Annotated in this window: 202 protein-coding genes, 6 pseudogenes and 1 riboswitch (1 of these 209 cut by a window edge); of the genes and pseudogenes, 104 read left to right on the top strand and 104 right to left on the bottom strand. The window is 68.3% G+C overall.

Annotated features, from left to right (window positions below; genetic code table 11):
• Nucleotides 1–741: the 3' portion of an acyl-CoA dehydrogenase family protein gene (locus ACFYTS_RS18250; RefSeq protein WP_387305566.1), read on the top strand. The gene continues 444 nt to the left of window position 1, outside the view; the window shows 741 of its 1185 coding nt (coding positions 445–1185); the start codon falls outside the window, past its left edge; the stop codon is at nucleotides 739–741.
• A 146-nt stretch (nucleotides 742–887) separates the two neighbouring features.
• On the top strand, nucleotides 888–1865 hold the full coding sequence (locus tag ACFYTS_RS18245; protein ID WP_357276893.1) for an alpha/beta hydrolase family protein: 978 nt from the start codon (nucleotides 888–890) through the stop codon (nucleotides 1863–1865).
• Here ACFYTS_RS18245 and ACFYTS_RS18240 read toward each other — a convergent pair.
• The 4 genes from ACFYTS_RS18240 to ACFYTS_RS18225 form a co-directional block, all read right to left on the bottom strand.
• Nucleotides 1862–2377 carry a GNAT family N-acetyltransferase gene (locus tag ACFYTS_RS18240; RefSeq protein WP_387305563.1) on the bottom strand — a complete coding sequence of 172 codons (516 nt, stop codon included), beginning with the start codon at nucleotides 2375–2377 and terminating at the stop codon, nucleotides 1862–1864. The genes ACFYTS_RS18245 and ACFYTS_RS18240 overlap by 4 nt on opposite strands.
• Before the next feature lie 5 nt (nucleotides 2378–2382).
• On the bottom strand, nucleotides 2383–3381 hold the full coding sequence (meaB, locus tag ACFYTS_RS18235) for a methylmalonyl Co-A mutase-associated GTPase MeaB (RefSeq protein ID WP_387305888.1): 999 nt from the start codon (nucleotides 3379–3381) through the stop codon (nucleotides 2383–2385).
• Nucleotides 3382–3488: 107 nt separating this feature from the next.
• Nucleotides 3489–5747, bottom strand: coding sequence for a methylmalonyl-CoA mutase (gene scpA, locus ACFYTS_RS18230; protein WP_357276897.1), 2259 nt, complete (start codon nucleotides 5745–5747; stop codon nucleotides 3489–3491).
• Between the two features lie 2 nt (nucleotides 5748–5749).
• Nucleotides 5750–7582 (bottom strand): methylmalonyl-CoA mutase family protein, encoded by a 1833-nt coding sequence (locus ACFYTS_RS18225; RefSeq protein ID WP_387305559.1) that lies wholly within the window; start codon nucleotides 7580–7582, stop codon nucleotides 5750–5752.
• A gap of 169 nt (nucleotides 7583–7751) precedes the next feature.
• On the opposite strand from ACFYTS_RS18225, the gene ACFYTS_RS18220 reads away from it, so the two are divergent.
• Nucleotides 7752–8462, top strand: a complete 711-nt coding sequence (locus ACFYTS_RS18220) for a TVP38/TMEM64 family protein (protein WP_387305556.1) — start codon at nucleotides 7752–7754, stop codon at nucleotides 8460–8462.
• A gap of 12 nt (nucleotides 8463–8474) precedes the next feature.
• Here the strand turns inward: ACFYTS_RS18220 and ACFYTS_RS18215 are convergent, their stop codons facing one another.
• Nucleotides 8475–9104, bottom strand: a complete 630-nt coding sequence (locus ACFYTS_RS18215; RefSeq protein ID WP_387305553.1) for a TetR/AcrR family transcriptional regulator — start codon at nucleotides 9102–9104, stop codon at nucleotides 8475–8477.
• 660 nt (nucleotides 9105–9764) lie between these two features.
• Between ACFYTS_RS18215 and ACFYTS_RS18210 the strand changes: the two genes are divergently transcribed.
• Genes ACFYTS_RS18210 through ACFYTS_RS18200 form a run of 3 tightly spaced genes read left to right on the top strand, consistent with a single transcriptional unit; the run spans nucleotide 9765 to nucleotide 11091 of the window.
• The gene (locus ACFYTS_RS18210) at nucleotides 9765–10304 is read left to right on the top strand and encodes an ABC transporter permease (RefSeq protein WP_387305550.1); all 540 of its coding nucleotides are present in this window, start codon (nucleotides 9765–9767) and stop codon (nucleotides 10302–10304) included.
• Complete coding sequence (locus ACFYTS_RS18205; protein WP_357276904.1) at nucleotides 10301–10423, top strand: hypothetical protein; 123 nt, start codon at nucleotides 10301–10303, stop codon at nucleotides 10421–10423. Before ACFYTS_RS18210 ends, ACFYTS_RS18205 begins: the two co-directional genes overlap by 4 nt.
• The gene (locus tag ACFYTS_RS18200) at nucleotides 10420–11091 is read left to right on the top strand and encodes an ABC transporter ATP-binding protein (protein WP_387305547.1); all 672 of its coding nucleotides are present in this window, start codon (nucleotides 10420–10422) and stop codon (nucleotides 11089–11091) included. The genes ACFYTS_RS18205 and ACFYTS_RS18200 overlap by 4 nt, the downstream gene beginning before the upstream one ends.
• A gap of 79 nt (nucleotides 11092–11170) precedes the next feature.
• Here ACFYTS_RS18200 and ACFYTS_RS18195 read toward each other — a convergent pair whose 3' ends face one another.
• Nucleotides 11171–11512 (bottom strand): transglycosylase family protein, encoded by a 342-nt coding sequence (locus tag ACFYTS_RS18195; protein ID WP_357276906.1) that lies wholly within the window; start codon nucleotides 11510–11512, stop codon nucleotides 11171–11173.
• A 468-nt stretch (nucleotides 11513–11980) separates the two neighbouring features.
• Here ACFYTS_RS18195 and ACFYTS_RS18190 point away from each other — a divergent pair, with 468 nt between their 5' ends.
• The 6 genes from ACFYTS_RS18190 (at nucleotide 11981) to ACFYTS_RS18165 (ending at nucleotide 18012) form a co-directional block, all read left to right on the top strand.
• Complete coding sequence (locus tag ACFYTS_RS18190) at nucleotides 11981–12727, top strand: IclR family transcriptional regulator (protein WP_387305545.1); 747 nt, start codon at nucleotides 11981–11983, stop codon at nucleotides 12725–12727.
• A gap of 166 nt (nucleotides 12728–12893) precedes the next feature.
• Complete coding sequence (locus ACFYTS_RS18185; RefSeq protein WP_387305542.1) at nucleotides 12894–13973, top strand: ABC transporter substrate-binding protein; 1080 nt, start codon at nucleotides 12894–12896, stop codon at nucleotides 13971–13973.
• Complete coding sequence (locus ACFYTS_RS18180) at nucleotides 13970–14806, top strand: ABC transporter ATP-binding protein (protein ID WP_387305539.1); 837 nt, start codon at nucleotides 13970–13972, stop codon at nucleotides 14804–14806. The genes ACFYTS_RS18185 and ACFYTS_RS18180 overlap by 4 nt, the downstream gene beginning before the upstream one ends.
• Nucleotides 14799–15668: an ABC transporter permease gene (locus ACFYTS_RS18175; protein WP_387305536.1), complete on the top strand. Its 870-nt coding sequence runs from the start codon at nucleotides 14799–14801 to the stop codon at nucleotides 15666–15668. The genes ACFYTS_RS18180 and ACFYTS_RS18175 overlap by 8 nt, the downstream gene beginning before the upstream one ends.
• Nucleotides 15669–15707: 39 nt before the next feature.
• Entirely contained in the window at nucleotides 15708–17054 is a 1347-nt protein-coding gene (locus ACFYTS_RS18170; protein WP_387305533.1) for an LLM class flavin-dependent oxidoreductase, read from the top strand.
• Nucleotides 17055–17073: 19 nt separating this feature from the next.
• Nucleotides 17074–18012, top strand: coding sequence for a TauD/TfdA dioxygenase family protein (locus ACFYTS_RS18165; RefSeq protein ID WP_387305530.1), 939 nt, complete (start codon nucleotides 17074–17076; stop codon nucleotides 18010–18012).
• Nucleotides 18013–18082: 70 nt separating this feature from the next.
• Here the strand turns inward: ACFYTS_RS18165 and ACFYTS_RS18160 are convergent, their stop codons facing one another.
• Together ACFYTS_RS18160 and ACFYTS_RS18155 are read right to left on the bottom strand one after the other, a co-directional pair.
• Nucleotides 18083–19321 carry an SPFH domain-containing protein gene (locus tag ACFYTS_RS18160; protein ID WP_387305528.1) on the bottom strand — a complete coding sequence of 413 codons (1239 nt, stop codon included), beginning with the start codon at nucleotides 19319–19321 and terminating at the stop codon, nucleotides 18083–18085.
• Nucleotides 19321–19752: an NfeD family protein gene (locus ACFYTS_RS18155; RefSeq protein ID WP_357276921.1), complete on the bottom strand. Its 432-nt coding sequence runs from the start codon at nucleotides 19750–19752 to the stop codon at nucleotides 19321–19323. The genes ACFYTS_RS18160 and ACFYTS_RS18155 overlap by 1 nt, the downstream gene beginning before the upstream one ends.
• Before the next feature lie 182 nt (nucleotides 19753–19934).
• Between ACFYTS_RS18155 and ACFYTS_RS18150 the strand changes: the two genes are divergently transcribed.
• From ACFYTS_RS18150 to ACFYTS_RS18140, 3 genes are read left to right on the top strand one after another with little or no spacing between them, the layout of a single operon-like run.
• Entirely contained in the window at nucleotides 19935–20759 is an 825-nt protein-coding gene (locus ACFYTS_RS18150) for a DUF3097 domain-containing protein (RefSeq protein ID WP_357277156.1), read from the top strand.
• A 22-nt stretch (nucleotides 20760–20781) separates the two neighbouring features.
• Nucleotides 20782–21591: a hypothetical protein gene (locus ACFYTS_RS18145; protein ID WP_387305525.1), complete on the top strand. Its 810-nt coding sequence runs from the start codon at nucleotides 20782–20784 to the stop codon at nucleotides 21589–21591.
• A gap of 51 nt (nucleotides 21592–21642) precedes the next feature.
• Nucleotides 21643–22035 carry a VOC family protein gene (locus ACFYTS_RS18140; protein WP_357276924.1) on the top strand — a complete coding sequence of 131 codons (393 nt, stop codon included), beginning with the start codon at nucleotides 21643–21645 and terminating at the stop codon, nucleotides 22033–22035.
• Between the two features lie 313 nt (nucleotides 22036–22348).
• On the opposite strand, the gene ACFYTS_RS18135 is transcribed toward ACFYTS_RS18140, so the two are convergent.
• From ACFYTS_RS18135 to ACFYTS_RS18125, 3 genes are all read right to left on the bottom strand, one after another.
• On the bottom strand, nucleotides 22349–23800 hold the full coding sequence (locus tag ACFYTS_RS18135) for a DUF222 domain-containing protein (protein ID WP_387305522.1): 1452 nt from the start codon (nucleotides 23798–23800) through the stop codon (nucleotides 22349–22351).
• A 62-nt stretch (nucleotides 23801–23862) separates the two neighbouring features.
• A complete protein-coding gene (locus ACFYTS_RS18130) occupies nucleotides 23863–24594 on the bottom strand; it encodes a helix-turn-helix domain-containing protein (RefSeq protein ID WP_387305519.1) in 732 nt (243 codons plus the stop codon).
• Between the two features lie 114 nt (nucleotides 24595–24708).
• Nucleotides 24709–25224 carry a pyridoxamine 5'-phosphate oxidase family protein gene (locus ACFYTS_RS18125; RefSeq protein ID WP_387305516.1) on the bottom strand — a complete coding sequence of 172 codons (516 nt, stop codon included), beginning with the start codon at nucleotides 25222–25224 and terminating at the stop codon, nucleotides 24709–24711.
• A 72-nt stretch (nucleotides 25225–25296) separates the two neighbouring features.
• Here ACFYTS_RS18125 and ACFYTS_RS18120 point away from each other — a divergent pair, with 72 nt between their 5' ends.
• The 3 genes from ACFYTS_RS18120 to ACFYTS_RS18110 all read left to right on the top strand — a co-directional run bounded on the left by ACFYTS_RS18120 (nucleotide 25297) and on the right by ACFYTS_RS18110 (nucleotide 29772).
• A complete protein-coding gene (locus ACFYTS_RS18120; protein WP_387305513.1) occupies nucleotides 25297–26037 on the top strand; it encodes a S1 family peptidase in 741 nt (246 codons plus the stop codon).
• A 91-nt stretch (nucleotides 26038–26128) separates the two neighbouring features.
• Complete coding sequence (locus ACFYTS_RS18115; protein WP_387305510.1) at nucleotides 26129–28318, top strand: hypothetical protein; 2190 nt, start codon at nucleotides 26129–26131, stop codon at nucleotides 28316–28318.
• Nucleotides 28319–28509: 191 nt separating this feature from the next.
• On the top strand, nucleotides 28510–29772 hold the full coding sequence (locus ACFYTS_RS18110) for an alpha/beta hydrolase (protein ID WP_387305507.1): 1263 nt from the start codon (nucleotides 28510–28512) through the stop codon (nucleotides 29770–29772).
• Between the two features lie 3 nt (nucleotides 29773–29775).
• Here ACFYTS_RS18110 and ACFYTS_RS18105 read toward each other — a convergent pair whose 3' ends face one another.
• Together ACFYTS_RS18105 and ACFYTS_RS18100 are read right to left on the bottom strand one after the other, a co-directional pair.
• Nucleotides 29776–31266 (bottom strand): FAD-binding oxidoreductase, encoded by a 1491-nt coding sequence (locus ACFYTS_RS18105; protein ID WP_387305505.1) that lies wholly within the window; start codon nucleotides 31264–31266, stop codon nucleotides 29776–29778.
• Between the two features lie 92 nt (nucleotides 31267–31358).
• On the bottom strand, nucleotides 31359–31955 hold the full coding sequence (locus ACFYTS_RS18100) for a TetR family transcriptional regulator (RefSeq protein ID WP_357276942.1): 597 nt from the start codon (nucleotides 31953–31955) through the stop codon (nucleotides 31359–31361).
• A 74-nt stretch (nucleotides 31956–32029) separates the two neighbouring features.
• Between ACFYTS_RS18100 and ACFYTS_RS18095 the strand changes: the two genes are divergently transcribed.
• On the top strand, nucleotides 32030–33172 hold the full coding sequence (locus tag ACFYTS_RS18095; protein ID WP_387305501.1) for an acyl-CoA dehydrogenase family protein: 1143 nt from the start codon (nucleotides 32030–32032) through the stop codon (nucleotides 33170–33172).
• A gap of 295 nt (nucleotides 33173–33467) precedes the next feature.
• On the opposite strand, the gene msrA is transcribed toward ACFYTS_RS18095, so the two are convergent.
• Both msrA and msrB read right to left on the bottom strand, forming a co-directional pair.
• Entirely contained in the window at nucleotides 33468–33980 is a 513-nt protein-coding gene (gene msrA, locus ACFYTS_RS18090; RefSeq protein WP_357276946.1) for a peptide-methionine (S)-S-oxide reductase MsrA, read from the bottom strand.
• Nucleotides 33977–34432, bottom strand: a complete 456-nt coding sequence (gene msrB / locus ACFYTS_RS18085; protein ID WP_357276948.1) for a peptide-methionine (R)-S-oxide reductase MsrB — start codon at nucleotides 34430–34432, stop codon at nucleotides 33977–33979. Before msrB ends, msrA begins: the two co-directional genes overlap by 4 nt.
• Before the next feature lie 110 nt (nucleotides 34433–34542).
• Between msrB and ACFYTS_RS18080 the strand changes: the two genes are divergently transcribed.
• On the top strand, nucleotides 34543–35235 hold the full coding sequence (locus ACFYTS_RS18080; protein WP_357276949.1) for a hypothetical protein: 693 nt from the start codon (nucleotides 34543–34545) through the stop codon (nucleotides 35233–35235).
• A gap of 12 nt (nucleotides 35236–35247) precedes the next feature.
• Here ACFYTS_RS18080 and ACFYTS_RS18075 read toward each other — a convergent pair whose 3' ends face one another.
• From ACFYTS_RS18075 to ACFYTS_RS18040, 8 genes are all read right to left on the bottom strand, one after another.
• A complete protein-coding gene (locus ACFYTS_RS18075; protein ID WP_357276951.1) occupies nucleotides 35248–35484 on the bottom strand; it encodes a hypothetical protein in 237 nt (78 codons plus the stop codon).
• Nucleotides 35485–35494: 10 nt separating this feature from the next.
• Nucleotides 35495–36583, bottom strand: coding sequence for a ferrochelatase (locus tag ACFYTS_RS18070; RefSeq protein ID WP_387305496.1), 1089 nt, complete (start codon nucleotides 36581–36583; stop codon nucleotides 35495–35497).
• Between the two features lie 34 nt (nucleotides 36584–36617).
• Entirely contained in the window at nucleotides 36618–37457 is an 840-nt protein-coding gene (gene inhA, locus ACFYTS_RS18065) for an NADH-dependent enoyl-ACP reductase InhA (RefSeq protein WP_357276955.1), read from the bottom strand.
• 67 nt (nucleotides 37458–37524) lie between these two features.
• Nucleotides 37525–38244, bottom strand: a complete 720-nt coding sequence (gene fabG1, locus ACFYTS_RS18060) for a 3-oxoacyl-ACP reductase FabG1 (protein ID WP_387305493.1) — start codon at nucleotides 38242–38244, stop codon at nucleotides 37525–37527.
• Nucleotides 38245–38293: 49 nt separating this feature from the next.
• Nucleotides 38294–39319, bottom strand: a complete 1026-nt coding sequence (locus ACFYTS_RS18055) for a VWA domain-containing protein (protein WP_357276959.1) — start codon at nucleotides 39317–39319, stop codon at nucleotides 38294–38296.
• A complete protein-coding gene (locus tag ACFYTS_RS18050; RefSeq protein WP_387305490.1) occupies nucleotides 39316–40290 on the bottom strand; it encodes a DUF58 domain-containing protein in 975 nt (324 codons plus the stop codon). The genes ACFYTS_RS18055 and ACFYTS_RS18050 overlap by 4 nt, the downstream gene beginning before the upstream one ends.
• Nucleotides 40291–40314: 24 nt before the next feature.
• Nucleotides 40315–41526 (bottom strand): MoxR family ATPase, encoded by a 1212-nt coding sequence (locus ACFYTS_RS18045; protein ID WP_357082395.1) that lies wholly within the window; start codon nucleotides 41524–41526, stop codon nucleotides 40315–40317.
• Between the two features lie 116 nt (nucleotides 41527–41642).
• Nucleotides 41643–42314 carry an NAD(P)H-binding protein gene (locus ACFYTS_RS18040; RefSeq protein ID WP_387305488.1) on the bottom strand — a complete coding sequence of 224 codons (672 nt, stop codon included), beginning with the start codon at nucleotides 42312–42314 and terminating at the stop codon, nucleotides 41643–41645.
• Nucleotides 42315–42534: 220 nt separating this feature from the next.
• Here ACFYTS_RS18040 and ACFYTS_RS18035 point away from each other — a divergent pair, with 220 nt between their 5' ends.
• Nucleotides 42535–42999, top strand: a complete 465-nt coding sequence (locus tag ACFYTS_RS18035) for an NUDIX hydrolase (protein ID WP_357276963.1) — start codon at nucleotides 42535–42537, stop codon at nucleotides 42997–42999.
• Here the strand turns inward: ACFYTS_RS18035 and ACFYTS_RS18030 are convergent.
• Nucleotides 42980–43915, bottom strand: a complete 936-nt coding sequence (locus ACFYTS_RS18030; RefSeq protein WP_387305486.1) for a LysR family transcriptional regulator — start codon at nucleotides 43913–43915, stop codon at nucleotides 42980–42982. The two genes, ACFYTS_RS18035 and ACFYTS_RS18030, sit on opposite strands and share 20 nt — an antisense overlap.
• A 93-nt stretch (nucleotides 43916–44008) precedes the next feature.
• Between ACFYTS_RS18030 and mqo the strand changes: the two genes are divergently transcribed.
• The gene (gene mqo / locus ACFYTS_RS18025) at nucleotides 44009–45481 is read left to right on the top strand and encodes a malate dehydrogenase (quinone) (protein WP_387305484.1); all 1473 of its coding nucleotides are present in this window, start codon (nucleotides 44009–44011) and stop codon (nucleotides 45479–45481) included.
• On the opposite strand, the gene ACFYTS_RS18020 is transcribed toward mqo, so the two are convergent.
• Together ACFYTS_RS18020 and ACFYTS_RS18015 are read right to left on the bottom strand one after the other, a co-directional pair.
• On the bottom strand, nucleotides 45418–46422 hold the full coding sequence (locus ACFYTS_RS18020; protein ID WP_387305482.1) for a YncE family protein: 1005 nt from the start codon (nucleotides 46420–46422) through the stop codon (nucleotides 45418–45420). The two genes, mqo and ACFYTS_RS18020, sit on opposite strands and share 64 nt — an antisense overlap.
• 19 nt (nucleotides 46423–46441) lie before the next feature.
• Nucleotides 46442–47311, bottom strand: a complete 870-nt coding sequence (locus ACFYTS_RS18015) for an alpha/beta hydrolase (protein WP_387305479.1) — start codon at nucleotides 47309–47311, stop codon at nucleotides 46442–46444.
• A gap of 110 nt (nucleotides 47312–47421) precedes the next feature.
• On the opposite strand from ACFYTS_RS18015, the gene ACFYTS_RS18010 reads away from it, so the two are divergent.
• On the top strand, nucleotides 47422–47748 hold the full coding sequence (locus tag ACFYTS_RS18010) for a helix-turn-helix domain-containing protein (protein ID WP_357276973.1): 327 nt from the start codon (nucleotides 47422–47424) through the stop codon (nucleotides 47746–47748).
• 33 nt (nucleotides 47749–47781) lie between these two features.
• On the opposite strand, the gene ACFYTS_RS18005 is transcribed toward ACFYTS_RS18010, so the two are convergent.
• Together ACFYTS_RS18005 and ACFYTS_RS18000 are read right to left on the bottom strand one after the other, a co-directional pair.
• A complete protein-coding gene (locus ACFYTS_RS18005; protein WP_387305477.1) occupies nucleotides 47782–48936 on the bottom strand; it encodes a hemerythrin domain-containing protein in 1155 nt (384 codons plus the stop codon).
• A 7-nt stretch (nucleotides 48937–48943) separates the two neighbouring features.
• Nucleotides 48944–49570: a TetR/AcrR family transcriptional regulator gene (locus ACFYTS_RS18000; RefSeq protein WP_387305475.1), complete on the bottom strand. Its 627-nt coding sequence runs from the start codon at nucleotides 49568–49570 to the stop codon at nucleotides 48944–48946.
• A gap of 718 nt (nucleotides 49571–50288) precedes the next feature.
• On the opposite strand from ACFYTS_RS18000, the gene ACFYTS_RS17995 reads away from it, so the two are divergent.
• Nucleotides 50289–68357, top strand: a complete 18069-nt coding sequence (locus ACFYTS_RS17995; RefSeq protein ID WP_387305886.1) for an amino acid adenylation domain-containing protein — start codon at nucleotides 50289–50291, stop codon at nucleotides 68355–68357.
• A 21-nt stretch (nucleotides 68358–68378) separates the two neighbouring features.
• On the opposite strand, the gene ACFYTS_RS17990 is transcribed toward ACFYTS_RS17995, so the two are convergent.
• The 6 genes from ACFYTS_RS17990 to ACFYTS_RS17965 all read right to left on the bottom strand — a co-directional run bounded on the left by ACFYTS_RS17990 (nucleotide 68379) and on the right by ACFYTS_RS17965 (nucleotide 75343).
• Entirely contained in the window at nucleotides 68379–69272 is an 894-nt protein-coding gene (locus tag ACFYTS_RS17990; RefSeq protein ID WP_387305473.1) for a PaaX family transcriptional regulator C-terminal domain-containing protein, read from the bottom strand.
• A gap of 23 nt (nucleotides 69273–69295) precedes the next feature.
• Nucleotides 69296–70201: an acyl-CoA thioesterase domain-containing protein gene (locus tag ACFYTS_RS17985; protein ID WP_357276983.1), complete on the bottom strand. Its 906-nt coding sequence runs from the start codon at nucleotides 70199–70201 to the stop codon at nucleotides 69296–69298.
• A gap of 74 nt (nucleotides 70202–70275) precedes the next feature.
• Complete coding sequence (locus ACFYTS_RS17980; RefSeq protein ID WP_387305471.1) at nucleotides 70276–71520, bottom strand: dienelactone hydrolase family protein; 1245 nt, start codon at nucleotides 71518–71520, stop codon at nucleotides 70276–70278.
• 44 nt (nucleotides 71521–71564) lie between these two features.
• Nucleotides 71565–73283, bottom strand: coding sequence for a flavin reductase (locus ACFYTS_RS17975; RefSeq protein WP_387305469.1), 1719 nt, complete (start codon nucleotides 73281–73283; stop codon nucleotides 71565–71567).
• Entirely contained in the window at nucleotides 73280–74509 is a 1230-nt protein-coding gene (locus tag ACFYTS_RS17970) for a styrene monooxygenase/indole monooxygenase family protein (protein WP_357276989.1), read from the bottom strand. The genes ACFYTS_RS17975 and ACFYTS_RS17970 overlap by 4 nt, the downstream gene beginning before the upstream one ends.
• 27 nt (nucleotides 74510–74536) lie before the next feature.
• Entirely contained in the window at nucleotides 74537–75343 is an 807-nt protein-coding gene (locus tag ACFYTS_RS17965) for an SDR family oxidoreductase (protein WP_387305466.1), read from the bottom strand.
• Nucleotides 75344–75554: 211 nt separating this feature from the next.
• Here ACFYTS_RS17965 and ACFYTS_RS17960 point away from each other — a divergent pair, with 211 nt between their 5' ends.
• Entirely contained in the window at nucleotides 75555–76553 is a 999-nt protein-coding gene (locus ACFYTS_RS17960; RefSeq protein WP_387305463.1) for an AraC family transcriptional regulator, read from the top strand.
• Nucleotides 76554–76656: 103 nt separating this feature from the next.
• Here the strand turns inward: ACFYTS_RS17960 and ACFYTS_RS17955 are convergent, their stop codons facing one another.
• The 4 genes from ACFYTS_RS17955 to ACFYTS_RS17940 are packed head-to-tail and all read right to left on the bottom strand — an operon-like array spanning nucleotide 76657 to nucleotide 81553.
• Entirely contained in the window at nucleotides 76657–79044 is a 2388-nt protein-coding gene (locus tag ACFYTS_RS17955; protein ID WP_387305460.1) for a bifunctional salicylyl-CoA 5-hydroxylase/oxidoreductase, read from the bottom strand.
• Between the two features lie 7 nt (nucleotides 79045–79051).
• Nucleotides 79052–79507, bottom strand: coding sequence for a thioesterase family protein (locus tag ACFYTS_RS17950; protein WP_357276997.1), 456 nt, complete (start codon nucleotides 79505–79507; stop codon nucleotides 79052–79054).
• Complete coding sequence (locus ACFYTS_RS17945; RefSeq protein ID WP_387305457.1) at nucleotides 79504–81114, bottom strand: AMP-binding protein; 1611 nt, start codon at nucleotides 81112–81114, stop codon at nucleotides 79504–79506. The genes ACFYTS_RS17950 and ACFYTS_RS17945 overlap by 4 nt, the downstream gene beginning before the upstream one ends.
• Nucleotides 81115–81148: 34 nt before the next feature.
• A complete protein-coding gene (locus ACFYTS_RS17940; RefSeq protein WP_357277001.1) occupies nucleotides 81149–81553 on the bottom strand; it encodes a RidA family protein in 405 nt (134 codons plus the stop codon).
• A gap of 175 nt (nucleotides 81554–81728) precedes the next feature.
• On the opposite strand from ACFYTS_RS17940, the gene ACFYTS_RS17935 reads away from it, so the two are divergent.
• The 6 genes from ACFYTS_RS17935 (at nucleotide 81729) to ACFYTS_RS17910 (ending at nucleotide 89432) form a co-directional block, all read left to right on the top strand.
• Nucleotides 81729–82598, top strand: a complete 870-nt coding sequence (locus ACFYTS_RS17935) for a fumarylacetoacetate hydrolase family protein (protein WP_387305454.1) — start codon at nucleotides 81729–81731, stop codon at nucleotides 82596–82598.
• Nucleotides 82595–83032 carry a cupin domain-containing protein gene (locus ACFYTS_RS17930; protein WP_357277005.1) on the top strand — a complete coding sequence of 146 codons (438 nt, stop codon included), beginning with the start codon at nucleotides 82595–82597 and terminating at the stop codon, nucleotides 83030–83032. Before ACFYTS_RS17935 ends, ACFYTS_RS17930 begins: the two co-directional genes overlap by 4 nt.
• A gap of 133 nt (nucleotides 83033–83165) precedes the next feature.
• Nucleotides 83166–84779: a phytoene desaturase family protein gene (locus ACFYTS_RS17925; protein ID WP_387305451.1), complete on the top strand. Its 1614-nt coding sequence runs from the start codon at nucleotides 83166–83168 to the stop codon at nucleotides 84777–84779.
• Between the two features lie 93 nt (nucleotides 84780–84872).
• Nucleotides 84873–85640, top strand: a complete 768-nt coding sequence (locus ACFYTS_RS17920) for a cyclase family protein (protein ID WP_387305449.1) — start codon at nucleotides 84873–84875, stop codon at nucleotides 85638–85640.
• Between the two features lie 13 nt (nucleotides 85641–85653).
• Nucleotides 85654–87819, top strand: coding sequence for a thiamine pyrophosphate-dependent enzyme (locus ACFYTS_RS17915; RefSeq protein WP_387305446.1), 2166 nt, complete (start codon nucleotides 85654–85656; stop codon nucleotides 87817–87819).
• Entirely contained in the window at nucleotides 87816–89432 is a 1617-nt protein-coding gene (locus ACFYTS_RS17910; RefSeq protein WP_387305443.1) for an indolepyruvate oxidoreductase subunit beta family protein, read from the top strand. Before ACFYTS_RS17915 ends, ACFYTS_RS17910 begins: the two co-directional genes overlap by 4 nt.
• An 8-nt stretch (nucleotides 89433–89440) precedes the next feature.
• Here ACFYTS_RS17910 and ACFYTS_RS17905 read toward each other — a convergent pair whose 3' ends face one another.
• Complete coding sequence (locus tag ACFYTS_RS17905; RefSeq protein WP_387305440.1) at nucleotides 89441–90019, bottom strand: hypothetical protein; 579 nt, start codon at nucleotides 90017–90019, stop codon at nucleotides 89441–89443.
• 293 nt (nucleotides 90020–90312) lie between these two features.
• Between ACFYTS_RS17905 and ACFYTS_RS17900 the strand changes: the two genes are divergently transcribed.
• The 3 genes from ACFYTS_RS17900 (at nucleotide 90313) to ACFYTS_RS17890 (ending at nucleotide 93702) form a co-directional block, all read left to right on the top strand.
• Nucleotides 90313–91092 carry an alpha/beta fold hydrolase gene (locus ACFYTS_RS17900; RefSeq protein ID WP_387305438.1) on the top strand — a complete coding sequence of 260 codons (780 nt, stop codon included), beginning with the start codon at nucleotides 90313–90315 and terminating at the stop codon, nucleotides 91090–91092.
• A 79-nt stretch (nucleotides 91093–91171) separates the two neighbouring features.
• On the top strand, nucleotides 91172–92098 hold the full coding sequence (locus ACFYTS_RS17895) for an acetoacetate decarboxylase family protein (protein ID WP_387305436.1): 927 nt from the start codon (nucleotides 91172–91174) through the stop codon (nucleotides 92096–92098).
• Nucleotides 92095–93702: a succinic semialdehyde dehydrogenase gene (locus tag ACFYTS_RS17890; RefSeq protein ID WP_387305433.1), complete on the top strand. Its 1608-nt coding sequence runs from the start codon at nucleotides 92095–92097 to the stop codon at nucleotides 93700–93702. Before ACFYTS_RS17895 ends, ACFYTS_RS17890 begins: the two co-directional genes overlap by 4 nt.
• Before the next feature lie 18 nt (nucleotides 93703–93720).
• Here ACFYTS_RS17890 and ACFYTS_RS17885 read toward each other — a convergent pair whose 3' ends face one another.
• Together ACFYTS_RS17885 and ACFYTS_RS17880 are read right to left on the bottom strand one after the other, a co-directional pair.
• Complete coding sequence (locus ACFYTS_RS17885; RefSeq protein WP_387305430.1) at nucleotides 93721–94161, bottom strand: nitroreductase family deazaflavin-dependent oxidoreductase; 441 nt, start codon at nucleotides 94159–94161, stop codon at nucleotides 93721–93723.
• A 102-nt stretch (nucleotides 94162–94263) separates the two neighbouring features.
• Nucleotides 94264–94872 carry a TetR/AcrR family transcriptional regulator gene (locus ACFYTS_RS17880; protein WP_387305427.1) on the bottom strand — a complete coding sequence of 203 codons (609 nt, stop codon included), beginning with the start codon at nucleotides 94870–94872 and terminating at the stop codon, nucleotides 94264–94266.
• 218 nt (nucleotides 94873–95090) lie between these two features.
• Here ACFYTS_RS17880 and ACFYTS_RS17875 point away from each other — a divergent pair, with 218 nt between their 5' ends.
• The 4 genes from ACFYTS_RS17875 to ACFYTS_RS17860 all read left to right on the top strand — a co-directional run bounded on the left by ACFYTS_RS17875 (nucleotide 95091) and on the right by ACFYTS_RS17860 (nucleotide 100100).
• Nucleotides 95091–96098, top strand: coding sequence for an AraC family transcriptional regulator ligand-binding domain-containing protein (locus tag ACFYTS_RS17875; protein ID WP_387305425.1), 1008 nt, complete (start codon nucleotides 95091–95093; stop codon nucleotides 96096–96098).
• A 57-nt stretch (nucleotides 96099–96155) separates the two neighbouring features.
• Nucleotides 96156–99284, top strand: coding sequence for a LuxR C-terminal-related transcriptional regulator (locus tag ACFYTS_RS17870; protein ID WP_387305422.1), 3129 nt, complete (start codon nucleotides 96156–96158; stop codon nucleotides 99282–99284).
• A 148-nt stretch (nucleotides 99285–99432) separates the two neighbouring features.
• Nucleotides 99433–99780, top strand: a complete 348-nt coding sequence (locus ACFYTS_RS17865) for a Zn-ribbon domain-containing OB-fold protein (RefSeq protein ID WP_387305420.1) — start codon at nucleotides 99433–99435, stop codon at nucleotides 99778–99780.
• Nucleotides 99777–100100, top strand: coding sequence for a hypothetical protein (locus ACFYTS_RS17860; RefSeq protein WP_387305417.1), 324 nt, complete (start codon nucleotides 99777–99779; stop codon nucleotides 100098–100100). The genes ACFYTS_RS17865 and ACFYTS_RS17860 overlap by 4 nt, the downstream gene beginning before the upstream one ends.
• 110 nt (nucleotides 100101–100210) lie before the next feature.
• On the opposite strand, the gene ACFYTS_RS17855 is transcribed toward ACFYTS_RS17860, so the two are convergent.
• From ACFYTS_RS17855 to ACFYTS_RS17845, 3 genes are read right to left on the bottom strand one after another with little or no spacing between them, the layout of a single operon-like run.
• Nucleotides 100211–100567 carry a hypothetical protein gene (locus ACFYTS_RS17855; protein ID WP_387305415.1) on the bottom strand — a complete coding sequence of 119 codons (357 nt, stop codon included), beginning with the start codon at nucleotides 100565–100567 and terminating at the stop codon, nucleotides 100211–100213.
• Nucleotides 100564–100734 carry a hypothetical protein gene (locus ACFYTS_RS17850; protein WP_387305412.1) on the bottom strand — a complete coding sequence of 57 codons (171 nt, stop codon included), beginning with the start codon at nucleotides 100732–100734 and terminating at the stop codon, nucleotides 100564–100566. The genes ACFYTS_RS17855 and ACFYTS_RS17850 overlap by 4 nt, the downstream gene beginning before the upstream one ends.
• Before the next feature lie 27 nt (nucleotides 100735–100761).
• On the bottom strand, nucleotides 100762–101190 hold the full coding sequence (locus ACFYTS_RS17845; RefSeq protein ID WP_387305409.1) for a response regulator transcription factor: 429 nt from the start codon (nucleotides 101188–101190) through the stop codon (nucleotides 100762–100764).
• Nucleotides 101191–101530: 340 nt separating this feature from the next.
• Here ACFYTS_RS17845 and ACFYTS_RS17840 point away from each other — a divergent pair, with 340 nt between their 5' ends.
• The 3 genes from ACFYTS_RS17840 (at nucleotide 101531) to ACFYTS_RS17830 (ending at nucleotide 103117) form a co-directional block, all read left to right on the top strand.
• Complete coding sequence (locus ACFYTS_RS17840) at nucleotides 101531–102175, top strand: VOC family protein (RefSeq protein WP_387305406.1); 645 nt, start codon at nucleotides 101531–101533, stop codon at nucleotides 102173–102175.
• A 14-nt stretch (nucleotides 102176–102189) separates the two neighbouring features.
• The gene (locus ACFYTS_RS17835) at nucleotides 102190–102642 is read left to right on the top strand and encodes a hypothetical protein (RefSeq protein ID WP_357277039.1); all 453 of its coding nucleotides are present in this window, start codon (nucleotides 102190–102192) and stop codon (nucleotides 102640–102642) included.
• A gap of 274 nt (nucleotides 102643–102916) precedes the next feature.
• Nucleotides 102917–103117 carry a three-helix bundle dimerization domain-containing protein gene (locus ACFYTS_RS17830; RefSeq protein WP_387305404.1) on the top strand — a complete coding sequence of 67 codons (201 nt, stop codon included), beginning with the start codon at nucleotides 102917–102919 and terminating at the stop codon, nucleotides 103115–103117.
• 153 nt (nucleotides 103118–103270) lie between these two features.
• Here the strand turns inward: ACFYTS_RS17830 and ACFYTS_RS17825 are convergent, their stop codons facing one another.
• Nucleotides 103271–103789 (bottom strand): hypothetical protein, encoded by a 519-nt coding sequence (locus ACFYTS_RS17825; RefSeq protein ID WP_387305402.1) that lies wholly within the window; start codon nucleotides 103787–103789, stop codon nucleotides 103271–103273.
• A 265-nt stretch (nucleotides 103790–104054) separates the two neighbouring features.
• On the opposite strand from ACFYTS_RS17825, the gene ACFYTS_RS17820 reads away from it, so the two are divergent.
• The 4 genes from ACFYTS_RS17820 (at nucleotide 104055) to ACFYTS_RS17805 (ending at nucleotide 109863) form a co-directional block, all read left to right on the top strand.
• Nucleotides 104055–104717 carry a TetR/AcrR family transcriptional regulator gene (locus tag ACFYTS_RS17820; RefSeq protein WP_387305399.1) on the top strand — a complete coding sequence of 221 codons (663 nt, stop codon included), beginning with the start codon at nucleotides 104055–104057 and terminating at the stop codon, nucleotides 104715–104717.
• 451 nt (nucleotides 104718–105168) lie between these two features.
• The gene (locus ACFYTS_RS17815; RefSeq protein ID WP_387305396.1) at nucleotides 105169–107445 is read left to right on the top strand and encodes an ATP-binding protein; all 2277 of its coding nucleotides are present in this window, start codon (nucleotides 105169–105171) and stop codon (nucleotides 107443–107445) included.
• Nucleotides 107446–108357: 912 nt separating this feature from the next.
• Nucleotides 108358–108843 carry a Zn-ribbon domain-containing OB-fold protein gene (locus ACFYTS_RS17810; protein WP_387305393.1) on the top strand — a complete coding sequence of 162 codons (486 nt, stop codon included), beginning with the start codon at nucleotides 108358–108360 and terminating at the stop codon, nucleotides 108841–108843.
• Nucleotides 108844–108852: 9 nt separating this feature from the next.
• Nucleotides 108853–109863: a LysR substrate-binding domain-containing protein gene (locus ACFYTS_RS17805; RefSeq protein ID WP_387305390.1), complete on the top strand. Its 1011-nt coding sequence runs from the start codon at nucleotides 108853–108855 to the stop codon at nucleotides 109861–109863.
• Nucleotides 109864–109869: 6 nt separating this feature from the next.
• On the opposite strand, the gene ACFYTS_RS17800 is transcribed toward ACFYTS_RS17805, so the two are convergent.
• A complete protein-coding gene (locus tag ACFYTS_RS17800; protein WP_387305387.1) occupies nucleotides 109870–110352 on the bottom strand; it encodes an adenosine-specific kinase in 483 nt (160 codons plus the stop codon).
• A gap of 251 nt (nucleotides 110353–110603) precedes the next feature.
• Between ACFYTS_RS17800 and ACFYTS_RS17795 the strand changes: the two genes are divergently transcribed.
• The 7 genes and pseudogenes from ACFYTS_RS17795 (at nucleotide 110604) to ACFYTS_RS17765 (ending at nucleotide 113757) form a co-directional block, all read left to right on the top strand.
• Nucleotides 110604–111011, top strand: coding sequence for a hypothetical protein (locus ACFYTS_RS17795; RefSeq protein WP_387305384.1), 408 nt, complete (start codon nucleotides 110604–110606; stop codon nucleotides 111009–111011).
• 333 nt (nucleotides 111012–111344) lie between these two features.
• Nucleotides 111345–111791 (top strand): annotated as a pseudogene (locus ACFYTS_RS17790) (transposase family protein); the annotation flags it as partial.
• An 86-nt stretch (nucleotides 111792–111877) separates the two neighbouring features.
• A pseudogene (locus ACFYTS_RS17785) lies at nucleotides 111878–112021 on the top strand (alcohol dehydrogenase catalytic domain-containing protein); the annotation flags it as partial.
• A 200-nt stretch (nucleotides 112022–112221) separates the two neighbouring features.
• Nucleotides 112222–112656: pseudogene (locus tag ACFYTS_RS17780) on the top strand (zinc-binding dehydrogenase); the annotation flags it as partial.
• Between the two features lie 160 nt (nucleotides 112657–112816).
• A pseudogene (locus ACFYTS_RS17775) lies at nucleotides 112817–113108 on the top strand (ketoreductase domain-containing protein); the annotation flags it as partial.
• Nucleotides 113093–113299, top strand: a complete 207-nt coding sequence (locus tag ACFYTS_RS17770) for a KR domain-containing protein (protein ID WP_387305883.1) — start codon at nucleotides 113093–113095, stop codon at nucleotides 113297–113299. The pseudogene ACFYTS_RS17775 and the gene ACFYTS_RS17770, both read left to right, overlap by 16 nt.
• Before the next feature lie 47 nt (nucleotides 113300–113346).
• Nucleotides 113347–113757, top strand: coding sequence for a hypothetical protein (locus tag ACFYTS_RS17765; RefSeq protein WP_387305382.1), 411 nt, complete (start codon nucleotides 113347–113349; stop codon nucleotides 113755–113757).
• Between the two features lie 368 nt (nucleotides 113758–114125).
• Here the strand turns inward: ACFYTS_RS17765 and ACFYTS_RS17760 are convergent, their stop codons facing one another.
• The 4 genes from ACFYTS_RS17760 to ACFYTS_RS17745 form a co-directional block, all read right to left on the bottom strand.
• Nucleotides 114126–115103 carry an aromatic ring-hydroxylating dioxygenase subunit alpha gene (locus ACFYTS_RS17760; protein WP_387305379.1) on the bottom strand — a complete coding sequence of 326 codons (978 nt, stop codon included), beginning with the start codon at nucleotides 115101–115103 and terminating at the stop codon, nucleotides 114126–114128.
• Nucleotides 115104–115137: 34 nt separating this feature from the next.
• A complete protein-coding gene (locus ACFYTS_RS17755) occupies nucleotides 115138–116091 on the bottom strand; it encodes a hypothetical protein (protein WP_387305376.1) in 954 nt (317 codons plus the stop codon).
• 85 nt (nucleotides 116092–116176) lie between these two features.
• Nucleotides 116177–117307 carry a cytochrome P450 gene (locus ACFYTS_RS17750; protein WP_387305373.1) on the bottom strand — a complete coding sequence of 377 codons (1131 nt, stop codon included), beginning with the start codon at nucleotides 117305–117307 and terminating at the stop codon, nucleotides 116177–116179.
• 4 nt (nucleotides 117308–117311) lie between these two features.
• Nucleotides 117312–118427, bottom strand: a complete 1116-nt coding sequence (locus tag ACFYTS_RS17745; protein ID WP_357277062.1) for a cytochrome P450 — start codon at nucleotides 118425–118427, stop codon at nucleotides 117312–117314.
• Between the two features lie 423 nt (nucleotides 118428–118850).
• Here ACFYTS_RS17745 and ACFYTS_RS17740 point away from each other — a divergent pair, with 423 nt between their 5' ends.
• On the top strand, nucleotides 118851–120503 hold the full coding sequence (locus ACFYTS_RS17740; RefSeq protein ID WP_387305371.1) for an acyl-CoA synthetase: 1653 nt from the start codon (nucleotides 118851–118853) through the stop codon (nucleotides 120501–120503).
• An 18-nt stretch (nucleotides 120504–120521) separates the two neighbouring features.
• On the opposite strand, the gene ACFYTS_RS17735 is transcribed toward ACFYTS_RS17740, so the two are convergent.
• Nucleotides 120522–121445, bottom strand: a complete 924-nt coding sequence (locus tag ACFYTS_RS17735) for an SDR family NAD(P)-dependent oxidoreductase (protein ID WP_387305368.1) — start codon at nucleotides 121443–121445, stop codon at nucleotides 120522–120524.
• 402 nt (nucleotides 121446–121847) lie between these two features.
• Between ACFYTS_RS17735 and ACFYTS_RS17730 the strand changes: the two genes are divergently transcribed.
• On the top strand, nucleotides 121848–122834 hold the full coding sequence (locus ACFYTS_RS17730; RefSeq protein ID WP_387305366.1) for an oxidoreductase: 987 nt from the start codon (nucleotides 121848–121850) through the stop codon (nucleotides 122832–122834).
• A gap of 792 nt (nucleotides 122835–123626) precedes the next feature.
• On the opposite strand, the gene ACFYTS_RS17725 is transcribed toward ACFYTS_RS17730, so the two are convergent.
• Complete coding sequence (locus ACFYTS_RS17725) at nucleotides 123627–123869, bottom strand: hypothetical protein (protein WP_387305364.1); 243 nt, start codon at nucleotides 123867–123869, stop codon at nucleotides 123627–123629.
• A gap of 37 nt (nucleotides 123870–123906) precedes the next feature.
• Entirely contained in the window at nucleotides 123907–124257 is a 351-nt protein-coding gene (locus ACFYTS_RS17720; protein ID WP_387305361.1) for a hypothetical protein, read from the bottom strand.
• A gap of 141 nt (nucleotides 124258–124398) precedes the next feature.
• Here ACFYTS_RS17720 and ACFYTS_RS17715 point away from each other — a divergent pair, with 141 nt between their 5' ends.
• Together ACFYTS_RS17715 and ACFYTS_RS17710 are read left to right on the top strand one after the other, a co-directional pair.
• The gene (locus ACFYTS_RS17715) at nucleotides 124399–125709 is read left to right on the top strand and encodes a diguanylate cyclase domain-containing protein (RefSeq protein WP_387305358.1); all 1311 of its coding nucleotides are present in this window, start codon (nucleotides 124399–124401) and stop codon (nucleotides 125707–125709) included.
• Nucleotides 125710–126006: 297 nt separating this feature from the next.
• Nucleotides 126007–126753, top strand: a complete 747-nt coding sequence (locus ACFYTS_RS17710; RefSeq protein WP_387305356.1) for a hypothetical protein — start codon at nucleotides 126007–126009, stop codon at nucleotides 126751–126753.
• A gap of 357 nt (nucleotides 126754–127110) precedes the next feature.
• Here the strand turns inward: ACFYTS_RS17710 and ACFYTS_RS17705 are convergent, their stop codons facing one another.
• Entirely contained in the window at nucleotides 127111–127722 is a 612-nt protein-coding gene (locus tag ACFYTS_RS17705; RefSeq protein WP_387305354.1) for a lipocalin family protein, read from the bottom strand.
• 49 nt (nucleotides 127723–127771) lie between these two features.
• Nucleotides 127772–129859 carry an MMPL family transporter gene (locus ACFYTS_RS17700; RefSeq protein ID WP_387305351.1) on the bottom strand — a complete coding sequence of 696 codons (2088 nt, stop codon included), beginning with the start codon at nucleotides 129857–129859 and terminating at the stop codon, nucleotides 127772–127774.
• 90 nt (nucleotides 129860–129949) lie between these two features.
• Between ACFYTS_RS17700 and ACFYTS_RS17695 the strand changes: the two genes are divergently transcribed.
• Together ACFYTS_RS17695 and ACFYTS_RS17690 are read left to right on the top strand one after the other, a co-directional pair.
• Nucleotides 129950–130534: a MarR family winged helix-turn-helix transcriptional regulator gene (locus ACFYTS_RS17695; RefSeq protein WP_357277085.1), complete on the top strand. Its 585-nt coding sequence runs from the start codon at nucleotides 129950–129952 to the stop codon at nucleotides 130532–130534.
• 239 nt (nucleotides 130535–130773) lie between these two features.
• A complete protein-coding gene (locus tag ACFYTS_RS17690; protein ID WP_387305347.1) occupies nucleotides 130774–132384 on the top strand; it encodes a universal stress protein in 1611 nt (536 codons plus the stop codon).
• Nucleotides 132385–133052: 668 nt separating this feature from the next.
• On the opposite strand, the gene ACFYTS_RS17685 is transcribed toward ACFYTS_RS17690, so the two are convergent.
• The gene (locus ACFYTS_RS17685) at nucleotides 133053–133259 is read right to left on the bottom strand and encodes a hypothetical protein (protein ID WP_357277089.1); all 207 of its coding nucleotides are present in this window, start codon (nucleotides 133257–133259) and stop codon (nucleotides 133053–133055) included.
• 191 nt (nucleotides 133260–133450) lie between these two features.
• Here ACFYTS_RS17685 and ACFYTS_RS17680 point away from each other — a divergent pair, with 191 nt between their 5' ends.
• Nucleotides 133451–134308 (top strand): SigB/SigF/SigG family RNA polymerase sigma factor, encoded by an 858-nt coding sequence (locus ACFYTS_RS17680; protein ID WP_387305344.1) that lies wholly within the window; start codon nucleotides 133451–133453, stop codon nucleotides 134306–134308.
• A gap of 146 nt (nucleotides 134309–134454) precedes the next feature.
• Here the strand turns inward: ACFYTS_RS17680 and ACFYTS_RS17675 are convergent, their stop codons facing one another.
• Nucleotides 134455–134658: a hypothetical protein gene (locus ACFYTS_RS17675; protein WP_387305341.1), complete on the bottom strand. Its 204-nt coding sequence runs from the start codon at nucleotides 134656–134658 to the stop codon at nucleotides 134455–134457.
• Nucleotides 134659–135066: 408 nt separating this feature from the next.
• Nucleotides 135067–135381: a hypothetical protein gene (locus ACFYTS_RS17670; RefSeq protein WP_387305339.1), complete on the bottom strand. Its 315-nt coding sequence runs from the start codon at nucleotides 135379–135381 to the stop codon at nucleotides 135067–135069.
• Between the two features lie 281 nt (nucleotides 135382–135662).
• Between ACFYTS_RS17670 and ACFYTS_RS17665 the strand changes: the two genes are divergently transcribed.
• The 5 genes from ACFYTS_RS17665 (at nucleotide 135663) to ACFYTS_RS17645 (ending at nucleotide 138561) form a co-directional block, all read left to right on the top strand.
• Complete coding sequence (locus ACFYTS_RS17665) at nucleotides 135663–136187, top strand: MarR family transcriptional regulator (RefSeq protein WP_357277095.1); 525 nt, start codon at nucleotides 135663–135665, stop codon at nucleotides 136185–136187.
• Nucleotides 136188–136243: 56 nt separating this feature from the next.
• Nucleotides 136244–136657, top strand: coding sequence for a hypothetical protein (locus ACFYTS_RS17660; protein ID WP_387305337.1), 414 nt, complete (start codon nucleotides 136244–136246; stop codon nucleotides 136655–136657).
• Entirely contained in the window at nucleotides 136654–137523 is an 870-nt protein-coding gene (locus ACFYTS_RS17655) for an NAD(P)H-binding protein (protein WP_387305334.1), read from the top strand. The genes ACFYTS_RS17660 and ACFYTS_RS17655 overlap by 4 nt, the downstream gene beginning before the upstream one ends.
• A gap of 88 nt (nucleotides 137524–137611) precedes the next feature.
• Nucleotides 137612–137986 carry a DUF4158 domain-containing protein gene (locus tag ACFYTS_RS17650; RefSeq protein ID WP_387305880.1) on the top strand — a complete coding sequence of 125 codons (375 nt, stop codon included), beginning with the start codon at nucleotides 137612–137614 and terminating at the stop codon, nucleotides 137984–137986.
• Between the two features lie 368 nt (nucleotides 137987–138354).
• A complete protein-coding gene (locus ACFYTS_RS17645; RefSeq protein WP_387305332.1) occupies nucleotides 138355–138561 on the top strand; it encodes a hypothetical protein in 207 nt (68 codons plus the stop codon).
• Between the two features lie 291 nt (nucleotides 138562–138852).
• On the opposite strand, the gene hsaC is transcribed toward ACFYTS_RS17645, so the two are convergent.
• Both hsaC and hsaA read right to left on the bottom strand, forming a co-directional pair.
• Nucleotides 138853–139752, bottom strand: a complete 900-nt coding sequence (gene hsaC, locus ACFYTS_RS17640; RefSeq protein ID WP_387305329.1) for an iron-dependent extradiol dioxygenase HsaC — start codon at nucleotides 139750–139752, stop codon at nucleotides 138853–138855.
• Nucleotides 139753–139796: 44 nt separating this feature from the next.
• Entirely contained in the window at nucleotides 139797–140960 is a 1164-nt protein-coding gene (gene hsaA / locus ACFYTS_RS17635; protein ID WP_387305327.1) for a 3-hydroxy-9,10-secoandrosta-1,3,5(10)-triene-9,17-dione monooxygenase oxygenase subunit, read from the bottom strand.
• A 209-nt stretch (nucleotides 140961–141169) separates the two neighbouring features.
• Here hsaA and ACFYTS_RS17630 point away from each other — a divergent pair, with 209 nt between their 5' ends.
• Entirely contained in the window at nucleotides 141170–142372 is a 1203-nt protein-coding gene (locus ACFYTS_RS17630; RefSeq protein WP_387305324.1) for a Rieske 2Fe-2S domain-containing protein, read from the top strand.
• A gap of 100 nt (nucleotides 142373–142472) precedes the next feature.
• Here the strand turns inward: ACFYTS_RS17630 and ACFYTS_RS17625 are convergent, their stop codons facing one another.
• Both ACFYTS_RS17625 and ACFYTS_RS17620 read right to left on the bottom strand, forming a co-directional pair.
• The gene (locus ACFYTS_RS17625) at nucleotides 142473–143132 is read right to left on the bottom strand and encodes a VIT1/CCC1 transporter family protein (RefSeq protein WP_379263028.1); all 660 of its coding nucleotides are present in this window, start codon (nucleotides 143130–143132) and stop codon (nucleotides 142473–142475) included.
• Between the two features lie 591 nt (nucleotides 143133–143723).
• On the bottom strand, nucleotides 143724–144458 hold the full coding sequence (locus ACFYTS_RS17620) for a transposase (protein ID WP_387305877.1): 735 nt from the start codon (nucleotides 144456–144458) through the stop codon (nucleotides 143724–143726).
• Between the two features lie 63 nt (nucleotides 144459–144521).
• Nucleotides 144522–144692, top strand: a riboswitch (M-box (ykoK) riboswitch).
• A 324-nt stretch (nucleotides 144693–145016) separates the two neighbouring features.
• Here ACFYTS_RS17620 and ACFYTS_RS17615 point away from each other — a divergent pair.
• Nucleotides 145017–145196, top strand: coding sequence for a hypothetical protein (locus ACFYTS_RS17615; protein ID WP_387305320.1), 180 nt, complete (start codon nucleotides 145017–145019; stop codon nucleotides 145194–145196).
• 246 nt (nucleotides 145197–145442) lie between these two features.
• On the opposite strand, the gene ACFYTS_RS17610 is transcribed toward ACFYTS_RS17615, so the two are convergent.
• The 3 genes from ACFYTS_RS17610 to ACFYTS_RS17600 form a co-directional block, all read right to left on the bottom strand.
• A complete protein-coding gene (locus ACFYTS_RS17610; RefSeq protein ID WP_387305318.1) occupies nucleotides 145443–145667 on the bottom strand; it encodes a hypothetical protein in 225 nt (74 codons plus the stop codon).
• A gap of 248 nt (nucleotides 145668–145915) precedes the next feature.
• Nucleotides 145916–146053 carry a DUF2871 family protein gene (locus ACFYTS_RS17605; protein ID WP_387305315.1) on the bottom strand — a complete coding sequence of 46 codons (138 nt, stop codon included), beginning with the start codon at nucleotides 146051–146053 and terminating at the stop codon, nucleotides 145916–145918.
• 206 nt (nucleotides 146054–146259) lie between these two features.
• Entirely contained in the window at nucleotides 146260–146775 is a 516-nt protein-coding gene (locus tag ACFYTS_RS17600; protein WP_387305874.1) for a flavodoxin domain-containing protein, read from the bottom strand.
• Between the two features lie 284 nt (nucleotides 146776–147059).
• Here ACFYTS_RS17600 and ctaD point away from each other — a divergent pair, with 284 nt between their 5' ends.
• Nucleotides 147060–148799: a cytochrome c oxidase subunit I gene (gene ctaD / locus ACFYTS_RS17595; protein ID WP_213555951.1), complete on the top strand. Its 1740-nt coding sequence runs from the start codon at nucleotides 147060–147062 to the stop codon at nucleotides 148797–148799.
• A gap of 551 nt (nucleotides 148800–149350) precedes the next feature.
• On the opposite strand, the pseudogene ACFYTS_RS17590 reads toward ctaD, so the two are convergent.
• Nucleotides 149351–149987: pseudogene (locus tag ACFYTS_RS17590) on the bottom strand (acyl-ACP desaturase).
• 416 nt (nucleotides 149988–150403) lie between these two features.
• On the opposite strand from ACFYTS_RS17590, the pseudogene ACFYTS_RS17585 reads away from it, so the two are divergent.
• A pseudogene (locus tag ACFYTS_RS17585) lies at nucleotides 150404–150638 on the top strand (histidine kinase); the annotation flags it as partial.
• A gap of 381 nt (nucleotides 150639–151019) precedes the next feature.
• Here the strand turns inward: ACFYTS_RS17585 and ACFYTS_RS17580 are convergent.
• Both ACFYTS_RS17580 and ACFYTS_RS17575 read right to left on the bottom strand, forming a co-directional pair.
• Nucleotides 151020–152468 (bottom strand): NlpC/P60 family protein, encoded by a 1449-nt coding sequence (locus ACFYTS_RS17580; protein WP_387305313.1) that lies wholly within the window; start codon nucleotides 152466–152468, stop codon nucleotides 151020–151022.
• A gap of 312 nt (nucleotides 152469–152780) precedes the next feature.
• Nucleotides 152781–153323, bottom strand: a complete 543-nt coding sequence (locus ACFYTS_RS17575) for a DUF6676 family protein (RefSeq protein WP_387305311.1) — start codon at nucleotides 153321–153323, stop codon at nucleotides 152781–152783.
• A 182-nt stretch (nucleotides 153324–153505) separates the two neighbouring features.
• On the opposite strand from ACFYTS_RS17575, the gene acnA reads away from it, so the two are divergent.
• Nucleotides 153506–156298, top strand: coding sequence for an aconitate hydratase AcnA (acnA, locus tag ACFYTS_RS17570; RefSeq protein ID WP_357287724.1), 2793 nt, complete (start codon nucleotides 153506–153508; stop codon nucleotides 156296–156298).
• Between the two features lie 201 nt (nucleotides 156299–156499).
• On the top strand, nucleotides 156500–157066 hold the full coding sequence (locus ACFYTS_RS17565; protein WP_357082556.1) for a helix-turn-helix domain-containing protein: 567 nt from the start codon (nucleotides 156500–156502) through the stop codon (nucleotides 157064–157066).
• A 26-nt stretch (nucleotides 157067–157092) separates the two neighbouring features.
• On the opposite strand, the gene ACFYTS_RS17560 is transcribed toward ACFYTS_RS17565, so the two are convergent.
• Nucleotides 157093–157599 carry a MarR family winged helix-turn-helix transcriptional regulator gene (locus tag ACFYTS_RS17560; RefSeq protein ID WP_387305309.1) on the bottom strand — a complete coding sequence of 169 codons (507 nt, stop codon included), beginning with the start codon at nucleotides 157597–157599 and terminating at the stop codon, nucleotides 157093–157095.
• A gap of 71 nt (nucleotides 157600–157670) precedes the next feature.
• Between ACFYTS_RS17560 and ACFYTS_RS17555 the strand changes: the two genes are divergently transcribed.
• The 4 genes from ACFYTS_RS17555 to ACFYTS_RS17540 all read left to right on the top strand — a co-directional run bounded on the left by ACFYTS_RS17555 (nucleotide 157671) and on the right by ACFYTS_RS17540 (nucleotide 160397).
• Nucleotides 157671–158171 (top strand): cupin domain-containing protein, encoded by a 501-nt coding sequence (locus ACFYTS_RS17555; protein WP_387305307.1) that lies wholly within the window; start codon nucleotides 157671–157673, stop codon nucleotides 158169–158171.
• Nucleotides 158172–158354: 183 nt separating this feature from the next.
• The gene (locus tag ACFYTS_RS17550; RefSeq protein ID WP_357287733.1) at nucleotides 158355–158771 is read left to right on the top strand and encodes an acyl-CoA thioesterase; all 417 of its coding nucleotides are present in this window, start codon (nucleotides 158355–158357) and stop codon (nucleotides 158769–158771) included.
• Between the two features lie 192 nt (nucleotides 158772–158963).
• Nucleotides 158964–159425, top strand: coding sequence for a hypothetical protein (locus tag ACFYTS_RS17545; protein WP_357287736.1), 462 nt, complete (start codon nucleotides 158964–158966; stop codon nucleotides 159423–159425).
• A gap of 12 nt (nucleotides 159426–159437) precedes the next feature.
• Entirely contained in the window at nucleotides 159438–160397 is a 960-nt protein-coding gene (locus ACFYTS_RS17540; protein WP_387305305.1) for a hypothetical protein, read from the top strand.
• Nucleotides 160398–160490: 93 nt separating this feature from the next.
• Here the strand turns inward: ACFYTS_RS17540 and ACFYTS_RS17535 are convergent, their stop codons facing one another.
• From ACFYTS_RS17535 to ACFYTS_RS17470, 14 genes are all read right to left on the bottom strand, one after another.
• Nucleotides 160491–160739 carry a helix-turn-helix domain-containing protein gene (locus ACFYTS_RS17535; protein WP_357082573.1) on the bottom strand — a complete coding sequence of 83 codons (249 nt, stop codon included), beginning with the start codon at nucleotides 160737–160739 and terminating at the stop codon, nucleotides 160491–160493.
• 173 nt (nucleotides 160740–160912) lie between these two features.
• Nucleotides 160913–162544, bottom strand: a complete 1632-nt coding sequence (locus ACFYTS_RS17530) for an ABC-F family ATP-binding cassette domain-containing protein (protein ID WP_357287741.1) — start codon at nucleotides 162542–162544, stop codon at nucleotides 160913–160915.
• Between the two features lie 119 nt (nucleotides 162545–162663).
• Complete coding sequence (locus ACFYTS_RS17525) at nucleotides 162664–162975, bottom strand: hypothetical protein (protein ID WP_387305302.1); 312 nt, start codon at nucleotides 162973–162975, stop codon at nucleotides 162664–162666.
• Between the two features lie 133 nt (nucleotides 162976–163108).
• Nucleotides 163109–163678: a GNAT family N-acetyltransferase gene (locus ACFYTS_RS17520; RefSeq protein WP_387305301.1), complete on the bottom strand. Its 570-nt coding sequence runs from the start codon at nucleotides 163676–163678 to the stop codon at nucleotides 163109–163111.
• Nucleotides 163675–164646, bottom strand: coding sequence for an ABC transporter substrate-binding protein (locus tag ACFYTS_RS17515; protein WP_387305299.1), 972 nt, complete (start codon nucleotides 164644–164646; stop codon nucleotides 163675–163677). The genes ACFYTS_RS17520 and ACFYTS_RS17515 overlap by 4 nt, the downstream gene beginning before the upstream one ends.
• A 25-nt stretch (nucleotides 164647–164671) precedes the next feature.
• Nucleotides 164672–165757: a FecCD family ABC transporter permease gene (locus ACFYTS_RS17510; protein WP_387305297.1), complete on the bottom strand. Its 1086-nt coding sequence runs from the start codon at nucleotides 165755–165757 to the stop codon at nucleotides 164672–164674.
• Complete coding sequence (locus ACFYTS_RS17505; protein ID WP_387305295.1) at nucleotides 165754–166602, bottom strand: ABC transporter ATP-binding protein; 849 nt, start codon at nucleotides 166600–166602, stop codon at nucleotides 165754–165756. The genes ACFYTS_RS17510 and ACFYTS_RS17505 overlap by 4 nt, the downstream gene beginning before the upstream one ends.
• The gene (locus ACFYTS_RS17500) at nucleotides 166599–167588 is read right to left on the bottom strand and encodes a hypothetical protein (protein ID WP_387305293.1); all 990 of its coding nucleotides are present in this window, start codon (nucleotides 167586–167588) and stop codon (nucleotides 166599–166601) included. The genes ACFYTS_RS17505 and ACFYTS_RS17500 overlap by 4 nt, the downstream gene beginning before the upstream one ends.
• Nucleotides 167585–168430, bottom strand: coding sequence for a class I SAM-dependent methyltransferase (locus ACFYTS_RS17495; RefSeq protein WP_387305291.1), 846 nt, complete (start codon nucleotides 168428–168430; stop codon nucleotides 167585–167587). Before ACFYTS_RS17495 ends, ACFYTS_RS17500 begins: the two co-directional genes overlap by 4 nt.
• A complete protein-coding gene (locus tag ACFYTS_RS17490; RefSeq protein ID WP_387305289.1) occupies nucleotides 168427–169746 on the bottom strand; it encodes an MFS transporter in 1320 nt (439 codons plus the stop codon). The genes ACFYTS_RS17495 and ACFYTS_RS17490 overlap by 4 nt, the downstream gene beginning before the upstream one ends.
• Nucleotides 169743–170786, bottom strand: a complete 1044-nt coding sequence (locus tag ACFYTS_RS17485; RefSeq protein WP_387305287.1) for an enolase C-terminal domain-like protein — start codon at nucleotides 170784–170786, stop codon at nucleotides 169743–169745. Before ACFYTS_RS17485 ends, ACFYTS_RS17490 begins: the two co-directional genes overlap by 4 nt.
• On the bottom strand, nucleotides 170783–171844 hold the full coding sequence (locus ACFYTS_RS17480; protein WP_387305285.1) for a PLP-dependent cysteine synthase family protein: 1062 nt from the start codon (nucleotides 171842–171844) through the stop codon (nucleotides 170783–170785). The genes ACFYTS_RS17485 and ACFYTS_RS17480 overlap by 4 nt, the downstream gene beginning before the upstream one ends.
• Nucleotides 171832–172686: a hypothetical protein gene (locus ACFYTS_RS17475; protein ID WP_387305283.1), complete on the bottom strand. Its 855-nt coding sequence runs from the start codon at nucleotides 172684–172686 to the stop codon at nucleotides 171832–171834. The genes ACFYTS_RS17480 and ACFYTS_RS17475 overlap by 13 nt, the downstream gene beginning before the upstream one ends.
• Entirely contained in the window at nucleotides 172683–173909 is a 1227-nt protein-coding gene (locus ACFYTS_RS17470; protein ID WP_387305282.1) for an ATP-grasp domain-containing protein, read from the bottom strand. The genes ACFYTS_RS17475 and ACFYTS_RS17470 overlap by 4 nt, the downstream gene beginning before the upstream one ends.
• 209 nt (nucleotides 173910–174118) lie before the next feature.
• On the opposite strand from ACFYTS_RS17470, the gene ACFYTS_RS17465 reads away from it, so the two are divergent.
• From ACFYTS_RS17465 to ACFYTS_RS17455, 3 genes are all read left to right on the top strand, one after another.
• Nucleotides 174119–174835: a hypothetical protein gene (locus tag ACFYTS_RS17465; protein ID WP_387305280.1), complete on the top strand. Its 717-nt coding sequence runs from the start codon at nucleotides 174119–174121 to the stop codon at nucleotides 174833–174835.
• 181 nt (nucleotides 174836–175016) lie between these two features.
• Entirely contained in the window at nucleotides 175017–175643 is a 627-nt protein-coding gene (locus ACFYTS_RS17460) for a hypothetical protein (RefSeq protein ID WP_387305278.1), read from the top strand.
• Nucleotides 175643–177178, top strand: coding sequence for a hypothetical protein (locus ACFYTS_RS17455; protein WP_387305276.1), 1536 nt, complete (start codon nucleotides 175643–175645; stop codon nucleotides 177176–177178). The genes ACFYTS_RS17460 and ACFYTS_RS17455 overlap by 1 nt, the downstream gene beginning before the upstream one ends.
• A gap of 29 nt (nucleotides 177179–177207) precedes the next feature.
• Here ACFYTS_RS17455 and ACFYTS_RS17450 read toward each other — a convergent pair whose 3' ends face one another.
• Nucleotides 177208–178512, bottom strand: a complete 1305-nt coding sequence (locus ACFYTS_RS17450) for a carotenoid oxygenase family protein (RefSeq protein WP_387305273.1) — start codon at nucleotides 178510–178512, stop codon at nucleotides 177208–177210.
• A 117-nt stretch (nucleotides 178513–178629) separates the two neighbouring features.
• Here ACFYTS_RS17450 and ACFYTS_RS17445 point away from each other — a divergent pair, with 117 nt between their 5' ends.
• Nucleotides 178630–179154 (top strand): helix-turn-helix transcriptional regulator, encoded by a 525-nt coding sequence (locus ACFYTS_RS17445; RefSeq protein WP_357287785.1) that lies wholly within the window; start codon nucleotides 178630–178632, stop codon nucleotides 179152–179154.
• Between the two features lie 4 nt (nucleotides 179155–179158).
• Here the strand turns inward: ACFYTS_RS17445 and ACFYTS_RS17440 are convergent, their stop codons facing one another.
• The 5 genes from ACFYTS_RS17440 to ACFYTS_RS17420 form a co-directional block, all read right to left on the bottom strand.
• A complete protein-coding gene (locus ACFYTS_RS17440) occupies nucleotides 179159–180193 on the bottom strand; it encodes an alpha/beta hydrolase (RefSeq protein ID WP_387305872.1) in 1035 nt (344 codons plus the stop codon).
• A gap of 231 nt (nucleotides 180194–180424) precedes the next feature.
• Complete coding sequence (locus ACFYTS_RS17435; protein WP_357287791.1) at nucleotides 180425–180832, bottom strand: hypothetical protein; 408 nt, start codon at nucleotides 180830–180832, stop codon at nucleotides 180425–180427.
• A gap of 171 nt (nucleotides 180833–181003) precedes the next feature.
• Nucleotides 181004–182233: a cytochrome P450 gene (locus ACFYTS_RS17430; RefSeq protein ID WP_387305270.1), complete on the bottom strand. Its 1230-nt coding sequence runs from the start codon at nucleotides 182231–182233 to the stop codon at nucleotides 181004–181006.
• Between the two features lie 12 nt (nucleotides 182234–182245).
• Complete coding sequence (locus ACFYTS_RS17425) at nucleotides 182246–183511, bottom strand: cytochrome P450 (RefSeq protein WP_357287796.1); 1266 nt, start codon at nucleotides 183509–183511, stop codon at nucleotides 182246–182248.
• Nucleotides 183512–183658: 147 nt separating this feature from the next.
• Nucleotides 183659–185170 (bottom strand): protein kinase, encoded by a 1512-nt coding sequence (locus tag ACFYTS_RS17420; RefSeq protein WP_387305266.1) that lies wholly within the window; start codon nucleotides 185168–185170, stop codon nucleotides 183659–183661.
• Nucleotides 185171–185324: 154 nt separating this feature from the next.
• On the opposite strand from ACFYTS_RS17420, the gene ACFYTS_RS17415 reads away from it, so the two are divergent.
• The 6 genes from ACFYTS_RS17415 (at nucleotide 185325) to ACFYTS_RS17390 (ending at nucleotide 194480) form a co-directional block, all read left to right on the top strand.
• A complete protein-coding gene (locus ACFYTS_RS17415; protein WP_387305263.1) occupies nucleotides 185325–185861 on the top strand; it encodes a gluconokinase in 537 nt (178 codons plus the stop codon).
• A 47-nt stretch (nucleotides 185862–185908) separates the two neighbouring features.
• Nucleotides 185909–186853 (top strand): alpha/beta hydrolase family esterase, encoded by a 945-nt coding sequence (locus ACFYTS_RS17410; protein ID WP_387305260.1) that lies wholly within the window; start codon nucleotides 185909–185911, stop codon nucleotides 186851–186853.
• A 141-nt stretch (nucleotides 186854–186994) separates the two neighbouring features.
• A complete protein-coding gene (locus tag ACFYTS_RS17405) occupies nucleotides 186995–190894 on the top strand; it encodes a Pls/PosA family non-ribosomal peptide synthetase (RefSeq protein ID WP_387305257.1) in 3900 nt (1299 codons plus the stop codon).
• Nucleotides 190894–192249, top strand: coding sequence for a M1 family metallopeptidase (locus ACFYTS_RS17400; RefSeq protein ID WP_357287806.1), 1356 nt, complete (start codon nucleotides 190894–190896; stop codon nucleotides 192247–192249). Before ACFYTS_RS17405 ends, ACFYTS_RS17400 begins: the two co-directional genes overlap by 1 nt.
• Before the next feature lie 227 nt (nucleotides 192250–192476).
• Nucleotides 192477–194111 carry a DEAD/DEAH box helicase gene (locus tag ACFYTS_RS17395; protein ID WP_357287809.1) on the top strand — a complete coding sequence of 545 codons (1635 nt, stop codon included), beginning with the start codon at nucleotides 192477–192479 and terminating at the stop codon, nucleotides 194109–194111.
• 198 nt (nucleotides 194112–194309) lie between these two features.
• Complete coding sequence (locus tag ACFYTS_RS17390; RefSeq protein WP_357287812.1) at nucleotides 194310–194480, top strand: hypothetical protein; 171 nt, start codon at nucleotides 194310–194312, stop codon at nucleotides 194478–194480.
• A gap of 3 nt (nucleotides 194481–194483) precedes the next feature.
• Here the strand turns inward: ACFYTS_RS17390 and ACFYTS_RS17385 are convergent, their stop codons facing one another.
• On the bottom strand, nucleotides 194484–195341 hold the full coding sequence (locus tag ACFYTS_RS17385) for a phytanoyl-CoA dioxygenase family protein (protein WP_387305253.1): 858 nt from the start codon (nucleotides 195339–195341) through the stop codon (nucleotides 194484–194486).
• A gap of 42 nt (nucleotides 195342–195383) precedes the next feature.
• Between ACFYTS_RS17385 and ACFYTS_RS17380 the strand changes: the two genes are divergently transcribed.
• Nucleotides 195384–195959, top strand: a complete 576-nt coding sequence (locus tag ACFYTS_RS17380; RefSeq protein WP_357287817.1) for a TetR/AcrR family transcriptional regulator — start codon at nucleotides 195384–195386, stop codon at nucleotides 195957–195959.
• Nucleotides 195960–195987: 28 nt separating this feature from the next.
• Here the strand turns inward: ACFYTS_RS17380 and ACFYTS_RS17375 are convergent, their stop codons facing one another.
• The 4 genes from ACFYTS_RS17375 to ACFYTS_RS17360 form a co-directional block, all read right to left on the bottom strand.
• On the bottom strand, nucleotides 195988–196644 hold the full coding sequence (locus tag ACFYTS_RS17375; protein ID WP_357287820.1) for an arsenate reductase ArsC: 657 nt from the start codon (nucleotides 196642–196644) through the stop codon (nucleotides 195988–195990).
• Between the two features lie 255 nt (nucleotides 196645–196899).
• The gene (locus tag ACFYTS_RS17370) at nucleotides 196900–197784 is read right to left on the bottom strand and encodes an AraC family transcriptional regulator (RefSeq protein ID WP_387305250.1); all 885 of its coding nucleotides are present in this window, start codon (nucleotides 197782–197784) and stop codon (nucleotides 196900–196902) included.
• Nucleotides 197785–198434: 650 nt separating this feature from the next.
• A complete protein-coding gene (locus tag ACFYTS_RS17365) occupies nucleotides 198435–199142 on the bottom strand; it encodes a response regulator transcription factor (protein WP_387305247.1) in 708 nt (235 codons plus the stop codon).
• A gap of 103 nt (nucleotides 199143–199245) precedes the next feature.
• Nucleotides 199246–200808: a sensor histidine kinase gene (locus tag ACFYTS_RS17360; protein ID WP_387305244.1), complete on the bottom strand. Its 1563-nt coding sequence runs from the start codon at nucleotides 200806–200808 to the stop codon at nucleotides 199246–199248.
• A 598-nt stretch (nucleotides 200809–201406) separates the two neighbouring features.
• Here ACFYTS_RS17360 and ACFYTS_RS17355 point away from each other — a divergent pair.
• Nucleotides 201407–203434 carry an ArnT family glycosyltransferase gene (locus ACFYTS_RS17355; protein WP_387305869.1) on the top strand — a complete coding sequence of 676 codons (2028 nt, stop codon included), beginning with the start codon at nucleotides 201407–201409 and terminating at the stop codon, nucleotides 203432–203434.
• A gap of 12 nt (nucleotides 203435–203446) precedes the next feature.
• On the opposite strand, the gene ACFYTS_RS17350 is transcribed toward ACFYTS_RS17355, so the two are convergent.
• Nucleotides 203447–204349, bottom strand: coding sequence for an oxygenase MpaB family protein (locus ACFYTS_RS17350; protein ID WP_387305241.1), 903 nt, complete (start codon nucleotides 204347–204349; stop codon nucleotides 203447–203449).
• Between the two features lie 259 nt (nucleotides 204350–204608).
• On the opposite strand from ACFYTS_RS17350, the gene ACFYTS_RS17345 reads away from it, so the two are divergent.
• Genes ACFYTS_RS17345 through ACFYTS_RS17290 form a run of 12 tightly spaced genes read left to right on the top strand, consistent with a single transcriptional unit; the run spans nucleotide 204609 to nucleotide 215582 of the window.
• Nucleotides 204609–204833, top strand: a complete 225-nt coding sequence (locus tag ACFYTS_RS17345) for a hypothetical protein (protein WP_387305238.1) — start codon at nucleotides 204609–204611, stop codon at nucleotides 204831–204833.
• Nucleotides 204834–205022, top strand: a complete 189-nt coding sequence (locus ACFYTS_RS17340) for a hypothetical protein (RefSeq protein WP_357287839.1) — start codon at nucleotides 204834–204836, stop codon at nucleotides 205020–205022.
• Entirely contained in the window at nucleotides 205022–205885 is an 864-nt protein-coding gene (locus tag ACFYTS_RS17335) for an ABC transporter permease (protein ID WP_357287842.1), read from the top strand. Before ACFYTS_RS17340 ends, ACFYTS_RS17335 begins: the two co-directional genes overlap by 1 nt.
• A 1-nt stretch (nucleotide 205886) precedes the next feature.
• The gene (locus ACFYTS_RS17330; protein ID WP_387305235.1) at nucleotides 205887–206750 is read left to right on the top strand and encodes an ABC transporter permease; all 864 of its coding nucleotides are present in this window, start codon (nucleotides 205887–205889) and stop codon (nucleotides 206748–206750) included.
• Between the two features lie 8 nt (nucleotides 206751–206758).
• Nucleotides 206759–208162, top strand: a complete 1404-nt coding sequence (locus tag ACFYTS_RS17325; protein ID WP_387305232.1) for an MCE family protein — start codon at nucleotides 206759–206761, stop codon at nucleotides 208160–208162.
• Nucleotides 208159–209181, top strand: coding sequence for an MlaD family protein (locus tag ACFYTS_RS17320; RefSeq protein WP_387305229.1), 1023 nt, complete (start codon nucleotides 208159–208161; stop codon nucleotides 209179–209181). Before ACFYTS_RS17325 ends, ACFYTS_RS17320 begins: the two co-directional genes overlap by 4 nt.
• Entirely contained in the window at nucleotides 209178–210188 is a 1011-nt protein-coding gene (locus ACFYTS_RS17315; RefSeq protein ID WP_387305227.1) for an MlaD family protein, read from the top strand. The genes ACFYTS_RS17320 and ACFYTS_RS17315 overlap by 4 nt, the downstream gene beginning before the upstream one ends.
• Nucleotides 210188–211294, top strand: a complete 1107-nt coding sequence (locus tag ACFYTS_RS17310) for an MCE family protein (RefSeq protein ID WP_387305224.1) — start codon at nucleotides 210188–210190, stop codon at nucleotides 211292–211294. The genes ACFYTS_RS17315 and ACFYTS_RS17310 overlap by 1 nt, the downstream gene beginning before the upstream one ends.
• Nucleotides 211291–212442, top strand: a complete 1152-nt coding sequence (locus tag ACFYTS_RS17305; protein WP_387305222.1) for an MCE family protein — start codon at nucleotides 211291–211293, stop codon at nucleotides 212440–212442. Before ACFYTS_RS17310 ends, ACFYTS_RS17305 begins: the two co-directional genes overlap by 4 nt.
• Nucleotides 212439–213614, top strand: coding sequence for an MCE family protein (locus tag ACFYTS_RS17300; protein WP_387305219.1), 1176 nt, complete (start codon nucleotides 212439–212441; stop codon nucleotides 213612–213614). Before ACFYTS_RS17305 ends, ACFYTS_RS17300 begins: the two co-directional genes overlap by 4 nt.
• A 10-nt stretch (nucleotides 213615–213624) precedes the next feature.
• Nucleotides 213625–214341, top strand: coding sequence for a hypothetical protein (locus ACFYTS_RS17295; protein ID WP_387305217.1), 717 nt, complete (start codon nucleotides 213625–213627; stop codon nucleotides 214339–214341).
• The gene (locus ACFYTS_RS17290) at nucleotides 214338–215582 is read left to right on the top strand and encodes a TetR/AcrR family transcriptional regulator (RefSeq protein WP_357287867.1); all 1245 of its coding nucleotides are present in this window, start codon (nucleotides 214338–214340) and stop codon (nucleotides 215580–215582) included. Before ACFYTS_RS17295 ends, ACFYTS_RS17290 begins: the two co-directional genes overlap by 4 nt.
• On the opposite strand, the gene ACFYTS_RS17285 is transcribed toward ACFYTS_RS17290, so the two are convergent.
• Nucleotides 215569–215955, bottom strand: coding sequence for a VOC family protein (locus tag ACFYTS_RS17285; RefSeq protein ID WP_357287869.1), 387 nt, complete (start codon nucleotides 215953–215955; stop codon nucleotides 215569–215571). The two genes, ACFYTS_RS17290 and ACFYTS_RS17285, sit on opposite strands and share 14 nt — an antisense overlap.
• A 63-nt stretch (nucleotides 215956–216018) precedes the next feature.
• Nucleotides 216019–216147 carry a hypothetical protein gene (locus ACFYTS_RS17280; RefSeq protein WP_357287872.1) on the bottom strand — a complete coding sequence of 43 codons (129 nt, stop codon included), beginning with the start codon at nucleotides 216145–216147 and terminating at the stop codon, nucleotides 216019–216021.
• A gap of 170 nt (nucleotides 216148–216317) precedes the next feature.
• On the opposite strand from ACFYTS_RS17280, the gene ACFYTS_RS17275 reads away from it, so the two are divergent.
• Together ACFYTS_RS17275 and ACFYTS_RS17270 are read left to right on the top strand one after the other, a co-directional pair.
• Nucleotides 216318–216713 carry a carboxymuconolactone decarboxylase family protein gene (locus ACFYTS_RS17275; RefSeq protein WP_357287875.1) on the top strand — a complete coding sequence of 132 codons (396 nt, stop codon included), beginning with the start codon at nucleotides 216318–216320 and terminating at the stop codon, nucleotides 216711–216713.
• Between the two features lie 19 nt (nucleotides 216714–216732).
• A complete protein-coding gene (locus ACFYTS_RS17270) occupies nucleotides 216733–216894 on the top strand; it encodes a hypothetical protein (protein WP_357287878.1) in 162 nt (53 codons plus the stop codon).
• 230 nt (nucleotides 216895–217124) lie between these two features.
• On the opposite strand, the gene ACFYTS_RS17265 is transcribed toward ACFYTS_RS17270, so the two are convergent.
• Nucleotides 217125–217901, bottom strand: coding sequence for a helix-turn-helix domain-containing protein (locus ACFYTS_RS17265; RefSeq protein ID WP_387305212.1), 777 nt, complete (start codon nucleotides 217899–217901; stop codon nucleotides 217125–217127).
• 210 nt (nucleotides 217902–218111) lie between these two features.
• Here ACFYTS_RS17265 and ACFYTS_RS17260 point away from each other — a divergent pair, with 210 nt between their 5' ends.
• Entirely contained in the window at nucleotides 218112–219107 is a 996-nt protein-coding gene (locus tag ACFYTS_RS17260) for a hypothetical protein (protein WP_357287883.1), read from the top strand.
• Here ACFYTS_RS17260 and ACFYTS_RS17255 read toward each other — a convergent pair.
• The 3 genes from ACFYTS_RS17255 to ACFYTS_RS17245 all read right to left on the bottom strand — a co-directional run bounded on the left by ACFYTS_RS17255 (nucleotide 219104) and on the right by ACFYTS_RS17245 (nucleotide 225785).
• Nucleotides 219104–220111 carry an AraC family transcriptional regulator gene (locus ACFYTS_RS17255; RefSeq protein WP_387305209.1) on the bottom strand — a complete coding sequence of 336 codons (1008 nt, stop codon included), beginning with the start codon at nucleotides 220109–220111 and terminating at the stop codon, nucleotides 219104–219106. The genes ACFYTS_RS17260 and ACFYTS_RS17255 overlap by 4 nt on opposite strands.
• 73 nt (nucleotides 220112–220184) lie before the next feature.
• Nucleotides 220185–222494: a protein kinase gene (locus ACFYTS_RS17250; RefSeq protein ID WP_387305206.1), complete on the bottom strand. Its 2310-nt coding sequence runs from the start codon at nucleotides 222492–222494 to the stop codon at nucleotides 220185–220187.
• Between the two features lie 75 nt (nucleotides 222495–222569).
• Nucleotides 222570–225785: a protein kinase gene (locus ACFYTS_RS17245; RefSeq protein WP_387305203.1), complete on the bottom strand. Its 3216-nt coding sequence runs from the start codon at nucleotides 225783–225785 to the stop codon at nucleotides 222570–222572.
• A 176-nt stretch (nucleotides 225786–225961) separates the two neighbouring features.
• On the opposite strand from ACFYTS_RS17245, the gene ACFYTS_RS17240 reads away from it, so the two are divergent.
• Nucleotides 225962–226468: a transglycosylase SLT domain-containing protein gene (locus tag ACFYTS_RS17240; protein WP_387305200.1), complete on the top strand. Its 507-nt coding sequence runs from the start codon at nucleotides 225962–225964 to the stop codon at nucleotides 226466–226468.
• Between the two features lie 46 nt (nucleotides 226469–226514).
• Here ACFYTS_RS17240 and ACFYTS_RS17235 read toward each other — a convergent pair whose 3' ends face one another.
• The 3 genes from ACFYTS_RS17235 to ACFYTS_RS17225 form a co-directional block, all read right to left on the bottom strand.
• On the bottom strand, nucleotides 226515–227060 hold the full coding sequence (locus ACFYTS_RS17235; protein WP_387305197.1) for an SRPBCC family protein: 546 nt from the start codon (nucleotides 227058–227060) through the stop codon (nucleotides 226515–226517).
• Between the two features lie 194 nt (nucleotides 227061–227254).
• Entirely contained in the window at nucleotides 227255–227623 is a 369-nt protein-coding gene (locus ACFYTS_RS17230; RefSeq protein ID WP_387305195.1) for a hypothetical protein, read from the bottom strand.
• A gap of 71 nt (nucleotides 227624–227694) precedes the next feature.
• Nucleotides 227695–228261, bottom strand: a complete 567-nt coding sequence (locus ACFYTS_RS17225) for a carbonic anhydrase (RefSeq protein WP_387305192.1) — start codon at nucleotides 228259–228261, stop codon at nucleotides 227695–227697.
• Nucleotides 228262–228766: 505 nt separating this feature from the next.
• Here ACFYTS_RS17225 and ACFYTS_RS17220 point away from each other — a divergent pair.
• Complete coding sequence (locus ACFYTS_RS17220) at nucleotides 228767–229513, top strand: glucose 1-dehydrogenase (protein ID WP_387305866.1); 747 nt, start codon at nucleotides 228767–228769, stop codon at nucleotides 229511–229513.
• Nucleotides 229514–229544: 31 nt separating this feature from the next.
• On the top strand, nucleotides 229545–230686 hold a 1142-nt coding region (locus ACFYTS_RS17215; protein WP_387305189.1), incomplete at its 3' end, for an AMP-binding protein.

Here is a 230686-nt window from a genome sequence, read left to right as displayed (position 1 = left end):
CTGCTCGCCGACACCGAGGGCAACCCGGTGATGCCCCCGACCGTGCTGCACGTGGTGCTGCCGCGCAAGGACTACACCATCGTCGACGACTCCTGGGACGTCATCGGGCTGCAGGGCACCGGGTCCAAGGACATCATCGTCGACGGCGCGTTCATTCCGGCCTACCGGACCATCGAGATGGAGGCGGTCGCCGAAGGCGAGCTGGCCGCCGAGCGCGCGGGCCGCACCGACACCGTCTACAAGCTGCCGTTCTGGTCGATGTTCCCGCTCGGCATCACCGCCGCGGTCATCGGCATCGCCGAGGGCGCGCTCGCGGCCCACCTCGACTACCAGCGCAATCGCGTCACCGCCACGGGCACCATGATCAAGGACGACCCGATCGTGCTGTCGGCCATCTCCGAGGCCGCCGCCGACATCGCCGCCTCCCGCAGCCAGCTGCTCGACGGCATCAGCCGCCTCTACGATCTCGCCGACGCGGGCAAACCCATCTCCTTCGAGGACCGGGCCGTGGTGCGCCGCAATCAGATTCGCTGTGCGTGGCGGGCGGTGGCGGCGGTGGACCAGATCTTCGCGCGGTCCGGCGGCAACGCGGCGCGGCGGCAGAACCTCATGCAGCGGTTCTGGCGCGACGCGCACGTGGGATTGCAGCACGCCATCCACACGCCCGGTTCGATCTACCACTCGACGGCGTTGACCACCATGGGCCTGGAACCCGAGGGCCCGCTGCGCATGATGATCTGACATCCTCGGCGCGGTCCGATAGCTGCCGGGATGCTGCTGCCGGACCGCGCCCCTATACCCGTTTTCGCCCACCGCGAAACCCATCGGCGGCGAACACGCGCGCTGATGTCAAAGGAATCGACATCAGCAGCGGGATACTCACTGTCATGCATCGGCTGACGCGCTCCCTCGTTGCCCTGATCGCCATATTTGCCGCCCTGGTGCCAGCATCCGCGCACGCCGACCCCGGCGGCGGTTCCGGCATCGTGGACGTGCGGCCGCTCGGCGGACGCCAGTACGAGGTGACCGTCTACTCCGCGGCCATGGGACGCAACATCCCGGTCTGGGTGTCACACCCCGACGGCCCGGCCCCCGCGCTGTACCTGCTGAACACGGTCGACGGCGGTGAATCCGGCGGACCCTGGTCCAATCGCACCGATGTCGCCCAGTTCTTCGCCGACAAGCCGGTCAACGTCGTCACCCCGATCGGCGGGCGCGCCAGTTTCTACACCGACTGGCTCTCCGACGACCCGGCGCTGGGCCGCAACAAGTGGTCCACCTTCCTGATCCGCGAACTGCCGCCGCTGTTGGAATCCCACTTCCAGATGACCGGGCGCAACGCGATCGCGGGCGCGTCCATGTCCGCGACCTCGGCGCTGAATCTCGCCATCGAAGCGCCCGGCATGTACCAGGCGGTCGGGGCCTACAGCGGCTGCCCGCGCACCACCGACGCGGTGGCCCGCAGTTTCGTGCACTCCGAGCTCGGCCTGTTCCGGGCGAACGCCGCCAATATGTGGGGGCCCGACGACAATCCGGCCTGGGACGCCCACGATCCCGTGATCAACGCGGACCGGCTGCGCGGAGTGGCGCTCTACATCTCGGCGGGCAATGGCGCGCCGGGCGCGCACGATTCCCTCGCGGACCCGAGCATCGGCGGGAACGTGGCCACGCTGACCGATCGCATGGCGGTGGGCGGGGTCATGGAGACGGTGGTCCGCAGTTGTACGGACTCCCTGGTCACCCGGCTCGGGGAGCTGGGGATTCCGGCGCAGGTCGCCTACCGGGACGGCACGCACGCCTGGCCGTATTGGCAGGATGACGTGCACGATTCCTGGCCACTGATCGCCGACGCCCTGGGGGTTTAGCCGGCGGGCGGTACAGGCCAGGTGATTTCGAGATCCTGAACCTCGAAGCCCTGCGGGAAGCGATAGGTTCGAGGCACACCGGCCCGGCCGCCATGGCGTTCGTAGAACGCGATGGCGGCCGTATTGTCTTCCAGCACTTCCAGATACACCAGGTGGCCAGGGAATTCGGCGGCGGCCCACTCGAATCCGTGACGCAGCAGCCGCGTCCCGATGCCGCCGCGCTTGAGGGCCGGGCTGACGTGCAGATTGTCGATCAGAACGCGACCGTCCGGTTGCAGCGCCAGATAGATGAATCCCAGCAGATCCGAGCCGGATTCGGCGATGAAGAGGCTGCCGGGCGCGACCTCGGCGGTCAGCCGGGACAGCCACATGGCTCTGTGGTCATCGGCCAGCGCCCCGTCCAGATACGCCCCGGGCATGATCCCGACGTACGCGGTGCGCCAGCTGGCGGTGTGCAGCGCGGCGACCGCGTCCGCGTCGGAGGCGAGACCGGGGCGTATCCGGATGGTCATGGCGGTCAGGGCCGTTCGTCGAAGGCCCGCAGGATCTCCTCGGCGGCCAGTGCCGGGGTGAGGGAGCCGTCGCGGATCTGCTTCTCCACCGGGGCCTTCAGGGCCTTGACGGCCGGGTTCTCGGACAGGCGGCGCAACAGGTTGTCGTGCACCATGGTCCAGGTCCAGTCGACCTGCTGGCGGCGGCGCTTCTCGGCGAACTCGCCCGCCTCGGTCAGCACCCGGCGGTGGGTGAGCACCGCGTCCCAGAACGTGTCCAGGCCGGTGCCGTTGAGGCCGGACATGGTGAGAACCGGTGGCCGCCACAGCGATTCGCGCGGGTGCACGAGCCGCATGGCGCCCTGGAGTTCGCGGGCGGCGGCCTTGGCCTCGAGTTCGTGACGGCCGTCGGCCTTGTTCACGGCCACCAGGTCGGCGAGTTCGAGCACACCCTTCTTGATGCCCTGCAGCTGGTCGCCGGTGCGGGCCAGGGTGAGGAAGCAGAAGACGTCGACCATATTGGCGACGGTGACCTCGGACTGGCCGACACCGACGGTCTCCACCAGGATCACGTCGTAGCCCGCGGCCTCGAGCAGCACGATGGTCTCGCGGGTCGCCTTGGCGACTCCGCCCAGGGTGCCCGCGGTCGGCGAGGGCCGGATGAACGCGTCGCGCTGCACCGACAGCCGTTCCATGCGGGTCTTGTCGCCCAGGATCGAGCCGCCGGTCAGGGTCGAGGACGGGTCGACGGCCAGCACCGCCACCCGATGGCCCTGGCCGATCAGGTACATGCCGAGCGCGTCGATGAATGTCGACTTGCCGACGCCCGGCACGCCGGTGATGCCCACGCGATTGGACAGCGCCTTGCCCGCGTCGGGGGTCAGCTTCAGCAGCAGCCGCTGCGCCAGTTCCCGATGGTCGCCGCGGGTGGATTCGACGAGGGTGATGGCGCGGGCCAGTCCGGCCCGCTCCCCCGCCCGCACCTGCGCGGCCAGCTGGTCGACATCGATCACCCGGCGCGCCACGGGGGTGGCGGGCCGGACGCCGGGGCCGGGTCCGGGGACCCCGACACCGGCGGTGGTGCCGAGCCGGGGGTGGTTCTCGCCACCCCCGGTCGCGCGTGCGGCGTCGCTCATTCCGTTGCGCCGCTGCCGATCTCGTGGCCCAGCTGTGCGGCCAGCTTCCCGATCAGGTCGATCGCGGCGTCGGCGATGATGGTGCCGGGGCCGAAGATGCCCGCGGCGCCGGCGGCGTACAGCTCGTCGTAGTCACCGGGCGGGATGACGCCGCCGACGGTGACCATGATGTCGGGGCGACCGACATCGGCCAGTGCCTGCCGCAGGGCGGGCACCAGCGTGAGGTGGCCTGCGGCCAGCGACGAGACGCCGACGACGTGCACGTCGTTGTCGGCCGCCTGCTGCGCCACCTCTTCGGGGGTCTGGAACAGCGGGCCCACGTCGACGTCCATGCCGAGGTCGGCGAAGGCGGTCGCGATCACCTTCTGGCCGCGGTCGTGGCCGTCCTGACCCATCTTGGCGATCAGGATCCGGGGGCGACGGCCCTCGGCTTCGGCGAATTCCTCGACCAGTTCGATGGCCTTGCTGATATTGGTCACCTTGCCCGCCTCCTCCCGGTAGACGCCGGAGAGCGTACGGATTTCGGCCTGATGGCGGCCGTAGACCTGCTCCAGGGCATCGGAGATCTCACCGACGGTGGCCTTGGCGCGGGCCGCCGCGATGGCCAAGGCCATCAGGTTGTTCTCCATGCCGCCCTCGGTCGAGGCGGCCGCGCGGGTGAGCTCGGCCAGCGCCTGCTCGACCGCGGCCGAATCACGTTCGGCGCGCAGCTTTTCCAGCTTGGCGTTCTGCTCGGCGCGCACGCGCGAGTTCTCGACCTTGAGGACCTCGATCGGGGTGTCTTCCTCGACCAGGTACTTGTTGACGCCGATCACCGGCTGCTGGCCGGTGTCGATGCGGGCCTGGGTACGAGCCGCGGCCTCCTCGATGCGCAGCTTCGGGATGCCCTCCGAAATCGCCTGCGCCATACCACCGTGCGCCTCGATCTCGGCGATGTGGGCGCGGGCGCGCTCGGCCAGCTGGTGGGTCAGCCACTCCACGTAGTACGAGCCGCCCCACGGGTCGGCCGGACGGGTGGTGTTGGACTCCTGCTGGATCAGCAGCTGGGTGTTGCGGGCGATGCGGGCGGAGAAGTCCGTCGGCAGGGCCAGCGCCTCGTCGAGCGCGTTGGTGTGCAGCGACTGGGTGTGGCCCTGGGTGGCGGCCATGGCCTCCACGCAGGTGCGCGCGACGTTGTTGAACACGTCCTGCGCGGTCAGCGACCAGCCCGAGGTCTGCGAGTGGGTGCGCAGCGCGAGCGACTTGGAGTTCTTCGGCTCGAACTTGGCGACCAGCTCGTTCCAGAGCAGGCGGCCCGCACGGAGTTTCGCGACCTCCATGAAGAAGTTCATGCCGATGGCCCAGAAGAACGACAGTCGCGGCGCGAACTTGTCGACCTCCATGCCCGCGTCCAGACCGGCCTTGATGTACTCCACGCCGTCGGCGAGGGTGTAGGCCAGCTCCAGGTCGGCGGTCGCACCGGCTTCCTGGATGTGGTAGCCGGAGATGGAGATCGAGTTGAACTTCGGCATCTTCGCGGAGGTGTAGGCGAAGATGTCGGAGATGATCCGCATCGAGGGCTTGGGCGGGTAGATGTAGGTGTTGCGGACCATGAACTCCTTCAGAATGTCGTTCTGAATGGTTCCGGCCAGCTGCTCGGGCGCGACGCCCTGCTCCTCGGCGGCGACGACGTAGAGCGCCAGGATCGGCAGCACCGCGCCGTTCATGGTCATCGACACCGAAACCTGGTCCAGCGGAATCTGATCGAACAGTTCCCGCATGTCGAGGATGGAGTCGATGGCGACGCCGGCCATGCCGACGTCACCGGTGACGCGCGGATGGTCCGAGTCGTAGCCACGGTGCGTCGCCAGGTCGAAGGCGACCGACAGGCCCTTCTGACCCGACTGCAGGTTGCGGCGGTAGAAGGCGTTGGAGTCCGCGGCGGTGGAGAAGCCCGCGTACTGGCGGATGGTCCACGGCTGGTTCACGTACATGGTCGGGTAAGGACCGCGCACGAACGGCGCGATACCCGGCACGCTGTCGAGGGGGTAGCCCTCGGCCACGATGGCGTCGCGGTCGGCCTTGGTGAACACCGGCGGCACGTCGATGCCCTCGGGGGTCGACCAGGTGAGCTGTTCGGGCGCATAGTGATTGGCGGTCGCGGCGGTCTTGACGAACTCCTCGACCTGCGCGGCGCTGACCTCGGCGGGGGCGGTGTCGCCCTCGGTCAGCGGTACTTCGGCGAAATTGCCGATCCGGTGCTTGATATCGCTCATCTCTACGCTCCCAGCTTCTCCAGCAGACCGGACAGAGCCGCCACCGCATCCATGCGCGCGGTCACGAAACCGTCGGGGCGCTGGGCGCCGGTCAGGTCCGCGACCGCCTTCTCGGGTCCGGCCAGCAACACGGTGGTGACACCGGCCGCCCGCAATTCCTCCACCGCCGCGGCGGCGTCGGTGCCGTACCGCTTGTCCGAACCGCACAGCACCGCGATCGACGGACCGGCCTCGGTGACCGCCTCGATGCCGCCGGAGGCCAGCAGGTTGGTGGAGAAGGTGACACGAACATTGTTCTCCGACACCGGGCCCAGCGGAACCAGGCGCACCCGCGGGCGCGCGCCGTTGGCGGCCAGGTAGGCGTCGGAGCGGTTGCGCAGCGCCTCGAAGGCGGCGCCGTAGCGGGCGGCGTCGTCGGCGCGCGCGGCCTCCGACAGCGGCTTCTCGCCCAGGTTCGGGAACTCGTTGACACCGGTGACGGCCGTCTTGCGGTGCGCCACATCGGAATCGCGCTTCGCCTTGGTCTCGCCGACGCGCTCGGCGAGCAGACCGGCCTGCAGCGCGGCCAGGTAGCCGCCCGCGGCCTCGATCTCCTGCATGAACTCCCACGCCTTGGCGGCGAGCTCATCGGTGAGCGACTCCACGTACCAGGAGCCCGCGCCCGGGTCCTGCACGTGACCGAGGTGGGATTCCTCGAGCAGCAGCAGCTGGGTGTTGCGGGCCATGCGCTCGGAGAACGCCTGCGACACCTCGAGTTCCCCGGCGGGCAGGGCGGCGTCGAAGGGCAGCACGGTGACGATATCGGCGCCGCCGACGCCCGCGCCGAACGCGGCGAGCGTGGTGCGCAGCATGTTCACCCACGGGTCGCGCTGGCTCATCATGGCCGCGGAGGTCACGGCCTGCTGCGGCGCGTTGCCGGCGGACGGAGCGCCGCACACGTGGGCCACGCGGGCCCAGAGCTTGCGGGCGGCACGGAACTTCGCGACCATCTCGAACTGGTCGTCGGTGGCGGCGAAGCGGAACTCCAGTTGCCCCAGCGCATCCACGATGTCGGCGCCCGCGTCGGTGAGCGAGCGCAGGTACTCCAGGCCCGCGGCCACGGCCGCACCCAGCTCCTGCGCGTCGGAGGCGCCCGCGTTGTGGAAGGCCACGCCGCACACGGTGATCGCGCGGATGGTCTCCGGCCGGGCCACCGCCTGCTGGGCCAGCGCGACCGCGCCGTCCAGGTCGATGGCGGAGGTGCCCGCGAACAGGCTCGTCAGCGGGGTCGCGCCCAGCGAGACGCGGATGTCGGCACGGTTCGGCACCGTGGTCGCGTTGGCCGCGGCATAAGCGTCGAGCACCGAGAACAGCTGGGCGGCGGCCTCATTGGCGGCCGGACCGGCGTCCAGGGTGAGCGGGGCCAGCTCGAACAGCAGGCCCTTCAGCGCGGTGGCCAGGCCCTCGACCGGGACGCCACGCTCGGCGACGCCCAGCTGCACGGCGCTCACGCCGTTGTCCAGCGCGAAGAGGATGTCGGCGTTGACGGCCTTCGCGTCCTCACCGGCGAACTTCTGGCTCACGAACCAGCCGCGGTGCACGTCACGGGTGGCGTCGCCACCGCGCACGTAGGGGAACTGCCCGGGCAGCGGCTGCTCGGGCAGTTCGTCGCGGCGCGTGTAGAGCGGGTTGACCGTGAGACCGTCATAGGTCGTGACCGCGAGCAGCTTCTCCGGCTCGTCCGGCAGTTCGCTCGCATCCACCCTGCGGGCCTTCGCCAGCACCCCGGCGACACCCTTGCGCCAGGCGGCATACTCGGGCACCGGATCGGTGTCCGAGTCGGAAGCAATCGGCATAGCTGCTGTTCCTTCTTCCACTCCCTGACCGCGGTGCCCGTTGGGCCGGCATTCGCGCAGATCAACGGTCACTTTGGTTAACGAGCATTCCTCGTCTTTCCCCTGATGCTAGCGGCACCCCCGTGATTGCCGTCTCCGGAGTCTCGCTACCAGCGGGTAACCTGGCGCGGTGCCAACAACCGTGAGCTCCCCGCTCGAGCGCGCATCCGGGCTGCTCAACCGCCTGCGCCAACCCCGCACCCTGGCCTTGCTGATCGGCTGCGGACTACTCTTCGCGCTCGCGGCCTTCGCGCCGCATCCGGCACCCCAGCAGATCCGGCAGTGGGCCGACTCGGTCGGGCCCATGCTGCCGCTGGTGTTCTTCGCGGTGCACACACTCATGTGCGTCGCCCCGTTCCCTCGAACGATTTTCACGCTCAGCGCGGGGATGCTGTTCGGGTCAGCCGAGGGGCTGACTCTCGCCATCACCGCCACCACCCTGAGCGCGGTGCTGGCATTGTGGCTGGTGCGCGCGCTCGATCACGAGCGAGTTCGCGCCAGGCTCACCCATCCGACGGTGCAGGCGGTGGACACCCGGCTCGCGCGGCGGGGCTGGCTGGCGATCGGATCGTTGCGGCTCATCGCTTTCGCGCCGTTCTCCATCGTGAACTATTGCGCGGCACTGTCTTCCATCCGATTCACGCCCTACCTCGCCGCCACCTTCCTCGGCATCATCCCGGGCACCGTGGGGACCGTGCTGCTCGGCGACGCCCTCACCAACCGAACCTCCCCCGCCCAGATCATCGTGACCGTCGCCTGCCTGGCCGTGGGCGTGATCGGGCTGGTCGTGGACGCTCGCATGACGGTCGGCCAGGCGGACCCGACCGGCGCGGGCCGCTGACCCGAGGATCGGTCAGTCTCGCGCTGGGGCCCGGTCGGATACGAGGTGGGTGTCGAGGTACTGCCGGACCATGGTGGTCAGGGCGGCCAGCCGTACGGCATCCAGTTCCGGCTGCGGGAAAGTGCCGGTGTGGATGGCGAAGCCGTCGAAACAGAACACCACGATCGAGCCCAGGGCCAGGTTCTGTTCGGGGGTGAGTCCGCGGGTGGCGGGCAGGCCGCCACCGGAGAGCAGGGCCGCGGCGTACTCGTCGCGGACCACCGAGAGGTGTTCGCGCAGTTGCTCATCGGTGCGGGCCGCGATGGTCAGCTCCAGCCACACCGTATTGATGGGGTCGCGGGCGGCGTCGAGCCAGATCGCCAGCACCGCGTCGACATCGCGTGGATCGGGCAGCTCGGCGACATTCGCGCCGAAACGCTCGATCTGGCGGCGGCCGACCTCGCCCGCGGCCGCGGCCACCAGGTCGAACAACGAGTCGAACCGGCCGAACAGTCCGCCGTGCGAGACGCCGGCGCGGCGGCATATCTCGTTGACCGTGAGCTTGGAGTAGCCCTTCTCGACGATCGCCCGAATGGTGGCCTCGATCAGCGCCTCTCGCGTCTCGGCGCGCCGCTGGGCCTGAGTCCGACGTACGGCCGTCACGACACTCTCCTCCAGGCTCAGCTCATATCCGATCAACCGATCGTTTTCCTGCAACCACGCTACCAACCTGCCCCCACCTGCTCACAGTCCACGGGCTACCGGCGTGATCCGCGCGAGGACGGTGGGGTCCCCGCCTTCCCACCGTCCTCGCGCCCTCCATGGTCGGCCGCCGCGCCTGCCTCGGGCCGCCTGCCGATACCACTGATCAACGTGATACCTGCACCCCTCCCGGGCAAGGGGCACACCAGGATTGGCGCATCCGGATCCTCGGCGGCGTGATCGGGTAGCCCGGGACCCGTGCCCGGAGGCCACGTGCCCGGTACACCCGCATGATCAGCATCGGCGCGACCCGATCCACGACCACCCCCGCCGACCGGGCCCGAATCACCCTGCCCGCCGGACCGATTCGCGGCCTCGCCGTGCGCGCGGCATCGCTGGCCGGATTCCTGGCGCTGTGGTGGGCCGTCGCCGCCGCGAAGTTCGTCGACCCGCAATTCCTGCCGGGCCCGCACGCCGTGTGGGACGCCTTCGTACGCGCCAACAGCTGGCATCCGCTCGCGCCCGGCGTCCCCCGCGAAGTGCCCGGGCGAGCAGAACTACTTCCTGTGGGAGCACCTGCTGGCCAGCCTGCAACGCATCGCCGCGGGAGCGGGCGCGGCCGTGATCCTCGGTCCGATAGCCGGATTCGCGCTCGGCACCTCCCGGACGGCGGCCACCGTCGTCGGCCCCTACCTCAACTTCGTGCGGACCCTGCCGCCGCTGGGCTATATCGGGCTGCTCATCGTCTGGTTCGACATCGGCGACACCTCCAAGATATGGCTGTTGTTCCTGGCCGCCTTCCCGCCCATCGTGATCGCGACCATGGCGGGCGTGCACCAGGTTTCGGCCGACCGGATCAATGCCGCGCGCTCGCTGGGGGCCAACCGGTTGCAGGTCGTCACCCGGGTGCTGTTGCCCGCCACCCTGCCCGAGGTCATCGGCGGGATCCGGGTCGCGGTCGGATTCGCCTGGACCTCCGTGGTCGCGGCGGAGCTGAACAACGGCATCCCCGGAATCGGCGGGCTCGCCTTCCTGGCCGGTCAGCAGCTCAATACTGCGCTGACCATGGCCTGCATCATCATCGGTCTCACCGCGCTCACGCTCGACGCGGTCATCAGTCGGATCGGCGCGCTGGTCGTGCCGTGGAAAGGCCAAGCATGAAACGCGTTGTCGCGGCCCTGGCGGTCGCCGGACTGCTCGCCGTCTCCCTGACCGCGTGCGTCCAGTCCGGACGCACCGATCAGTCGCGCGGCGGCGGGGAGAGCCCGGCGAGTTCGTGAGCATCGTCGGGCCGTCCGGTTGCGGCAAGACCACGCTGCTGCGACTGCTCGGCGGGTTCCTCGAACCCAGCACCGGCACCCTGCTGGTCTGCCAGGACCGCGTCGATGGGCCGAGCCCGGAACGCGGTGTCGTCTTCCAGTCGCCCACGCTGTACCCGTGGCTCAGCGTCCGCGGCAATGTCGAGTTCGGGCCGAAGTGTCGTGGCGTGGACAAGAAGGCGCGCCGGGTCGCGGCGGACCGGCTGCTCGAGCTGGTCGGGCTCAGTGACCTCGGCGGAAAGCGGCCCTATGAGCTGTCCGGCGGGATGCAGCAGCGTGCGCGGATCGCGCGGGTGCTGGCCAACGATCCGCGCATCATCCTCATGGACGAGCCGTTCGGCGCGCTGGATCAACTGACCCGTGAGCGGTTGCAGGTGGAGTTGCCGCGACTGTGGCGCGAAGCCGGGAAAACCATTGTGTTCGTGACCCATTCGGTGGAGGAAGCGGTATTTCTGTCCACCTGGGTCCTGGTCATGAGCGCCCGGCCGAGACGGGTCGTCGTGGACCGCGCCATCACCCTGCTCGGCGACGACGAGAACGGTGTCCGGGAGTTAGCTGTCACCGCTACATCCGAATTACAGGCTCTCAAGATCGAATTGGCGCAGTCGATCTACGAAGCCCACGCGTGATTCCATGAAATACGACAATGGTCCGTGCCGCATCGTTGCGGCACGGACCATTGCGAATTCCGACTGAGCGGAACGCCTATTACAGGTAGGCGCCGCACACGGGCCAGGCGCCCCGGCCCTGGCCGGCGAGCACGTTCTCCGCGACGCGGATCTGCTCCTCACGGCTGGCGTTGGCGGCACTGCCCGCGCCGCCGTAGGCGTTCCAGGTGCTCTGGGTGAACTGCAGGCCGCCGTAGAAGCCGTTGCCGGTGTTGGCAGCCCAGTTGCCACTGCTCTCGCACTGCGCGACAGCATCCCAGTTGCCCGAGGCGGCCGAGGCGGTCGCCGTCGACAGCGCGAACGGGACGGACACGAGCGCGCCCACGGCCGCGGTGGCGGCGGCGATACGAGTGCGGGTGGTGAGCTTCCGGTTGCGATGCATAAGTTTGTTTCCTCGCCCCGCTCCCACCGGCCCGTGCTGCTCGCTGCGGGTCCCCGTCCCCAGGGGTATCGGTTGCTCTCGAATCGTGGGACGGAGTTGCCGGTGTTCGTCGATTCGAGCTGGAGCCCGGGTTTCTCCGAGCCGCTAGCGACGGTAACGGAAAGATCTCCGCAAATCACGTATCGATCACGAGCAGTTGACGAAACGATTGCGACCGCACTTTATGTGGTTTACGCAGTTCGACGCGGAGAGTCGGAGAATGACATTTCTGAAATTCAGCCACGAATTTGTGAGCGAGGTCACGCATAAAAGGTGACCCCCATCGCGTAATACAAACGCGAGACAGAACGATGCGCGCGCGAAAACGCGCCGCGACCGGCTCGGATCGCGGTGCGCACAACCGTTGCCCCAGGTCAGAGCACTCGGGATAGTGCCTGGAACGTCGTTTCGGGTCCCCCAGGAGGAACCATGGCCGCCATCGATGAACCCCGGTCCGGAGCCCGCGCGGTCGACCGCGCGATCCACGTCCTGAACTGCCTCGAGGGCGACGATCCCGAGCTGTCGCTGAGCGAACTCGCCCACCGGGCCGCGCTGCCGGTCAGCACGACGCACCGGCTGGCCCAGGCGTTGGTCCGAGGCGGGCTGCTCGAGCAGGACCCGGCCACCGACCGGTATCGCGTCGGACAGGGGCTGGCCACACTGGCCCGGCCCGCGCTGGCTCGGCTGGGTCTGGACTCGGTCGCGCCGCACCTGTACGCGCTGGCGGCGGGCATCCGCATCACGGTGAGCGTGAGCGTGCCCGAGGCCGACGACGCGGTCACGGTGTTCCAGGCCCGCCCGCCCGTCCACTTCTGCCACCATCAGGTGCCGCGGGCCCGGCAGTCGCTGCACGCCAGCGCGACGGGCCACGCGTTGCTCGCCTACTCCGCCGGCCGGGCCGCGGCCGATGTCGACCTCGACCAGGTCCGCCACCGGGGGTTCGCCAGCGAGCTCATCGAGACCGACGATCCGATTCGCGCGCTCGCGGTGCCGATCGTCGGACCGCACCGGCAGGTGCGGGGCGCGCTGGCGGTGCAGGCCCGCTCGGCGCGGCTGGATGGCGAGCTGATCCGCGCCGTCGTCCCGGCCATGCGCATCGCGGCGGGCCGGATCGCGCCGCTGTTCCAAAACACCGGCGACGCAACGCTTTCCACCGCCGAATTTCGCTCACGCTGATTTCCACATCGTGAAATGGCGGTTGCCGGGGCCTCCCGGCCATCGCAGCATGTGAGCACTCCGATCGACCGTCCCCGCCCCCGAAGAGGAATCCCCATGCGGCTCTGTTGTCGTCCCCGCCACGAAACCCATTCCGCGACGGACACACTCACCGAAAGACATCCCCATGGCCTTCTCCCTCCGCCCCGCGCGGGTGCGACACGCGGTCGCCGCCGCGATCGCGGTCACCAGCGCGGCGGTCCTGCTCACCGGCTGCGCCAAGACCGATGCGGGCACGACCGCCGACGGTAAGACCGTCGTCCGCTACCAGGGCAGCACCGGCCAGGTCACGGCCTTCGAACTCGCGGCCGACCTCGGTTACTTCACCAACATCGACCTGCACTGGGAGGGCGACACCACCTCCGGCCCGGCCAATATCCAGGCCGCCGCCACCAAACAGGTCGAATTCGGCAGCGCCTTCAACGGCGCGGTCATCAAGCTCATCGCGGGCGGCGCGCCCGTGACCTCCGTGCTCAGCTCCTACGGCGCGGACGAACTGAACTTCACCGGCTACTTCGTGCGCGACGACTCCCGCATCACCTCGGCGCGCGACCTCATCGGCAAGAAGGTCGGCGTCAACACCCTGGGCGCGCACCACGAGTTCATCACCCGCCAATGGCTGCACGATCAAGGGCTCAGCGACGCCGAGATCAAGCAGGTGCAGCTCGTCGTGCTGCCGCCCGCCAATACCGAGGACGCGCTGCGCAACGGGCAGATCGACGTGGCCGCGCTCGGCGGCGTCTTCCGCGACACCGCCATCGGGCGCGGCGGGATCCATCCGCTCTACACCGACAAGGATCTGTTCGGCCAATTCGACTACGGCACCTACGTCTTCCGCAACGACTATCTGAAGTCGCACGCCGACGCGGTGGCCGACTTCGTGCAGGGCACCGCGCGCGCCACCCGCTGGCTGCAGGTGACCCCACGCGACGAGGTGGTGGCCCGGTTCGCCGACATCATCCACGAGCGCGGGCGCAACGAGAACACCTCGCTGCTGCAGTACTACAAGAGCTCCGGCGTCCCGGTCCCCGGCGGCGTGGTCGCCGAACGGGAGCTGCAGATCTGGATCGACTGGCTGGTCCGCAATGGCGAACTGCCCGCGGGCAAGCTCGCCGCCAAGGACCTCTACACCAACAAGGACAATCCGTACGCCAACGGGAAGTACCCGGCGACCGGCGGCCCGAGCGGCGAGGCGGTGTCCAAATGAGCACCGCCGCGGTGAAACTCGCGCTCTCGGGCTTCCGTAAGGAATTCCCCGTGCGGGGTGAGCGGGAACCTCTGACCGCGCTCTCCGACATCTCCGTCGATGTTCGCGACGGTGAGTTCCTGGTCCTGGTCGGGCCCAGCGGTTCGGGCAAATCCACGCTGCTGGATCTGCTCGGCGGGCTGGACCGGCCGACCGCCGGGCAGATCCTGCTCGACGGCGCGCCCGTCACCGGGCCCGGACTCGATCGCGGCATCGTGTTCCAGCAGTACGCGCTGCTGCCGTGGCGCACAGCTCGGGCCAATATCGAATTCGGGTTGGAGGCCAAGGGCATTCCCCGTCGCGCCCGCAAGGGAATCGCCGAGCACTACCTGGAACTGGTCGGACTGGCCGGCTTCGGCAACCGGTACCCGCACGAACTGTCCGGCGGCATGAAACAGCGCGTCGCCATCGCCCGCAGCCTGGCCTTCGATCCGGAAGTACTGCTGATGGACGAGCCGTTCGCCGCGCTCGACGCCCAGACCCGGGAGTCGTTGCAGGACGAGCTGTTACGGATCTGGCGGGCCACCGGCAAGACGGTGCTGTTCATCACCCACGGCATCGACGAGGCCGTCTACCTGGGGCAGCGCGTCGCCGTGCTGACCTCGCGGCCCGGGCGGATCAAGGCCGTGGTCGACATCGACCTGGACCGGGCCGCCGACCCGGATGTCCGGTCCAGTGAACGGTTCCGCGAACTGCGCCACCACGTGTGGTCGCTGCTGCACGACGAGGTCGCGCGGGCCCAGGACCTCGAGCAGGCCGCGCTCACCGCCGATCGGAGGAATTCCCATGTCTAGCGCTGTGCACCTGATCGACGCACCCGTCGAGATCCCGTCCCGCACCGCCGCCGATCGCGCGGCGCCGCGACCGAGCCGGGCCGCCTCGGTCCTGCCCACGCTCGCCCGCATCAGCTGGCGGATCGGCAAACCGGCCGTGGTGATCGCGGCATTCCTCGCGGTGTGGGAGGCCGCGCCGCGACTGGGTCTCGTCGACGAGGTCTTCCTGCCGCCGTTCTCCACGGTGGTCAGCGCCGGGCTCGAGCTGATCCGCAACGGTCAGCTCTGGGAACACGTGTCCACCAGCCTGACCCGCTCGCTCATCGGTTTCGCCATCGCGCTGGTGACCGCGATTCCGGTCGGTGTGGCGATCGCCTGGTACCGGCCGGTCGCGGAATTCCTGAACCCGGTGCTGGAACTGTTCCGCAATACCGCCGCCCTCGCCTTGCTGCCGGTGTTCATCCTGATCCTCGGCATCGGCGAGACCTCGAAGATCGCGCTGGTGGTGTACGCCGGATTCTTCCCGATCCTGCTCAACACCATCAGCGGCGTGCGGACCGTGGACCCGCTGCTCGTGAAATCGGCCGTCTCACTCGGCTTCTCACCGCTACGACTGTTCCAGAAGGTGATCCTGCCCGCGGCCGTGCCGTCCATCTTCACCGGTATCCGGATGGCGGCCTCGGGCTCGATCCTCGTGCTCATCGCCGCGGAGATGTTCGGGGCGCGCGCCGGGCTCGGGTACCTGATCACCGCCGCGCAGCAGAACTTCCAGATTCCGGACATGTACGCCGGGATCGTCGCCATCGCCGTGGTCGGGCTCACCTACAACGGCGTGCTCGTGGCCATCGAGCGACGGCTCTCCCGCTGGCGCGCGCACCGCTAGCCGCCACCACCCCTGAAACCATCGAAGGATCACTCCCCTATGCCCAGCCCCCGCAAGACCTTCCATCTCAACGCCTTCCTCATGGGCGTCGGCCACCACGAGGCCGCCTGGCGGCACCCGCGCACCCGCGAACACCAGGTGCTCGAGGTCGGGCACTTCCAGGAGCTCGGCCGCATCGCCGAACGCGGCAAGCTCGACTCGGTGTTCTTCGCCGACGGGCTCGCGGTCGGGCCGCGCATCGAACGCAACGCCCTCGCCGTCTTCGAACCGGTCACCCTGCTCGCGGCCATCGCCACCGCCACCGAACACGTGGGCCTCATCGCCACCGCCTCGACCAGCTACAACGAACCCTTCAATCTGGCCCGCAAATTCGCCTCCCTGGACCACATCAGCGGCGGACGCGCCGGGTGGAACATCGTCACCTCCGGCAGCGAGGACGAGGCGTTCAACTTCGGCTTCGACGCCATCCCCGAACACGCCCGCCGCTACGAGCGGGCCGAGGAGTTCGTCGATCTGACCGTACGGCTGTGGGACAGCTGGGAATCCGACGCCGTCGTGCTCGACCCGGAGACCGGCGTCTTCGCCGACCCCGACAAGGTGCACACCCTCGACTACCGCGGCGAACGATTCCGGGTCCGCGGGCCGCTGAACTCCCCGCGCAGCCCGCAGGGGCGGCCGCTGCTCGTACAGGCCGGATCCTCGGAGAGCGGAAAGGAATTCGCGGCCCGCCACGCCGAGGCCGTGTTCACCGCCCAGCGCACCCTCGCCGAAGGGCAGGCGTTCTACCGGGATTTGAAGGCCCGGCTGCCCAAATACGGGCGGTTCGCCGACGACCTGAAGGTGCTGCCCGGTCTGGTGCCGTTCATCGCCGGCACCGAAGCCGAAGCCCGTGCGCTGGAACAGGAATTCACCGACCTCATCTCCCCAGACTACGCGCTGCGGCAGCTGTCGACGCTGCTCGGCGTCGACCTCACCGAGCACGCCCTGGACGCGCCGCTCCCGCCGCTGCCCCCGGAAAGCGAGATCGAAGGCGGCAAGAGCAGATTCACCCTCGTCAAGGAACTTGCCGAGAAGGAGGAGCTGACCGTGCGCCGGCTCATCGGCAAGCTCGGCGGCGGCCGCGGCCACCGCACCCTCGCCGGCACACCCGAACAGATCGCCGACGACCTGCAGAGCTGGTTCGAGCAGGGCGCCGCCGACGGCTTCAACATCATGCCGCCGTACCTGCCCGGCGGGCTCGAGGACTTCGTCGACCAGGTCGTGCCGATCCTGCAGCAGCGCGGCCTGTTCCGCACCGAATACACCGCCACCACGCTGCGCGGCCACTACGGCCTCGACCCGGTGGAAAGCCAGTTCACTCCCGTCCGCACCCAGGCCACCGCCTGAGCACCGAAAGGAAACCCTCATGACCACCGTCACCGAGAACCCCGTCGCCACCTTCCAGATCACTCCTGTCGCCGGGCACATCGGCGCCGAGATCAGCGGCATCGACCTGCGCGGCGACTTCACCGACGAGCAGATCGCGGTCCTCACCGCGGCACTGCACGAATACAAGGTGCTGTTCTTCCGCGATCAGCGCATCGGGCACGCCGAGCAGATCGCCTTCTCCCGCCGCTTCGGCGCGGTCACACCCTCGCACCCCTATGACGACGACGCCCCCACCGAGCACCCCGAGATCCTGGCCGTCGACAGCCGACTCTACGAAAAGCGTTTCGGGAAGAAGAAATTCAGCTACACCAATCAATGGCACACCGATATCTCGCCGCTGATCAATCCGCCCGCCGCCTCCCTGCTGCGGGCCGAGATCGCGCCCGAGCGCGGCGGCGACACCCAGTGGACCAATCTGGCGGCCGCCTATGCGGGACTGCCGGATTCGCTCAAAACGCTGCTCGACGGGCTGCGCGCCGAGCACCGGTTCGGCGGCAAGCTGCCCGTGTGGGACGCCGACAGCGACTACGCCAAACGCGTCGCGGCGGCGCCGCTGGTCACCGAGCATCCGGTGGTCCGCGTGCACCCGGTGACCGGGGAACGCGTGCTGTTCGTGAACCCCGGCTTCACCACCCGCATCATCGGACTGAGCCCGCGGCAGAGCGACGCGCTGCTCGAGCTGCTGTACGCCGAGATCGCAGACCCCGCGTACACGGTCCGATTCCGGTGGGCGAAGGACAGTGTCGCGTTCTGGGACAACCGCGCTACCGCGCACCTCGCGCCCAGCGACCTCGACCATCTCGACGTGACCCGGGTGCTGTACCGCACGACCCTCGAAGGTGAGGTCCCCGTGGGCGTCGACGGCGAGCCGTCGCGGTCGATCTCCGGGGACCGGTTCGACGGTTCCGCGAACTGACCTCTCCGACGACGAGGCCCTCCCGGCACCACCGGGAGGGCCTCGTTCGATGTCGCGACCGGGAAATCCGTCAGAGCCCCTGCGGGCGCGGCGGCTGCGGCGGGTTCTGCCAGCGCTGGTCCGGCGGTTCCGGCCGGTACTGCGGCTGCACGGGCGGAGCCGGACGCTGGGTGTGCGGCAGCTGCTGCGGCGCGACCGTCGGCGGCAGGCTCATCGGCTCGACCGGGGTCCGGGCGTCGGCCTCCGCCGCGCGCACGGCCTGCTGGGTGGCCGGGTCGGTGGCGGTGTCGAACCAGTCGGCGACCTCGTCGGAGTCGTCCTCGGTCGCGGATTCCGCGCCGTCGGGGGCCGGCTCGTAGCGGAATACGCCGTCTTCGCCCTGCTTGCCGAAACCGCGCGCGAACCCTTCGAGGGCCTTGCCGAAGTCGCTCGGCACCAGCCACACCTTGTTGGCGTCACCCTTGGCGACCTGCGGCAGCGTCTGCATGTACTGGTAGGCCAGCAGCTCGGGGGTGGGCTTGCCGTTCTTGATGGCGGCGAACACCTTCTCGATGGCCTTGGCCTGGCCCTGCGCCTGGAGATACGCGGCCGCCCGCTCACCCTGAGCGCGCAGGATGCGGGACTGCCGCTCGCCCTCGGCGGACAGGATCATCGACTGCTTGGAGCCCTCGGCCGCGAGGATCTGCGCCTGCTTCTGGCCTTCGGCGGTCTTGATCGACGCCTCGCGCTGGCCTTCGGCGGTGAGGATGATGGCCCGCTTCTCACGGTCTGCCTTCATCTGCTTCTCCATCGATTCCTGAATCGACGGCGGCGGATCGATCGCCTTCAGTTCCACGCGCGCCACTCGCAGACCCCAGCGCCCGGTCGCCTCGTCGAGGACGCCGCGCAGTTCACCGTTGATCTGGTCGCGGGAGGTGAGGGTTTCCTCGAGGGTCATGCCGCCGACCACGTTGCGCAGCGTGGTGATCGTCAACTGTTCAACGGCGGCAATGTAATTGGAGATCTCGTAGACGGCGGCCTGCGGGCTGGTGACCTGGAAATACACCACCGAGTCGATCTGCACGGTCAGGTTGTCCTTGGTGATGACCGGCTGCGGGGGGAAGGACACCACCCGCTCGCGTAGGTCCACCTTGGCGCGCACCCGGTCGGCGAACGGGACCAGGAAGGTCAGCTGCCCGGACACGGTCCGCGAATAGCGGCCCAGCCGCTCGATCACGGCGGCCTCCGCCTGCGGCACCAGCGCCACCGACTTGAAGACCACCACGACGACCAGAAGTATGAGTACGACGGCGACTATCAGTACACCCATCACTGCCCTTTCATGACGACGGCGTGCGCACCGTCGATCCTCATGACGTATACGGTCGAACCGATGGGATAGGTCTCCGAGGCGTCGTACGGGCGCGCACTCCACACCTCTCCGCCGAGCTTCACGCGACCACCGTGCTCGTCGACCGTTTCGAGCACCTTGGCGGTCTTACCCGGCAAAGCGTCCACCCCCGTCTGATGCGGCGGCGGAGTCGCGTAGCGCCGCAACAGGAATGGGCGCACCAGCACCAGCAGCGCGATCGAGGTGCCACCGAACACGACCGCGTCCACCAGCACCGGGGCCCCCGTGAGCGCGTTCACGCCCGCCGTGATCAGCGCGGCGACCCCCAGCATGATCAGCACAAGAGTGCCCGTGAGCATCTCGGCCGCCGCGAGCAGGATGCCCGCGACCAGCCAAACTATTGCGGCCACGCCACAACAGTAACTGCATTTGCGGGGCCTGGCTGATATTCGTGATCACTCCGAGCCCCGCGACCGGGCACATCGGACACCGATCACCGGAAACCGTGCACAACCTGCCCAGCAGCCGCCCGACCGCCGGAATGGGCGCGGCGCGAGCGGGATTCCCGTCCGCCGCCGGTAACCTCGACGTGGTGAGTGGGCACCAGAAGTACGGCGACATCTTCACCGGGCACGCACGGAAACAGAAGCGGGAAGTGCCGCGCGTGGTCGCCGAACGCGACCTCGTCGCCGAGGACGCGGCCACCGGATTCTGCGGCGCCGTAGTCGGTTTCGACCGCAGCTACGACGGAGAGTTCGTCAAACTCGAGGACCGCGCCGGACGCGTGCGACTGTTCGCGATGCGAGAAGCCGCCTTCCTCATCGACGGCCAAGCGGTCACCCTGGTCAAGCCGACCGCCACCGCACCCGCGAAATCCACCCGATCCGCCTCCGGGTCCACCCGCGTCGAAGGCCTCACAGCGCGCGTCGCCCGCGCCAGCCGCATCTGGGTCGAAGGCATCCACGACGCCGCCCTGGTCGAACGCGTGTGGGGCCACGACCTCCGAGTCGAAGGCGTCGTCGTCGAACAACTCGAGGGCCTCGATCACCTCGGCGCGAAACTCGCCGAATTCCAGCCCGGCCCGAACCACCGCGTCGGCGTCCTCGTCGACCATCTGGTCACCGGCTCCAAGGAATCCGGCCTCACCCAGGGCCTCGGCGCGCACGTCCTCGTCACCGGCCACCCCTACATCGACGTGTGGCAGGCCGTCCGACCCACGGCCGTCGGCATCCGCGCCTGGCCGGACGTACCCCGCGGCGAAGACTGGAAGACCGGCATCTGCCAACGCCTCGGCTGGGGCACCCCGCAGGACGGGTGGCGGCGCGTCTACAACGCGGTCAACTCCTACCGCGACCTGGAAACCCCCCTCATCGGGGCGGTCGAACGACTGATCGATTTCGTCACCGAGCAGGAGTAGCCCGCCAGTTATCCTCGAATACATGAGTTCCCCAAGCGCCTCGCTCACGGTCTGGGCCGGTTCCTGGCTGGCAGGCTGTAGCGCCCCCGACGATGTGCTCGACGAACTGCGCGCTTGGGCTTCGCGGCAGACCGTGGCCGCCGGAGACCCTGTCACCGGCGGGCACACGGGGCTGCCGTGGGCGTCCGACGAAGACCCCGCGGCGGTCGCCGGGGCGGGAATCATGGTGCTGCTCAAGATTATTCGCGAGGCGTACACCGGGCCCGAAGCGCAGGTTCGGCTGGTGCTGCCGATCCCCGGAGACGTGCGGGGCATACCAGTCGGCACCGAGTTCGCGGCCGCCGCAACCGAAGCCGAGGAAGGCATCCTCGTCGGAGCGCCCGGAACCACCGGGACCGGACTCGTACCGGTGTGGACCGATGAGGACGCCCTGCAGTGGCGGGTGTACTCCACGCCCATTCCGCTGACCCTCGCGCCGGAAATGCCGTTGGGTGAGGCCGAATACACGATGCGGGAAGCCGTGCGGGATGCGGCGGACGCGTTGCAGCAGATGCACACGACGCGGCTCGGGTCGGGTGGGGTCGCGCCACGGGATCTGGTGGAGGCCGAACTGGCCGGGCATTCGCGGCACAAGTATCCGGATTCGATGCCGCTGCGGGCGCGGCGAATTCTCGACACCGCCGATCAGGTCGCGGCGATCCTGACCGTCGCCGAGCGGGAGCCGGCTTCGGCGCCGACCTCTGCCACCGCGGTGGCTGCTCAGGAAGCGTTGTTGCGGCCGTTGTGGAATGCGATTCGCGCGGCTCGGCTGGCGGCTGTCCACGCTCGCTGAGTGTCCGATTCGTTCAAGAGAATCGGTGTGGCCCGCGCTTAGGGTTCGGGCATGGGTATTCGACTGAATGTGATCGGGATCGTGGTGGCGGACATGGGGGCTTCGCTGGAGTTCTATCGGCGGCTCGGGGTGGAGTTCGCGGATGGGGCCGAGGACGCACCGCATGTCGACGCCGACTTGGGTGGGGGCGTCAAACTGATGCTCGATACCGAGGACACGGTTCGGTCGTTTCGGCCGGACTGGGTGGCTGGGCCGGGGGCTGGGCGGATCGGGCTGGCGTGTGACTGTGGGTCGCCGGGTGGGGTGGATGCGAAGTTCGAGGAGCTGGTGGGGGCGGGGTATCGGGGGGAGTTGAAGCCGTTCGATGCGTTCTGGGGGCAGAGGTATGCGACTGTGCTCGATCCGGATGGGCATGGGGTGGATCTCTACGCCGCGTTGGGCTGAGGGACGACGAGTCAAAGACTCGAAGACAAGAGAGATCAGAAGACAAAAGACGCCTGGAGAAGGAAGAGAGGTGGCCGAGCTTGCGAGGCCCCTCGCCTACCAGCCCCCGCACGGCTCGGCCGTGCAGCATCCCGGAGCAAGAAGGGCTGAGAGGTTGGGGTTCGGGCTCGAGAAGGTGATGCGTGCGGTCAGTGGGCTGGGATCGGCGGGAAACGGATCCCAACCCGGCGTCAGCCCAAGTCCGGCAGGGCAGGCGAGGCGACCACACTCCCCGTCGCTTTGCGCACGCCAGCAGCAGACGAGCAGCCGGGAGTCACGCTGCCCGTGAGCGCCACATTCGGCAACTGGAATCGACGGCAGCCGCGATCGCCTGCCCCACATGATGACGATCGTTCACGCGCGGGGTGCCGGTGGGATCCAGACTCTTCGGCGCAATCCATCCTGTCCGGCCCGCGTGGGGCGAATCTTTACCCATCACAACGGTTTTCCAACCATCCTGGCCGTCATTGATGAGTGCGTGGCAGTGGTCGCACGCCAGGGTCAGGTTGGTGATGTCGGTGGGCCCGCCTTTGGCCCAATCATTGACGTGGTGGGCGGCGCACATGTTGGCGGGTTGTTCACAACCCGGGCGAGTACAACCCTTATCGCGGGCCAGGAGCGCGAATCGTTGGGCTCGGTTGGCGGTGCGTCGGGAGCGTCGCAGGTAGAGCGGCATCCCGTCGCCGTCGAGGACCGCGATCACCGGGCGGGTTCCTTCGGCCATCTTCAGGGCTTCGTTGATCGAGATCTGGGTGCCCGACGCGGTGGTCGCAACCCCGGTCCCGTTCTCCAGGTCGGTCAGGCTCATGGTCAGCACGACCTCGACCGGCAGCCCACGGTGCATGCCCAGAGTCCGCATGTTCACACCCGGCCGCACCAACGCCAGCAACGCGTCATGGGTCCGCTGCCCGGCGTCACGACGATCCCGACGCGCGGCAGCATCGAGAACACTGTCGGCGATGAACCCACCCGTGGCCGAAGGGCTTTCCGGGTCTTCGACATTGCACATGCCGGGGCGGGCGAGCTTGGCGAACACCGCATCCAGGCAGGCACGCAGTTCCGGGGTGATCCAGCCCTCGATGCGCGTCATGCCATCCACGCCGGGGCGGCACAGGGTGATCCCGCGACGGCGGCGACGGTCCGCGTCGGAAACAACCTTCCCATCGGGATCCAGGCGCGCGAGGATGTCACGCCCGATCTTCAACAGATCATCCGGCCACCCATTACGCGAGTAGTCGACGAGGATCTGTTCGGCTTCCGCACGAGCCTCGGCAGGGACGTCGACGGGCAGGTGGTTCATCACGTCCATGATGTGACGCACGTGATCCCGCGAGATCTCCCCCGCAGCAAACGCTTCAGCGGCCACAGGCAGCACCGGCGGCGCGACATGGCCCGTCTGCTGCACGAACTCCCCACAGTGGTGAGTGATCTTCACCCGCACCGACGCGTCATACCGCGACAAGCCGAGGGTGTGGCGCAGGAACGGCACCATCTTCCCCGCCCCGCTACGCGAGTGCAGCGACCGCTCCCCCGCTTCGATGATCAGGCGGGTATCCAGAGCGGCCAGCTGGCGCTTGCAGGTTTCAATCTTCTGCATCAACGTCACAATGTCTTCATCGGAAAACGCCGACATCTTCCCGTTCTGCATAGATTCCGAAAGGGTCGAGACCGCGGCCGCCAGTTCGGCGATACCGCAGTCATCGAGTGTCACCCCCATCGAATTCATGCATCAATTCTATCGTCAATTCACCGCACACACCCTCGAATTACGAAGTGATATAACAGTATTCAGAATGACGGCGGTTCCAAATTCAATCCCAGCAACTTCATCGGCGACATGCCCGAGAACTCTCGGACATCCCGTGTCAAATGTGCCTGATCCGCATATCCAGAAGCGACCGCTACGTCCGCAAGCCCCATTCCGCCGCGCGCCAATGCCAATGCACGCTGCATCCTCAGGACCCTCCCCAGAGTCTTGGGCCCATATCCGAACGCCGCAAGCGATATTCGATGCAGCCTGCGCGGTCCCGTCTCCAGCTCATCGGCGATGGCCGCGACCGAGCTGCCCGATCTCAGCGACGCCACAAGGAATCGCACCACGGGATCGACGGCATCAGTTCGGCCCGCACGCCAGCGAGCGATCGCTTCCAACCCGGCGACCGGACTCGATGCTCGTGCGATCAACTCCGAAGCGGTGCGCAGATCGGCGGGCGACCATAGATCGGCGAGATCAGCCCTGGCGTCCCGGAGTTCGTGCGCGGGCACACCGAGCAGTGCCGGCGCCGTTCCCGGGTAGAAGCGGATACCCGCGATCCGGTCCGCGAAGCCGGGCTCCGGACGGTAGGCCCGGGTGTCCGGGCCCGCCACCGATAATCGTCCATCGACCCACAGCAGATCCATGCAGCCATCCGGCAGTACCGGCGAGTCGGTGGCCGAGATGCCGTCGCGACACCAGATCACCGCGTCGCCGACGCTCGACGGTCGCTCCCGATAGCCTTGTGGGGCACGGACAGTCGTCACGACGCACGCACCCGATCGCGCGTTGACCTCGAAATGTGCTGAAAATCAGCAGTATTCGGCACCTCGTGCACTGTTGCATGAAATGCCTTCTTGCACTGCGTGCAATATTGCACGTTATGTAGTCGCCGGGTCGGCGCTGTCGGAGACTTCGACGACGTGCTCATCCTGCCCCGGCTTCCACACCGTCACTTCCATGCGCCCGTCGACGATCTCCACCGACGAGGCCCCGGTCAGTTCCACCGCGTAGAACGGCTCGAACGTGCGGCCGCGCAGGTCGAATCCGCTCTCGGCGAAGAGGTCTTCGGCCCAACGGCGCTGCAGCTCGGGATCCTGCACATCACGCACGCTGCCGAAGATCTTCACGTCGCCGTCGCTGACCTGGGTGTCGACGGTCGCCGTGTGCAGGCAGAAGCGCGGGTCGCGGGCCAGGTCGGCGAACTTGGTGGTGCCCGGCATGCCCACCAGCCAGAGATCACCCTCGAAGATGCGCGGTTCCAGGGGGCTGATGCGCGGTGAGCCGTCTTTGCGCAGGGTGGCGAGCATGCAGAGGTTGCCGGTGGCGGCGTGACGACGGGTGAAGATTCCCGAGATGCGAGGTGCGGCCGCTGCGAACTCGTTCCAAGACGTCATGACCGCGACCGTACGCCGAGGGTCCGACATGTCCGGCCACCGAAACCCGGTTCCCTCTGTTTGAATGGCCCGATGTCGTACTCCCGCCGCCTCGCCGTCCTCCTCGCGGCGCTCATCGGCTGCGCAGTGCCCGCCCCCGCCCATGCCGTGGTCGGCGGCACCGAGGCCGATGCCGCCGACCATCCCTGGCTGGCCGCGGTCGGCAGCCCACTGTTCTTCCCGCGCGCCTCGGGTCAGTTCTGCGGCGGCGCGCTCATCGCACCGGACCGGGTGCTCACGAATGCGCACTGCGTGCAATACGCACAACTGCTGCCGCAAGCGCTCACCGTCACCTTCGACCGCAGCGATCTGACCTCACGTGACGGAACTACCGTGAGCGTCACGGATATCCGCTTGCACCCCGACTTTCGCACCGACACCGTCGACGGCGTCGACGTCTATCACCATGACCTCGCGATCCTGACGCTCGCGCACCCGCAGTCCCGCCCGACCATCCCGATCGCCGCACCCGACGGTGGCACCGGCATCGTGCTCGGTTGGGGCGCTACCAGCGACGGCGACATCTCCAACACCGTTTTGCGGCAGGCCACCGTCCCGATGGTGTCCGACGCCGAGTGCGCCGCCGCCTACCCCGGCGCCTTCGACGCCGCCGACATGGTGTGCGCCGGCTCGACCGACGCCGACACCGGCGAGTTCGACAGTGGCGGACCGCTGCTCATCGACGGGAAACTGGTCGCGATCACGTCCTGGGCACGCGGAACCGCGCTGCCCGGGTACCCGGGCGTCTACGCGCGGATACCCGCGGCATTCTGAGTTTCCGCCCTCGACACCGGCTACCGGCCGCGAAGCCGAGCACCGACACCGCACCTCCGCCGGGGCTGCGCGTTCCACGACAAGGAGATCCATGAACGGCGTGCACCCACGCTCCCGCACCGGCGAAATCGACTGGACCGCGTTGGAACACGCGTACGGTGACGCGAGCGACGTGCCCGGCTGGATCGAGGGGCTGGAGGATTCGGCGACGGTCGAGCAGTCGTTGCACGAGTTGTGGGGCGCGGTGTTGCACCAGGGCACCCTGTACGACTCCACCGCGCCGGCGATGACATGGATCGCCGCGACCCTCGGCGCGCGGCGCACCGCGGACGCGGAGAGCACCGCGTGGCTGCTGCTGATGTTCGCCGACGCGGTCAACGACTACGAGCAGGTCGACAACGACACCGAGACCGCCGCCCTGGTCCGGTCCGCCCGGGCCGCGCTGACCGGGATCGCCGCGCTGGTGCGGCCATTGATCGGCGACGACGGCCCCGAGGCCGCGGCCGCGGCATTGCTGCAATCCGCCGCGCTCCCGGCCGATTCCGGCAAGTCCGCAGTCGATTCCACGGTTCTCGACACCCTCGTGGACCGGGCGGCATCGCGACCGGCGGGTCAGGTCGAGCAGGCGTGCGTCGCCGCGCTGACCACGCTCGGGGCCGACGCGACTTCGGCGCTCGCGGACCGGGATCCCGGTCTGGTCATGGCGGGCACGCTCGCGCGGGTCGCGTCCCGGCGCGATGAACCTTCCGATCTCGACGCACTGATCGCAGGGTGGGAGCTGGCCGTCGAGGTCGCACCGAACATCGCTTTCGGCGTCGACAATCTCCCGGAGTGGCTGAGCGCGGTCAACCCGGACGCCGCGGCTCATGTCCTCGCAGCCTTGCCGGTGCCGGACGAGACGACGATCTCCGGACTCGTCGATGTCGTGCTCGGATCCCGCAGCAATGCGCCGGCGGCGGTCCGCCGATTGCTGGCCATCGCGGCCCTGCCCGAGTCCGGGCCCGAGACGATGATCGCCGCACTGCGCCAATGCCCGCCGATGCCCGAGGTCCGCGACGCGCTCGTCACGCTGGCCGCGCAGGTCACCTCCGGCGGCACCGCCACCCTCGGGTCGAGCAGCTTCGAGACCGATGCTCGCGTGGATGCCGCCTTCGCACTACTGCGGGCCGGGGATGGGCGGTGGTCACGCCCGCTGACCGATGCCCTGCTCACCAACCCGGCCGCGCGCGGCCTCATGGTCGCCACGTCGGCATCGGCGCGATCCGCACTCGGCTACGCGCTCGTGCGCGCGCAGGCACCGGCCGGCACCCTGCTCACCGTCGCAATCCTGCACGCACTGCGGCAAACACCGCCCGCCGATCCGTCCCGCGACGGCGCGGGTCAGCTCATCGCGCTCCTTGGCTCCTGGCCCGCCGCGGCCACAGGCGACACGATCTCGGCGGTCCGGGAGCTGCTGGCGTCCGCACCGAAACAGGCGGCCGACGCGCTCGCGGGCTGGAACGACACGGCGAGCATCGGCCACGTCCGGGAAGCCGCACGCGGCGGCGACGCGACAGTGCTGCTGGCGCTCGCGCGATTGACCAAGGACCCGAACGACTTCCACCGCGTCCTCGACGCCGACCTGCGGTACACCGAATCAGAGGTGATCGCGCACTGGGACGATCGCTCCGACCCGCGCTTCCTCGACTGGTGCCGCGGCCTCGTCGGCACTGAGCCCGCGACCAGCATCCCCGAGCGAGGCAACCAGCTGGCCGCGCTTCGTGTTCTCGCCGACAGTGACGCTCGCGAGGCCGCACACGGCTGGCCCATCCTGCGCGGCATCATCGACGCCGGGACCGAGCCGATCGAGGACGCCGTCCGCCTCGCGCTCGATTGGCGTGCCGGGCAACTCCTTCCGCCCGAGGCGGTGGCCGACTCGAGCGCACTGCTGGCCGACCTCGTGATCACCGACCGCAAGAACTACAACGGCCCGCTCATCAAGGCCGGCGTCATCGCGGCCATCGCTCTGCTCGACTCGGAACTGCCGCTGCCGGGAACTCCGGCCCGCATCGCGAAGATCGTGGCGCGAGCGGTGACCGACAGGTGGGCGCGCGACCTCGGGCTCCGACTCACCGAACGACTCACGAGCGCACCGGCGGCGGTCCGCGGCGCGGTGGTGAAGAAGCTCCGCCCCCTGGTCGAGCGCGACGAGCGCTTCGACTCCACCGACGACATCGCTGTCGAGGACGAGTGGGCCCTCACCCGCCTCCGCCCGATCCTGCACGCTGTGGAATCCGCTTGAGACGCCGCACAACTGGGCAACCGTCCGACAGGCCGCGCTGAATCGCTCGACAACGCCGCGGACCCGTTTACAGTGGGGACCTCGATCGCGACGAAACGACGATTTCACGAGGCAGGTCCGAGATAGCAGCGAGAGCGGAAGAATCGGCGACCCCGGAGAACGCACGTCGCCGGTGGCGAGTCGTCCTGGGAGTGGCGGTCATCGCCGTCGGCACCGTGGTGGCGATCGTGGCCGGAGCGCTCGCGGCGGGCGTGGCGGCCAACGTGGTGGACACCCCGGCGCTGTTCCTCGGCATCGGTCTCGTTGTGGCGGTAAGCGTATGCTTCCTGATCAGCCGCTGGGGCTTCCGTGTGGCAGGGGTGCGCCGCGCGGCCGCGGCCGCGGCGGGATCGAGCGCGGCGGTCGGCGCGGCGATCGTCGCGCTGGCGGCTGCGACGATTCTCCACCCCTTCCCGCCGCAGCCCAACGCCGAAGCGCCCGCGGCTGTCCGATATTGGGAACTCCCCACCGGGTCGCGGATCGCCTATGTCCATGTGCCGGCCGCCGATCTCCCATCCCGGAAGCCGCCGGTGATCTTCCTCCACGGCGGGCCGGGAACCCCGGGAGAAGGAATACCGATCGGCGGGGCCGAACTCGCGGCCCGCGGATACGACATCTACGCGTACGACCAAGTGGGCGGCGGCCGGTCGACGCGACTCGGTGACGTCACCGAATACACCGTGCGGCGTCAGGTCGACGACCTCGAAGCGATCCGGCGCCGGCTCGGCGCCGACCAGCTCATCCTCATCGGACGATCCTGGGGCGGATCGCTGACGGCGCAGTACATCGCGGCTCACCCTGACCATGTCGCGAAGGCGGTCTTCGTCGCGCCCGGCGCGATCTGGCCGGAGGCCTTCCCCGACGGCGTCGGCGAGCCGTGGAATGCGATGAGTCCAGCCCAGCAGGCCCGCTACGACGAACTGATGAGCAACCCGCGCATCCTCGCCCTGTCCTTGCTGATGGGCATGAACCCCCAGGCCGCGCACGCGTTGGTCCCCGACGCCGAGGCCGACTCGTGGATGCATGAGGTCGCTCTCACCGGGCGCGACGGGGCGTCGTGCTCACGCGAGGTCACCACGCCGCCACACGACAACCTGCAGGGCTTCTACGTGAATCAGCGAACCACAGCCGATTTCGCCACCATCCCCGATCCCCGGCCCGCATTGCGGAACGCACGCGTTCCCGCGCTGGTCATGGCCGCACAGTGCGACTTCCTCCGCTGGCCCGTCTCCCGTGAATACCGTGACATCCTCCCCCTCTCGACCCTCGTCGATGTTCAGGGTGCGGGCCACGCGGTCTCGACCGACCAGCCCGAACTGTTCACCCGACTGCTCGAGACATTTCTCGACGATCAGCCGCTGCCGCTGCTCGCCTACACCTCGATGGACCCGCCGCCCGGACGCTGGACCCGCTGAACCTCAAGCCCTCGACGCCGATTGGTCGAAGGTGAAGACACCGGCGGGGTCATAGTGCTTGGCGATCCCGCGCAGCCGGGACGCATTGTCGCCGTAATAGGCGGGCGCCCAGTTGGATAGGCCGGGATCGATGTAATTGACGAAGGCCGTATTGCCGGTCAACGCACCGAGACCATCCCGCACGTCGTTCACCGCCGTCCGCGCCTCCGGGGTGGTCGCACCTACGTAAATCTGTGCCGTCGCCAACGCGCCGCGATAGGGAAATGCCGTGTCCTTCGAACCGATTCGCGCCGGTGCGCCGGACATGCTGTCGAGCAACACATCCATTCCGCTGTGCCCGGTCAACAATGCGGTCAATCGGCTCGGGTCCGCCAGTGGTTTCGTCAGCACTCGCGAGGATGCCGTGAACGACTCCCGTCCGAGCACTCCCCCGCCATTCCAGTCCGGCCGGCACTGCTCGACCGAGTAATTCGCGCAGCCGCCGAAATACATCATCGCCGAGAGGTAATCCTTGGACAGCGAATACCGGTTGGACGGTTGCGTCCTCGTGGCCGCGACCAGTTTGTCGAGCAGGGCATTCATAGTGCTCTCCGACCCGACATAACATCCGTTGATCCGGCACGTCGGCGGGCTCCCGGCGGAAATGCCGAGGGTGGACCAGAATTCGTCGGGCGCGGAGGCCGTGAACGTCTGCCAGGCTCCGAGGACCTCCGTCAGCGATCCGGCCGGGAAGCGGACCTGGAAGACCGCCAGCTGCGGCGCCGCGACGGTCTTGAAGGTGAAGGAGGTGACGATGCCGAAGTTGCCGCCGCCACCACCGTGCAGCGCCCAGAACAGGTCGGGTTCGGAGGTCGCCGAGGCCGTGCGGACGGTTCCGTCGGCGGTGACCACCTGCGCCGAAATCAGGTTGTCGCAGGTCAATCCGTACTTGCCGGTCAAGACGCCGAGGCCGCCGCCCAGGGTCAGACCCGCGATGCCCACCGTCGGGCACGAGCCCGCGGGCAGGCAGCGACCAGCCTTCGCCAGCGCCGAATACACGTCCATCAGCCGGGCGCCCGCACCGATGACCGCGGTGCCGTCCGGCTTCACCTCCACACCGCTCATGGATCCCAGGTCGACGACCAGGCCGTTGTCAGGCGTCGAGTACCCGCCATAGCTGTGGCCACCGCTGCGTGCGGCCACCGGGATCCTCGCGCTCGCCGCGGCGTTCACACACGCCTGCACATCGGATGCGTTGGTCACCTGAGCGACCGCCGCCGGACGCCGACTGTCGAACACCGGATTGAAGGCCAATTTGGCTGTCCCGTAACCGGAATCGGAAGGCAAGTTCAGGGTCCCGGTCAGACGCTGGCGGAGCCCTTCCCAGTCTACCTGCCCAGCAGGTGTTTCCGCACGCGGCAGACCGTCCGGTCCGCAGCCGGTCACCGAACTCAATCCGGCCAGCCCGACTCCGAGCGCGGTCGCCCGCAACAGGTTTCGACGATCGATCGCCATGACGGCGCACCTCCCCCGAGGTCACGCCCGACTGCCCGGGCGCGATAACGAACCACTCAACGGTTCGTTATCGCGCCCCGAGACCGATGCGTTTACGCCAGCATGCCGTCGGCGAGCCGTGCCCAGTCGGAGAGAACCTGTTTGCGTCGCAGTCGATCTCGACCGACCATCTCGTCCAGGGTCGCACCGCGCACCAAATTGATGGTGAGCCAGAACGCGGCTTCCAGTCGCTCCCGCGGGACGTCCACGAAACGGCCGCAGGCGTCGAGCAGTTCGGCGGTCAGGTCGTGCTGCACGCGCAGCATGTTGCGGCGCAGTTCCTTGTCATTGGCGATGCCGACATACAGCTCCACCGCCGCCTTGCCCAGTTTGCCCGCGAAGGGTGCGGTCACCAGCTCGACGAGCACCTCCCCCGGCGACGACGCCCCCGGCAGCGTCCGCTCCCGCCGCCGCAGCGCCTCGCCCTGCCGCTGCGTCAGGTGCTCGATGGTCTGGGCGAACAATTCCTGCCGGGTGTGGAAGTGGTGCAGCTGCGCGCCCCGGGTCACCCCGGCCCGCGCGGTGATATCCGCGATGGAGGCGCTCGCGTACCCGACCTCGGCCAGGCTGTCGATGGCGGCGTCGAGCAGCAGGGCTCGGGTGCGGAGGCTCTTCTCCTGGTGCTTGTTCGGGGGTAGACCGGATACCACCTGGTCAGTCTAGCCGCCTTACGAAATTGCGTGCTGCCTTGCACGCAATTGGGTGTCAGTCGTACTGTGACCTCATGCCCGTCGATCGTTTGCTGCCCACGTCCGAAGCCCGCGACCTCATCGAGCTCACCCGCGATATCGCGGACAAGGTGCTCGAGCCGATCGCGGCCGAGTACGAGAAGCAGGAGCGCTATCCGGACGAGGCGTTCCGGGCGCTCGGCGCGGCGGGGCTGCTGAGCCTGCCGTATCCGGAGGAGTTCGGCGGGGGCGGCCAGCCCTACGAGGTGTACCTCCAGGTGCTCGAAGAACTGGGCGCACGGTGGGCGGCGGTCGCGGTGGCGGTCAGTGTGCACAGCCTGTCGTGCCACCCGCTGTTCGCCTACGGCACCGACGAGCAGAAGCAGCGCTGGCTGCCGGACATGCTGTCGGGCAATCTCATCGGCGCGTACAGCCTCTCCGAGTCGCATGCCGGTTCCGATGCCGCAGCGCTGCGCTGCCGGGCCGTCGAGGCCGAGGGCGGCTACCGGATCACCGGCACCAAGGCATGGATCACCAACGGCGGCAAGGCCGATTACTACACCCTGTTCGCCCGCACCGGCGAGGGCTCGCGCGGCATCTCCTGCTTCCTCGTGCCCGCCGGCACCGAGGGCCTGACCTTCGGCAAGCCCGAGGAGAAGATGGGGCTGCGCGCGGTCCCCACCACCAGCGCCGCCTACGACGACGCGTTCGTGCCCACCGAGCGCCTCCTCGGCGCACCGGGCCAGGGTCTCCCGATCGCGTTCAGTGCCTTGGACTCCGGCCGCCTGGGCATCGCCGCCGTCGCCACCGGCATCGCGCAGCGCGCCCTCGACGACGCCGTCGCCTACGCCAAGCAGCGCGAAGCGTTCGGCCGCGCCATCATCGACCACCAGGGCCTGGGCTTCGTCCTCGCCGACATGGCCGCCGCCGTCGACTCCGCCCGTGCCACCTATCTCGACGCCGCCCGCCGCCGCGACGCCGGCCTCCCCTACTCCCGCCAGGCCAGCGTCGCCAAACTCGTCGCCACCGACGCCGCCATGAAGGTCACCACCGACGCCGTCCAGGTCCTCGGCGGCTACGGCTACACCCAGGACTTCCCCGTCGAGCGCTACATGCGCGAAGCCAAGATCACCCAGATCTTCGAGGGCACCAACCAGATCCAGCGCCTGGTCATCGCACGGTCGCTGGCCAGCGACTGAGCGGCGGCCGAACGACGGGGTTCAGCCGTCCCGCGTGGGCACGCGGGACGGCGGTGGAATATGGTCAGCAGCTGCCGAATTGGCACCACAACGGCGACTGCTGGTAGCTACCGCGGTTCTGGCCCCCAGTAGAGCGCAGTGTGCGCGGATTCGTGACCGTGGCACGGGATCCGGGGCCGCCGGTCGCGGCCCACGGAAGATCGATGCTCGGTCCGGCCTCAGTCGGATCCCGGCGCCGGGCGAAAAGAAGGGCCTCACCGGGGCGAATGCCGCGGTGAGGCCCTCGTTTTCACTGCTACGCCGTGGTCTCGCGCCGGGGCAGCTTCCAGCCCGGACGCGGGAAGTGGCAGGTGTAGCCGTTCGGGTAGCGGACCAGGTAGTCCTGGTGCTCCGGCTCGGCATCCCAGAACGCGCTCGCCGGGGTCACCTCGGTGACCACCTTGCCCGGCCACAGGCCCGAGGCATCCACATCGGCGATGGTGTCCTCGGCGACCCGCTTCTGCTCGTCATCCAGGTAGAAGATGGCGGAGCGGTAGCTCGAGCCGATGTCGTTGCCCTGCCGATCCTTGGTGCTCGGATCGTGGATCTGGAAGAAGAACTCCAGCAGCGCACGGTAATCGGTCTGGGCCGGGTCGTAGACGATCTCCACGGCCTCCGCGTGCCCGGGGTGATTGCGATACGTGGGGTTGTCGTTGCGGCCGCCGGTGTATCCGACCCGGGTGTCGATGACACCGGGCTGACGCCGGATCAGATCCTGCATGCCCCAGAAACAGCCACCGGCCAGAATCGCCTTGCGTGTGTCGCTCACGCTTCCTCCTTCGTGAACAGCGTCTTGTACTGTCCATAGCCTTCGGATTCCAGATCATCGAGATGCACGAACCGCAGCGACGCCGAGTTGATGCAGTAGCGCAGCCCGCCCGCGTCGCGCGGGCCATCGGGGAACACGTGGCCCAGATGGCTGTCACCGTGCACCGACCGCACCTCGGTGCGCACCATGAAATGGCTGACGTCGCGCTTCTCGGCCACATTCGTCGCGTCGATCGGCTTGGTGAAACTCGGCCACCCCGATCCACTCTCGAACTTGTCCGTCGACGCGAACAACGGCTCCCCGGACACCACGTCCACGTAGATACCGGGCTCGTGATTGTCCCAGTACTCGCCGGTGAACGCCCGCTCGGTGCCGTTCTCCTGGGTGACGTGATACTGCTCGGGCGACAGCGCCGCCACCGCCGCCGGATTCCGGTTGTACTCCCGTGCCACATGACCTCCTTGGTAGGCCCCAGCTACAACCCACCCTGCCCGACGGAAAGTCCGTTCGCGAGCCCGCGTCATACTTCTGTCACCTTTACCCGCCGGGCATACTCACGATCGTGAGCGCAGCCAGGAACGACGCCGACGACGATCAGGTGCCCGCGTGGGCGCGGCGTACGGCCGGGGAATCGCGCTGGGCGGCCACCGCTGCCGTCGTCGGGATCCTGCTGGTGCAGTACCTCCTGCCGCCCGAATACTCGGCCGGGCCCAACTGGGTCGTGCCGATCGTCGGGTTCGCGCTGCTGCTCATCCTGGTGATCGCCAACCCGGTACGGCTCGACCGCGAGGACGAACGACTGCGGCGATTCAGCCTGCTGTTGATGGGGCTGCTCGGCTTCGGCATGGTGTGGTCGGTATCCCACCTGGTGAAATCGCTGATCAACGGTACCGCCGCGAACAACGCCGCCGGACTGCTCGGCTCGGGCGCCGCGGTCTGGCTGTCCAACGTGCTGGTGTTCGCGCTCTGGTACTGGGATTTCGACCGGGGCGGTCCCGCGGCGCGCGCCCACGCCCGCAAGCCGTATCCGGATTTCCTGTGGGTCCAGATGCAGAATCCGGAACTCGCCGATCCCGAGTGGGAGCCGCAATTTCCGGATTATCTGTATCTGTCGTTCACCAACGCGACCGCCTTCAGCCCCACCGACGTGATGCCCATGACCCGCTGGGCCAAGCTTCTCATGATGGTGCAGTCCGCGGTCTCCCTCGTCACCGTGAGCCTGGTCGTCGCCCGCGCGGTGAACGTCCTGCACTGACAGGCGAATCGTTCAGCGGTTGAAGAACATGTCGGCCACCAGCATGACCACCGCGATCGCGACGAACGCGGCGGCGAACATGATGGACTGGCCGATGGTGCCGACGATGCCGGCGGCCAGGAACAGGGTCAGCACCGGCGCCCAGACGAACATGTCCGGCGGCCCGAAGGTGCGCTGCGGCTTGCGGGCGGCGGTGCCGCCCGAGGCGGGCTGACGGCGTTGCGGAGTTCCGCGTCCGGGTGTAGTCACCTGGGCGAGACTACAATTCGGCGGCCGCCGGTGCCACCGCGGGCCTGCGGGGCGGCAGGGCGCAGCAGCCGACCACGCACGGCGCGCCGTCGACGGTGCAGCCCAGGCCGGTGATGTCGCTCAGACGCGCCGGGGCGGCGGCGGTCAGGTACTCCTGCACCAGATCGGCGACCATGCGCGCGAAACGCGGGTCAGGGCCGGGGGTGGCGGCGCGGGCGAAGGCCATACCCAGTTCGGCGGCCCGCTCTTTCGCCTCGTTGTCCAGGTCCCAGATGACCTCGAGGTGGTCGGAGACGAAACCCACCGGGCACACCACGACGGAGTCCACACCCTGGTCGGCGAGCGCGTCGAGATGATCGACGATGTCGGGGTCCAGCCACGGCACCTGCGGCGGGCCCGAGCGCGACTGCCACACCAGATCGTAGGCGTCGAATCCGGTTGCCGCCGCGCACAATCGGGCCGCCTCGGCGACCTGACGGCTGTAGAGACGCTGTTCGTCGGGCGGACCGGAGGCGATATCGGCGGAGACCGGCACGGAATGCGCGGTGAAGACCAGGCGGGCCGAATCCCGCTTGTCCTGCGGCAATTCCGCGACCGCCGCACGAATCGCGTCCGCGAACGCCTCCACGAACAACGGATGATCGAAATATTGGCGCAACTTCACCAATTCGGGGGCATCGGCGACCGCGGCGCGGGCCCGCGTGATGTCCTCCTGGTATTGCAGGCAGCCCGAATACCCGCCCCACGCGGACGTCGGGAACACCAGCGCCGAGCGAACACCGTCGGCGCGCATGCCCTCGACGGTCGCCTCGACCAGGGGATGCCAGTTGCGATTGCCGAAATACACCGGCAGATCGATACCGCGCGAGCCGAATTCGGCCTCGATCGCCTTGATGATGTCGAGGTTCAGCGCATTGATCGGGGACACCCCGCCGAAGTGCAGATAATGCTGCGCGACCTCGGCCAGGCGTTCCGGCGGCACGCCCCGGCCCCGAGTGACGTTCTCCAGGAACGGCATCACGTCCTCGGGGCGCTCGGGACCGCCGAAGGACAGCAGTAGCAGGGCGTCCACTTCACGAGCCGCGGGCTCCGCCTGCACTGCTCTCCTCCTCAGAAAATCGAACCGCTGACGATCAGTTGGAGCCGAAACCGGCTTCCGGGAACCACGTGTTGTGGCTGGCGCCGCCATCGACGTAGATGATCGAACCGGTGGTGCCCGGCAGCCAATCCGACAGCAGGGCCACGACGGACTTGGCGACCACCGACGGGTCGTCGACGTTCCAGCCGATCGGCGACGCGCCGTCCCAGTACTCGTTGAGCATGTTCAGCTGCTTGGCGTCGTCGGTGGCGGTGCCCGCGATGGCCTTGGCCGCGAGGGTCTTGATCGGACCGGCCGCGATCAGGTTGGAGCGAACCTTCTTGGCGGTGCCGACTTCCCGCGCCACGTAGCGGTTCACCGACTCCAGCGCCGCCTTGGCGACACCCATCCAGTTGTAGTACGGCATCGCGGTGCGCGGATCGAAGTCCATGCCCACGATCGAGCCGCCCTCGTTCATGGCGGGGAGCACGGCGCGCGCCAGCGAGGCGTACGACCACGCCGAGATCTCGAACGCCTTGGCCGCGTCCGGGCCGGGGGCGTCGAGGAAGTTCACCGCGTCCGGGCCCATCAGGGTCTTGGGCGCGAAGGCGATCGAGTGCAGTACGCCGTCGATGCCCTCCGGAGCCAGCTCACGCAGCTTCTCCGGCAGCTCGGCCAGGTTCTCCTCGCTGGTGACGTCCAGACCGATGGCCGGGGGCACCTCCTGCGGCAGGCGCTTGGCGATGCGGTCGATGAGGCGCAGCCGCTCCGGGATGCCGGTGATGATCACCTTCGCGCCCTGCTCCTGCGCGACCGCGGCCGCGTGGAAGGCGATGGAGGAGTCGGTGATGATGCCGGTGATGAGTACGGTCTTGCCTGCGAGCAATCCAGCCATGGGGTGGTGGGTTCTCCTCGTTAGAAATGCTGGGGGTGAGGGTTCGGGTCGGGCCTGAGCGGAAGGCTCAGTGGCCCATGCCCATACCGCCGTCGACGGGGATGATCGCGCCGGAGATGTAGGCCGCGTCATCGGAGACGAGGAAGCTGATCGCCGCCGCGACATCCTCGACCTGACCCATCCGGCCCGCGGGGATGATCTCGAGGACGTTCTTGCGCATTTCCTCGGTCATGTCCTCGCGGGTCATGTCGGTGTCGATCAGGCCGGGCGCGACCACGTTCGCGGTGATGTTGCGCTTGCCGACCTCACGCGTGATGGCGCGAGCCATACCGATCAGACCGGACTTGGACGCCGCGTAGCTGACCTGCGCAGGCGAACCCATCTGGCCGACCACCGAGCCGAGGAAGACGATGCGGCCGAAGCGGTTCTTGAGCATGTTGCGGTTGGCACGCTGGGCGACTCGCCACGCACCCGTCAGGTTGGCATCGATGACCTTGGTGAACGACTCCTCGCTCATGCGCATGAACAAGGTGTTGTCCACGATGCCCGCGTTGGCGACGACGACCTCGACCGGACCCTGGTGCGCCTCCACCTCGGAGAACGCCCGATCGACCGATTCGCTATCGGTCACATCGCATTTCACGCCGAAGAGACCCTCGGGAACGCCGGACCCGCGGTGGGTGACGGCGACCTTGTGTCCGTCGGCGAGCAGGCGCTGGGCGACCGCGAGCCCGATGCCGCGATTACCGCCGGTCACCAGGACCGACCGGGATGTGATGTTCGACATAGACGCAAACCTATCTGTTCGTGTTCGGGACTCGGCGCGCGGTACCGATTTACGGCAGACGCTGACGATAGAGCAACGCGGCCACCAACCCGGCGGCAGTCACCACCAAACCCAGCAGCAACCACGGGCGGCTGGCGTCGGCGACGGTCGTCTCGAAGCCGATCTGCTCTTCCAAGTGCGCGTAGACGTTCTTGAGTTCTTCCAGCGTGGAGGCGGTGAAGAACTCGCCGCCGGACAGTTTCGCGATCTCGCGCAGCGAATCGTCGTCCACCGGGACACGGACCCGCTGGGAGCCCTTGCCGTCCTGGTCGGGGATCTCCACGGTGCCCCACGTGGTGCCGAACGAGATCGTCGACACCGGAATGCCTTTCTCCTTCGCCAGACGCGCGGCGGTGAAGCCGTGGCGGGGATTCTCGACATCCTTGTCGTCCGGGACGGTCTGCTTACCGTCGGACATGAGCACCACCTGGGCCGGCGGCGGCTTCTCCGCACCCGGCAGCACCGAGGCCAGAGTGTCGATGGACTGCAACGCGGTCAGGATGCCCTCACCGGTCGCGGTGCGCTCGGCCAGCTTCATGGTGTCGATGGCGGCCTTGACCGCCTCCCGATTCGTGGTCGGCGACACCTGCACCGACGCGGTACCCGCGAAGGTGACCAGACCCAGGTTGATGCCCGGGGTCAGATTGTCCGCGAATTCCTTGGCGGCCTTCTTGGCCACCTGGATCCGGCTGGGCGGCACGTCGGTGGCCTCCATCGACAGCGACACGTCGATCACCAGGATCACCGTGGCGCGGTTGCGGGGCACCTTCTTCGCCGCGGTCGGACCGGCCGCGGCGAAGGTGAGGAACATGAGGCCGACCAGGGTCACCGCGACGGGAATGTGCCGCCACGGCTTGGGCTGGCGGGGCGCCACCTTCTCCAGCATCTCCATATTGGAGAAGCGCAGCATCTGTTTGCGACGCCGCTGCTGCATCAGGATGTAGATCAGCGCCGCCAGCGCGATCACGGCCAGGAAGGCCAGCCAATACTGGTAGGCGAAATGCGAAAGGCTGAAGGTCAGCTCGCCGATAGTCACTGGCGCGGCACCCGTCCGGCGTTCGGGGCGCCAAAGGTGTGGCGCCGGGTGGACACGAATCGAACCACGTCCGCGATCCAGTCGCCGTCGGTGCGCAGGGTCATCACCGGCGCACCACAACTGCGCAACGCCTGCTCGACCTGATCCCGATGGCCTTGCGCGGCGCGCGCGAAATCGGCGCGGAGCGTGGGAGTCACACTGAATTCCCGGGTCCGTCCGGTCTCCGGGTCGTGCAGGACCACATCGCCCAGATCCGGAAGCTCCAGATCGCGCGGGTCCAGCACCTCGACACCGAGCAGGTCGTGGCGGCCGGAGATGGCGCGCAGCGACCGCTGCCAGTCGATATCGCCCAGGAAGTCGGAAATGACCACGGCCAGACCGCGTTTGCGTTGCGGTCTGCGCAGCGCCTCGATCGCGTCGCGCAGGTCACCGCGGACACCGTCCGGGGCGTGCGGGGTGGTCGCGATCTTGCGCAGCAACGACTGCTCGTGCACCCGGCCACTGCGGGCCGGAATGCGGATCAGCTCATTGCCATTGGTCACCACCGCACCGATCCGGTTGCCACCGCCACTGGTCAGATGCGTGACCGCGGCCGCCGCGGCGACCACCAGATCCCGCTTCTCGCACAGCGCGGTACCGAAATCGAGGCTGGCCGACAGGTCGACCACCAGCCAGGTCTCCAGCTCACGGTCGGCGATCATCTGCCGTACGTGCGGGTGGGTGGTGCGGGCGGTGACCGACCAATCCATCTGCCGCACATCGTCGCCCGGCTGATACATGCGGGCATCGCCGGGCTCGGAGCCGGGACCCGGGATCAGGCCCAGGTGGTCACCGTGCAGGACGCCGTCGAGGCGCCGGCGCACGGTGAGTTCGAGCGTCCGCAGCGCCGCCGACAACCGCGGGTCGGTGAGCTGACCCTGCCGGAACGAGGGCGGGGTGTGCGGGGAGTCGCTGGGAGTTGAGATCGTCACGGGCGCAGTCGATTCCGTGGCCACCTACTTCGGCTGCGGCTGACCGGGGACGCCGGGCATCTGACCGTTCGGAGGCTGCGGGATGCCCTGCTGCGGCGGCTGCGGAATGCCCTGCGCGGGCACACCCGGCTGCTGCGGAATGCCGGGCTGCGGCACGGCGGCGGGCATCGGGGCGGGTGCGCCGGCCGGGGCGTTGGCCTGGGCGGCGACCTGCGGCAGGCCGACGGTCTGCAGCACGCGCTTGATCACGTCGTCCGGGCTGACCTCGTCGGCCAGCGCGTCGTAGGACAGCACCAGGCGGTGACGCAGCACGTCCGGGATCACCTCGACCACGTCCTGCGGCACCACATAGTCGCGGCCGCGGATCAGGGCCACCGCGCGGGCGGCGGCGATGATGCCCAGCGAGGCTCGCGGGGACGCGCCGTAGGAGATCCAGCCGGCGACATCCTGCATACCGAAGTCGGCGGGCTTGCGGGTCGCGGCGATCACCCGGACGACATAGTCGACCAGGGCGTGGTGCACGAAGGTGTTGGCGGCGACGTTCTGCAGCCGCACCAGCTCGGCCGGGTCGAGAACCCGCTTGGGCTCCGGCGGGGTGACACCCATCCGGTAGATGATCTCGCGCTCCTCCTCGACCGAGGGGTAGTCGACGACGACCTTGAACAGGAAGCGGTCGCGCTGCGCCTCGGGCAGCGGGTACACGCCCTCGGACTCGATCGGGTTCTGAGTCGCCATGACCAGGAACGGATTCGGCATCGGGTAGGTCTTGCCGCCGATGGACACGTGCCGCTCGGCCATCACCTCGAGCAGCGCGGACTGCACCTTGGCGGGCGCGCGGTTGATCTCGTCGGCGAGCACGAAGTTGGCGACCACCGGGCCCAGCTCGGTGTCGAACTCCTCGCGGCCCTGCCGGTAGATGCGGGTACCGACGAGGTCGGTGGGCACCAGGTCCGGGGTGAACTGCACGCGCGAGAAGCTGCCGCCCACCACGGTCGCGAAGGTCTCCACGGCCAGGGTCTTGGCGATACCCGGCACACCTTCGAGCAGCACGTGCCCCTTGGCGAGAACACCGACCAACAGCCGCTCGACCAGCCGATCCTGACCGACGATCACACGTTTGACTTCGTAGATCGCCTTTTCCAGGGTCTGGACATCGCGCTCGAGGGTGCTCGGAGCCGAAGGTGCGTCCTTCACCGTGCTTACCCCGCTCACACCGTCAGTCGAAGTCACCAACATCCCCGCTTTCGCCTTGGTCCTGTGCGTTCCGCCCCAACTATTCCAGGTATCTCGCGCGATTGCCGCACCCGCCCGCGATCGGGGCGCGAATTTCGGCCGCGAAATCCGGGATTCGGCTATTTCCTGGCCGTGGTCGAGCGCTCCAGCACCAGCTCCACGGCCTCGGCGACCGCCGTGTGACCGGCCGTCAGTTCCAGAATCACCCGGTTCAGCGCCGGGCGGTGCAGGGCCACGTCGATGAAGGCGGCCACGTCGTCGCGGCGCACATCGCCGTATTCGATCGCGAGTCCGGCTGCGACCAGGCCGGTTCCGGGCTCGTCGCGCAGCGTGCCGGGGCGGACGATCAGCCAGTCCAGATCGGTGCCGACCAGATAGGCGTCGGCGGTCTTCTTCACCCGCATGTAGTGCTCGAAACCGGGGCTGGTCTCGCGGTCGCGGCCCGCGTCGGGAAATACCGAGACCAGGATGAAGCGGGCCACTCCGGCGAAGCGGGCGGCGTCGGCGGCCTTCTCCAGGCCGCGGCCGTCGATGAGGCTGGTCTGGTCCACGCCGGTGCCGTGCGCGCCCGCGGAGAAGACGATGGCGTCGTGGCCGTGGAACTTGGCGGCCAGCTCGTCGACCGAATCGGCGATCAGGTCGCCGTGCAGCGGGGTCGCGCCGGTCGCGGCGATGATCTCGGCCTGCGCGGGGCCGCGGTGCATGCCGGTGACCTCGTCACCGCGAGCGGTGAGCAGGGTCGCCAGGCGGCGGCCGATACCGCCGGCCGCGCCGATCTGGAACACCTTCACGATGACTCCTCTCGTAGGCGGTACCGGTCCAGCTTCCCACCCCCGCCGCGGTGATGGCACGCAGGCATTTCCGGCCGGTGTCGAGAAAGTTTCCGGACCCTGGATCGCTGGGACGGAAGTGCGCCTATTCTTGCGAATGTCTCTGCCGCCGACCGTTTCTCCGCCGGTAGCGTTATCCGTATCGGTCGACGGTGTCCGGTGATACGGGATGTGGTGTGCAGTGTGGGATTTCGAAGTTTCGCCCGGGCAGTCCATCGGCGAAACAGTGTTGCAGGAACTGCGGGAGCGGGCCGCCGCGGAGGGAGTCGCGCTACGGGTGGGGGTGGTCGTCGAGCACAATGACTCGGTACTGATGCTCGAGCACGAGGAGCACGTCGAAGGGCGCAGTCCGCTGCACCTACCGGGCACCGTGGTGCGCCCGGGCGAGTCGCTGGCCAGCGCTGTGGTACGGGCCGTGCGCGAGGAGACCGGTCTGGCGGTCACGGATATCGTGCGCCACCTCGGCAGCTTCGACTACCTGTCCAGCGCCGGGAAACCGGTGCGCCGGGAGCATTTCGCCGCAGTGGTGGCCAGCGCCGGACCGGTGCGGGTGACCAACTACGCCGAATACCGGTGGGTGCCGCTGACCGGGGACCTGCCGGTCACCTCGTCGATCCGGCGCATCCTCACGACCTACCAGGAGTAGCCGGGTCCGCGCCGCGCCCGAGATAGGACAGGGCCTGCGCGGCAACATGATCACGCAGGCGTGCCACCGCGGGAGTCGGGCGGTGGCTGCCCGAGACCAGGCCGATGCTGCGGTCCCGCGCACCGGCCAGGCTCACGCGTGACAGGCCCGGGTGGGCGACCTCCGGGGCGGGCAACACCGCGATGCCGAGATTCTGGGCGACCAAGGCGCGCAGAGTCTCGAACTCGGTGATCTCGAAGCCGACGCGCGGGGTGAATCCGGCCTGGGCGCACCAGGAGTCGACCAGGCGACGCAGGTGGTAGGTCGGCGGGTTCGCGATGAACGGCTCGTCGGCCAGTTCGGCGAGCTCGACCTCGGCGCGGGTTGCCAGCGGGTGGGCGTCGGCTACGTACAGATGCAGGCGCTGGTGGCCCAGGATGATCGCGGGCAGGTCGTCGGGGGCCGGGATGGTGACGGCCAGATCCAGGCGGCCGTCGCGGACCATGTCGGTCAGGGCGCTGCCGTGAGCCTGCACGAGGTGCAGGCGGATACGGGGTGCGCCCGCGTGGAAGTCGGCCAGGAGTGACGGGATGCTGACCGGGCCGAGGGTGAACGGGAAACCGAAGCGGACCAGGCCGCTGTCGGGGTCGGCGTCGCTGCGGACCACGTCGACGGCATCGGTGAGGGCCTGAACCAGGCCGCGGGTGCGTTCGTGGAGTTCCTGGCCGGCGGCGGTGAGGGCGATACGGCGACCGACCGGTTGGAAGAGTTTCACCCCGACCGCCTGCTCGACCGCCTTCAATCGGCGGCTCACCGACGACTGCGGCACACCCAGCCGCTGCGCCGCCCGGGTGACGTGCCCCTCCCCCGCGGCCGCATCGAACGCCGCGATCAATGGGATCAGGGCTTCCACCTGCGACGCCAGCAATTCATCCATATTCGGATCATAACCTCATGGAATGAGCATTGGACGGATGGATGTGCACGGCGTGACGATGACGGAGTACCCGCCGATCAGGAGGTCACGCAGATGGACGATCACGCCACACCCACCGAAACCCCGGCGGACACAGAGATTCTCGACGTCGTACTGATCGGCGGCGGCATCATGTCGGCCACCCTCGGCGCGATGATCGCGGCGCTGCAACCGGATTGGTCGATGGCCTTGCTGGAGCGGCTCGACCGGGTGGCGGCCGAGAGCTCGGATCCGTGGAACAACGCGGGCACCGGGCACTCGGGCCTGTGCGAACTCAACTACATGCCCGATCCGGGCGATGCGGGCAAGGCGGCCGAGATCGCGTCGATGTTCGCACTGTCGCGGCAGTTCTGGGCGGGACTGGCCGAGCGGGGCGCGCTGGCCGACACCGGATTCGTCACAGCGACACCGCATATGGATGTGGTGTTCGGCGAGCGGGATGTCGACTACCTGCGCCGGCGATTCGAGACCCTGCGTGCGCTGCCCGCGTTCGTGGCCATGGAGTACAGCGAGGATCCCGCCGTCATCGCGAACTGGGCTCCCCTGCTCATGGCGGGCCGGAAACCGGGGCAACCGGTGGCCGCCACCCGGTTCGAGGCGGGCACCGACGTCGATTTCGGAGCGCTGACCGGGTCGCTCGTGCGGGCCATGACCGACGCGGGCGCGCGGGTGCGCACCGGTCACGAGGTGAAGGGGCTGCGGCGCGACGCCGACGGGATCTGGACGGTGACGGGTCGGGATCGGAACGGTAAGCGGCGCTTCACCGTCCGTGCCCGTTTCGTGTTCGTAGGAGCGGGCGGCTACGCGCTGAAGCTGCTCCAGCGGGCCCGCATCCCCGAGGTGCGCGGCTACGGCGTCTTTCCGGTCGGCGCACAGTTCCTGCGGACCGACAACCCCGAGGTCGTGGCCCGGCACGAGGCGAAGGTCTACAGCCAGGCCCTGCTGGGCGCTCCCCCGATGTCGGTGCCGCACTTGGACAAGCGGAACGTCGGAGGCGAGTCCTCGCTACTGTTCGGCCCGTACGCGACGTTCAGTACGCGGCTGCTCAGGCACGGCAGGCTGATCGACCTGTTCGCCACGCTGCGGCTGACGAACATCGTGGTGCTGGTGGCGGCGGGACTGCAGAATCTGCCGCTGGTCCGCTATCTGATCGGCGAGTTGCTCGCGACCCGGCGGCGCAAGTTCGCTCAGCTACAGCGCTTCTACCCGCAGGCCGATCCGGCCGACTGGTATCTCGTCCAGGCCGGACAGCGCGCGCAACTGGTGAAGCCCGACCTCGACCGGGTGGGCGTGCTGACCATGGGCACCGAACTGGTCACCGGCGCCGACGGCACGATCGCGGGCTTGCTGGGCGCGTCCCCCGGCGCGTCGACAGCGCCCGCGATCATGATCGAACTCCTGGAACGGTGCTTCCCGCAGCAGCGTTCGGGCTGGGAGGCGGGTCTGCGGCAGCTGGTGCCGGGCTACGCCGAGGGCTCGAACTCCCACAGCACGGGCCCCGACGCCGCGGCGGGGACCGGGAAATAGACGTGATGATCGGCCGGATCGACCACAACGACATGCGCGCCGTCGGCCAGGTGCTCGGCTCCTATGGGCGCCGGGCGCCCGGTGCGGATGTCGAACGCGCTCACCCAGCCGCTCTCGGCGGCCACGTAGACGCGCTGCGCGCCGGGATCGTAGGCGAGTACGTCGGGGGTCCGGCCGACGCTGTTCCGGTCGGTGACAGCGTGTTTCGCCAGATCGACCGTGGCCAGCGCGGCATTGTCCTCGCAGCCGACGTACATCAGCTGCCGGGCCGCGTCCAGCGCCTGACCGTGCGGTCCCGAGCAGCCGGGCGTCGGAATCCGGTCGATGACCGACAGCGCGCCGGGGTCGATGACCGCCAGATCGCCTCGGCCCTGCACCGCGACGATCATGCGGTCAGGTCCCGGGTCGTAGACGACATTGCCGACCTCGCCGCCCAGAGTGACCGTGCCGCGGCCATTTCCGGTGTCGGCGTCGACGACCGACTCGCTGCCCGCGCGCTCATTGGTGGTCCAGACCGCGTCGCGCACCGGATCGTAGGCCAACCCGTCCGGATACGTGCCGGTCGGCGCGGTGAACAGCACCGACCCGCTGTCCTCGTCCAGGGCGACGAGCTGATCACGCCCGGTCACGGTCGCGTACACCCGGTGTTTCTCCGGAACGACCAGCACACCGTGGACATCCGGAGTGTCGGCGATCGTGCGCACCACGCGGTGCGCGCGGACGTCGACCTCGACGATCTCACCGGCTCCCATGTGTGCCAGGAACAGCAGTCCACGACCGGAATCCAAGGTCGCGTAATCGAATCGGGCGGAGCCGCCCGGCAGGGCCACCTGGGCGACCTTCCGCAGAGGCAGCGGTCCGCCGGTAGTGGCCGGGCCGGATGAGCAGCCCGCGACCAGTGCGATCGCGGTCAGCGCCCATCCGGTCTGTCTCGGCCACATCCGGCTCACCTCACGCGGGTCAGCAGACGCCGCGGAACAGGTCGGCGGCCGCGTCGGCGGCGGGCTCGATCAGCCGGGGATCGTCGTAGAAGTCGATCTGGCCGACCGAGTCCAGCCACAGCTCCGATTTCGGGGATGCCACCCCAGCGTAGAACTTGTGCGCCCACGGCGGGACCAGGGCGTTCTCCGAGTGCACCAGCAGGAACGGCACCGACAGCCGGGCCGCCGCCTCCTGGGCGTCGAAACCCGCGGTGTGCTCGAAGGATTCGACGGCGAAACCATTCGTGTAGTTGGGGACCACGCCGCGCGGGGTGCCGTAGTACTCGAACGCCTCGGTCAGGGGCATGGCCACGTCGCCGTTGTCGACGGCCACCGCCGGGATGGTCTCGACCTCGCCGGTGGCGAGACGACGCTCCCGAGCCAGGCGGCCACGCTGGACCACCGCCGGATCGGCCGGGTTGGCGGCCGCGTCGGCATACACGCCCGCGACACCGGCGAACGCCCGCAGGCGCGGATCGTCGGCGACCGCGCGGGCCATGTAGCCGCCACCGGCGCAGACGCCCAGCGCGACAACGGTCTTGCCGGTGAAACGCTCGTCCGCTTCCAGCGCCGAGACGGCGGCGCTGATGTCGGCGGCCTTGCCCAGCGGGTCCTCCAATTGCCGCGGCTCCCCGGCGCTCTCGCCGAAGGTCCGGTGATCGAAGGCCAGGGCGGCGAACCCGCGGCGCGCCAACGCTTCGGCGTAGACGCCCGCCGCCTGCTCCTTGACGGAGGTCAGCGGGCCGGTCGTGACCACCACGCCGGTGGGCTCGTCCTCCGGCACATACAGCGTGCCGACCAGTCGGTCTCCGGCACGGGTGAAAGTGAACGGAACTGTGCTGACAGTCATCTGGTGCTCTCGTCCTCGAAGTCGTCGCATTACGGTGAAACAAGACGGTAGGCGCGGACCCCCGCCACCGATAGAAGGCACTTCGAAGTGCCCTTCCGAACGGAGGCGCGATGGACCTGGTGATCCCCGACGTACTCGAGGAATCCTGCACCACCCGCCAGGCCCTCGAACGCCTGGCCGCCAAATGGCGCATCCTGCTGATCTACGCGTTGCTCGACGGCGCCCAACGCCCGGCCGCGCTGCGCCGCCGCCTGCCCGGCATCACCCAGAAGGTGCTCACCGAAACCTTGCGCGGCATGGAATCCGACGGGCTCGTCGAACGCCACGTCTTCAAGGAGACCGCCCCGCAGCACATCGAGTACTCCCTCACCGAACTCGGCAAGTCGCTGCAGACCCCGCTCGCCGCCATCTGCGCCTGGGCCGCCGACCACCCGTGACCGAACGGTCGGCGGACCACACGACTCCGGCCCTCACCCCTCCCGAGGGCCCGAGCGTTCCGCGATCCCGGCCAATCTGGCCAGATCGGAGTGCAGCGCCGACCGGCGGTCATGATGGGCCGGGGTCGCGACCCACACGATGCGGTCGAACCACATCGGCATGGACAGCACCCGGTAGGTCTGCACGATGCGCGTGCCGCCCTCGGAAGGTTCGAGGGTGTAGCGCCATTCGGTGTTGTCACCGCAGACGCCGCCGTGGGTGACCCAGCCCAGTTCGCGCGGGGCGTCGAGCACGGTGATGGTGCAGGTGCGGCTCCAGCGCATGACACCGGATCGGCTGTTCCCAACGAATCGGGCGCCCGGGGCCGCCGCGGTCGCGCCGTCGAGCCAGCGCGCGGAACGGCACTCGTGACTCCACTCGCCGACGCGGGTGACGTCGGCGAGAATCTCCCAGATCTGTTGCGGTGACGCGGAAGTCGCGAATTCCTGACGGCCGACGAGTGTGGTCTTCAAGGAACTGAACTCGCTGGTGCGCCACCGCTGGAACGCGCCGTGCCGGTACCGGTGGATCATCAGGTGGAGAATGATCCAGCGCGGCACCGCCGGGACCAGTTCGGTGATGGCGGTCCGATCCCGGCCTCGCAGGCCGTCGAGGATGAACAGGCCCTGATCCGATAAATCGATGGGCCCCAACGGTTTCACGTTGTATTCGAGATCCCAGTGCCGCCACTCGGCGTCGGTGAGGGTCTGCGAGACGATCGGCATCATCTCCGCCTCCTCGCGCGCGAGATGCGGAAGCAGGACGCCGGTCAGCCCATCGAGAGCGTCGACCACGTCCGGGCGATGCTCGGCCGAGTCACGGTAGGTCCGGGCGGCGGCGCCGAGGTCGTCCATGGCGGGCGCGATGCTCCGATGATCGGCGTTCATGGTGTCGAGCAGGGTCCACGCGCTCGAATTGCGCGCGCGGACCAGCGGATACAGGTGCTCGTCCTCGGATTCGTGATGATGGTGCAGGAAGTCCATCATCCAGAGCAGATGGCCGGCCAGCGCCCGGCGTTGTTCGTCGAAGGGATAGGGCCATTCGGTGAGCGCGCGGCGGGCGCGTTCGAAGTCGCGCCGCAGGGCCGAATGAACGATTCGCATGACTCGGGTATCCGCGGGTCCGGCCAGGCCGGTGTCGGCGGTCATGGCATTGCTACTCCTCGTGAAGGTCGAGCAGCCGCACGATCGCGCCGGCCGCCCACTGTTGATACTGCGCATGACTCCACCCGCTGACCGTGGTGAGGAGCCGGTAGATCTCATTGCTGAACACCGACTGGACCGCATCGGCTTCCAGCTCGGTCAACGGCCGTCCGGCCGCCGCGGACACCAGCGCGGTGCGCGAGATGCGTTCCTGTGCACGGCTTCCGGCGTCCAGCTCGGCGAGATCGGCGTTGCCCTGAGCCGCGCTGTCGAGGACCCGGCGCAGTTCGGCGGTGCGCCGGTAGATCCCGGCGCTGACCTCCGCCAGCGCGGCGACCCGGGCCGCGAGGGGACCTTCTCCCACGCCGAACCACGGGCGATCGTCGAGCGCGATCTGCGCGTCGTCGCCGACCACCGCGATGTCGAGGACGGTCTTCAGCAGGGCGGTCTTGTTCCCGACGCTCGCGTACACGGTCTCCACCGAGCATCCCGCTTCGCGGGCGACATCGCGCATGGAGGCGCCCTCCCAGCCCCGCTCGACGAACAGCCGCGTGGCGACCTCGACGACCCGCCGGCGGGTCCGCGCCGCCGTCTCCTGACGGAGCGGCGACTCGTAGCGACGGGGCTTGGCGGGTGGCACAGAAAAAGTATGGAACGACCACGTATTCAACACAAGACTGTTCTAGCGATTTACCGCGGAGGCCTCGATTGACAGGTTGCGCCATATTCGCCAGTGACTCCCTCGTTGAGGGTTCGAGGGCTTGCGAGAGGCCAGCTTTCGATCTGATCTCGGCTCACACCACTGTAATTTTCACGATGAAACTACGTTAATAGAGCAGGTCAAACCCCATAAATCAACGTTCACCCATGCGGATCTCGCGCTGTGAGGCACAACCTTTTCCAACATTTTGATCAATAAACCGACTGGTTGCGGTGGCGGGGCGCAGAATCGTCATGGACAGTCGCTTTTCAAGTTAGGGACGTTCGACATGGTCTCAGTCGACACGGCGATCGAAGGCATACTGGACGGTTTTCCAGGAGGTTGGAGGGTGATTCGGGGGTCGGGGTGGATGCGATGTAGCGAACGAAGGCCGGGGATCGAGCGCCGTGGTCGGCGCATACGAACCGGTTGGTACTCGCTGTAATGATCTCAGTGGCGGACCCGACGTACACAGCGATGCGGGTGTCGGAGTCACACCTTGCCGCCATATTCCATGGTCCCCGGACCGGGCACGCGTGAGCGTATCGACAGCCGGCCCTCGGGCGTTTTGAGTTCCTGACATGAACGTTGTTTGCTGGAGGTCGAAATGCGCCAACTGCACGATGGCATCGAAGGCAATCCTGACCAGCCAGAATCGTTGCCAAGCGGCACATTTCATTCATCACACGAGGTCTTTCCGCTGACATCCGCGCAGCGGGGAATCTGGTTCGCCCAGCATCTCGCGGTCTCCACACCCATATCCGTCGCCCAATACGTCGAGATCGTTGGCGAATTGGACGCCGAACTCCTGGCCGAAGCCTGCCGAACGGCCGGTCGGGAGTTCGGATCGGGACATACTCGCCTGGTCGAGATCGACGGCGAGCCATTCCAGTACGTCGACCCCGACGACGGCGCCTCGGTACGGGTCGAGGACTTGCGACAGGATGCCGATCCGGTGGCGACGGCGCATCGCAAAATGACCGAGGACTATTCCGCCCCCCTGGATCTATTGCGCGACCCCCTGGTCACCGCCATTGTCTTCCAGGTCGGCGACGAGCATTACTTCTGGTACCAGCGCGCGCACCACATCGCGCTCGACGGATTCGCCGCGGTGACCATGCTGCACCGCATGACCGAGCTGTACAACGCGTGGCTCGAGTCCGAGGAGCCCCCGGCGTGCGTGGCCCAGGACCTGCGGCTGGTCGCTGAACAAGATCTGGCGTACCGCGATTCGACGCGGATGGAGAACGATCGCGACCACTGGATGGAGCATCTGGCGGGCGCACCGGCGGGTGCCAGTCTGGCGGCCCATGTCAACAAGCCCACCATCCATCCGGCGCTCGTCAGCACCGAACTCGCCGAAGACACCGCACACTTGCTCGATTCCGTCGCGCTCGACCACGACAAGAGCGTGACCCCGATCATCGTCGCCGCATTCGCGGCCTATCTGGCGAGAATGACCGGCAGCGACGAAGTCCTCCTGAGCCTGCCCGTATCGGGCCGGCATTCCGCGGTATTGCGACGTTCGGGCGGCATGGTAGCCAATGTGGTCCCGTTACGCATTCGGGTCGCGGATCGCACCGTCGGTGAACTGATCGCGGCGGTGAAAAGCGAATTGACGAGCGCGCTGCGGCGGCAGCGGTATCGCCAGGAGGACATATTCCACGATATGGGCATCGCGCGCGACGAGGCCGCCTCGTTCGGCCCCGCCGTGAATCTCATGATGGTGGAGAACGAAGTCGTGCTGGGCGAGACGACGGGCCGTTTGCACGTGCTCACCTCGGGCCCCACCTCCGACCTTTTCGTCAACATCTACCCGGGCGCGGGCAAAGAGAGCACGCATATCGACTTCCAGGGGAATCCGAATTCCTACAGCCACGACGAACTCGCCGGTCACCATCGGCGATTCCAAATGTTCCTGCACGAATTCCTGGCGGGCGGATCCGACGGCCGGATCGGCGGTCTGCCGCTGCTCGACGTCCAGGAACGCGATGAGCTGCTGCCCGTACGCGGGCCCAGCGCCGTCGACACCCGCCTGCTGCCCGACATGCTGGCCGAGAGCGCCCGCCGGAACGCCGCCGCCTGCGCGATCACCTCCAATGGCCGGAGCATGACCTACGCAGAACTGGACTCCGAGTCCTCGCGGCTGGCCCGGCAGCTGATCGCGCTGGGTTGTGGCCCGGACACGGCGGTGGCGATCATGCTGCGCCGGTCGACCGACTCGGTGGTGGCGACCTGGGCGGTCGCCAAGAGCGGCGCGGCCTTCGTCCAGATGGCCCCCGACTACCCGGCCAAGCGAATCGAACACATGGTCGCCGACAGCGGTGCGACCGTGGCGATCACGGTGAACGCGCTACGCGAGACCCTCCCGGCGGACCTGCGTCAAGTAGTGCTCGACGACCCCTCGACCCTGGCTCTGTCCGACGCCGCGGACGGGCCGATCTCCGACCTCGACCGCAGCCATCCGCTGCGGCCGTCCAATGTCGCGTACATGACCTACACCTCGGGTTCCACCGGAACCCCGAAGGGCGTGCAGGTCACGCACACCGGTCTGGCGAATCTGGTCGCCGATCGCGCGGCCACCTTCGGCATCGACACGACTTCCCGTGTGTCGTACGCCCTCTCCCCCAGTTTCGACGCCTCCCTCGAACAGTTCCTGACCTGCTTCGCGTCCGGGTCCACGCTGGTGGTCGTGCCGCCCGAGGTGGTCGGCGGCGACTCGCTGACCCAGCTGCTGGCCGACGAACACGTGACCCACCTGACGCTGACGCCGACCATGCTGGCGACGGTGGATCCGGAGCTGCCGACCGATGTGCGAGTGGTCGTGGTGGGCGGCGATGTCTGCCCGCCGCATCTGGTCGAGCGCTGGACGCTGTCGGCGGCCATGTTCAACGAGTACGGGCCCACCGAATCGACCGTCACCGCCGCGGGAGCGATGCTCGAGCCCGGGCAGGTGCACACGATCGGCGGCCCGATCCGCGGCGTCGAGGCCATGGTCCTGGACCGTGCGTTGCAGCCCGTGCCGCGTGGCACCGTCGGCGAGTTGTATCTGGCCGGACCGGGATTGGCCCGCGGCTACAGCCACCGATTCGTCGAGACCGCCGCCCGTTTCGTCGCCGACCCGTACGGCGGCACCGGTGCGCGCATGTACCGCACCGGCGATATCGCGCGCTGGACCGGCGAGAACGGCGATACCGCGCTCGAACTGATGGGCCGCAGCGACTTCCAGGTCAAGATCCGCGGCTATCGGATCGAGCCGGGCGAGGTCGACGCCGCGCTCACCACCCACGAGGACGTGGATCTGTGCGTCACCGTGCCCGCGCAGAACAATGTCGGCACCACCGTACTGGCGTCTTATGTCGTGCCGGTCGAGGGCCGCGGTATCGATCCGGTCGAGATCCTGCGCTTCGCCCGCGAAACCCTGCCGCCGCACCTGGTTCCGGCGATCGTGCTGCCCCTGGACGGCCTGCCGATGAACGCCTTCGGCAAGGTGGATCGCGGCGCCTTGCCGAAGCCCGAGTTCGGGACCGCACCCGCCGGGCGGGCCCCGGCGACCGAGCGGGAGAAGACCATCGCCGGGCTATTCGAGGAGGTGCTCGCGGTGCCCCGGGTCGGGGCCGACGACAGCTTCTTCGTCCTGGGCGGCGACAGCATCCTGTCGATCCGCCTCGTGGCGCGCGCCAAGGCCGAGGGGCTGGGCTTCTCGACCCAGGACGTCTTCGTGCACAAGACGGTCGCCGGGCTGGCGGCCGTGGCCACCGACGTCGGCGATGCGCCCGGGCTGGCCGAGCTGCCGGGTGGCGGCGTCGGGCCGATGCCGTTGTCGCCGATCATGCACGCCATGCTCGATCGCGGTCATTACGACCGGTTCGCGCAGGCCGCGCTCGTGGAACTCCCGGACGGCGTCGATCGAGCGGGTCTGGTGCGCGCACTGGGTTCGGTGATGGACCGCCACGACATGCTGCGCGCGGTCTTGCGCGACGTCGGAGCGGAGGGCTACGTCGAGGTCCTCGAGCGGGACGCGGTCGACCCGGATTCCTCGCTGCACGAGGTGCGCCTCGGCCGACGCGACGCCGACGAGATCGACCGTCATCTCCAGGACGCCGCGGATCGATTGGACCCCGGCAACGGCGTACTCGTTCAGGCCGTGTGGCTGCGGGACGACCACGATTCCGGACCCGACCTGCTCTGGCTGGTGATCCACCATCTCGCCGTGGACGCGGTGTCGTGGCGCACCGTGCTCACCGATCTCGCACAGGCCTGGACGCAGGACGGTGAGCCGCAATGGGGTCCGGCCACCACCTCGGTGCGGCGGTGGCTCCACGGTTTGGCCGAGGGCGCGCAGAGTAGGCGCGCGACCGAACTCGAGCACTGGAAAGACGTTCTCGCACACGAGGATCGACTACTCGGCTCGCGTCGCCTGGACCCGGACGTCGACACCGGCGCCACCGCGGGCCGGATCCACGAACGGATTCCGGCGGCGGTGACCGAGGCGGTCCTCACCACCATCCCGGACCGATTCCATTGCGGCGCCAACGATCCGCTGGTCGCGGCCCTGGTGCTGGCCCTGGCGGAGTGGCGGCGCCGGCGCGGCGTGACCTCGGCCGGGGAGTCGATCCTATTGGAAGGCCACGGCCGCGAGGAGCAGGCCGTGCCGGGCGCGGATCTGGGCGCCACCGTCGGCTGGTTCACCACCCGCTTCCCGATCCGCATCGAGTGGGAGGACCTCGACCTCGACGACGCCCTGGCCGGCGGCCCGAGCGCGGGACGGGCGATCAAGCTGGTCAAGGAGCAGCTGCGCGCGGTGCCGGACAACGGCATCGGCTTCCCGGTGCTGCGGCATCTCGATCCCGTGGGCCGCGCCGAGCTCGCGCCCCTGACCAAACCGCAGATCAGCTTCAACTACCTCGGGCGCGTGGGTTCGGGTGAGCGGTCCGGGCCGTGGGCCCCGACCACCGAGTTCACCGCGCTCACCGGCACCAGCGATCCGGCCATGGCGCTGGCCGCTCTGCTCGATGTCAATGCCATCGCCGAAGCGGGCACAGACGGGCTGGAGCTCGCTGTGACATGGGAATTCGCGTCGCAGGCGCTGGCGGCCGAGGACGTCGAGGAACTCGCCGGACTGTGGACCCGCGCCCTGGAGGCGCTGGCCGATCACGTCCGGTCCGCGACCGGATACAGCTACACGCCCTCCGACTTCCCGCTCGCCACCGTCGCCCAGGACCAGATCGACCGGTGGCTGCGCGACTACCCGTCGATGACCGAGGTGTGGCCGCTGACCGCCCTGCAGTCCGGGCTGCTGTTCCACACCGTCTACGACCGGGGCGGCGAGGACGGCTATATCGTGCAGGCCGCGCTGACCTTCGACGGCCAGGTGGACGGCGAGCGGATGCGGCGGGCCGCCCAGGTGCTGCTGGATCGGCACGACAGCTTGCGGACCGCGTTCGTCGAAACCGAAGCCGGGCCGCGTCAGATCGTGTTGCGCGACACCACGGTCGAGTGGGCCACGTCGGATGTCAGCCTGGTCGACCAGCAGGACGAAGCGCTGCGGGACATCGCGCGTCTCGCCGCCGCGCCCTTCGATCCGGCGCGGCCGCCGCTGGTGCGTTTCCACCTCGTGCGCACCGGTGTCGAGCAGTTCCGGCTGCTGGTGACCAATCACCATCTGGTGCTGGACGGCTGGTCGATGCCGCTGCTCATCCACGAGTTGCTGACGCTGTACATCTCCGACGGCGACACCGCCGGCCTCGCGCCCGCGCGGTCGTTCCGCGAATACCTGCGCTGGCTGCAGGAGCAGGACAGCGACGCCACGGCGGCCGCGTGGCGGGACATGCTCGCCGGGATCGACCGGCCGACGCGGATCACGAACGGCCCGGAGCGGACGGTCACCGCCGACGCGGGCGAGGTCGGCCTGAACCTCGATACCGCCACCTCCGCCGCGATTCTCGACCTCGGCCGCTCACACGGCGTCACCCCCAATACCGCCCTGCACGTGGCCTGGGCGCTGCTGGTGTCCATGCTGGCCGGGCGGCCGGACGTGGTGTTCGGCAATACGGTCTCGAACCGTCCGCCGCGGATTCCGGATGTCGAGCGCATGGTCGGGCTGATGGTGAACACGCTGCCCGTGCGGATCCGGCTCGAGCCCGGCGAGACCGTCGGAGATCTGCTGGTGCGGGTGCAGTCCGAGCAGGCCGCGATGCTGGATCACCAGCACATCGGCTTGGCGGAATTGCAGCGGGTATCCGGGATCACCGACATGTTCGACACCGCGACGGTGCTCGAGTCCTACCCCTTCGATCGGGAGCTGCTGGCCCACGACCTCTCGGCCGCCGGTTTGCGGCTGGTCGAGATCGACGCGCACGACGCGACGCCGTTCCCGTTGAGCCTGCAGGTGACCCCACCGCGCCCGCGTGGCGACGGCGGAGCGGACACCGGAACCTATTCGGTGACACTGAAATTCGCCACCGACCGCTTCGACGACAACGCCGCCCACCAGCTGCTCGGTCGCTTCGAGCTGCTGCTCACGCAGCTCGTCGACGATCCGGCCGCCACGGTCGCGTCGATCTCGTCCTGCTGGGATTCCGAACGTGCCAAACTGCTCTCGGTCAGCGGCGGCGAGCCCGCCCCCGAACGGGTGCTCCGCGACATCCTGTCCGCGACCGCTCGCCGACACCCCGACGCCGCGGCCATCCGGTACGGGGACACCACGTGGACCTATCGGGAGCTGGACGAGCGCGCCGACGCGTTCGCCCGCCGGCTGATCGCCCACGGCGCACGGCCCGAGTCGACCGTGGCTCTGGTCCTGCCCCGCTCGGCCGAACTCATCGTCGCGATCTGGGCCGTCGCCAAGACCGGCGCCGCATTCCTGCCCCTGGATCCCGGCAATCCGGCCGCGCGGATCGGCGAGCTGCTGTCCAGCTCGCACACCCGACTGGGCGTCACGACAAGTACTGTCGCACAGCAGATCCCGGCGGCCGTCGACTGGCTGACGCTGGACGCTTCGACGTCCGACACCGATGAGCCGCTCCCGCACCCGCCCGAGGCAGACCTGTCGGCCGACCACGCGGCGTACGTGATCTACACGTCCGGCTCGACCGGCACGCCGAAGGCGGTCCACCTCAGCCACCGGGGTCTGGCCGATCTGGTCGCGGCGCAGGCCGACGCGTTCCGGCCCACCCCGGAATCACTGGTGTTGCAGGTCGCCTCGCCCGGATTCGACGCCTGCGTCTCGGAGATGCTGCTGGCGCACAGTAGCGGGGCGTGCCTCGTGGTCGCGCCGCCCGAGGTGTACGCGGGCATCGACCTGGAGGAACTGCTTCGGTCGCAGCGGGTTTCGCACGCGATCATCACCCCGTCGGTGCTGAACACCATGGACCCGTCCCACCTGCCGGCGTTGACCACCCTGGCCGTGGTCGGTGAGGCGGTCGGTCCCGACACCGTGAACCGGTGGGCCCCCGGCCGGCGGCTCATGAACCACTACGGTCCGACCGAATGCACCGTCTGGGCAACGGGATCCGACGATCTCGCCGCCGGTGATCCCGTCACGATCGGCGGCCCTGTCATCGGCGCGTCCGCGCTGGTGCTGGACCCGTGGCTGCGACCGGTGCCGGTCGGCGTCGCGGGTGAGCTGTACGTCGGCGGCCCGGGCCTGGCCCGCGGTTACCTCGACCGCCCGGAGGTGTCGGCGGCGCGGTTCGTCGCCGATCCGCGGTCCACCCGCGGCGAACGGCTCTACCGCACCGGCGATTCCGTGCGCTGGGTGCGCGCGAACGGCCGTCTCGCGCTGGAGTACCTGGGCCGCATCGATCAGCAGGTCAAGATTCACGGCCTGCGCATCGAGCCCGGTGAGATCGACGCCCACATCGCGCGCCACCCCGCCGTGTCCAGCGTCGCCACGGTGACCGTCGACGGGCCCACCGGCGAACCGTTGCTGGTGTCCTATGTCGTGGCCGCACCCGGCGAATCGGTCGACGTGACCGCCATCGAGGGCGATCTCGCGGGCAGCCTGCCGCGCTACATGAACCCCGCCGCGATCGTGCGGCTCGAGGAGATGCCGCGCACGCCCACGGGCAAGGTCGACCGAAGAGCTTTGCAGAAGCGCGCCTTCGAGGTGGGCGCGAGCGGCGGGCGAGCACCGTCGACCCCCGTCGAGCAGGTGATGGCGCGGCTCTTCGCCGAGGTGCTGCACCTGGAGTCGGTGTCCGCCGACAGCAACTTCTTCGCCCTCGGCGGCGACAGCATCGTGTCCATGCGGCTGGTGGCGCTGGCGCGGAACGCGGGGTTGACGCTCACTCCGCGAGATGTCTTCGAAGGCAAGACCGTTGCCGCACTGGCCGCGATGGCCGACGGCGGGGCGACCCCGGCGACCGTCGAGGAGCCCCCGCAGCCCGCCACCGCGCATCACGCGTATCGCGCGGTGGGTACCCAACTCGTCAAGCTCACCCGCCAGGACATCGATCAGCTCGAGCGGAAGTACCCCCGGCTCTCCGATGTCTGGCCGTTGTCGCCCATGCAGTCCGGCATGCACTTCCACACGATGTTCGACCCGGACGTGGACGACGGCTACACCGTCCAGACCATGATCGGCTTCTCCGGCGACGTCGACGCCGAGCGGTTGCGGCGGGCCGCGCAGGCGCTGGTGGACCGGCACGACATCCTGCGGGCCGCGTTCGCGGACACCGCCGCCGGACCGTGCCAGGTCGTGGTCGATCACGCCGAGATCCCGTTCCGGGTGGTCGATCCGGCCGCTGACGGCGACGCGGACGGCCCGGCCGACCCGGCGGCGATCGCCGCGGCGGACGCGGCCGAGAGCTTCGATCTGGCGGCCCCGCCGTTGCTGCGCCTGACCCTGATCCGGCTCGGCGCGCGGTCCTACCGGCTGCTCGTCACCAATCACCATGTGATCCTGGACGGCTGGTCGATGCCGCTGCTCATGGCCGAACTACTCGACTACTACGGCTCGCCCGACCACATCGACGCCGCCGGACCGGCCCCCACCTACCGCGACTACCTGACCTGGCTGGGCCGGCAGGACAGCGCCGAGTCCAAAGCGGCCTGGGCGCGGGAATTCTCGGATGTCGACGCCCCCACCCGGGTGTCCCGTGACGCCGACGCGGGCCCGACGTCCTCCGGCGAGGTCGGAGCCGAGCTGACCGAGGACCGCTTCGGCGCGCTGCGCCGGGTGGCCGCGGACGCGGCCGTCACCCTCAATACCGCCGTCAACGCGGCGTGGGCTCTGAATCTGCGCGTGCTGACCGGTGAGACCGACGTGATCTTCGGCGCCTCGGTCGCGGGCCGGCCCCCGGAATTGCCGAGGGTCGACCAGACGCTCGGCATGTTCCTGAACACGATTCCGGTGCGCGTCCCGCTCGATCCGGCCATGACGGTGCACGAGTTGCTGATCGAGATGCAGTCGCGGCAGGCCCGCATGCTCGAGCACCACCACATCGGCCTGCCCGAGATCCACCGCAGCGCGGGCTTGTCGGAGCTGTTCGACACCGCCATCACCTACCAGTCGTTCCCCGTCGACCGCTCGGCCCTGCAACACCTCGTCGATTCGGCGGGCCTGCGGGTCACCGACCTCGACGGCGTGGACGCGGCGCCGTACCCGTTGAGCATGGTCGTGGAACCGATGCAGTCCGAGCATGGTGAGGCGAACGGCCTGAAGATCATCCTCCGATTCCACGAACGGGTCTTCGACCACGACTCCGCGCGGCGCATCCTCGACCGCTTCATCGACCTGCTGGGCCGGATCGGGGCGCACGCCGGCACCCGGCTGGGCGAACTGCCCCTGGACCGGGAACCGCTGCCCGCGTGGCCGGAATCGGCTGCCGAGGTGGCGATCCCGAAGACCCTGGATCGCATCCTCGCGGCCTCGGTGATCGCCGATCCGGATGCGGTCGCGGTCCGCTGCGGCGCGGATTCGCTGACCTACCGGCAGCTCGACGACCGATCCACCCGGCTGGCTCGAATCCTGCTGCGGCGCGGGGCCCGACGCGGCCAGGTGGTCGCCTCGGTGCTGCCCCGCTCGCTGGCGGCCACGGTCACCCTGTGGGCGGTGGCGAAGACGGGTGCGGCGATCCTGCCGATCGATCCGACGCTGCCCGCCGAACGGATCGAATTCCTGCTGTCGGACTCGGGCACCGTGCTCGGGCTGACCGACGGATCCGTCCGCAAGCGCCCGCCGGACGGCGTCGACTGGCTGCTGCTGGACGGGGCGCAGGCGCTGCACGCCCTGGACTCGGTGTCGGGCGCGCCGATCACCGATGCCGAACGCGGCGCGCCGATCCGGCGCGAGCAGATCGCGTACGTCAGCTACACCTCCGGCTCGACCGGAACCCCCAAGGGCGTGCTGGTGAGCCATCGCGGCCTGGCCGACATCGTCGCGGCGCAGCGGCGGCGGTTCGGGGTGGACCCGATGTCGGTGGTGCTGCAGGTCGCCTCGCCCAGCTTCGACGCCTCGGTGTTCGAGCTGCTCATGGCGCACGGGTCGGGCGGCCGCCTGGTCGTCTCCCCCGGCGAGATCTACGCCGGGCCCGACCTCGCGGAACTGATGGCGCGCGAACGGGTTTCGCACGCCGTGGTGACACCCTCGGCGCTGGCGACGGTCCCGACCGCAGGCCTGGACGGGCTGCGGCTGCTGGCGACCGCTGGTGAACCCCTCGGACCCGAACTGGTCGAACGGTGGGCTCCCGGGCGCACCATGGTCAATCTGTACGGGCCCAGCGAGACCACCATCTGGGCGACGGCCACCGACGCGCTGACGCCGGGTGCGGCCATCACGATCGGCCGACCGGTCGGTCCCGTCGCGGCCGTAGTCCTGGATACCTGGTTGCGGCCGGTGCCGCACGGTGTCGCGGGTGAGCTGTACCTGTTCGGCGCGGGCCTGGCCGAAGGCTACGTCGCCAGGACCGGCTTGACCGCGACGCGCTTCGTGGCCTGCCCGTTCGGCGAGCCCGGCCGCCCCATGTACCGCACCGGGGACGTGGTGCGCCGCACCGCCGTCGGCGAGTTCGAGTTCCTGGGCCGCAACGACTTCCAGGTGAAGGTGCACGGCACCCGCATCGAACTCGGCGAGATCGACGCCGCGCTGGGCGCGTGGCCCGATGTCGCGTACGCGGTCACCGTGCCACGCCACGATCCCGGTCGGCCGGTCCGGCTGGTGTCCTATGTCGTGCCCGCGGCCGGGGTCCAGCTGTCGGGTGCGGAATTGCGTGCGGCACTGGCCGAGTCGCTGCCCCGGATCATGGTGCCGTCCGCGGTGATCGTGCTCGACGAGGTGCCGCTGACCGCCAACGGCAAACTCGATCGCGAACGACTACCCGAACCCGTCGCCGTCACCCGCGAATTCCGGGCCCCGACACCGGGTGCGGAAGAACTGGTGGCACGGATCTACGAGCGGGTCCTCGATGTGGCCGGTGTCGGCGCGGACGACGACTTCTTCGAACTGGGCGGCGATTCGCTCAGCGCCTCGCTGGTCGCGGGACGGCTGGGCGCGGCCCTGCAGGTGCAGGTGCCGGTGCGGTCCATCTTCGAAGCGCCGACGGTCGCCGAATTGGCCGCCCGCACCTGGACATTCAGTGACTCGGACCGGCTGCCGCTGCTGCCCGGGACCCATCCCGACCCGGTGCCGCTGTCGCTGGCCCAGCAGCGGATGTGGTTCCTCAACCGCTTCGAGCCCGAGTCCCCGGCCTACAACATCCCGGTCATGCTGCGGTTGTCGGGATCGCTGGACACCGACGCCCTCGCGGCCGCGCTCGCCGACGTGGTCGGCCGCCACGAGGTGCTGCGGACGGTCTATCCCGAATTCTCGGGTGAGCCGCGGCAGGTCGTGCTCGACGAGCCCGCGACCGCGGTCGAGCCGAAGCGCGTACCCGAAGAAGCCGTCGCCGAGGTGGTCGGCGAATTCGTGCGGCGCGGATTCGACGTCACCGCGGACGTTCCGATGCGGGTGGGTCTGTTCGAACTCGCCGAACACGACGATGGCACCGGCGAATTCCTGCTGGTGCTGGTGGTCCATCACATCGCCGGTGACGGCCAGTCGATGGGACCGCTGGCCCACGACGTGATGACGGCCTACGCCGCGCGAACGGCGGGGCACGCGCCCGAATGGAAGCCGCTCACCGTGCAGTACGCCGATTTCGCGTGGTGGCAGCGGGAGATGCTCGGCGCCGCGGACGATCCGGCCTCCCTGATGTCCGCCCAGCTGGAGTACTGGCGCACCACCCTCGACGGCGCGCCGGACCGGTTGGACCTGCCCGCCGACCGCCCGCGCCCCGCCGTCGCCTCCCTGGCGGGCGGCCGGGTGCCGGTGCAGATCGACGCGGACCTGCACCGGCAACTGGTCACCCTCGCGCGGTCGCGTGGAGCATCGCTGTTCATGGTGATGCACGCCGCGCTGGCAACGGTTCTGGGACGGCTCGGCGGCACCGACGACGTCGTGATCGGCACCCCCGTCGCCGGGCGCGGCGAACCCGGCCTGGAACAACTGGTCGGCATGTTCGTGAACACGCTGGCCCTGCGCACCCGGGTCGACACCACCGAGCGGTTCGCCGAACTCCTGATGCGCGCCCGCGACACCGACCTGCTGGCCTTCGAGCACGCCGACGTGCCGTTCGAGCGGGTCGTGGAGGAGCTGAACCCGGAGCGATCCGCGGCCCGGCATCCGCTGTTCCAGGTGGCCCTCGCGTTCGAGAACCTGGCGGCGGTCGAGGTGGCGCTGCCCGGCGTCCGCATCGCCCGCGCCGAGGTCGATACCGGGGCGACCCAGTTCGACCTGCAACTCGTACTCTCCGAAGCGCCCACCGAGGCCGGTGTCGCACAGGGCATCTCGGGCATGCTGACCTTCGCCCGGGACCTGTTCGACGAGTCGACCGCGGCGGCGATCGTGCGCCGGTTGGTACGGGTGCTCGAAGCCGTCGCCGCCGATCCGGCCATGGTGGTCGGCGATATCGACTGGCTCGACGCCGACGAGCGCGCGGCGCTCACCACCCGGGCCGGAGCGCGCACCGGCACCAGGCCGGAGCCGTCCGGACTGCTGCCGGAGGTGTTCGACACCGCCGTCCGGAACAACCCGCACGGCATCGCCGTGGTCGCCGGCGACACCGCGTTGACGTACACGCAACTCGATGAACGCTCGAACCGGTTGGCGCGGTTGCTGATCGGCCGTGGCGCCGGACCGGAGACCCCCGTGCTGGTGGCGGCCGCGCGCTCGCTGGAGACCGTGGTCGCGTGGTGGGCCGTGGTGAAGTCGGGCGCGGCTTTCGTCCCGGTGGACGCCGGATACCCGGAGAGCCGGATCGCGCAGATGGTGTCGGATTCGGCTGCGACGCTGGGTGTCACGGTGTCCGCCGTCTCCGGCCGGCTGCCCGAGTCGGTGGACTGGATCGTGCTCGACGACGCGGCTGTCGCCGAGCGCCTCGACGGGTTGGCGAGCGGGCCGGTCGGCGATCCCGACCGGCTCCACCCGATGCGCGCCGAGAACGTGGCGTATGTGGTCTTCACCTCCGGGTCGACCGGAACGCCGAAGGGCGTGGCAGTCACCCACACCGGCGTCGCCGACTTCCTCGCCTCGTTCCGCGCCGACTTCGACCTCGGGCCGACCTCCCGGGTGCTTCGTTTCGCATCGCCGTCGTTCGACGCCGCCCTGCTGGAGACCCTGATGGCGGTCAGCGGCGCCGGTGCGCTGATCATCGCGCCGACCGGCATCTACGGTGGCGCCGAGATGACGGAATTCCTGCGCGAGGAGCGCGTCACCCACGCGTTCATGACCCCCGCCGCGCTGGCATCGGTGGATCCGGCCGGGCTCGACGACCTGCGGGTGGTCATGTCCGGTGGTGACGAGGTGTCGGCGGAGCTGGTGAACCGCTGGGCCGGAACCGATCTCGCGGGCACCCGGATGTTCCGGGAGCTGTACGGTCCGACCGAGGCCACGATGGTGACCACGGCCACCGGACCCCTGTGGCCCGGCGACCGGCCGACGATCGGCGTTCCGTTGCAGGCCGTGCGGGCGCTGGTCCTCGATGCCCGGCTACGGCCGGTGCCCGTCGGGGTGGCCGGTGAACTGTATCTGGCGGGCCCGTCCCTGGCGCGCGCCTATCTGGACAAGCCCGCCGCCAGCGGGTCCCGCTTCGTGGCGCACCCGTTCGGGGAACCCGGCAGCCGCATGTACCGCACCGGAGACGTGGTGCGGTGGAACACCGAGGGCAATCTGGAATTCCTGGGACGCAACGACTTCCAGGTCAAGATCCGCGGCTACCGGGTCGAGATGGGCGAGATCGACGCGGTTCTCGACGCGCGGCCGGATGTCGCCTACGCGATCACCACACCGTGGCGCATCGACACCGGGGCCACCCAGCTGGTGACCTACGCGGTCCCCGAGGCCGGGGCGAGCCTGTCGAGCGAGGAGCTGCGGGCGGCACTGGCCGAGGCGCTGCCGTCGTACCTGGTCCCCGCCGCGGTGATGACCCTCGACACCATCCCGCTCTCGCCCAACGGCAAGCTCGACCGCTCGGCGCTGCCCGCTCCCGTGGTGCAGGCCAAGCGATTCCGGGCCCCGGCCTCCACCGCGGAGGAGATCGTCGCGGGCATCTTCGCCGATGTCCTCGGCATCGACACCCCCATCGGCGCCGACGACGACTTCTTCGAACTGGGCGGCAACAGCCTGGTCGCCACCCGTGTCGCCGCCCGCATCGGCGCCGCGCTCGACGAGACCGTCCCGGTGTCGACCATCTTCGAAGCGCCGACGGTGGCACGGCTCGCCGCGCGCGCCGAATCGCGGGCCAACACCGGCCGGATCGGCTTGACCGCACAGCAGCGTCCGCAGCGGATTCCGCTGTCCTACGCCCAGCAGCGCATGTGGTTCCTGAACCGGCTCGAGCCCGACTCGGCCGCCTACAGCATCCCGATCGTGTTGCGGCTCACCGGAGAACTGAACCTCGACGCGCTGCGCGCGGCCGTCACCGAGGTGGTCGACCGGCACGAGGTGCTGCGGACCGTCTACCCGTACGCCGAGGGCGAACCATCGCAGGTGGTGCTGCCCACGGCACAGGCCATGACGCCGATCACGCCGACCCCGGTCACGGAATCGGAACTGGCCGACGCGATGTCGGCGTTCGTCGCGACGACCTTCGACGTCACGGTCGACGCGCCCGTGCGGGTCCGGCTGTTCGAACTCGGGCAGCACGAATGGGTCCTCGCCGTGGTCGCGCACCACATCTCCTGCGACGGCTCCTCACTGGGCCCGCTCGCCCGGGACACCATGACCGCTTATGCCGCCCACCTGACCGGGGAGACCCCGAAGCTGCCCGAACTGCCGGTGCAGTACGCGGACTACGCGATCTGGGAACGCGCGGTGCTGGGCACCGAGGACGATCCCGACTCGCTGATCCGGGCCCAGATCGACTACTGGACCCTCGAATTGGCGGAACTCCCGCCGCTGCTGGAACTCCCGACCGACCGGCCGCGGCCGCCCGTGCAGACCTACGCGGGCGCGACCGTACCGATCAGCATCGACGCCGACCTGCACACCGGACTGCAACAGGTCGCGCGGGAACACAATACGACGCTGTTCATGGTGGTCCACGCCGCGCTGGCCGCCACCCTGGCCCGGCTCGCGGATATGGACGACATCGCGATCGGCACCCCGTACGCGGGACGCGGCGAACCCGAACTCGACGACCTGGTCGGCATGTTCGTCAACACCCTGGTGTTGCGGACCCGGCTGGCACCGGAGATGACCCTCACCCAGCTGCTCGAGCATGTGCGCGGCACCGACCTCGCCGCCTTCGGGCACGCCGACGTGCCGTTCGAGCGGCTGGTGCAGGAGCTGAATCCGATGCGGTCGCACGCGCATCACCCGCTGTTCCAGGTGATGCTGGCGTTCCAGAACGTCGACAAGGCCGAATTCGAACTGCCGGGCCTGTCGGTCTCGGGCGTCACACCCGACGCCGACACCGCGCTGTTCGATCTGCTGGTGTCCGTACAGGATTCCTACGACGCCACCGGTGAACCGGCCGGCATCACCGGCGCGGTCACCTACGCGAGCGACCTGTTCGACGCGGCCACGGCGAACACCATCGCCGACCGGCTGCTGCGGCTGCTCGGCGCCCTGGCGACCGACGCGACCCAGCAGGTGTACGACGTGGATCTGCTCGGAGCCGAGGAACGCGACACCGTGCTGCGGCACTGGAATTCGACCGACCGCGACCTCCCCACCGACGAGACACTCGCCTCGCTGTTCACCGACTCGGTGCGGGCCTACCCGGACCGGACCGCGATCGTGACCGCCGACGAGTCGCTGACCTACGCGGAATTCGCGACCCGCGTCAACCGGCTGGCGCGCTGGCTGATCGCACGTGGTGTAGGCCCGGAATCCCTGGTGGCGCTGCGGATGCGGCGCTCTCTGGACCAGGTGACCGCCATGTACGCGGTGCACGCCGCGGGCGCGGGCTACGTACCGGTCGATCCGGACCTGCCGGACGATCGCGTCGAGTACATGCTGTCGATCGCGGCGCCCGCGCTGGAACTGTCGACCCTCGACGGCCTGGACCTGTCCGGATTCGGCGACGGTCCGGTGACCGACGCCGACCGGATCGTGCCGCTGCGACCGCACAACCTCGCCTACGTCCTGTTCACCTCCGGGTCGACCGGTCGGCCGAAGGGCGTGGCGGTGACCCATGGTTCGGTGGTGCACCAGGTGCGGTGGCTCGGCGGCACCTACGCGTGGTCACCCGACGACGTGGTGCTGCACAAGTCCCCCGCCACCTTCGACATGTCGGTGTGGGAACTGTTCGCGACCCTCGCCATGGGGGCGCGCATGGTGATCGCGCGCGCCGACGGGCACTCGGACCCGCTCTATCTCGCGGAAACCATTGCCGCCCAGCGGGTCACCATCACCGCGCTGGTGCCGTCGATGCTGGCGGTGTTCGCCGACGCGGTGCCCGCCGGATCCCTGGCATCGGTGCGGACGCTGCTGGTCGGTGGTGAGGCGTTCGGTCCCGATATCATCGCCGAGGCGCGGCGCACCATGCCCGGGGTCGAACTGCACAACCTGTACGGGCCGACCGAATTCACCGTGTGCGCGACCTCGCATCCGGTCACCGACACCGACAGCGGGAACATGCCGATCGGCGCACCCGCCTGGAACACCCGGGCCTACGTGCTCGACAACCGGTTGCACCCGGTGCCGCCGGGCGTCGCGGGCGAGCTGTACCTCGCGGGCGTCCAGCTCTCGCGCGGGTACCAGTCGCGGCCCGGCCTCACCGCGGAACGGTTCGTGCCCGACCCGTTCGGTGACGGCGGACGCCTCTACCGCACCGGCGACCTGGTGCGCTGGAACAGCGACGGCGAACTGGAATACCTGGGCCGCACCGACTTCCAGGTGAAGCTGCGCGGCCTGCGGATCGAACTCGGGGAGATCGAGGCGGTGCTCGCCGAGCACCCGAGCGTCGCCCGCGCGATCGCGCTGGTGCACAACACGGGCGCGGCCGAACACCTCGTCGGGTACGTGGTGCCCGCCGCGGGCGCGACCATCGACACCGCCGCGATCCTGGCGCACGCGGCGGGCGCGCTGACCGACTACATGGTGCCCACCACCGTGATGGCCCTGGACAGCATGCCGCTCACCGTGTCCGGCAAGCTGGACCGGAAGCTGCTCCCCGAACCGGTGCTCCCGGTCGGCGAGTTCCGCGAACCCTCGTCGTGGCTCGAGGAAGAGGTCGCACGAGCCTTCGGCGCGGTGCTCGGGGTGGACCGGGTCGGCGCGGACGACGACTTCTACGCCCTCGGCGGCAACTCGCTGAAGTCGGTGCAGGTGGTCACCCACCTGCGCAAGGAGATCGACTACGAGGTGCCGATCCGGTGGATGCTGTCCGATCCCTGCCCGGCAGACCTGGCCAAGCGGATCGAATCCGGCATGCGCTCGGGCAGCACGGTCGACGGCACCGCCCTCGGCTTCGACGTTCTGCTGCCCATCCGGACCGGCGGCGACCAGCCTCCGCTGTTCTGCATCCACCCGGCCCTGGGCCTGTCGTGGTGCTACCACTCCTTCGACCGGTACCTCGCCGGCGATCGGCCGATCTACGGCATCCAGGCCCCGCAGATCACCGGCGAGGACCCGGGACCGACCACGATCGTGGAGATGGCGCAACGCTACTTCGCGGAGATCCGCGCCGTGCAACCCCACGGCCCGTACCATCTGCTCGGCTGGTCACTGGGCGGCGCGATCGCCCACCAGATCGCCGTCGAAATGCGTTCCGCCGGTGAGGAAGTCGCGCTGCTGGCGCTACTGGACGCCGAGGCGAGCGGGGTCGACGAATCCACGCTGCGCACCGTCACCGCGGGTGAGCTGATCAGCAACCTGGGTCCGGTCATGGGCGTCGACTACGTGAGCCCCGAGGCGACCGCTCAGGAGGCCGCCGACCTGATCGAACAGCACCTCGGGGCCGGACTCGGCATCGACGCCGCCATGATCGAGCGCCTCACCGACGCCTACAACCTGGCGATCCGGGCGGCCGCCGCCCACCGCCCCGAGGTCCTCGACACCGACATGCTCTATTTCACCGCGACACGGGATCGACGCTCCGACGCCGAGGGCCACAACGGCTGGACACCGGTTGTGCGCGGCCGCATTTCGGCCTTCGACATCGACACCGCCCACCTGGCGATGACCGACCCGGACTCGGTCGCCCAGATCGCCCGGATCCTCAACACCCGGCTGGAGGGCTGAATCCGCTCGACGAATGCCTGTTCAGGCCCGTTGCGACGCGGGCGACGCCTTCTCCCGCTTCACGCGCTGCCCGTGGATCACCGACAACGCGTGCTTGCGGGCGAGGGGCCCGAGGGCGTCGTCCAGCTCCCCGAACAGCGTGCCTGCCGCCTCCCCGTTCCATGCCGGGGGCAGCACCGACAGCGGCAGCCCCGGGTCGCGGTAGGGCAGCCGCCGCCATTCGGTGAGCATCGGGACATACAGTGCGAACGCCTCCTGCGTGGTCATGCCGCCGGAGGTCACCTGGTACAGCACAGGCCGATACCGCTGCAGGAAGTCCGCGTACAACTGGGTGAGTTCGGCCAGATCCCACCACTCGCGCACCTTCGACCGCATGTCGCCGAATCCGAGATGAGTGCCCGCGAACATGTCCACGTATCCCGACAGGCCGCGCCGCTCGAGCGTCTGGCGCGTCTCACGGGCGAGCGTCCCGGGTCCGATCCAGACCCCCGGCGCGGCGGTGCCGAAGCCGAGCCGGGTCAGGCTCGAACGCAGCGCGTGGCGCTGCTCGCGTTCGGACTCCGGCACCGAGAAGACCACCAGGATCCAGCCGTCTTCTTCGGATGCCCTGGCGCGCTGGAAGATTCGCACATCGCCTTCGGCGAGAACCTCGAGCGTCGACTCGGACAGCGAATATCCGGCCGCACCGGCGTTTCGCTCGCTGACCAGCACACCGCGCCGCTTGAGCCGGGAAATCGAGGAGCGCACCGCCTGGGCGTCGAGACCCACGTCCCCCATCAGCTCGATCACCGACGCGGTGGACAGCCAGTTGCCTTCGGCGCGGGCGCACAGACCGAAGATGGTGATGATCACCTGGGCGAGGCGGGCGTCACGGCCGCGACCGTTCCCGAGTGCCGCCTCCGACTCTGTCGTCATATCTGCACCATACGGTCCCCGGTTCACTGCGCGCGAATCATTCCTTCCTGCAGAACCGTGGCGACGTGCCGGCCTTCCCGGTCGTAGAACCGGCCGTAGCCCAGCCCGCGGCCATCATCGGCGGCGACCGCCTCCTGGACGTACAGCAGCCAGTCCCCCACCGGAGCGGGACGGTGGAACCACATGGCGTGATCGAGACTGGCCGTGGTCAGGCCCGGACGCGCCCACGGCAGATCCAGCACCCGCAGCACGGGTTCGAGAATGGTGTAGTCGCAGACGTAGGCGAGCGCCGCGACATCACGCTGCGCGTCGGTGAGCCCGGTCACCGGCCGCAGCGGATCGAACGGTTTCACCCACACCGCCTGATGGGGCGCGCGCTCTCCGTCGACGGTCAGATAGACCGGGCCGGGTACATGCCGCATGTCGAAGCTGCGCCCCGCCGACCAGTACTCCTTGGACTCGGCGGTCATGGTCCCGCCACTGCGCGCGGCCAGATAATCGGCTGAGCTGGGCAGGTTTTCGGGGCCGCGGACGTCCGCGGTGAGCTCGGCGGCGAAGGCGCCGCCCGGCTCGCCCGCGGCGAAGTTCGCCAGGCACACGTACACGGGCTTGCCGTTCTGGTAGCCGCGGACCTGGCGGGTGCTGTAGCCGCGGCCGTCGCGCAGCAGTTCCACCTCGTAGCGCACCACCGCGCCGATGTCGGCGGGCCGCAGGAAGTAGCTGTGCATCGAGTGCAGCGTCTTGCCGTCGCCCACCGAGCGCATCGCCGCGGCGGCGGCCTGGGCGACCACATCGCCGCCGTACGCCTTCGGCCAGGGGCAGGGCTGCGTGGTGGCGTCGAACGCCACGTCGAAGTGCTGCGGCTCGGCCGGGTTCAGCGTGACGGCCGCGGTGAAGATCGCGGATGTGGGCAGGGTGCGGGTGGGCATCGATTCTTCCCATCGAGCGGGCCGGTGGCCACCGGCGAAGGATTCCAACAATTATCGCGCCAACTTTTCGTTCGTCACAGTACCTCTATATTCTTGTTCGCGCTGGTGCTCCATCTGGCCATCAGTTCGTTGGACGGCAGGCTCTTGTCGAGCAACTTGCGGGCCTGCGCGACGCCCGAGACCGGCAACCCGGCCGGATCCAGCAGTCCGATCTGCACCAGGACGCTCGCCTGGTCCCAATAGATGTGCTCGTTGTCGAGTTTGTCGTTGCGGAAGGTGACGATGGCGACCAGCGGCACCTCCACGTAGCGGCCCGTGGGCGCGATGCCCGGCAGCATCCAGTCGATCTCCCGGTCGTGGGTGAAGCAGAACAGCTGCTCCTCCACGATGCGGTCGGCCCCGATGGTGCGCGAGATCGGAATCGACTTGGTGTCAGCGGGATTCGCGTGCACGAAGTGATGGGCGTAGAACCGCGACAGATCCCGCTGCCCGACACCGCCGGTGAGGGTGGGGATGTGATTGACGTACGGCTCGGCGACCATGGTGGCCATGGTCGCGGGAACGTCTCGGGCCTCGAACTCGTAGTAGATGTGGCCATCCCACAACGCCGACAGGTCGTAGCGTGGACCGATCGACTGCCGGATCACCTCCAGCGTGCGGGAGTACGCCATTGCGGTGCTCAACGGTTCGTAGGTGTCGCGCCCGAAGGTCGCGAACGCGTGGTCCACGCCGGCGTAGTCGTAGACGCGGACGCGATCGTTGTCCGCGAAGGCCGCGCGAATCGCGGCGCGGGCCGGTTCCGGGCAGTAGGGGTCGAGTTCGGCGAGATGGAAGGTCATCGGGACCGCCAGTTTGCCCGCCGCGTCGAGGTGTTCGTGCACGCCGACGCCGTAATAGCTGACCGCGCAGTCGATGGGCAGTCGCAGCGCCGCCAGATAGGCGAGCAGTCCACCGAGGCAGTAGCCGAGCGCGCCGACGCCGCCGGCGTGCTCGTCCCGCGACCGCAGCGCCGCCACGGTGTCGCCGATGTCCTCGACCGCGCGGTCGAGGTCGAGTTCATCGCGCAATCGCAGCCCGCGGGCGAAACCCGCCTCGTCGTATCCGAGTTCGACGCGGTGTTCCGACCGCCAGAACAGGTCGGGCACCAGCACGACATAGCCCTCGGCGGCGTAACGGTCGGCCATCTCGCGCATGTAGTCGTTGATGCCGAAGATCTCTTGCAGCAGCACCAGTCCGGGACCCGAGCCCCGTTCCGGCACGGCCAGGTAAGCGGCGAAGCGCTCGCCGGACTTCTTGATGACGTCGATGTACTCGCCCATATGTTTGGTTCCTTCGTAGCGGCGCCCGGTCGGCGGGCGCCCGTTCACACGAAATCGGGATGGTCGGCGGCCACGCGGTAACCGCCGGAATGAAAGACCAGCGGCTGGCCCGCACTGGTGTCGAAATGCTCCACCTCACCGATGAAGATGACGTGGTCGCCCGCCTCCACGCGCTGCACGGTCCGGCACTGGAAGCGCGCGATGCTGTTGTCCAGCAACGGGACTCCCGCGATGCCGTCGTGGTGGGCCACTCCCGCGAACTTGTCGGGTGCGGGGGTGGCGAACTGCCGCGACAGCTCGTGCTGATCCGCGGCGAGCACATTGACCGCGAAATGCGTGGCCGCGACCAGATCCGGCAGGCTCGGCGCCTTCTTGGCCGGGCACCAGGCGACCAGCGGCGGATCCAGCGAGACCGAGGTGAACGAGTTGGCGGTCACCCCGAGCTTGCGGCCGTCGGGAGCACGCGAGGTCACCACCGTCACACCGGTCGCGTACTGGCCGAAGGCGTTGCGCAGCGCGCGCGGATCGACCCCGCGGGTGTCGGCGAGCACCGCCGCGAGCATGCGCTCGGCGTCGGTGCGGTCGAACCACCAGTCGTGCAGGGTGCTGGGGTCGTCGAAGCCGGTAGCGAACAACCCTGCCACCGCCGGCTCGTCAGCCCCGGCCCGAACCAGGTCCAGGACGTGTTCGGGGGTCTCGGTGAGCATGCGGTTGGTCCATGCCACCGACCACCGGCCCCAACTGCGCCAGAACGATTCGAACACCTCGTGCATCCAGTCGGTGTCGAAGGCCCGCGTGCCGCGCTGCAGGATCGCGTCGAGGTAGATGCCTGCGGCGTGCACGGCATTGTTGGCACCCTGCGCGGTCAGCGGGTCGTTGAGCACGACCGCGTCGGCCAGTCCCAGCACCGGATGTCCCGCGGCGGTGAACGCCACCGGTCGGCGCACCGTGGGTGTCAGGCGGCCGCGCAGCACGCCGCCGTCGTCGGTGAGCTCGACCTCGCTCGCCCGGGCCGCGACCTTCGGGAACGCGTCGCCGAGCACCTCGAGGCAGCGGGTCAGATGATCCTGCGGGTTCTGGACGTCGTCGAAGCGGTCCATGGGACCACCGGGGACAGCCTCGAGGACCAGGATCGAGCACGGGCCCGAGGTGGTCAGCGCGGGCAGCGTGATCACCTCCCCCACGCCCGGCATCACCGACACGGTGAGATCGGCGCCGCTGTCGTCGGGCAACAGGCCACAGACGTAGGCCACGGCCAGCGCACGGCGTGGCCGATCATGCGGCGAGCGCGCGCGGTCGCGCACGAACATCCGGCCCAGGTCACCCGCCCCGGTCGCCACGATGGTCAGATCGTGCTGGGCGGCAAGGGAATCCAGACGTTCCGGGGTCACGTCCTCGACCTGGAAATCACCGCCTTCGGTACGGAATGCCTCGATCAGGGCGGCGCACGCCACCCGCTGGTCGATCGAACGCGCCGGGCTCTGGAGCGCCGACACGACCGTGCCGACTCCGTCAACGCTCAGCGCCAGCCGGTCGATGGCGGGCGCGTCACTGTCGTCGGCGTCGACGATCCGGTTCATGACGCGCAGCGCGGAGCCGAACAGGCATTGGCTCGACAGCACCGGTCCGGTGCGGACCTGCTCGGAGGTGCGGTCCCCGATCAGTGTCACCGTGACGCCGTGACGCCGAAGTCCCAGCGCCAGCAACGCTCCGGCCTGGCCCGCGCCGATGATGGCAACGCGGCGGGGTGGGCGGGTGTTCATGCCACCGGGGTGAGGTCGCCGAGATACGCACGCGCACCCTCGGGGTCCATGAACCAGTGGAAGAAGTCGCGAGGATCGTCGAATCCGTTGGCGAAGCGGCGGGCGATCCGGGTCTGCTCACCGGCCGCGCCGAGCAGCGCCATCGCGTGTTCAGGCGGGGGCATCAGCATGCCGTTGGTCCAGTTCACCACGTATTGGGCGTAGTCCCAATACCTTTCGAAGGTGTCGTGCATGAACTGTCGATCGAAGGGCCGGTCGCCGTGCTCGAGGATGCTCGACAGGTAGGACGACGCGCATTTGGCGGCGTTGTTGGAACCCTGTCCGGTGATGGGGTCGTTCAGCACGACCACGTCGGCCATGCCGAGCACGGGCGCACCCGAGGGCAGCACGCCGACGGGACGGCGCACGGTGGGCGGAAACCGGCCCGCGAGCACGCCCAGATCGTCGGTGAGGGCAAGATCGCGGCACCGTTCGGCTTCCCACGGCAGGTAGGTGTCGACGATCTTCTTCGCGATCTCGAGGTGCTGCCCGGGATCGGTGACACCGCCGAAGCAATCCATCGGGCCGCCGGGCACGCCCTCCATGACCATGATCTCGCAGGGGCCGGAGGTGGTCAGGGCAGGGAACACGAAGTACTCGCCGATGCCCGGAATCAGATTGAACGACACCGCCGAATACGGTTCGCGCGGCGTCATGCCGGTCACGTAGGTCAGTGCCAGGGCGCGCTGCGGACGGTCGAATGCCGAACGGTCCGAGTCGCGTTCGAACATCTTCGCGATGTCACCCTTGCCCGCGGCGACCAGGACCAGATCGGACTCGCGCGCGTAGTCCTCGAGGTCGTCGAGGCCGGCGTCGTGGATGTCGAGACGTCCGCCCCGGTCGGTGAATTCGCGCATCCAGCGCGGCATCTTCACTCGCTGGTCGACCGACTGCGCGGGCAGGTCCAGGCGGGCGGCCCAGGAGATGGCTTGGCCGCCGTTGCCGTCGGGCACGGTGAAGCCGATGCCCTCGACATCCGGGCACTCCGCGGTCCAGAAGTCCAGTCCGAGTGCGCGTTCGCGAGCGAGCGCGCCGCCGAACATGCACTGGCTGGAGCTGACGCGGCCCGTGAGAATCTCGTCCGCTGTGCGGTTGGAGACGATCCGGACGTCGTAGCCCGCGTCCAGCAGTCCGATGCCGAGCTGCAGACCGGATTGCCCAGCCCCGATGATGGTAATGGTACGCATTGTGTTCCTTCGGTTTTCGATGTCGGGTCAGGACGCCGGGACGGGCGCGAGGCGCGGGATGGCGCTCTCGGCGCGCTCGGGACCCAGCGCGGAGTAGCCGCCATCCACCGCCCACTCCGCGCCGGTGACGAACGAGGCGGCGTCCGAGACCAGGAAGGCGATGACGCGGCCCACCTCGGCCGGATCGCCGACGCGGGCGAGCAGGTGGAAGGGCGCGGCGACGGAATCGGTGTGCGCGCGGTCGCCGCCGGAAAGTTCGTCCATGATCTTGGACCAGGTCCAGCCCGGGCTCACCGCGTTGACCCGGATCCCGTCGGCCGCGTAGTCCATGGCCATGCTGCGGGTGAGCTGCGCGATGGCGGCCTTGCTGGCCGGATAGGTCCACCGCCCCGTCTGCGCGACCTTGGCCGAGATCGAACTCAGGTTGACGATCGTGCCGCGCGTGCGGGCCAGTTCGGGGCGGGCGGCGCCGGCGAACAGCGCGGCGCCGACGAGGTTGACCTCGAGCGTGCGCAGCCAGGTCGCGCGGTCGGTGTCGGCTCCGTCGTCGCCGTACGAGCACGCCAGATTGACCAGGATGTCGAGTGCGCCGAAGCGTTCGACCGCGCCCGCGACGCACTGTTCGATGGACTCGTCACTGGTGATGTCGGTGCGGACGAACACGGCCCGGTCGAAGCGATCGGCGACCGCCGTTCCGCCGTCCTCGTCGATGTCCGCGACGACGACCTGCGCCCCGGCCGCGATCAGTTCACCAACCACGCTCGCCCCGAACAGGGTCGCGCCACCTGTGACGATGGCGGTCTTCCCCGCCAGCGAGATGGGGGGATTTGGCATCTTGCCCTCCGATTACACTCGGTGCTGTGACCCGAGTCACGGTAGGGAGCAGCCGGTCGCGCAGCTATCCCGCAAACGCGGAACCTGTCCGCCCACCGCGTATTCGACCGATTTCCGAGACGCGCGGCGGCAGCATGGAACAAACTCATAGTGCGAATTCATGACGATAGTTGTGAATGCGATATGAGAATGCGAAGTACCTGGAGGCCGGATGACCGTTGACGAGCGCCCGCTCGCCGCACACTGCCTGGCCGCGTCCGGCGACCCCGATCTCGTGCGCGCCGCCGTCGGCGAGGCGTTCTGCGATCACCGGCTGTCGCCACTGAGCGGCGGCACCGGCCTCGACGCCCACTTTCACGGCCTGCGCTGGAGCGGTTCGGGCGTGTACTACCTGGAGTACGGCGCCGACGTCCGCATCGACCCGCGCGACATCGACGACTTCTATCTCATCCAGGTGCCGCTCGTCGGCCGCGCCACGATCACCGTCGGCGCCGAGAGTTTCACATCCACCCCCGAGGTCGCCTCGGTGCTGGAACCCGGGCCCCGGGTCTCCATGTCGTGGGAGGGCGCGAACCGGCAGCTGCTACTGCGCCTGGATCGCGGCGCCGTACAGGACACGCTGCGCAAGAAGCTCGGCCGAGAGCCGGTCGCGCCCTTGGCATTCCAACCGCGTATGGATCTCACGACGCCCGCCGGGCGCACCTGGCGCGGGATCCTCGAGCTCCTGGCCGAGGCCGTCGGCGGGTCCGCGGCGCCGGACTCGATTCCGGTCCGCGAATTCGAGGGTCTGCTGGTCAGCCAGTTGCTGCTCGGCCAGCCGAACAACTATCGCGATGAGCTCGAGGGCCACCCAGGGCCCGTGGTGGCCCGGCCCATCGCCCGGGCCGCGGAGCTGATCGACGCGCACGCCCACGAACCGTTGACCATCGACGACATCGCCGACGCGGTCGGCGTGGGCACCCGGACGCTGCAGGACGGCTTCCGCCGCTACTACGACACCACCCCGATGGCATACCTGCGCGATGTCCGGCTGCGCCGGGTGCGAACCGATCTGTTGCAGGCCGATCCGGCCACCGCGACGGTCACCGATATCGCGATCCGATGGGGATTCCTGCACGCGGGCCGGTTCTCGGTGCTGTATCGCAGCCGCTACGGCGAATCACCCTCACAGACGCTTCGCCTGGAGCACGATCGCGCGGCCCGCGCCTAGGCACACGCGTTCTCGCCGAACGCTCCCTTCGGACGGAACGAGAACGTCACCACGACAAGGATCCCCCCGCCCGATGTCCGGACGGGGGGATCGTGCGATCCACTCAGTGTTGCGAGACCGGCTGCCAGCGCCGCCCGCCATCGGCGGAGCCTTCGGCCGCGCGGATCAACTGCAGACGCGGCGGCGGTCCGTCGGTGCGGCCACTGGGCGGCTTCCGGTTGCCCGCCCGGAAGGGCGCGGGCCATTCGGCCCCCGCACCGCGGTAGCCCTGCTCCACCGCGGCGTGCAGGGTCCACTGCGGATCCCACAGGTGCGCACGTCCGATGGCGACCAGGTCGGCGCGCCCGGCCAACAGCACCGAGTTCACGTCGTCGTAGGACGAGATGGCCCCGACGGCCACCACGGCGACCCCGTAGGGCACCCCGATCTCCTGCCGGATCCGGTCGGCGAACGGTGTCTGGTAGCTGCGCCCGAACGCGGGCTTCTCGTGCTTGACCACCTGGCCCGACGATACGTGCAGCACGTCCGCGCCGTGTTCGGCGAAGGCGCGCGCGATCTCGACCGCGTCGTCGACGGTGGTGCCGCCCTCGGCCCAGTCGGTGGCCGAAATACGCACCGACAGCGGCAGATCCGCGGGCCACTCCTTCCGGACCACGTCGAGGACACGCAGCGGGAACCGCAGCCGGTTGGCGAGGGACCCACCGAATTCGTCCGTGCGGCGATTCGCCAGCGGTGACAGGAACGACGACAGCAGATACCCATGGGCGCAGTGCAATTCGAGCAGGTCGAACCCGGCGCGGGCGGCCGCGCGCGCGGATTCGGCGAACTGCGCGGTGATCTCGTCCATCTCCGCGAGCGTGATCTCACGTGGCGCGCGACTGTCCGGACCGTACGGCAGCGCGGAAGGGCCGACGACGTCCCAACCGCCGGTCGCCAGCGGATCGTCGATGCCCTCCCACATCACCTTCGTGGACCCCTTGCGACCCGAATGGCCCAGCTGCACACCGATCTTCGCGTTGGACCTGGTGTGCACGAAGTCCGTGACGCGCGCCCAGGCCAGCTCCTGTTCCGGTGTGTACAGGCCCGCGCATCCGGGCGTGATGCGCCCTTGTGGGGAGACGCAGACCATCTCGGTCATCACCAGGCCGGCGCCGCCGAGCGCCTTGCCGCCCAGGTGGACCAGGTGGAAATCGTTCGGCACCCCGTCCACGGCGGAGTACATGTCCATCGGCGAGACCAGGATTCGGTTGGGCAGCTCGATGCCGCGCAGCCGCAGCGGGTAGAACATGGGCGGGCGGGCCTCACCGGCCCCGTCCCGCGCCGATTCGTCCTGGCTCGACAAGTACCACCCGTCGATCCGGTCGACGAATCCGTTGTCGCGCAGCCGCAGGTTGTCGTAGGTGATGCGGCGACTGCGGGTGAGCAGGTTGAACGCGAACTGGTCGGGCGCCTGCTCAGCGTACTGCCCTATAGATTCGAACCATTCCAGGCTGGCCTGCGCCGCTCGCTGGATGGACTCCACGACGGGCTTGCGCTCGATCTCGTAGGCGGCGAGTCCGGTGGCGACGGAGTCGTTCTCGTGCAGGCAGGCGGCCAGTGCGAGCGCGTCCTCCATGGCGAGTTTGGTGCCCGAGCCGATGGAGAAATGCGCGGTGTGGGCGGCGTCGCCGATCAGGACGATATTGCCGTGCCGCCAGGTCCGGTTACGGACGGTGGTGAAGTCGATCCACCGGGAATTGTTGGCCTGCAGCCCGTGACCGTCGAGCTCGTCCGCGAAGATCTCCGACAACAGCGCGATGGACTTCTCGTCGTTCTCGCCGGGCTGGAATTCACGGTCGGCGAAGGCGTCGAAACCGGCATCGCGCCAGACCGACTCGTGCATCTCGACGATGAAGGTGCTCTGCTCGGCACTGAACGGATAGCCGTGCACCTGCATCACGCCGTGGGGCGTGTGCGCGATGAAGAACTCGAACGCCTCGAACACCCGGTCGGTGCCCAGCCACATGTACTTGTTGTGGCGGCGGTCCAGGTCGGGTCCGAAGACGTCCGCGAAACGCGTGCGCACCGCCGAGTTCAAGCCGTCGGCCGCCAGTACCAGATCGTGAGTCGCCGCGAGTTCTTCGACATCGGGTGCGACCGAACGGAAGTGGATGGTGACGCCGAGGTCGGCGCAGCGCCGCTGCAGGATGCCGAGCAGTTCCTTGCGGCTCATGGCCGCGAAGCCCTGGCCGCCGGAGGTGCGGACCTCGCCCCGATAGTTGATGTCGATATCGCTCCAGCGGGCGAAGCCTTCGCTCATCGCGCGGTAGATGTACTCGTCGGCGTGTTCGATGCCACCGAGCGTCTCGTCGGAGAAGACCACACCGAAGCCGAAGGTGTCGTCGGGAGCATTGCGCTCCCAGATGGTGATGTCGTGGGTCGGGTCGAGTTGTTTCATCAGGGCGGAGAAGTACAGCCCTGCGGGCCCACCGCCGATCACTGCGATACGCATGGAAGCCTCACATTAACTGGGTCGAAGTCGGTTCGGAATCGATTGGCACGCCGGCGCGCAACGCGGCGGCGAGGGAAGCGGGCCACGGCCGGGAGCCGCCGGTGGCGTCGGGTGCGTGCACGGCGGTGAGCGAGCCGCGGGCGGCGATGGCGGGCGGTTCCGCCGTGTGCGTACGGGTCTCGGCCGGAATCCGGCGGATGACGAAGTCGTAGCGGACCGAGGAACGGCCGACGGCGGCGACGGTCAAATCGATGGCCGCGGTGTCACCGAACCACAGACGCTCCAGGTAGTCCACCTCGTACCGGACCCGCGGAATGCCGCCGAACAGCCCACGCAGCCCCAAGGATTCGAGCAGCGCCGCCTCGGCCGCCTCTACCCACCGCACCACCGTGCCGTGGTGGTAGTGGCCCGCCGCGTCGGTGTCCTGCCAGTCGACGACGCGGTGCACGACGATGCCGGTCATCGCACGGCCCACCGTTCCCGCAGGCGATAGCGCAGCAGCTTGCCGCTGGGATTGCGGGGCAGCTCGTCGGCGAATTCGACACTGCGGGGGTATTTGTAGGGCGCCGCGGTGTTCTTCGCGAAGAGCTGCAGTTCGCGAATCTTCGCGTCGTCTCCGGGGACTCCGGGGCGCAGCACCACCACCGCGTGCACGATCATGCCGCGGTCCTCGTCCGGTATCCCGATCACCGCACTCTCCACGACGTCGGGGTGCTGATCGAGGACCGCCTCGACCTCGGGGGCTCCGATGTTGTAGCCGGCGGAGACGATCATGTCGTCGTTGCGCGCGTGGTACCAGAAGTAGCCGTCGGCATCGCGGGTGTAGGTGTCGCCGGTCAGGTTCCAGCCATTGCGGACGAACTCCCGCTGGCGGCTGTCGGCCAGATAGCGGCAGCCGGTCGGGCCGCGCACGGCGAGCCGGCCGGGGGTGCCGTCGGGCACCGGATGACCATCATCGTCCTGGATCTCGGCGTGGAATCCGGGGACGACGCGCCCGGTGGAACCGGGCCGGATCTCGTCGGCGGCGGCGATGAACACGTGCAGCATCTCGGTGCCGCCGATGCCGTTGATGATCGCGAGCCCGGTCCGGTCCCGGAACCGCTCGAAGACGTCCAGGGGCAGATGCTCACCCGCCGACACACAGCGCCGTAGCGATCGAAGGCGGTCGGTGTCGTCGCGTTTGAGCAGCGCCTTGTAGGCGGTCGGTGCGGTGAAGAGCACCGTGACCGAGTACTTCTCGATCGCCGCCACCAGCGCGTCGGGCTCGGGCTTTTCCAACAGAGCCACCGACGCGCCCACCGCGATCGGGAAGATCACCAGCCCACCGAGGCCGAAGGTGAAGGCCACCGGCGGCGTTCCGGCGAAGACGTCGTCACGGTGCGGGCGCACGACCCGCGCGGAGAAGGTGTCGGCGATGGCCAGCACGTCGCGGTGGAAGTGCATGGTCGCCTTGGGGATTCCTGTCGTGCCCGAGGTTGGGGCGAGCAGGACGACGTCGTCAGCGGCGGTCTGTACGTCGGCGTAGCCCACGGGTTTCGTTGCGGCCCTGCGGATCAGGTCGTCCGCGCCCGGACCACCGAACGCGCAGATCGGCAGTCCGGGATCCGCCGCGGCCAGTTCGCCCAGCAGCCGGTGGTCGCACAGCGCCAGCGCGGGACGGGTCAGCTCGATCAGTTTGGCCAGTTCGGGTGCGCGCAGCAGCGGCATGGTGGTCACCACCACGCCACCAGCCTTGACCACACCGAACCAGCAGGCGACCAGCCATGCGGTATTGGGTGCGCGCAGCAGGACGCGGTTGCCGGGGACCAGGCCGTAGTCGTCGGCCAGCAGGTGCGCGATCTGATTCGCGCGGTCGAGAAGGTCTCCGTAGGTCCAGGTTTCGGTGTCGGCGTGCAGGCACGCCCGCTCTCGGCCGTGGGTGGTGACCGCCGCGTCGAGCAGGGCGGTCGCGCAATTGAGCCGGTCCGAGTCCCGCGGGCCGCTCGGATCGAGGATCAGGTCGGGCCACTCGGCGGCGGGCGGGAGGCGGTCCCGGCAGAAGGTGTCGTCGTGTGCGGAGGGTGTGAGCATCGGACTCGGCCCCTTTCGAACTGCTGAGCCGAGCTCAGGACCGGTCGGAACCCAGGGCGGCCACCGCTTGGATCTCCACCAGCGCCTCGGGCTGCCAGAGCGCGGTGACGCCGACACCGGCCATGGCCGGGTACGCCTCCCCCACCAGCTCCCGCCAGATGCGGCCGATCTCCCTGCCGACGGCCTGATAGCCGGGGATGTCGAGCAGGTAGATGGTCACCGAGAGCAGATCCTGCGGCGTGCCGCCGGCGGCCTCGAGCGCGGTGAGCACGTTGGTCAGCGCCTGCCGGAACTGGGCGAGGATGCCGCCCTCGACGATCGTGCCGTCCAGCGTCAGGGCGGTCTGCCCGGCCAGGTGAACGATGTCGCCGCAGCGGGTGGCGTGGGAGAAGCCGGACGGTTTCACCAGTTCGGGCGGATTGATGTGGTCGACGAACATTTCGCCTCTTTCTCGCTGAGACCCACCGGGCGGCGAGCCGATTCGATTGGGGGTGGCTCGCACCACAATATGGTGTTACGGTTACCACCGTCAATAGAACGCTACATAGCCCAACGCCGGCGAGCGTTCGCACCAGCCGCGGACAATCCCGGCCGAATCCCTGGAGTCTCCAGCGATGCGTTTGCGCACAGTTCTCAGCGACGACGGCGGCAGCCGCGCCGATATCCGACTGGACGGGCAGTGGTACGCGACCTCTGCCGCCGACGTCGGCGCCCTGCTCCGCGAGCCGGTTCCCCCGAGCCGACCGCCCCTGTCCACCCGGCCCGCAGCGCCGGGCCGCGCGGCTCCCGTCGTGCTCGCGCCGTCGAAGATCGTCTGCTGCGGCCACAACTACCGCGCCCACATCGCCGAGCTCGGCCACCGGGAACCCGAATTCCCCACGCTCTTCGCGAAATTCGCCGACACCCTCACTGCCTGGGACGCCGATATCGCGGTGCCCGGCACGGCCGAGGAGATGCTCGTCGACTGGGAGGCCGAGCTGGCGATCGTCGTCGGAGCCACGCTGCGTCACGCCGACCCCGAGACCGCGCTCGCGGCCGTCGCGGGATACACCGTCGCGAACGACTTCTCGGTCCGCTCCTGGCAACGGCGGACGCCACAGTGGTTGCAGGGCAAGGCCTTCGACGCCACCACGCCCCTGGGGCCGGAGCTGGTGACGCCCGACGAAGCCGATCCCCGTGACGGCCTGCGCATCACCTGCCGGGTCAACGGCGTCGAGGAGCAGACCGGGCGCACCGACGATCTGGTCTTCGACCCGGCGACGCTGCTGTCCTACATCTCGGCCTTCACCGTGCTGCGCCCGGGCGACGTGGTGCTGACCGGCACCCCCGGCGGCGTCGGCATCGCGGCGGATCCGCCGCGCTATCTGCGGCCCGGCGATGTCGTCGAGACCGAGATCGAGGGAATCGGCCTGCTCCGCAACCGAATCACCTTTTCCCCCACCGAAATCGTGCCCGCGACGCGGGACGGAAAGGAATCACGATGACCAGCGAAATCACCACCGGGACCGCCCCGATCCTCACCCGGGCCGGCGAAGAGTTCACCGGAACGGCGCAATCCGGTGGCGCGGTCCGGGTCTCGGGCGTCAGTCCGCAACACACCCCGGCTACCAAGATCTGGTACGGCAAGGTGACCAACGAGCCCGGCTATCGCTCGCTGCCGCACCACCACGGCGAGGCCGAGACGGGCGGTTACGTGCTCAGCGGCACCGCCCGCATCTACTACGGCGAGAACTACCAGGAATACGTCGAGATGTACGCGGGCGACTTCGTGTTCGTGCCGCCGTTCATGCCGCACGTCGAGGTCAATATGAGCACCACCGAGCAGCTGGTCTGGCTGACCTGCCGCACCCCGGACAATATCGTCGTCAACCTGCCCGACGTCGACGATTCCATCCTGGCGGGCTACCGCCGGGCGTGACGTGCGGGCCCGCGCCGCGGTACCGGCCCGGGCCGCACAGCGCCACAGCCGATCCCGCGCGAAGCACGGAATCCGGATAGCGTCCGCGCGGACCGTATAGCCCCGCGGGCGCACCGCTCCTACCGTGCGAGCTATGACCGCCATCACAACCGATGCCGACGCGATAGTCATCGGCTCCGGGATCAACGGCCTGGTGGCCGCGGCCGAATTGGCTCGCGCCGGCTGGTCGGTGCTGCTCCTCGAAGGCAACAGCGAGATCGGCGGTTTCATCGCCACCGAGGAACGCACACTGCCCGGCTATCGGCACGACACCTACTCGTCGTGGCATCCGATGTTCGTGTCCGGGCCCGCCTACGCCGAACTCGGCGCGGACCTGCACAAGCACGGACTCGAGTACCGCAACAGCGACGAGTGGGTGACCGCCAGCGTCGCCGACGACGGCCAGGTCTCGATCGCACACCGCGATCCGGAACGCACCGCCGCGCTGTTCACACATGACGGAGACGGCGACGCCTATCTGGCGATGCTGAACCAGCTCGCCGCCAGCGCGGCTCCGATCGGCGGACTGATGAACGCCGATCTGCGCTCGCCCGCCGCACTCGGCCCGCTGGCCGGACTGCTACGCGGCAACGGGCGTCGCGGTGCCGAGGCCTGGTTGCGCACGGCCGCCAGCAGCGGTCGCGGCTACCTGCGCCGTGAATTCCACGGCCCCGAGGTCGATCACTTGTTCACGCCGTGGCTCCTGCACGCCGGATTGTCCCCGGACCACGCCTCCGGCGGGGTGATGATCCCGTTGTTCGCGGCCACTCTGCACGGCGCTGGACTGCCTGTCGTGGCAGGCGGCTCGGGCGGGCTGCTCACCGCCTTCGAATCGCTGCTCGGATCACTCGGCGTGCAGGTGAGCACGTCGACGCCGGTCGAGCGCATTCTCGTGGAGCATGGCCGCGCGACCGGCGTGGTGAGCCGTGGTCGCACACTGCGTGCGCGTCGCGCCGTGCTCGCCTCGGTGACCCCGACCGCGTTGTACGGCAACCTCTTACCGCCCGGCGCGGTGCCCGCTCCCCTCTGCGCCGAGGCCGCGGTGTTCCGTTACGGCCGCGCGGAGATGCAGATCCACGTGGCACTGTCGGCGCCGCTGGACTGGCACGACGCCCGTTTGTCGGACACTCCGCTGATCCATCTGTCCGACGGTTCCGGCAGCACCGGAATCGCCTGCGCCGAAGCCGAAGCCGGGCTGCTCCCCCGCCGTCCGACCGTCGTGGTCGGCCAGCAGTACGTGCTCGATCCGACCCGGGTGCCCGAGAGCGCGGCGGCGTTGTGGCTACAACTACAAGAACTCCCGTTCGCCCCGCGCGGAGACGCTGCCGGGGAACTCGACACCACCGACGGGTGGACCCCGTCGCTCGCCCGCGGATTCGCCGATCGGGTGCTCGCGCGGATCGCCGCCCACGCCCCCGACCTACGCCGGAAGGTGCTCGCGGTCGACGTGATCACGCCCGCCGATCTGGCCGCCCACAATCCGAATGCTGTCGGCGGAGATCCGTACGGGGGCTCGTGCGAGGTGGACCAGAGCTATCTGTGGCGTCCGCTGCCCTCGGCTGGACGCCACGCCACCCCCGTGCGAGGCCTGTGGCAGATCGGCGCCTCCACGCATCCGGGGCCCGGATTGGGCGGCGGCTCAGGACATCTGGTCGCGCACGCGCTCACCCGGCCGCGGGGGCTGTTCGGCGCTCGTGGCCGGCGATAGCGCGCGCTGGACAACCGCCGCGTCCTGCGGATAGCCGCGCACTGTCGGCCGAATCACACTCATCCCATCAGTCTTTCACTCTCAGGAGTCGCGATGTCCCTGCTCAACGCCGTTGTCGAGGCGACCCGCTCCGGTGCTGTCGACATCATCGATCTGACCACGCCGCTGCAGGAGTCCACGCCGATCCTCGAGCTGCCGCCTCCACTGGCCAACACCATCCCGTTCCGGCTCGAGGAGATCAGCCGCTACGACGATCGTGGTCCCGCGTGGTACTGGAACAACATTCACACCGGCGAGCACACCGGCACCCACCTGGACGCGCCCGTGCACTGGGTCAGCGGTCGCGACCGGCACGACGTCTCGCAGGCTCCGCTGCGCACGCTGGTCGCACCCGCCGCGGTCATCGACATGACCGCCGAGGCCGCCGCAGATCCGGACTTTCTGTTGGAAATCGACCACATTCGACGCTGGGAGGCCGAGCACGGCCCGCTGCCCGCGGGTGGCTGGCTGCTGTACCGGACCGGGTGGGAAGCGCGCGGCGAGGACGCCGTCGCATTCGCGAACGGCGGCCACACACCCGGAGTGTCCGTCGAATGCGCCACGTGGCTGGCCGAGGAGTCCACCCTGACCGGATTCGGGGTGGAGACCGTCGGCACCGACGCCGGCGCGGCGGCGGGCTTCGAGACCGCCTTCCCCTGCCACAGCATGCTGCTGGGCGCGGGCAAATGGGGTCTGACCAGCCTGCGCAATCTCGGCCGGCTGCCCGCTGTCGGCGCCCTGTTGATCGTCTGCCCGCTGCCGATCGTCGGCGGTTCCGGCAGCCCCGCGCGGGTGCTGGCGCTGGTCGAGCGCGGCGAATAAGGAGGAGAAGCCAATGGCGGAGCGATCATTCGCGAACGAGGTCGGCAAACTCCGGCAGGGCGAAGGCACCACCCTGCACGTGGAAGGCATCCTGGCCGTGACCAAGGCGCTGCTGCAGTCCGGCGTCGCCTATGTCGGCGGCTATCAGGGCGCGCCGATCTCACATCTGATGGACGTCCTCGGCGACTCCAAGGAGGTACTCGACGAGCTGGGCGTCTATTTCGAGAACAGTGCCTCCGAGGCCACCGCGGCGGCGATGCTGGCCGCTTCGGTGCACTACCCGCTGCGTGGCGCGGTGACATGGAAGTCGACCGTGGGCACCAACGTTGCTGCCGACGCCCTGGCCAATCTGGCCAGTGGCGGCGTCACCGGCGGAGCACTAGTCATTCTGGGCGAGGATTACGGCGAGGGCTCCAGCATCATGCAGGAGCGCTCGCACGCGTTCGCGATGAAATCGCAGATGTGGCTGCTGGATCCGCGGCCCGACATCCCCGCGATCGTGAACGCGGTCGAATCCGGATTCCAGCTGTCGGAGGCCAGTAACACCCCGGTGTTCCTGCTGTTGCGGCTGCGCTCGTGTCACCTGCACGGGACCTTCACGGCCTCGGACAACCGCCGCCCGCCGGTGACCGTGACCGAAGCGACCCAGCGGCCGACCCGGGACGTGAGCCGAATCGTGCTGCCGCCCGCCAGCTTCCACCACGAGCAGGAGAAGATCCAAGACCGCTGGCCCGCGGCGGTGAACTATATCCGCGAGCACCGGCTCAACGAGGTATTCGGCGAGGACCTCGCCGATGTGGGCATCATCGTCCAGGGCGGGCTGTACAACACCCTCAACCGGTCGATGGAACTGCTCGGATGCTCGGATGCCTTCGGCGACACCAAGGTTCCGCTGTACGTCATGAACGTCGCCTATCCGGTGATCGACGAGGAAGTCATCGAATTCTGCGCGGACAAGCGCGCGGTGCTGCTGGTCGAAGAGGGCCAGCCGGATTTCATCGAGCAGAACATCAACACGGTTCTGCGCCGCGCCGGGATACCGACCGCCTTGCACGGCAAGGACATGTTCACCATGGCGGGCGAGTACACCTCGTTGGTGCTCACCCGGGGCCTGCACCGGTTCCTGACCGACTATCAACCGGACGCGATCGCCTCCGAACCCGCGCTGCTGCGCCCGGCCGAGGATCCCGCGAGCCCGTTCGCCACCCGGGTCGAGCCGGAACTGGTGCGCCCGCGCCCGCCCGGGCTGTGCACCGGCTGCCCGGAGCGGCCCATCTTCAGCGGGTTGAAGCTCGCCGAGCGGGAGACCGGGCAGCATCACGTCAGCGCCGATATCGGCTGCCATCTGTTCTCGGTCAACGCGCCGTTCGATCTCGGTGCCACGACCATGGGCTACGGCCTCGGATCGGCCGCGGCATCGGCGTTGAATTCGAAGGATTCCGATCGACGCACCATCGCGATCATGGGTGACGGCGGTTTCTGGCACAACGGCCTGACCAGCGGCGTCGGCAATGCGGTGTTCAACCGCAATGACCAGTTGCTGGTGGTTGTCGACAACGATTACGCCGCCGCCACCGGAGGACAGGACGTGCTGTCCTCCCACGCCGAGACACCCGCGCGCTCGACCAAGCATCCGATCGAGCAAGCCGTACGCGGCATCGGAGTCGGCTGGGCCCGCACGATCGACGACACCTACGACGTAACGACCGTGCGCGACACCTTCATCGAAGGGCTCACCACTCCCGAGCAGGGACCGAAAGTCCTTGTCATGCAGAGCGAATGCCAGCTCAACCGGCAGCGGCGCGAGAAACCCCGGCGGGCACAGGCGTTGAAGGCGGGCGAGCGGGTGGTGCGGCAGCGTTTCGGGGTCGACCCCGAAACCTGCACCGGCGATCACGCCTGTATCCGCATCTCGGGCTGTCCGTCCCTGACCATCGCCGACAACCCGGATCCGATGCGCACCGACCCCATCGCCACCGTGCTCGACAGCTGTGTCGGCTGCGGGGTGTGCGGCGCGAACGCGCACGCGGCGGTGCTGTGCCCGTCGTTCTATCGCACCGACGTCGTCTACAACCCCACCCGCCGCGACCGCCTGCTGTCGAGGATGCGCGCGTGGTGGATCAGCATGCTCTCCCGTGGCGTCGAACGCCGCGCGGCCGGATTGGAGGCGGTGTCATGACCGGCTGGTACAACGGGCAGCGCCCGATCACCATCGCGATTCTGGCCATGGGCGGCGAGGGCGGTGGCGTGCTCGCGGACTGGATCGTCGAAGTCGCCGAGAGTGCCGACCACTACGCGCAGTCCACCTCGGTGCCCGGTGTGGCCCAACGCACCGGGGCCACCGTCTATTACGTGGAACTGTTCCCTCGCACCGCGCACGCCACCACCGGATCCGGCCGGGCGGCACCGGTGCTGAGCGTCTTCCCCACGCCCGGCGAAGTCGACATCGTCATCGCCTCCGAACTGATGGAGGCCGCTCGCGCCGTGCAGCGCGGCTTCTCGACCCCGGACCGGACCACACTGGTCGCCTCCACACACCGGGTCTACTCGATCGACGAGAAGATGGCGCTCGGCGACGGCCGCGTCGACGGCACGGCGCTGCTCGACACCGCCCGGCGCGGCGCGAAGCGACTGATCGCGACCGATTTCATGGCGGTGGCCGAGCAGCACCGCAGCGTGATCAGCGCGGCCTTGTTCGGCGCGGTCGCCGGATCCGGCCTGCTGCCCTTCACCCGGGAGCAGTGCGAAGCGCCGATCCGTGCGTTCGGCAAGGGCGTCGAGCAGTCGCTGGCGGCGTTCGCCGACGGTTTCGACGCGGCCGCGGCGACCGTCGAACCGGCGAGCCCGCCCCCCACCGCGCAGCCGGTGGAGCTGACGCTCATCCCCAAACCTCTGACCGCCGCCGAACGCAAGGAGCGAGAGGAACAGCGGCGCAACGAGATCGCGGCCACCGATCCCGGCGAGCTGGTCGGCCCACGACTTCGTGAGCTCGCGCGCACGGTCAGCGGTATGCCGCCGGCCGCGCGATCGATGATCCTGCACGGACTGGTTCGCACCGCCGTGTACCAGAACCCGGGATACGCGCGGCTCTATCTACGGCGTGTCGCCACAGTCGCCGACATCGACCCCGACCGCGACGGCGCGGCGCGGCTCACCGTGGAGGCAGCGCGGCAGCTGGCCCTGTGGATGTGCTACCAGGACACGATTCAGGTTGCACTGCAGAAGATCCGGCGCCAACGCACCGACCGCATCCGGGCCGAGGCCGGCGCCGAACCGGACCAGCTCATTCACGTCCACGAGTACCTACACCCGCAGGTCGACGAGATCACCGACACCATGCCGGTGCGCCTGGGCTCGATGCTTCACCGGTCCAGTGCCTTTCGCCGCCTCATCGGCAGGCTCACTCACCGGGGCATGATGGTCAACACCAGTTCGATCACCGGGTTCACCGCGCTATCGGTGACGGCCCGGCTGCGCCCGCTGCGCCCGCACTCTCTGCGATACGCCCGTGAGCAGCAGGCCATCGACCAATGGTTGCGCACGGCCGTGGCCGCCGCGGCCTTCGACGCCGAGTTCGCCCGCGAAATCCTGGCCTGCCAGGGCGTGCTGAAGGGCTACGGCGCCACCTACGAGCATGGCGCCGAGAGCTTCGCCGAACTCATGGGGGCGGCGCACGACCTGGCCGGCCGGGCCGACGCCGCCGGACACCTGGCCGCCTTGCGGGCGGCCGCACTCGCCGACGAATCCGGCGACACCCTCAGCGCCGAACTCGTCCGCGTCGTACCGGAATAGGGCGCCCGCTACTCCAGCGCAGTGGACACGCCGGTCTCGTCGATCGGCGCGTCCACCGGCAGCGGCGTCGTGAGGCCCACGATCGCCCCGACCGACGCCCCCAACGCCGCGCCCAGCAGGGCTGCGGGCCCGGCGACGACAGCCACACCGACGGCCGCCCCAACCAGCGGTCCGACCACCAAACCGGTGGGCAGGAACGGGATCCCGGCCACGAATCCGAGCCCGGCGCCGACCAGTCCGGTGGCGATCGCCAGCGGCGCGGACACGCCCGCCCCGATCCCCGCGCCGATGGCCGCGCCGACACCGGCGTCGACCACGGTGACGCCGCACCGCTGCGCATCGACCGGAATGGACGCGCACAGCGAGTCCACCGCTTGTGGATCCACACCCGGCAGCGGGTCGGCCGCATCGATGGAAGGTAGTTGGCCGTTCAATAGCCAATCCGGTGGCGCCGGTAGCGCGGCGGGCGGGGGCGCATAGTCCTCCGGCGCCGCCGAGGCGACTCCGGTGCCGAGCAGCACAGCGAACGGCAAAGCACCCGCAATCAACAGTGGCCTCGACCGGATCCACCAATCGGCTTCCAGCATTCCGCACCTCCTGAGCGAAAAACTGCTCTACATCGAGCAATTGCCTGATGCCCTAGAGATCTTAAGCGGAGCACGTGGCGAAATAAGGACGAAACTCCAATATCAATTCATGGTCGGCAAATCCACCGTCACACCCCGTATTCCACGCCCTCCCCTACCTCCCGCGAGTCGCCGGCCACCCGCCCGAAGGCCCGTGCCGACAATTAGCCGCCCCCGCCCGATCCAGCAGCGCCGGCGGCGAATTCGACTGTCCACCAGCCGATGTGGCGTCAGGTATCTGCCACTATAGATATATGTCGCAATACAGAGAAGCCGTGGAATCGGCGGACGGCACCCGCATCGTCTTTCACTCCCGAGGTGACGGCCCGGCCCTGGTTATCGTCCCCGGCGCGCTGGTCACCCTCGACCTCTATTTCCAGCTCGCAGAATTACTGGCCCCGGACTACCGGGTCCTCGTGGTCGAACGGCGAGAATACGGCGAGAGCGGAAACGGCCCCCGGCCCGCCGAATTCACCGAACAGGCCGCCGACCTGGCGGCGGTGCTCGCGACCCTGGACGACCCCGCCTTCGTCTTCGGGCATTCCGCGGGCGGCCTGGTCGCCCTGCACGCACTCCACCGGGATCAGTCGATGGTCCGACGCCTCGCGCTGTACGAGCCCCCGGTGACCCTCGCCGGTTCCCCGCTGACATCGACCCTCGAAACGATCCGCCAGCACATGGCCGCCGCGCGCCCCGCGGACGCGATCATCGAATTCTTCACCGCCATTGTCGAACCCACCCCGCCCCGCGCGGCCTTGCAGCCCCTCGCCGACGGCCTGGCCTTCCGAGCCTCCGGCCTGGTGGCCGACCTCGAATGCCTGACCGCCATGAACTCCGACATCACCCCGTGGTCCGGCATCGACGTCCCCACCCTCCTGCTCGCGGGCGAGCTCACCGACCCTTACGGCACCGCGAGCGTCGAACGTCTCCGGGCGACGCTGCCCGACGCGCGCACCATCACCCTGCCGGGGCAGTTCCACCACCCCCACGACGCCGCCGCGGTGGCCGCGGCACTGCGGGATTTCTTCCTCTGAGCAGACGTGTTGACACCGCTTACATTCGATCCTAGCCTGATGTTAACACCGCATACATTAGAGCGAGGAATCGGGAACCATGCCATCGACCTCTCAGAACACAGTCAAGGTCTCCCTCGACGGCCGCGTCGTCACCGTCCCCGAAGGCGGCCTGTACGACACGTATCGCATGCGGCCCGACCTCGACACCATCGCGGCGGATCCACGGGTGAGCAGCGTGGACTTCTTCCGCCGGATGCCCAAGACCGAGGTCGGCTCCCGCATCGGCAAGACGTTCACCCCGAACTTCTACTACCGCATCTCGACCGCCCGGCTGGTGATGCTCGCCCGCACCCGCACCATCCGCGGCCGGCTCCCCCGCGAACTCGCACCGCTCGAGGTCGTGCCCGGCATCGGGATCGTCTCGCTGATGCTGTTCCGCTACGACGTGTGCGATATCGACTTCTACACCGAGGCGGCGGTCGGCATCGCGGTCCGCCCGGCACGGCACGGACGCCTCGGCACCGTGGACCTGCTCGCCGGACTCACCGACGATCATCTCCACTCGTACGTGCTGTCGCTCCCGGTCAGCAGCGAGATCGCCCAGGTACGCGGCCACGACGGCTACGGATTCCCCAAGTGGGTCACCGACATCGACATCGACATCCGGGCCGACCGGACCACCGCCCGGGTGGCGAACGACGACGGCGGCACCGATATCGCGCTGTCGGTGCCGACACCCACGCAGACCACCCATCGCACCGGCGCACAGGTCTCGTCGCTCACCTCCTACACCCGGATCGACGGGGCGTGGCACTCGACGCTGAGCCAGACCAACACCCTGACGGCCGGAAGCTCCCTGCTGCCGCGCGGTATCGACCTCGAACTCGGGACCGGCCGCATGGCAGCGGACCTGCGCTCGCTCGCACCGTTCCGGACCATCCGGCTCGATGTCATGACCGAAGGCCAACTCGCCCTCCACATGCCGGTCCCGACCTCGGTCCCCACCCTCGGAGCAGCGTCATGACCATCGAGTACGTCTCGCGCACCCCCGCAGCCGGTGGCGACGGCCACCGGCCCTCCGCCGCGGCGTCGACCGCCGGGCTCATCTCCCGACTGGCCACCCGGGTCACCGCAGCGCCCGGCGCGACCACGGTCACCAAGACGATTCCGTACACGGGCGCCCCCTTGACCGATCTGCCGGTGTCGACGAGCACCGATGTCGACGCCGCGTTCGCCCGCGCGCAGGCCGCACAGAAGCGTTGGGCAGCAACGTCTTTCCGTGACCGCAAGGCGATCATGCTGCGCTTCCACGATCTACTGCTCGATCGTCAGCACGAAGTGCTGGATCTGATGCAGGCCGAGAGCGGCAAGACTCGGCGCGACGCCTTCCTCGAAGTCGTCGACGTCGCGATCGTCGCCCGCTACTACGCGCGGCGCGCCGCGGGGCTGCTCGCCCCCACCCGCCGCCGCGGCGCGATCCCGCTGCTGACCCACACCACCGAACTGCGCCACCCCAAAGGCGTTGTCGCCGTGATCTCCCCATGGAACTACCCGCTCAGCATGGCGGCGAGCGATGCGATCCCGGCGCTGCTGGCGGGCAACGCGGTGGTCCAGAAACCCGACACCCAGACCGCGCTCACCGCGCTGTGGGCGCTGGACCTGATGCGCGAGGCCGGTCTGCCCGACGACGTGTGGCAGATGGTGGTCGGGCGGGGCAGCGATATCGGCGACGCACTGATGGACAACGCCGACTACATCATGTTCACCGGCTCGACGGCCAGCGGCCGCCGCATCGCGCGCGACGCCGGTGAGCGGCTCATCGGAGCCTCCCTGGAACTGGGCGGCAAGAACGCCATGCTGGTCCTCGACGACGCCGATATCGATCGGGCCGCCGCCGGCGCGGTCGATGCCTGCTTCCCGTCGGCGGGTCAGCTCTGCGTCTCGATCGAGCGTCTCTACGTCGCCGAATCGATCCGAACGGAATTCGTCGCGGCCTTCGTCGCCCGCACATGCGCGCTGAGCACCGGCGCGGCATACGACTTCAGCCGCGACGTCGGGTCGCTCACGACGGTCTCCCAACTGGAGACCGTCACCGCGCACGTCGACGACGCGGTGACCAAGGGCGCAACCGTGCTGGCGGGCGGACAGGCGCGACCCGATCTGGGTCCGCTGTTCTTCGAGCCGACCATCCTCACCGATGTCACCCCCGAGATGACGCTCTGCACGCACGAGACCTTCGGCCCGGTCGTGTCGATCTACTCGTTCGACAGTCTCGACGATGCGGTCGAGCGGGCCAACGCCACTCCCTACGGTCTCAATGCCGGCGTGTGGACTCGCGATGGCGCCAAGGGCCGGGCCGTCGCGGCCCGCCTGCACGCGGGGACTGTCAACGTCAATGATGCGTTCGCCGCCGCCTGGGGCAGCATCGACGCTCCGATGGGCGGGGTGGGCGACTCCGGGCTCGGGCGCCGCCACGGGGCGGAGGGCATTCTCAAATACACCGAAGCACAAACCGTCGCCCACCAGCGCGTCATGGGATTCACCCCGCCCGCTGCGGTGCCGTACCGGGCGTGGGCGGGCATTCTCACCACGTGGCTGAGGGTGATGAAGCGCTTCGGCGTCCGGTGAATCGACCGCCCACCCGTCTCAGTCCCGGAACTCGCAGACCACTACCGGAATCTCGCGGGCGGTCCGCTTCTGATAGCTCGCATAGCCCGGGTACACCGAGGTGATCTGCGGCCACAGGACCGCCCGCTCCTCAGCGCCGGCGGTGTGCGCGCGCACTTTTCGCCGTCGCCCGTAGATCACGACCTCGGCGTCGGGGTTGGCTTGCAGGTTGCGGTACCAGTCGGGGTTTCGGTCGTCACCGCCTTTCGAGGCGACCAGGACGATTCGGTTCGGATCGTGCATCGGGGCCGTCAGATAGCACGACCGCGGTTGCCCCGATTTCCTTCCGATCGTGTGCAATTCGACCACCGGCATTCCGAACGGATTGGCCAGCAGCTTGTTTCCGCTGACGGCGAGGACGATCCGGTGTGCGAAGTTCATCAGCTTGGCTCCGCGGTCTGCCACCGTGTTCTTGTTCATAGCGCACCCCTTGTATCGAGTTAGCGGCGCTAACATTACCAAAGGTGTGAGCAGCGTCAACATTCATTATCGCCGGTCGGCGACCCCGACCGCGTGGGTACGTCAGTCGGCGCGAGGCGTGTTCGCGACCTGGCTCGACGCACCGAGCACCGCGAAGACCGCGGCGCGAACACGTTCGGCGACAGCCGCGTCGGAGACCGCCTCGAACTTGCCATCCAGGTGCAGGAACGCCAAGCCGTGGACCAGCGCCCACACCGCGGTGGCCATGGCTTCCGGATCCGACGCCGGAAACGCCTGCCGCACAATGTTCTCGACGTACTCGTGGATCGCCTCGGTGGCCGCCACCCGCTCCGGACTCGTCGGATCACACGGATCGGCGAACATCACCCGGAACAACCCCGGCCGGTCCAAGGCGAACCGCACGTACGCGATGGCGATCAGGGCCAGATCCTCGGGGGTGACCGGCGCGGGATGGACGGCGGCCAAACGGCTTGCCAGATCGCGGTATCCGACGGCGGCGACCGCGGACAGCAGGGCTTCGCGGTCCGCGAAATGGCGGTAGGGCGCCGCGGTCGACACACCGGCACGTCGGGCCACGGCACGCAAGGACAGGTCGGCGGCGCCGTTCTCCTCCAGCAGTTCGACCGCCGCGCGCAACAGCGCCGAGGGCAGGTCGCCGTGATGATACGGCTGAGTGGTCGACGACGTCACGCGATCGAATCTATCAAGCGGCGACGCCACGCCGGACCGCCCACCGGCCGATCTTCCGCTGGAAGACCGCCCTAACGCGGCCCCGCCCGCCACCGATAGCGGGGTGTGGCCGCCGACCGTCGCACCCGGTTCGCGGCCCCACCCGGTGCTGGTTCCGGATCGCCGCCGCGTCTACGATCCACCCATCGACCGGGGGACGACGATGCGTAGGAGGGGCATTGCGCACTGATCTGACTCTGCTGCACCAGTTTGTGCTCTCCCAGCTGACCTCCATGGGACTGGACCGCACGCGGCTGATCCAGGAATCCGGTGTGCCGGAGTGGACATTGGCCGGCGGTGGCGTCCACGTTCCCAGCGAAACCTTCTGGCGACTGTGGGAGACCGGGGCGAGGATGCTCGACGATCCGGACGTGGCGTTGCGTGTCGCGAGCCGGTACCAGCTCCGGACAACGGGGCTCTATGACTATTTGTTCACCAGCGCACCGACGTTGGGCGCCGGATTGGCGACCTGCGGTCCCTATGTCAGCGCCGTCACCACCAATCACAATTTCGACCTCGTCGACGACGATCGCGGACCGACGCTGCGCCTGGACATGGTCGACGGGGCCGACGCGACCCGTGACCACACCCAGCTGTGGGGTTTGGCCGCCGTGCTGACCCGGGCCCGGCGCGTCGTCGACGCCCCCCTGGACCCGGTGCGAGTCACCGTGCGCCGCAACGCACCTCGGCGTCTCGATGCTTACAAGGACGTATTCGGCGACGCCACAATCGAATTCGGCGCGGACACCGACGCGATGACCTTCCGCCCGTCCGACCTGGCCCTGCCGCTCACCACCGCCGACCCGGTCCTCGCCGCCGTCCTGCAACCCCTGGCGGACGCGCTCCCGCCGCCCCCGCCGCTGATCTCCGCATGGCCCGAACGGGTCGCCGTGGCGGCCGCCGCCGCCCTCGACGAGGGAGACGCGTCCTTGGAACGGGTCGCGCGGCGACTCACCACCAGCCCGCGCACCCTCCAACGCCGGCTCGCCGAAGCCGGGACGACATGGCGACGTGAGCTGGACCGGGCGCGCTCGGCCCGCCTCGGCGCGGCGCAGGCGACCGGACCGCTGAGCCGCGGCAAACAGGCACAACTCCTCGGGTACGCCGACGAATCCTCCATGCGCCGGGCCGCGCTGCGCTGGGCGGTCGCCAACAGCACGCACCGGCGCCCATCCTCCACCGAATAGCTGCATGTCTGCCTGTCATCGGCGATAGGCTGAACAGCGTCGAAAGGTGAGTCGATCATGGCCCGTGTTCGCAGCCATACCGTGAAGATTGCGCGGCCGATGATCGACGACGCTACGAACCGCACCGCCCGCGACGTGAGCATGACGGTAGCGGAGGAATTGCGTGAGCTCGGCTTCGAGAACGCCGAAGAGATCGGTCGCGGCGATTTCGGTGTGGTCTACCGCTGCCGGCAAGCGGGATTGGATCGCACTGTCACGGTGAAGGTCCTGACCGGGGACCTGGACGAGGAGAGCCAGGCGCGGTTCGTGTCGGAGCAGCAGGCTCTGGGCCGGCTGACCGGGCATCCCAATCTCGTCACCGTGCTGGCGGCCGGTGTCATCAGCGGCGGGCGGCCCTATCTCGCCCAGCCGTATCACCCCGTGGACTCGCTGGACGCGCGGATCCGGCAGCGGGGTCCGCTTCCGGTCGATGACGTGCTGAAGCTCGGAGCCGGGATCGCCCGGGCGCTCGAGAGCGCGCACCGACTGGGCATCGTGCACGGCGATGTGCGGCCCGGCACTATTCTGTTCCCCGAATACGGTGAGCCCGCCCTGACCGACTTCGGAATCGCGCCCGTTCCCGGCGGCTCCGAGACTTCCGCCGAGGGACGCGCTCCGACTCTCGCCGCCGATATCCACGGGCTCGGCGCCACCTTGTTCTGGGCGCTGACCGGGCATGCGGCCTCGGAGCCGCAGGCACCGGACCTGCGCGATCGCGGCTTCCCCGCCGAGGTGTGCACCGTGGTGGACGCGGCGATGCACCGGGATCCCGAACAGCGGCCCTCCGCGGCGGAGCTCGGCGCGACCATCCGGCAGATACAGCAACGCGGTGCCGCGGCGCGAACCACACGACACCACCGCACTCTGCTGCCCGAGTTGACCAGCTTCATCAACAGGCGCGCCGAGTTGACCGCACTCAAGCACCAGCTCACCGTGTCGAGGCTGGTGACACTGGCCGGGATGGGCGGCGTCGGCAAGACCCGGCTGGCGCTGCGGGCGGCCTCGGCCGCTCAACGCGATTTCGCCGACGGGGTCTGGGCGATCGACCTGGCCGATGTGCGCGACCCATCGCTGGTGGCTCCCATCGTCGCGGCCGCTCTGGGTGTGCGGGCCGATTCGGTCCGGCCGGTCCACGACACGCTCGTCGAGTATCTGCGATCCCGGGAGACCCTGCTGGTCGTCGACAACTGCGAGCAGGTCGCCAAGCCGATGGCCAACCTGGCCGAGACATTGTTGTCGGCGTGCCCGGACTTGCGGATGCTGGTCACCAGCCGCGAACCGCTGGACATCGGCGGCGAAGCGGTGCAGCGACTACTGCCGCTGAGCGTCCCCGCCGCCGACCGCGAACCGACGCTGCGACAGCTACGCAAGTACGACGCCGTGACACTGTTCGCCGACCGCGCGGGCACGGTCGTGCCCGGCTTCGAGGTGACCGAGGAGAACAAGGCCGCGGTGGCCGGGATCTGCGCCCGATTGGACGGTCTGCCTCTGGCGATCGAACTCGCGGCGGCTCGAATGCGCACGATGTCGCCGGACCAGATTCTGCAACGGCTCACCGACCGGTTCGCCCTGCTCACCCGGGGCCACCGCACCGCGCCGACACGGCAGCAGGCCCTGCGGTGGTGCATCGACTGGAGCTATGAGCTGTGCACCCCGGCCGAGCAGCGGCTGTGGGCCCGGTTGTCGGTGTTCACCGGTGGTTTCGAACTCGAAGCCGTCGAGTCGGTGTGCGGCGCCGAGGCCGAGGCGGCGGAGCTGCTCGACGTGCTGTCCTCACTGGTGGACAAATCGGTGGTGATCAGGGAGGAACCCGAGGGCGCGGTCCGCTTCCGGATGCTCGACACCGTCCGGGAATACGGGCAGGACAAGCTGCGGGAGGCCGGTGCGGACGAGGAATTCCGGCGCCGGCACCGCGACTGGTACCGACAGCTGGTGCTCGACGCCGAGGACGACTGGATCAGCGACCGGCAATGCGACTGGATGGCCCGGCTCGACCGCGAGCAGGGCAACATCCGTGCGGCGCTCGAATTCTGCATGTCCGACCCGACCGAGCAGTCGGCCGAAGCGGGGCTGCGCATCAGCGCCGCGTCCCTCACGTTCTGGAGCTTCCGCGGCCTGTTCGGTGAAGGCCGCCGCTGGCTCGAGCGCGCCCTGGCCCATCCGTGCGCACATTCGACGACCGACCAGGTCCGGGCGCTGCACGCCAGCATATTCATGGCCACACGGCAATGGGACCTCGAGACGGCGGCCGCCCTGCTCGAGCACGGGCGGGTGCTCGCCGAGCGCGATCCCACACCCCTGAATCAAGCCTTGATCGCCTACGCGGAGGGAGATCTGGCGCTCTATCGCGACGAGCCCCCGCGCGCGGTGTCGTGTATCAATCGAGCCATCGAGGTGCTGAGCTCCGACCCGCGCGGATGCCTGCACGTCTCCGCACTGCTGTTGCTCGGTGTGGCGTACGCGCAGCAGGGCGACGCCGGGCGCGCCGCCGAGTGCCATCAGCGGATCCTCTCCATCACCGAGGAGTGCGGCGAGTCGCTGTTCCGGTCGACCGCCCTGGGAATGACCGCGATCGCGGCCTACCGCCAGGGTGAGCGCTCCCGCGCACAGGAGCTGCTGCGGGAATCGCTGCGGCTCAACCGGCGCGTGCGCAGCCTGCTCGTCGCGGCGCTCGATCTCGAAGTGCTGGCCTGGATCGCCGCCGGCGCCGACGATCAGCGAGCTGCCGTGCTGATGGGCGCGGCGGCGAACATGATGCGGACCGCCCCCGGCGTGGCGATCTACTTCCCCCAGATGGTCGAAGCCCACCTCGAGTGCGAGCGGGTGGTGCGTGGAGCGCTCGGCACCGCGCGCTTCGACACGATATGGCGACGCGGGCGCGCGATGCGCGTCAACGCAGCGGTCGCCTACGCCCTGAACGAAGAGCGCCCCGACGATACGCCACGCGCCGGCGCGACGACTCTGACCAAACGGGAACGCCAGGTGGCGGGCCTCGTCGCCGAGGGGCTCACCAACAAGCAGATCGCGACCCAGCTGGTGATCGCACAGCGCACCGTGGACGCGCACGTCGAGCACATTCTGGCCAAGCTCGGGTTCAACTCTCGCGCCCAGATCGCGGCGTGGATCGTGGACGCGACCCAAAAATAGGTATACCCAGTGGCCATTCCACCGTCGTGCGAGCCGTCCGGACCGACGATGCTGAAAACCGAAATCCACCAGCACCGGTCCACGGAGGTTCGGTTCCATGTCCCTACCGATTGCCCAGTACACAGCGGGTGTCAGCGACGACGAAGACATGTTCGCGATCCGGCGATGCGCGGCCTGCGACAAGCTGTTCGGGCCGATGATCGGCGCCTGTTCGGCGTGCGCGTCCGATGATCTCGAGTGGGTGCCCTCGTCGGGGTCCGGTTCGATCGTGTCGTCGCGGAGGGTGCACCGCTCGGGTGATCCGCATGGGATGTCGACGCCGTTGACCATCGCCATCGTCGAGCTCGACGAGGGCCCCTGGGTCTATACCTCTCTCGAAGGTAACGTTCCGCTGGTCTCCATCGGGCCGGTCCGGGTGCGCTTCCAGCAGAGTCGCCGCGAGGACGGATTTCCGGTCGTCACCGTCGCCGACCGCCCGACCCAGTTGCTTCGATGACTGCTCTGCTGCCGCTCGCCTACGGCTACGTGCGCGACGATTTGTTGAGCAACCGCGACCCGAGTTTCACCGACACGCTGCTGCGAGCCGCCGCGCGATCACTCGGGTACGCGCTCGGCACGGTGTTCCACGAGCCGGGGCCGCAGGGCACGACCCTGCCCCCGGTGTTCGTCGACCTCGTCCACGAATGCCGGCGGGCCCAAGCCTGCACCGTGCTGACGCTCCCCGGACACCTGTCGGGCACGTCCGTGTGCCGCAAGGTCCTGCTCGCGATCCTCGAGGCTCGAGCCGAGGCCGCGGTACAGGAGATCCGCCCATGAGCCTCGTCTCCGCGCCGCTGACGCCGGTGGCGATGCTGTTCATCCTCGGGTATCGGATCCTTCAGATCGCCGAAGCGACCTACTACCGGTGGGGTACCCGACGCCGCTGCTCATCCGACGGTGCCGCGCGGGTGTAAGCCGGCGGCTCGGTAGACATCGTCGATCAGTTCCATGGTGACGACGGAGTCCTCGGGCGGTGTGAGATTGGTGTCGGCGCCGGATACCGCGCTCGCGAAGGCGCGCAGCTGGCGGACGTAGGTGGGTTCACCCGGGATCCGCTCGCGGCGGGTGACACCGTCGACGGTGACCGTCACTCGGTGGAAGGCCTGTGGCAGTACGTGATTGAGGACCTTCATGGTTCCGCGCTCACCCTCGACCCGCAGCCCGATCCGCAACAGCGAACGCGACCACATCGACGCGTTGATCCGGCCCACCACACCGGACGGGAAACGGAAGTCGGCGGTCATGGCCCGATCCACGCCTGGACCACGCAGCGGGCCCGCGCGGCCGTCACCTCCGGGCGGTCGGGATCGAACAGTCGCATGCTGTGGATCGCGTAGCAGCCCGCGTCCATGGTGGCCCCGCCCGCGAGGTCCAGCCGGTAGCGGCGAGAATATCGGGCATCACGGCACACCGCTCGGCGGGCGGACGATACGCCCGGTCAGAAGCCGAGACCGGCGTGGATTCGATCGAGCAGTTCGCCAGTCCGGAACGGCTTGGGCAGATACCCTGACGCGCCCGCGCTGATCGCGAGGCCCACGAGGTCGGGATCGGTTTCGGTGGTCACGATCAGGATCGGCACCGACAAGGTCGCCCGCAGCCGCAGGCAGAACTCGGGTCCGGAAAGGTCCGGCAACATCAGATCAGTCAGCACCAGATCCGGCTTCCAGCCGGCGACGGCGGTGAGCGCCTGTGCGGCCGTCGACGTGTGCACGGCGTCGAACCCGGCCGCGGCCAGGACCAGCAGAGTCATCTCGGCGGTCGCGGGATGTTGCTCGACGATCAGCACCCGGGCCGCCGGCCGCATCTCATCCCGCACATCGATCGGCGGACGGCTGGCTCGCGTTGTGGAGAGTTGATGGAGGTTCATGGACCTATCCCTTGCTGACCGGAATCCCCTACCGGGTGTGACCCGCCCCACTGTCCGGACGGAACTCGACGCTAAGCCGAACAGCAACTTGTCAGCAATAGCTGCGTGCTCTAGACCGTCCGATTCATCACGATCGTCACGTTCCCGTGATCTGGCGGACGCGAGCCGGCCGCCACCGTGACCATATCGCGATCAAACAGCCACTTGGAGTTCATCGACGCGGCGTGAAGAACGGCGCCCGGGAGCCGACCAAGGACATCCACTGGTTCGACAACGCCTGCCGAAGCGCACTCTGGAACATGCGAGCAACACCGCTGCTACAGGAAACGAGGAACAGGCCATGACAACCACAGGGGTTCCCGCACTGAAGCTCGAGGCGGTCGTCATCCCGGTCGCCGACGTGGACCGGTCGAAGAAGTTCTACGACGGTGTGGGCTGGCGTCTCGAGGCCGACTTCGAATTCGACAACGGCTTCCGGGTCGTGCAGTTCACGCCCCCGGGCTCGCCGACGTCGATCCAATTCGGCACCAGCATCACCACCGCGAAGGCGGGCTCGGCGGAAGGCATCTACCTGGTGGTGTCCGATGTCCAGCAGGCACGCGACGCGCTCGCGGCCCAGGGCGCCGACATCAGCGAGGTCTTCCACCCCGGCGCGCCCGGAGCCCAGTTCCAGCCCCTGTCGGGCGACGGACGCGTGGCGGGAGCCGCCGACGAGCGCGCGAGCTACGGATCGTTCGCGACCTTCCGGGACCCCGACGGCAACACCTTCCTGCTGCAAGAGGTCACCGCCCGGATCCCGGGCCGCATCGAAACCACCGAGACGTCCTACGCCACCACGAGCGACCTGGTCGACGCGCTCGTGCGCGCGGCGACCGCCCACGGCGAGCACGAGGCCCGCAACGGCGGGCGGTACGACACCGAGTGGCCCAAGTGGTACGCGGCCTACATGGTCGCCGAAGCCCACGGCGATCAGCTACCCGAGTAAAGGAGAACAGACCCATGACCACCATCCATATGCACGCGAACGCACATGTGACGCCCGAACAGTTCGTCGCGGCCCTCACCGACTTCGGCCCGGACCGTTCGGAACTGTTCGGCAACAGCGCCGGGTCGTACCTCGCGGTGCACGCTCAGGATGCCCATCACGCGGACGTCACCGAAGGATCCACCGGAATCTGGGAGCGGCTCGAATACGACTGGACCAACCCGGACCACGTCGTATTGACCACCACCGATTCCAACGCGTGGGGTCACCACTCCGGGCACACCTACGATCTGACCCCGCGCCCCGACGGCACCACCGATATCGACTACGTCGTGGTACGCGAGGGCAAGAACGCGCGCGGCTGGTTCCTCGGCGCAGTGCTCGCCACCGTCGGCAGGGGCGTGCTGACCAAGGCGTTCAAGAACTCCGTGACCGCGATCGAGGCTCGAACCGGGACCAGCACGTAGATGAGGCCCGATCTCGACGAATTCCTCTCGGGCACAGCCGAATAGCAGCACTGTGACGCGACGACGGTGGCCTGGCGACCGGAATGGCCGCACAGACCACCGCTCGTCGCGGTCCGACGGAGGAAGGTCTTCGGCAAGCCCGGGATCCGCTCTCGACGTGAATTACGTTCCGTGACCATGAATTGCGCACCGTGACCGTATAGAGAGCAAACAGCCATGTGGATTTCATCGCGGTTCCGGAACGGCACTCGACCACGAGGCGCGACCATGAAGTATGGCAGCGAATGATGAAGATCAGCAGATCAAGGAACTCGTTCGTCGACTCACCACCAAGTTTCCGGCCGTCGGCGCCGGGACGGTCGCCGATATCGTCCACGACGCCCACCGCAGCTTTGACGGACGTCCCGTCCGCGACTTCATCCCGCTGCTCGTCGAGCGGATGGCCGCCCGCAGGTTGACCACCGCCCCACAGTGATCGATGCCGTCGACGGTGTCGGGCCGATCGATGGCGCAGGCGATCCCGCGGGCAATGCCCTCGGGCCGCAGGCCGATACGAACGCCGGCCTGCTTGATCGCCACGCGCACATCGGGTTTCGTGGCCGCCCCGGCGGACCGGTCGCGTCGGCCCTCAGCCCGCCGGCTGCGTCTGCCGGATGCCTCGCCAGCCGAGTGGAAGTTGGACGCGCCCCGCGCGGATATCGCTGATGAGGTGGGCGTAGCCGTCGCGAACTTCGCCGAGGTGTACCCAGGCCGAGTGTCGAAGGTCTTCGCAGTCACTGTGCAGCACCGTCCACCACGCTTCGGCGTAGGTCTTGGCCACGTGACTGATCACCTCGCCGAAGGTGTGGGTGTGGCGACGGGCGCAACGGCTGTGGCGTACCGCGGACGCGGCCCAAGAATTGATCTTGTCGATGACCTTCGCGATATCGGCACACAGAGCCGCCTCGGTGGCCTCCGGCGCGTTCCGCCGCGGATTCAGCACCGCGGCGATCAACGCGGCGTGCAGATCGCCGAGTTCTCTCGCCCACGTGACCAGTGGGAACGGTTCGGCGAGCCGCCCGGCGATCGCGGCCAAGAGTTGCTCCGGCGACAACAGCGATTCGGAATCCGTCGCCGGATCCTCGTATGCCGCTACGCCCGCATTCATGCGCGCCCGCCCGTGAGGCTATCGAACGAGCCGGTCATGCGATGCATTCGAGGGCTCGTCGCTCATCGACGGTTTCGGTGAGATAAGCGTGCTGATACATGGGCGGTAGGTCAACTTTTCGAGATGAATGGTTGATGATAGAGAACGCGCCGCTGCGACTCGGGGCATTATGCTAATACTGACTGCGCACTCAGTCAACGACAGTTCGCGCGGTCGATCGGTTCTCAGGGGCGTCGGAGAATACGGACGAAGAGGGGCGGGATCGATGAATGGACGTGCGGCGGGGCCTGGCAAGTCGGGCGCGATTCTCGATACCTTCACGCGCCATGTCGCTGAAAAAGGCTACGACGGAACGAGTTTCAGCGATGTAGCCCGCGAGCTCGGTATCTCCCAGGGCTTGATCGTGCACCATTACGGCACCAAGGCGCGGCTTCTGGAAGCGCTGCATGTTTCCTATATGCGGCGCCGTGTCGACGAGGCGGAACGAATCGTGTCGACCTTCTCGACACCTCCCGAGCAGCTGGCCGGATTGTTGCACGCGGCCATGCTGTATCAGGTACACGACCGGAACCGGACCGTCGCATTCCAGCGCGAGGTCGCCCGGTTCGGCCAGGAAGAAGAGGACTCCGAGGGGCGCAAGCTGCGCAGGTATTACATCGGAATCCTGCGCGGCGTGCTCGAGGCGGGCATCGCGTCCGGCGACTTCCAGCCCGTCGACACCAGCATCCGGAGCCTGCTCATCTTCGGCGCCGCGCAATGGTCGTGGACGTGGTTCGAGCCGGGCGGCCGCAATTCGGCCGAACAGGTCGGTGCTGAACTGGTGGATCTCACCCTGGGATCACTATTGCAGAACAGGGCGTCGCTACCGCGCCTGCGCGATCCCGACGGCGAGCTCGTCGCAACGGTGATCAGACTCATCACCGCCTAGGAGAGAGTGACCGCGCGCAGCGCATGTCCCGCCCGGGTGTGGACGACGCCGCGCTGGGACATGGCGCGGTCGACCGCGGACGGTTTCGATGAGTTCGGAGCGGGATCGGCACGCCGACCATCAGGCGGTTGCGCGGATCTCAGGATGCTTCTTGTAGCCTCAGCCCTCGTCCGAGACATCTGGTTTTCGAGCCCAGCTGTCTTACGGCATACAACATCGGGAGCAGTTCTGATTTCGCGGCAATCATCGACAGCCTGGTCCGCGACGCTCACCGCGGAGGCCGACGATAGTCTGACCGATGTGTCCCGGTTGCGAGCGACAGATGCCTGACGACGGCCCGAACGGGAGTCTGGGCGGCATCGACTTCGACTCCACATCCGAACACGCTGCGGCACATAGGATTACACATTTCCGCAGCGACAGCTTCCGATCGGGACTGGGAAACCTGCCCTTGCAGTTGACCAGCTTCGTCGGCCGCAGGACACCACAGTCCGACGTCAAGAACCTGCTGGCCGGCTCGCGTCTGGTGACACTGACCGGGATCGGGGGCGTAGGCAAGTCACGGCTCGCGTTACGGGTCGCGCACAGCATGCGGCGGAACTTCGCGAATGGGGCATGGCTGGTCGAGTTGGGCGACCTGCGTGACGAGGAGTCGCTGCCGGACGTCGTGGCCGCCGCTTTCGGCCTGTCCGACCACGGCGGCGGATCGGCGCCCGACGCGCTGATCCAGTTGCTGGCCGCCCAGGACCTGCTCCTGATCGTGGACAACTGCGAACACCTGGTCGAGCCCGTCGCACGGCTGGTCGAATCGATCCTGAGAGCCTGCCCGAACGTGCGGATCCTCGCAACCAGTCGCGAGACCCTCGATATCGAGGGCGAGGCGGTCTATCCGCTGTCGCCGTTGGATGTACCCGATCCGGCCGCCAATCCGTCATTGCGGACCGTCACCCGCAATGACGCGATCACCCTCTTCGCCGAGCGAGCGGCCGCGGCGGTGCCCGGGTTCGAGGTGAGCGACGACAACAGGCTGTCCATTGCCCAGGTCTGCGCACGGCTGGACGGCCTGCCGCTGGCCATCGAACTCGCCGCGGCGCGCCTGCGGACGATGTCCGTCGAACAGATACTGAACCGGCTGGACGACCGATTCGCGTTCCTGACGCGGGGCAACCGTAGTGCGCCCAGACGGCAGCAGACGATGCACACCTGCATGGACTGGAGCTATGACCTGTGCACATCGGACGAGCGGCGGCTGTGGCGCCGGCTCTCGGTGTTCACCGGCGGGTTCGAACTCGACGCGGCCTTGCACGTGTGTTCCGCCGGCGGGGCCGAGCCGGATTTGCACGACACGCTGTCGGGTCTGATGGAGAAGTCGCTCCTCATCCGCAAAGAGGAATCCGGCTCGGTGCGGTTCCACATGCTCGAGACGGTCCGTGAGTTCGGCGCGCAGAAGGCCGACGAATCCGGGGAGTCCGAGCTACTGCATCTCCGGCATCGGGAATGGTGCGAGCAATTGGTGCACGACTGGAGCGCCAACTGGATCGGGCCGCGCCAGATGTACTGGGTCGAACGGCTGGAGCGGGAGCAGGCGAACGTGGTGAACGCACTGGAGTTCAGCCTCACCGAGTCCGAGGACAGCGGACTGCGGATCGTGACCGGCCTGTATGTGTTCTGGCTGCTGAGGGGCCGGATCGGCGAGGGTCGCCGGTGGCACGAGCGGATTCTCTCGCGCCCGTCCTCGGGCCCGTCGACGGAACGGGCCGCAGCGCTTTTCGCCGCCAGCTTGATGGCGGCCCTACAAGGTGACCTGCGGACCGCCACCGACCAGGTCGAAGAACTGGCAAAGCTGTCCGAACAGACCGACGACCCGACGGTACCCGCGCTGCTCGCGCACACACGGGCGAACTACGCGCTCACCGGAGGCGGGGGTGATCCGCACCGGTTGGTCGCCGATCTGGAGCATGCGCTGCACACCTACGAGAGCTGCGGTGCGGTCGCCCGGCAGTTGGATGCTCGGGTCTCGCTCGGCTGGTGCTATTCACTGCTGGGCGAGACCTCCCGAGCCCTCGACGTTCTGGAGGAGGCACTCCGCGTCACCGAAGCCGCGGGCGAGACGATCTACCGATCCTATGTGCTGTGGACGGCGGGATTCGCGGCCTGGCGCGGCGGTGAGACCGAGCGGGCCAGACGCTCGCTCGCGGAGGCGATTCGGTTGGCCCACAAGGTCGCTGATCCGCTGGTCATCACGGGCTGCCTGGCGACGCTGGCCTGGATCGCCGCCGAGGAGCTCGAGGCCCGTCGTGCGGCAGTCCTGCTGGGCGCGGCGGATGCCTTGGGCCGACTCGCCGGCAGCCCCACCATTCTGCTGATGCCCTTCCGTCACGAATGCGAGCAGAGCGGCCGCCGAACTCTCGGCGACAACGGGTTCGATGCCGCCCTCCAGCACGGCGCGTCGATGAGTCTCGAGAGCGCGGTCGCTTTCGCACTCGGGGAGCCATCCCAGGGCGTCTCCCCAGCCGATCGTTCGCCGGAAACTCTCACCGCGCGGGAACGCCAGATCGCCGATCTCGTCGCCGAAGGACTGACCAGCAAGGCGATCGCCGATCGCCTGGTCGTTTCGCCGCGCACCGTGCAGGGGCATATCCAGCACATACTCACCAAACTGGGCTTCACCTCGCGCGCGCAGATCGCTGTCTGGGCCGCAGCCCAGCCCGCGGACACGGCCGAGTAGGGGCTCTCCGCGCCCGGAGCGGGCAATTGATTGACAGACAGCGATTGATAATCCGCAAAGAGAATTGATTTCTCGAATACCCGGACAGGAAGTAGGGTTTCGAAAACAGCCGGACAATTTCGGCTTCGCGCACACCATCGGGCGGCGATCGATTCTTCCACGCCGCCGTGAACGGATTGAATTCGGCCACCCGCCACTATCAGTCCTCCGCCAGCAACAAGATTCGAAACCGGAAGCGGGCCGATGAGTGCGCCGAGTCGAATTCTCCATCTTCGCCTGGAATTGGGACCCCTGGTCTTGGACTATCGGGGCCATGCCGATCAAATCGGCGAAGTGGCCTTCGAGTTGAGCGCCGCCGGCGCGGCCGCGGTCACGGTCGACGAGCTCGTGGCCCCCGAGATGCCTTGTCTCCCTTGCTCCCGACTGTGGGGCGATTAGCCGGATCGCGAGAAAGAGGTCGGCATCGCCGGCTTTCCCGCCCCTTCACGGGAATTCACCAGCGATGCCGACATTTGCCCCACTGCGCTCGGTGAGGCAGTGCGAGCCTCGAGGTGGAAGCGGGCTCGCACGTCTGGAAGGCCGCCGTGAACGGCGTCCGCACATTGGTTTTCGCGAACCGACGCAAATGAGGGAAACTCAATTCTTCTCGCCGTGGGACGCATGAATCATGCTAGTGCAACCGCGCTGCGAAGAGAAACCGCTGTCGCTGGATTGTCCACAAGTTCGGCTTGTCAATTCGATCGCAACGTTGTCCGGCTCATCGGTGGCGATTCCGGGGCCCGTCAGCGACATCATCCGATGGCTTCGATCCCGGGCCCGCGGCCACCGTGCTTGCCGGGAAGGCCCGGTCCGGACAGAAAACAGGTATACCCCCACGTAATTCCACCGTCGCGGGATCACTCGCCGCCGACCATGCTCGATCGAGTCCACCAGCACCGTTCCGCAGAGGTTTCCATGATCCCATCGAAAGCCCGGCTCCCGCAGGATGGCACCGTCGACAGCGCCTGCGCCCCGGTAGACACATTGATGATCCGGCGTTGCACGGCATGCGACAAGATCTTCGCCCCGCTGACCACGGCCTGTTCCGTCTGCGCGGCCGATGATCTCGAGTCGGTGCCGGCGTCGGGCGCCGGTTCGATCGTGTCGTGGCGGATGATGTACCGCGCGAGCGGTCCGAGCGGCGAGACGGCTCCCTTGGCGACCGCCATCGTGGAACTCGATGAGGGCCCATGGATCCACACCGCCATCGAAGGAGACCTTCCACTGATCTCCAACGCATCGACGCGTGTGCACTTCCAGCCGAGTCCCCGGCCGGACAGGTTGCCGGTCTTCACCGTCGATGTCGATCCCCGACATCCGGCGTTCTGGAGCGTCTCCCCCGCCCGCGTTTCCGGCTGATCGCGCGCCATGCGATCCGAGCATCCGCCGCACACCCGCCACGACGAGCCTGCGGTCGGGCCGCGCTCGATGGACGTTCATTCCCGCCAGCTGCGGAATTTCATCGTCGTCGCGGAGGAATTGAACTTCACCCGGGCCTCACAGCGCCTCGGGGTGACTCAGCAGGGGCTCAGCACCCAGATCAAGCAGCTCGAGCAGCATGTGGCCGTCGCATTGTTCGCCCGGAGCACACGCCATGTCGAGCTCACCGCGGCCGGAGCGGCGTTTCTCCAGCATGCGCGGGACGCGCTGCACCGCTTGGACTTCGGCGTCGAGCAGGCGCGGGCGGTGCACCGCGGCGAACACAACCGCCTGGTGCTCGGCTGCATCGAGGGAGCGGCGCTGACGCTCACCGCACCGATCCTGGCCGCGTTCCGGCAACGCCACCCGAACATCACCCTCGAGTCGAACTACTTCACCTACGAGACGCCCTCGGCCGGATTGGCGGACCGACAGGTGGATGTGGCGATCGTGCGGCGGCCGTTCGAGGATGACGGGCTGCGATTCGAACCCCTGTTCCGCCAGCCGCTGATGGCGATGCTGACGGCGAACCATCGCTTGGCGAACCGTGCCGAAATCGCGGTGGCGGAACTGCTGGACGAACCCATCCTGTCCTCCGCCGCCACCGACTCGGTGTGGAATGCCTACTGGCAGTTGAACTCCTATCGCGGTGGACGACCCGCACGCGTGGCCGCGCGCACGAAGACGCTCCTGGAGGAGCTGCACCATGTGGCGACCGGGGCGGCCATCGCGATCACCGTGCCGTGCGCGGCGTGGATCAAGTTTCCCGGCGTGCGGCTGGTACCGGTGACCGGCGCGGCCCCGAACGAGGTCGCCGTGAGCTGGCGCGCCGGCAACGACAACCGCCTCGTGCGGTCCTTCGTCGATGTCGCGCGCCGCGTCCGCGACACGAATCCGGGCATGCTCGCCCGGCTGCAGACACCCCGTTGCCGCAACCGGGCATCGCAACCGGCGGTGTAGCTGGACTCAGAGCTTGTAGCCGATGGCGCGCAGCAGTCGGTGCCGATCGGCCCGGTCGGTCTCGGTTTCGATCCCGAGCGGCGGCGCACCGTCGACGACGCCGATGATGCCGCGCCCGAGCGAGGTTTCGGCGATGAGGACCTCGACGGGGTTGGCGGTGGCGCAGAAGACGGTGCAGAGCTCGGGGATGTGGCGGATCGCGTTGAGCACGTTGACGGGGTAGCCGTCGCGCAGGAAGACGATGAAGGAGTGGCCGGCGGCGAGGGCTGTCGCGTTCTTGGTGGCGAGGTCGACCAGGCTGTCGTCGTTCCCCGACCAGCGGATCAGGCGGGGGCCGGAGGCTTCGCAGAAGGCCAGCCCGAAGCGGAGTTGCGGACCGGTGCCGACAAGGGCTTCGTGGAGGTCCTCGACGGTCTTGATGAAGTGGGACTGCCCGATGATGACATTGAGCTCATCGGGGTTGTCGATGGGCACCGCTGTCAGTTCCATCGGGCTATCGTCCCTCGTCACTCCGCCGGGGAACAAGCTCCGGGAGCTATCGGCGCGGCGGGCCCGAGGCCGCGCACGTGCGCGTGCACGACATCCACACCGTCATCGCGTAGACGGGTAACCATGTGCCCGTCCTCATCGATCGACGGGATGCTCAGCCCGGCCCCGGAAACTGTGGGCTCCGGCCCGCCGACGCGAAGCCCGTCCACGACGTAATGTTCGAAATCACGTACAGCGGAACGGATCACGTCATGGGCACACCACCGCCACCCAGCGATGACGACTACTGGAAGCCGCAGGCGCCCGGCGCGATTCCCCCGCCGCCACCTGAATACCTCCAGGGCAGTGGCGAATACATCCCGCACTTCGACTATCCCGAGCAGCCGGTGCGGCCTGCGCCACCGGCACCGCGCTACCAGCCCTATGCCCACATTCCCGCGAGCCCGCCACCGGAGGGCAAGGGGCTGGCGATCACGGCCCTGACCTTCGCTGTGCTGTCACTCGGGATGCCGTGCCTATTCGGCTGGGCCGGAATCTTCCTCGGTCTCACGGCCGCGAAGAAGGGACATCCGCTCGGCAAGGTGGCGATCTGGACGTCCATCATCTGCATGTTCATCGGATTCCTGCTGGCGGCCCTGGCGAACAAGTACTGGCTGTAACGACGGCTCTTCCGGCGCTGCTGTGATGTGGCGGATGTCGGGATCACACCTGTTGCGAGTGGACATGATTCGTCGTGGGTCCGGCGTCCTACACACGACACACAGGTGGTGGCCAGGACGGCTTCGGGTACGCGGTGTTCGGCGAGGTCGTCGACGGCGAGGCTGTCGTGGACGCCATCGAGGGTATGCAGACCGGCAACAAGTGCCCTGGCATGATCGAGGTGCCACGGCGAAAGGGTGGTTGTCAATTCCTGTTCTAAGGGATGTCCCGTAAGTCGTTGAGCGGCAACGGGTATCGTCCCACCGGTGGTGATCTCGGCGACAGATCCGGTGATGGTGGAGTTGTTCTCTGGGCTGCGGCCACGCACGTTCGCTCGCCTGATCACCGGGTTGCGGCGCGAGGGCGCCGACCGGCCGTTACGGGGCCGACCGTGGGGGTTGTGTTTCGAAGACCGGGTGTTGCTGGTGGCCACCTACTGGCGGACGAACCTGACGATGCGTCAACTCGCGGCGGTGTTCGGGGTCTCGAAGTCGGCCGCGGCCCGGGTGATCGACGACCTCGGACCGGCGTTGGCGCTGCGGCCTCGGGCCCGGTTCCCGCGTGGCGCTGTGCTGATCGTGGACGGAACCCTGGTCCCGACCCAGGATCACAAGGTCGCCGCCCAGAGTAAGAACCACCGGTACTCGACCAACCATCAGGTCGTGATCGATGCCGACACCGAACTCGTCGTCGCGCTCGGAAAACCGTTGCCGGGCAACCGCAACGACTGCCGCGTTTGGTGTAGGTGGTCACCACCAGCTTCTTCGGACTCGACGAAACCGCGGGCGCGACAACCGCGCTCGATCCGGGCCAGGTCCGGGTGAGTATGCGAGCGGTGGGCCTGAACTTCCGGGATGTGCTCATGGCGTTGGGCACCTACCCGGATCCGCTCGGCCGCATCGGCGGCGAGGGCGCGGGCATCGTGCTGGAAGTCGGGGCCGACGTCACCGAATTCGCCGTCGGTGATCGCGTTTCGGTTTCACCCCCGGTATGGGTTCGGCTGTCGTGGTGGACCGGCGACTGCTCGCACCGATGCCACGGGGCTGGTAGTTCGCACAGGCCGCCGCCGTTCCGATCGTGTACGCGACCGCCTACTACGGTCTGGTCGACCTCGCTGAGGCCCGGTCCGGTGAGACGCTGCTGCTGCACGCGGCGGCCGGCGGCGTCGGCATGGCGGCGGTGCAACTCGCCCGGCACCCGGGGCTGCGCGTCCTGGCCACGGCGAGCAAACCCAAGTGGAACGTACTGCGCGACATGGGTTTCGACGATCCGGATATCGCCGATTCCCGAACCCTCGATTTCGAACGGAGATTCCTGGAGCGCACCGGCGGCGCGGGCGTGGACATCGTGCTCGATTCGCTGGCAGGCGACTTCGTGGACGCCTCCCTGCGCCTGCTCCCCCGCGGCGGCCGATTCGTCGAGATGGGGATGATCGACCGTCGCGACCCGGTCGAGGTCGGCGCGACGCACCCCGGCGTCCGCTACGCCAGTTTCATGCTGATGGAGGCGGGACCCGAGCGGCTGCGGGAGATTCTGGCAGCCCTCGTGGCACTGTTCGACCGCGGCGAGCTGACGCCGTATCCGATCACCGCATGGGATCTGCGGCGCGCCCCTGACGCCTTCCGCCACCTCAGCCAGGCTCGGGGTGTCGGCAAGAACGTGCTGACCGTCCCGACACCGCCGCGCACCGACGGAACCGTGCTGATCACCGGCGGCACCGGCGGTTTGGGGGTGGTGGCCGCACGCCACCTCATCACCGACCACGGTGCGCGCAGGCTCAGTGCTCGCGAGCCGACGCGGCGTGGAGACGCCCGGTGCGGCGGAAGCGGTCGCCGAACTCACCGCACTCGGCGCGCACGTGGACGTCGTCGCGTGCGACGCGGCCAATCGGGGGGCGCTCGACCGGCTGCTCGCCACTATCCCCCGCACGGCACCCGCTGACCATGGTCGTCCACGCGGCAGGTGTGCTGGCCGACGGCCTGCTCGCCACCATGACCAACGAGCAGATCGCACGGGTCCTGCGTCCCAAGGTCGACGCCGCGTGGAATCTGCACGAAGCCACCGCGGGTATGGACCTCTCGGCCTTCGTGCTCTACTCCTCGATCGCGGGGGGGTGCTCGGCACGGCGGGGCAGGCCAACTACGCCGCCGCCAACACCTTCCTCGACGCACTGGCGCACCAGAGGCACGCCGAGGGTCTCCCCGCGACCTCCATCGCCTGGGGCCCTGGCAACAGAGCAGCTGGATGACCGGCGATCTGACCGACGCCGATCTGGCGCGGCTGCGCTGAGAAGGCTTGCTACCGCTGGATGCCGACGAGGGCATGGACCTCTTCGACGCGGCGGCGACCGCCGGCCGGCCCACCTCCGTGGCGGTCCGCATGGACCGCGACGCGCTCGGCGCGGGCGATCCGGCCGGTGTCCGCCCGATCATGCGAGCACTGTCCAGGCCGGCGGCCACCTCGGCGACAGTGCCGACGCGGCGCGGGCCGGTCACCGAACCGGCGACGGCGGAGGTCGCCGCCGATTCGGGACAGCTGGTCACTCGCCTGCTCGGTCGTTCGGCCGAGGAGCAGAAGCGCGTCCTGCTCGGCGTGATCGGCGTGCACGCCGCAGCCGTCCTCGGGCACGCCGGCGCCGACGCGATGGAGCCGCAAGGACATTGGCGGGGACGAGCGGGAACTCGTCAGCCGCGGTGCCACCGTTGACAGTCCTGTCGTATGGATGTTCTTCGCACCTCGATGGTTGCGACGCCGTGTCGCGCAGGACTTCCCGGCACAGCTCGTAGTCGAAGGCGGCATAACCTGCGCGCGTGACCCGCAGCCCACCGTCGCCCCGCAACTGATCGATCAGCGAATACGGGTCATCGTAGCCTTCATCCCCACTCATCCGCCGCGCGAACGGGTCCCCCATCCCACGCAGCGCGAGAAGCCCCACCCGCGGCAACCCGTGCTCCGCCGCCCACCTGATCGAGTACCTCGCGCCCATCGAAAGCCTTGTGCCGTAACGAAAACCGCAACCCCCACGTCTCGCCGATCTCAATAACGCCGCCGGGGCCCACCCGCAACCGCTGAGCCTATTCCGACGGGTAGAACTGACGTGTCCAGAGCCGGAATCGGCTCAGCGTCGACTCGCCCGCTACGAGACGCGGATGCGGGTTGTAGCGTTTGTTCTCCCAGATCGGAATATCCTCGCTGAGCACCTTTGTCATTGCCTGCGACGCGAGTCGAGCGACTACGGGAGCGAGCACCCGGGACACGGCCCCGCCCGTACTCTCCCAGGCGAAAACCGAGTACACATGCGTCCGCCAGGGCGCGATCGGCGTTTGCATGGCCCACATATGCGCCACCACTCCCAGTCGCGGAATCGCGAAACGAATATGGGTGTAGCCCAAGCCCGCCATCACAATTGTCTGGCGGCTCTCGAAGAGGCCGACGCGGCCCTGCCCGGTCGATCGGGTATGCACCCGGAATATCGGCCCGTCCGCCTCGCACGGCTCGGCCTCCGCCATGTGAACGTCATGCAGGACGGACAAATGCCGAAAATCGGCGGCGTTCTCCGCCAACTCCTGAGCATGTGTCGGGATCTCTCTCGACCACCCGAAGATCGGTGCCACGCCGAAATCTGCGACCTCGGGCAGCTCCCAAGTCGGCGACTGCCCCTCCGGCCCCCGCCAGACGAACACCTGTCCGTGCTGCTCACGCAGTTCGTAATGATTCAACCCGACCGGAATGGTGGCCCCGTCGGGACTGTCCACACAACGCCCGTCGGGGGCGAATTCGAAGTGGTGGAACGGGCACACCAGATTCTCGCCGGCGACCGTGCCGCCCGCGCCCAGATGCGCACCCAGATGCGGGCAATACGGCCGCACCGCACGCACCAAGCCCGAACGGGTCCGATAGACCACGACATCGCCATCCATCAACCGCGACCGTCGCACTGTTCCCGGCTTCAGCTCTCGGGCGTCGGCAACCCAGAACCAGCCCATCGGATATCCCAGTGGGGCAGTGGATTCGGCGACACGCGGCAGTGGGTCGGCCACCTCTATCGGCAACTGGCTATTGTATTGCATTGGTCAGGCCTGTCTTTCAAACGATCTCGGAGCGGATGCCGCCGAGCATCTCTATTAATTCGGTAAGCCGATCGAAGTCGGACGGCTGGGTGAAAAGCTCGACCGGAAACGGCTGGACGACGGGTGCGGGCAAGCCGGGGCCGACCACCAGCGCGGCCTGGCTGCCGAGATTGTCCATCTCTTCGACCAGTGGCTCGTAGCGCGCAGGTAATAGGTTGTGCCCCAACATGAATTCGCGGACTTCGTAGGCGGTGGTGAGGGACCTCGAGTTCACCGGGGAACAGATCGGCACCTTCGGGTCTCGAACAGTCATGGCGTTGATGAACGGACTCATGAAATCAGCGGCGTGCTGCTGCAACGGCGAATGGAATGCGCCGTGGTAGCCCGGGAACAAGAACATGTGAACACCGTCGGGAGCGGCCGCCTGTATCCCGTTCAACGACGAGCGGTAGCCGGAGACGACGAAGGAGCGCCGCTCGAGATCGACCGGCCCGGTGTCGACGGCGAGATACACGCCCGGATGATCGGGACCATAGTAGTTCTCCGGACGGTCCGCTACTGCCGTGCCGATCAGCATCATGCCCTGTTCCGGAACATCGGGGCCGGTTGGCGGCACCAGCCGACGGTGATGAAGCATGGCGTACAACTCGTGTCGCTCGATCGCGCCCGCCACGCAGATAGCGATCAGCGCCCCCAGGCTCAGCCCCCCTGCCGCATCGGCCTCGACACCCTGCGCAACCAGTTCGTCGACCAGTCCGAGCGTTAATGCGGTATGTCGCAACGCATTACGACTGTGGCGATCCTCCGATGCCTCATCCTCGCCCGCGATGAGGAACTCCGACTCGGAGAGGCCGGCTACGACGGCGGCCTCCGCATACGCCTTGCGAACGGCCGGGCTGCGACGGTGGAATTCCTCCACTACAGCGGCTTCGACCGTTACCTGTCCCCCGAACAGAAATGAAACCCGCATGATCTTCCCTGGTTTGTGACGGAATGACCGCACAATTTCTCGAGCACGGCCGATTGTGGGTAATGTGACCTCGGCGCCAATCGATTCACCAGATGACGGGGAGCTCGGCTACTCCGCCGGTGAATCTGTCCTCTCGCATTCGCACATCGGCCGGATCGACTGCCAGCCGCATAGTGGGGAATCGTGAAACAAGCTGCGAATAGACGGCTTGCAGTTCGACTCGGGCCAGCGGTGCACCCACGCAATACCGGACGCCGTATCCGAATGTCAGATGCGCCGCCTCTTTCCGAGCGATGTCGATACGATCCGGATCCTGGAACACCGCCGCGTCGTGATTGGCCGCGGTGAGATCCAAAACCACCAGCTCGCCCGCGCCGATCTCGACTCCATCGACCTTGAAATCCTCTCGGGCATAACGGGGCAGACCCACGGCATTCGGCACGCGCAGCAGTTCTTCGGTCGCGCTGGCGACCAACTCGGGTCGGTCCACCAGCGCCTGCCATTGCTCACGATCCCGCAACAAGTGCATGGCACCCATGCCGATCTGGACGACCGAGGTCTCATGTCCGGCGAACAGCATGACCATCGCGAGCAGAGCGGCCCCTGAGTCGGTGAGGTCCTCACGCTCGCACAACCGCGAGAGGACGTCGTCGGCCGGGTCGGCGCGCTTGCGAACCACCAATGTCAGGCAGTAGTTGAGCATTTCGCCTGCCGCGGTAGCCGCTTTGAGACCGTCGGTGGCAGCCGCCATGGCATCTGTCCAGCTACGCAGGTTGTCGCGCTCCCCGACCGGTACACCCAGCAGCTCGCCGATCACCAGCAGCGGCAACGGCGCCGCCACCGCCCCATAGAGATCGGCTGGAGATCCTTGCTCCGCCATGGCGTCGAAAAGCCCCGAGGCGATTTCCTCGACGCGCCCGCGAAACGCGCGCATTTTCGATGGCGCGAAATGCGGCTGCAGAATGCCGCGCATTCGCTCGTGCTCGGCGTGCTCGGTAGCGAAGTCGCCCATCGGCCCGCCGAAGAATGTCGACTCCGCAACCCGTGCTGCCGCTTCCGGTGTCGGATGGGCACGACCGAGCTTCGGATCGGAGAACAGTTTTCGCACCTGATCGTATTCCGACACCAGCCAGCCTTCATGGCCCATCGCGGTGGTGATCCGGCGGATGGCGCGGTGGTCGATCGGGCAGCCGGCAGCAGACGTTTCGAGTGTCATCCGGTCACCACTCCACCGGCAAGGCGACCAGGCCCTTGGTGACCACGTCGTCTCGCATCCTCAAGGCCGATGAGTCGACCGCGAGTCGCATCGTCGGGAACTTGGCGATCAGTTGGCCGAAGACGACGGAGAGCTCTAACCGGGCCAGCGGTGCGCCGACACAGTAGTGCGGCCCGTAGCCGAACGCCAGATGCCCGCTCTCCTTTCGCGTTACGTCGAGTTCGTATGGATCGGCGAAGATCTCGGGGTCGTGATTGGCTGAATCCACGTCGAGCAGCACGAGGTCGCCCGTCGCGAATCGTTGCCCTTCGATTTCCATGTCGGTCCGGGCGTAGCGCACGAATCCGGTCGAATCTTGTACTCGCAGTAGCTCTTCTACCGCATTTGGAATAATCTGCGGATCGTCCGCCAGCTGCTGCCACTGACTACGGTTCCCGAGCAGCTTCACCAAGCCCAGGCCCAGTTCGACAACGGTCGTCTCCTGCCCCGCCAACAACAACACCATCGCCAACGTGGCGATCGAGTCGTCTGTGAGTTCGGGGTTCTCACACAGCCGGGACAGCACGTCCGGGCCCGGCTCCACGCGTTTGCGCTGAATCAATGCCAGGCAATAGACGAACCACTCGGCACCCGCCTGAGCGGACTTCTGCCCGTCACGAGTGTCGAATATCGCCGCACTCCAATGCTGGAGCTTGTCCCGATCTTCGAACGGCACACCCAGGAGCTCACAGATCACGAGCACCGGTAGGCGACTCGCGACGTGCTCGTGAAAGTCAGCCGGCGATCCGAGGGCGGCGAATTCTTCCAATACCTGCGCGGTGACCGATTCGATGCGGGGCAGCAGTTCGCGCATCGCGCTCGGCGAGAAGAGCGGATTGAGCTGCGCCCGCAGCCGTTCATGGTCCTCCCACTCGGTGTCGAAGTTGCCGATCGGGCCACCGAACATCACCGATTCCGTCTTACGTGGAGCCGTCTCCGGCGTTGGATGCGCGCGACCAAGTCGTTTGTCACAGAACATCTTTCGAACGAGTGCGTAGCCGGTCACAAGCCATGCATCATCCCCGGTTTGGGTGGTTATGCGACTGACCGGACAGCCCAGCATGGTGGATTCAGTACTCATAGTTGCCACACTCTCCAAGCAGCACCACAGAATAGATTGCGACACAGGCGATTTCGCATCTGTCATCGATCTCCTACCGGCAGACAGTAGAACACGTATCAGTCCGGCGCAACCGGTACCGAGGCCCGTTACGCCCCCAGTTTCGAGGGGATGATTCGAACGAGATCGGCTGCAACACTGACTATTTCGCGCGACAGTCGGATGGTCCATGACCAGCCTCATGATGACATGACAGGTCAATTACGCTGTACCGCTCGCGTTTCCACTTTCAGCGCCTGACGACCATGGCAGGAACGAGTCCGGTTCGCGATCCACGCGTACCCGTAAGCCGTTCTCCCGCAACGCGATACCCACCATGACACCGCGAGGAGGACGACGTTCCACCCGTTGCCCCAAACTGTAACTCGTTCTACCTTGGGCGGCATGGCTTTCAACGTTGCCGATCTTTTCGAACACGCCGTCGACGCGGTGCCGGAACGCACAGCTATCCATTGCGGCGATCACCAGGTCACCTACCGGGAGCTCGATGAGCGGGCGAACCGCTTGGCGCACCACCTGGCGACCCGTGGCGTCGGCCAGGGCGACCATGTAGGGGTGTACTCGCGTAACTCGATCGAAGCGATCGAGGCGATGTATGCCGCGTTCAAACTGCGTGCGATTCCGGTGAGCGTGAACTACCGCTACGTCGCCGACGAGGTCCGGTACATCGCCGGCAACGCCGATCTGGTCGCGTTGATTCACGAACGCCGGTACTCCGACATCGTCGCCGACGTCGCGCCGCACATCGAGACGCTCGAGCATGTGATCGTCATCCAGGACGGGTCGGATCTGGACTACACGCGCTACGCGGGTTTCGAGTACGAGGCCGCGCTAGCCGCCCAGTCGTCGATGCGTGACTTCGATGAACGCAGTTCCGACGACAGCTACATCCTCTATACGGGCGGCACTACCGGGTATCCGAAGGGCGTGGTGTGGCGGCACGAGGACATCTGGCGTGCGCTGGGCGGCGGCATCCAACATGCCACCGGCGAGTACATTACCGATGAGTACCACTACGCAGATCAAGCCAAAGCCACCGACTTCGTGATGATTTGGCTACCCGCGACGCCCATGATCCATGCTGCACAGTGGACCGCTTTCATGGCGTTGAACTCCGGCGGCACAGTCGTTCTGGTACCGCAGTTCGACCCGGCCGCCATCTGGCTCGCGGTCGAAAGGCACGGGGTCCATCTCCTGCAGATCGCGGGCGATGCGATGGCACGCCCGCTGCTGGACACCTATCTGGCAGGCGACCACGACGCGTCCTCACTGATCACATTGAGCAGTGGCGCGGCGCTGTTCTCCCAATCCCTCAAGCTGCGGTACCTCGACACGTTCCCGAACCTGATCATCACCGACAACATAGGTTCCTCGGAGAGCGGATTGACCGGCATCGGCCAGGTGACCAAGGGCTCCGATCACTCGGATGGGCCTCGAGTGAACTTCAGTAAGCAAGCGGTGCTGATCGACGACGACGGCAACCTCGTCGAGCCCGAGCCCGGCGCGGTGGGAAGGCTGGCCCGCGGTGGACCGGTGCCGCTCGGCTACTACAAAGATCCGGAGAAGAGCAGGGCGATGTTCGTCGAGATCGACGGGCAGCGATACGTCGTTCCCGGCGATTACGTCCGCTATGAGCAGGACGGCACGGTCACCATGCTGGGACGCGGCTCGGAATGCATCAACACCGGTGGCGAGAAGGTGTTCCCGGAGGAGGTCGAGGGTGCGCTGAAATCGCACCCGGACGTCTTCGACACGGTGGTGATCGGCATTCCGGACGACCGTTTCGGCTGGTCGGTGGCGGCCGTCGTGCAGCCGCGCGAGGGTGCGACGGTCGATGTCGCGGAATTGGGCGACCACGTTCGCACCAAGATCGCGGGTTACAAGGTGCCGCGCACATTCTGGATTCTCGACCAGATCGAACGCCAGCCCAGCGGCAAGGCCAACTATCCGTGGGCGAAGAAATACGCGGCGGCGAACCCGGAGAAAGCGCGCAAGCAGTCCACCGCGCCCAGCGGCCTACCGGGCGCGGCGGGGTGAACAGCCCGTGACGAGCGACTACCAGTAGACCCCCGGGATCAGCCTGGCGGCGCGGCGGGCGGCGCGCATGAGAACCAGCACCGCCTTCGACCGGGAACGCCGGGTGGGACGCGGCTTCGCAGGGGTGACCTGCGAGGTCGTTTTCGCTGTCTCCGCTTCACCTTTGGCTGCCGCGGAGTCGGGCGAGCTACGGTACATCTTGTGCAGGGCCCGAGTCGTGAGTCCGGGGGTGAACCGCGAGCCGAACTCGCCCGCGGTGCCTGCCGGGGTGTCGATGCGTTTGGGACGTTCGACGAGAGCACGGACGACGACGGCGGCGGCCCAGGCGACGGAGCGACTGGGGTAGGTCTCGTAGTCCTTGCTGGGCGCGATCATCGGAGTTTCCACCAGAGGCATGTGGATGGTGGTGAAGGTGACTCCGTCGGACAGCATTTCCACGGCGGCGACCTCGGTGAACTTGTCCAGCGCCGCCTTGCTGGCGGCATACGCGGCGTAGCGCGGCGGAGCCACCTGCACCGCGGAGCTGGAGACGTTGACGATATGACCGAAGCCTCGCTCCCGCATCTGCGGGGTGAGGGCCAGGATCAGGCGGACCGCACCGACATAGTTGACGGCCATCGTGCGTTCGAAGTCGTGTACGCGGTCGATGGAGCGATGCAAGGATCGGCGAATGGAGCGGCCGGCGTTGTTGACGAGCATGTCGATGTGATCGTGCTCGGACAGAACGGCTTTGACGGTGCGGTCGACCGAATCACCGTCGGTGATGTCACAGGGGTAGCCGAAGCCCTCGCCACCGGCGTCGCGAATCTCCCGCACGACCTCGTCGAGTTCGGTTTCGCGCCGGGCCAGCAGAAAAACCACCGCGCCCTTCTCGGCGACCGCGAGTGCGGCAGCGCGACCGATACCGGAGGACGCACCGGTGATCAGCACGTGCCGGCCCACGAGCGGTTTCCGAGCCTGGCGACCGAGGAAACCTGTCCCACCGGTAGCAACGTAGGGCGACATAGGCGTGTACCACTCCTTCGAATCTGCTTGGAGAAACAGCCCATTGGGAACCGAAAGGACCTTGGTACGCTGCGCTTTTCCGCATCAGATCCACCACCTCGCGGGTCGACGCGACCGAATCCGGCGGAATCCACTGCATGCGAGGACGACTCAGCCAACTGTAATCGACTGTACGACACAGTAATTCACCAGGCTAGCCGTCGATGTTCCTCCTACCGAGGACAGTAGAACGTGTTTCACTGCGGCGCAAGCGCAGACATGGACGCGGGGTACACGTGGACTCACGTCACAGACAGATCATCGGTTGAAATTGGTGGAGCACGGACACATACTCGGCTCGTGGTGAAAAGCCTTGGTAGCGAGACGAACTCGGAGTGGACTGCGGACGAGATCCCCGACTTGTCCGGTAAGACAGCCATTGTCACAGGTGCGAATGCCGGCCTAGGGTTCGAAACCGCACGCATACTGGCCGCACGCGGAGCCTTCGTTGTCCTGGCGTGCCGCAATCCATCGAAGGCAGCGGACGCCGCCGAACGGATACTCGTCTCGAGTCCTTCCGCGAACCTCCAGGTGGTCGCCTTGGATCTGAGTTCGCTGGAGTCGGTTCGGGCAGCTGCTGAATCGATTAGCGCACAATGCGATCGAATCGACCTTCTCATCAATAACGCGGGCACGGCAAACATCCGGCGTGAGGTCAGCTCGGACGGCTTCGAACTGACCCTCGCCACCAACCACCTCGGCCCCTTCGCCTTCACCGGGTTGCTGCTGGACCGCGTGATAGCGACACCTGGAGCCCGCATCATCACAGTCAGCAGCCGAACTCACGCCCGGGGCGTCCTCGAATTCGACGATCTCCATTTCACTCGTCGGCCATACACCTTGACCACGGCATACGCTCAATCCAAACTCGCCGGACTGCTGTTCACCCACGAACTCCACCGGCGGCTCGCAGGCACCGACACCATCGCCGCGGCAGCACACCCTGGAACGGCGATCACGGAGTTCGTCCAGAACATGAGCCGCCCGGTGCGGGTCATCAGCACTGTTACCCAGATGCTCGCCGCTTGGGCGACGCTACCGGGACGCGACCCCCTGGCGATAGGGGTCAACACCGCCGCACAGGGCGCGTTGACCACCTTGCGCGCAGCCGCTGACCCACAGGTGCGCGGCGGCGAGTTCTACGGTCCGCACCAGGGCGCGAAAGGCCATCCCGTTCGTGTCGAACCCGCACCCAATGCCCACGACAAGGCAGCCCAACAACGATTGTGGAGCGAATCCGAACGATTGACCGGCGTGCGATACCCGGCCGGAGCCGACAGGTCATGATCCGACGGCGCGTAGCGCGAATGCTGCGCCCGTCCAGTTTTGCTGTGCTGCTTGATATTTGGTGTGGTCGAGGTGCATTCTCGGTGATCGTGGCCGACGCTGTGGCGGCCCGTCCGGATCAGGCCGTGGCGCCTTCGGAATCCCGGCTCATCAGGACCCCGGTCACACATCAACTCACCGGGCAGGGTGAAGATGACGAGGTTGAACAATGCCGAGGTCCGGGCCGCGGGGGCGGATAGGTGGGCCAGGGCCAGCGGCGACAGCAGTAGCCCGGACAGCGCCGCGGCGGCAGTGGGGGCAGTGGGGGCAGTGGGGGCAGTGGGGGCAGTGGGGGCAGTGGGGGCAGCGACATTGACACCATCGCCACCAGTGGTTTGCCGGGCGGGCCGTGATGATCGGACAGGTAGGTGCGTTCAGCGCTGCCGAGACCAGGCCGATCCCGACACTGACACCGAATCATCGTGGCACACAATGTAAGTCGGCACCGGATTCATGCGCGAGATCGGCCTGCGACACATGCCGGTCGGGGATCCCCGACCGCCTCTGCTGCCACTCGAGAACCATGGACGCGAGGCGCTGCGCACACTGCTCGACACCATAGAAAAGGGAGAGCGGAACCAAGGAAGTCACGTGAACTGAAGTAACGAGAGAGCCGCCCGATCCGGGCGGCTCTCTCGACGTCGGCACAGTGCTTCGCGAACGCCCGGCCGGTCGGTCGAGGTCCCGGACCGCATCGGCATCACTGCGGCGATGTGGTCACGTCGAGGTGTGCGACAGTCGAATCATTGGCAGTCAGTAGTTTTCGGGCAGCCCGCGCTGGTTGGGCAGGACGTACTCGAACTCCGTGAGCACCTGTCGAAGAAACCCGCGGGCCTGTCGCTGATCCGATGTCGTTGCGTCGTAAATGGTTTCGATCACCGGTTGCAGCTGTCGACCGGAATCGACGACCAGGCGCACGAGACCTTGTTCGGCGCAGCGCGTCAGCGCGGGCTCCAGGATCTTCGCAGCCTCGGCCGTCCGGTTGGCGGCTGCCAAGCAGCACCCGTACAAGAGTTCGGCAGTCAATTCTCCATCAGGTACTCCCGATGGCATAGTGGCGACCCGAGATCTGATCGATGTACGTGCCCGGATGGTCGCGCCCCCGCAGCGACATCGACGCCAGTTGCAGCGCGGCCGCCCATCCTTCGGTCGACTCGCATAGCCGCTCGATCTCCGCGGCCGCCAGGGTCAGCCCGCTCTTATCCGTGAGGAACGTTGCGGTTTCCTCCTCGTCGAATCGTAGTGCGGACTCGTCGATCTCGACGAGTTCGTCGCGAACCCGCGTGCGCCCCAGTGGAAGTCCGGTGCGACTACGACTGGTGACGATCACCCGCAGGTGATGACAGCCGTGGTCGAGACGAACTCCATCGCCGCCACGGTCCACGAAGGTGTCCCCCGGACCGTCGATGGTGCCAGTCCAACTGGTGGATCTGGCACACAGCGTTTCGTATGCTCGTTGTTAGCACGTGGGGAGGGTCGTCAGCGCTGGGCCTGATGGTCCAGCAAGGGAGGAAGGTCCCCACGAATGGACAGTCGTGAGGTTTCGGGCATGGCGCGGGACTGGTCGGCAGCCTTGGTCGATTGCGGTGGCGTGTCGACATCTGTGCCGCACGACATCCGCCGGTTGACGACAAGATGGATCGCCGAGCTGGAAGCTGCCTTGTCGGCTGAGTCGTTCGACCCGTCACCCGCATGCCGAGTCGGGGTCGAGATGGTCCGGTCGAACCTGACGGTCCCCGCCATGATGACCCAGACCGGGACGGTGCTGGCCGGTTTGCTGGAGCGGTCACGGCGGCCGGATCGAGCGCAGCGGTTCGGCGCGCTCTTGGGCGAGCTGGGCCGTGGCTACACCACCGAGCTGCTGAACGTCCACGCCCGCGGCCAGGAGGCCGCCGAGCAACGCTTTCGCGTGGTGTTCGACAACGCCGCCGTAGCCATCGCGCTCTACGACAGCTACGGCATCACGCTCGAGGCCAATCCCACGACTGCACGGATGGTCGGTATAGATCAGGAGGATCTGCCGGGGGTATCCGCTCTGGACTTGATGCACCCCGACGACCGCGACAAGCTGCGCCACGCGGTCATTGGTCTACTCAAGCGCGGACACGGCACCGCGCACTTGGACGGCCGCTTCTGTCGCCCCGACGGCAGTGTCTGCTGGGGTGCATGGACGATGACGCTGGTGCACGACGCGGGCGGACGGGATGTGCGCGTGCTCGCCGTCGGGGAGGACATCACCGAGCGGCGGGCTATGCAGCAGAAACTGTGGTGGCAGGCCCGTCACGACCCGTTGACGGGCCTGCCGAATCGTCATTGCTTGCTGGAGCAGTTGGAGGCCATTGTCGCGGCGGCCCATCCCGCCGATCACATCGGTTTGTGCTTCCTCGATCTCGACGAGTTCAAGCTGATCAACGACCACTATGGCCACCGCACGGGAGACATCGTGCTGGCCGAGGTCGGCCGCAGGCTCGACGCGACCCTGACCTCGCCAACGGTCACGCTGGCCCGCATCGGAGGAGACGAGTTCGTCGCGCTGCTCGCACCGCCCTGCGACGACGACGCGGCCCATGCGGCCGCCGAGAGCATGCTCGCCGTGCTGCGAGACCCGGTTCCAGTCGGTCCCAGCGATTTGCTGTCGATGTCGGCCAGTGTCGGCGCTGTCGTCACCCCGGTTGCCGGCGCGAATGCCGAAAAGCTCTTGGACGCGGCCGATGTCGGCCTGTACCGCGCCAAGGCCGCCGGCCGCGGCACCTGGGTACTGCACCGCGCCGACAACGGCCCGCAACCAGGCAGTAGGTCATGGCCCAGCAGCGGCGCGGGCAGCCAGTATCGATAGCGAGCCCACCCTGCTCGGCCCTGCGCGCTCCCGACCCGCACGCCAGGGGTGGCAACGCCCACCGACAACTCCCGGACAACCCTCATCCGAAGGGAACAAGATCAGGAGCAGAGCCTGGGCGCGATTCGGCTCATATCGGCTGGTGACGGGGCCGACCACGACCAGATCCGATGTCAGCTCGGCCTGGGGCTCTCCGGACTATCCCCGGATCCGGCTGGGCTGGCGGAACCATCGCGAGAAGGCGCTGAGTTCGGAGAAACCGAGTTCGGTGGCGATGTCGCTGAGGCTGCTGAGGATGTGGGCGATCACGCTGCCGCCGCTGACGGCGACCTGGTCTTCGTGCCCACGCTGCCCGGCGTGGATCCGCGCGGCTGCGCCCTGTCGAGCATCATCAGCAACAAAACGTTCCTGAACGGCATCGCCGATCTGATCGCGCGGTCCGGCGATCCCGAAGGTGCGCTCGCCCGCAGTCTCCGTGCCGCGGCCGCGCTCGCCGGCCGCACCGATACCCCCATGCCCACCCGGCTGGTGCTGTCGGGGCATTCCGCCGGCGGCGACGCCGTCTTTCATATCGCCTCCCAGCTGGTGAGTTCGGAGGTGCCGAACACGCCGCGGCTGACCGGGCTCGTCCAACTGGACCCGGTGCGCGGCATCGACGCCTCGGTGACCGACGACGCGCTTGCCACCCTCGCCGCGACCGATCTGCCGATCGAGGTGGTCGCGACGCCTGCGTCGCTGTGCAACAACTTCGGGTCCGGCGTCGCCGACACCCGCCGGTACCTGACGGGCCGATACCTCGGAATCGAACTCACCAGCGGCAGCCACGCCGACGCCCTGGGCACCGGCGACGCGACCGTCGCGGCCGCGGCCGGGCTGCTGTGCGGGAGGATCACTGCGGGCAATGTCGCACTCACGCGAGAGTTCGCGACCGCGTGGATATGCGATGACCTCACCGGCGGTGTGAGTCCCGAATTCCGGCCCGGCAGTGCGGATTACGACGCACTGTCAGCAGCGGGGGTGCTGCGGACCGTGACCGGAATGTGAACCCGAACAACCGATTCCGCCGCCCGGGAATCGCACAACTGACTCGGGCAGCCGGCGGCAGGCGCGAGAGACCAGCAGCGCCGCTCGAACAGCGCGCGGCGAGATCGTTCTCCCCCGTTCGCGTCTGCACTGCGGACCATTCGGGCGGCACCGCTCAGTCCGGCCGGACTGCGCCGCGGGTATCGGGCGTGTGGATCGCCTTTGGACCCGGCAGTGCGCATAATCTGCGCGGTCGCGCCATTGGCCAGCTGCCGCAGGATTGGCCAGCGTCGATCGTGCTTCCGCGCGGGCGGCGGCCTCGCTGATGGAACCGTCGTCCACTGTGTCGGCCACACAGACAATCTCGGCAACGGCGGCTCACGCAGTGCACAACGGGGCGAGCAGATCGAGGCCGCCGGTCGTCGGTGATGTCAGGTACCAGCAGCCATCCTCGCCCGCGGTCGAGATGGCAGCGCGGATCTCGCGCCACTGCGTCGCCTCCAGCGCCGTGGTCCGCGAGAGCACGAATCCCGACAAGCGATTGGGATCGGTGACCAGGGCCCAGGAATAGTCGTCGCCGAGCGCGGTGACGATGTAATTGGGCGGCCCATATCGCGCTTCCTGAGTCGGTACGCCCGGGAAACTGACATGGAATTGCGCGTTCGTCATCGGATCGGTGACCGTGGCGGTACCACGGATCTCGTTCCGGGCACCGGACCACGTCGTGCACGAATTGTGTACCGAGACATCGCCATACTCATCGAGCGCGTACTCCGCGCGGGTGTCCCTGGCGCAGACGACGTTGAAATACTGTGGCACCGCGGCCAACTGATACCAGGTGCCCAGGTAACGGCTCAGATCGAGTTCCGCAACCGGCGCCGGTGGTTCGGCGTGCGTGGCGGCCGTGGGACCGATACCGGTACAGGGGGTCCAGAATGCCTCGGCCACAGCGAGAGCCGACGAAAGGCTGCGCACTCGGTTCCGATTCATGATCTCTCTCCTTCAGCGGTGTAGTCGTCTGTCGATGTCGAGGGTTCGATCAGCGCACGGCTGCCGGTTTGGGCTCCCCTTCCGGACTGTGGTCGCAGTGCTGGACCGTGGGCCACCAGATTCGGTCGCCGAGAACGGCGAACAGCGCCGGGACAGCCACGGTCCGCACGACGAAGGTGTCGAGCAGGATGCCGATGCCGACCACGATGCCCAGCTGAGTGAGCGTGATCAGGGGTAGCACCCCCAGCACGCAGAACACCGCGGCCAGCACCACACCGGCACTGGTGATCACCGCGCCGGTCGACGCGACCGCGCGCACCATTCCCTCGACGGTTCCGTGCTGCTCGGCTTCCTCCCGCGCACGGACCGCCAGGAAGATGGTGTAGTCCACACCCAGGGCGACCAGGAACAAGAAGCCGAACAGCGGCACGTTGGTGTCCAACGCGGGAAAACCGAAGACATGGTCGCTGACCATGCTGCCCAGGCCCAACGCCGCGAGGGCGCTGACGACGGTGACGGTCACCAGGACCAGCGCGGCTGGGAGGGCGCGCAGCAGGACGAGCAGCACCGCCAGGATGACGGCCAGTATCAGCGGAATGACCAGCGCCTGATCGCGTCGGGCCGCATTCCGGGTATCGAGCGCCTGCGCGTCCGAACCGCCCACTTGTGCTTGCGAATCGGGTATCGCGCGCAGTTCACCGCGCAGCTGCTCGATGGTCGCGAAGGCTTGTCCGGAGGCGGGAGGAGCGTCCAGCACAACCGACCACCGTGTCAGACCGGTACCGGACTCCCCGGTGACGCGTGCTCGTGACACGCCCGCGCTGTGGTCGAGGACCTGCTGCACCGTGGCGGCCGTATCGGTTGTCGCCAGCACGATTGCGGGGTCGGAGGTCCCGGACGGGAAGTGCGCGGCCAGGCTGTGCAATCCGTCCACCGATTCCGCGCGCACCCGGAATTGCTCGGTCTGGGCAAGCCCGACCTTCGTGACCAGCAGCCCGCTCGCGCACAGCAGCAGCAGCGCCAGCACGGGCACCGCGACTGCCGCCGGCCGCGCGACCACTCGCCGGGCAACGCTGTACCACGCGCCCGCCTGCGCTTCGTCGCGGCCGTCCACTCGGGGAACGAAGGGCCAGAACACCTTTCGGCCACACAGCGCCAGCGCGGGTGGGAGCGCGAACAGCACGAAAACCAATGCCACCAGCAGCCCGGCGGCCGCGAAAGCGCCGAGGCTGCGGGTGTTGGGGAGTACCGCGAGCAGCAGGGTCAGCAACGCGATGACCACCGTGGCGTTACTGGCGAGAATCGCGGGCGCGGCACGGCGCACCGCGGCGCGCAGCGCGTCCCGATGCGAGTCGTTGTGGTGCAGCTCGTCTCGGTACCGCGAGACCAGCAACAGGGCGTAATTGGTGCCCGCCCCGAAGACGAGCACACTGGTGATCCCGCTGGTGGAGCCGTCGAAAGCGAGCCCGGTCAACGGGGACAACCCCGTACCGACCGCCGTCGCCACCCGGTCTGCCAGGGCGACCACCGACAACGGAACAAGCCACAGCACCGGTGAGCGGTAGGTGGCGATCAGCAGCACCATCACCACCAGCGCGGTCACCACCAACAGCAGCACATTCGCGCCGGCGAACGATTCGGCGATGTCGGCGCCGAAGGCCGGGCCGCCGGTGACTTGGAAGACCAGCTGCGGCGGCGCGTCCCGCTGGGCCAGCGCGCGCAGACTCTTGACCCGATCCGACAACGCGAACCCGTCGAGCGCCGCCGGCACCTGCACCGACACCAGCGCCGCCTGGCGATCCGGTGAGACCACCGCGGGGTCGCGGTCACCAGTGTTGGAGCGCATGCGATCGGCGGCGGCATCGACGGCCGCGAGATCCTGCGCACCGAGTGCGCTTCCGTCCGCGCGAGTGGCGACGAGCACCACAGCGGCGGTGTCACCGCCGGGGAACTGTCCGGCCGCCGCGCCGACCCGCGCGGACTCCGCGGAATCCGGCAACGATTTCGGACCCTGCCCGGAACTGTCGTTGCTCCCGGCCAGACCCATGATCAGGACACCCGCCGCGACCACCGCGAGCAGTACGACCCACGCCCTGCGCCCAGCGACCAGGTTCGCGTAGCGATCAACCAATCCCATAGGAAAACTATTTCAGATTCTTAAATATCAGGCAATCCCTCACGCTCCGATGGCATTAGGCTTGAACTCCAGACCACGAAGGAGAAAGCGGTGACCGACCACCTGGCCAACCCGTCCGCGCCTGGCACCGAGCGTTCCGAGCTCGAGACCGTGATCGCCCGCGACGTCCGCGCCCTCGCCGCGGTATCCGAGCAGATCGGGCACGCATTCGCCCGCTCACACGAACTGCGCCCCAACGACTTCCGCGCCCTTGTCCACGTGGCCACCGCCGAAGCCGAGGGCGCACCGCTCACCGCGGGACGGCTGGGCGGACTCACCGGCGTCTCACCCGCGGCAATCACCTACCTCGTCGAGCGCATGATCGAGTCCGGACACCTCGAGCGCGCCATCGACACCGCAGACCGCCGACGCGTCAAACTCCACTACACCGACCACGGAATGGCGGTCGCCGCGGCGTTCTTCATGCCTCTGGCGAATCGAATGCGCGAGGCGCTGTCTCCGCTATCGGACACCGAGCTCGAAACGACTCACGCTGCGATGCTCCGAATCATCACCGCGCTGCGCGAGTTCGCCACCGAGCTCGACACCAGGGCCGAACCCTCACCTCCCGAGCCGACCGCCGCCGAGTCCGACATCGAACGGGGCGACTGGAATCCCCGGCCTGCCCGACAGTAAGCCTCCGCCACCCGCAGCCCGGAGCACAAACGCAACCTGATCGCTGACGACAGCTCCCGCCGGGTGGATCGCTCAGACTCCTGTCCGCCCGGCCCCGCCACGACATCACCGGTGAAAGACCGGCACGGGAGTTCACCCACCGGGCTTGTTGGGCTAGCAGTAGCATCAGCCGAATCTCGGCCGGATGCGGGTCGTCGAGTTCGTCGGACATCTCGCGGGCTTAAAGCGTTTGCAGATCGGTGAGGGCGGGCGGCCGCCGACTCGTCCTCGAGCGCGAGGGAGAGCGGCGTGAGAGCGCGCTGATTCAGAACGCGAATTCGACTGCGGACCGCAACGAGCTCGCCAGTCCCGCGCTGGTCATTTCTAGTGCGGCTTCCTCGGTGGGCGCGGCCGCGCCGGTGATGATCACCAATCCGCGCCCGTCGATCTGTCGCTCGGCGACCAGTTGGTACCAGCAGGGTTCGCACACCAGGCCGCCGGTGTGGAGACCTCCGGATCGGGGCGATGATCTGTACGTTGCTGCGCTGGGCGTCGATCACGACGCGCCAGCTCGGCACGGGGGCAGCGTCGAAATCGAGATCGATCATCGGCCGCGCCCCCCGCGCGCGGACCGCGGATTCGAGTCCGTCACCGGAGACGAGCACGCCATCCGCGGCGATCTGGGCGACCCGGAAGCGGACGAGCAGCATCAGAACTGGTTCGCCGGCGATGATCCCCGTCAGTACATCGGCGTCGGTCGATGTTGGGGCTGTCTGTCGCTCGTGGTGATCGGCGCGGCCGGTGTGAGGATGGCGGCGATGGGCCCTTTTGGGCACAGCCTTTGGGCCCGCGGGCCGGTGACGATCGGCCGCAGTACACCGCACCCCGAAATCCATACGGTGAGATCAAGATCGGCCGCATCGAAACCACACCGCCGGGAGATGGCAATGACTGAGCAGGAATTCGACAAACCGCACCGACTGGTCTCGGCGGGCGTGGTGGTCGGCGTTGACGGTTCGCCGGGATCGGAGATCGCCGTGCGCTGGGCGGCCGCCCTGGCCGCGAGCCGTGGCCGTCGGCTCCATCTGATCCACGGCCTGGACCTGGCGCGCACCGTCGCGGTGGCGGGACCGTACGGGGTCGTGACGCCGGACGCGATCGAGGCCCTGCGGGCGAAGGGGCAGACCATGCTCCGCAGTGCCCGCGACCTTGTGCTCGCCGAATACCCGGACCTGCCGGTGGCCGGATACCTGGTCAACGATTCTGCCGCGGGAGCGCTGGCCGACCTCAGCGAGCGGGCGTATGCCGTGATCCTGGGCGCGACCGGAAACACCGGAACCCTCGGGCATCTAGGCTCGACACTGCTGGCGGTGACCGCCCACGCCGCCGGCACCGTGATCGTGGTGCGCCCGGATCCCGAGGCGGACGACGCTGTCCACAGCACCGGACCGGTAGTAGTCGGCATCGACTGCGGCCCGGTCAGCGAACCCGCCATCGCGGCCGCCTTCGCCGAGGCGTCCGAGCGCGGCGCGGACCTGGTGGCCGTGCATGTCTGGAGCGACTGGCGCGCAGGCCTGTTCGCCGGCGAGGACCTGACGCCGTCGCTCGGCGACGTCGAAGCCGTCGAGGAGTCGATGCTCGCCGAGCGCCTGGCCGGCTGGCAGGAGAAATTCCCCGACGTGAACGTGATCCGCCGCGTCTACGTAACCTCCCCGGCCGCCCAACTCCAACAGTGGTCCGAGCGAGCACAACTGGTCGTGATCGGCAACCGCGGTCGCGGCGGCTTCCTGGGCCTGCTGCTCGGCTCCACCGCGCACTCGCTGGTCCAGCACGCGCACTCCCCGGTCATGGTCGTGCACGCGCACGAATGAGCAGTCGAAGCCGAGCGGACACCACCCCGCTCGGCTTCAGCTACGGCCTGTCAACGCGACGTGGTTAAAGGCGGGTGGCAGGCAGCGCTGACCGGTCTGAGTTACGTGGACCCCACCGACATCGGCCCGGTGGTCGAGCAGGCGTTGACCAGCAAGGGCAGAACGTCAGCGCCTGAAGTCCGTATCGAGATCCACGCCTGGTCGAGGCTCACGTTCTCGATGTGCTGATCGCAGACGCTGCAGGCGCGGATCGAGGTGGCACCCCATACGTCGGGGTCGAGGTCGTCGAGGTCGATGCCCTGCGTGCACGGTCGATGCGTTATGACGGAAACGGTGGTCGCAGTTTGTGGTTTCCGTAGAGGGCGCGGGTGCTCACCGTGCTGCGCCGCAGGTTGGGGCATCGGGTGATCTCGTAGGGGAACAAATGCAGGCGGTAGGAAGTGTAGGGAGTGAACTCCTCGAGGCTGCGCATAGAGATCGGTGACGACCGGACCCGTTTTCCGACGTGCGGGGCCTCGAGGCATACGGAGTAGTGACGGCGGACAGAACCATCAGTCTCGACTGTCTCGAAACCATGGTTCAGGGACGGAACCTGCTCTCCCACGCCGCAACCGCATCGATCCCTGCATCACGTGCCGGCTTTCCGGGCAGCGGTCTCGGGTGACCGCCTAGTAGTGGTGGGGAACGGCGAGCATTTTCAGTGTCGTCACCCAGCCCGCCACCAGGACTGCGGTCGCCACGACAGCGGTTGGCAGCGAGCGTGTCAGCACGGTCAAGCCCAGGAAGAAGACCGCGCACGCTACCGCTGCCAGCGCCGTGCCGGTGTGATCCGCGCTCGTCGTATTCGAGGTCCGATTACGTGAGTTGATGATCATGACACATGAAGTACCCAGCCGGGTCCTTTATTAAACCGTGATTCGGCTCCCATCTGAGAAATTGCGGTATATCACCTGGTAGAGCGGTTAAAATCAGTACAGGCGCAACCTCCAGAGGCTGTGCTGTTGTGAGTATTTCAGTATTTCGGTTTCGAATCATTTAGACGTGGGTAAAAGATATTTACGGCCCTTTGGGCGCGTCTCTTTCGATGGAATTCAATATGGCTATTGACGACACGATACGTACCGATAACACGAAACGCTCAGCGTCGAGCAGCGATTCCTACGACAACCTCGAACCCTGGTTCGACAAGCTCGCGGGCATGCAGGCGGGCACCGCGGACCGGATCCGCCTGCGTGAGGAGATCATCGCCCTGGCGATGCCGATGGGCGAGCACATCGCACGCCGCTATACCGGGCGCGGAGTGGAGTACGAGGACCTGGCCCAGGTCGCTGCTCTTGGGGTGGTGTTGGCGGTCGACCGCTTCGATCCCGGCCGCGGCGCGACGTTCATCGGGTTTGCGGTCCCCACCATCATGGGCGAGGTCAAACGGTATTTCCGTGACAGCACCTGGGCGGTGCGGGTGCCCCGCGCTGTCAAGGACACCCAGCAGCGCGTGAGTGTCGCGATCCCGCAGCTGTTCCAACGACTGGGCCGCAACCCAACCGCCCGCGAGCTCGCCGAGCATTTACTGCTCGACCCGGCCGAGATCACCCAGGCACTGATCGCCAACAACGCCTATCGCGCCGATTCTCTCGACACCTCCGAGCCCGCCGAGGATGACCAGGCCCCATCTTCGCCGATCACCTCGCTGGGTCGAACCGATCCCGGATACGGGTTGATCGAGGATTCGCTCACCGTCGGCCCGCTGCTGGCTGCGATGCCCACCCGCGACAGGGCGGTGCTGACCCTGCGTTACGGCCACAACCACACCCAAGCTCAGATCGCCCGCGAGCTCGGGGTTTCCCAGATGCATGTCTCGCGGATGCTGACACGAATCCTGTCCCAGCTACACAGCAAAGCCCTGCCACCCGTCGAGGCCGCATAGTCGAGGCCGCATAATGGATGGCCTGACCACCCACGCCCTGCCGAGCCGGCGCGTCACACAGCACCGCGATACCGGCTCGCTGGTTCGGCGCGAGCCAGGTTCTTATGGGATCAACGCCGATATCGAGCACCGGTCCGGCTGGCGCCTCATGCAGACAAGTTCGGGTCTTCGCCACCGGCAATGGCAGTAGAACCGACGCCGTCGATGCCCACTCGGTCGCGATCGCCGCGGTGCACGCACCCAATCTTCGCCGCGCCCACGCCGACCCCGAACTCCTCGCCCTCGGGCCGCTCACCAACCGGCGCGACGAACTCGGCCGGTTGCGCACCCAAACGGTCAACCGTGCCCACCCGCTGATGCTGGACCTGCCGCCCGGCGGCGCCAAACATTCTTGTCCGCCATGCAGGCGCGCGCACTGCTGACACAAGTCACCGCCACCGCTGCACATCATGGCCATCGTCCAACTACGCCATCCCACCGCGGGCGCGTCTACTACGACCACAAACGCTCAACCGGCAAGACCTCGAAGGAAGCACTCGCGCACTGAGACGACGGTTGTCCAGCCTGTCTACGTCCGGATGCGCACCCACCAACGCCGCCGCGAATTAACAAGCCCGGGAAGGCAATCGGGAACACTACCGACTCCAGCGCGACTGCTTCCAACCCACACACCGGCCCCCACATCCCAGACCCATCTCCAAGGCTAACCCCGCGACCACATCGACGTCTTGACCTAAAGGTGCGCCATGAGCGGATGCTCATAGGAATCCGAGCTCACCCGTACTCGTGGCCGCGCGGACCTGCACGGTCAACGTCTCCACGGGGATCGAACCGCTACGGCTCTCGACCCTCGCGGTAAGAAGGTGCTGCCCAGAGGTTTTCGGGATCCACGACACCTTCGCCTGACCCCACCCGTTCGGGTCGCCACCCACCGTGCCGGTGCCGATGGTGGCCCCAGCGTCGAAGAAGGTGACCACCATGGCCGGAGCCCGCAGCTCCCGCAAGTCGCGCACGGCCGACAGCGCCGACCCACGCCTCCAGTCGGCGGTCGCGGAGGCTACGGCAGGACCCACGCGTAACTTCACGGGGATCGGCACGCCGGGCAGCATCAGGATGACGCTGTACAAGGAGGTTGTCGGGATGGCGGTGGTCGTATTTCTCAATCCGTGTCCCAAGTGTCGCCCCGAACCAAGCGATGCTCGCTGACGGGTCGGAAAACGGGAACTTCAGGTGGTGCACGCCGGTCAGCCGTGGAGACATGATGATCGAACCTTCCAGAACGTCCGCACGGCAGCCGTTGTGACGTGATCGGAGTGCCGTTGACGACTAAGTAGTTAGGTGCCATATTAATTTTATGACAACGGATCCGGAAGCCCTGGAAGTTCCCACTCTTGGGCAGGCGCGGTCGCAGATCCGGCGCTACGGCTTGGAATCGGAAGTCGATCCCCAGGCGGTGCTCGTCGCGGTGCGACTGCTGGCCGCCGGAGCGAAGCTCGGTCAGGCGGCAGAGACGCACTTCGCGCGGTTCGGGCTGTCCACCGGACGTTATCGACTGCTCGCCGACCTTGAGGACGCGGGCGGGGAGAAGTCGCCTTCGCAGCTGGCAGTCGGCCTCGGAGTAACGCGCGCAACGGTAACCGGGCTGATCGACGGCCTGGAACAGCAGGGGCTGGTGTGCCGGCGCGCTTCGGCCGAAGATGGTCGCGCCGTGATGGTGGTACTCACCGCGCGCGGCGCGCAGAAGCTGCGCGATATGGCGCCCGAGCATTTCGGCCGTTTGCAGTCGATGGTCAGCACGTTGACCCGCAGGGAGCGCACGGTCTTCCTCGACTTGCTCGAACGCATCAGTCAGGGCGTGGGCGCGCTCACTGCGGACTGACTGGACAACGTCAACCATCGATTTCTCCATTGCCATATAGTTAGGGAGCTAACTAGATGAATCTAGCGACCGCCAGTGCGCGATTCGTAGTGTGGCGAGAGGCCGTGTTTGCCTATGTCGCCCCGGCAGTCTGCGCAGGCGCGGGCGGAGTGGTCACCGGGCAGGCGGATCTGCTGTGCGCCGCGATGACCTCGATCGCAGGCACATCCGCGCTTGTCGCCTTCCTACTCGGAATGTGGTTGCGGCAGGGCGGGATCCGGGCTATTCGGCTGGGTCGTGCGGCGTCTGTCGCGCTCGCGGCTGGATTCGGGCTCGGCGCGACCGCGCTGGCCGCGCTAACTGCCCAACTCCTCACCGCTACGACGTTTTTCGCCGATCGCATTCGCATCGACTTACCGATCGCCGCCGCACTGGCCGCCACGATCATCACCTGGCGCTGGTGCTCGATCCAACGAAAGGCACATGGATGATCGCCATAATGGGAGCCACCGGCGCGACCGGCAATGCGCTCCTTACGCGTCTGCTCGAGCTCGGGATGCCGTGCCGGGCATTGAGCCGATATCCAGAACGGCTGCGCGCCATGCCGTATTCGCCTACCGATGTCGAGATCCGGTATGCCGACGCGGCGGACCCGGCCACGCTGCGGGCCGCGTTCGAAGGTGCCACACAACTCTTCCTCGCCATGACCAACGGCCCGGCGCAGGTCGAACTCGAAACTTGCGCAATCGATACCGCCGCCGAATGCGGTATCGAGCACGTGGTCAAACTCTCGGTGCCGACGGCCGCTCCGGACTCACCGGTGGCCATCGCGCGGTGGCATTACGCAATCGAGGAGGTGCTGCGAGCCTCCGGCATCACGCACACCGTGTTGCGCCCTTACGCGTTCACGCAGAAGTTGCTCTTGCTCGGTCCGGATGTGGCGACGAAGGGCGCCGTCGTCGGGACCATGGGCCAGGCCGCGTGCAACTACATCGACTGCCGCGATATCGCCGATGTCGCGGCTGCCGCGCATACACGAACCGAAATAGCAGGGGGCACATACACTCTCACCGGCGCAAAAGCCTACAGCTACCCAGAGTTGACGGCCTTGTTGAGCGCCATGCTCCACACTCCGATCCGCTATATCGATCTACCACCTGCCGACTTTCGCGAGCACCTCATCGAACAATCCGGCCTGCCGGGCTGGCTGGCCAACCACATCATGGAAATCCAGCGGCTGGCCATCACTCATCCAGAACGCCCGACCGACACCGTCGCCCGCATCCTCGGAAAGCCTCCTCGCACATTGGAATCCTTCCTGATGGAAAACCTTGAAGCGTTCCGGGACCGGGTGTAGGGCTGCCGTTAACGATCGTGTCACCCGGTACACGAACGCTCCCGAAACCCGGTTGAGGGAGGTTGGCGCGGCGTAGTTTTCGCGCGTGATGAGGGAGCTCGACCAGGATGAGCTGATCGACCGGTGGGCGCTGATCGGCAAGGAGCCGGAGCTGGTTGCCATCGAGCGGGGCGCGGCGAAGATCGGGTTTGCGCTGATGCTGCGGTTCTACACCGAGAAGGGCCGGTTCCCACGCGGGCGGTCGGAGATCCACGACGACGCGATCGAGTACATAGCCCGGCAGATCGGAGTCGACCGGACCGAGGTATCTGACTGCCGCTGTCGGTACGCGGTCGCTGTCGTTCTTCACGAACGAACACCACGGCAAAGAGCCATGGGAGATCGACCGGCAGGTGATGGTCGCGGTGTTCGAGTGGCGCAAGCGGGCGCCGCTGGGCAACGACCACGAAGATCAGGACGGTGATCTGACGTATCTGCGTGAGGCCCGGGCCCGCCCGAACTGACGGGCAGGGAAATGGAGGTTCGCCCTCGTCCCGGGGCCGAATCCGGGCTGAGCGATCGTGGTCGAAAGCTCATAGCGACGGTCGCTCGCGGGAGGTCCAGCTCAGGGTCTCTGCAGGTTCGCTGTCTTGGAAATTCGGCACAATCGGTCATGTCAGTTGCGATGACGAATCGAGCCCGTCGGGCTAGGCAGACCGGCGTGTTTCGCACCTTCTGGCACACGGAAGCGATCCGTAAAGATCGGATTGCCTCCAGTTCGCAGGATCGGGAAGTCCCGTGCTCCACGATGGGGCACGCACAACGATCAGTGGTTTCTCGGGCGGAGGCGGAATGGATCAGGTATTCGGCGAGGTACCCGCGGGGCTGATCACCGCAGAAGTGCGGCAGCTGATCGGGGAGATCCTCACCCGCTACGGTTCGGTCGACGCGTTTTGTGCGCGGCTGCACCGGCTGCTCGATGACCCCACCGACCAGATCCCGGCGGCCCTCGCAGCGCAGACACCGCCACGCGGTCGGCACCGGCTGCGAGCACTCTGACACCCGCCATCCAGGCGCGCGGTCCTGACCGCAGGCGCCCGCCATCACCACAACGAGCCGCCGGGTGATCCCAGCGGCGGTTACGGCGGGGCCGGTTACGCCGGGGTGGGTTATGACGCGGGTGGCGCAGCAGGGGAAGCGGCTGGCCCGATAGCCCCGGGTGGGGTGGCAACGGTGGCGGCTTCCCAGCCGACGGCGGTGGTTTGGCCGACGGGACCGGGTCCGGACCGGATGAGATCCGGCTGCGCCCCGTTGAGAACTCCATTTCTGCCGGGCGCAGCCCGTCTGTCGCTACTTGAATCCGACGGTGAAGTCGTGGCCCCACAGGCTGACCGCGGTGGATTCCCGCGCGATCCACGAGTGGTCGTCGACTTCGAGTCCCTCACAGCCGAATTCGATGTCGAATCCGCCCGGCGTCTTCATGTAGAAGGAGAGCATCTTGTCGTTGATGTGGCGACCCAGGGTGGCCGACATCTTGACCTTCTTACGGTTCGCGCGATCCAGGCAGAGGCCGACGTCGTCGGAGTTCTCCACCTCGACCATCAGGTGCACGATCCCGGTCGGGTTGGGCAGCGGCAGGAACGCCAGCGCGTGGTGGCGCGGGTTGCAGCCGTAGAAGCGCAGCCAGGCCGGGTCGCCGTCGGCGGGACGGCCCACCATCTGCGGGGGCAGACGCATGGAGTCACGCAGCCGGAAGCCCAGCACGTCCTGGTAGAACGCCTGCGCCGCAGCATCATCGGTGCAGGTGAGGACCACGTGGCCCAGACCCTGCTCCGCGGTCACGAACTTGTGGCCGTACGGGCTCACGAACCGGCGGCCCAGGTACTGCGCACCGTAGAACGCCTCCAGGGTGTTCCCGGCCGGATCCTGGAACCGGATCATGCCCTCGACGCGACGCTCACCGAGTTCTTCCTTGGTGCCCTCGGTGTAGGCGACCCCGGCCTTTGCCAGGCTCTCGCGCAGCTCCTGCAGGCCCTTGGCGTCGTTGACCTCCCAGCCGGAGACCAGCAGGCGGTCCTGCTCGCCGGGCACGATGACCAGACGCGCGGCGAAGTCGTCCATGCGCAGGTAGAGCGCGTCGGGGTTGAGCCCGCTGCCCTCCATCATGCCGAGCACCTTGAGGCCGTACTCGCGCCAGGCCGCCATGTCGGTGGCCTCGATACGCACGTAGCCGAGCGCTCGAATATTCATGGCCGTCCCTCTCGTTCGATATCGAATCGCACCATCGTCACGCGCTACACCATCGTGTCGCCGGTAGGCAGCCCGAAGGCGTGGTTGCCGTACATGACGTAGGCGCGCTCGGCGTCGTTGGCGGCATGCACGCGCCCGGCGTGCGCGTCACGCCAGAACCGCTGCAGCACTGTGCCATTCTCCAGCGCGGTCGCGCCCGCGGCCTCGAAGAGCCGATCGATGGAGGCAACGGCGCGACCGGTGGCGCGCACCTGATCGCGACGAGCGCGGGCCCTCAGGGCGAACGGAATCTCCCGCCCCGCGACCAGGCACGCGTACTCGTCGGCCACGTTTCCCGACAGCTGCCGCCAAGCGGCGTCGATATCGCTGGCCGCTTCGGCAATCCGGACCTTGCCGAACGGATCGTCCTTGGCCTGCTCCCCCGCGTAGGCGGCACGCACACGCTTGCCCTGATGCTCGATATGCGCATCCAGCGCCCCGTATGCCATGCCGACGATCGGACTGGAGATCGTGGTGGGATGGATCGTGCCCCAAGGCATCCGGTACACCGGGTCGGTATTGTGCTCCAGGCCGGGCGCTTTCGCCTCGCCCATCATCTTGAAGCTGAGGAAGCGGTGCGCGGGAACGAAGACGTTCTCGACCACGACCGTGTTGGACCCGGTGCCACGCAGGCCGACCACATTCCACACATCGTCGATGCGGTAGTCACCGCGGGGAATGAGGAAGCTGCCGAAGTCGACGGGCTTGCCGTCCTTGATGACCGGGCCACCGACGAAAACCCAGTCGGCGTGATCACAACCCGACGACCAAGCCCACGAACCGTTCACGAGGTAGCCGCCCTCGACTACCGTGCCCGCCCCCATGGGCGCGTAAGAGGACGCCACCCGGACATTGGGGTCCTCGCCCCACACATCCTGCTGTGCACGCTGGTCGAACAAGGCCAGATGCCAATTGTGAATGCCGAGGATGCCGGCCACCCAACCGGTCGAGCCGCACGCACCGGAGATCCTGCGGACGGTGTCGTAGAAGACGACCGGATCCGCTGCCCGGCCACCCCATTGACGGGGCTGCACGAGGGTGAAGAACCCGGTCTCCTGCAGGTCCTTGATCGATTCGTCGGGGATGCGCCGCAAGTCCTCGGTCTGCTGGGCGCGTTCACGCAGGCTCGGCAGCAAGGCCTCGACGCGGCCGATGATTTCCTGGGTCATCTCGCGGGATGCTCCTGACTATCGGGTGACGGGCGACCCCGACCACCACACAACTAGAACTAGTTCTAGTGAATATTGAGCATGGGGTGCTGTGGCGGTAGTGGATTAAAAGCCCTAAAGAATGGACTTTTGACCATTGCCCAGCCGTCGCGACATACCTCAAGCTGTCACCGTTCTGCAACAGGTTCCACCGTGTCGAGGAGTGAGTGATGGTGACAATCCCCCAGGGCCGCGGCAGGAAAGTCCGCGAAATCGACGTGGGCTCGATGCCGAACCGGTACGCCCGAGGCTGGCACTGTCTCGGCCTCGCCGAAACCTTCCGCGACGGTGAACCGCACGCGGTCAACGCCTTCGGCGGCAAGCTGGTCGTCTGGGCCGACAGCACGGGTGAGCTGAAGGTACTCGACGCCTACTGCCGGCACCTCGGAGGGGACCTCTCCATGGGAAAGGTCAAGGGCGACAATGTCGCCTGCCCTTTCCACGACTGGAGCTGGGGTGGCGACGGCAAGTGCAAGGACATTCCGTACGCGCGGCGTATACCCCCATTGGCCCGCACCCGGTCGTGGCTCGCCATGGAACGCAACGGGCAGCTGTTCGTCTGGCATGACCATGAGGGCAACCCGCCCGCGCCCGGAGTGACCATCCCGCACGCGCCGGGGGCCTACATCGACGCCGACGGCCGCGCCCTCGCCGAGGTGAATCCCACGTGGACGCCGTGGATCTGGAACTCGATCCTGATCGAGGGCTCCAACTGCCGTGAGATCATCGACAACATCGTGGACATGGCCCACTTCTTCTACATCCACTACGCCTTCCCGACCTTCTTCAAGAACGTCTTCGAAGGCGAGGTCGCCACGCAGTATCTGGAGACCAAGGGCCGCCCCGATGTCTTGGCCGGGGCCAAGTACGGAGGCGAGACGCTGCTGACCTCGCAGGCCTCGTATTACGGTCCGTCCTACATGATCAATCCGCTGCTCAACAGCTACGGCGGCTTCGAGGTGAGCAGTGTCCTGATCAACTGCCACTACCCGGTCACCCAGGACTCGTTCGTCCTGCAGTACGGCATCAGCATCGAAAAGCCCCGCGGCCTCCCGGACGAGGCCGCGGGGCAGCTCGCCGCCAAGATGACCGAGGGCATAGCCGCCGGCTTCCTGCAGGACGTGGAGATCTGGAAGCACAAGTCCAAGATCGAGAACCCGCTGCTGTGCGACGAGGACGGCCCGGTCTACCAGCTGCGCCGCTGGTACGAGCAGTTCTACGTGGACGTCGCCGACGTCGACCCGAAGTCGGTGCAGCGCTTCGAATTCGAAGTCGACACGACCAGGGCCAATGAGGTCTGGGAGGCCGAGGTCGCCGAGAATCTGCGCTCAACGCGGGAATCCGTTCCCGCCGGCCCGTCAACGGAAGCGTGAGGAGCGCCCGGCCACGATCCATGTCGCGGCCGCGCCGGTTTCTGCGGGTCGAGCCGCTGCCCGTGCCGCGACTTCGGTTGCCGAATACGGGCTCCCGCGATCAGATTCCCGCGACCCCGGCGAGGTGACCGATTCCGTAGGTGACGGCCATGGCCAGGGCGCCGCCGATGACAATTCGGGCGACCGTGCGAGCATGGCCGGCCCCGCTCAGGTACGCGCTGAGGTTCCCGGTCAGCGCGAGTGCGAGCAGGACCGCGCCGAACGTGACGGGGATTCGCACCGACGCCGGTGTCAGCATGACCGCGAGCAGCGGAAGCAGAGCACCCATGGTAAATGCGACTGCGGACGCCAGCGCCGCATGCCGCGGGTTGGTCAGCTCATCCGGGTCGATCCCCAATTCGGCGTCGACATGCGCGGCGAAGGCATCATGCGCGGTCAGCTCTTCGGCGACGGTCTGCGCAGTGGCCGGGGACAGGCCCTTATTGCGATAGATGGCGGCAAGCTCGGCCAGTTCCTCCTCCGGGCTCTCGAGCAGTTCACGACGCTCTTTTGCCAGCAGCGCCTGCTCACTGTCACGCTGCGAACTGACCGAAACGTACTCACCGAGGGCCATCGCCACCGCACCCGCGGCCAGACCCGCGATACCAGCGGTGACGACAGGTCCGGTCTCGGTGGTCGCCGCCGCTACGCCGACAACGATGCCGGATACCGACACAATGCCGTCGTTGGCACCGAGCACCGCGGCCCGCAGCCAATTCAACCGGGACGATAACCCCGCACTGTGCGGCTCCCACGCGTGCAAACCGCTCTTGTCCAATGCAGCTTTCTCTGAATCCGTACGCACATCGCAGAGAATAGGGGCCCGGCGGACCCGTCCGCCAGCAATGGCAGCCTCACCAATCTCAGGGCACCCTTGGCATCAATTACCCAGTATGGCAAGGCTTTCCGAACCACTTTGAACGGCTCGGCATCCACTCGGCCGCCAGCTCCTCACCGGTCTCGGCGCTGCAAATGGCAGCGGAGGATGAGGTCGCGCGACCGGCTCGATAATGCTGTTCCAGCGCTGTTGTCGTCGGGGTGCGCCAGCAGCGCGTGCACGCGGTGGTGTTCGGCGGCTCAGTTCACCGACATGTCCGGCATGGCTCCCGGTATGCCCGTATCGCACCTCCGCGCGAATACACCTGGGCGAAAACGCGTGCACGGAATCTGATTTCCAGCAATGACATCCGTCACAGCCGCGCCCAGATTTGACTCGAGGCGTTTCGGGGCTCAATATTGGTCTGTCTGCACCTCGCTAAGGGGTGTCCCGTAAGTCTGGGTCGGTGACGGTGACCGGTCCACCGGCCAGGAATCAGTAGGCGTGGGCGAGGTTGGCCAGAGTCGCCACCCCTGCCATCGCGACACCCACGCCATCACCGCGCAGACGGCAGTCGCGCAGAATCTTCCAGGTCTTCATCCGGGCGAAAGCGTGTTCGACACGGGCACGGACCTTGCGGTGGGATTTGTTGTGGGCCTGTTTCCATTCCGGCAGCTCGACACCGGGTACCCGGCGGTGCGGGATGATCAGACCGGTGCCCTGGTAGCCGCCGTCAGCGATCACCATCGCGTTGCGACAGGCGTGGGCGGCACCGGACTCGGTCCACGCGCGGCAGTCGTTGCGGTTGCCCGGCAACGGTTTTCCGAGCGCGACGACGAGTTCGGTGTCGGCATCGATCACGACCTGATGGTTGGTCGAGTACCGGTAGTTCTTACTCTGGGCGGCGACCTTGTGATCCTGGGTCGGGACCAGGGTTCCGTCCACGATCAGCACCGCGCCACGCGGGAACCGGGCCCGAGGCCTCAGCGCCAACGCCGGTCCGAGGTCGTCGATCACCCGGGCCGCGGCCGACTTCGAGACCCCGAACACCGCCGCGAGTTGACGCATCGTCAGGTTCGTCCGCCAGTAGGTGGCCACCAGCAACACCCGGTCTTCGAAACACAACCCCCACGGTCGGCCCCGTAACGGCCGGTCGGCGCCCTCGCGCCGCAACCCGGTGATCAGGCGAGCGAACGTGCGTGGCCGCAGCCCAGAGAACAACTCCACCATCACCGGATCTGTCGCCGAGATCACCACCCGTGGGACGATACCCGTTGCCGCTCAACCACTTACGGGACATCCCTTAGGCGAGGCTCCTGTACGAATACAGGCCACTGATCCGACGACGTCGAGAGACGCCCAGGGTTAGGACAGATCTCCCCGGATTAAGGGGTGATCCGAAGTGGCTTCCCGCACAATGGGATACGTCGTGCAGTGCCGAAGCTCTGACGAGAGGGGTGCCCACAACGTCGCTGGTCGCGATGTTGTTTCCCCTTCGCTTGGTGCGGCACCGGTTGGTGTGGTCGACGCGCGCGTGCGTCCTGGCGGCAAGGAGGTGAGGGACGAATTGAGTTCCGGCGATAGTCCGTATCCGAGTCCGGTTCGAAAACCATTGTCGTTCCCGGCTTGCCGCGTACTGAGCGCTTCCTGATTTCTCTTATCGTTCGTCGGCCGATTCGGCGACCGTTTGATTTCGTGTGCCCTGAATCAGGGGCCGACGGGTATTCGAGAATTCTGGTGGCATTCGGAGATTCCGTGGTAGGCCGATTCTCCGAAAAGAGTTTCATCATGGCCGTCATCGCATTCCCCCGTACCCCGCTGACCGTGCTGTCGGTGCTCGGGGACTCAGCGCGCCGAGTTCGCGCCCGCCACACCCTGACCGAATCCGAGCGGGCCAACCTGCGTATCGCTCGCTCCCCAGTCGCGGTCTACACCGCCTCGCTGGGCGGTCACCCTTACCACGCCTAGGCCCCTCGCGGTCGCGGGCTCGCGCTGCGCCGCTACCTGCCGCTCGCAGTGGTCCTGTTCGGCGTCAAGACCTTCCAGTCCATCACCGGATAGCCCGGCCCCGTGCTCGTTCGCGGTGTCGGCATGCTCTGCCGGGAGTGTGCCCACACCGCGGACCGAATCAGCCTCGGCTGAGCTGAATAGCCCTGACCACCAGCAGGATTCGATACCATGGTAGAAGAACTGTCTTTCCAGCTCGGGTCGGCTTCACGATTCCTGGGACCGCTGCGCATCTCGGATCATCTGCATCAGATCGCGAATTTGCTTGTCCTGCTGCTCGAGGTGTCGATGGATGTCCAAGGTGGTGGCCAGGATCGCGTCACTGTCCTTGTAGGTGGCCTCGGCCCGTTTGTCGGCGGCCGCGGCCAGGATGTTCTGGCCACGATGATGATGCTCAGGAGCACGAGCTGCAGGAACGTCTGACTGATCCACGAGACCAGGATGACGGGACTGCCCGAGCCGATCGCAGCGGGCAACGATACGAAACTGAGCGTGGCGAACGCGTACGCACACCACATGGTGCCGACACCTTTGGTGATCACGACAGCCAGGTTCGCGTTGAACCGCGTGTAACCACGCGGAATCTGGTGGCGCCATGGCCACATCGGTGATCTTCGGCGGCCCGGCCGCTTGAACGCCGCGGGCAGATCTTCTCGTCACTACCTCTGATCACCTGGACGCTATGGGAGATCGAGTTGGGTCGCGGTGAGTTGAGTAGGTCCGGCGAATTCGTGCGCCTTGGTGAATTCCCGGTGGTAAAAACCGAGGCCCAACCCGGCAAGAGTGTAGACCGCGGCGGCGAAGTATGCCTTCTTCATTGAGACTCCTAACAATGCGGACCAGCCGTTTTCCGATCCCGGCGAACGACAGTTGCAGACGGACAGCGTGCGGGCTCCGACGCTCACGAAGCTCGATTGGTGGTGCTCCAGAACCCGATCCACAGAGCATCGCTGAGACGATGTGCATGTTCGGTCATCTCGTCCAGGCCGGAAGCCGCCGCATCGCACAACAGCGGCACCGCGCGTCAGACGTTCACGGCCCGGCGCGCCGAATCCGCGGCGATCTCCGCGGCCCACGAGGAGATGGCGTTCCAGTCCCGCAAGTTGCCGTAGCGCCGTCCGCCCAACAGGAAGTAGCGCAGCCTGGCGCGTATCGGGAGCCCGGCGCGCTCGTAGCGTCCCGCGAATGCCCGGTAGCCGCGTACCGCCAGCGCATCCCGCACGATCGCAATCTCTTTCGGCACCGCACGCGCCACTCGTCGACCGACCGGACCCGTCAGCGCCGGAGCCATACCGATGCTGAAAAGCCACACATCCGGTTTCGCCAGCTGTTCCAGCCGCTGACAGGCGAAGACGACGAAGGACTTCAGCAACGCCTCGTGATACACCGGACTGCCCAGCACCACCGTGTCGAACCCGCTCAGGTCCGGCACCCGGTGACCGATCGCCACCACCTCCACCACCGTGTCGGAGGATTCGAGTCCCTTGCTGATGACTTCGGCGACTTCCTTCGTCGTCCCCTGCCCCGTCGCATAGACCACGGCCAACCGCCGCACCCATACCCATACCCATGCCCGCCAGCCTGCGGACCGTGCGCCGACTCTCGGCAGAGGAATTCTGCCCCTGCCCGTGGGACCACGGTAATCCGTTGTCCCGTCGATAGCGGAGGTGCATGGGAAGGGTCCCGGGCCGATCGCCGTCACAGCTCGGGACGAAAGTCCCCGATCCACTGGCGAAGGTCAGGAGGCGAATTCCGACCCTATCTCCGACAGCGCGTAGTTGATTACTTTGCGGTAGCCATAAGACGTATGCAAGGAGGATGCTGGTGACCGCGGTATCACCGAAACCTGAACTACCCGTGGCAGTTACACGCCCATACCCAGCCCGACGCGGACAGCGTGGCTCGTTCGCCTACAAGCTGATCACGACCACCGACCCCAAGGTGCTCGGCACCATGTATCTGGTGACCTCGATGGCGTTCTTCATGATCGCGGGCCTGATGGCGTTGCTGATGCGCGCCGAACTGGCGCGACCCGGAATGCAGTTCCTGTCACCCGAGCAGTTCAACCAGCTGTTCACCATGCACGGCACCATCATGCTGCTGTTCTACGCGACCGCCATCATCTTCGGATTCGCGAACATCCTGCTGCCCTTGCAGATCGGCGCACCGGACGTCGCCTTCCCACGATTGAACGCCCTGAGCTACTGGCTCTATGCATTCGGCGCGACCATGGCGACCGCCGGATTCATCACGCCCGGCGGCGCGGCCGACTTCGGATGGACCGCCTATGTGCCCTTGTCCGACATCATCCACTCCCCCGGCGTCGGCGCGGATCTATGGATCCTCGGGGTAGGCGTCTCGGGCCTGGGCACGATTCTCGGTGCGGTCAACATGCTCACGACGGTGGTCTGCCTGCGCTGCCCCGGCATGACCATGTTCCGGCTCCCCATCTTCACCTGGAACGTGGTGGTGGCGAGTTTCCTTATCCTGCTGGTGTTCCCGCTGCTAACCGCCGCGGCGCTGGCACTGTTCTACGACCGGCATCTGGGCGGGCACATCTACGATCCCGCCAGCGGCGGTGTGATGCTGTTCCAGCACTTGTTCTGGTACTTCGGCCACCCCGAGGTGTATGTCATCGCCTTGCCGTTCTTCGGCATCGTCTCCGAGATCCTCCCGGTCTTCAGCCGCAAACCGATCTTCGGCTACACCGGCATGGTCTACGCGACACTCGGCATCGCCGCACTGTCGATCGCGGTGTGGGCGCACCACATGTACGCCACCGGCGCGGTGCTGCTGCCGTACTTCTCGTTCATGACCTTCCTCATCGCGGTCCCGACCGGTGTGAAGTTCTTCAACTGGATCGGCACCCTCTGGAAGGGACAGCTGACCTTCGAATCGCCGATGCTGTTCTCGCTCGGATTCCTGGTGACCTTCCTCTTCGGCGGCTTGACCGGTGTCCTACTGGCCAGCCCGCCACTGGACTTCCACATCTCCGATACCTACTTCGTGGTCGCGCACTTCCACTACACGCTGTTCGGCACAGTCGTGTTCGCCACCTTCGCCGGCATCTACTTCTGGTTCCCCAAGATCACCGGCCGCATGATGAACGAGCGACTTGCCAAGTGGCACTTCTGGACCACGTTCCTCGGCTTCCACCTGACCTTCCTGGCCCAGCACTGGCTCGGCAACATGGGCATGCCCCGCCGCTACGCCGACTACCTGCCCAGCGACGGATTCACCACGCTCAACACCATTTCCACCATCGGATCGTTCCTCCTGGGCGCGTCGATGCTGCCGTTCATCTGGAACGTCTTCAAGTCCTACCGCTACGGCGAGGTCGTAACCGTGGACGACCCGTGGGGCTACGGCAACTCCCTGGAGTGGGCGACCTCCTGCCCGCCGCCGCGGCACAACTTCCATGAGCTGCCCCGAATCCGTTCGGAGCGACCGGCTTTCGAGCTGCACTACCCGCACATGGTCGATCGCATGCGCGCCGAAGCCCACGTGGGCTGGGGCGCCAAGGCGCACGAGGTCGCCGAAACCGGACTGGTGGCAACGAAATGACCCGCCGACAACAGACGCAGACCTTCCATGTACCACACCTTCCCCACGGGCTGATTGTCGTACTGACGGCGATCGTACTGATCGCCGGAGTGATCTGCTTGTCCCACCTCGCGGACTTCGACACGGCCGGCAAGCCGAATACACCCTCCGAATCGACTGTGACACATATTTGTCCGGGCACGCGGTGCACCGCCGAGGAGCAACGCTAACCCTGATGCCGAACGTGCGGATCGGCTGTCCCCCTGGCCATCCGCACCCCGGTGCGGCAGGCAGCTTCCGCGCCGTGCCGGTGGGACTTTGCCCCGAAAGACGAGAAGGAAGATAGAGCTACGTCGGCTCGGATCGAATCACGCCGTTACCGCAGCGGAGAAAGTCTCCGCCCCGAGGCCGACGTACACGAAGCCGGGTCCGGTTGTCGCCGGACCCGGCTTTCGGCTATTCCGTGCGTTTTCGCCTGGCACCGTTCCCTCGGTGTGGAAACCGACCACCAACGCCCGGACTACGGGTCCGCACTGGGCGCGGGCGCACACCCGTCACCCAGTGCGATTCGATCAGACCCGCGCCCGCTCGCGCGCCAGGGCCCGGTCGCGCTGTTCTTCGAAACGCGGAATCTGGACCCTTTCGAGATTCTCGAGAAACACCACGAGCCGATCCCGGGCTTGTTCACCGATCGGACCGAAATCGTTGCGCTCGAAGAGATTCCATTGCCGTAGCACGGGCTGAAGGACTTCTTCGAGATGGATTCGCAGGTCGTAGACGCCGTGTTTGGCCATCAGCACGCCGTTGCGGCGGAAGTTGGGCATGCCCATGCCGGGCATGCGGAAGTTCTCGATGATCAGGGTCGCGCAGCACAATGCTGTGGCGCGCCTCTTCTGCGGTCCACCGCCCGACCCAGGTGCCCCACGCGCCGTCGCGGGAGAAGTTCTCGGCGATCTCGCGATGGTAGGAGGGCAGGTTGTCCTCGGTGAGCAGGTTGGTCACCAAGGCTGCCTTCGCGACATCGGACAGCTGAGATTGTTCTGGCTCCCAATCGATTCCGCCCAAGATCGGGAAGTTACGCCCCTCGTCCCAAGGCACATAGTCGTGGGGATGCCAGTCCTTCGCCATCGACAGGTGCCGATCCAAGGCTTGCCCCGCGACGGGCTCGAGTTCACCCTCGAGTACCGGCACTTTGCCGCTGGCGAACAGCACGACGTCGGGGTAGTCCACCGACGACCAAGCCTCCAAGACCCGCAACATCGGCCGCGCCCTCCTGCGCTCTCGACACGCATCACCAATGACTAGAACAGGATCGACGGCGTCCCTGCCTGGAAATAGGGCCGAAAGGCCCCCTGAGGAGGGCCTTCGCACTCGCGCCCGCCGCGCACCCTGAAGGGCCTGATCCTCACGCCACTTACTCAGGGGGCCACCTGTTTTCGATGATCCTCGTCCGGACCTTCACCGTCCGTGGGCGCGTGCTGCTGGACCACGTACTGTCCGTGCAGGCCGCGAGGTGATCGCACACGGCGACTCGCCGTGATCGGCTCTCACCACGCCCCCGGATAGACTCGGGGGCAGGCCGTATCGGATGGATCGTGCGCGGACTCCGCCAACAGGAAGAAGATGTGACCGTTGAGCCCCAGCACGGCTCCTGTTCGGTGCGCGGCACTCTCTCCCAGCTGCGACTCCGGGAATTGCACGTAGAGGTCAAGGACCGGGTCGAGAAAATCATCGACGCCCGTGATCACATGGACGGCCTGGTCGAAGCCATGCTGGCGGTCACATCGAGGCTGGACTTGGATCAGACTGCGCACCATCGTGCACACCGCGATCAGTCTGGTCGATGCCCGGTCCGGTGCGTGCTCGGCGTCGGCGACCTCGACGGTCCCGCCCCGGGCGGCGAGATCGTCGTCCGCGGTGAACGGTTGCCCGCCGGCATTCTCCGTCAGGTACAGGTTGCCGGCGTCTCTCTCGGCGCACGTGTCCTCTACCGCCTGCTCGGCGGCGGTCGCTACGGCGACCTACGGGATTGGACCGCCATCAGCGCCTTCACGGATTCCATCGCACAGGCTCTGAAACTGCACGCACCGCACACCATTCCGATTCATCCCTGACGGCCGCGCGGACCCAGGATTCGACATCGTGATCGTGCGGGGTCAGGTCCTGCGCAGGGACTTCCGGCCCTACCCGGGGATCGCATGAGCTGACCACGACAGAGATCGCCGGCGGCGGCACGTCGGGTCAGGAGATGATGCGGACGGCGTAGGGCATGATGCCGTCTTCGCGGACCGCTGAGACCTTGACGACGTCGCCGGATTGGGGAGCCTCGACCATCTTGTTGTTGCCGATGTAGAGGGCTACGTGCTGGGAGCCGCCGGCGCCCCAGAAGAGCATGTCGCCGCGGGCTCGTTCGGAGACGGGAACCCTTGTGCCCATGGTGTATTGGTAGCCGGAGTAGTGCGGGAGGGAGACGCCCACGCCGGCGAAGGCGTAGATCATGAGGCCGGAGCAGTCGAAGCCGGTCTTGTTGTAGTCGCCGTAGCTGTCGGCGGTGCCGCCGTCGCGGATGCCGAGGGTGGGGCCGTCCTCGTCGCCGCCGCCCCAGGCGTAGACGACGCCGAGCTGGGACATGGCGCGGTCGACGACGGTTTCGATGAGTTCGGAGCGGGAGCCGCCGCTGGGACGGGTGGTCTGCGTGTCCGAACGGTTGGGCTGGGGGCGGCGCGGGGGCGGGGAGGAGTCCTGGACCTTGTGCGGGCGGTGGCTCTGGCCGACCTGGGCGGCGCGGTCGGCGGCGGCGCGGTCGGCGGCCACGCGAGCCGCGGCGGCGACCGCGGCGGCGCGAGCGGCGGCCTGGGCGGCGGCTTCCTCGGCTTTGCGCTGCTGATCCCACGCGACGAAAGCGTCGCGCTGGTTCTGCAGGCCGGCCACATTGGCGCGGGCGGAGTCCAAACGCTGCTGGGCCGAGTCACGCTGGGAGACAAGGCCGTTGCGGACGTTGTTCTGCTGGTTGAATTCGGCCTGGGCGGTGGTGACGGCGTTCTGCGCGTCGGCCTTCTTGGCGTCGGCGGCGGCAGCGGCCGCGTCGGCGGCCTGCTGGGCCTGTTTGGCGGCGGAGGTCTTGTTGGCCTGATCGACCTGGGCGTGGCGGAGGCCGTCGACGACCTGCTGCTGGTTCTTGGAGGCGATGGTCAGGATCTGGGCGCGGTTGAGCGCGATCTCGGGGCTCGGCGCGGCCATGTAGCTGATCAGCGAGGTGGAGCCGGGACGCATGTAGACCTGCGCGACGTACTTGTCGAAATTGCCGTGCGCGGTATCGACTTTCGCGCCCGCGTCGGTGAGTTCCTGCTGGCACTGCACCACGGTCTGGGCGGCGGCGTCGGCGGCGTCGCGGGCGATCTGCAGATCCACCAGGGCCTTGTTCACCGCTTCACGGCGCACGGCGATGGCGTCGTCGAGCTGTTGCAGCTGCTGTTCGGCGGTGGCGACCTGGTTGATGAGCGCGCCGACTTCGCCGACACCGGCGTCGACCTGGGCGCCGGCCGCATTGAGGTCGCCGTCGCTGGGATTGGGGGGTGGGGGTGGGACCGCGTGCCCGGAGGCCATGCCACAGGCCAGCACGACGACCGCTACGAGCAACTCCGTAGCGACTCGCGCTGGACGTCCGCGCCGCTTCGCCGGTCGTCGCATCGCACCTCCCTGGAGTCTCATTCGGCACATCTGTCCCAGCCGTGCCATCGCGAAACCGTACGACATGTCATGAACCGCTCTGAACAGCCACGCCACAATCACAAATATGTAATTCGTCAGTAGCCACATATTTGCAGGTAGACCACATGATCACCATGCGTCACATGACACGACACGAGTCACGGATCGGGCGTGTCGCGTACGAACCGGGCGGTTTGCTTTACCGCGCACCCGGATTCGGGCAATGAAAAAGGGGCCCGGGACGAACCCGAACCCCACCCGGCGACCCCGTCGCCGTCGGCAGCGGAACCCCTAGCCCACCGGAGTCGGCGGCTGCGCCCCCTCCGGAGCCCGCCGCGACTTCACGACGTACAGCCCGCCGATCCCCGCGACCAGCAGACCCAGCAGCACCAGCGTGATCACCGTCCAGGACACCGCCTCCGGCTGCTGCAGCCGATCCACGAAAACCCGCGCGGCATCGGCGGTGTGCTCGGATCCGCGGTACTTGGCCCCGTCCTCGGCGCGCTCGAGCCGCCCGCGGGTGAACTGATCGCTGAAGGTGCCGACCCAGTCGTCACTGAAGACCACCACGGTGCCGTGCTCGATCTTGCCGACCTCGTTGGCCAGGTCGCGCAGGTTCGCCTCGATCCCCGGATTGCCCGGCACCACAACGATATCGAGCTTGATGCCCTGATCGCGCGCTTCGGCGGCGATGGCCGCGAGGGCCTCCTGGTCGCGTCCTTCGGGGGCGGCGACATGGTTGTCGTCGAGATCGGCGATGATCTTATTCAAGTCGGTGTTCGGCGGTAGTTCCGCCTTCACGGGCGTGAAAACCGAGGGGTGCGAGACGGTCACGAACGCAGGGTACGGGACGGCTTGTCAGATCGCCTCACCGCGCCACGGTCTTCCCGCCCCCGATGTGCTCACAGGACAAGCGTACTGTTAATGTCGGAAAACGGACGAGGCCCGCGCCTCGACGAGGCCATCGGCACAGCCCCGCCGCTGGCCCTCCCATTCACAGACGAGTGGAGCTGAACGTGACGAGTATCGATACCTTCGGCGCCAAGGGCACCCTCGAGGTCGGAAGCAACTCGTATGAGATCTTCCGTCTCTCGGCCGTGCCCGGCACCGAGAAGCTGCCCTACGCCCTGAAGGTCCTCGCGGAGAACCTGCTTCGCACCGAGGACGGCGCGAACATCACCGCCGACCAGATCCGCGCCCTCGCGGCCTGGGATCCGTCGGCCGAGCCCGACACCGAGATCCAGTTCACCCCGGCCCGCGTGATCATGCAGGACTTCACCGGCGTGCCCTGCATCGTCGACCTGGCCACCATGCGTGAGGCCGTCACCACCCTCGGCGGCGACCCGAACAAGGTCAACCCGCTGTCCCCCGCCGACATGGTCATCGACCACTCGGTCATCCTCGACGTGTTCGGCACCGCCGACGCCCTCGAGCGCAACGTCGACCTGGAGTACCAGCGCAACGGCGAGCGCTACCAGTTCCTGCGCTGGGGCCAGGGCGCCTTCGACGACTTCAAGGTCGTCCCGCCGGGCGTCGGCATCGTGCACCAGGTCAACATCGAGTACCTGGCCCCCACCGTCATGGTCCGCAACGGCCAGGCCTACCCCGACACCTGTGTCGGCACCGACTCGCACACCACCATGGTCAACGGCCTGGGCGTGCTGGGCTGGGGCGTCGGTGGCATCGAGGCCGAGGCCGCCATGCTGGGCCAGCCGGTCTCCATGCTGATCCCGCGCGTCGTCGGCTTCAAGCTGACCGGTGAGATCAAGCCGGGCGTCACCGCCACCGACGTGGTGCTCACCGTCACCGACATGCTGCGCAAGCACGGTGTGGTCGGCAAGTTCGTCGAGTTCTACGGCAAGGGCGTCGCCGAGGTGCCGCTGGCCAACCGCGCCACCCTGGGCAACATGAGCCCCGAGTTCGGCTCCACCGCCGCGATCTTCCCGATCGACGCCGAGACCATCAACTACCTGCGCCTGACCGGCCGCAGCGATGAGCAGCTCGCGCTCGTCGAGGCCTACGCCAAGGAGCAGGGCCTGTGGCACGACGCGGACAACGAGCCCGCGTACTCGGAGTACCTGGAGCTGGACCTGGGCACCGTGGTGCCGTCCATCGCCGGCCCGAAGCGCCCGCAGGACCGGATCCTGCTGTCGGACAGCAAGGACGCGTTCCGCAAGGACATCCGCACCTACACCAACGACCCGGTTCCGCACACCGCGCTGGACGAGGCCATCGAGGAGTCCTTCCCGGCCAGCGATCCGGTCGCCCCCGGCACCGCCACCGACGAGACCGCCGTCCCGACCGCCGCCAACGGCAGCGCGGGCCGTCCGTCCAAGCCGGTCAAGGTCTCGGACCCGGAGCGCGGTGACTTCGTGCTGGATCACGGCGCCGTCGTGGTCGCGGGCATCACCTCCTGCACCAACACCTCGAACCCATCGGTCATGCTGGGCGCGGCCCTGCTGGCCCGCAACGCGGTCGAGAAGGGCCTGGCCTCCAAGCCGTGGGTCAAGACCAACATGGCCCCGGGCTCGCAGGTCGTCGCCGACTACTACGAGAAGGCCGGCCTGTGGCCGTACCTCGAGAAGCTGGGCTTCTACGTGGGTGGCTTCGGCTGCACCACCTGCATCGGCAACACCGGTCCGCTGCCGGAGGAGATCTCCAAGGCGATCAACGACAACGACCTCTCGGTCACCGCGGTGCTCTCGGGTAACCGTAACTTCGAGGGTCGCATCTCCCCCGACGTGAAGATGAACTACCTGGCCTCCCCGCCGCTGGTCATCGCGTACGCGCTCGCGGGCACCATGGACTTCGACTTCGAGACCGACGCCCTGGGCCAGGACCAGAACGGCAACGACGTCTTCCTGAAGGACATCTGGCCGTCGCCGCAGGAGATCGACGACACCATCAAGTCGGCGATCAGCCGGGACATGTTCACCAAGTCCTACGCCACCGTCTTCGACGGCGACCAGCGCTGGCAGGGTCTGGACACCCCCGAGGGCGACACCTTCGCGTGGGACGAGGCCTCGACCTACGTCCGCAAGGCCCCGTACTTCGACGGCATGTCGATGGAGCCGGCTCCGGTCCAGGACATCACGGGCGCGCGCGTGCTGGCGCTGCTGGGCGACTCGGTCACCACCGACCACATCTCCCCCGCCGGTCCGATCAAGCCGGGCACCCCGGCCGCGCAGTACCTGGACGCCAACGGCGTCGAGCGCAAGGACTACAACTCGCTGGGCTCGCGTCGTGGTAACCACGAGGTGATGATCCGCGGCACCTTCGCCAACATCCGTCTGCGCAACCAGCTGCTGGACGACGTCTCGGGTGGTTACACCCGCGACTTCACCCAGCCGGGTGGCCCGCAGGCCTTCATCTACGACGCCTCGCAGAACTACCAGGCCGCGGGCATCCCGCTGGTCGTGCTGGGCGGCAAGGAGTACGGCTCGGGTTCCTCGCGCGACTGGGCCGCCAAGGGCACCAGCCTGCTGGGCGTCAAGGCCGTCATCACCGAGTCGTTCGAGCGCATCCACCGCTCGAACCTGATCGGCATGGGCGTTGTGCCGCTGCAGTTCCCGGCCGGCCAGTCGGCCGCGTCGCTGGGCCTGGACGGCACCGAGACCTTCGACATCGAGGGCATCACCAAGCTGAACGAGGGTGTGACTCCGAAGACCATGAAGGTCACCGCCACCAAGGAGAACGGCGAGAAGGTCGTCTTCGACGCGGTCGTCCGCATCGACACCCCCGGTGAGGCGGACTACTACCGCAACGGCGGCATCCTGCAGTTCGTGCTGCGCAACATGATTCGCGGCTAGTCACTGCGATGTAGCTCGGTTCTCGAAGGGCTGTTTCGAAACCGAGTCGTGGTGGCGGGCACCGGAATCGCGTGAAAGCGCAGCTCCGGGGCCCGCCACGCGACCCCCACCGGGTCGCTTCGCTCGTCGCTCGTGCGGGTTCTCCGATTTGGTCGCAAGATCGATAAGGAGAACCCGCACAACACGTTTCGGAGGAGTCCAGTGCCCAAGGTGTCAGACGACCACCTCGCCGCCCGGCGCAGCCAGATCCTCGACGGAGCCCGCAGTTGCTTCGCCGAGTTCGGCTACGAGGGCGCCACCGTGCGTCGTCTCGAAGAAGCGACCGGTCTGTCGCGGGGCGCGATCTTCCACCACTTCCGAGACAAGGACGCGCTGTTCCTGGCGCTGGCCCAGGAGGACGCGGGCCGCATGGCCGAGGTCGCCGCCAACCAGGGTCTGATCCAGGTCATGCGCGACATGCTCGCCCGCCCCGAGGATTTCGACTGGCTGGGCACCCGCCTCGAAATCGCCCGCCGCCTGCGCAACGACCCGGAGTTCCGGGCCAATTGGGAAGAGCGGTCCGAGGAGCTCACCGCCGCCACCGTGGCCCGCCTGGAGCGCCGCAAGGCCGCGGGCGCGCTGCGCGACGACGTCCCCACCGAGGTGCTGCTCGGTTACCTGGACCTCGTCCTCGACGGCCTCATCGCCCGCATCGCCTCCGGGCACGCGGGCAACAATCTCGAAGCCGTGCTCGATCTGGTCGAGGCCTCCATCCGCCGCAAGGCGTGATCACCCGGGGCGAATTCGCCCCCGCGTCAGTCCTCGCGTTCGAGATCGGCGAGCAGTAGCCGCGAGATGCGGTCGAGTTCCTTGCGATCCGCGGCGCTCAACACCGACAGGATGCGGGTCTCGTTCTCGAAGTGGTCGGTGACCACGATGTCGATCAGGTGCAGGCCGCGGTCGGTGAGCGCCACCTTGATGGCGCGCCGGTCCCCCGCGTCGGCGATGCGGCGCACCAGACCGGCCTGCTCCAAGCGGTCGAGTCGGCCGGTCATGCCCGCACGCGACATCATCAGGGTGTCGGCCAGGGCGGAGGGGTTGAGCTCGTAGGGCTCCCCCGAACGGCGCAGCGCCGCAAGCACATCGAACTCGCCGCGTTGCAATCCGTGTGCGGTGAACACCGTTTCGACCTTCGCGCCCGCGACCGCGGCCAGTCTGCCCAGGCGGCCGATGATCTCCATGGCCTCGCCGTCCAGGTCCGGCCGTTCCCGCCGCCACTGTGCCGCGATGGTGTCCACGGCGTCGGTCTCGTTCTCACCCATGGACAACACTCTATTCGATGCCATATAGTTCGGTAGCGAATTATCAATCACCGAATGATTCGGAGCTTGTCATGAACGCCGCTTCCCGCCCCGCCGCCATCCGCCGCCCCGAGGACTCCGAGATCATCGGCGCGGGGCAGCCCGCCTCGGTGCGACTGCTCATCGACTCCGAGGAGGCGGGCGGGTCGGTCAGCACCGTCGAGGTGACGCTGGCCGAGGGCGCCGACGGGGCCGCGCCGCACTATCACACACTCTCCGACGAGCTGTTCTTCGTCGCGGACGGCGAACTCCAGGTCATGGCCGGGGACGAGATCGTCACCGTCGGCGCGGGCGGGGCGCTGGTGGTCCCCCGGTTCATGCCGCACGCCTTCGGCGCGGTCCCCGGCTCCTCGGCCCGCCTGTTCATCGCCCTCATGCCGGGCGTGGAGCGCCACGGGTACTTCCGATTCCTGGAGCAGCTGGCGCTGGGGCAGACCACCCCGGCCGACATCGAGGCGGCGCAGAAGGAGTACGACAACTACTTCGTCGACGCTCCGCGGTGGTGGGCCGAGCGCACCGCGAATCGCGCCTGAACACGCGAGTTCGCCTGCCGCGCCGCGTATTCGCCGACCCGTCGGCGCGGTTCACCGGCAACCGATCGCAACACCCTCCGGGGCATTCCGCCCACCGGGTAGCCCGGGAGTCGCCGAGGTGGATGTGCCGTAGGCCACCCGAAACGCGGAATGATCATCGGGTCGTCGCGGGTTGGACCTTGCATGGCATTCTCTGTTCCCATCACCGTGCGCGGCTATGAGCTCGATATCAACGGGCATCTCAATCAGGCGGTCTACCTCCAGTACGCCGAGCACGCGCGCTGGGAGCTGCTGAAGGCCGCGGGCATCGCCGGGGACAAGATGGTGACCGCGGGCATCGGCCCGGTCGTGCTGGAACAGACCATCAAGTACCAGCGGGAACTGCATCTCGGCGACGAGGTGACTGTGAGCTGCGAGTTCGAATTCACCGGCGGCAAGATCTTCCGGATGCGCCAGCGCATCGTGAAACTCGACGGCACCGTGTCCGCGGAGATCGACGCCGTGTCCGGCATTCTCGACCTCGCGGCCCGCAAACTGGTTGCGGATCCCGGTGCGGCACTGCGGGCCGTAGCCGACTCGCCCGACGCCCTGGGCCTCTAGTCCCGCGACGCTCGTCCGCACCCACCCCGATTGTTCAGCGAAAATCTTTCGGCGGGAGCAATTTCCGAAACCCCGGCGGAGTTTGCCGAGGAGGCTGAAATCTGTCGATGCGGACCGAATTCGACCCGTCGCGGGATATGATTCAGATCACGCTCGGCCCCGCAGCAAATCCCGAGCAGATCGGAGTTCCGCATGACCGGCGCCCTGCACCGAACGGGATCGGCGACCCTCGCCACCACCTCGCGACCGCTACCCGGCTACCTTGTCGCAGCCACCGAGCGAAGTATCAGCGTGCGCGTCGGCGACGGCACCTGGACCCTGGATCGCGCGGATGTGCTCGACATCGCCCGGTGGGACGCTGCGAGTGCGCAGAGCGGTTGCGAGGGCCGTCCGGTCCTGGTGCGGGTACGGTCCGGCGCCACTGCCGATTTCACCCAGCGCCGTCGCGTCGAGGTCACCGATCGTCCGCTGACGCTGGCGCCGGAGCAGAGTCCCGCGCGCGGTGACGACGAGCTGCGCCGGCAGACCGAGATCTGGGCCCGCGGACTGGATCTGACGGCGGGGCCTGGGGTCGGCGGGGCCACCATGACCTGCTGCCAGACCCGGTCGCACAACGGCAGCGACGACGGCATCGCCTGCGACAGCCTCGACTGACGGGGGCCACGCATGGCCGCCCGCACCACGGGCTCGGTCCTCATCGTCACCGAGGCCGAGGATCTCCACGGCGACGCCCTCGCCGCTACGCTGCGTAAATTTCATGGGCATAATCCGATTCGTCTCGACATGCGTGACTTCCCGCGCGAGAACGGCGCTTTCCGGCTCGGCGCGGACGGCTCCTACCGCAGCCTGTCGCACATTTTCGGACTCGACGACGTCACCTCGGTGTGGTGGCGGCGCCCGCACCCCACCCTGGTGCCGGGCGGGCTGAGCGCCGAGGACGACGACTACCGCCGCGCCGAGTGCGACGGCTTCCTGCAGGGGCTGCTGTGGTCGATCCCGGCCCTGTGGGTCAACGACCCCGGGGCCGACCGCACCGCGGGACGCAAGATCGTGCAGTTGGAGACCGCCGCCCGGGCCGGATTCACGATTCCGGAAACCCTCGTCACCAATGATCCCGACGAGGCACGCGCCTTCATCGAATCCCGGCCCGGGCCAGTGGTTTACAAGCGCACCGGCACCAGGCGCGGGGCGTTCACCGAGACCCGCCTGTTCACGCCGGCCGATTTCGACCGGCTCGCCACGATCCGCAACTCCCCCACCATCTTCCAGGACTACATCCAGGCCGAGAGCGACCTGCGCATCGTGTGGGTGGACGGCATCGAGTGGGTGGTGCGCATCGACTCGCAATCCGGTGTGGGACGGGTGGATTCGCGCCTGGACACCTCGGTGGCGTTCACCGCCGATCGCCTGCCCGCCTCGGTGAGCAAGTCGCTGACCACGCTGATGGGCGCGCTGGGACTGGCTTTCGGCGTGCTGGACCTGCGAGTGGGGCTCGATGGCGAGTTCTACTTCCTGGAGGTGAATCCCCAGGGGCAGTTCGCCTATCTCGAGATCAAGACCGGTCTGCCGATTTTCCGGAGCCTGGCGAACCTGCTGGTGCTCGGCGACGGGACCGTGACCCCGTAGCGGCCGCACGCCATCGCGAGCGGAGCGAGATCGCAAGTCCCCGACCGGCATTCACCGGCCGAGTCCCCGCGATCGTGTTCCCGGAACGGGACGCTACTTGCTGACGGGCTTGCCGGCCTTGCGGCGGTTGGCACCGCCCCGGCTGCGGAGTTGCACATGCGACTCCACGAGCACGTTGTGAATGAAGCCGTACGACCGCCCGGTTTCCCTGGCTAGGGACCGGATACTGGCCCCCGCCTCGTACTGCTTCTTGAGCTGGGATTGCAAGCGATCGCGGGATTTCCCGGTGACGCGCGTGCCTTTACCCAATACGGCTTTACCCTGTGCGGGCCTGTCACTCATGGCTTCCTCCGAGTCGCCGTGGGCGCCTTATTCCAGGGTAGAGACTCGGATGCCTGTGATCAACGAAACGGTGTGATGTGAATCACCGAGTTTTGGCGAACACGCGTTTTTCGGTGCGGGAAGCGAGTTTCCGGGCGCGGACGGCGGTTTCTCCGGGCCCGGAACGCGCGCGCTCAGGCCAGCTGGATCAGTTCCAGGTAATCCTGCGACCAGTGGTCCTCGGTGCCGTCGGGCAGCATGATGACGCGCTCGGGGTTGAGCGCCTCGGCCGCGCCCGGGTCGTGGGTCACCAGGACCACCGCGCCCGCGTAACTGCGCAGCGCGTCGAGCACCTGCTCACGCGAGACCGGGTCGAGGTTGTTCGTAGGTTCGTCCAGCAGAAGGACATTCGCCGCCGAGGACACCAGACCGGCCAGGGCGAGACGGGTCTTCTCACCACCGGAGAGCGTGCCCGCGGGCTGCTCGAGCTGCGGCCCGGAGAACATGAACGCGCCCAGCAGACCGCGCAGGTCCTGCTCGCCCGCGTCGGGGGCGGCGTGACGGATGTTCTCCCAGACCGTGGCCTGGTCGTCCAGGGTGTCGTGTTCCTGGGCGAAATATCCGATTTTGAGGCCGCGACCGGGGTCGATCTGGCCCGCGGTCAGGGTCTCCACGCCCGCGAGCAGCCGCAGCATGGTGGTCTTACCGGCGCCGTTGAGGCCCAGGATGACCACCCGGCTGCCCTTGTCGATGGCCAGGTTCACCCCGGTGAAGATCTCGAGGGACCCGTACAGCTTGGTCAGGTTGGTGGCCATCAGCGGCGTCTTACCGCAAGGGGCCGGCTCGGGGAACTTGATCCGCGCCACCTTGTCGGCCACGCGGATGTCGTCGACCTCGTTGAGCATGCGCTCGGCGCGCTTGACCATCTGGTGCGCCGCAGCCGCTTTCGTCGCCTTGGCGCCGAGCTTGGCGGCCTGCTGCTTGAGCGCGGAGGCCTTCTTCTCGGCATTGGCGCGCTCGCGCACGCGGCGCTGTTCGTCGGTGGCGCGGGCGTCGAGGTACTTCTTCCAGCCCATGTTGTAGATGTCGGCCTCGCCGCGCACGGCGTCGAGGAACCACACCTTGTTCACCACGTCGCCGAGCAGTTCGACATCGTGGGAGATGACGATGAGGCCGCCGTCGTGGTTCTGCAGGAACCCGCGCAGCCAGTTGATGGAGTCGGCGTCGAGGTGGTTGGTGGGCTCGTCGAGCAGCAGCGTGGTGTCGGACTTGCCGCCGCTGCCGTCGGAGGCGCTGAACAGGATGCGCGCCAACTCGATTCGACGACGCTGACCACCGGAGAGAGTCCGCAGCTGCTGGTTCAGCACCCGGTCGGGCAGGGCGAGGCTGTGGCAGATGCGGGCGGCTTCGCTCTCGGCGACGTAACCGCCCAGGGCCGAGAAGCGCTCCTCGAGGCGGCCGTACTTGCGGATCGCCTTGTCGCGTTCCTTCTCGTCGGCGACCTCGGCCATCAGCGCCTGCTGCTTCTCCATCTCCCGCAGCAGGGTGTCGAGGCCGCGCGCCGAGAGCACCCGGTCCTTGGCGAGCATGTCGAGGTTGCCCTCGCGCGGATCCTGGGGCAAATATCCCAGTTCTCCCGAACGAATGACCTTGCCCGCGTAGGGTTCACCTTCACCGGCGAGAATGCGCAGTGTGGTGGTCTTGCCGGCACCGTTGCGGCCCACCAGCCCGATCCGGTCACCGGCCTGCACCCGCAGCGCCGAGCCCGGCGCCGTCAGCAGGGTGCGGACTCCGGCCCGGACCTCCAGGTCGGTCGCGGTGATCACAAGCGTCTCCTCGGGTGCAGCGGATGCCGATGGTTAACTGATCGATTGTGCGTCGCGTCGACACACAAGAACCACCGATTTTATCCCAAGCGGGCGGGACCCCGAGGTCAGGGGCATGGTCAGGCGTGCTGGCCTGCGCGGATGCGCTCACGGCGGCGACGGGCCGCCAGGAAGACGCCGCGGGCCGCGACCGCGATCAGCCACAGCGTTGCTCCGAATCCCCCGCAGAAGATCACACCCCACACCATGATGAACGGCCCGTAGTAGGCCACCCGAGCCCAGTAGCCGCACGGGCCCACATCTTCCGGGATGCTGGCGCATTCGGGGTGCCCGATGGCGGAGAACGCGAGGGTCGCGAGCATCGGAATCGCCACGGCCGCAGCGAGAACGAACGCCAGTTCGCGGAACGGACGGAACGGGACTGCTGCCATGCGGTCGCACCCTACGCCCCGACGCTGCCATCCGCCGCCCCGACGCGACCAGGATGACAGGTTGGCCTTCGTCGGTGATTCGTCACTCACTGGCGGGGCTGAAGTGACGAGAGAGGTTCACGAGACCGCGGGCTCACTCCCCGCCGCCCGATCGGCCGCTGACCATCCCGCCTTCTGACTCATCCAACGGGATCTCCAGGTGCACGGTCTGGAAGCGTCGCCCGGGTTGGCGGTCGTCGTGCACGACCGTCCCGAGTGATTTCCAGAATTCCAGCGCACCGGGCACGCTAGCGTCGGTGTGCAGGTACAACCGCTGATACGCGGGTGTCCGGCGTACGAACTCGACCGCCCGCACGACCAATGCGGTGGCCAGCCCGTGGCGGCGGTGCTCGGGCCGGACGTAGACGCGGAACAGCTGGGCCGTGCTGTGGTCGGGGTAGCGTGCGGCCAGCCACGCCGGATGCGGCGGCGTGCGCGGTCCCCTGGCCCGGATCGCGGTGGTGGCGACCACCTCCGCGCCGAGCACCGCCACCCAGAGGCGCTGGCAGGGATGGCAGAGGTAGGCGCGGGCCGGGTCGACGACATCGTCGTGATGCTCGGGCAGGTAGCCGTAGCCGAGGTCGTGGTAGAAGGTGTCGAGCATGACGCTGCGGGCGCCGGGGAGATCCTGCGGCAGTGCCGCGCGGAGGGTGTAGTCGCTCATCGGAGGGCGCCGAGCTTGGCGGACAGCACCTCGAGGCCCTCGACGGCGACCGGGCCGGGGCCGGTGTAGCCGAACGGGACGGCGATGACGCGGTCGTGGCGGATCGCGTCGAGCGAGGCCAGTTCCGGACGGTCACGGAGGGCACGCCGGACCGAGTCTGGGGTTTGGTCGCCTTGGGTGAGCAGGATGATCACGTCGGGATTTCGGGCGATCAGGGTCTCGGTATTGGCCTCGAAATTGCGTTTGGCCACGTCACCGAAGATGTTCTCGAGCCCCAGCGTGCCCATTTGCGTGTGCACGGTGCTGGTGGCGCCGTACGCGCTGAGGGTGGAGCCGTCCCGGGAGAGGATGAGTGCGGCGGCGGGGCGGGCCGGGCTGCCGGGCCGGTGCTGATCCGCGACCGCGGCGACACGGCGGCGCAGGTCGGCGACGGTGTCGCCGGCTTGCTTCGCGGTCCCGAACAGCTTTCCGTACAGCTCGATATCGGCGAAGATGTCGTCGTAGGCGCCGGCGGCGTTCTTGCAGTAGCCGCGGGTGACCAGCAGCGGGATGCCCGCCGAGGCCAGGTCCTCCGGTTTGACGGCCGCGCCTTCGAAGCTCACCACCACGTCCGGATTCCGCGCGATGATCTGTTCTCGGGCGAGATCCGCGGTGGGCGTGATCATTTCGGCGTGACCGAGCGCGGCGGCGTATTCCCCGGGGAAGGGCGCGGTTTCGAAGGTTCGGGTCACGACGCGGTCGGCGGCGCCGGCGGCGGCGATGAGCGGGGCGGCCACCGATCCCACGGTGACCACCCGGGCGGGGGTGCGGTCGAATCGCACGTCCCGGCCGCAACTGGAGATGGTGAGCGGGAAGGCCCCGTCGGCGGACTGCGCGTTCTCGGGCGCGGTCGCGCCGCAGCCGGTCAGTGCGAGCACCGCGACAACGGCAGCGGGCAGGACACGCGCGAGCGTGTTGGAGACGGTCATGATCGATGAATCCTTGTGTCGTGGTTCAGGCAACGGGGTTGCGAAAACGGCGAATGAGAACGAGCAGGAGGGGTGCGCCGACGACCGCCGTGACGATGCCGAGCGGTAATTCCCTGGGCGAGAACGCGGTTCGGGCCACCACATCGGCGACCACCAGGAAGACCGCGCCCAGCAGGGCGGACGCGGGGATCAGCCGGCGATGGCCACCGCCGGCGAGCAGTCGCGCGGTGTGCGGCACGATCAGTCCGACGAACCCGATGGCCCCGGCCACCGCGACCACCGCCCCGACGCACAGCGACACCACCGCGAGGGCGGCCACCCGCCACCGGGTCGGCGCGAAGCCCAGGGTGCGCGCGGTGTCGTCGCCGACGGCCAGCGCGTCCAATCGCGTGGCCATGAGAAACAGCGCCACCACGCACCCGCTCACCGCGGCCGTCGTCGTCGCGACCGCGGGCCAGGCCGCGGACCCGAGCGAACCCAGCAGCCAGAACAGCACCGCGCGAGCGCCTTCCGGCGAGTCCGACGCGAAGATGAGGAAGCTGGTCGCCGCCGAGAAGACATACCCGATGGTCACCCCGCCGAGCAGCAGTCGCAGCGAGGTCACCTGTCCATGACTGCGTGCCACCGCGAACAGCAGCACGGTCGCGGCGAGCGCTCCGAGAAACGCACTGCCGGACAGCATCCCGGCCCCGGCGGTGACTCCGAACAGCAGCGACAGCGCCGCCCCAGTGGACGCCCCCGACGTGACACCGAGGATGTGCGGATCGGCCAGCACATTGCGCACCACGGTCTGCAGCACCGCTCCGCTGACCGCCAGCCCGGCGCCGACCAAGGCGCCCAGCAGCACGCGCGGTACGCGCACCCGCCACACGATGGCGTCCTGTGCCGCCGTCCACTCCGATGCCGCCGGGACTCCGGCTACGTGATGGCCGACAATGCGGGCGACGGTGAGCGGCGGCACCGCGACCGGGCCGATCCCGCACGCGCAGACGATCACGGCCAGCAATACGGTCATCAGTGCGGTGAGCCACGCGATCGACACCCATCTGCGCCGGGCGTGCCCGAGATCGTCGGGCGGAGCCTCGCTCGTGGCGATGGGGATCAGTGTCATTGCGACACTCCCTGTTCCACCCGCTCACCCGATCGTCCAGCCGGTGAGCCGGACAGGTCGCCGGTCCGATCGATGGCCTCGGGCTGTGGCCGTCGTGGGCCGAACAGCAGTTGCGGGGAATCGAAGGCGGTCGAGCGCTGAACGCTGACGCCGTAGACGGGTTCGAGGAGCTCGGACGTCAGCACCTCGTCGACGGTTCCAGTTGCGGCGACGCGGCCGCGATCGAGCAGGACCAGCCGGTCGCAGTAGCGGGCGGCGAGATTGAGATCGTGCAGGACGATGACCGTGGTGATCGCGAGTTCTCCTAGCAGGCTGAGCAATTCGTGCTGATATCGGATGTCGAGGTGGTTGGTGGGCTCGTCGAGGAGCAGGTGGTCGGCTTGCTGGGCCAGGGCGCGGGCGATGAGCACGCGTTGGCGTTCGCCGCCGGACAGCGCGGTGAACGGGCGGTCGGCGAGGTGCCTCGCACCGACGCGATGCAGGGCCGCGGCCGCGGCGGCATGATCGGTCCGGGCGTAGCCCCGCACCGCACCGGCCCAGGGCGAGCGACCCAGCAGGACCATGTCCGCCACCGTGATCGGCGTCTCGGCGGGCGCTTCCTGGGTGACGACCGCGAGGCGTTCGGCCAGCGCTCGCCCGCGCAGTGCGTCCACCGAGGTCTCGTCGACCAGCACGGTGCCGGTGCGAGGGCGGATCGCGCGGTGGATCACCCGCAGCAAGGTGGATTTGCCGGAGCCGTTGGGGCCGATCAGTCCGACGGTGGAACCGGTTTCGGCGGTGAGTTCCACACCGGACAACACCACCGCGCCGCCGAATTCGACGCGGATGTCGGTCGCGCTGATCACCGGACCACCGCCCGCGCGCCGCGGCCATGCTCCGCCGCCGCGCTCGGCCGGGATTCGGCCCGCGGTCGCATCGTGATCGGCGGGCCCGCCGATCCCGGCCAGTCCGGCGGGCGCGGACGCCAGGTGCGATGCACGCTGACCGCCGTTCCGTATTCCGCCGAGATCCGGTGGGCTTCAGCCAGTTTTCCCGGGTAGTCCGGATCGTCGTCGGCCAGCAGGATGCCGGTGGCGGTGCCGCTGTGGGCGATCACCACCCCGAGCGCCCCCATACCGCGCGCGGCCCGGCACGCCAGGTCCAGGTGCGGGCGTTCGCGCAGCACCGAGTTCATCAGCGCGCTGCGGGTGGCGATCTCGCCGATGCGGTGGTGGTCGCGCCGGGCCAACGCCTCGGTGAGACCGCCGAGCAGCCGGGTGTATTCGCGCTTGTCGGCCGCGGTGAAGGGTTTGGCGCGGCGGTTGAAGTCGACCGTGTCGAGCTGTCCGCCCTCGTCGGCGAGGACGATGGTCAGTGGCGGCAGCGCGGGCAGCCGGGCGAGCAGCCGCACCTCGCGGTGATAGAAGGCGACCGACCCGGGATACATGACGCCGTCGGAGGGTTCGATGCCGCGCAGCAGGTCCTCGATCTCGGCGGCGGCGATACCGCGGCCCTGTGCGTCGGCGATCGCGCGAGCCGCCGCGACCAGGTCGGCCGTGGAGCTGGCCAGCCCTTTGCCCTCGGGAAGTTCGCTGATGATCGTCAGACGTCCCGGCTGTCGGTGACCCGACCGTTCGAGCATGAGTTCGGCCAGCCGGCGCGCTTTGCTCTTGTGCGGCGGCACCGTCTCGATCTCACCGTCGCCCGTGCCGGGCTCGAACACCGCGACCGAGCCCTGCCGGATCGGCAGCGTCACCAGGAAGTCGCGATCGTCGCCGGCGGTCACGCCTTGCAGCAGTTCGCCACAACTGCCGAACGCGCTGCCCACCCCGGTGCGCATCGATGTGCTCACCGCGTGCCCGTCTGCTCGCTCCGGCGGGCGATCACATGGAGACGGTCACCGGTCAGGGCGGCGGATCGGGTGCCGTCGCCCGGCCAGGCGGGTTCGGTGAGCGGACCCGGCTCGTCGAACATGGCCAGGACGTCGAATCCGCTGGTGTGCAACAGGTATCGGAGCTCCTCGGGGAACAGCAGCCGCCACGCCGTGTGCTGGACCACGGGTTCGCCTCCCACCCAGGTCCATTCGCGCCGCCGCCGCAACAGCTGCGCGGACAGGTCCACCGACAGCGCGGTACGAGAGGTGTAGGCGACCCCCTCCCACTCGATCTCGCGGACGGACACCTCGTCGAGCAGCTCGCGGCGGCCGCGATCGGTGAGCAGGAAGGCGCCGCTGCGCATTTCGAGCACGAGCAGTCCGCACGGCCGCAGGCAGTCGGCGAATCCGGTGAGCGCTGCGGCCACATCGGCGCTCGAGTGCAGGTGCAACAGCGTGCTGCCCAGGCAGGTGACCACGTCCATCGGCTCGCGGGTGCCGGACCGGCGCGCATCGCCGACCTCGAACGCGATACCGGGATACTTCGCCCGGGCATAGGCGACCATGCGGGGCGAAATGTCGACGGCCGTCACGACATAGCCCAGTTCGGCCAGCCGCGCGGCGTCGCGGCCGGTGCCGGAACCGACGTCCAGCAGCCGCATCGCCGTGCTGTCGGGCGGCGTGCCGAATTCGGTGACCAGATCGTGGACGAACCGGGCGTTGCGGTGGCCGCTGTCGGGGAAGGTGCGTTCGTACAGCGCCGGATTGTCGGTCAGCAGATTCTCGGTGGCGAGCACCGGGCCCTCGGTCGGGCAGGTCATCGTGGGTCTCGGCTTTCGGTGTCGGGAGCGGTCGCCGCCGTGGCGACGGAGACCGCTGTTTCACTGGGTTTTTCGATGTCGGCCACGGGAAGGAGCCGACCGTGGTGGAGCGCGCTCACCGCGACGGCGGCCAGCAGCCCGGTGCCCGCGCAGAGCCCGGCGGGCCACCACGCCAGCGGACCGCCGCCCCGGTCCACCGCCGCACCGACCAGCGCCGTCAAGCAGACGGTGCACACGCCGGACACGAGATAGAAGGCACCGAAATAGGTCCCGGTCAGGCGGGCACCGCCGAACGCGGCGACAAGTTCGTTGACGAAGGGCTGCACGATCATCGCGCCCACCGTGAGGACCACGACCGCGGCGAGAATCGGGACCATGCGCAGCGACGTGGCCACGACACCGCCGCCGCCCCCGTCGATGAGCGGCGCGGCCAGCGGCGGAATCACGAACGCGAGGCCCATGACGGCCATCCCCGCGGCCATCGCGGGTCCGCGTTCCCCCCGTGCGAAACGCTGGGTGATCCGCACTTGCAGCAGCAGGATCACGGCGGTGTCGACCAGGAACAGCGCCGCCACCGCCCCGGTGGCGTGCGGACCGGCGACCCGCCGCGCCTGCAGGGTCAGGATGAAATAGCTCTGACTCTGCAGCGCGAACATGCCCGCCGAGGCGGCCGCGAAAGCCCAGAAGGCGCGGTGGGAGACCAGATTTCGCAGATCGTGCAGCACCCCGTGGTCGGCGGGCGGCACCGGGCGCGCGGGCAGGAACACCAGTTGCGCTATGGTGAGCAGCACGAAGATTCCGGCCGCCACCGCGGCGGTGAGCCGGAATCCCATGGCCACCAGCACCGTTCCGGCCAGCGGCCCGACCGCCGAACCCACATTGCCGAACACGTTGAACAGTGCGAACGCCGTGGCGGCGCGGTCGGCGCCGTCGCGGGCGATATAGGCGCGCACGGCCGGATTGAAGAGCGCACCGGCGAATCCGGTCAGCACCGAGGCCGCCAGCACCACCGCCAATGACCCACCGGCGGCGAACAGTGCGAATCCGACGGCCCGGATCGCCGCGCCGACGATGATCACGCCGCGGGCGCCGAGCCGGTCGGAGATCGCGCCGCCGACCAGGAACAGGCCCTGCTGGCTCAGATTCCGCACGCCGAGCACCACGCCCACCACCGCCGCCGACAGGCGCACGTCGGTGAGCAGGTAGCCCGCGAGGAACGGCATGAGCATGTAGAAGCCGGTGTTGCCGGCCAGCTGGTTCACCAGCAGCAGCCGAACCAACAGCGGAAACGACCGGAAGAGCCTGAGGGTGTTCATCGTTCACCGCCGGGTCGGACGCCGAGCCCTGGGCCCGCGGGCCGCAGCAGTAGCCCGTCCGCCCCGCCGAGCCCCTGCCAGGGATCGCCGGTGATGAGCAGATGCCCGTCCAGGTCGACCCAGCGCGCGGCACCGCTCAGATGCGCCGCGGCGGCGATGCTCAGCGAGGTCGACGCCTGGCAGCCGAGCATGACGGCCACCCCGCGCCGACCCGCCCAGTCGATCATCGACAGCGCCGCGTCCAGTCCGCCGCATTCGGCGAGTTTGATGTTGATGCCGCCGATTCCGCCGGGTAGCGCGTCGAGATCGGCGCGGGTGCCGGCGTCTTCGTCGGCGATGACCGGTATCGGCACGGACTTCGCGACCAGCGCCAGCTCGTCCGGAGCCCCGGCCGGAACCGGTTGCTCCACCGCGGCGATCCCGAACTCGGCGAGACGGCCGAGCACGGCGACCGCGGTGTCGGTGTCCCACGCGCCATTGGGATCCAGCAGCAACGCGGCCGCGGGAGCGGCGGCCCGGATCGCCGCCACCCGCGCGATATCGTCGGCCGGATCGGCGGCTCCCAGCTTGACCTTGATCGTGGTGAACCCCGCGCGGACCAGGCGCGCTGCCGTACGGCCCGCGTCCGGGGCCGGCACGATGCCGATCGTGTAGGCCGTCGGCACCCGGTTCCAGGCGGGCATGCCGAGCAGTTCGCACAGCGGGACCCCGGCCGCGACGGCCAACCAGTCGTGGATGGCGGAATCGACAGCGGCGGCCACCGGCAAGGCGTTGCGCAATCGGATTCGGAGTTCGGGCAACCGCTTCGGCAGGCGGCCGGGATGCGGGTCGTCCCCCATCCATTCCACGGCCACGGCCAGCGCCCGCTCGATGGCCGGGACGTCCAGTCCGAGCCGCGGGCTCGTCACCACCTCCCCGCTGCCGTGAATCCCGTTGTGCGAGAGCCTTACCCACACCGCATCGCGCTCACTCATCGCGGCGCGCGAGATCCGCAGCGGCTCGGCCAGCCGCAGCCGGGACACTCGAGAATCGAGTCTCATACCGGCGCCCCCGCCGCGGCCGGGTCGCGAACCACGCCGCACCGCGCCCAGCCCTCGACCTCGACCGCGTCCGGTACCGCGATCTCGACCGGATCGGTCGCGGCGACGCCCAGCAGCCCACGCGCGGCACACCATTCGTCGTCATAGATGGTGCGCAGGTAGCGGTGCGGCCCGTCCGGGAAGACGGTCACGACATGTGCTCCGGGTTCACGCCGGGCGGCCCATCCGGCCACCAGCGCGGCCGCGCCGGTACTCCATCCACCCGCCACGCAGGAACGCGCCGCCACGGCTCGGCAGGAGGCGACGGCCTCGACCGGGCCGACCCAATGCACCTCGTCGTAGTCCGAATAGACCACATTGCGGGGCAGGATGCTGCTGCCGAGGCCCCGCATGACCCGGTGCCGGGCGGGCTGGCCGAAGATCCGCGAGCCGACCGAGTCCACCCCGATCACGCGCAATCCGGGCCAGCGCTGTCGCAGGACCCGGGTGAGTCCGGCGCAGTGGCCGCCCGAACCCACCGTCGCCACCAGGACATCGACGGTCTCGACCTGGTCGATGATCTCCTGTGCCATGGCGGCGTACCCGGCGGCGTTGTCCGGATTGTCGTACTGGTCGGGCCAATACGCGCCGGGCGTGGCCGCGAGCACCTCGGTCAGCCGATCCAGGCGCGCCCGCTGCCAGCCGCCCACGGCATGCGGGCGTTCGACCACCTCGAGCCGTACGCCGTAGGCGGTGAACAGGGCACGCATATCCGGTTCCAGCTCGTCGTCGACGACCAGTACGACCGGATGCCCGAGCGCGCGGGCGGCCAAGGCCAGCCCCATACCCAAGGTGCCGCTGGTGGATTCGACCACCGGCGCACCAGGCGCCAACTCGCCCCGCGCGACCGCACCGGACAGCAGCGAGATCGCCGCGCGGGCCTTCATACCGCCGATTCCGGCCGATTCCAGCTTGGCCCGGTACCCGACGCCGGCGTCGCCCGCCGGTATCCACGCCATCGGCGTTCCGCCGATCAGGTGCAACAGGCCGGCCTGTGCGGGTGTTGCTAGGCGCCGCATGCGAACTCCCCGCCGCGATAGTGGAAATGGGTGCTCGGACCGCCGTCGAGCGAGAAGAACGGGTACGGCTCCGCGGCGACCGCGGTCAGCCCGGGCCCGCCCAGGAACCACGGCAGCACCGCGCTGCCGGTCTGCGCGAACATCACCATCGGCACATCGCGTGCCCGGGCCCGTGTCAGCAGTTCATCGAAACTCGCATTGCTCAGGCACATTCCGGTGACCAGCAAGGCATCGTAGGGTTCGTCGATCGCGCCGGCCGAGGTGCGCACCGGCTCACCCCATTCGGTGACGCCGCCCGCCAGGTCGCAGGGGATGTAGCCGATGCCTCGGCCGCGCAGCTGCGCCAGCAGGGAATTCACCACACCGATCACCAGGACCCTGCGCACACCCCGGGGCAGCAGATCGACCACCCCGGCGGCCCGGGTCCGCGATTTCGCCAACGAGGACTCCCCCGCCACGACAACCGGCTCACCGCGCACGCCTCCGGCATCGGGATGCGGATGGGCGTGCATCAGATAGGCGTCCAGTGCGGCGATCCGCACGGCGGGCAGCGGATGGTCCAGCAGGTCGGCGATGCTCGCACCGACGCACTCGCCGACGGCGGTCACATGATCGGACCCGTCACCGGGTTCGAAGGCGCACGAACCCACGGCGGCGCCGACCCGGATACTGAGAATCTCATTGCGGTACCGCTGGTTCCGGCCGACGTGGCGGGTGCTGTGCAGGGTGAGGAAGGCGGCGGCCACCGTCACGGTGGCCGGCTCGGGACCGATGCGGCCGGCACGGACCGAGGAGATCAACTCGTCCAGGGTGATCGGCCGGGCGAGGGGGCTGTCGGTCACCGGGCCACCGCGGCCTCGGCGTAGGAGACCCGCAGCGCGTCGATCAGCGCACGCGCCGACTCCCCGGCCACCCCGGCCTTCTCCTCGGCGACCATCACGTGCGCGAGGTAGCCGTTGTTGTTCTGCGCGGACCGCACCCGGGTACCGGGCGCGGCCAGGTCGTAGTCCACGATGCGGGTGTCCAGCTCCCAGTCCTCGGCACCGGAAACGCCTTCGAGGACGCCGGATTCCCGCGGCACCAGGAAGGCGATCGCCGCGCTGCCGACACCGGTCGGCGCGGTGGTCAGATCCGGCGCCCGGCCCAGCGCCAGATCCGCGCACACCGCGGCCAGGTCGATACCGGTCACCCGGCGCACCAGCTCGGTGATGCGATTGCCCGCCGGCCGCGGATTCACCTCCACCAGCCGAGGGCCGCTCGCCGTCAGCTTGATCTCGACGTGCGCGACCGTATTGTCCAGTCCCAGAGCGGCGATCGCGGCGCGTGCGACATCGGCGATGGCCGATTCCGCGGCGGGTTCCAGCAGCGCCGGGAACATATGTCCGGCTTCGATGAACCATGGCGCGCCGGTGAGCTGCTTGTCGGTGATGCCGACGACCGTGGTGTGCCCGTCGAAAGTGACGGTCTCCACACTGAATTCGGGTCCTTCGAGGTGCTGCTCCACCAGCGCCTCGGCGGCGCGCTGCTGTCCGCGCGCGTTCACCGGGAATCCGGCGATCTCGCCGAGGGCCGCGCGTAGCTGCGCGGCGTCGTCCACGCGACGCACGAACATTCCGCCGCACAGGTCGACGGGCTTCACCACCACCGGGTAGCCGATCCGCTCCGCGGCCTCCAGCGCTGCGGCGGCGGTGGCCGCCACGGCGAATTCCGGCCCGGGAACGCCTGCGGCGCCGCAGATCCGGCGGGTTCGGGCTTTGTCACATGCCGCCGCCACGGCCTCGCGGCTCGGCCCCGGCAGGCCCAGCTCGGCCGCGACCGCCGCGACCGCCGGCAGGTAGTAGTCGCAGGAGGACAGCACGCCGTCGAACTCCAGGACCTCGTGCAACCGCCGCACCCACGGCAGCAGCGCCGCCTCGGAGTTCGTCTCGGCCGTCACGATATTCGCGGCGCCGAGCAGCGGATGCCCGGCGCCCGGCGCTGCTCGCACATAGTGCCGCAGGTCGCGGGTCAGGAAGCTGAACCGGTCCCCGCGCTCCCGGATCGCTTGCGGCAGCAAGGTACTCATCGACCCGACCCAACTCTCGATCATCAGCAGATGTCCCACTCGGCCTCCTCGGAACTGATTGACGGGCCTTAACGATAATGATTGTCATTATCTCTGTAAACCCGTAATCTCTCCCAGCGCCGGGCCGAGCCGATACGCATGCGAGCCAAGGCCGATCACCACAACCCGGCGTGCCACACCACACCTGATGAGAACTCGAGGTCAGTCACATGGGGTATTCCCCTGCCCGTCCCGCCGCCCTGTCCGCGGCACTGCTCATGACCGTCGCGAGCATCGGCGCGGCCACCGCGACCGCCGCCCCAACCGACGGCTCCGGCGCGATCGACTACACCGCGACCGTCGGAGAGACCAGTACGGTCATCCGGACCTCCGCCGGATCACTCGTGTCCGACAAGGGCGTCTTCACGATCGTCGCCCCCGATGGCAGCACGCTGGGCGGCACGGAATTGTCGTTCCGGGTGGACGATTTCGTCTTCCCCATCGACGCGGACATCCACGACCGCACCGCGACCCTCACCCCCCGGTTCGACCTGCGGCACGCCGAATATCGGCCGGTGGCACTTCCCTTCGAGGATCAGGCGCCCTGGAAGAACGCCTATGAACGCGAACAGGCCGCGTGGAGCCGCATGACCAGCACCATCAGCATGGGCGCCACCGTCGGCACCCTGGTCGGCGGCCTCGGCGGAGCGGCCGTCGGCTGCCTCATCGGCGGCGCCACCGGAGCCACCCTCACCGGTGCGCTCACCGCCATGTTCGGCGCGTTGCCGGGCGCGGTCGCGGGCTGCCTCGCGGGCGCGGCGGCCGTCGGCTTCCTCGGCACCGTCGCCGGGCAGATCTTCGTGACCGCACCGGCCGCCGTCCTCGCCGCGGCACAGTACTTCACCACCATCAACCAGGCGATGACGGCGCCGAAGCCGGCGAGCTGAGGCGGGTCCCCGACCGGAGCGGATCGCGGCCACACTCCCTGTACCGCGGTCCGTTCCGCGCCCACCGCGACCCTTCACCCCGAGCGCCCGCACGGCCGAAGCGAATGCGGCTTACAGGTTGACATTCGCCGGTGATTTGTAACACACTCGCTGAGCTCAATTGGTGAGGGAGGGTTCAGCGGTGACCGATCACGCGCGTGTGGCGCTCGAGCTATTGCGGGACAGCAGCCAATTCAAGTGGTACGTGATTCCACTGTTGCTGGTCGTCATCTATATCTACGCCACCGAGGTCGAGCGGCGGAACTGGAACGTGCTGTTCGCGGGCCTGGCGCTGTGGGGCATGGACCTGTTCAACGAGATCTGGAACTCGCTGGTCTTCCACGGCACCGGGCGGGCGCCGGTGTGGGCTGCGTCCGGGCCCACGGCCTATCAGATTCTCATCGGGTTGAACATCGAGATCTGCTTCATGTTCGCCATCATGGGCATCGCCGCGGCGAAGATGCTGCCGCCCAAGGAGACTCGCATTCTCGGGCTGCCCAACCGGCCGGTGCTGATCGCGCTGAACTCCGCGGCCGCGGTCGGGGTCGAGGTGCTGCTCAACAAGATGGGCGTGCTGACCTGGGACTGGTCCTGGTGGCACGCGGGCTTCCCGTTCCTGATCTGGCTGGTCGGCTACGTGCCGTTCTTCGCGGCCTGCTTCTTCGTGTACGACCTGCCGACCGTGCGGGCCAAGGCCATCGCCGTCGGCGCGATCCTGGGCGTCGACGCGCTCGCGATCGCGATCTTCGGCGCCCTCGGGTGGCTGTGATGACCGATCTGTCCCTGCGTCACGGCGTGCTCGCGGCCGCCGCCGGACTCGCGTTCACCCTCGCCGTGCCGCAGCAGGCGGCCACCGCCGCCCCCGCCTGCGATCTCCTCGGCACTGTCGGAACCCCCGAGCCGGGTGCGGACGAAACCACCGCGGGCCTGGACGCGTTCCCCGCCGCCACCGTCGCCCTGCCGGATCGGGTCCTGCTGCGCGGCACCGCGGAGACGTTCAATCGCCGCTGGTCCTTCGCCACGCGCGACGGCGCGATCTACGTCAAACCGGCCGCCGCGCAGGGCGGTTGGCGCACGCTGCCGCTGCCGGGCTGCCTGGCGGGACGCGTCGCCGGGGTCTCGGCCGACGACGACGAGCTGATGGCCATCGATGTCGACGGCCGCTTCTTCACCATGGACCGTATTCTCAGCGCCCCCAAGGACTGGAACTGGTCCAGCCGTTACGGCTCGCCGCTGTGGACCGGTCCGGGCAACACCCTGCCGGCGGGCACGACGGCGTGGACCTGGTCGGTGCTCTCCCCCAACGAGGACCACGTCTGGCGCGATATCGCGGGCAACGACCATACGGTGGGCGGGGCCAAGGTGTCGCACGTGTACGCGCTCACCGACGACGGCCATCGCATCCACTACGTGGACCCGTGGCTACCGCTGGACCACAGCTACGAGATGTCCACCCCGGCCGGCGGCCGTTTCCGGGCGGTCGGCATCTCCACCAGCGGCTCGACCACCCTGGTGGTGAACCGCTTCGGCGACCTCTACACGCGCCTGTACGACTTCGACATCTCCGGCGCGGACAAGGTCTTCTTCCGCTACTCCTACGAGGACCAGCGCGGCCGCCCCGAAGCGCCCGACATGCTCTCGGAGCGCATCGACGACCACTACGCCGCGATCCAGCTGCCCGCGCCCGAGTGGACCGCGCAGCCCAAGATCCCCGGGCAGATCACCGACCGTGTCTCGGTGCACAAGACCGGGATCGGCTCGGCCGCACGCGAACTGCGCGTGGAGGGCGTCGCCGACGGGCGCACCGGGTACTGGGTGAAGACGCTGACCGCCGAGCGCTGGGACTTCGTCCCCACCGATCAGCCGCTGGCGGGCAAGATCCTGGACAACACACCCGCGGACCATGCGGTCGACGACAGCGTGCCCGTATCCCCCTACACCTATGCGGGCCAGACCCCGTCTGGTGTGGGAGCGCGGATCGAGAACTTCGATCTCGCGGTCTCGCCCACGCCGTTGCGGCTGGAGTTCGCCGACGGCAGTCGGCTGGATCTGATCCTGCACACCGTCGACGGACTCCGCCAGACCGTGCAGGCCGCCGGAATCACCGATCAGCCACGGGGTTTCGACGGCGCCATCGAGGTCCCCGCGGCCACCCTGGCCACGCTCGCCGAACAACCCGAAGCGGTCCGCCAGTTCGTCCGGACCACCCTGGGCGACCGCCGTCTCACCGACACGGCGGTCCGCGTCACCACGACCGGCTTCGCCGTCGACGCCCTCGCGGTGACGCTCCCCCGCGCGCACTGACGGCGGAGAACGGCTGTCCGACCGAGGAATCAGAGGTCGGGCAGCCAGTTCCCGTGGAACCCGTGCGGCACGCGGCGCGGCAGGCGGATGGTGCCGATCGGCTCTCCACCGAGGTCGTCGGCATCGAGAATGACCAGGTCACTGCTGTTTTCCGCGGCGTCGTAGACGTAGGTCATGAGATAGCCCGCCCCGCCGGGGGTTTCGTCGGCCGCCGCGAACGCGGCTTCGGCGGGCACTCGGCCGGGACCGAAGTCGTGGACGGTGCTCGACCCCGTGTGCAGGTCGTAGCGCAGCAGCGCGCCGGTGCCGCCGCTGGAGACCGAGGCGTGGCCGTAGCGGGCGTCGAGCCCCGCCAATCGGTCGTCGATGCGCGGGAATTCGGCGATCCGGTCGTCGATCCGTTCCTCGTGGACGGCCCCGGTGGCGAGGTCGAGGGTCCAGCGCCACAGGTTCGCGCCGGTGTCGAAGCCCTGTGAGGTGTCGCGCCACATGCTCGGATAGCGCATGGCGTACAGCACGATCCGGCCCGCGTCATCGTGGGCGTTGAGGGTGTGGAAGACGTAGCAGGGTTCGATGTCGAACCAGCGCACCGGGCCGTGCGGGTCGTCGCGGCGCAGCACCCCGATGCGCGCCTGATAGTCGTCGCTCCACCGGAACGGCATGGACCCGCCGGACGTCGCGGTCTGCATGTCGAACACCACCGGCAGATCCAGGAACAGCACATGCTTCGCGGTGAGGGCGAAGTCGTGGTGCATGGTGGCGGCCGGGACGTCGATGGCGCGGCTGAGTTCGAGATTGCCCGCGGCGTCGGCGCGATGGTAGGTCAGGTAGGGCTCGCGGAAGTCGTAGCCGAAGAAGTGCAGTTCCCCGGTGACCGCGCAGGTCTTGGGGTGCGCGGTCATGGCGGTGGTGAGCTTGCCGTCGAAGTCGTAGGGGCCCACGGTGTCCAGCTCGCTGGTCAGTTCGTAGGGGAACGAGGATTCGACGAGGGCGAAGCTGCGGCCCGCGTGCCGGACGATGTGGGTGTTGGCCGCGCCCGCGGCGTAGTCGCGGTTGCCCTGCGCGTCGATGCCCTGCGCGCCGTCGGTGAACCGGGTGGTCCGCACCCACCGATTGCGGTAGGACACCGCGCGGCCGCCCTCGAGGCGTACGCCGTGCACCATGCCGTCGCCGAAGAACCAGTGCGGGGAGGCGGCGTCGTGCGGGTTGGGCCCGTTACGCACGAACCAGCCGTTGAGGTCCTCGGGAATCGTTCCGGTGCAGGGCAATTCGAAGGCGGTGATCTCGTCGGGGACCGGTGCGTAGTTGCCCGAGAGATGAGGAGGAGTAGTCATGATCGATACCTTCTGCCCGAGCAGCGGGGTGCTCACGGCTGCGACATTCCAGTTCTGACATGTCCAACTTTGAGGCTCCAGTTCCGACATGTCAAGAGTGGAATGTAAGCTGATTCCATGAGTCTCCGGTACGCCCTGCTCGGATTGCTGTCGGACGGTCCCGCCAGCGGCTACGACCTGCTGCGAACCTTCAAGCTGTCGCTGGCCAATGTCTGGCCCGCGACGCAGAGCCAGATGTACACCGAACTCACCAAACTCGCCGACGCCGAGCTCATCGCCGTCACCGATGAGGGCCCGCGCGGCCGTAAGGAGTACACGATCACCGCCGCCGGGCTCGGGGATCTGCGCACCTGGCTCACCACCACGACGCCGAAGGAGGTGCACCGCGATGAGACGCTGTTGCGGATCTTCTTCCTCGGCGTCATCCCGCCCACGCTGGCCCGCGCGTATCTGACCGATATCGCCGAGCGGGCCGAACGCGAGCACGCGAACCTGCGCGAACTCGAACAGGGCATCGACTGGAACGAACGCGACCTGTCCCGTTACGGCCATCTGGCCCTGGAGTACGGGGCGCGCGCCAACGCCCTGAAGGCCGAGTGGGCCCGCTGGGCACTGGAAAACCTACCGCCCGAACAGGATTGAGCCGCTACAGGCCGAGCCCGTGCGCCAGCACCGGCCAGGACGCGGGCAGCTCGTCGTCCCAGTACCCCCACGAGTGGGTGCCGTACGGGTGCAGTTTCACGGTGGCGGGGATGCCGAGCTCCTCGAGCCGGTCGCCCATGGCGCGGGTGCACTGATCGGTGGCCGCCTCGAGGATGCCGCCCACCAGGATCTGGTTCGCGAGATTGTCCCCGGCACCGGCGAAGTGCTTGTCCAGGACCTTGTCGTGCGGTCCCGGCATGCCGTTGCCGCTGGACAGGTACAGGTCCAGGCCCCGCAGGCCCTCGGCGTGCAGGTAGGGATCGTTGGCCGCCCACTGCGGGTCCCCCGACGGCCCGTACATATTGATGGCGTCGCCGCCACCGAAGGCGACCGTGATCCGCACGAACGCCTCCCCGATCGGATCGGCGATCCGCGCGCAGCCACTGTAGGCCGCCACCGAGCGGTACAGCCCGGGTTTGACGATCGGCAATTGCAGCACCGACGTGCCGGACATCGACACGCCCACCAGCCCGTTCAGGCCGTTCGTCCCGAGCGCGGCGTCGATGAGCGGGGGCAGTTCCTCGGTGAGGTAGGTCGTCCACTTCATGACGCCCAGCCGAGGATCCGGGTGCCGCCAGTCGGTGTAGTACGACGCTGCGCCGCCGATCGGCTGCACGACATTCACGTTCTTTTCGGCCAGGAAGTCGAAGGCGTTGGTGCGCTGATCCCACGACGCCGCGCCCTTGCCGCCGCTGCCGCCGCTGAGCATGTACAGCACCGGCCGCGGCACGGAGGTGTCGGCCGGGCGCTGCACGTCCACCGGGAAGTCCATGTTCATGGCCGCGGAATGCACGGTGAACTGCAGGTGCCGATCGTCGATCACGCGGGTTGCCACGATCCTCGAACCGTCCAAGGCGCCCTCCCCGCCACTACCGGTCGAGAAGGGCAGCACGTCGGGTTCGGCATTTGCCGCGAGATCGAAGGGCGTCGAGGTCAGCGCGAGCAATCCCGTCGCCGCCATGACCGCCGCACTGCACATGATCGAGCGGAATCGCACGTCCGGGGTTTTCCTGGTTCTCGCATGCCGCGCCGGGTTCGAATCCGGGCGGGGATGTTCTCCGGCGGCAGCAGCCGCCCACGGCCCGACAAACTGCGCATCGGGCACGCGGCGGACAGTCTGGCACACGCCATCGAACGGCAGGTTGCCGGATCGTTGCACGCAGCGAACAGCTTGCGCACCGGCTGCCGAGACGCGAGTGAACTCGGCGGGTTACCCGAGAGTCAGTAGTTTCGCCGTGCCGGAGACGACGGTCTGGCTCTGGTCGACCAGCGCTACCCGAACCTGTACGGGCGCACCCTTTTCCAGGGCCGGCTCCCCCGCTGCCGGGCTGAGCGCCACGGTGGCCGTGTGCTGGGACCCGTCACAACTGAACGTCGTCTGCGTGCCCGTGGCGGCCGGGCGGTCGGCATTGGGATCGCCGACCATGGCTTGAATGCTGTCTACCCCCGCTGACGACTCACAGGTGTAGTCGATCCCGATCGAGGTCGCGGCGGCGGAGGTGACCGCGATCGAATTGGCGGCGAGAGCGGGGGCGGCGGTACAGACCAGGCTCACGCCCAGCGCCGCGAACGCGGAGACGGACAGGGCGGAGCGGTACCGATTCCGGATGGTGACCATGGATATTCATGCCTCCTGGGTGAGGGACCTGAATCACTGAACACACTCGGAAAAGACGCCCAGCCAGTATGGCCGGGCGTCTCCATGGTCCAGCGCGCGGGTCCCCGCGCCCGGGAGAACCGCACCGCCCGGCAAGTCACCGGGGCGATGCGATGGTCGATCAGCGGCGGGTCACTCGCCCGGGTTCAGCACCACCGGCAGGCTGGTGTGGCCGTTGGAGATGAAGCTGCCGATCGGGGTCAATTCCGTTGCGGGCGTGGCCAGCCGGAGGTTGGGGAACCGCGCGAACAGCGCCGGGAGCGCGATCGCCGCTTCCAGGCGGGCCAGCGGCGCGCCGAGGCAGTGGTGGGCACCGTGGCCGAAGGCGACGTGCTGGTCCTTGGTGTCACGCTGGATGTCGAACTGGTCCGCGGTCTCGCCGTGGATCTTCGGGTCGCGGCTGGCCCCGGCGTAGGAGGCGAGGATGGCCTCGCCCTTGGGGATCACGACGCCGCCGACCTCGATGTCCTCCACCGCGTAGCGCAGCGGCAGGTGGGCGACCGGCGCCTGGTAGCGCAGGGTCTCCTCGATGACGTCGTTCCAGGAAGCCCGCTCACCGACGACGGCGGCCAGCTGCTCCGGATGCGACAGCAGCGCGACGATGGCCTGGCCGAGCAGGTTGACCGTGGTCTCGTGGCCCGCGTTGATGACCAGCATCAGCGTCTCGACGAGTTCCTTGTCGGCCAGCTGCGAGCCGTCCTCGTCGCGGGAGGCGATCATGGCGGTGGTGATGTCGTCGCCCGGGTGCTCGCGGCGGTAGGCGACCAGCTCGCCGACCCGCTCGTACATCTCCATGAAGTTGGCCATGGCCTCCTCGGCGGTCAGCGACCCGTCGAAGAAGCCGTCCACGCACTTGTGGATGGCGGCGTCGAGGTGCTCGGGCACCCCCATGAGCCCGCTGATCACGCGGATCGGGACCGGGTAGGCGAAGAGCGAGCGCAGGTCCGCGGTCGAACCGGCCGGGAGCTCGGCGAGTTCGTCGAGCAGTTCGGCGACGATGGCCTCGATGCGCTCGCGCATGGCGGTGGTGCGGCGGTGGGTGAAGGCCGGGGAGACCAGCTTGCGCAGGCGGCGGTGGTCGGCGCCGTAGGCGGTGAACATGTTCTCCACCGCGACCCAGGGCAGCAGCGGCCAGGCCTCGGTGATCTCGCCATTGCGGAACGCCGCCCAGTGCTGACGCGGGTCCTTGGAGACGCGCTCGTCGGTGAGCAGGCTCTTGAGCACCTCCTGGTCGGTCACCGACCACGCCTGGACGCCGCCGGGCAGCTCGACCAGCGCGACGGGGCCTCGCTCGCGAATCCGGGCGGATTCGCCCTGGATATCGGTGCCGGTGACATCCAGCACGATCGGGCTCTGGGACATGAAAAGCTCCTTCTACACCGCGCGCAGCGCGGGACTGATCGGGAATTCGACCGGCAGTGCCACCATGGCGCGGTGGAACGGGCCGGGACGCCAGGAGATCTCGTCTTTGCCGACGGCCAGCACGATGTCGGGCAGCGCGTCGAGCAGCTCGTCGATCGCGGTCTGCGCGACCAGATACGCCACCGAGCGGGCGGGGCAGGCGTGGGGGCCCGCGCCCCAGGCCAGGTGCGAGCGGTTCCCGGTGCGGTCGCCGCCCGCGATCTCGGGATCGTTGTTGCAGGCCGCGAGGCTGATCAGGACCGGCTGGTGGGCGGGCAGCCAGGTGGTGTCGATGAGCACCGGCTGACGCGGGTAGCTGATCGAGAAGTTGGCCATCGGCGGGTCGTTGAAGAGGACCTCGTCGAGGGCGTCGCGGGTGGAGAGGCTGCCGCCCAGCATGTCCCCGCCGAAGCGGTCGTCGGTGAGCATGAGCAGCAGTGTGTTGGCGATCAGATTCTGCATCGGCTCGAGACCCGCGCCGTAGAAGCTGACCAGCTGGTACAGCATCTCCTCGTCGTTGAGCGCGGCCGGGTGGTGCGCCATGCGGGAGGTGACGTCGTCGCCGGGCTCGGCGCGACGCAGCGCGATCAGCTCCATGAGCGCCTCGGCCAGGGTCTGCATGCCCCACGCGGCATTGACGGTGTCGAACAGCGCGGCCATGCCGGTGGCCACCCGCTGCCCGATATCGGCCGAGCAGCCCACCACCTGGTTGAGCACCTCGAACACCAGCGGCAGCGCGTAACTCGACACCAGGTCGGCGCCGCCCTCGGCAGCGATCCCCGCGATCAGCGGGCCCGCGATCTCCACGACGGTGGAATGCACCGCGTGCAAGTCGATTCCGTCGATGGCGGCGGAGTAGGCCTGCCGATAACGCAGATGCTCGGCGCCGGCGTTACGCAGCGCGTTCGGGTACCACTGCATCATGGGCCGAATCGGCGAGTCCTCGGGGATGGTCTCCTGCCAGACGCGCGGGTCGGCCGGAAAGTGCTCCGGATCGTTGAGGATTCGCAGGGCGGTCCGATAGTTCACGACCAGGGTGGCCGGAACACCCGGGGACAGTTCGATGGGCACCATGGAGCCGTGGCGTCGCCGCATCTCCCGGTAGGCGGCGTGCGGATCGGCCGCGAATTCCGGTGTGCCCAGCAGAATCCTGAGCTCCTCGGGCGCGACACCCGCTCCGCCGCGAACCGGACATCCCTGCACCCCCGCGAACCCGCCTCGCGACCCTGTCGTGTCCACGACCGAAACTCCCTATCGACGAACAACTTTCACCGCGCCCCACCGAGCCATCCCGATCGGGCCACCGCATCGCAGACTAGCAGCCCCGCAGCACACCTACCGATTTTGTGAAACACCAACGGCCGCCGAGACTCCTCGGCCGGGCCGCTATTCCTCGACGATCGAGGTGATCAGGGTGCGGCCGCTGACGGTGCGGGTGGTGACCGTCTGGGTGAACGCGTCCGGCAGTTCCCCGGGCCGCTGCTGCATGACCTTGACCGCCCAGTGCTCGTCGTCGCCGGGGGTCATGCGGCCGACCTGCACGCAGTAGCGGGTGCCGACCGGCAGCGAATCGATGCCGGTCTGAATGGTCGCCGGGTTGGCCACATTCGAGGCGTCGCCCGCGACGAATTGGCTTGCCACCGAGCCGGAGCGGAGCACGTAATAGGCGTACTGGAAGGCCAGGATCGCGTCGGGGCCGCTGGCGATGCCACCCGGATCGGTGCCGGTGACACTGTCGGGGGTGCGGCGGGTCTGGCAGCCGTCGGCGGCCGCGGCGGCGGACGGGCTGACCGATGTGGCCACCGCCGCCGTGCTCGTGCGGGCGGGGGCCGAGGTGCGCGGGCTGGTCGTGGGCGCGGACGAATCCTTCGGACTCGGTTCCATCAGAGCCGAGAGCAAACCGACCGCGGCGGCCGCGGCGCCCACCGCCACGACGACCGCGAGCACCACCAGCAGGGTGCGCGACCGCGCCCAGGGCTCCGACTCCGGCACGGCGGCGTGCCGGTTCTTGTCGCGCGGGTTCTTCGCCCTGGGCGGCGGAACCGCCGGCGCCGACCGTGATTCGGTGAGCACGCCGCTCACCGCCGCGGACAGTTCGGCGCAGGTCGCGTAGCGGTGGCGGGGATTCTTCGCCATGGCGCGCGCCAGGATCGGGTCCAGGGCGGCGGGCAGGGCCGGGTTGAGCGCGTGCGGCGCGGGCACGGGGGCCTTGACGTGCCGGTAGATCAGCCGGGGTAGGTCGGTGTCGGCGTACGGGGGTGTGCCGGTGAGCATTTCGAACAGCGTGCAGCCCAGTGAGTACACGTCGGCGCGGCGGTCGACGCGGGCCTCGTCGTTGAAGCGTTCCGGCGCGGTGTACTGGAAGCTCGCGACCACCTCGCCGCGCCCGGTGATGCCGCGGACCTCGTGATTGGACTCGGCGATGCCGAAGTCGGTGAGCAGCGCCCATTCTCGCGGTTGCGCGGTGAGCAGGATATTGGCGGGTTTGACGTCGCGGTGCAGCACGCCGGCGTCGTGGGCGTAGTCGAGGGCGCGCGCCACGTCGGCGGTGATGGCGGCGGCGCGGCGCGGTTCCAGGGGCCCGGCCAGCAGTTCGGCCTCCAGGTCCGAGCCGTCGACGTAGGCCATGGCCAGCCACAGCCGCCCTTGTTCCTCGCCGCGCGCGTAGATGGTGACGATGTTCGGATGGGCGAGCCGGGCAATGATATTGGCCTCGCGCAGGAATCGCTGCCGGGTCTCGGCGCTGTCCCCCGCCACCACGTTGAGCAGCTTCAAGGCGACGAACCGGGGCAGGTCCCGGTCGTGGGCCAGGTACACCTCACCCATTCCGCCGACGCCTAGGAGCCGCTCGACCCGATACCCGGCGAAGGTCACTCCCGGCCGGAGCTGCTCAGCCAAACAATCCTCCCGATTCACCTGCACCGCAGACAATACCGGGACCGATCGGCGGCGGGAGGAACGGTTCGGATCGGATGCGGCGGGGCGCGGGCGCGCCGGGATTTCCGCTGGCTATGGTCGGTGCGACCAGCACCGCACCGATCCGGGAGGCCCATTGACCGCCGCCGCGCGACCACACATCGCGGTGGTGATGGGCGTGGCGGGATCCGGCAAGTCCACTGTGGCGAGCATCGTGGCGCGGACGCTGGACTGGGATCTGCTGGAGGGCGACGACCTGCACCCGCCCGCCAATCGCGCGAAGATGGCCGCCGGTCAACCGCTCACCGATGCCGATCGGAGGCCGTGGCTGGCGGCCGTGGCGGAGTGGATGTCCGAGGAGTTCGCGGCGGGCCGTTCGGGAGTCGTCGCCTGTTCGGCGCTGAAACGCTCCTATCGGGACATCCTGCGCGCCAGCCGCATCGGACACCCGGACGCGGACCTCACCTTCGTGCACCTCACGGGCGCCCGAGCGGTACTGCGCGCCCGCCTCCTCGCGCGCACCGACCATTTCATGCCACCGGACCTGCTGACCTCGCAGCTCGAGACCCTGGAGCCACCCGATCCGGACGAGCGGGTGGTCACCCTCGAAATCGATCGTCCGCCAGCCGAAGTCGCCGACGCCGCGCTGGCCGCCCTGCGGCCTCACAGCTGACCCGAAGCTTCAGCTCAGCTTCAGGCCGCGTCTCTACCATCGACGGCGTGTACGCACCGAGAATCGCCGCCGCGGTCCTGCTCTCCGCCGTATTCCTGGCCGCGGGCTGCACGTATCCGCGGGCCCGCGCGGCGGCCGACACCACGGTCACCCTCGAATTCGGCGGCCTGCAACGGCAATACCTCGTCCACTACCCCGCCAACCGCCCGCAGGGCCTGGTGCCCGCGGTCCTCGCCTTCCACGGCGGGGGCGGTACCGCCCGGAACCTGGCCGAGACCTCCGGCTTCGACACGCTCTCCGACACCGAGGGCTTCATCGCCGTCTACCCCGACGGCTACCAGAAATCATGGAACGACGGCCGCGGCGCGGACACCACGGCGGGCGCGGCCGGAATCGACGACGTGGGTTTCGTTGCGGCGGTGATCGACCGGCTCGTCGGCGGCGACGGCGTGGACCCGTCCCGTGTCTACGCCACCGGGATGTCCAACGGCGGCATGTTCACCGAACAGCTCGGCTGCCGTCTGTCGGGGAAGCTCGCCGCCATCGCCCCCGTCGCGGGACCGCTCCCCCAGGCGGACGAATCCGACTGCACGCCCGCCCATCCCCTGCCGGTGCTCGAGATCCACGGCACCGCCGACCCGATCGTCCCTTATGACGGCGGTGTCGTCCGGGTCACTTCGGGGCGGCACGGCGCGGGCACCAGCCCTGTGCTGTCGGTCGACGCGACCCAGCAGTGGTGGCGCGAGCGCGACGGGTGCTCCGGCGTCACCACCACCCAGCTGCCGCCGCGCACCGACGACGGGACCTCGGTCACGCTGCGGTCCGCCGACTGCCGGAACGGATCCGCGGTGCAGCTCTACTCGGTCACCGGCGGCGGTCACACCTGGCCGGGTGGTCAGCAGTACCTGCCCGAGGCCATTGTCGGCAAAGTCACGCGCCAATTCGACGCCGCCGACGTGATCTGGCGATTCTTCGCTCGATTCTCGGCATAACCGCCGGTCGAACACTGGACAACCAGGACTTACCGGTACCGTGGGCCAATGGCCGCCCCACAGTTTGCCTGTCGGTAACTCTCATATGAAACAACCAACGCAGAAGCGCCGGATGGTTCCATGAGAGGTGGGCAGCACGTAATGCCGCGACCGCAGGCCGATATCGAGACAGACGCGAACCCGATGTTGCGGGCCGCCCTCGCGCCGCGAGCCCGCACCCTGGTCGACCTTCTCGCCGCGACCGCCGCGGCGTACCCCGACGCACCCGCCATCGACGACGGCGAGGTGGAACTCGGATACGCGGAGCTGCTCGCGGAGATCGCCGTCGAGGTGGATCGGCTGGCCGCCGCGGGCGTGCGCGCCGGGGACCGGGTCGGGGTCCGGATGCCGTCGGGCACGCGCGGGCTCTACATCACCATCCTGGCCGTCCTGCACGCGGGCGCGGCCTATGTCCCGGTCGACGCCGATGATCCCGACGAGCGTGCCCGGCTGGTGTTCGGCGAGGCCCGGGTGTCGGCCATCGTGACCGCCGCCGGCATCGAAACCACCGGCGTCGCACGGGAATCCGGCGACCTGCGGACCCGACCGGCCGCCCCCGCCCCGGCCGACGACGCCTGGATCATCTTCACCTCCGGATCCACCGGCACCCCCAAGGGCGTTGCGGTGACCCATCGCAACGCCGCCGCGTTCGTCGACGCCGAAGCGAACCTGTTCCTCCAGCACGAACCCATCGGCCCCGGAGACCGGGTACTGGCCGGTCTGTCGGTCGCCTTCGACGCCTCGTGCGAGGAGATGTGGCTGGCCTGGCGGCACGGCGCCTGCCTGGTCCCGGCCCCGCGCGCACTGGTGCGCACCGGCGCGGACCTGGGTCCGTGGCTGGTACGCCGCGAGATCAGCATCGTCTCGACCGTCCCGACGCTGGCCGCCACCTGGCCCGCCGAGGCCCTGGAACCGGTGCGCCTGCTCATCTTCGGCGGCGAGGCGGTCCCGCCCGAGCTGGCCGAACGACTGGCGGGCAAACAGGATTCCGAGCGCGAGGTGTGGAACACCTACGGCCCCACCGAGGCCACCGTGGTGGCGTGCGCGGCGCTGCTGGACGGCGGGTTCCCGATCCGCATCGGCCTGCCCCTCGACGGCTGGGACCTGACCGTCGTCGACGCCGCCGGAAACCCCGTGGGTGAGGGCGAATCCGGTGAGCTGGTGATCGGCGGCGTCGGCCTGGCCCGCTACCTCGACCCCGCCAAGGACGCCGAGAAGTACGCCCCGCTGGAATCGGTGGGCTGGGAACGCGCCTACCGCAGCGGCGATCTGGTCCGCAACGACCGCGAGGGCCTGGTATTCCTGGGCCGCGCCGACGACCAGATCAAGCTCGGCGGCCGCCGCATCGAACTCGGCGAGATCGACAACGCGCTGCAGCACCTGCCGGGCGTGACCGGCGCGGCCGCCGCCATCCGGACCACCAAGGCGGGCAACAAGATCCTGGTCGGCTACCTCACCGGCCCCGACGCCGACTACGACCTGGCCGCCGCCAGAATCATTCTGGCCGAACAACTTCCGGCCCCTCTGGTGCCGCGCCTGGCCGTCGTGGGGGAACTGCCCACCCGCACCTCCGGCAAGGTCGACCGCGACGCCCTGCCCTGGCCGCTGCCCAAGGCGGTCGCCGCCACCCCCGAGGCCGGGCTCACAGAGACCCAGCAGTGGGTCGCCGGACTGTGGGATTCGATCCTGGGCGCCGAGGTCACCGATCCCGACGCCGACTTCTTCGATCTGGGCGGCGGCTCCCTCGCCGCGGCCCAGCTGGTGGCGGCGCTGCGCGAGCGGCATCCGCGCATCGCGGTGGCCGACCTCTACGACCATCCGCGCCTGGGCGCGCTGGCCGCCTTCCTGGACGGCTTCGCTCCGACCGAGACCGTCGAGGAGCGCGTGGTCCGGCCGGTGCCGCTGTCCGCGCAGCTGTTCCAGGTGCTCGCCACGATCCCGCTCACCACCCTCACCGGTCTGCAATGGCTGACGTGGCTGGCCACGGTCGGCAATATCGCCGCCTGGTCGGGCTCGCTGCCGTGGCTGCCGCACCTGTCGTGGTGGTGGACCCTGGCGGCGTTCGTCCTGTTCATCTCCCCGCCCGGCCGGATGGCGCTGTGCGTCGCCGGGTCCCGGCTGCTGTTGCGCGGCGTCGCGGCCGGCACCTACCCGCGCGGTGGTCTCGTGCACCTGCGACTGTGGACGGCCGTGCGGCTGTCGGAGGCCAGCGGCGCGGAGAACCTGTCCGGCGCACCGTGGATGGTGCCGTTCGCCCGCGCACTCGGCGCGACCGTGGGCACGGGTGTCGACCTGCACACCCTGCCGCCGGTCACCGGCATGCTGCGGCTCGGCGACGGCTGCAGCGTCGAACCCGAGGTCGACCTGGCCGGGTACTGGATCGACGGCGACGTGGTGCACATCGGCCCGATCGAGATCGGTCCCGGCGCGGTGGTCGGGGCGCGCTCGATGCTGCTGCCCGGCACCAGGATCGGCCGCAATGCCGAGATCGCGCCCGGCTCGTCGGTGTCGGGCAAGGTCAAGGCCGAACAGGAGTGGGCGGGCTCGCCCGCGGTGAAAGTCGGCCGGGCCCAGCACCGCTGGCCCGACGCCACACCCGCGCGCGCCTCGCACTGGGTGGCCATCTTCGGCATCACCTCCATGCTGCTGGCCTCGGTGCCGATCCTGGCGCTGGGCAGCGGCGGCCTGCTGATCGCCTGGTGGATTCGCGACACCCAGACGCTGACAGCGGGTTTCGGGCGCGCGTTCGCCATGCTGCCGGTCGCCATGCTGCTGGTCCTGGGCGTGTACGCGACGGTCACGATCGTGTCGGTGCGGCTGCTGGCCATCGGGCTCACCGAGGGCCATCATCCGGTGCGCAGCCGCCAGGGCTGGCAGGCGTGGGCCACCGAACGCCTGCTGGATTCCGCGCGCACCTTCCTGTTCCCGCTCTACGCCAGCCTGCTGACCCCGGTGTGGCTGCGCCTGCTGGGCGCGAAGGTCGGCAAGCGCGTGGAGGTTTCGACCGTGCTGCTACTGCCGAAGTTCACCGTGGTCGCCGACGGCGCGTTCCTGGCCGACGACACCATGGTCGCCAGTTACGAATTGGGCGGCGGCTGGCTGCGGATCGGTGAGGCCAAGGTCGGTAAGCGGGCCTTCCTCGGCAACTCCGGCATGACCGCGCCGGGCCGTCGCGTCCCCAAGAACGGCCTGGTCGCCGTGCTGTCGGCCGCGCCGTCGAAGGCGAAGGCGGGGTCGTCGTGGCTGGGCAGCCCACCCATCCGATTGCGCCGCGCCGCCGAAACCGCCGACACCGCACGCACCTTCGACCCGCCCACGCGGCTGCGGATCGCCCGCGCGGTGGTGGAGACCTGCCGGTTGATCCCGGTGCTGGTGACCTTCGCCATCGGGCTCGGCGTGCTGTTCGGCCTGGCCTGGCTGGCCCAGACCCTCGGCCACCTGCCCACCGCCCTGCTCAGCGGCCTGGTGCTGCTGACCGCGGGCGCGGTCGCGGGCGCGTCCTCGGTCATCGCGAAATGGCTGCTGGTGGGCCGGATCGGCACCGAGGAGCATCCGCTGTGGAGCTCGTTCGTGTGGCGCAACGAGGTGGCCGACACCTTCGTCGAGCATGTCGCCGCACCGTGGTTCGCGCGTGCCGCCACCGGAACGCCTGTCCTGAATGTCTGGTTGCGTGGACTCGGCGCGAAAATAGGCCGCGGGGTATGGTGCGAGTCCTATTGGCTTCCGGAGGCTGACCTGGTGACACTCGGTGACGGCGCGACCGTGGAACGCGGTTGCGTGGTGCAGACCCATCTGTTCCACGACCGCATCATGGCCATGGACACCGTCACCCTCGGCCCCGGCGCCACCCTCGGCCCGCACTGTGTCGCCCTGCCCGCCAGCGTGATCGGCGCGGGCGCCACCATCGGGCCCGCCTCGCTGGTCATGCGGGGCGACAGCGTCCCGCCGTCCACCCGCTGGTGGGGCAACCCCATCGCACCCTGGCCGGACGGGAGCCGCTGATGGTGAATCCGATCGACGAACCCATCGACGATTACCTGCCGCAGAACGGGAATCGCGGCTACCGGGTCTCGCGCTACGACCTCGAACTGGTCTACAAGGTCTCGAGCAACCGGCTCGCCGGGCGCGCCGACATCACCGCGGTGACCACCGGCGCGCGAGATCGCTTCGCGCTGGACCTGTCCCAGGCGCTGTCGGTGTCCAAGGTGCTGGTGAACGGCGCCAAGCCCGCCAAATACGTCCACCAGCGCGGCAAATTGGTGATCACCCCGCGCCAGCGCGTCCCGGCGGGCGGCGCGCTGGTACTCACCGTCCAGTACGCGGGCCCGCCCACGCCGGTGCGCGGTCCGTGGGGCGAGGTCGGCTGGGAGGAGCTCACCGAGGGGGCCCTGGTGGCCAGCCAGCCCAATGGCGCGGCCTCCTGGTTCCCCTGCGACGACCACCCCAGTTCCAAGGCCAGCTACCGGATCTCGATCACCACCGATTCCCCGTACTACGCGCAGGCCAACGGCACCCTGGTGCGCAAGCAGACCAAGGCCAGCCAGACCACCTGGGTGTACGACCAGCCCGAACCCATGGCGACCTACCTGGCGACCATCCAGATCGGCCACTACCGCAAACAGCGGATCGACGCGCCGCGCGGATCGGTTCCCATGCAGGCGGTGCTGCCGCCGCGGCTGCGCCTGCCCTTCGAGCACGACTTCGCACGCCAGCCGCGCATGATGGAGGTCTTCACCGAACTGTTCGGGCCCTACCCGTTCGAGGCGTACACGGTGGTGGTCACCGACGACGACCTCGAGATTCCCATCGAGGCCCAGGGCATTTCGGTGTTCGGCGCGAATCACTGTGACGGGCAACGCGGTTCGGAGCGACTGGTCGCGCACGAACTGGCGCACCAGTGGTTCGGCAACAGCCTCACCATCCGGCAGTGGCGCGACATCTGGCTGCACGAGGGTTTCGCCTGTTACGCGGAATGGATCTGGTCCGCGGCCGCGGGCGGCCCGTCGGCCGATCAACTGGCCCGCACCGCGCACCGCAACCTGGCACGGCTGCCGCAGGACATCCTGCTCGCCGACCCGACCCCGGAGTTCATGTTCGACGACCGGGTCTACAAGCGCGGCGCGCTCACCCTGCACGCCCTGCGCCTGCAGCTGGGCGACACCGCCTTCTTCGACCTGCTGCGCGCCTGGACCGCGCGGTACCGGCACGCCTCGGTCGGCACCGACGAATTCACCGACCTGGCCGGGCATTACAGCAACCAGTCACTGCGACCGCTCTGGGACGCCTGGCTGCACGCCCGACCGCTGCCGCCGCTGCCCGCACTCCCCGCGTACCGGACCGATTTCGAGGCCGGGTAGACTTCCAGCGAACACGTTGTTGATCATGGCTGTGCCGGTGCGAACCGTCACACCAGCGTCGTAGATCGCTACAACTCCCAAGCAGCCCCCACTGCGCGGCTTAGCTTTCCTTACGGCGATCGATTTTGCCCACTGGCAATCTCGCCACCTTGTGCCCCCGGCGCGGACCCGATGTCCGCCGCATGGCTCGGGCACGCCCCCGATGCCCGAAAGGCACTGCAGCTCCGATGACTTCCGCCCCCACCTCCTTCGCCGCGCTCGGTGTGCACGAGCCGCTGATCCGCGCCCTCACCAGTGCCGGCATCACCGAGCCGTTCCCGATCCAGGCCGACACCCTGCCCGACACCCTGGCCGGGCGCGACGTGCTCGGACGCGGAAAGACCGGCAGCGGAAAGACCTTGGCGTTCTCCATTCCGATGGTCGACATGCTGGGCCGGGACCCGCAGCCGTGTGCGCCGAATCACCCCGCCGGGCTGGTTCTCGCGCCGACCCGCGAGTTGGCGACCCAGATCGCGGCCACCCTCGAGCCGTTGGCCGCCGCGTACCGCATGTCGGTGACCACCATCTTCGGTGGCGTGTCCCAGCACCGGCAGGTGCAGGCGCTGAAGAAGGGCGTCGACATCGTCATCGCCTGCCCGGGCCGCCTCGAGGACCTCATGCGACAGGGCCTGATCAGCCTCGACGATGTCGAGATCACCATCATCGACGAGGCCGACCACATGGCCGACCTGGGCTTCCTGCCCGGCGTCACCCGGATCCTGGCCGCCACCCCGAGCGACGGCCAGCGCCTGCTGTTCTCGGCCACCCTGGACAACGGCGTCAACAAGCTGGTTCAGCGCTTCCTGCCCAACGCGGTGAAACACGAAGTCGACGAAGCGAATTCGCCGGTGGCCGCCATGACCCACCATGTGTTCGAGGTGCCCACCAACGACGCGAAGCGCGCGGTCGTGCACCGCCTCGCGTCCGGCACGGAGCGGCGAATCCTGTTCACCCGCACCAAGCATCAGGCCCGCAAGCTGGCCCGTCAGCTCACCACGGCCGGCATCCCGGCCGTGGACCTGCACGGCAACCTGACCCAGCCCGCCCGCGACCGCAATCTGGCGGCCTTCGCCTCCGGCGCGGCCAAGGTCCTGGTCGCCACCGACGTGGCCGCGCGCGGCGTGCACGTGGACGGCGTGGAACTGGTCGTGCACGTCGATCCGCCCGCCGAGCACAAGGCCTACCTGCACCGGTCCGGCCGCACCGCGCGCGCGGGCAATGACGGCGACGTCGTCACCCTGGTGCTGCCCGATCAGCGCGGCGATCTCGCCGCGCTCATGCGCAAGGCCAAGATCACCGTCTCCCCGCAGTCGGTGACGCCCGAATCCCCGCAGGTGAGCGAGCTGGTCGGCGAGGTCGCCGCGCTGGTTCCCGTCTCCGGCGGCGATACCGCCCCGGCCCGCGGCGAGGCGGCCGCGGCTCCCGCGCGCGGCCCGCGTCAGCCCCGTCAGCGCACCCGCCCCGTGGGCGACAAGCCCGCCGCGCCGCGCCGGCGCAAGTCCGGTGGCCGCGGCGACGAGGTGCGCAGCGACCGTCCGGCCGACCGCAAGCACGAGACCGTCAAGGACGGCCGTCCCGGCGGGCGCACCGGCGGGCGAGCCTCCGGCAAGCCGCGCACGGCCTCGGGTGCGCCCGGGGCCTCGGGTCACGGCTCCCGCGGCGGCGAGACGGGCGGCAAGCCCGCCTCGCGCACCCGGTCGGATCGCCGTGCCGCGGCGCCGGCCCGTCAGCGGGACCACGGCCAGAGCGCTTCCGACACCGCGGGCGGGCGGTCCGGATCCCCGCGTACGGGCGGTGCGCCCCGCCGTCGCCGCAACGGCTGACGTCACTCGGCGGCACTCGCGGGACGCGCGGCATGCTCGGCGCGACCATTCTCCGGTCGCGCCGAGAATGTAACCTTTGTCCGTATCCACCCGGCGTGGAATTTCTTACAGTTAATTGAGAGCAAGCAGCAGCCTGCTCCCACGCCGTGAATATGTTTCCACCGCCCCCGACGTCCGCGCAGGGTGAGGAGAGAAGCAATGGTTACGCAGGCCGCCCCACTGAGCGAATCGGTCACGGTCAAATTCGAGCGGGTGGACGAACACCGCTACAAGGTGTCGGTGACGCCGATCGACCGCCTGCAATGGCGAGTGGGGTACGCGCCGGATATGAAAGCCGCCGTGCAACTGGCTCACGAGCTTGCGAAATAGCCGCTACAGCGCCGGCGCGCCGGGCTCCAGCAGGCGTTTGGGGTGCATGCCGTCGACCTGCCCGATGAAGGGCGGGTGAATGCTGTAGCCGAGCATCCGGCGAATGTCCTCGGACACCGCGCTCACGGTATCGCGGGTCATCGACAGGGTGAACGCCTCCTGCGGGCGCAGCCACGGCTCGCAATACTGCGCGGTGAGCGCGAGCCGCGGATTCGCCGACCGATTCGCGCCGCCGCCGTGCCACAGGGTGCCACCGAAGAATACGCAGCTACCGGCCCGCATCACGATCGGTTCCCGCGGCGTGGATTCGTCGGGGAGTTCGTCGCCCCACAAGTGGCTGCCCGGCACCATGTCGGTGGCGCCATTGTCGGCGGTGAAGTCGTCGATGGCCCAGATGGTCGCCGCCCCCAACGCCTTTCGCGGCCGCGGCAGCGGGTAGAAGCCGTCGTCGGTGTGCAGCATCTGCGCGGCTTCGCCGGGTTGGATATTGATCACCTGCAGCATGGACAGCAGATAGTTGGGCATGAACAGCCGGTCCAGCAGCGCCAGCACGCGTGGATGATCGGCGATGCGGTCGCAGGATCGAGTCTTGTTCAGCACGCTGTAGACGCGCTGGGTGGAATGGCCTTCGAAGTTGTTGCGTCCGCTCCGATCCAGCAGTGGCGCAACGCTTTCCCGGATCTCGTCCAGTTCGGCCGCCGTCAGCAGGTCGGGCAGGATGACGTAGCCGTCGCGCTCGAGCGCGGCCAGATCCGCGTCGACCACCGCCGGGTCCACACTCGCGCCGCTGCTGCCGGTGCGCCGATAGGTTCCGGCCAGATCACCGTCGAGATCCCGTAGCGAGGTCACCTTCGTGCTCATCGGGCCATCCTTTACATAACTGAGTTCTGTTATCCTCCGACTGTGGCACGAGCACCGATCGGACGTCAACAACTTCTCGACGCCGCGCGCGACGAACTGGTCCACGCCAACGGACTGCTGGAGCTGAGCGCGCTGACCCGCCGCACCGGCCTGAGCACCGGCGCGCTCTATCACCACTTCGGCTCGAAAGTCGGCCTGCTGGCGGCGATCTGGGACGATTTCTACGAAGGGCTGAGCCGGGCCATCGCCGACGATCGCCTCCCCGACGGCGACTGGGCCACCCGCGAACGCGCCCGCACACAGTGTTTCGTGGCCTACCACTTCGACCACCCGCTCGCGGCGCTGCTCCTCAATCGCGCCGCCCCCGATCCGGGTCTCACCGAGATCGAGGCCCTCTACATCCGCAATCTCGGCGATGCCGCGGCCGCCAATATCCGGCGTGGGCAGGCCACCGGCGAGATCCCCGCCGATCTCGACCCCGACAGCGCGGGCGCGTACGTGATCGGCGGTCTACGCCACGGCATCGGCCGGCAACTGCGCACCCACCCCCGGCCCGCGGTCGACCTGGCCGCGGAACGCCTGTGGCGCTTCACGGCCGCGACGCTGGAGCTTTCCTAGAACCCGCGCGACACCCGGCGGAGAGAACTCAGGCCGCCAGCCCGAGGTTGGCGACGAGTCGGCGCACCCGCTGCTCGATGTCGTCGCGGATGGCGCGGATCTCCTCGATCCCACCCCCGGCGGGATCGGGCAGTGGCCACTGCTCGAACCGATGCCCGCCGATGATCGGGTTGTCGTCACCGCAACCCATGTCGATCACCACATCGGCGGCCCGCATCAGTTCGTCGGACCACGGCTTCGGGAATTCGTCGGCGATGTCCACGCCGCGTTCGGCCATGGCCGCGATCACCAGCGGGTGGATCGCCGCGCTCGGGGCCGATCCGCACGACCACGCGGCGGCCTGCCGCCCGGCCATGCTGGTGAAGAAGCCGAGCGCCATCTGTGAGCGCCCGGCGTTCTGTGTGCAGACGAACAGGACCGTGGGCCCGGTCGGGGCGCCGTGCCCACGGGTACGGGCCAGGGCGGTGAGCCGCTCGCGGGCGAACCGCTCGGCCAGTCCGGGCAGCCGGTCCGCCGGCAGCCCGATGGCCGTGAGATGGTCCAGCGAACCGTCGAGGATGCGCTCGACCGTGGCACGGTCCGCGGACGGTCCGAACTCGTCCATCAGACGTGCCACCGCGTCGCCCCGCACAGCCGGTTCCGTGTCGGCGCCGGAAGGCAGGGCGGTGCCGGGATTCTCGTTCACGCTCACTCCCTCCGCTCGAAATTCCAGCGTATCGCTGTTGAGAACGTCCGGGCTGAACACCGAACCGGACATGAGACTTGTTGATAGCCACACGCTATCGTCAATAGTCCGTACTCCGCCAGTCGCACACCCGGTCGCTCGACGACTTCACGGTGAGTGAACGACCACATCGAATCCGGCAGTGTGATGACGGCCATGGTCCTGGCGCGTCCGCCGGCCCGTCACTCGGACCAGGAGCGGCGTCAACGCCCGCGGCTAGCGCACCGGGCCGAGCTGGTCGCGGAACTGGCCGGGGGTCAGACCGGTCTCCTCGCGGAAGGCGCGGTAGAAGTGACGGTCGCTGGAGAACCCGCAGGCGGCGGCGACCGCGGCCAGCGAGCGGGTGCGATCGGCGCGAATCAGGCGGCGGGCGTGGGCGATTCGGGTGCGGCGGATCAGCGCGCCCGGCTCACCGAATCCCTCGCACACCCGGTAGAGGGTGCGGCGGGAGAGCAGGCAGGCGTGGGCGATCTCGTCGACCGTCAGGTCCGGATTGGTGAAGTTCTTGCGGATGTAGGCCAGAACCTGCTGACGGGTGTAGAGCGAATCCGACGGGGCGGGTGCGCCGGTACCGGTGGACAGCAGCAGGGCCGAGGCCATCATCCCGGCGGCGTCACCGCCGAATACGGTGACCGCGCGGGCGATGTCGTCGGCGGGGAGTTCGGCCAGATTGCGGAAGAAGCCGGTGACCACGCCAAGGGCTCCGGTAGCGGGGACAGCGGTGGCGGTGGGCAGCTGTTCACGGGTGAGGCCGGAGTGTTCGAGGACCTGTCGCATCGGGGCCCGGATCAGAGTGGACAGGCAATTGTCGGTGGTGCGGCTCTCGAGCGGCAGGCCGCTGTCGAAGAATGCGATGGTGCCGGGCTTGGATTCGGCGGTGCGGCCACCCTGCTCGGTCCAATTCGTCCCTTTCAGAACGATATTCACGAGCAGGAAGTCGCCAGCGGTCCGCGCCACCATCTTCGGTGTCCGCATGGCGCGTTGCGCACTGGCCTGCATGCGCGACACCGAGATTCCGTCGTACTGGGTCGATACCACGCGGCCGTGCCAGTGACCGGTGCGCAAGGGCTCGATGGCGGTCGGCGCGACCGCGTCCGACATCAGGGATTCCCATTGTTCGAATGCCTGACGTGGCGAAAGGGTCGAGGATGACGAGACCTCGACGGCGCCGGTAACGGCATGGTCCACACAAGCAATCCTCCCACCGAGGTGAGCCCGGCAATCCCCTTTTCGCGGGATATCTCGAGGCATGGGAGAACCGCTCATGAGCACGGCGGTCGAGGTCGCGAGGCGTTCGATGCGGAGCGGCGATCCGAGATCTTTGCAGTGCCACAAGGGAGTTCGCACCGAATCCGATTCCGCGGCGTCATGTCCGGCATTCCGGGGGGGAGCGAGCATCGATGCCCCGAGCGGCGAGCGCAGGGGTTCCCTGAGCAAGGCGGTGAACCCGGGCGGACCGGGAAGCTGAGACGGGCGAAAAGCACTGCAGCCGTTCCCTGTTCGAATCCGCCACCGGGGCGTGCAGCGGCCAGAAGCCGTGATGGCGAAGTCCTTCGCGACGCAGATACGGCTCGGCTCCGGGATCTCGGGTCCGGACCACCCGATCGCCGCGGCAGTCAGAATGGGCGAGCGCGCCAAGAATCCTTCCTGCGCGTCGTGCACAGCCGGCCATCCCCGAGGTAGCGAGTCGAGCAGTTCGAGCGGAAACTCCTGCCACGGCGCCGTTGCTGTTGTGGTTGCGCGCCAATGCGCTAGGGAGTGTCGCGCAGCGTGTATCCGACGCCGCGCACCGTGTGAATCAGTGGCGGATGGTCGGTATCGATCTTGCGCCGCAGCTGACTGACGAACGTTTCGACCACTCGGTCGGCTCGCCCTTCCTCGGCCTGCCACACACGGTCGAGGATCTGCCGCTTGCTCACCACCTTGCCCGCGTTGAGCATCAGGTACTGCAACAGCTTGAATTCGGTGGCGGACAGCCAGATCAATTCGCCGCCCCGGAACACGCGGTGAGTGTCGGCGTCGAGTTCCAGGTCGGCGAAGCGCAGCCGCTCGGGCCCCTCGTCGTCGGCGGGTTTGGTGCGGCGCAGGATGGCGTGCAGACGCAGCACGACTTCCTCGAGGCTGAACGGTTTGCTCACGTAGTCGTCGCCGCCGGCGCTGAGTCCGGCGATGCGGTCCTCGACGGCGTCGCGGGCGGTGAGGAACAGCACCGGAACCTCGCTGCCCGCGGCGCGCAGCCTGCGGGCGACGGTGAAACCGTCGAGGTCGGGCAGCATGACGTCGAGGATCATGACGTCGGGCGGCCGCCGGGTCGCGGCTTCCAGCGCGCCCCGGCCGCTGTCGGCGGAGCTGACGTCGAACCCGCTCAGCCGCAGCGCGGAACAGAGCAGGTCGAGAATGTACGGCTCGTCGTCGACGACCAGCACGGTCGCCGCCGGGGTCGCGGCGCGATCGCTCACGATGGTCACCCTAGGCGCTCCCACACCGGATTCGTGCGCGCACTCGCGCCGCTCTGTGTCATACGGGCCATCCTCGGGGCCGGCCCACCGGGCAAGCTCGGCGTCAGCTGGGCGTTTCCTGTGAACCGGCGGCCTCGGGTCCGGACTGGTCCGAGAGCGGGAACACCATGCGGAAGAGCGTGCCCGCCCCGGGCCGGGTGAGCAGTTCGATCCGCGCGCCGTGCGCGGTCAGCACGGCGGCCACGATGGCCAGTCCCAGCCCGGAACCGCCTGCGCGCGAGCGGGATTCGTCGACCCGATAGAAGCGGTCGAAGACGTGTCCGGCCTGTTCGAGGGGGATGCCGGGGCCGGTGTCGGACACCTCCGCGATCACCGCCGGACCACCCGCCGGCAGATCGGCACCGGCGGCGGCGACCACTCCGGCCGCGTCCGGCACGGTGCCCGTGGCGATCCGAATGTCGATCTCGGCCGTGGCGGGTGTGTGCACGAGCCCGTTGCCGACCAGGTTGGTCAGCACCTGCCGCAGCCGATGCTCGTCCCCCACCACGCGCACGACGCCGCCGGGAAGCCGCAGCCGCACAACGCGTTCCGGCTGCCGGGCCAGCGCGTCGCGCACGATGTCCCCGCCGAGGGCGGACAGGTTCACGTCGGTCAGGTCCAGCGGGCGTTGCTCGTCCAGCCGTGCGAGCAGCAGCAGGTCCTCGACCAGCAGTCCCATGCGCGCGGCCTCGTCCTCGATGCGTCGCATCATGGTGGCGACCTGGCCGGGATTCGCGGCGCCGCCCATCCGGTACAGCTCGGCGTACCCGCGGATCGAGGTGAGCGGGGTGCGCAGTTCGTGCGAGGCATCGGCCACGAACAGCCGCATCCGCGCCTCGGATTCCCCGAGCCGCCGCATGCTGGTCGACAACCGTTCGAGCATCACATTGAACGCGGCCCCCAGCCGCCCGACCTCGGTGTGATCGTCGGTGTGCTCGACCCGCCGATCCAGCTCTCCGGCCGCGATGGCCTCGGCGGTGTGCTCGATCCGCGAGAGCGGCCGCAACCCGACCCGCACCACCCAGGTCGCCACGGCGGCCATCACCAGCACCAGCACCACGCCGGAGACCACTTCGATGGTCCGCAATTCCCGAGCGGTCGCGTAGTAGCCGTCCAACGGCATGACAACGGCCGCCGTCGCCCCCAGTGGCTGCATCCGGCTCGGCGGCTGCACCACCGTCCGCACCCGCCAAGGGGACCCGTGCGAGTCGGTCACCTCGAAGATCCGGTCGCCACGCGCGGCGACTGCCGCCTTGTCCATCGCGGGCAACGACAACTCGACACCACCGACGCCGATCTGCCCCGACGGAGCGCCCGTGCTGTCGAAGAACAGGACCTGGAAGGTCGAGGGCAGGCCCTTCACCGGTTCGTCGGGCCGCGGGGGCGGGGGCGGACGGCTCTCGGTGGCCAGATCCCGCGCGACCCCGTTCAACTGTCCATCGATACGCGCCAATTCGGAGCGGCCGAGCATCGCCTGGGTGAGCACCCCGAACGCGGCCAGCCCCGCCGTGGCGATCACCAGCACCGACACCAGCAGCCGGGTCCGCAGCGTCCACCGCCGCAGCCTGGGGAAACGAGGCCCCGCATGGGCTCCGGCGGACGGAGAGCCGACCGCTCGATCACGCACGAACCCACCTAAACACAGCCCGTCGACGGCCCACGCCGATCTCCCTTCCGCCGCGCCGCCGCGCGAACCGCCCCGACAGTAGGCGCCGAACCTCCGGCGAACTCGAGAAGCCGCGTCCGCCCGCGCGCCGATTGCGGCGGGCACCGACCCACAGCACCGATCCCGGCCCCGCGAACCCCGGCCCGCACCGGAGCGGTGACCGGCGGCCGGGCGTTTGGTTGTGGTCGACCGGCGATTCCACGCGGGGCCCACCGCTCGAGCCACGATGTCTGGCTCCGGCCGTTGACCGGCGCGGGGATCCGTGTGGCAGTCCAGCCCCCGGTCCGCGCACCTCGCAGGCACGAGTGTCCACGCACCATCACTCGGCCTAGCGGGCCCGGCGAGCCCATACCGCGTTCCCAGCGGACTCCCAGATTCGCACGCCATTCGCCCCGAGCCCCGGCGAACAGGATCGACCGCGACGACCGCGACGCGATCACGGTGTCGCGGTGAGCGAAAGGGACGGGAAATGACATCGACTGCGTGGCGGCTGGAGTCGGCCGCGGCGGAGCGACCGGACGAGGGCGACGCCGGGCGGCGTGAAACACGGCTCGCCCGGATGGTTTTCGGGGCGGACGGGCAGCCTCGCTGGGCGCGGCCGGGGCTGATCGGGCTGCTCGCGGTGACGGCGGTGCTCTATCTGTGGGATCTGACGAACTCCGGCTGGGCCAACGAGTACTACTCGGCGGCCGCCCAGGCGGGGTCGCGGAGTTGGAAGGCGCTGCTGTTCGGGTCGTTCGACGCCGGGAACGCCATCACGGTGGACAAGCCGCCCGCGGCGCTGTGGGTGATGGGGCTGTCCGGGAAGCTGCTCGGGTTCAGCCAGTGGTCGGTGCTGCTGCCGCAAGCGCTCATGGGCGTCGTGTCGGTCGGGCTGCTCGCGGCCACCGTGCGGCGGCCGAGCGGGCCGGGCGCCGGGCTGCTGGCCGGGGCGACCGCGGGCCTGACACCCGTGGCGGTGCTGATCTTCCGCTTCGACAATCCGGACGCGTTACTGGTGCTGCTGCTCGTCGTGGCCGCCTACTGCACGGTCCGTGCCATTCAGGCCACCGGCGACCGGGTGTGGTCCGCGCCGACCGGCTGGCTGATGCTCGCGGGTGTGGCGGTGGGGTTCGGCTTCCTCACCAAGATGATGCAGGCGTTCTTGATCCTGCCCGGGCTCGGTCTGGCTTTCCTGATCGCCGCGAACAGCTCACTGCGGCAGCGGGTCCTGTCCCTCGCCCTGGCCTGCCTCGCCGTCGTGGTGTCGGCGGGGTGGTACATCGCGCTGGTCGAGTTGTGGCCCGCGGACTCGCGGCCGTTCATCGGTGGCTCGACCGACAACAGCCTGTGGCAGCTGGCGGTCGGCTACAACGGTCTGGGCCGCATCCTCGGCGGCAGCGGCAATATGGGTTCCCACGGTTCCGGCGGTGTCGACGCGCCCGAGGGCATGTCCGGATTCGCCGGGTTCAGCGGATCCTCGGGCCTCACACGGCTTTTCAATCCGGAGATGGGCGGCGAGATCTCGTGGCTGCTTCCGGCCGCGCTGATCGGGCTGGCCGCGGGGCTCTGGCTCACCCGCCGTGCGCGGCGCACCGACCGCACCCGGGCGGCGTTCGTCCTGTGGGGCGGCTGGCTACTGGTCACCGGGGTGACCTTCTCGTTCATGGGCGGCATCGTGCACCCGTACTACACCGTGGCCCTGGCCCCGGCGATCGGCGCGCTGATCGCGCTGTCGGTGCGCGAATTGTGGTCGCGCGCGGCCCATCCCGCGGCGCGCCCGACCTTGGCCCTCATGGCGGCGGGCACCGGGGCGTGGTCGTTCGTGCTGCTGAACCGCACCCCGGACTGGCTGCCGTGGCTGCGCTGGACGGTGCTGATCGGCTCGATCCTGGTGGCGCTGCCCGTTATTGCCGGTTCCCGCGCATCCCGCCGCTACGCCGCCGTTCTTGCGCTGGCGGGCGTGCTGTTCGGACTCGGCGGCGCGAGCGCCTGGGCGATCGCGACCGCCGCCCAGCCACACAGCGGCGGCAATCCGCTGTCCGGACCCGCCGCCGCCCAGAGTTTCGGCCCTGGCTGCATGCCTGGCGGCGCTCCCGGCGAGGACGGCGATCGCTTCACACCACCGAGCGGCGCAGCGCCCGAAGGGGATCCGGCCGCCCCGAGCGGCGAGATCACGACCGGGCCGACCGGCGTCATTCCGGTCCAGCAAGGCGGCACCGGCGACGGCGCGCCAGGCAACGGGCACGGCCCGATGTTCGCATCGGCGAACAATGCCGAGCTGGTAGCCCTGCTCGAGCACAGCGACGCTCGCTGGGCGGCCGCGACCGTCGGGGCGGGTTCGGCTGGGGGCCTTGCCCTGAATTCCGGCAAGTCGGTCATGGCGATCGGTGGTTTCACCGGTAGCGACGACTCCCCCACCCTGGCGCGGTTCCAGACCTACGTGTCCGCCGGTCAGGTTCGCTACTTCATCGACGGCGGAATGGTCATGGGCGGCAACGCCGATTCGAGCGGCTCCCAGATCTCGGCCTGGGTGAAGTCCCACTTCACCGCGCTCACGGTCGGCGCCAGCACCGTGTACGACCTGTCCCGGCCGGTCACCGCCTGAGCGGCCGGACGATCAGATCAACGCCTTGTGCACCCGCAGCCGACGGCGCACGTTCGCCATCATGCTCCGGGTGCCCGCGTTGCGAATGAAGCGGGGAATGAAGCGGTTCACGAAGCCCACGAACACGAACAGGTGCTCGAAGCGGCGCTGGTCGGCGGCGGACCAGCTCACGCCGAGCTGCTCACGGAAGTACGGGGGCAGGTAGCCGACGGTGAGGAAGCGCAGCAGACCGCCGAAGATCACCCGCAGATACCAGTGGATCATGCGCAGGCGCAGCAGGTCGTCGATGAAGGCGCGGATCTTCTCGTCGGCCGCCACCTGCTCGCACGCGCGCACCCAGTACTCGTCGAATTCGGCGCGGGTGCCGGGCCACATCTCGTCGGTGACCTGGAGGGTGGTGCCCAGGGGCGCGGAGGTGGAGTAGAACGCCTCGGCCTGTTCGGGATTCATCTTCCCGTTGAGCAGCTGATACGAGTCCTCGAAGCCGATGTAGAGGCAGGCCGCGACCCACAGTTGCAGGTCGCGGTCGAAGGCGTTGTAGCGGACAGCGGCCCCTAGTTCGGACTTCACCTGGCGGTGGGCGACATTGACCGCTTCCCGGAAGGCGACCTTCTCCTCCGGCGTGCCGAGGATGGCGACCGCGAGGTAGGACGCGGTGGTGCGCAACCGTTTCCACGGATGCACCATGAGCGCCCCGGAGTGCACCTTGCTGTCGGCCACGCCGTGCCCGACGCCGGGTCGCGCCATCTGCATGGCGACATTGGCGGCCGCGCCGGAGAACTGCCAGAAGTCCAGCGCGTCCTCGAGTTTCGGCGGGCGTTTGGTGTCGGCGCGGTGCACGCCGGGGATGTGGATGCGGGTCTGCTCGAGGGTGAGGGTGGCGTCGCCGGCCGGCTGCGGTGCCGCGATGGTCATGGATCTCCTTCGATCGGGCGCGGGCTATGTTACCGAGGATTCCGCAGCGCGGTCTCGGATTCAAGAGGGGAATCGAAAGTAACTTAGTACCACCTGTGTTACCGCATCACCGCAGCGTGAGACGTTGCATCTCGCCAATATCATCCCCGAAGAAGATCTCCCGATTCTCTTCCATTCTTGAGAATCGTGAGTAACATACGTCGCTGCGGCAGCTCGTGCACAGAGGCGCGAGGCGGGGACGTGAGAGGACGTTCGCAAGATGCTGAAACGGTTGGATCGCATACTGGGCTACGAGATGAAGGTGTCCGAATTCCTCGGGACGCTGATCATTCTGGCCATTCCCTACGGGCTGGTGGGGGTGGTGTGGACACTCACCCACACCGCACATCTGAAGCAGTTGCACGGCCTCGACGTGATCATCTCGTTCGTCGGATCGATCGTGTGCTGGCCGGTGCTCACCTTCTCGAATGTGTGCATGACGTAGATGATGGTTCTGGTCTGGCTCATCGACATCCTGGTAATCGGGATCAAGATTCTCGGTGGGCGTATGCGAGTGAATCCCGTTCTGCGCGCCGGCCTGTGGGTGGCCGTGCTGTGCACCGTGGCCGCCGGTCTCTCGGTGGCCGGGTATCTGCTGATGCTGTTGCAGCGCTACCTCGAGGACATGGCCTGATGACGACACTCGAAAAACCTTCCGGCGCACCGGAACCCTCGGAACTGGAGCGGATCGGCCGGAGCGCCCGACAGTTGTGGCGCGATCATCCGCAGCGGTCCCTGGAAACCCTGGGGCGACAGGTCGATCTGGGCCGGGACGCGCTGCGTCAGCTGGTGGTGTCGATCCTGTCGCGGCGGTTCCCGTACCGCGAGTTCATCAAACAGTGCGCGTTCATGACGAGCGTGTCGGCCGCGCCGACGGTGCTGGTGGCCATCCCGATCGCGGTGGTGGTGTCGATCCAGGTGGGCGCGTTGGTGAATCAGGTCGGCGCGACCACCTTCATCGGCGCGGTGGCCGGGCTCGGCATCATCCGCCAGGGCGCGCCGCTGGTCACCTCGCTCATGATCGCGGGCGCGGTCGGCTCGGCCATCACCGCCGACCTGGGCTCGCGCACGATCCGCGAGGAGATCGACGCCATGATGGTGATGGGCGTCGACCCGGTGCGGCGGCTGGTCGCGCCGCGACTGGCGGCGGCGGTGCTGGTGAGCATGCTGCTGTGCGGCTTCATCGTGTTCGTGGGCTTCGCGACGGCCTACATGTTCAACGTCTACGCCCAGTCGGGGACGCCGGGCTCGTTCATCGGCTCGTTCGCGTCCTTCGCGGTGGCCGACGACCTGGTGGTCGCGGTGCTCAAGGCGGCCATCTTCGGGCTGCTGACCGCGGTGATCGCCTGCGATATCGGCCTGCACGCGCACGGCGGCCCGGGCGGGGTGGCCAATGCGGTGAACTCGGCGGTGGTGAGCTCGGCGCTGATGCTGTTCGCCACCAATATCGCGCTCACCCAGCTCTACAACACGCTGTTGCCGACGAAGGTGGTGTGAGATGGGCAGTTCCTACACGCCCCCGGCGCTCAAACCCGTGCGCCTGGCCGCGAACGTGGTGTCGGTGCCGGTGCAGGCCAATCAGCGACTGGGCCATCAGGTCATCACCTTCTTCCAGGCCCTGATCGCGATTCCGTTCGTGCTCGAGCACTATCGCCAGGAGGTGCTGCGCCTGACCGCCGATGTCGGCTGGGGCAACGGCTCACTGGTGGTGGGCGGCGGCACCATCGGCGTGGTGGTGGCGCTGTGCGGGTTCGGCGGGATCACCGTCGGCATGGAGTCGTTCACGGCGTTGAACCTGCTCACCATGAGCCCGCTCACCGGCGCGATCTCCGGTTTCGCGACCACCCGCGAGCTGGCCCCGATCATCGCGACCCTGGCGTTCGCGATCCAGGCCGGGTGCCGGTTCACCGCGCAGCTGGGCGCCATGCGCATCTCCGAGGAGATCGACGCGCTGGAATCCATTGCCATCCGCCCGCTTCCATACCTGATCAGCACCCGCATGATCGCCTCGACGCTGACCATCGTCCCGCTCTACAGCGTGGGCCTGGCGGTGGCGTACCTGGCGACCAAGCTGTCGGTGCTGATCCTGGGTGGTACCACCGCCGGCACCTACGACCACTATTTCTTCCAGTTCCTGCTGGGACCGGACGTGTTCTGGTCGCTGCTCAAGGTCATGGTGTTCGTGATGATCTCGACGTTCATCCAGTGCTACTACGGCTTCGTCGCCACCGGCGGGCCCGAGGGCGTCGGGGTGGCGGCCGGACGCGCCATCAAGATGGTCATCGTCGTCATGGTCTTCGTCAATCTCTTTCTGACCCTTGCGATCTGGGGCATCGACCCCGGATTCCGCATCTCGGGATAGGTGTATCGATGATTCTCGATCCCAGCGGGCGGGGCCCCACGGCCCGCCACCTCACGCTGGCCGGACTCGCGCTGCTCACCACGGTCGCGCTGCTGCTGTATCTGCTGGCCCTGCGCTACAACGGCCGCTTCGAGGACAAGGTCCCGGTCACCGCGGCGCTCACCAGCACCGGCGACGGGCTGCCCGCCCACGCCGACGTGAAGTTCCGCGGCATGATCGTCGGCCGCGTCGAGGACGTCACCGTGGCGGCCAAGGGCGAGCGGCAGGAAGCCGCCATCGCACTGAGGCCGGTGGTGGCGAACACGATTCCGGCGAATGTGGCGGCGCGGGTGATCCCGAACAATATCTTCGGGGTGACCGCGGTCGAACTGGTCGACACCACGCCCACCAAGGACACGCTGCGCGCGGGCGCGACCATTCCGGAGGACACCAGCACCGCGACGGTCCAGTTGCAGAGCACCCTCAATGTGCTGCGCACCGTGCTGAACAATATTCAGCCCGAGAAGCTGGGCCGGGTGCTGTCGACGCTGGCGGCGGCACTGGATCCGTCGGCCCGGGTGCCCGGGTCCACGGTGGAGCGGCTCGACCGCTGGGTCACCGAGGTGCGCGGGATCGAGGACGTCGGCGATCTGCTCGGCAATCTGGGCCGGGCGGCGACCGCGTTGAGCGAGTCCGCCCCGGATCTGGTGGGGACCCTGGCCAAGTCGGTGACCACCGCGCGCACCCTCACCGAGCAGCGGGCGGCGCTGGTCGGTCTGCTGACCAATGGCGGCGGCGCGGTGGACACGGTGAACGGACTCTTCGCCCGTAATCCCGATTCCGGCAAGTTCCTGGTGTCGGGCCTGAACCAGCTCTTCGGCAGCCTGGCCCAGGACCCGCAGGCCATCCCGTTCGCCATCGCCAATCTCAATACCGCCCTGCAGCGGTTGCAGGGCGTCTTCACCTTCGGGCCCAAGAAGCAGATGGTGTGGCGGATGGACGTGTCGTTCACGCCGTTCCAGCAGTACACGGCGGCGGACTGCCCGCACTACGGGGAGCTCACGGGACCGCGCTGCGGTGGGTCGACGGTGCCGGATACCGCTCCGGCGCAACAGTTCCCCCAGCAGCAGCTGCCCACCTGGCTCAATGCCGCCGGGCCCGCGCCGACACCGGCGGCCACACCCGCCATTCCGGGTCTGCCTGCCATTCCGGGTCTTCCGTCGATTCCGGGACTGCCCGCGATTCCCGGGCTGACGGCGCCGGCAGGCGCGACCCAGCCCGCACCCGCGGCCGTTCAGCCGGCCGGATTGCGCGGCAGCGACGCGGTCGCCGCGATCGTCGGCCACCGGCCGGACGCGGCTCAGCTGCTGTTGCTGACTCCCCTGCTCGCGGGCGGCGACCTGGTCCCGGCCGAGACGGGAGGCGTGTCGTGAAGTCCGGAAAAGCCTTGGCGGGCTTCGGCCTGTTCGCCGCTGTCGCGGTCCTGCTCACCTACACGATGTGGTCCACCCTGCAACGTTCGGTGCCCGGCTCCACCAACTCCTACTCCGCCGTGTTCTCCGACGTCCTGGGCCTGCGGGTCGGCGACGACATCCGGATGGCGGGCGTGCGGGTCGGCCGGGTCGACAAGATCGATTTCACCGATGGCTACCGCGCCCGGGTCGACTTCCGCATCGGGGCCGAGCAGCATCCGACGACCTCGACGAAAGCGCTGGTGCGCTACCAGAACCTGATCGGGCAGCGCTATATCGCGCTACTGCCGGGCAAGGAGGCGGGCGCACCGCTGCCCGCGGGCGGTCAGATCCCGCTCGACCGGACCGAGCCGTCCTTCGATGTCTCGTCCCTGCTGTCGGGCTTCGAGCCGCTGTTCAGCGTGCTGCAACCCGATCAGGTGAACTCGCTGTCGGAGACCCTGATCCAGGCGTTGCAAGGCAATGGCGTCTCGTTGGGCGCCCTGGTGACGCAGGCCGCGCAGCTGGCCGGGACCTTCGGGCAGCGCGACGAGATCCTGGGCCAGGTGGTCGGCAATCTCAGCAGCGTCATCTCCGGCCTGGCCCACCGCAGCAATGAGCTCGAAACCCTGATCACCCAGGCGCGAGCGCTCACCGATGCGCTGTACGCGCAGGGCGGCACGCTGAAATCGTCCGTGGAACGCGTTGCGACGGCGACGGATTCACTGGTGGGCATCCTGGCCCAGGTGAAGCCCGGCGCGGCCCGCGCGCAGACCGACGCCAGTGCCGGTGTCGCGTTGCTCCTGCTCAATGGCGCATCGCTGGACAAAGCGGCCGTCGAGCTGCCCGACGTCCTCAATGGTGTCGCGCGGTTCAGCAGCTACGGCGCCTACGGCAACGCGTACCTGTGCAGCCTGGACGTCTCCTTGTGGGGCGTGCTGCTGCCACCGGGCCTGTTCAACCAGATCGGCGGCCAATCACATTCGGAGGTGTGCCGATGAGGCGGCTTCGCTACCCGGCCTTCCTGGCCAACCGGCCGCTGCGACTGGGTCTGTTCGCGTCGGGATTCGTGGTGGCGCTGCTCGCCGGGTCCACCCTGATCGAGCAGGCGCACGTGGGCGACAAGACCATTCACGCCGAGTTCGCCCAGGCCGCCGGATTGCGGCCGGGCGCGACGGTGGATGTCTCCGGCATCGAGGTCGGTCAGGTCGGCGCCGTGAGGCTGGACAACGGCAAGGTGCTGGTGGACATGAAGGTGCGGCGCGAGATCAAGCTCGGTGACGATGCCCGCGCCGCCATCAAGATGTCCACCATCCTGGGCCGCCTGCACGTCGAACTCACCCCCGGCAGCGGACGGACCCTGCTCGGCGACCGGATCAAGCTCGACCACACCTCGGTGCCCTACAACCTGGGCAAGGTGGTGCAGGATCCGCAGTACAAGAACGCCTTCGAACGCGTCGAGAAGCTGGATCCGCAGAAGCTGCGCAATGCCCTGGACCTGGTGGACCAGCAGATGGGCAACTCCCCCGAGCTGACCGTGCAGGCGCTCGACAGCGTGGGCGCGCTCGCCAAGGTGATCAATGACCGCCGCGACGAGGTGGACACCCTCCTGAAGGGCATGGACACCGTCTCGCAGCTGGCCTCGGACAACCAGAACAGCGTGCTCATGCTGCTGACCCGCGGCGAGGCCATCGGCAGCGCGGTCCAGAAGCGGCAGACGCTGCTCGAGCAGCTGCTCGACAATGTGGCCTCGCTGTCGAAGCTGTTGCAGCAGATGGGGCTCGAGAACAACAACCAACTCGGTCCGCTCATCACCGACCTGAACACCATGTCGGAGGGCCTGGACAAGAACAAGGACAACCTGGCCCGGCTGTACCAGATCATGCCGGTGACCTTGCGGCAGTTCAACAATGTGCTCGGCGACGGGCCGTACGGAAACGTGTACGCGCCGTGGCTGTTCCCGGACAACTGGTTGTGCTTCGCGCAGGCCGTGCAGGGGTGCAAGTGATGCAATTTCGCAGACCATTCCGGCTGGCCGCGGTGTGCGGCGCGCTGCTGCTCACCTCGGCGTGCGGGCTGCTGCCCGATTCGATCGGCTCACTGCCCACGCAGCATCTGGGCGGGCGCATGAAGGTCACCGCGGATTTCGAGAGCGTCGCGGGCCTGTACGCGGGCAATGAGGTGGCGGTGCTGGGGGTTCCGATCGGGACCGTCGAAACCGTCACGCCCAAGGGCAGTTACGTCCAGGTCACCATGTCGCTTGATGAGGACGTCAAGATTCCCGCGGATGCCATTGCGGCGCTGGTGAATCCACAGTTGATCACGAATCGTCACGTGGAGTTGGCTCCAGCCTACACCGGTGACGGTCCGACCCTTGCCGACGGCGCCTATATTCCGTTGCAGCGCACCCGCGTTCCGGTCGAGCTGGATCGGATCCTGGCCACCTTCTCCCAGCTCGGCGATGCGCTCAAAGGTGACAACACCACCGGGCCGATGGCCAGCCGGGTGTTGTTCCCGCTGCTCAACGGCAATGGCGACAAGCTGCGCCAGACCCTGGACCAGCTGTCGGGCGCGTTCGAAGTGACCTTCGCCAACAAGGACCAGATCTCCAACACCATCGTCAAACTCAATGACATCACCCAGGTGATCGCCGCCAACGATCAGACGGTGCGCGACTTCAGCGGCCGGCTCACCGAACTGGTGAACCTGATGGGCGAGCAGGCCCCCGGCATCGACGCGGTGCTCCGCCAGCTCGACGACTTCGTCACCAATACCGCGACCCTGGTGGGGCAGAACAAGGATCAGCTGGCCGGGGCGCTGACCCGCTTCGTGGCCATCACCGATCAGATGCGCGCCAATGCCCGCGGCCTCACCGAGATCGTGGACGTCGGACCGCTCATGTTCCAGAATCTGGCCAACGCCACCAGCACCGAACATCAGGCGCTGCGGCTGCACGGCCTGCTGGACAAGTCGGTGCTCGACGGCGAGATCCTGTCGACCTTCTGCGAGCGCATCCAGATGCGGCTGGACGGCTGCCGCACCGGCAAGGTGGCCGACTTCGGACCCGACTTCGGCATCACCGCCGCACTACTGGGGATCACGAACCTGAAATGACACTACGCACAACGGCTCTCGGCGGTGTCCTGACCGCCGCCACGCTGCTCACCGCCACCGGGTGCGCGGTCACCGTGGACAGCCTCCCCATGCCCAAACCCGGTCTGGGCGCACCCGGTTACACCGTGCACGCGTCCTTCGCCGACGCGCTGAACCTGCCCGACCACGCGCACGTCAAGATCGGCGGCACCGATATCGGGGTGGTCACGAAGATCGAGACCACCAACTTCCTGGCCGACGTGCGCATGCTGATCCGCGAGGACATCCGGCTGCCGCGCGGCACGACGGTCGAACTGCGCCAGGCCACCCCGCTCGGCGACATGTTCGTGGCCATGACGCTGCCGTCGGCCGCCGACGCCGGAGACCCACTACGCGACGGCGACACCATCGGCACCGACCACACCGCGGCGGGCGCCTCGGTGGAGCAGCTCATGATGTCGATCTCGCTGCTGCTCAACGGCGGCGGCATCAATCAGGCCGCCAAGATCACCGGCGAGATGAACTCCATGTTCGGCGGACGCGCGCCCGAACTCTCGCATCTGCTCACCGAGATGACCGCCGCCATCGGCGCGCTCAACGCCCGCACCGGCGATATCGACTCCGTCCTCGGCGGGATGAACTCGCTCTCGGGTGAGTTGGCCCGGCGCAAGGAGCAACTCGGCGCGGCCGCGGACACCTTCCCGGCGCTGATCGGGCTGCTGACGGAGAACAATCAGCAGATCGTGGACCTGCTGGCCAAGGTAGCGACCACCACCGACGCGCTCGGTGATTTCGCCACCACCACCGGCGGCGATTTCGTCGGGCTGTTCAACAGCATTCAGGCCCTGATGTCCGGCTTCGCGCAGAGCGATCAGCTGACCGGAACACTGGACGGGCTGCACGCCATCTATCCATCGCTGATGGCCAGCCTGCGTGGGCCCGCCCTCGCGGTGGCGGCGACGGTGTCGTACCTGAGCGTCGGCGCGCTGACCGATCCACACGGTAGCCGGTGGCCGGAACTCGGTGACGCCGGGCAGTTCATCGGCAGCCTGACGCAGGTACTGGAGAAGGTGTTCGGGCGACTCACCAGCCCGCCGCGACCGCCCGGCATGCAGCCGGGTCAGCCCGAGACCCAGCCCGCGCAGCCGGAGCAGGGAGGGGATCGATGAATCCGCCACTGTGGCACTGGGTGGTACAGCGCCGGATCGCCATCGCCAATCTCGGTCTGATCGTGGTGCTGATCCTCGGGTCGGGCTATATCGGCGGCTATGTGCTGCGATTCGATCCGATTCCGCACACCTACGACGTGACCGTGGAACTGGTGTCCTCGGGCGGGCTGCTGCCCGGCAATGACGTGACGTTCCGGGGCAGCCGGGTCGGCAAGGTCAGCGACGTGCGCGTCGCCGGGGACGGGGTGGCCGCGGTCGCCGAGATCGACGACAGTGCCCGGATTCCGCTGGGCGGGACCGTGGCGGTCGGGCGGCTCTCGGCGGCCGGGGAACAGTATCTCGACTTCCGGCCCGACTCCGACACCGGGCCCTACCTGCACGACGGGTCACTCGTCGAGCGGGCCCGCACCAGCGTGCCGGTGCAGATCCAGTCGGTGTTCAGCAATCTCGGGGACCTGGTCGGCGGCATGAACCCGGATCGGCTCACCGTGATCGTCGACGAGCTGGACAAAGCTCTCGCCGGCGGGCCGGATCGGTTGCGCAACATGATCTCCGGGCTGAGCCGGGCCATGGCGGGCCTCACCGACCTGCTGCCGCAGACCCGGCAGCTGATCGAGAATCTCGAAGTCATCGCGGGCACCACCCAGCACGCGCAGCCCGACCTGGGCACCCTGACCAAGGCGGGCAGCGTGCTGTTCGACCAGTTCGCGTCCGCCGACCAGGAATTGCGCACACTGCTCCGGCAGGGGCCCGGCCAGCTGGCCACCCTCAACGGGTTCATCTCCGAAACCCAGGATCCCATCACGAATCTGGTGACCAACTTCGTGGCCGTCACCCGCGCCGCCAAGCTGCGCGCACCCGCCATCGCCGCGCTCTTCCCGGCCCTGCGCGCCGGATCGCAGGCGCTCGGCGTGCCCGCCCACGACGGCGCGTACAACACCCTGATCGATCCGTGGCCCCGGCCCAGCTGCGACTACCAGACCATCCCGGTGGTGCCGACCGATATCCAGGCCGACAACCGGGTGCGGCTCTACAACTACTGCGTCACCAGCGATCCGGCCCTGCAGGTCCGCGGGTCGGCCAACGCGCCGCGACCCGACGTGCCCGACAACGGGGCCACCACACCGCCGGGGGCCACCGGCAACGAAATGTCCCAGCCTGTCCCCCGTTAGGAGACTTCCCATGAGCGACAACATCATCGAGCAGCACCCGGACGAGACCCCCGACCCCGAGGCGACCCCGGCCGCGCCCGTCGATGTCGACAAGACCGACACCGCGGCCGTCGAGATCACGGAACCCGCCACCGCCGCGGCGGTGGCGGACACCGCCGCCCCGAAATCGACCGGGCACACGTGGAAGTCACGCCTGCGCACGACCTCGCTGCCCGCCCTGGGCCCGCGCGGCCGCATCGCCGCCTGCGCCGCGGTGGTGTTCGCACTGGCGGCGTCGATCGGGTCCAGCATCGTGCTCTACCGGCACGATGCCGAACAGAAGGATCTGCTCGCCGCCCAGGAACAGGCCCGGGCCGCGGCCTGCGCGTACGCGCCGATACTGGCCACCTACGACGCCAAGAACCTCGACGCCTACTTCACCGGCGTCCTCGACGGCGCGACCGGGGAGTGGCGCAAGCAATTCGACGCCACCAGCAAGGATCTGCGCGACGTGCTCACCCAGGGCCAGGTCGTGTCCAAGGCCACCGACGTGCAGTGCGCGGTCCGCAATACCGAACGCGACTCCGCCGAGGCCATCGTGGTGATCGGCCAGACCATCACCAGCCTCGGCACCCAGGGCAAGCCCGCCCCCGGTCAGCTGTCGATGGTGATGCGGCTGCAACGGTCCGGCGACCGGTGGCTGGTGAACAAGGTGAATTCGCCGCTGGCGCAACAGCCGCAGTCGTGAACCGGGCGAGGACGCCCGCCCCCGAACCGGGTGCGCGGGCGGTTCGGCGACGGCCGAAGAACCGGCGCGCCCAGATCGCGGCGGTATCGGCCGCGGAATTCGCGGCGCAGGGCTACCACAGGGTGAGCATGGACGACATCGCCGCCCGCCTCGGCATCACCTCCACCGCGCTGTACCGGCACTATCCGAGCAAGTACGCGCTGTTCGCGGGTGAGCTGCTGCGGCTGGGCGAGGTGACGGTGGCGGCGGTGAGCCTGCCCGAGGTGGCGGCGGGCTGGCCCGCGCGGCGGCGGCTCGGGTACGGGATCGACGGCATCATCGCGGAGACCATCGTGAACCGGACGACGGTCGGGCTGGCCCGGTGGGAGCACCGCTACCTCGACGACCCCGACAAGCGCACGGTGGACCAGCATTTCAGCACCGCCCTCACCGACCTCAGCGCCCTCATCGACGCGGTCCGGCCCGGCCTGTCCGCCCGTGAACTGCGGGTGCGGGCCATAGGGGTCTTCAGCACGGTGAGCTGCCTCGGCGACCACCGGGTCGTACTCGCCTCCAAAACCCTTGCCGTCCTGCTGAATACGGCCTGCTGGGCGATCATCGCCGCCGACCTGCCCGAGCCCGCCCAGCCGCCCCCCGCCCCGCGCGCGGTGGAGACGCCGCTCTCGCTCAAACACGAACTACTGCTGGCGCGGGCGGTGCGGCTGTTCTACGAGCGCGGCTATCCGAATGTCAGCGTCGAGGACATCGCGATCGCCGCGGGCCTGCCCTCCACCTCCGCGGTCTACCGCTACTACCGCGGCAAGGGCGATCTGCTCGAGGCCGCCTTCCGCCGGGCCGCCGACCGCATGTCGGCCGTCATCGCCCCCACCCTGGCCGAATCCTCCGGCCCCGCGGAGGCTTTGGCCAAGCTCATCGACATGTACGTGGCCGGGGCCTTCGACGAACGCGAACTGCTCTTCGTGTACTTCGCCGAATTCGGCCACGTCCCCGACGACGAGCGCGCGACCCTGCGCGTGGTGCAGCGCATGGTGGTCACCGAATGGGCGGCCCTGCTCACCCGCGTCCGCCCCGGCCTCACCCCCGCCGAGGCGGCCGTCCTGGTGCACGCCGCCCTCGGCCTGGTGGTGGACTATGCCCGCGTCTTCGGCGACGACGAGCGAATCTATCCGCGCCAGTGGGTGATTCGCCTCATGGAGGCCGTCCTGTTCGGCCCGGCCGAGGTCCGGACTACGCCGGAGTGACGATCTGGATCAGATTGCCGCAGGTGTCGTCGAACACCGCGGTGGTCACCGGGCCCGCCTCCACCGGTTGCTGGGTGAACCTCACCCCGAGCCCGCTCAATCGCTCGAATTCGGCCCGCACATCCGCGACCTGGAAGGAGGCCGCGGGAATTCCGTCACCGACGAGCGCGTCCTTGTACGGCTTCACCGCCGGATGCCCGTCGGGCTCGAGCAACAATTCCGCCCCCTGCGGGTCCTCCGGCGACACCACGGTCAGCCATCGGGCCGCGCCCAGCGGAATGTCGTGCTTCTTCTCGAAGCCGAGCACCCCGCTGTAGAAGTCGAGCGCCTTCTGCTGGTCGTCCACGAAAACACTGGTGATGTAGATCCGCATGGCTCCTACCCTTCCTGTGCGCCGGCCGCGTGGCGACCGGATTCGTGAGAGTCCCTCGTCCGGCTAGTTGGCGACGTGCTCGCCGTCGCACCACTGCTCGGCCGGAACGGCCGCCTTGACCTGGTCGATGTGGTCGCCACACCCTGCCCAGGTGATCTTGCCGCAGGTCTGGCAGGGGGTCGGTTGACACATGGGTGCTCCTCGGGCCGATCGGATGGGTTCGGGTGGATGGTATCGGGTTCGCGGCCCGGTTCGTGTTGCCGGGCCCGGCCGTGACCACACCCTCCAGGATACCCCCTGGGGTATGCTACGGTGGTTGATATACCCGGTGGGGTATCTATGAAGCAGTCGAAGGAGTAGGCATGTCCGCACCGCACGAGACCACGCAGGCGTCGCCGCACGGAAAGGCCGTGCTCAACGAGCTGTCGCCGTTGCACCGGGAGCTGCGGCGCGCGATTCCCGAGGTGTACAAGGGTTTCGGCGAGCTCAGCAAGGCGGCATTCGCGCCGGGCGCGCTGGATCGCAAGACCAAGGAGTTGATCGCGCTGGCCATCGGCGTCGTCGAGGGCTGCGACGGGTGCATCGCCTCGCACGGTCAGGCGGCCGCGCGGGCCGGGGCGACCAAGCAGGAGGCCGCCGAGGCGATCGGCGTGACGTTCCTGATGCACGGTGGTCCGGCCACGATCCACGGCGCTCGCGCCTACGAGGCGTTCTGCGAATTCGCCGACGCCATCGCATCCGGCGAAGCGCCCGCCTGAGAACCCGGAGGACTCTCGAATGTGTCGAGCGACGCGGTGCCGGACCTGCGGCAAGACCACCTGGACCGGATGCGGGGCGCACATCGCCCAGGTGCGCGCCCGGGTTCCGGCCGATCAATGGTGCGCGGGGCACGAGCAGGCCGCCGAGGGCGGCTGGATTCGGCGGATCCTCGGCCGGTGACGGTACCGGCATACCGGCGATGACGCCGCCGTTCCGGTGACGACAGTGCGGTACCGGCCCGCGATCCCCTCCGCCACGGGCCGGTACGGCCGATCGGGCCTTCAGGCCGGCTGGCGCGCCAGGCACGGAATACCTTCTCCCGCAACCCGATCCAGCGCCGCGGTGCGGCCGTGACCAGGAGCAGCAGGACGAGGATCGGTCCTGCTATCCCACTGCCGGCACCGCGAGTCCTACGCCTGACCCTCGCCCGGGCTCCGCAGCCCGATGAAGATCTGCATGCGCCCGGGATAGGCCGTGCTGTTGACAGTGAACAGCTGCCCGACGATCCGAACCGTCGTACCGTCGCCGTCGCGCAACCAGATGACCGGGCGGGCGCGCTCGTAGCGGGCGGTGGTGTCCGACCAGAGTTCCAGGAACAGCGGGAACCGGCCCAGCTCCTGCAACAGGTCGTCGAACCAGCCGGTGTCGCCGTACTGGGCGATATAGCCGTGCAGCCACTGGATCGAGATCCGGAGCTCCCGCTCCCATTCGACCAGCGCGTGCCGCGCGCGGGGATCATCGAGCATCCAGCGCAGCAGATTGCCGCCCTCGGTCAGTCCCGGGAACCCCGCGGCGAAGCTGTCGTTCCACATCAGGATGTTCAGGCGGGTGTCGACGTAGGCGGCCAGGTGCGGCTCGTTCAAGGCCAGGGCCTGCGGAATTCCGCGCCCGAGATCGGCGCGCAGGTCATCGGTCGAGGGCTGCTCCACGGGACCGAGTCCGGCCAGATCCGATAATTGCCGGAATTCCTCCGGGGCCAGTGCCGCCAGGCGATCGAGATAGCGCATCAACGCCGTCACCACTTCCCGGGTGGGCCGCTCGCGTTCGCCCTTCTCCAGGTGATTCACATAACTGGCGCTGACCCCCGAATTGAATGCCAGCCGCTCCCGCGACACGCCGCGCGCATCCCGTAGCCGTCGTAAGACCGACCCGAACGTGGGCGCATCGGGAAGCCCGTCCCCCGCCACCTCGGTATCGAACTCTCCATCGCCGCCTCTCCCACGCGCGAACCGTCCGGTGTGCTGATTCTTCCATTCCCCCCAATCGGGGTGTGCCCCAGGGGAAAGTGGGCGATACTGGACGAATCGGGCGTGATCGGATGGCGGGGAGCCGGCTCGCACTCCAGGGTCGGCGGATGAGGCCACGCGGATTCGCGCTCGCCGAAGGAGCTGTGCCCCATGGTTTCCGAGCGAATCGTCCTTCCCGACTTCCACATGCCGTATCCGCCGGAAGGAACCAATCCCAGAGCCAGAGCCGCCGAATCCAAGATGTGGGAATGGCTGGTCAACCTGGATCTCGTTCCCGAGGAGTTGTCCCGACGCAGAGTGGCGGGTTCCCGCCCGGTCGAGATGTATTCGATGTGGTGCCCCGACGCCGACGTCGAATCGCTCGCACTGCTCGCCGAATTCACGGCGTGGGCGTTTATCGTGGACGACCAGTTCGATATCGAAATGCCCGACCCGCGAAGATGTTTGGCCACCATTCAACGCCTGGAGACGGGCTTTCACCTCGACGGCACACCGTCCGGCGTGCTGGCGACCGGCTTCCAGGACCTGTGGCGCAGACTGTGCCGCGGCCGCTCGCCGCAGTGGCAACGCGCGGTGCGCGCCGAGATCGTGGAGTGGTGGTGGAGCTACTACACCGAGAGCGTCCGCACCATCACCCGTGACCTGCCGAAACTCGACGAATACCGCACCCACCGGCAGATCTCGGTCGCCATCTACATGCTGCTGGATCTGAGCGAGATCACCTACGGGATCGATCTACCCGACACGGTCCGGCAGCTGCCCGCCATGAAGACCCTGCGCGCGGCGGTCACCGAGCACATGGGGTTGATCAACGACGTGCATTCCCTGCCCGCGGACGAGGCGGTCGGTTACGCCTACAACGCGGTGCTGCTGGCCGAATATCACCTCGGCTGCACCAGGACTCACGCCCTGCGCGTGGTCAACGAGATGCTGACCGAGTGCATTCTGCGGATCGGCCGGATGGAGGAAGCATTGGCCGAGGAACTCGACGTGCTCGGCGTCACGGGGCAGGCCCGCACCGACACCCTGCACACTCTGGAGGATTACCGCCGGTACGTGCGCGCGAACTTCGACTTCCACTACCGCGCACCGCGTTACACCAGCCCGCCGATCGAGGCGCTGGCACACGGGCAGCTGCTGTCCTAGTCCGCGGCCGGACGGCTCTCGCGCCGGGCGCCGGAGGCGTCGAAGGCGTACTGGGAGCGGAATTCGCCAGGCGTCATACCGGTTTCGAGCTGGAACGCGCGGTAGAAGTGCCGGTCGGAGGCGAAACCCGAGGCGGCTGCGATGGAGTTGAGGGAACGGGTCGGCTCCGACCGCAGCTGCCGCCGGGCGTGCTCGATGCGCATGCGCCGAATCAGCGCGCCCGGGCCGCCGAGCCCTTCGCACATGCGGAACAGGGTGCGCCGGGACACCAGGCAGGCCTTGGCGATCTCGTCGACGGTGAGGTCTGGATCGGTGAACCGTTTTCGTAGGTAGGCCATCATCTGCTGGCGGGTGTAGAGCGAATCCGAGGGCGCCGGTGAGGCTTTCCCGACCGCGAGCAACAGCGCCGAGGCCAGCATGCCGGTGGTTTGCCCGTCGAAGGCGAGGTTCGCGCGCTCGGCTTCCTCATTGGTCAGTTCGGCCATGTCGCGGAAGAAGCGGGTGACCACGCCCATGGCCCCGTCGGCGGGAATCGGCACAGCGAACGGCAACTCGTCGCGCGCCAGCCCGGCGTAGTCGAGCACCGGCTGTAACGGCGCGCGCAGCAGCGTCGACATCGCGTTGTCGGTGGTGCGGCTGAGCAGCGGCTGCGCGCTGTCATAGAAGGCGATGGACCCGGCCACCGATTCCGCGGTCCGCCCCTGCTGCTCTGTCCAATTCGTCCCTTCCAGCACGATATTGGCGAGCAGGAACTCCCCTTGCGACCGCGAGACCATCCGCTGCGTCCGGTTCACCTGCTGTGCGCTGGCTCGCATGAGCGCGACCGACACTCGATCGAACTGGGTGCTGGTGATCTTGCCGTTCCAGCACCCGTCGTGTAGCGGCGATATCGCTGAGGGCACGATGGCATCCGCCATCAGTGCTTCCCACTGTTCGAAGGCATCACGCGGTTTCAGCGTCGAGGACGAGCGCACCTCGACTGTCACGGAGGCGGTTTGCTCCACGTCCGCATCTTCCCACCGCATGTGCCTGCGCGGGACTGGATTCTGAGGAATAGCGAGGCCCGGAGTCGTTCGATCACCGCCGATCAGAGCTGGAACGCAAGGGTTTCGGTATGTGCGGGGTCGTCAGGACGACACCGGATGCCGTCGCCACCCGTTCGAGCGCCTCGAGGTCCTTCTCGATGACGCCGTACAGCAGATAGGCGAGCACGAAACCGAGGATGCCGCCGACGCACAGGATCCGCACCGCCCAGATGATGGACTCGATATCCACCCCGGGCAGGAACGTGACCCCGGTGACGCCGACCAGCGGCACCGCGGCCGCCACGGTCAGATAGAAGCCGGTGCGCCCGGCGAGCCGGTGCAGGTGGTCGATATCGGCGGCGTCGGACCGTCCATGTTCCAGGAACACCGGGTACAGGCACCGCACCACGTACCAGGTGAGCCCGAAGTACGGATACGACACGGCCATCGCGCCGCACACCACGACCGACAGCAGGAAGTGCACGTAGGTGGCGTACGGTACGCCCCCGGCGATCAGGTTCAGCAGGACCGGGAACACGATTCCGCCGAGCACCCAGAACACGAAGGCGATCCACACCACCCGCGGGCCGAGCCGGAGCGCGTCGATGCGGGCGCGGGTGAGCGTCTCATCGGTGAAGTCCCAGCCGATGCGCAGGCCGACCAGGACCAGGACGAGGCGGCGCGCGGCGAAGAGAATCAGGACCGCGGCGACCACGATGGCGAGCGGATACAGCACCAGCGCAACGTATTCGAAGGTGTGCCGGGCCTGCGGCGTGAGCTTCCCGACGATCAGTGTCCTGCTGTAGTAGTAGTTGTATCCGACCGCGATCAGGTTCGGTATGGCGATCGCCAGCGCGAGGATCGGGATCGCCCACAGTGGTGCGGTCGGCAGCCACCGGCGCTGTGGCGCGTCCACCAGCTCCCGGGCCCGGGGGTCGAGGCACAGTTCGAACTGCTGAGCCAGCTCCGCGCCATTGGCCCAGCGGTCCTCCCGTTCCGGCGCCAGGCAGGTCAGCAGCACGCGGCGCAGCGAGGGCGGAGTGTCCGCGGGGAGGTCGTCGAGGAATTCCGGTGCGATCGGGCGGCGACGCACCTCGAGCAGGTGCTCGACCGCGGCCTGTGAATCCTTCGCCTCGAGCGTGGGAAACGGCCGCCGCCCGGTCAGCAGCTCCCACAGCACGACGCCCAGCGAATAGATGTCGCTGCGCGTGTCCAGGTTCTCGACGGTGCCGGACAGAGCCGGGTGGCTGGCCGCGAGATGCTCCGGCGACATGTAGGCCAGGGAACCACCGAAGTACGCGACCGGGCTGCTGCCGGCGACGTGGTCACTGGCGCTGATATTGAAGTCGGCCAGTTTCGGGACACCATCGGCGGTGAGCAGCACATTCGCCGGTTTGAGGTCGCGATGCAGGACACCGCGCTCCTCGGCGTAGTCCAGGGCCTCGGCGAGCCTGCGGCCGAGCCAGGCCACCACCTCCGGCCACGACAACGCGGCGATCTCGTCGCGCACCCGGGCGCCCGAGGTTCGCAGCTCGCCCTTCTGTTCCAGCGCCGCGTCGGCGGCATCGAGCAGCAGTTGTCCGCCGCGTTGTTCCGGCGGGGTCTCGCGAACGCGGGTCAGAACCGCCGACAGCGTGCCGCCGGGCAGGTACTGCATATACATGAGTTTCAGCGCGCGGTCCGGCAGTACCCGCTGGTCGTAGACGCGCACGATGTATTCGTGGTCCAGCTGGGCCAGCGTCTGCGGTTCGGTGCCGTGGTCGGTGGAGACCTTCACCGCGACGAGTCGCTGCATCGAGAGTTGCCGTGCCAGAAAGACTCTCGCGAACGCGCCGCGGCCCAGTTCCAGTAGGAGATCGAAGTCGTCGATGCGGTCGCCGGGTTCGAGTTCCTCACCCGCGACCGGCGGGCCGGTCCGGTCGACGAGGGTGCTCTCGTACGGGTCGTCCGGCCGCAGGATCGCGTCGATCCGGTCGGCGTACGCGGGATAGTCCCGCGCGTATTCGGCGACATCGATCCGGACGCCGGCGCGGCGCAGAATATGGAACTCCTCGTAGAGCAATTGCCGCGGCATCGGGCCCGACGCCAGTTCCGGAAACCGGGCGCGATATTCGGCGAGCCGCTTCGGATGCTCGTAGCGCAGCCATCGGTATTTCAGATCCACCTTGATCAGTGCGATCAGGGAGGCCCGGCGGGCGGTGTCACCGGTCAGCGCGAATTTCGCCAGATCGGGAGGCAGGCCACCGGATTCCCATGCGGCCGTGAACTCCTCGACCGCGTCGACGAGCCGCAGCAGAGTACTCGCGGCACGATCGGCCAGCGGATCGAATACCGCGGTTGCGGTTGCGTTCGGCTTGCTCATGGCGGTCACTCCGGGGTGAAACTCCGAGGCGTCTTACCCAGACCACGGTATCCGGATTTCCGGACATCCACGAGATCAGGACTGTTCCGCCACCCAGGCGGCGATCTGTGCGCGGGAGGTGAACCCCAGTTTGACCAGGATGTGCTCGACGTGACCCTGCGCGGTGCGCTGGGAGATCACCAGGCGGGACGCGATCGCCCGGTTCGTCAGGCCTTCCGCGACGAGCTCGGCGACCTGGCGTTCCCGTTTGGTCAGCACCTGCGGGGCGGTCTCGCCGGCCGGGGACGGTTCGTCGAGCGCGAGTCGTACGGCGGAGTCGAGGCTCATGGCGGAGCCTTCCTGGCGGGCCCGGTCGAAGGCGCGCGGGCCGAGCGCCTCGCGGCTGCCGCGCATGCAGTCGGCGCGGTAGGTGAGCAGGTCGCGGACCATGAGGGTCGCGGTTCCGGCGAGACGACCCAGCTTGTCGGCCGCGCCCATGAGGACGGCCGCGCGGCGCGGCTCGTTCCGATCGGCGGCGATCCAAGCCAGGGTCTCCAGGCAGCCCGCGGCCACCAGCGGCTCGGTGATCAGGGCGGACAGCCGGACGCCCTCCTCCAGCAGACGCTTGGCGCGGTCGACGTCGCCGGCTCGCCAGACGGCGAAGCCCGCGGCGAACAAGGCCCAGGACCGGTAGATCGATTCGCCGGCGCTCGACGTCATGGCGAGCGTCTTCTCGTGGCAGGCGACGGCCCGCGCGGCGTCACCGCCGAGGGCGTAGGCCCAGCCGAGGGACAGTTGCGCGTCGATTTGCATACCGAGTTCGCCGCACGCCTCGTACTTGCGGATCGCGTCGGTCAGCAGGGCGGCCGCGTCGGACTCGCCGACATTGCCGCGGGCCAGCGCCGCATTGGCGTCGACGTGGTCGACCAGGGCCGCGACCAGCGGGTCCGGGGTCTGTTCGGCGAGGATGCGGAGCTCGTCGAATCGTTTGTTCGCGGTCGCCAGGTCACCGGTCAAACCCACGATCGTGCCGGCGGCGAACAGGGCCCGGGCGCGATCGGTGATGCGACCGCCGGGGTGGCCGAGGGCCCGCTCGTACCAGCGGTAGCCTTCGTGGAGCCGCCCGCGCAGACCCCAGAACAGGTACAGGTCGGTGACCATCCCGAGCCCGCCTTCGGTGGACTCGGACAGGCTGTACTCCAAGGCTTTTCGAAGATTCGGCAGTTCCCGTTCGAGCCGGTCGACCCAGTCGAGCTGACGCGGGCCGATCATCTCGGCGTTCGCCTCGCGGACCAGTCCCTCGCACCAATCCCGGTGGCGCCGATGCAGATCCGGGTACAGGCCGGATTCCTCGGCCTGCTCGCGCCCGAATTCCTGCACGGTCTCGAACATCCGGAAGCGCACCGCCCCGTCGGTTTCCTGTCGGACCAGGATGGACTTGTCGACCAGCGCGGACAGGGTATCGAGAACCTGGTATTCGGGCAGGTGACCGGCACACACCTGCTCGACCGCGTCGAGTTCGAAGCCGCCGGTGAACACCGACAGGCAGGCCCACAACCGCTTCTCGTCCGGGGTGCACAGGTCGTAGCTCCAGTTGATGGAGTACCACAGGGTCTGCTGCCGCCTCGGGGTTCCCCGGCCACCGCGGGACAGCAGGGCGTACCGGTCGCTGAGGCGGGTGCGGATCTGCTCGACCGACATGGTGCGCAGGCGCGCGGCGGCCAGCTCGATCGCCAGCGGCAAGCCATCGAGGCGGGCACAGATCTGGGCGATCGCGGGCTGATTCGCGTCGGTCATCTCGAAGCCCGGCAGTGCCGCGGCGGCGCGCTCGACGAACAGCGCCACGGCGTGCGAGTGCGCCGACGCGCGTTCCTTGCTCGACTCGGGAACGGTCAGCGGCGGAAGCGGATACACGGCTTCACCGCCGATGCCGAGAGCCTCACGGCTGGTGGCCAGGATGCGCACGTTCGGGCAGACCCGCAGCAGTGCCTCCGACAGCTTGGCGGCCGCGTCGATCACATGCTCGCAATTGTCGAGGACCAGCAGCAGATCGTGCGGCGCCAGCGCCTCCACCAGGGTGTCGAGCACGGATATGACGCCCTGGCTTCGGATTCCGAGGACGGCGGCCACCACATCGGGCAGCAGGGCGTCGTCGTGCAACTCCCCCAGCTCGACCAGCCACGCGCCGTTCGGGAACTTCTGCCGGGACTTGTGCGCGACTCGCAGTGCGAGCCTGGACTTTCCGACGCCGCCGATCCCGGTCAGGGTCACCAGGCGGGACCCGGCCAGCAGGTTGACGACCTCCGACAGCTGGGTACGGCGATCGACGAAGCTGGTCAGTTCGAGCGGCAGATTGCCGGTCCCGTCGTGCAAGCCGTCACTGTGCAGACGCGGAACTCCCTGCGATGCGATCATTTCCGATCCTGTGAGCGATTCGGATTCGGCGCCCGGCTCGTCGCGCACCGCCATGTCGTCGACCGGGAAGCCGCGTTCGAGCTGTATCCGGCGCAGCTGGTCGCCCAGGGCCGCCGCGGTCGGACGGTCGCGCGGGTCGCGCGACATGGCCGCTTCGAGCACCGCGCGGACGTCCCAGGGGATCCCGATCTCACAGAGTTCGGGATTCGCGGGGGTGGCGATCCGCACGGGCTGGGTCGCGTGCTCATCATCGGGCTGCTCGGTGGTGACGCGGCGGGTGAGCGCGCAGAGCAGGGTGGCTCCCAGTCCGTAGACGTCCGAGCCGCGGCTGGGAGCCTGGCCGTCGAGCACTTCGGGCGCGGTGACGTCCGGCGAATTGGCGACGTCGGCGATGCCGAAGTCGGTCAGCACGGGCTCGTCGTAGTCGGTGAGCAGGATGTTCGCGGGCCGGATATCGCGGTGAACGACTCCGGCGCGATGCGCGGATTCGAGCGCCCCCGCGATCCGCACCCCGATGTGCAGGGCGTCCGGCAGCGACAGCGGGCCGTCGACGTGGAGCCGTTCGCCCAGCGATCCCCGCGGGAAATATGGCATGACCAGGTAGGGACGGCCGCCGCCGGTCTCGCCGACCTCGAGCATGCTGACGATGTTCGGATGCCCGGTGAGACGTCCCAGCGCGCGCTGCTCGCGGAAGAACCGTTCCCGGTCCTCGTCCAGGTCACCGGTGAGAACCTTGACCGCCACATCCCGTTCGGCGGCGACCTGCGTGCAGCGGTAGACGATTCCGAGTCCGCCGCGCCCGATCTCGTGCGCGCCTTCGAATCCGGCAGCGCTCAGCTCCGTGACGACGTCGGAACCGGCATCACGCTGCACTTCGAACGGATCGGCTTGGACCATCGGTAACTCGCAAATCGCCAGCAGCGGGCACCAATCAGCTTATCTCCCCCGCACGTGCGCGGCGGAAATAGGTATATGCCCGGCAGAACGACCGTCGTGCGCAGGTATTCCCCCGACCGACGCTGTGTTCACCGCCGAGCGACCGCACGGCATCGAAAATTCTCAGGAGAACCACCATGGCTACCGGACACCGTTCCCCCTCCCGGACCGCCCGCCGTCTCGCCGCTTGCGCCCTGGCCGCCGCATCGCTGTCGATCGTGGCAACCGCCCAGGCCTCGGCACTCGTCCCGGACGCTTCGGCGCGGACCCTGCCCGCAGCCGTCAACCTCTCGGCCACGACGAAGATCGCGCCGACCGCCGCCTCGAACGACCTCGACGGCTGGATCCGTGAAGCCCTGGGCATCATGGCCGCCCACGGCATTCCCGGCAGCTACGAGGGCATCCACCGCAATGTCATGCGCGAATCGGGCGGCGACCCCGGCGCCATCAACCTCTGGGACTCCAACGCCGCGGCGGGCATCCCGTCCAAGGGCCTGCTCCAGGTGATCGATCCGACCTTCGAGGCCTACCACGTCGACGGCACCTCCTGGGACATCTACGATCCGGTCGCCAACATCGCCGCGGCCTGCAACTACGCCGCAGCCCGCTACGGCTCGATGGACAACGTCGACTCGGCGTACTGACCACGCGATTCGCTCCACCCGCTCGGGCGGTGATCCACTCCTCGGATCACCAGCCCGGCCGGAGCATTCCGGGATGCGCGTCCCGGACGGTTCCCAGCTCGATCCCGAACTCCAACAAGGCTTTCGCCCCGCTCAACATCCAGGTGAAGCCCCCGGTCGAGTCCGCCGCGTAAGCGACCATCTCCTCGACCGTCCCCATCACACCGGTCTCGTTGACCGTCATCCGGGTCATCCCCTCCCCCCAGGGCTCGAACCCGAACTCGACCGTGGTTGCGTTCCAATCGAACACGATCCGCTGATCCGCGACCACCTCGGTCACCCGCACCTCACTCGAGACGCCGTACATCTCCCAGGTCCAGGTCAATTCCGCGCCCGCCACCACCGGCCCACTGCTCTTCGTGAACCAGAACCTGGACGTCACCTCCGGATCGACGAACGCGTGAAAGACCTCCGCGCACGGCCTCCGGATCAGAATCTCGGTATCGACAACGGGAATCATCAAGCCTCCTACACGGTCGCCTGCCCCCCTCCGTACCTCGCTCACCCTAGGCACGACCCGGTTCCGGTGGTCGAGCCGGGTGCTCGCCTCCATCCCACTGCCCTGGGCAGCACTCTCGATCCGCCCGATCGCGGGCATAGCCCCGCACCGGTCCGCCACTCCGACCTGAACTCGAGCACATCCTGGTGTCGGCGCCCGACCCCGAACCGCCCCAAAGCCGCCCCGGGAACCCGCGTCCGAATCATGATGGGAAACAACACGTTCGCAGTCGGCGGGAGATCCACACATCATGTGTCGGTGAAAGCCATATCGGCGAGCGTGACGGCCGTGCTCGCCGCACTCGCTCTGACCGGGTGCGGCTCGAGCAGCAGCGCATCCGACCAACCGAGCACCACGATCGTGTCCACGACCACCCAGCCCGTGTCGACCACACCGGGGTCGTCGCTGTCCCCGGCCGCCGCTGCAGCACGACGCTCGGCATGCGTCGGCATGCACGCGGTGCTCACCCTGGCTGCCAGAAGCCACGCCGGGGACCCGCAATGGTCGTTGCAGCAGGCCGGCAACGAACTCCTGACCAGCTGACTCACCAGCCCGGACGCCGCGGCCGCGACACCGGACGAGAACACCGGCTTCACCGCCGGAGCGGGCGACGCCATCGCCCTGATCTCGCGCGGCCAGGGCTACGATCAGTGCCCATGAACCCGCCCAGCCCGCGCGCGGCATGCGCTCAGGAGGGTGCGCCCGACAGGACCTCGACCTCCCCGGTATCGAGGGAGTAGTAGGCGCCCACCACCGCCATCCGGCCCTCTCCCACCATCGGCGCCAGATCCGCGTTGCCACGCAACCGATCAGCGACCAGCCGCACGTGGGCCCGCGCCATGGCATCGGGACGATCCTGGTCGCTGACGCGCACCTGCTCGTAGGCCGGGCGCAAAGCGAGCGCTATCTCCTGCAGATTGCCCGGCAGCGCCTTGCCCGTACGCAAGGCCTCCTCCGCGGCGATGACCGCACCGCACCGCTGGTGCCCGAGCACCACGATCAACGGCGTGCCACCGGTGAGCGGCCCGTACTCGGCGGACGCCTCCACCAGTGGTCCCATCACCTGCGCACCGGTCCGCAGCACGAACAGATCGCCGAGACCGACATCGAAGAGCAGTTCCGGGGGCACCCGAGAATCGATGCAGGACAACACGACACAGTACGGGTTCTGCTTCATGGCAAGGAGTTCTCGCCGATCCGGATCGCGGTCGGGATGATCGAGATTGCCCTTGACCCAGCGCCCGTTTCCCGCCATCAGTCGCGACCACGCCGCCGCGGGAGTCGACGGCGCCGGAGCCTCGGGCGAGGCCGACGCGATCGGGGTCGATGTTTGCCCCTCCGACCGAGACGAGTCCGAACACGCGGTCAACGACCCAGCCGCGAGCATCACTCCACCCGCCAGCACCCCCCGACGCGACAGACCCTCGTGAGCCGAACCCATAGGCACCCACCTCCGGTCGACATCGCGAGACAGCTATCAACGAGTTACTGTACGCGCGATTCCGTCGCCCCCCGCGGAAGATCGTGAAATGTCTTGCGCTCGAGTCTGTTCGGCGGCGCTCGCACCCATCCCGGCTCGGACTTTTTCACGGTCGCGACCCGCGCGCCCATGCGGTCAGCGATCGCAGCACCGGTCGACTCATGACCGCGTAGTCGGATCGGCCACGCTTCAATCATTATTTCAATCACTGATTGAAACAGTGATTGAAGACATGATTTACTGCCCGTATGACAGAGAACACTCGACGGCTGGATCGAGCATGAGTAGGCGTGTGGCGGGCAAAGTGGCCCTCATCAGTGGTGGCGCGCGCGGAATGGGCGCCGCGCACGCGCGTGCTCTGGTCGAGCACGGGGCCAGGGTGGTGATAGGCGATCTGCTGGATTCCGAAGGTGAAGCGCTGGCGGCCGAGTTGGGTGCGGCGGCGCGTTTCGTTCACCTCGACGTGACCGACGCCGAGCAGTGGAAACAGGCGGTCGACATGGCGAGCGAGGAGTTCGGCTCGCTGAGCGTCCTGGTGAACAATGCCGGAATCGTCAACGGCAACACCATTGCCGACTTCGACCCGGCGGCCTGGCGGCAGATCGTCGACATCAACTTGACCGGCACCTTTTTCGGAATCCAGGCGGCGACGACGGCGATGACGACGGCCGGCGGCGGTTCGATCATCAACATTTCCTCGGTGGAGGGTCTGCGTGGGAGCGTCGGATTGCACGGCTACACCGCCACCAAGTTCGCGGTGCGCGGTCTGACCAAGTCGGCCGCACTGGAGCTGGCGCAGCACAATATTCGCGTCAATTCGGTGCATCCCGGCATGGTGCGCACACCGATGACCGAGGGCATTCCCGAGGACTTTCTGCAGATCCCGCTCGGCCGTGCCGCCACCGCCGAGGAGGTCGCGAATCTCATCGTGTACCTGGCGAGCGACGAGTCCAGCTACACGACCGGCGCGGAGCACGTCATCGACGGCGGCCTGATCGTCGGCGTGCCCCACAAGACGTTCGGATGACGCACGCACTACCGATTCGAGGATTTGATTCATGACCAACGCCGTTGATCTCCAGAAGCTCGCCACGCAGGTGACCGCACAGCTGACCGGCCCGGGAGGTCCGTTCGAAATAACCGTCGAGCAGGTGCTGGGTGCACCGCAGCCGGTCTTCAAGCACCGCCGAGGATCACTGCTGGAGCTGTTGGAGGCCTCCCGTGACCTCGGCGAACTCGACTACCTCGTGTCCGCGCGCACCCGCTACACCTTCGCCGAGCACTACGCCGCCGCGGGCGCGCTGGCCGCCGCGCTGGCCGAGCGCTACGGCGTCGGCAAGGGCGACCGGGTCGGCATCCTGGCCGCCAACACCCCCGAATGGGTGGTCACCTTCTGGGCCGCCCAGCGGTTGGGCGCGATCCCGGTCGGCTACAACGCGTGGTGGGCGCCGCGCGAGATCGAGTACGGCTTAGCGCATTCCACCCCGAAGGTGGTGATCGCCGACGCCAAGCGCGCGGCGGTCGTGGCGGAGACCGGCACCGAAATCCCTTTGCTCACCATGGAAGTCGACCTGCCCGCACTGATCGCGGAGTTCGCGGGCGGCAATCCGGCCGCCGAGGTGACCGAGGACGATCCGGCGATCATCCTCTACACCTCCGGCACCACCGGCCGCCCCAAGGGCGTGGTGCACACCCAACGCAACCTCGTCGCGGTCGCCGACTACCACCGCTTCACCGACGCGCTGGCCGCCGGCTTCCGCGGCCAGGCCTGGGACGGTTCCCCGGCCGGCCGCCGACATCTGGCGACCATGCCACTGTTCCACATCGCCAGCCTGCATAACATCGCGATCCCGCGCCTCACCACGGGTGACGCGATCATCTTCCCGACCGCAGGCGAGTACGATGCCGAATCGCTGCTGCAGCTGGTCGAGACAGAGCAGGTCACCAACTGGGCGGCCGTACCGACGCTGGCCAGTCGCATTCTGGGCGTGGACATTTCACGCTATGACCTGTCCTCGTTGGCGGCGTTGTCACTCAACTCCGCCCCTTCGTCCCCATCGCTCGTGCAGCGACTGCGTGAACGCTTCCCCGTCGCATTGCAGGGCCTGACCACCAGCTACGGCTGCACCGAGTCCGGCACCGCCGCGACCGTGGCGACCCCGCCGGAACTGGCCGCCGACAACGAGACCGTGGGCCGCGC

It is taken from the genome of Nocardia sp. NPDC004151 (assembly GCF_042874235.1).
In the GTDB taxonomy this organism is placed as follows: domain Bacteria; phylum Actinomycetota; class Actinomycetes; order Mycobacteriales; family Mycobacteriaceae; genus Nocardia.
This window is presented reverse-complemented; position numbering and strand designations above follow the sequence as displayed.

Coding starts and splice junctions, on each gene's coding strand:
- ACFYTS_RS18245 (WP_357276893.1), top strand. CDS start 888: ATGCATCGGCTGACGCGCTCCCTCGTTGCCCTGATCGCCATATTTGCC.
- ACFYTS_RS18240 (WP_387305563.1), bottom strand. CDS start 2,377: ATGACCATCCGGATACGCCCCGGTCTCGCCTCCGACGCGGACGCGGTC.
- scpA (WP_357276897.1), bottom strand. CDS start 5,747: ATGAGCGATATCAAGCACCGGATCGGCAATTTCGCCGAAGTACCGCTG.
- ACFYTS_RS18225 (WP_387305559.1), bottom strand. CDS start 7,582: ATGCCGATTGCTTCCGACTCGGACACCGATCCGGTGCCCGAGTATGCC.
- ACFYTS_RS18205 (WP_357276904.1), top strand. CDS start 10,301: ATGAAACGCGTTGTCGCGGCCCTGGCGGTCGCCGGACTGCTCGCCGTC.
- ACFYTS_RS18195 (WP_357276906.1), bottom strand. CDS start 11,512: ATGCATCGCAACCGGAAGCTCACCACCCGCACTCGTATCGCCGCCGCC.
- ACFYTS_RS18190 (WP_387305545.1), top strand. CDS start 11,981: ATGGCCGCCATCGATGAACCCCGGTCCGGAGCCCGCGCGGTCGACCGC.
- ACFYTS_RS18185 (WP_387305542.1), top strand. CDS start 12,894: ATGGCCTTCTCCCTCCGCCCCGCGCGGGTGCGACACGCGGTCGCCGCC.
- ACFYTS_RS18180 (WP_387305539.1), top strand. CDS start 13,970: ATGAGCACCGCCGCGGTGAAACTCGCGCTCTCGGGCTTCCGTAAGGAA.
- ACFYTS_RS18175 (WP_387305536.1), top strand. CDS start 14,799: ATGTCTAGCGCTGTGCACCTGATCGACGCACCCGTCGAGATCCCGTCC.
- ACFYTS_RS18170 (WP_387305533.1), top strand. CDS start 15,708: ATGCCCAGCCCCCGCAAGACCTTCCATCTCAACGCCTTCCTCATGGGC.
- ACFYTS_RS18165 (WP_387305530.1), top strand. CDS start 17,074: ATGACCACCGTCACCGAGAACCCCGTCGCCACCTTCCAGATCACTCCT.
- ACFYTS_RS18160 (WP_387305528.1), bottom strand. CDS start 19,321: ATGGGTGTACTGATAGTCGCCGTCGTACTCATACTTCTGGTCGTCGTG.
- ACFYTS_RS18145 (WP_387305525.1), top strand. CDS start 20,782: ATGAGTTCCCCAAGCGCCTCGCTCACGGTCTGGGCCGGTTCCTGGCTG.
- ACFYTS_RS18140 (WP_357276924.1), top strand. CDS start 21,643: ATGGGTATTCGACTGAATGTGATCGGGATCGTGGTGGCGGACATGGGG.
- ACFYTS_RS18135 (WP_387305522.1), bottom strand. CDS start 23,800: ATGAATTCGATGGGGGTGACACTCGATGACTGCGGTATCGCCGAACTG.
- ACFYTS_RS18125 (WP_387305516.1), bottom strand. CDS start 25,224: ATGACGTCTTGGAACGAGTTCGCAGCGGCCGCACCTCGCATCTCGGGA.
- ACFYTS_RS18120 (WP_387305513.1), top strand. CDS start 25,297: ATGTCGTACTCCCGCCGCCTCGCCGTCCTCCTCGCGGCGCTCATCGGC.
- ACFYTS_RS18115 (WP_387305510.1), top strand. CDS start 26,129: ATGAACGGCGTGCACCCACGCTCCCGCACCGGCGAAATCGACTGGACC.
- ACFYTS_RS18105 (WP_387305505.1), bottom strand. CDS start 31,266: ATGGCGATCGATCGTCGAAACCTGTTGCGGGCGACCGCGCTCGGAGTC.
- ACFYTS_RS18095 (WP_387305501.1), top strand. CDS start 32,030: ATGCCCGTCGATCGTTTGCTGCCCACGTCCGAAGCCCGCGACCTCATC.
- inhA (WP_357276955.1), bottom strand. CDS start 37,457: ATGGCTGGATTGCTCGCAGGCAAGACCGTACTCATCACCGGCATCATC.
- fabG1 (WP_387305493.1), bottom strand. CDS start 38,244: ATGTCGAACATCACATCCCGGTCGGTCCTGGTGACCGGCGGTAATCGC.
- ACFYTS_RS18045 (WP_357082395.1), bottom strand. CDS start 41,526: ATGTTGGTGACTTCGACTGACGGTGTGAGCGGGGTAAGCACGGTGAAG.
- ACFYTS_RS18030 (WP_387305486.1), bottom strand. CDS start 43,915: ATGGATGAATTGCTGGCGTCGCAGGTGGAAGCCCTGATCCCATTGATC.
- mqo (WP_387305484.1), top strand. CDS start 44,009: ATGGACGATCACGCCACACCCACCGAAACCCCGGCGGACACAGAGATT.
- ACFYTS_RS18020 (WP_387305482.1), bottom strand. CDS start 46,422: ATGTGGCCGAGACAGACCGGATGGGCGCTGACCGCGATCGCACTGGTC.
- ACFYTS_RS18015 (WP_387305479.1), bottom strand. CDS start 47,311: ATGACTGTCAGCACAGTTCCGTTCACTTTCACCCGTGCCGGAGACCGA.
- ACFYTS_RS18010 (WP_357276973.1), top strand. CDS start 47,422: ATGGACCTGGTGATCCCCGACGTACTCGAGGAATCCTGCACCACCCGC.
- ACFYTS_RS18005 (WP_387305477.1), bottom strand. CDS start 48,936: ATGACCGCCGACACCGGCCTGGCCGGACCCGCGGATACCCGAGTCATG.
- ACFYTS_RS17990 (WP_387305473.1), bottom strand. CDS start 69,272: ATGACGACAGAGTCGGAGGCGGCACTCGGGAACGGTCGCGGCCGTGAC.
- ACFYTS_RS17985 (WP_357276983.1), bottom strand. CDS start 70,201: ATGCCCACCCGCACCCTGCCCACATCCGCGATCTTCACCGCGGCCGTC.
- ACFYTS_RS17980 (WP_387305471.1), bottom strand. CDS start 71,520: ATGGGCGAGTACATCGACGTCATCAAGAAGTCCGGCGAGCGCTTCGCC.
- ACFYTS_RS17975 (WP_387305469.1), bottom strand. CDS start 73,283: ATGAACACCCGCCCACCCCGCCGCGTTGCCATCATCGGCGCGGGCCAG.
- ACFYTS_RS17970 (WP_357276989.1), bottom strand. CDS start 74,509: ATGCGTACCATTACCATCATCGGGGCTGGGCAATCCGGTCTGCAGCTC.
- ACFYTS_RS17965 (WP_387305466.1), bottom strand. CDS start 75,343: ATGCCAAATCCCCCCATCTCGCTGGCGGGGAAGACCGCCATCGTCACA.
- ACFYTS_RS17960 (WP_387305463.1), top strand. CDS start 75,555: ATGACCGTTGACGAGCGCCCGCTCGCCGCACACTGCCTGGCCGCGTCC.
- ACFYTS_RS17955 (WP_387305460.1), bottom strand. CDS start 79,044: ATGCGTATCGCAGTGATCGGCGGTGGGCCCGCAGGGCTGTACTTCTCC.
- ACFYTS_RS17950 (WP_357276997.1), bottom strand. CDS start 79,507: ATGACCGGCATCGTCGTGCACCGCGTCGTCGACTGGCAGGACACCGAC.
- ACFYTS_RS17945 (WP_387305457.1), bottom strand. CDS start 81,114: ATGCTCACACCCTCCGCACACGACGACACCTTCTGCCGGGACCGCCTC.
- ACFYTS_RS17940 (WP_357277001.1), bottom strand. CDS start 81,553: ATGTTCGTCGACCACATCAATCCGCCCGAACTGGTGAAACCGTCCGGC.
- ACFYTS_RS17935 (WP_387305454.1), top strand. CDS start 81,729: ATGCGTTTGCGCACAGTTCTCAGCGACGACGGCGGCAGCCGCGCCGAT.
- ACFYTS_RS17930 (WP_357277005.1), top strand. CDS start 82,595: ATGACCAGCGAAATCACCACCGGGACCGCCCCGATCCTCACCCGGGCC.
- ACFYTS_RS17925 (WP_387305451.1), top strand. CDS start 83,166: ATGACCGCCATCACAACCGATGCCGACGCGATAGTCATCGGCTCCGGG.
- ACFYTS_RS17920 (WP_387305449.1), top strand. CDS start 84,873: ATGTCCCTGCTCAACGCCGTTGTCGAGGCGACCCGCTCCGGTGCTGTC.
- ACFYTS_RS17915 (WP_387305446.1), top strand. CDS start 85,654: ATGGCGGAGCGATCATTCGCGAACGAGGTCGGCAAACTCCGGCAGGGC.
- ACFYTS_RS17910 (WP_387305443.1), top strand. CDS start 87,816: ATGACCGGCTGGTACAACGGGCAGCGCCCGATCACCATCGCGATTCTG.
- ACFYTS_RS17905 (WP_387305440.1), bottom strand. CDS start 90,019: ATGCTGGAAGCCGATTGGTGGATCCGGTCGAGGCCACTGTTGATTGCG.
- ACFYTS_RS17900 (WP_387305438.1), top strand. CDS start 90,313: ATGTCGCAATACAGAGAAGCCGTGGAATCGGCGGACGGCACCCGCATC.
- ACFYTS_RS17895 (WP_387305436.1), top strand. CDS start 91,172: ATGCCATCGACCTCTCAGAACACAGTCAAGGTCTCCCTCGACGGCCGC.
- ACFYTS_RS17890 (WP_387305433.1), top strand. CDS start 92,095: ATGACCATCGAGTACGTCTCGCGCACCCCCGCAGCCGGTGGCGACGGC.
- ACFYTS_RS17885 (WP_387305430.1), bottom strand. CDS start 94,161: ATGAACAAGAACACGGTGGCAGACCGCGGAGCCAAGCTGATGAACTTC.
- ACFYTS_RS17870 (WP_387305422.1), top strand. CDS start 96,156: ATGGCCCGTGTTCGCAGCCATACCGTGAAGATTGCGCGGCCGATGATC.
- ACFYTS_RS17865 (WP_387305420.1), top strand. CDS start 99,433: ATGTTCGCGATCCGGCGATGCGCGGCCTGCGACAAGCTGTTCGGGCCG.
- ACFYTS_RS17860 (WP_387305417.1), top strand. CDS start 99,777: ATGACTGCTCTGCTGCCGCTCGCCTACGGCTACGTGCGCGACGATTTG.
- ACFYTS_RS17855 (WP_387305415.1), bottom strand. CDS start 100,567: ATGACCGCCGACTTCCGTTTCCCGTCCGGTGTGGTGGGCCGGATCAAC.
- ACFYTS_RS17845 (WP_387305409.1), bottom strand. CDS start 101,190: ATGAACCTCCATCAACTCTCCACAACGCGAGCCAGCCGTCCGCCGATC.
- ACFYTS_RS17840 (WP_387305406.1), top strand. CDS start 101,531: ATGACAACCACAGGGGTTCCCGCACTGAAGCTCGAGGCGGTCGTCATC.
- ACFYTS_RS17835 (WP_357277039.1), top strand. CDS start 102,190: ATGACCACCATCCATATGCACGCGAACGCACATGTGACGCCCGAACAG.
- ACFYTS_RS17830 (WP_387305404.1), top strand. CDS start 102,917: ATGGCAGCGAATGATGAAGATCAGCAGATCAAGGAACTCGTTCGTCGA.
- ACFYTS_RS17825 (WP_387305402.1), bottom strand. CDS start 103,789: ATGAATGCGGGCGTAGCGGCATACGAGGATCCGGCGACGGATTCCGAA.
- ACFYTS_RS17820 (WP_387305399.1), top strand. CDS start 104,055: ATGAATGGACGTGCGGCGGGGCCTGGCAAGTCGGGCGCGATTCTCGAT.
- ACFYTS_RS17810 (WP_387305393.1), top strand. CDS start 108,358: ATGCTCGATCGAGTCCACCAGCACCGTTCCGCAGAGGTTTCCATGATC.
- ACFYTS_RS17805 (WP_387305390.1), top strand. CDS start 108,853: ATGCGATCCGAGCATCCGCCGCACACCCGCCACGACGAGCCTGCGGTC.
- ACFYTS_RS17800 (WP_387305387.1), bottom strand. CDS start 110,352: ATGGAACTGACAGCGGTGCCCATCGACAACCCCGATGAGCTCAATGTC.
- ACFYTS_RS17795 (WP_387305384.1), top strand. CDS start 110,604: ATGGGCACACCACCGCCACCCAGCGATGACGACTACTGGAAGCCGCAG.
- ACFYTS_RS17755 (WP_387305376.1), bottom strand. CDS start 116,091: ATGCGGGTTTCATTTCTGTTCGGGGGACAGGTAACGGTCGAAGCCGCT.
- ACFYTS_RS17750 (WP_387305373.1), bottom strand. CDS start 117,307: ATGACACTCGAAACGTCTGCTGCCGGCTGCCCGATCGACCACCGCGCC.
- ACFYTS_RS17745 (WP_357277062.1), bottom strand. CDS start 118,427: ATGAGTACTGAATCCACCATGCTGGGCTGTCCGGTCAGTCGCATAACC.
- ACFYTS_RS17740 (WP_387305371.1), top strand. CDS start 118,851: ATGGCTTTCAACGTTGCCGATCTTTTCGAACACGCCGTCGACGCGGTG.
- ACFYTS_RS17715 (WP_387305358.1), top strand. CDS start 124,399: ATGGACAGTCGTGAGGTTTCGGGCATGGCGCGGGACTGGTCGGCAGCC.
- ACFYTS_RS17705 (WP_387305354.1), bottom strand. CDS start 127,722: ATGAATCGGAACCGAGTGCGCAGCCTTTCGTCGGCTCTCGCTGTGGCC.
- ACFYTS_RS17700 (WP_387305351.1), bottom strand. CDS start 129,859: ATGGGATTGGTTGATCGCTACGCGAACCTGGTCGCTGGGCGCAGGGCG.
- ACFYTS_RS17685 (WP_357277089.1), bottom strand. CDS start 133,259: ATGATCATCAACTCACGTAATCGGACCTCGAATACGACGAGCGCGGAT.
- ACFYTS_RS17665 (WP_357277095.1), top strand. CDS start 135,663: ATGACAACGGATCCGGAAGCCCTGGAAGTTCCCACTCTTGGGCAGGCG.
- ACFYTS_RS17660 (WP_387305337.1), top strand. CDS start 136,244: ATGAATCTAGCGACCGCCAGTGCGCGATTCGTAGTGTGGCGAGAGGCC.
- ACFYTS_RS17655 (WP_387305334.1), top strand. CDS start 136,654: ATGATCGCCATAATGGGAGCCACCGGCGCGACCGGCAATGCGCTCCTT.
- ACFYTS_RS17650 (WP_387305880.1), top strand. CDS start 137,612: ATGAGGGAGCTCGACCAGGATGAGCTGATCGACCGGTGGGCGCTGATC.
- ACFYTS_RS17645 (WP_387305332.1), top strand. CDS start 138,355: ATGGATCAGGTATTCGGCGAGGTACCCGCGGGGCTGATCACCGCAGAA.
- hsaC (WP_387305329.1), bottom strand. CDS start 139,752: ATGAATATTCGAGCGCTCGGCTACGTGCGTATCGAGGCCACCGACATG.
- hsaA (WP_387305327.1), bottom strand. CDS start 140,960: ATGACCCAGGAAATCATCGGCCGCGTCGAGGCCTTGCTGCCGAGCCTG.
- ACFYTS_RS17630 (WP_387305324.1), top strand. CDS start 141,170: ATGGTGACAATCCCCCAGGGCCGCGGCAGGAAAGTCCGCGAAATCGAC.
- ACFYTS_RS17620 (WP_387305877.1), bottom strand. CDS start 144,458: ATGGTGGAGTTGTTCTCTGGGCTGCGGCCACGCACGTTCGCTCGCCTG.
- ACFYTS_RS17615 (WP_387305320.1), top strand. CDS start 145,017: ATGGCCGTCATCGCATTCCCCCGTACCCCGCTGACCGTGCTGTCGGTG.
- ACFYTS_RS17605 (WP_387305315.1), bottom strand. CDS start 146,053: ATGAAGAAGGCATACTTCGCCGCCGCGGTCTACACTCTTGCCGGGTTG.
- ACFYTS_RS17580 (WP_387305313.1), bottom strand. CDS start 152,468: ATGCGACGACCGGCGAAGCGGCGCGGACGTCCAGCGCGAGTCGCTACG.
- ACFYTS_RS17560 (WP_387305309.1), bottom strand. CDS start 157,599: ATGGGTGAGAACGAGACCGACGCCGTGGACACCATCGCGGCACAGTGG.
- ACFYTS_RS17555 (WP_387305307.1), top strand. CDS start 157,671: ATGAACGCCGCTTCCCGCCCCGCCGCCATCCGCCGCCCCGAGGACTCC.
- ACFYTS_RS17550 (WP_357287733.1), top strand. CDS start 158,355: ATGGCATTCTCTGTTCCCATCACCGTGCGCGGCTATGAGCTCGATATC.
- ACFYTS_RS17545 (WP_357287736.1), top strand. CDS start 158,964: ATGACCGGCGCCCTGCACCGAACGGGATCGGCGACCCTCGCCACCACC.
- ACFYTS_RS17540 (WP_387305305.1), top strand. CDS start 159,438: ATGGCCGCCCGCACCACGGGCTCGGTCCTCATCGTCACCGAGGCCGAG.
- ACFYTS_RS17535 (WP_357082573.1), bottom strand. CDS start 160,739: ATGAGTGACAGGCCCGCACAGGGTAAAGCCGTATTGGGTAAAGGCACG.
- ACFYTS_RS17525 (WP_387305302.1), bottom strand. CDS start 162,975: ATGGCAGCAGTCCCGTTCCGTCCGTTCCGCGAACTGGCGTTCGTTCTC.
- ACFYTS_RS17520 (WP_387305301.1), bottom strand. CDS start 163,678: ATGAGCGACTACACCCTCCGCGCGGCACTGCCGCAGGATCTCCCCGGC.
- ACFYTS_RS17515 (WP_387305299.1), bottom strand. CDS start 164,646: ATGACCGTCTCCAACACGCTCGCGCGTGTCCTGCCCGCTGCCGTTGTC.
- ACFYTS_RS17510 (WP_387305297.1), bottom strand. CDS start 165,757: ATGACACTGATCCCCATCGCCACGAGCGAGGCTCCGCCCGACGATCTC.
- ACFYTS_RS17495 (WP_387305291.1), bottom strand. CDS start 168,430: ATGACCTGCCCGACCGAGGGCCCGGTGCTCGCCACCGAGAATCTGCTG.
- ACFYTS_RS17490 (WP_387305289.1), bottom strand. CDS start 169,746: ATGAACACCCTCAGGCTCTTCCGGTCGTTTCCGCTGTTGGTTCGGCTG.
- ACFYTS_RS17485 (WP_387305287.1), bottom strand. CDS start 170,786: ATGAGACTCGATTCTCGAGTGTCCCGGCTGCGGCTGGCCGAGCCGCTG.
- ACFYTS_RS17480 (WP_387305285.1), bottom strand. CDS start 171,844: ATGCGGCGCCTAGCAACACCCGCACAGGCCGGCCTGTTGCACCTGATC.
- ACFYTS_RS17470 (WP_387305282.1), bottom strand. CDS start 173,909: ATGAGTACCTTGCTGCCGCAAGCGATCCGGGAGCGCGGGGACCGGTTC.
- ACFYTS_RS17465 (WP_387305280.1), top strand. CDS start 174,119: ATGGGGTATTCCCCTGCCCGTCCCGCCGCCCTGTCCGCGGCACTGCTC.
- ACFYTS_RS17455 (WP_387305276.1), top strand. CDS start 175,643: ATGACCGATCTGTCCCTGCGTCACGGCGTGCTCGCGGCCGCCGCCGGA.
- ACFYTS_RS17450 (WP_387305273.1), bottom strand. CDS start 178,512: ATGACTACTCCTCCTCATCTCTCGGGCAACTACGCACCGGTCCCCGAC.
- ACFYTS_RS17445 (WP_357287785.1), top strand. CDS start 178,630: ATGAGTCTCCGGTACGCCCTGCTCGGATTGCTGTCGGACGGTCCCGCC.
- ACFYTS_RS17440 (WP_387305872.1), bottom strand. CDS start 180,193: ATGTGCAGTGCGGCGGTCATGGCGGCGACGGGATTGCTCGCGCTGACC.
- ACFYTS_RS17435 (WP_357287791.1), bottom strand. CDS start 180,832: ATGGTCACCATCCGGAATCGGTACCGCTCCGCCCTGTCCGTCTCCGCG.
- ACFYTS_RS17430 (WP_387305270.1), bottom strand. CDS start 182,233: ATGTCCCAGAGCCCGATCGTGCTGGATGTCACCGGCACCGATATCCAG.
- ACFYTS_RS17405 (WP_387305257.1), top strand. CDS start 186,995: ATGCCGCGACCGCAGGCCGATATCGAGACAGACGCGAACCCGATGTTG.
- ACFYTS_RS17400 (WP_357287806.1), top strand. CDS start 190,894: ATGGTGAATCCGATCGACGAACCCATCGACGATTACCTGCCGCAGAAC.
- ACFYTS_RS17395 (WP_357287809.1), top strand. CDS start 192,477: ATGACTTCCGCCCCCACCTCCTTCGCCGCGCTCGGTGTGCACGAGCCG.
- ACFYTS_RS17390 (WP_357287812.1), top strand. CDS start 194,310: ATGGTTACGCAGGCCGCCCCACTGAGCGAATCGGTCACGGTCAAATTC.
- ACFYTS_RS17385 (WP_387305253.1), bottom strand. CDS start 195,341: ATGAGCACGAAGGTGACCTCGCTACGGGATCTCGACGGTGATCTGGCC.
- ACFYTS_RS17370 (WP_387305250.1), bottom strand. CDS start 197,784: ATGTCGGACGCGGTCGCGCCGACCGCCATCGAGCCCTTGCGCACCGGT.
- ACFYTS_RS17355 (WP_387305869.1), top strand. CDS start 201,407: ATGGTTTTCGGGGCGGACGGGCAGCCTCGCTGGGCGCGGCCGGGGCTG.
- ACFYTS_RS17350 (WP_387305241.1), bottom strand. CDS start 204,349: ATGACCATCGCGGCACCGCAGCCGGCCGGCGACGCCACCCTCACCCTC.
- ACFYTS_RS17345 (WP_387305238.1), top strand. CDS start 204,609: ATGCTGAAACGGTTGGATCGCATACTGGGCTACGAGATGAAGGTGTCC.
- ACFYTS_RS17340 (WP_357287839.1), top strand. CDS start 204,834: ATGATGGTTCTGGTCTGGCTCATCGACATCCTGGTAATCGGGATCAAG.
- ACFYTS_RS17335 (WP_357287842.1), top strand. CDS start 205,022: ATGACGACACTCGAAAAACCTTCCGGCGCACCGGAACCCTCGGAACTG.
- ACFYTS_RS17330 (WP_387305235.1), top strand. CDS start 205,887: ATGGGCAGTTCCTACACGCCCCCGGCGCTCAAACCCGTGCGCCTGGCC.
- ACFYTS_RS17325 (WP_387305232.1), top strand. CDS start 206,759: ATGATTCTCGATCCCAGCGGGCGGGGCCCCACGGCCCGCCACCTCACG.
- ACFYTS_RS17315 (WP_387305227.1), top strand. CDS start 209,178: ATGAGGCGGCTTCGCTACCCGGCCTTCCTGGCCAACCGGCCGCTGCGA.
- ACFYTS_RS17310 (WP_387305224.1), top strand. CDS start 210,188: ATGCAATTTCGCAGACCATTCCGGCTGGCCGCGGTGTGCGGCGCGCTG.
- ACFYTS_RS17305 (WP_387305222.1), top strand. CDS start 211,291: ATGACACTACGCACAACGGCTCTCGGCGGTGTCCTGACCGCCGCCACG.
- ACFYTS_RS17300 (WP_387305219.1), top strand. CDS start 212,439: ATGAATCCGCCACTGTGGCACTGGGTGGTACAGCGCCGGATCGCCATC.
- ACFYTS_RS17295 (WP_387305217.1), top strand. CDS start 213,625: ATGAGCGACAACATCATCGAGCAGCACCCGGACGAGACCCCCGACCCC.
- ACFYTS_RS17285 (WP_357287869.1), bottom strand. CDS start 215,955: ATGCGGATCTACATCACCAGTGTTTTCGTGGACGACCAGCAGAAGGCG.
- ACFYTS_RS17280 (WP_357287872.1), bottom strand. CDS start 216,147: ATGTGTCAACCGACCCCCTGCCAGACCTGCGGCAAGATCACCTGGGCA.
- ACFYTS_RS17275 (WP_357287875.1), top strand. CDS start 216,318: ATGTCCGCACCGCACGAGACCACGCAGGCGTCGCCGCACGGAAAGGCC.
- ACFYTS_RS17270 (WP_357287878.1), top strand. CDS start 216,733: ATGTGTCGAGCGACGCGGTGCCGGACCTGCGGCAAGACCACCTGGACC.
- ACFYTS_RS17260 (WP_357287883.1), top strand. CDS start 218,112: ATGGTTTCCGAGCGAATCGTCCTTCCCGACTTCCACATGCCGTATCCG.
- ACFYTS_RS17250 (WP_387305206.1), bottom strand. CDS start 222,494: ATGAGCAAGCCGAACGCAACCGCAACCGCGGTATTCGATCCGCTGGCC.
- ACFYTS_RS17245 (WP_387305203.1), bottom strand. CDS start 225,785: ATGGTCCAAGCCGATCCGTTCGAAGTGCAGCGTGATGCCGGTTCCGAC.
- ACFYTS_RS17240 (WP_387305200.1), top strand. CDS start 225,962: ATGGCTACCGGACACCGTTCCCCCTCCCGGACCGCCCGCCGTCTCGCC.
- ACFYTS_RS17235 (WP_387305197.1), bottom strand. CDS start 227,060: ATGGAGGCGAGCACCCGGCTCGACCACCGGAACCGGGTCGTGCCTAGG.
- ACFYTS_RS17230 (WP_387305195.1), bottom strand. CDS start 227,623: ATGGCGTCGCCCGCTCCGGCGGTGAAGCCGGTGTTCTCGTCCGGTGTC.
- ACFYTS_RS17225 (WP_387305192.1), bottom strand. CDS start 228,261: ATGGCGGGAAACGGGCGCTGGGTCAAGGGCAATCTCGATCATCCCGAC.
- ACFYTS_RS17220 (WP_387305866.1), top strand. CDS start 228,767: ATGAGTAGGCGTGTGGCGGGCAAAGTGGCCCTCATCAGTGGTGGCGCG.